Source organism: Nocardia sp. FDAARGOS_372 (genome assembly GCF_002554515.1).
GTDB lineage: Bacteria > Actinomycetota > Actinomycetes > Mycobacteriales > Mycobacteriaceae > Nocardia > Nocardia farcinica.
In genome coordinates, this window is sequence record NZ_PDDW01000001.1 from 669,659 (window position 1) to 890,467 (window position 220,809).

At 71.3% G+C, this 220,809-nt stretch carries 231 protein-coding genes, 1 tRNA gene, 3 pseudogenes and 1 riboswitch (2 of these 236 only partly in view); of the genes and pseudogenes, 120 read left to right on the top strand and 115 right to left on the bottom strand.

Going from position 1 to position 220,809, the window contains the following annotated elements; genetic code table 11:
* On the bottom strand, positions 1-322 hold the start of the coding sequence (locus tag CRM89_RS03380; protein ID WP_098086867.1) for a helix-turn-helix transcriptional regulator. It extends 686 nt beyond the left edge of the window; only the first 322 of its 1,008 coding nucleotides appear in the window; the start codon lies at positions 320-322; the stop codon falls past the left edge of the window.
* 159 nt (positions 323-481) lie between these two features.
* Here CRM89_RS03380 and CRM89_RS31530 point away from each other — a divergent pair.
* A pseudogene (locus CRM89_RS31530) lies at positions 482-809 on the top strand (5-methyltetrahydropteroyltriglutamate--homocysteine S-methyltransferase); the annotation flags it as partial.
* An 18-nt stretch (positions 810-827) separates the two neighbouring features.
* Positions 828-1,016: a hypothetical protein gene (locus tag CRM89_RS31535; protein WP_229435058.1), complete on the top strand. Its 189-nt coding sequence runs from the start codon at positions 828-830 to the stop codon at positions 1,014-1,016.
* 86 nt (positions 1,017-1,102) lie between these two features.
* On the opposite strand, the gene CRM89_RS03390 is transcribed toward CRM89_RS31535, so the two are convergent.
* The 6 genes from CRM89_RS03390 to CRM89_RS03415 form a co-directional block, all read right to left on the bottom strand.
* Positions 1,103-1,420, bottom strand: coding sequence for a hypothetical protein (locus tag CRM89_RS03390; RefSeq protein ID WP_011208572.1), 318 nt, complete (start codon positions 1,418-1,420; stop codon positions 1,103-1,105).
* Positions 1,421-1,678: 258 nt separating this feature from the next.
* Positions 1,679-2,242, bottom strand: coding sequence for a PadR family transcriptional regulator (locus CRM89_RS03395; protein ID WP_098083197.1), 564 nt, complete (start codon positions 2,240-2,242; stop codon positions 1,679-1,681).
* A gap of 4 nt (positions 2,243-2,246) precedes the next feature.
* On the bottom strand, positions 2,247-2,645 hold the full coding sequence (locus CRM89_RS03400) for a VOC family protein (RefSeq protein ID WP_011208574.1): 399 nt from the start codon (positions 2,643-2,645) through the stop codon (positions 2,247-2,249).
* A gap of 395 nt (positions 2,646-3,040) precedes the next feature.
* The gene (locus tag CRM89_RS03405; RefSeq protein ID WP_098083198.1) at positions 3,041-4,453 is read right to left on the bottom strand and encodes an MFS transporter; all 1,413 of its coding nucleotides are present in this window, start codon (positions 4,451-4,453) and stop codon (positions 3,041-3,043) included.
* Between the two features lie 10 nt (positions 4,454-4,463).
* Positions 4,464-5,507, bottom strand: coding sequence for a 3-hydroxybutyryl-CoA dehydrogenase (locus tag CRM89_RS03410; RefSeq protein ID WP_098083199.1), 1,044 nt, complete (start codon positions 5,505-5,507; stop codon positions 4,464-4,466).
* Complete coding sequence (locus CRM89_RS03415; protein ID WP_098083200.1) at positions 5,504-6,604, bottom strand: NAD/NADP-dependent octopine/nopaline dehydrogenase family protein; 1,101 nt, start codon at positions 6,602-6,604, stop codon at positions 5,504-5,506. The genes CRM89_RS03410 and CRM89_RS03415 overlap by 4 nt, the downstream gene beginning before the upstream one ends.
* Before the next feature lie 120 nt (positions 6,605-6,724).
* On the opposite strand from CRM89_RS03415, the gene CRM89_RS03420 reads away from it, so the two are divergent.
* From CRM89_RS03420 to CRM89_RS03435, 4 genes are all read left to right on the top strand, one after another.
* A complete protein-coding gene (locus tag CRM89_RS03420) occupies positions 6,725-7,753 on the top strand; it encodes an Lrp/AsnC family transcriptional regulator (RefSeq protein WP_229434961.1) in 1,029 nt (342 codons plus the stop codon).
* A 358-nt stretch (positions 7,754-8,111) separates the two neighbouring features.
* Entirely contained in the window at positions 8,112-9,509 is a 1,398-nt protein-coding gene (locus CRM89_RS03425; protein ID WP_098083202.1) for a DUF4041 domain-containing protein, read from the top strand.
* 23 nt (positions 9,510-9,532) lie between these two features.
* Positions 9,533-9,898 (top strand): hypothetical protein, encoded by a 366-nt coding sequence (locus CRM89_RS03430; RefSeq protein ID WP_098083203.1) that lies wholly within the window; start codon positions 9,533-9,535, stop codon positions 9,896-9,898.
* Positions 9,895-11,223, top strand: coding sequence for a tetratricopeptide repeat protein (locus CRM89_RS03435; protein ID WP_098083204.1), 1,329 nt, complete (start codon positions 9,895-9,897; stop codon positions 11,221-11,223). Before CRM89_RS03430 ends, CRM89_RS03435 begins: the two co-directional genes overlap by 4 nt.
* A 194-nt stretch (positions 11,224-11,417) precedes the next feature.
* On the opposite strand, the gene CRM89_RS32165 is transcribed toward CRM89_RS03435, so the two are convergent.
* The 3 genes from CRM89_RS32165 to CRM89_RS30315 all read right to left on the bottom strand — a co-directional run bounded on the left by CRM89_RS32165 (position 11,418) and on the right by CRM89_RS30315 (position 13,535).
* A complete protein-coding gene (locus tag CRM89_RS32165; RefSeq protein WP_098083205.1) occupies positions 11,418-12,104 on the bottom strand; it encodes a histidine phosphatase family protein in 687 nt (228 codons plus the stop codon).
* Positions 12,105-12,127: 23 nt separating this feature from the next.
* A complete protein-coding gene (locus CRM89_RS30310; RefSeq protein ID WP_127516056.1) occupies positions 12,128-12,730 on the bottom strand; it encodes a hypothetical protein in 603 nt (200 codons plus the stop codon).
* Between the two features lie 556 nt (positions 12,731-13,286).
* Positions 13,287-13,535, bottom strand: a complete 249-nt coding sequence (locus CRM89_RS30315) for a hypothetical protein (protein WP_127516058.1) — start codon at positions 13,533-13,535, stop codon at positions 13,287-13,289.
* Between the two features lie 483 nt (positions 13,536-14,018).
* Between CRM89_RS30315 and CRM89_RS03445 the strand changes: the two genes are divergently transcribed.
* The 3 genes from CRM89_RS03445 (at position 14,019) to CRM89_RS31545 (ending at position 15,350) form a co-directional block, all read left to right on the top strand.
* On the top strand, positions 14,019-14,219 hold the full coding sequence (locus CRM89_RS03445) for an AlpA family transcriptional regulator (RefSeq protein WP_098083206.1): 201 nt from the start codon (positions 14,019-14,021) through the stop codon (positions 14,217-14,219).
* A 106-nt stretch (positions 14,220-14,325) separates the two neighbouring features.
* Positions 14,326-14,877 (top strand): hypothetical protein, encoded by a 552-nt coding sequence (locus CRM89_RS31540; RefSeq protein WP_228821700.1) that lies wholly within the window; start codon positions 14,326-14,328, stop codon positions 14,875-14,877.
* Positions 14,877-15,350 carry a tyrosine-type recombinase/integrase gene (locus tag CRM89_RS31545; RefSeq protein ID WP_228821724.1) on the top strand — a complete coding sequence of 158 codons (474 nt, stop codon included), beginning with the start codon at positions 14,877-14,879 and terminating at the stop codon, positions 15,348-15,350. Before CRM89_RS31540 ends, CRM89_RS31545 begins: the two co-directional genes overlap by 1 nt.
* A 171-nt stretch (positions 15,351-15,521) precedes the next feature.
* Here CRM89_RS31545 and CRM89_RS03455 read toward each other — a convergent pair.
* Positions 15,522-15,595: transfer RNA gene (locus CRM89_RS03455), tRNA-Pro, on the bottom strand.
* 296 nt (positions 15,596-15,891) lie between these two features.
* Here CRM89_RS03455 and CRM89_RS03460 point away from each other — a divergent pair.
* Positions 15,892-16,527 (top strand): MBL fold metallo-hydrolase, encoded by a 636-nt coding sequence (locus CRM89_RS03460; RefSeq protein WP_098083207.1) that lies wholly within the window; start codon positions 15,892-15,894, stop codon positions 16,525-16,527.
* A 10-nt stretch (positions 16,528-16,537) separates the two neighbouring features.
* Here the strand turns inward: CRM89_RS03460 and CRM89_RS03465 are convergent, their stop codons facing one another.
* On the bottom strand, positions 16,538-17,356 hold the full coding sequence (locus CRM89_RS03465; RefSeq protein WP_098083208.1) for a maleylpyruvate isomerase N-terminal domain-containing protein: 819 nt from the start codon (positions 17,354-17,356) through the stop codon (positions 16,538-16,540).
* A gap of 55 nt (positions 17,357-17,411) precedes the next feature.
* Positions 17,412-18,053 (bottom strand): hypothetical protein, encoded by a 642-nt coding sequence (locus CRM89_RS03470; RefSeq protein WP_098083209.1) that lies wholly within the window; start codon positions 18,051-18,053, stop codon positions 17,412-17,414.
* Here CRM89_RS03470 and CRM89_RS03475 point away from each other — a divergent pair.
* Positions 18,052-18,342, top strand: coding sequence for a hypothetical protein (locus CRM89_RS03475; RefSeq protein WP_098083210.1), 291 nt, complete (start codon positions 18,052-18,054; stop codon positions 18,340-18,342). The genes CRM89_RS03470 and CRM89_RS03475 overlap by 2 nt on opposite strands.
* A gap of 17 nt (positions 18,343-18,359) precedes the next feature.
* Here the strand turns inward: CRM89_RS03475 and CRM89_RS03480 are convergent, their stop codons facing one another.
* From CRM89_RS03480 to CRM89_RS03510, 7 genes are all read right to left on the bottom strand, one after another.
* A complete protein-coding gene (locus CRM89_RS03480) occupies positions 18,360-18,698 on the bottom strand; it encodes a sporulation protein (protein ID WP_011208604.1) in 339 nt (112 codons plus the stop codon).
* Positions 18,699-18,744: 46 nt separating this feature from the next.
* A complete protein-coding gene (locus CRM89_RS03485) occupies positions 18,745-19,068 on the bottom strand; it encodes a hypothetical protein (RefSeq protein ID WP_011208605.1) in 324 nt (107 codons plus the stop codon).
* Positions 19,065-19,775: a thiocyanate hydrolase subunit gamma gene (scnC, locus tag CRM89_RS03490; protein WP_011208606.1), complete on the bottom strand. Its 711-nt coding sequence runs from the start codon at positions 19,773-19,775 to the stop codon at positions 19,065-19,067. Before scnC ends, CRM89_RS03485 begins: the two co-directional genes overlap by 4 nt.
* On the bottom strand, positions 19,772-20,074 hold the full coding sequence (locus CRM89_RS03495) for an SH3-like domain-containing protein (protein WP_011208607.1): 303 nt from the start codon (positions 20,072-20,074) through the stop codon (positions 19,772-19,774). Before CRM89_RS03495 ends, scnC begins: the two co-directional genes overlap by 4 nt.
* Positions 20,071-20,496, bottom strand: coding sequence for an SH3-like domain-containing protein (locus tag CRM89_RS03500; RefSeq protein ID WP_060592171.1), 426 nt, complete (start codon positions 20,494-20,496; stop codon positions 20,071-20,073). The genes CRM89_RS03495 and CRM89_RS03500 overlap by 4 nt, the downstream gene beginning before the upstream one ends.
* Positions 20,497-20,624: 128 nt before the next feature.
* The gene (locus tag CRM89_RS03505) at positions 20,625-21,815 is read right to left on the bottom strand and encodes an FAD-dependent oxidoreductase (RefSeq protein WP_098083211.1); all 1,191 of its coding nucleotides are present in this window, start codon (positions 21,813-21,815) and stop codon (positions 20,625-20,627) included.
* 109 nt (positions 21,816-21,924) lie between these two features.
* Entirely contained in the window at positions 21,925-22,206 is a 282-nt protein-coding gene (locus CRM89_RS03510) for a hypothetical protein (protein WP_098083212.1), read from the bottom strand.
* 229 nt (positions 22,207-22,435) lie between these two features.
* On the opposite strand from CRM89_RS03510, the gene CRM89_RS30720 reads away from it, so the two are divergent.
* The 10 genes from CRM89_RS30720 (at position 22,436) to CRM89_RS03560 (ending at position 30,437) form a co-directional block, all read left to right on the top strand.
* Positions 22,436-22,606, top strand: a complete 171-nt coding sequence (locus tag CRM89_RS30720) for a hypothetical protein (RefSeq protein WP_157838372.1) — start codon at positions 22,436-22,438, stop codon at positions 22,604-22,606.
* A gap of 25 nt (positions 22,607-22,631) precedes the next feature.
* Positions 22,632-22,853 carry a hypothetical protein gene (locus CRM89_RS03520; RefSeq protein ID WP_011208612.1) on the top strand — a complete coding sequence of 74 codons (222 nt, stop codon included), beginning with the start codon at positions 22,632-22,634 and terminating at the stop codon, positions 22,851-22,853.
* A 231-nt stretch (positions 22,854-23,084) separates the two neighbouring features.
* Entirely contained in the window at positions 23,085-24,161 is a 1,077-nt protein-coding gene (locus tag CRM89_RS03525) for an NAD-dependent epimerase/dehydratase family protein (RefSeq protein ID WP_098083213.1), read from the top strand.
* Positions 24,162-24,517: 356 nt separating this feature from the next.
* On the top strand, positions 24,518-25,888 hold the full coding sequence (locus CRM89_RS03530; protein ID WP_060592165.1) for an MFS transporter: 1,371 nt from the start codon (positions 24,518-24,520) through the stop codon (positions 25,886-25,888).
* A gap of 24 nt (positions 25,889-25,912) precedes the next feature.
* Complete coding sequence (locus CRM89_RS03535; protein ID WP_011208615.1) at positions 25,913-26,557, top strand: GntR family transcriptional regulator; 645 nt, start codon at positions 25,913-25,915, stop codon at positions 26,555-26,557.
* Between the two features lie 21 nt (positions 26,558-26,578).
* The gene (locus CRM89_RS03540; protein WP_098083214.1) at positions 26,579-27,391 is read left to right on the top strand and encodes a carbon-nitrogen family hydrolase; all 813 of its coding nucleotides are present in this window, start codon (positions 26,579-26,581) and stop codon (positions 27,389-27,391) included.
* Positions 27,388-28,086: a DUF2848 domain-containing protein gene (locus CRM89_RS03545; RefSeq protein ID WP_098083215.1), complete on the top strand. Its 699-nt coding sequence runs from the start codon at positions 27,388-27,390 to the stop codon at positions 28,084-28,086. Before CRM89_RS03540 ends, CRM89_RS03545 begins: the two co-directional genes overlap by 4 nt.
* On the top strand, positions 28,070-29,524 hold the full coding sequence (locus CRM89_RS03550; RefSeq protein WP_011208618.1) for a 4-hydroxyphenylacetate 3-hydroxylase family protein: 1,455 nt from the start codon (positions 28,070-28,072) through the stop codon (positions 29,522-29,524). Before CRM89_RS03545 ends, CRM89_RS03550 begins: the two co-directional genes overlap by 17 nt.
* Before the next feature lie 30 nt (positions 29,525-29,554).
* The gene (locus tag CRM89_RS03555) at positions 29,555-29,902 is read left to right on the top strand and encodes a cupin domain-containing protein (RefSeq protein ID WP_011208619.1); all 348 of its coding nucleotides are present in this window, start codon (positions 29,555-29,557) and stop codon (positions 29,900-29,902) included.
* Positions 29,903-29,912: 10 nt separating this feature from the next.
* Positions 29,913-30,437: a flavin reductase family protein gene (locus CRM89_RS03560; RefSeq protein WP_011208620.1), complete on the top strand. Its 525-nt coding sequence runs from the start codon at positions 29,913-29,915 to the stop codon at positions 30,435-30,437.
* Between the two features lie 58 nt (positions 30,438-30,495).
* On the opposite strand, the gene CRM89_RS03565 is transcribed toward CRM89_RS03560, so the two are convergent.
* From CRM89_RS03565 to CRM89_RS03590, 6 genes are all read right to left on the bottom strand, one after another.
* Positions 30,496-31,161: a TetR/AcrR family transcriptional regulator gene (locus tag CRM89_RS03565; protein ID WP_060592157.1), complete on the bottom strand. Its 666-nt coding sequence runs from the start codon at positions 31,159-31,161 to the stop codon at positions 30,496-30,498.
* 315 nt (positions 31,162-31,476) lie between these two features.
* A complete protein-coding gene (locus CRM89_RS03570) occupies positions 31,477-32,733 on the bottom strand; it encodes an acyl-CoA dehydrogenase family protein (RefSeq protein WP_098083216.1) in 1,257 nt (418 codons plus the stop codon).
* A gap of 27 nt (positions 32,734-32,760) precedes the next feature.
* Positions 32,761-33,642 carry an SDR family oxidoreductase gene (locus CRM89_RS03575; RefSeq protein WP_011208623.1) on the bottom strand — a complete coding sequence of 294 codons (882 nt, stop codon included), beginning with the start codon at positions 33,640-33,642 and terminating at the stop codon, positions 32,761-32,763.
* A 24-nt stretch (positions 33,643-33,666) separates the two neighbouring features.
* A complete protein-coding gene (locus CRM89_RS03580) occupies positions 33,667-34,524 on the bottom strand; it encodes a MaoC family dehydratase (protein ID WP_170986900.1) in 858 nt (285 codons plus the stop codon).
* 1 nt (position 34,525) lies between these two features.
* Entirely contained in the window at positions 34,526-34,966 is a 441-nt protein-coding gene (locus tag CRM89_RS03585; RefSeq protein WP_060592153.1) for an SRPBCC family protein, read from the bottom strand.
* Positions 34,967-35,028: 62 nt separating this feature from the next.
* Positions 35,029-36,237, bottom strand: coding sequence for a lipid-transfer protein (locus CRM89_RS03590; protein WP_098083217.1), 1,209 nt, complete (start codon positions 36,235-36,237; stop codon positions 35,029-35,031).
* A 259-nt stretch (positions 36,238-36,496) separates the two neighbouring features.
* Here CRM89_RS03590 and CRM89_RS03595 point away from each other — a divergent pair, with 259 nt between their 5' ends.
* Positions 36,497-37,501 (top strand): helix-turn-helix domain-containing protein, encoded by a 1,005-nt coding sequence (locus CRM89_RS03595; RefSeq protein WP_060592149.1) that lies wholly within the window; start codon positions 36,497-36,499, stop codon positions 37,499-37,501.
* Between the two features lie 82 nt (positions 37,502-37,583).
* Entirely contained in the window at positions 37,584-38,696 is a 1,113-nt protein-coding gene (locus tag CRM89_RS03600) for an NDMA-dependent alcohol dehydrogenase (RefSeq protein WP_011208628.1), read from the top strand.
* A 3-nt stretch (positions 38,697-38,699) separates the two neighbouring features.
* Here the strand turns inward: CRM89_RS03600 and CRM89_RS03605 are convergent, their stop codons facing one another.
* The 8 genes from CRM89_RS03605 to CRM89_RS03640 form a co-directional block, all read right to left on the bottom strand.
* Entirely contained in the window at positions 38,700-39,371 is a 672-nt protein-coding gene (locus tag CRM89_RS03605; RefSeq protein ID WP_050768000.1) for a TrkA family potassium uptake protein, read from the bottom strand.
* Positions 39,361-40,791, bottom strand: coding sequence for a TrkH family potassium uptake protein (locus CRM89_RS03610; protein ID WP_216641956.1), 1,431 nt, complete (start codon positions 40,789-40,791; stop codon positions 39,361-39,363). The genes CRM89_RS03605 and CRM89_RS03610 overlap by 11 nt, the downstream gene beginning before the upstream one ends.
* Positions 40,792-40,925: 134 nt before the next feature.
* Positions 40,926-42,152: an allantoate amidohydrolase gene (locus tag CRM89_RS03615; RefSeq protein WP_098083218.1), complete on the bottom strand. Its 1,227-nt coding sequence runs from the start codon at positions 42,150-42,152 to the stop codon at positions 40,926-40,928.
* Positions 42,153-42,161: 9 nt separating this feature from the next.
* On the bottom strand, positions 42,162-43,490 hold the full coding sequence (locus CRM89_RS03620; protein ID WP_098083219.1) for an FMN-binding glutamate synthase family protein: 1,329 nt from the start codon (positions 43,488-43,490) through the stop codon (positions 42,162-42,164).
* Positions 43,491-43,503: 13 nt separating this feature from the next.
* Entirely contained in the window at positions 43,504-44,205 is a 702-nt protein-coding gene (locus CRM89_RS03625; RefSeq protein ID WP_060592133.1) for a protein glxC, read from the bottom strand.
* Positions 44,190-45,089, bottom strand: coding sequence for a glutamine amidotransferase family protein (locus tag CRM89_RS03630; protein WP_011208634.1), 900 nt, complete (start codon positions 45,087-45,089; stop codon positions 44,190-44,192). Before CRM89_RS03630 ends, CRM89_RS03625 begins: the two co-directional genes overlap by 16 nt.
* A gap of 31 nt (positions 45,090-45,120) precedes the next feature.
* Positions 45,121-46,464 carry a type III glutamate--ammonia ligase gene (glnT, locus tag CRM89_RS03635; RefSeq protein ID WP_011208635.1) on the bottom strand — a complete coding sequence of 448 codons (1,344 nt, stop codon included), beginning with the start codon at positions 46,462-46,464 and terminating at the stop codon, positions 45,121-45,123.
* A 41-nt stretch (positions 46,465-46,505) separates the two neighbouring features.
* Complete coding sequence (locus CRM89_RS03640) at positions 46,506-47,696, bottom strand: FAD-binding oxidoreductase (RefSeq protein WP_098083220.1); 1,191 nt, start codon at positions 47,694-47,696, stop codon at positions 46,506-46,508.
* Between the two features lie 239 nt (positions 47,697-47,935).
* Here CRM89_RS03640 and CRM89_RS03645 point away from each other — a divergent pair, with 239 nt between their 5' ends.
* The 5 genes from CRM89_RS03645 to CRM89_RS03665 are packed head-to-tail and all read left to right on the top strand — an operon-like array spanning position 47,936 to position 52,251.
* Positions 47,936-48,328, top strand: a complete 393-nt coding sequence (locus tag CRM89_RS03645; RefSeq protein ID WP_098083221.1) for an ethanolamine utilization protein — start codon at positions 47,936-47,938, stop codon at positions 48,326-48,328.
* 4 nt (positions 48,329-48,332) lie between these two features.
* Positions 48,333-48,881 carry a dimethylamine monooxygenase subunit DmmA family protein gene (locus CRM89_RS03650; RefSeq protein WP_098083222.1) on the top strand — a complete coding sequence of 183 codons (549 nt, stop codon included), beginning with the start codon at positions 48,333-48,335 and terminating at the stop codon, positions 48,879-48,881.
* Positions 48,881-49,819, top strand: a complete 939-nt coding sequence (locus tag CRM89_RS03655) for a PDR/VanB family oxidoreductase (RefSeq protein WP_098083223.1) — start codon at positions 48,881-48,883, stop codon at positions 49,817-49,819. The genes CRM89_RS03650 and CRM89_RS03655 overlap by 1 nt, the downstream gene beginning before the upstream one ends.
* Positions 49,816-50,868, top strand: a complete 1,053-nt coding sequence (locus CRM89_RS03660) for a DUF3445 domain-containing protein (RefSeq protein WP_098083224.1) — start codon at positions 49,816-49,818, stop codon at positions 50,866-50,868. Before CRM89_RS03655 ends, CRM89_RS03660 begins: the two co-directional genes overlap by 4 nt.
* A 30-nt stretch (positions 50,869-50,898) precedes the next feature.
* Positions 50,899-52,251 carry an ammonium transporter gene (locus CRM89_RS03665; protein ID WP_098083225.1) on the top strand — a complete coding sequence of 451 codons (1,353 nt, stop codon included), beginning with the start codon at positions 50,899-50,901 and terminating at the stop codon, positions 52,249-52,251.
* Between the two features lie 49 nt (positions 52,252-52,300).
* Here CRM89_RS03665 and CRM89_RS03670 read toward each other — a convergent pair whose 3' ends face one another.
* Complete coding sequence (locus tag CRM89_RS03670; protein ID WP_041560055.1) at positions 52,301-52,972, bottom strand: XRE family transcriptional regulator; 672 nt, start codon at positions 52,970-52,972, stop codon at positions 52,301-52,303.
* A gap of 41 nt (positions 52,973-53,013) precedes the next feature.
* The gene (locus tag CRM89_RS03675) at positions 53,014-53,511 is read right to left on the bottom strand and encodes a carboxymuconolactone decarboxylase family protein (protein WP_011208643.1); all 498 of its coding nucleotides are present in this window, start codon (positions 53,509-53,511) and stop codon (positions 53,014-53,016) included.
* 46 nt (positions 53,512-53,557) lie between these two features.
* On the opposite strand from CRM89_RS03675, the gene CRM89_RS03680 reads away from it, so the two are divergent.
* Entirely contained in the window at positions 53,558-54,949 is a 1,392-nt protein-coding gene (locus tag CRM89_RS03680; protein WP_060592114.1) for a PLP-dependent aminotransferase family protein, read from the top strand.
* Here the strand turns inward: CRM89_RS03680 and CRM89_RS03685 are convergent.
* Positions 54,930-55,394: a MarR family winged helix-turn-helix transcriptional regulator gene (locus CRM89_RS03685; protein ID WP_060593404.1), complete on the bottom strand. Its 465-nt coding sequence runs from the start codon at positions 55,392-55,394 to the stop codon at positions 54,930-54,932. The two genes, CRM89_RS03680 and CRM89_RS03685, sit on opposite strands and share 20 nt — an antisense overlap.
* 136 nt (positions 55,395-55,530) lie before the next feature.
* Here CRM89_RS03685 and CRM89_RS03690 point away from each other — a divergent pair, with 136 nt between their 5' ends.
* Complete coding sequence (locus CRM89_RS03690) at positions 55,531-56,739, top strand: MFS transporter (RefSeq protein ID WP_098083226.1); 1,209 nt, start codon at positions 55,531-55,533, stop codon at positions 56,737-56,739.
* Here the strand turns inward: CRM89_RS03690 and CRM89_RS03695 are convergent.
* The 3 genes from CRM89_RS03695 to CRM89_RS03705 all read right to left on the bottom strand — a co-directional run bounded on the left by CRM89_RS03695 (position 56,699) and on the right by CRM89_RS03705 (position 59,455).
* Complete coding sequence (locus tag CRM89_RS03695; RefSeq protein ID WP_172964435.1) at positions 56,699-57,868, bottom strand: metallophosphoesterase; 1,170 nt, start codon at positions 57,866-57,868, stop codon at positions 56,699-56,701. The two genes, CRM89_RS03690 and CRM89_RS03695, sit on opposite strands and share 41 nt — an antisense overlap.
* 139 nt (positions 57,869-58,007) lie before the next feature.
* Positions 58,008-58,307 carry a DUF1540 domain-containing protein gene (locus CRM89_RS03700; protein ID WP_011208648.1) on the bottom strand — a complete coding sequence of 100 codons (300 nt, stop codon included), beginning with the start codon at positions 58,305-58,307 and terminating at the stop codon, positions 58,008-58,010.
* A 314-nt stretch (positions 58,308-58,621) separates the two neighbouring features.
* Entirely contained in the window at positions 58,622-59,455 is an 834-nt protein-coding gene (locus CRM89_RS03705) for a helix-turn-helix domain-containing protein (protein WP_011208649.1), read from the bottom strand.
* Positions 59,456-59,556: 101 nt separating this feature from the next.
* On the opposite strand from CRM89_RS03705, the gene CRM89_RS03710 reads away from it, so the two are divergent.
* A complete protein-coding gene (locus CRM89_RS03710) occupies positions 59,557-60,096 on the top strand; it encodes a YceI family protein (RefSeq protein WP_098083228.1) in 540 nt (179 codons plus the stop codon).
* Positions 60,097-60,106: 10 nt separating this feature from the next.
* Here CRM89_RS03710 and CRM89_RS03715 read toward each other — a convergent pair whose 3' ends face one another.
* Positions 60,107-61,138 carry a helix-turn-helix domain-containing protein gene (locus tag CRM89_RS03715; protein ID WP_086845229.1) on the bottom strand — a complete coding sequence of 344 codons (1,032 nt, stop codon included), beginning with the start codon at positions 61,136-61,138 and terminating at the stop codon, positions 60,107-60,109.
* Positions 61,139-61,180: 42 nt separating this feature from the next.
* Between CRM89_RS03715 and CRM89_RS03720 the strand changes: the two genes are divergently transcribed.
* Both CRM89_RS03720 and CRM89_RS30725 read left to right on the top strand, forming a co-directional pair.
* Positions 61,181-62,134 carry an alpha/beta hydrolase gene (locus CRM89_RS03720; protein ID WP_098083229.1) on the top strand — a complete coding sequence of 318 codons (954 nt, stop codon included), beginning with the start codon at positions 61,181-61,183 and terminating at the stop codon, positions 62,132-62,134.
* A 58-nt stretch (positions 62,135-62,192) separates the two neighbouring features.
* Positions 62,193-62,342 carry a hypothetical protein gene (locus CRM89_RS30725; protein WP_159005404.1) on the top strand — a complete coding sequence of 50 codons (150 nt, stop codon included), beginning with the start codon at positions 62,193-62,195 and terminating at the stop codon, positions 62,340-62,342.
* 84 nt (positions 62,343-62,426) lie between these two features.
* Here the strand turns inward: CRM89_RS30725 and CRM89_RS03725 are convergent, their stop codons facing one another.
* From CRM89_RS03725 to CRM89_RS32170, 6 genes are all read right to left on the bottom strand, one after another.
* Entirely contained in the window at positions 62,427-63,215 is a 789-nt protein-coding gene (locus CRM89_RS03725; protein WP_098083230.1) for an ABC transporter permease, read from the bottom strand.
* Complete coding sequence (locus CRM89_RS03730) at positions 63,212-64,372, bottom strand: ABC transporter substrate-binding protein (protein WP_011208654.1); 1,161 nt, start codon at positions 64,370-64,372, stop codon at positions 63,212-63,214. Before CRM89_RS03730 ends, CRM89_RS03725 begins: the two co-directional genes overlap by 4 nt.
* Positions 64,369-65,091, bottom strand: a complete 723-nt coding sequence (locus CRM89_RS03735; protein ID WP_172964436.1) for an ABC transporter ATP-binding protein — start codon at positions 65,089-65,091, stop codon at positions 64,369-64,371. The genes CRM89_RS03730 and CRM89_RS03735 overlap by 4 nt, the downstream gene beginning before the upstream one ends.
* A complete protein-coding gene (locus tag CRM89_RS03740; protein ID WP_098083232.1) occupies positions 65,067-66,101 on the bottom strand; it encodes an acyl-CoA dehydrogenase family protein in 1,035 nt (344 codons plus the stop codon). Before CRM89_RS03740 ends, CRM89_RS03735 begins: the two co-directional genes overlap by 25 nt.
* A complete protein-coding gene (locus CRM89_RS03745) occupies positions 66,098-66,616 on the bottom strand; it encodes a DUF4242 domain-containing protein (protein WP_011208657.1) in 519 nt (172 codons plus the stop codon). Before CRM89_RS03745 ends, CRM89_RS03740 begins: the two co-directional genes overlap by 4 nt.
* 99 nt (positions 66,617-66,715) lie before the next feature.
* Complete coding sequence (locus CRM89_RS32170; RefSeq protein ID WP_363187795.1) at positions 66,716-66,796, bottom strand: putative leader peptide; 81 nt, start codon at positions 66,794-66,796, stop codon at positions 66,716-66,718.
* A gap of 63 nt (positions 66,797-66,859) precedes the next feature.
* Between CRM89_RS32170 and CRM89_RS03750 the strand changes: the two genes are divergently transcribed.
* Positions 66,860-67,447, top strand: a complete 588-nt coding sequence (locus CRM89_RS03750; RefSeq protein ID WP_229434964.1) for a TetR/AcrR family transcriptional regulator — start codon at positions 66,860-66,862, stop codon at positions 67,445-67,447.
* A 90-nt stretch (positions 67,448-67,537) separates the two neighbouring features.
* Here CRM89_RS03750 and CRM89_RS03755 read toward each other — a convergent pair whose 3' ends face one another.
* Positions 67,538-67,837 (bottom strand): hypothetical protein, encoded by a 300-nt coding sequence (locus CRM89_RS03755; protein ID WP_011208660.1) that lies wholly within the window; start codon positions 67,835-67,837, stop codon positions 67,538-67,540.
* Between the two features lie 315 nt (positions 67,838-68,152).
* Between CRM89_RS03755 and CRM89_RS03760 the strand changes: the two genes are divergently transcribed.
* The 12 genes from CRM89_RS03760 (at position 68,153) to CRM89_RS03815 (ending at position 82,828) form a co-directional block, all read left to right on the top strand.
* Positions 68,153-69,265 carry a hypothetical protein gene (locus CRM89_RS03760; protein ID WP_098083233.1) on the top strand — a complete coding sequence of 371 codons (1,113 nt, stop codon included), beginning with the start codon at positions 68,153-68,155 and terminating at the stop codon, positions 69,263-69,265.
* A 461-nt stretch (positions 69,266-69,726) separates the two neighbouring features.
* Complete coding sequence (locus CRM89_RS03765) at positions 69,727-71,205, top strand: NAD(P)/FAD-dependent oxidoreductase (protein WP_098083234.1); 1,479 nt, start codon at positions 69,727-69,729, stop codon at positions 71,203-71,205.
* Positions 71,202-71,720 carry a hypothetical protein gene (locus tag CRM89_RS03770; RefSeq protein WP_011208663.1) on the top strand — a complete coding sequence of 173 codons (519 nt, stop codon included), beginning with the start codon at positions 71,202-71,204 and terminating at the stop codon, positions 71,718-71,720. Before CRM89_RS03765 ends, CRM89_RS03770 begins: the two co-directional genes overlap by 4 nt.
* Positions 71,721-71,763: 43 nt before the next feature.
* Positions 71,764-73,128, top strand: a complete 1,365-nt coding sequence (locus tag CRM89_RS03775; protein WP_098083235.1) for a cation:proton antiporter — start codon at positions 71,764-71,766, stop codon at positions 73,126-73,128.
* A gap of 264 nt (positions 73,129-73,392) precedes the next feature.
* On the top strand, positions 73,393-74,670 hold the full coding sequence (locus tag CRM89_RS03780) for a cytochrome P450 (RefSeq protein WP_098083236.1): 1,278 nt from the start codon (positions 73,393-73,395) through the stop codon (positions 74,668-74,670).
* A gap of 161 nt (positions 74,671-74,831) precedes the next feature.
* Positions 74,832-74,967: riboswitch (cobalamin riboswitch) on the top strand.
* A gap of 101 nt (positions 74,968-75,068) precedes the next feature.
* The gene (locus CRM89_RS03785; RefSeq protein ID WP_060592092.1) at positions 75,069-76,607 is read left to right on the top strand and encodes an ABC transporter substrate-binding protein; all 1,539 of its coding nucleotides are present in this window, start codon (positions 75,069-75,071) and stop codon (positions 76,605-76,607) included.
* Positions 76,604-77,371, top strand: a complete 768-nt coding sequence (locus tag CRM89_RS03790; protein ID WP_098083237.1) for a trans-aconitate 2-methyltransferase — start codon at positions 76,604-76,606, stop codon at positions 77,369-77,371. The genes CRM89_RS03785 and CRM89_RS03790 overlap by 4 nt, the downstream gene beginning before the upstream one ends.
* A gap of 3 nt (positions 77,372-77,374) precedes the next feature.
* Complete coding sequence (locus tag CRM89_RS03795; RefSeq protein WP_060592088.1) at positions 77,375-78,337, top strand: ABC transporter permease; 963 nt, start codon at positions 77,375-77,377, stop codon at positions 78,335-78,337.
* Positions 78,334-79,158 carry an ABC transporter permease gene (locus CRM89_RS03800; protein ID WP_098083238.1) on the top strand — a complete coding sequence of 275 codons (825 nt, stop codon included), beginning with the start codon at positions 78,334-78,336 and terminating at the stop codon, positions 79,156-79,158. Before CRM89_RS03795 ends, CRM89_RS03800 begins: the two co-directional genes overlap by 4 nt.
* On the top strand, positions 79,155-80,639 hold the full coding sequence (locus CRM89_RS03805; RefSeq protein ID WP_098083239.1) for an ABC transporter ATP-binding protein: 1,485 nt from the start codon (positions 79,155-79,157) through the stop codon (positions 80,637-80,639). Before CRM89_RS03800 ends, CRM89_RS03805 begins: the two co-directional genes overlap by 4 nt.
* Positions 80,640-80,649: 10 nt before the next feature.
* Positions 80,650-81,117: a GNAT family N-acetyltransferase gene (locus CRM89_RS03810; protein ID WP_098083240.1), complete on the top strand. Its 468-nt coding sequence runs from the start codon at positions 80,650-80,652 to the stop codon at positions 81,115-81,117.
* 247 nt (positions 81,118-81,364) lie between these two features.
* A complete protein-coding gene (locus CRM89_RS03815) occupies positions 81,365-82,828 on the top strand; it encodes an MDR family MFS transporter (protein WP_098083241.1) in 1,464 nt (487 codons plus the stop codon).
* A 72-nt stretch (positions 82,829-82,900) separates the two neighbouring features.
* On the opposite strand, the gene CRM89_RS03820 is transcribed toward CRM89_RS03815, so the two are convergent.
* A complete protein-coding gene (locus tag CRM89_RS03820; RefSeq protein WP_011208673.1) occupies positions 82,901-83,677 on the bottom strand; it encodes a TetR/AcrR family transcriptional regulator in 777 nt (258 codons plus the stop codon).
* A gap of 81 nt (positions 83,678-83,758) precedes the next feature.
* Between CRM89_RS03820 and CRM89_RS03825 the strand changes: the two genes are divergently transcribed.
* Positions 83,759-84,724 (top strand): ATP-binding cassette domain-containing protein, encoded by a 966-nt coding sequence (locus CRM89_RS03825; RefSeq protein ID WP_098083242.1) that lies wholly within the window; start codon positions 83,759-83,761, stop codon positions 84,722-84,724.
* Entirely contained in the window at positions 84,721-85,524 is an 804-nt protein-coding gene (locus CRM89_RS03830; protein ID WP_098083243.1) for an ABC transporter permease, read from the top strand. Before CRM89_RS03825 ends, CRM89_RS03830 begins: the two co-directional genes overlap by 4 nt.
* Before the next feature lie 24 nt (positions 85,525-85,548).
* On the opposite strand, the gene CRM89_RS03835 is transcribed toward CRM89_RS03830, so the two are convergent.
* The gene (locus CRM89_RS03835) at positions 85,549-86,049 is read right to left on the bottom strand and encodes a nitroreductase/quinone reductase family protein (RefSeq protein WP_172964437.1); all 501 of its coding nucleotides are present in this window, start codon (positions 86,047-86,049) and stop codon (positions 85,549-85,551) included.
* A gap of 88 nt (positions 86,050-86,137) precedes the next feature.
* Positions 86,138-86,953 (bottom strand): DUF1206 domain-containing protein, encoded by an 816-nt coding sequence (locus CRM89_RS03840; protein ID WP_060592076.1) that lies wholly within the window; start codon positions 86,951-86,953, stop codon positions 86,138-86,140.
* Positions 86,954-87,197: 244 nt separating this feature from the next.
* Here CRM89_RS03840 and CRM89_RS03845 point away from each other — a divergent pair, with 244 nt between their 5' ends.
* Positions 87,198-89,015, top strand: a complete 1,818-nt coding sequence (locus CRM89_RS03845; protein WP_098083245.1) for an ABC transporter ATP-binding protein — start codon at positions 87,198-87,200, stop codon at positions 89,013-89,015.
* A complete protein-coding gene (locus CRM89_RS03850; RefSeq protein WP_098083246.1) occupies positions 89,012-90,901 on the top strand; it encodes an ABC transporter ATP-binding protein in 1,890 nt (629 codons plus the stop codon). The genes CRM89_RS03845 and CRM89_RS03850 overlap by 4 nt, the downstream gene beginning before the upstream one ends.
* Before the next feature lie 162 nt (positions 90,902-91,063).
* Here the strand turns inward: CRM89_RS03850 and CRM89_RS03855 are convergent, their stop codons facing one another.
* Genes CRM89_RS03855 through CRM89_RS03865 form a run of 3 tightly spaced genes read right to left on the bottom strand, consistent with a single transcriptional unit; the run spans position 91,064 to position 93,082 of the window.
* Positions 91,064-91,726, bottom strand: coding sequence for a hypothetical protein (locus CRM89_RS03855; RefSeq protein WP_098083247.1), 663 nt, complete (start codon positions 91,724-91,726; stop codon positions 91,064-91,066).
* Between the two features lie 10 nt (positions 91,727-91,736).
* Positions 91,737-92,513, bottom strand: coding sequence for an SDR family NAD(P)-dependent oxidoreductase (locus CRM89_RS03860; protein ID WP_041560878.1), 777 nt, complete (start codon positions 92,511-92,513; stop codon positions 91,737-91,739).
* A 17-nt stretch (positions 92,514-92,530) separates the two neighbouring features.
* Entirely contained in the window at positions 92,531-93,082 is a 552-nt protein-coding gene (locus CRM89_RS03865) for a 2,4'-dihydroxyacetophenone dioxygenase family protein (RefSeq protein WP_229434975.1), read from the bottom strand.
* A gap of 229 nt (positions 93,083-93,311) precedes the next feature.
* Between CRM89_RS03865 and CRM89_RS03870 the strand changes: the two genes are divergently transcribed.
* Complete coding sequence (locus CRM89_RS03870; RefSeq protein ID WP_098086870.1) at positions 93,312-94,229, top strand: LysR family transcriptional regulator; 918 nt, start codon at positions 93,312-93,314, stop codon at positions 94,227-94,229.
* Between the two features lie 36 nt (positions 94,230-94,265).
* On the opposite strand, the gene paaI is transcribed toward CRM89_RS03870, so the two are convergent.
* From paaI to CRM89_RS03890, 4 genes are all read right to left on the bottom strand, one after another.
* A complete protein-coding gene (paaI, locus tag CRM89_RS03875; RefSeq protein WP_098083248.1) occupies positions 94,266-94,679 on the bottom strand; it encodes a hydroxyphenylacetyl-CoA thioesterase PaaI in 414 nt (137 codons plus the stop codon).
* A 61-nt stretch (positions 94,680-94,740) separates the two neighbouring features.
* Positions 94,741-95,055, bottom strand: a complete 315-nt coding sequence (locus CRM89_RS03880; RefSeq protein ID WP_011208685.1) for an EthD family reductase — start codon at positions 95,053-95,055, stop codon at positions 94,741-94,743.
* A complete protein-coding gene (gene paaZ, locus CRM89_RS03885) occupies positions 95,052-97,097 on the bottom strand; it encodes a phenylacetic acid degradation bifunctional protein PaaZ (RefSeq protein WP_060592068.1) in 2,046 nt (681 codons plus the stop codon). Before paaZ ends, CRM89_RS03880 begins: the two co-directional genes overlap by 4 nt.
* A gap of 74 nt (positions 97,098-97,171) precedes the next feature.
* The gene (locus tag CRM89_RS03890; RefSeq protein WP_011208687.1) at positions 97,172-97,798 is read right to left on the bottom strand and encodes a TetR/AcrR family transcriptional regulator; all 627 of its coding nucleotides are present in this window, start codon (positions 97,796-97,798) and stop codon (positions 97,172-97,174) included.
* Between the two features lie 111 nt (positions 97,799-97,909).
* Between CRM89_RS03890 and CRM89_RS03895 the strand changes: the two genes are divergently transcribed.
* The 10 genes from CRM89_RS03895 to paaK are packed head-to-tail and all read left to right on the top strand — an operon-like array spanning position 97,910 to position 106,712.
* On the top strand, positions 97,910-99,130 hold the full coding sequence (locus CRM89_RS03895) for an acetyl-CoA C-acyltransferase (RefSeq protein WP_098083249.1): 1,221 nt from the start codon (positions 97,910-97,912) through the stop codon (positions 99,128-99,130).
* Positions 99,127-99,882, top strand: a complete 756-nt coding sequence (locus tag CRM89_RS03900) for an enoyl-CoA hydratase/isomerase family protein (RefSeq protein WP_098083250.1) — start codon at positions 99,127-99,129, stop codon at positions 99,880-99,882. Before CRM89_RS03895 ends, CRM89_RS03900 begins: the two co-directional genes overlap by 4 nt.
* The gene (locus tag CRM89_RS03905; RefSeq protein WP_060592062.1) at positions 99,879-100,760 is read left to right on the top strand and encodes a 3-hydroxyacyl-CoA dehydrogenase family protein; all 882 of its coding nucleotides are present in this window, start codon (positions 99,879-99,881) and stop codon (positions 100,758-100,760) included. The genes CRM89_RS03900 and CRM89_RS03905 overlap by 4 nt, the downstream gene beginning before the upstream one ends.
* On the top strand, positions 100,757-101,551 hold the full coding sequence (locus CRM89_RS03910) for an enoyl-CoA hydratase/isomerase family protein (RefSeq protein ID WP_011208691.1): 795 nt from the start codon (positions 100,757-100,759) through the stop codon (positions 101,549-101,551). The genes CRM89_RS03905 and CRM89_RS03910 overlap by 4 nt, the downstream gene beginning before the upstream one ends.
* 49 nt (positions 101,552-101,600) lie before the next feature.
* Complete coding sequence (paaA, locus tag CRM89_RS03915; RefSeq protein WP_060592060.1) at positions 101,601-102,545, top strand: 1,2-phenylacetyl-CoA epoxidase subunit PaaA; 945 nt, start codon at positions 101,601-101,603, stop codon at positions 102,543-102,545.
* A complete protein-coding gene (gene paaB / locus CRM89_RS03920) occupies positions 102,542-102,850 on the top strand; it encodes a 1,2-phenylacetyl-CoA epoxidase subunit PaaB (protein WP_011208693.1) in 309 nt (102 codons plus the stop codon). Before paaA ends, paaB begins: the two co-directional genes overlap by 4 nt.
* Before the next feature lie 10 nt (positions 102,851-102,860).
* Positions 102,861-103,778, top strand: coding sequence for a 1,2-phenylacetyl-CoA epoxidase subunit PaaC (paaC, locus tag CRM89_RS03925; RefSeq protein WP_011208694.1), 918 nt, complete (start codon positions 102,861-102,863; stop codon positions 103,776-103,778).
* Positions 103,775-104,278, top strand: a complete 504-nt coding sequence (gene paaD / locus CRM89_RS03930) for a 1,2-phenylacetyl-CoA epoxidase subunit PaaD (protein ID WP_060593400.1) — start codon at positions 103,775-103,777, stop codon at positions 104,276-104,278. Before paaC ends, paaD begins: the two co-directional genes overlap by 4 nt.
* 1 nt (position 104,279) lies before the next feature.
* Positions 104,280-105,377 (top strand): 1,2-phenylacetyl-CoA epoxidase subunit PaaE, encoded by a 1,098-nt coding sequence (gene paaE, locus CRM89_RS03935; protein ID WP_098083251.1) that lies wholly within the window; start codon positions 104,280-104,282, stop codon positions 105,375-105,377.
* A 24-nt stretch (positions 105,378-105,401) separates the two neighbouring features.
* Entirely contained in the window at positions 105,402-106,712 is a 1,311-nt protein-coding gene (gene paaK, locus CRM89_RS03940; RefSeq protein ID WP_011208697.1) for a phenylacetate--CoA ligase PaaK, read from the top strand.
* Positions 106,713-106,773: 61 nt separating this feature from the next.
* Here paaK and CRM89_RS03945 read toward each other — a convergent pair whose 3' ends face one another.
* The 5 genes from CRM89_RS03945 to CRM89_RS03965 form a co-directional block, all read right to left on the bottom strand.
* Positions 106,774-107,190, bottom strand: coding sequence for a DUF4189 domain-containing protein (locus CRM89_RS03945; protein WP_011208698.1), 417 nt, complete (start codon positions 107,188-107,190; stop codon positions 106,774-106,776).
* 178 nt (positions 107,191-107,368) lie between these two features.
* The gene (locus tag CRM89_RS03950; protein ID WP_098083252.1) at positions 107,369-108,346 is read right to left on the bottom strand and encodes an ATP-binding cassette domain-containing protein; all 978 of its coding nucleotides are present in this window, start codon (positions 108,344-108,346) and stop codon (positions 107,369-107,371) included.
* Positions 108,343-109,155 (bottom strand): ABC transporter permease, encoded by an 813-nt coding sequence (locus tag CRM89_RS03955; protein ID WP_060592052.1) that lies wholly within the window; start codon positions 109,153-109,155, stop codon positions 108,343-108,345. Before CRM89_RS03955 ends, CRM89_RS03950 begins: the two co-directional genes overlap by 4 nt.
* The gene (locus tag CRM89_RS03960; protein ID WP_229434977.1) at positions 109,148-109,960 is read right to left on the bottom strand and encodes an ABC-2 family transporter protein; all 813 of its coding nucleotides are present in this window, start codon (positions 109,958-109,960) and stop codon (positions 109,148-109,150) included. The genes CRM89_RS03955 and CRM89_RS03960 overlap by 8 nt, the downstream gene beginning before the upstream one ends.
* A gap of 200 nt (positions 109,961-110,160) precedes the next feature.
* Positions 110,161-111,528, bottom strand: coding sequence for a DoxX family protein (locus CRM89_RS03965; RefSeq protein WP_098083253.1), 1,368 nt, complete (start codon positions 111,526-111,528; stop codon positions 110,161-110,163).
* Between the two features lie 227 nt (positions 111,529-111,755).
* Here CRM89_RS03965 and CRM89_RS03970 point away from each other — a divergent pair, with 227 nt between their 5' ends.
* Positions 111,756-112,556 (top strand): hypothetical protein, encoded by an 801-nt coding sequence (locus CRM89_RS03970; RefSeq protein WP_098083254.1) that lies wholly within the window; start codon positions 111,756-111,758, stop codon positions 112,554-112,556.
* 12 nt (positions 112,557-112,568) lie between these two features.
* On the opposite strand, the gene CRM89_RS03975 is transcribed toward CRM89_RS03970, so the two are convergent.
* Positions 112,569-113,312 (bottom strand): MBL fold metallo-hydrolase, encoded by a 744-nt coding sequence (locus tag CRM89_RS03975; RefSeq protein WP_098083255.1) that lies wholly within the window; start codon positions 113,310-113,312, stop codon positions 112,569-112,571.
* A 232-nt stretch (positions 113,313-113,544) separates the two neighbouring features.
* Here CRM89_RS03975 and CRM89_RS03980 point away from each other — a divergent pair, with 232 nt between their 5' ends.
* A complete protein-coding gene (locus tag CRM89_RS03980) occupies positions 113,545-113,784 on the top strand; it encodes a hypothetical protein (protein WP_098083256.1) in 240 nt (79 codons plus the stop codon).
* A 465-nt stretch (positions 113,785-114,249) separates the two neighbouring features.
* Positions 114,250-115,491 carry an oxygenase MpaB family protein gene (locus CRM89_RS03985; protein WP_098083257.1) on the top strand — a complete coding sequence of 414 codons (1,242 nt, stop codon included), beginning with the start codon at positions 114,250-114,252 and terminating at the stop codon, positions 115,489-115,491.
* Between the two features lie 11 nt (positions 115,492-115,502).
* Here CRM89_RS03985 and CRM89_RS03990 read toward each other — a convergent pair whose 3' ends face one another.
* The 3 genes from CRM89_RS03990 to CRM89_RS04000 all read right to left on the bottom strand — a co-directional run bounded on the left by CRM89_RS03990 (position 115,503) and on the right by CRM89_RS04000 (position 118,674).
* The gene (locus CRM89_RS03990) at positions 115,503-116,120 is read right to left on the bottom strand and encodes a TetR/AcrR family transcriptional regulator (RefSeq protein ID WP_098083258.1); all 618 of its coding nucleotides are present in this window, start codon (positions 116,118-116,120) and stop codon (positions 115,503-115,505) included.
* The gene (locus tag CRM89_RS03995) at positions 116,117-117,472 is read right to left on the bottom strand and encodes a cytochrome P450 (protein ID WP_086839038.1); all 1,356 of its coding nucleotides are present in this window, start codon (positions 117,470-117,472) and stop codon (positions 116,117-116,119) included. Before CRM89_RS03995 ends, CRM89_RS03990 begins: the two co-directional genes overlap by 4 nt.
* 77 nt (positions 117,473-117,549) lie before the next feature.
* Positions 117,550-118,674, bottom strand: a complete 1,125-nt coding sequence (locus CRM89_RS04000) for an acyl-CoA dehydrogenase family protein (protein ID WP_086839036.1) — start codon at positions 118,672-118,674, stop codon at positions 117,550-117,552.
* A 169-nt stretch (positions 118,675-118,843) separates the two neighbouring features.
* Here CRM89_RS04000 and CRM89_RS04005 point away from each other — a divergent pair, with 169 nt between their 5' ends.
* Entirely contained in the window at positions 118,844-119,509 is a 666-nt protein-coding gene (locus tag CRM89_RS04005) for a TetR/AcrR family transcriptional regulator (protein WP_060592030.1), read from the top strand.
* On the opposite strand, the gene CRM89_RS04010 is transcribed toward CRM89_RS04005, so the two are convergent.
* Positions 119,496-119,969 carry a hypothetical protein gene (locus tag CRM89_RS04010; RefSeq protein WP_011208710.1) on the bottom strand — a complete coding sequence of 158 codons (474 nt, stop codon included), beginning with the start codon at positions 119,967-119,969 and terminating at the stop codon, positions 119,496-119,498. The genes CRM89_RS04005 and CRM89_RS04010 overlap by 14 nt on opposite strands.
* Positions 119,970-120,031: 62 nt before the next feature.
* Here CRM89_RS04010 and CRM89_RS04015 point away from each other — a divergent pair, with 62 nt between their 5' ends.
* From CRM89_RS04015 to CRM89_RS04025, 3 genes are all read left to right on the top strand, one after another.
* The gene (locus CRM89_RS04015; RefSeq protein WP_098083259.1) at positions 120,032-120,952 is read left to right on the top strand and encodes a GNAT family N-acetyltransferase; all 921 of its coding nucleotides are present in this window, start codon (positions 120,032-120,034) and stop codon (positions 120,950-120,952) included.
* 333 nt (positions 120,953-121,285) lie between these two features.
* On the top strand, positions 121,286-121,678 hold the full coding sequence (locus tag CRM89_RS04020; RefSeq protein ID WP_098083260.1) for a helix-turn-helix transcriptional regulator: 393 nt from the start codon (positions 121,286-121,288) through the stop codon (positions 121,676-121,678).
* Positions 121,623-122,126, top strand: a complete 504-nt coding sequence (locus CRM89_RS04025) for an SRPBCC family protein (RefSeq protein WP_060592024.1) — start codon at positions 121,623-121,625, stop codon at positions 122,124-122,126. Before CRM89_RS04020 ends, CRM89_RS04025 begins: the two co-directional genes overlap by 56 nt.
* A gap of 98 nt (positions 122,127-122,224) precedes the next feature.
* Here CRM89_RS04025 and CRM89_RS04030 read toward each other — a convergent pair whose 3' ends face one another.
* Positions 122,225-122,818, bottom strand: a complete 594-nt coding sequence (locus tag CRM89_RS04030; protein ID WP_011208714.1) for a hypothetical protein — start codon at positions 122,816-122,818, stop codon at positions 122,225-122,227.
* A 155-nt stretch (positions 122,819-122,973) separates the two neighbouring features.
* Between CRM89_RS04030 and CRM89_RS04035 the strand changes: the two genes are divergently transcribed.
* Entirely contained in the window at positions 122,974-124,413 is a 1,440-nt protein-coding gene (locus CRM89_RS04035; protein ID WP_228821702.1) for an MFS transporter, read from the top strand.
* Positions 124,414-124,422: 9 nt separating this feature from the next.
* On the opposite strand, the gene CRM89_RS04040 is transcribed toward CRM89_RS04035, so the two are convergent.
* The gene (locus CRM89_RS04040; protein WP_060592020.1) at positions 124,423-125,169 is read right to left on the bottom strand and encodes an IclR family transcriptional regulator; all 747 of its coding nucleotides are present in this window, start codon (positions 125,167-125,169) and stop codon (positions 124,423-124,425) included.
* Positions 125,166-126,632: an APC family permease gene (locus CRM89_RS04045; protein WP_011208717.1), complete on the bottom strand. Its 1,467-nt coding sequence runs from the start codon at positions 126,630-126,632 to the stop codon at positions 125,166-125,168. Before CRM89_RS04045 ends, CRM89_RS04040 begins: the two co-directional genes overlap by 4 nt.
* A gap of 258 nt (positions 126,633-126,890) precedes the next feature.
* Between CRM89_RS04045 and eat the strand changes: the two genes are divergently transcribed.
* The 4 genes from eat to CRM89_RS04065 are packed head-to-tail and all read left to right on the top strand — an operon-like array spanning position 126,891 to position 131,078.
* Positions 126,891-128,330, top strand: a complete 1,440-nt coding sequence (gene eat / locus CRM89_RS04050; RefSeq protein ID WP_086839029.1) for an ethanolamine permease — start codon at positions 126,891-126,893, stop codon at positions 128,328-128,330.
* Positions 128,327-129,733 (top strand): ethanolamine ammonia-lyase subunit EutB, encoded by a 1,407-nt coding sequence (locus tag CRM89_RS04055; RefSeq protein ID WP_011208719.1) that lies wholly within the window; start codon positions 128,327-128,329, stop codon positions 129,731-129,733. Before eat ends, CRM89_RS04055 begins: the two co-directional genes overlap by 4 nt.
* Before the next feature lie 15 nt (positions 129,734-129,748).
* Positions 129,749-130,525 carry an ethanolamine ammonia-lyase subunit EutC gene (eutC, locus tag CRM89_RS04060; RefSeq protein WP_060592017.1) on the top strand — a complete coding sequence of 259 codons (777 nt, stop codon included), beginning with the start codon at positions 129,749-129,751 and terminating at the stop codon, positions 130,523-130,525.
* A gap of 52 nt (positions 130,526-130,577) precedes the next feature.
* Positions 130,578-131,078, top strand: coding sequence for a metallophosphoesterase family protein (locus CRM89_RS04065; RefSeq protein WP_098083262.1), 501 nt, complete (start codon positions 130,578-130,580; stop codon positions 131,076-131,078).
* A gap of 7 nt (positions 131,079-131,085) precedes the next feature.
* On the opposite strand, the gene CRM89_RS04070 is transcribed toward CRM89_RS04065, so the two are convergent.
* From CRM89_RS04070 to CRM89_RS04085, 4 genes are read right to left on the bottom strand one after another with little or no spacing between them, the layout of a single operon-like run.
* A complete protein-coding gene (locus tag CRM89_RS04070) occupies positions 131,086-132,339 on the bottom strand; it encodes an alpha/beta hydrolase (protein WP_098083263.1) in 1,254 nt (417 codons plus the stop codon).
* Positions 132,336-132,581 carry a hypothetical protein gene (locus tag CRM89_RS04075; RefSeq protein ID WP_011208723.1) on the bottom strand — a complete coding sequence of 82 codons (246 nt, stop codon included), beginning with the start codon at positions 132,579-132,581 and terminating at the stop codon, positions 132,336-132,338. Before CRM89_RS04075 ends, CRM89_RS04070 begins: the two co-directional genes overlap by 4 nt.
* Complete coding sequence (locus tag CRM89_RS04080) at positions 132,578-133,225, bottom strand: VOC family protein (RefSeq protein WP_098083264.1); 648 nt, start codon at positions 133,223-133,225, stop codon at positions 132,578-132,580. The genes CRM89_RS04075 and CRM89_RS04080 overlap by 4 nt, the downstream gene beginning before the upstream one ends.
* A gap of 27 nt (positions 133,226-133,252) precedes the next feature.
* Positions 133,253-134,008, bottom strand: a complete 756-nt coding sequence (locus CRM89_RS04085) for a maleate cis-trans isomerase (protein ID WP_060592010.1) — start codon at positions 134,006-134,008, stop codon at positions 133,253-133,255.
* Positions 134,009-134,253: 245 nt separating this feature from the next.
* On the opposite strand from CRM89_RS04085, the gene CRM89_RS04090 reads away from it, so the two are divergent.
* From CRM89_RS04090 to CRM89_RS04110, 5 genes are read left to right on the top strand one after another with little or no spacing between them, the layout of a single operon-like run.
* Positions 134,254-136,356, top strand: coding sequence for a hydantoinase/oxoprolinase family protein (locus CRM89_RS04090; protein ID WP_060592008.1), 2,103 nt, complete (start codon positions 134,254-134,256; stop codon positions 136,354-136,356).
* A gap of 26 nt (positions 136,357-136,382) precedes the next feature.
* Complete coding sequence (locus tag CRM89_RS04095; RefSeq protein WP_060592006.1) at positions 136,383-138,701, top strand: hydantoinase B/oxoprolinase family protein; 2,319 nt, start codon at positions 136,383-136,385, stop codon at positions 138,699-138,701.
* Positions 138,698-140,401: a (2,3-dihydroxybenzoyl)adenylate synthase gene (locus CRM89_RS04100; protein ID WP_011208728.1), complete on the top strand. Its 1,704-nt coding sequence runs from the start codon at positions 138,698-138,700 to the stop codon at positions 140,399-140,401. Before CRM89_RS04095 ends, CRM89_RS04100 begins: the two co-directional genes overlap by 4 nt.
* Entirely contained in the window at positions 140,398-141,978 is a 1,581-nt protein-coding gene (locus tag CRM89_RS04105; RefSeq protein WP_086839026.1) for an FAD-dependent monooxygenase, read from the top strand. Before CRM89_RS04100 ends, CRM89_RS04105 begins: the two co-directional genes overlap by 4 nt.
* Positions 141,979-142,006: 28 nt before the next feature.
* On the top strand, positions 142,007-142,711 hold the full coding sequence (locus CRM89_RS04110; RefSeq protein WP_011208730.1) for a TetR/AcrR family transcriptional regulator: 705 nt from the start codon (positions 142,007-142,009) through the stop codon (positions 142,709-142,711).
* 9 nt (positions 142,712-142,720) lie between these two features.
* On the opposite strand, the gene CRM89_RS04115 is transcribed toward CRM89_RS04110, so the two are convergent.
* From CRM89_RS04115 to CRM89_RS04125, 3 genes and pseudogenes are all read right to left on the bottom strand, one after another.
* Positions 142,721-143,560 (bottom strand): SDR family oxidoreductase, encoded by an 840-nt coding sequence (locus CRM89_RS04115; RefSeq protein ID WP_011208731.1) that lies wholly within the window; start codon positions 143,558-143,560, stop codon positions 142,721-142,723.
* A complete protein-coding gene (locus CRM89_RS04120; protein ID WP_098083265.1) occupies positions 143,557-145,041 on the bottom strand; it encodes an NAD(P)/FAD-dependent oxidoreductase in 1,485 nt (494 codons plus the stop codon). The genes CRM89_RS04115 and CRM89_RS04120 overlap by 4 nt, the downstream gene beginning before the upstream one ends.
* A pseudogene (locus tag CRM89_RS04125) lies at positions 145,038-145,990 on the bottom strand (patatin-like phospholipase family protein). The gene CRM89_RS04120 and the pseudogene CRM89_RS04125 overlap by 4 nt, the downstream one beginning before the upstream one ends.
* Before the next feature lie 58 nt (positions 145,991-146,048).
* Here CRM89_RS04125 and CRM89_RS04130 point away from each other — a divergent pair.
* The 11 genes from CRM89_RS04130 to CRM89_RS04180 all read left to right on the top strand — a co-directional run bounded on the left by CRM89_RS04130 (position 146,049) and on the right by CRM89_RS04180 (position 157,815).
* Positions 146,049-146,687 (top strand): TetR/AcrR family transcriptional regulator, encoded by a 639-nt coding sequence (locus CRM89_RS04130; RefSeq protein ID WP_060591992.1) that lies wholly within the window; start codon positions 146,049-146,051, stop codon positions 146,685-146,687.
* 551 nt (positions 146,688-147,238) lie between these two features.
* Positions 147,239-148,162, top strand: coding sequence for a polyprenyl synthetase family protein (locus tag CRM89_RS04135; RefSeq protein WP_228788241.1), 924 nt, complete (start codon positions 147,239-147,241; stop codon positions 148,160-148,162).
* Positions 148,159-149,424 (top strand): hypothetical protein, encoded by a 1,266-nt coding sequence (locus CRM89_RS04140; protein WP_098083267.1) that lies wholly within the window; start codon positions 148,159-148,161, stop codon positions 149,422-149,424. Before CRM89_RS04135 ends, CRM89_RS04140 begins: the two co-directional genes overlap by 4 nt.
* A 52-nt stretch (positions 149,425-149,476) precedes the next feature.
* The gene (locus CRM89_RS04145; protein WP_060591986.1) at positions 149,477-150,490 is read left to right on the top strand and encodes a fatty acid desaturase; all 1,014 of its coding nucleotides are present in this window, start codon (positions 149,477-149,479) and stop codon (positions 150,488-150,490) included.
* Positions 150,481-151,347: an isoprenylcysteine carboxylmethyltransferase family protein gene (locus CRM89_RS04150; RefSeq protein WP_098083268.1), complete on the top strand. Its 867-nt coding sequence runs from the start codon at positions 150,481-150,483 to the stop codon at positions 151,345-151,347. Before CRM89_RS04145 ends, CRM89_RS04150 begins: the two co-directional genes overlap by 10 nt.
* Entirely contained in the window at positions 151,344-152,327 is a 984-nt protein-coding gene (mvk, locus tag CRM89_RS04155) for a mevalonate kinase (protein ID WP_098083269.1), read from the top strand. Before CRM89_RS04150 ends, mvk begins: the two co-directional genes overlap by 4 nt.
* Positions 152,324-153,364, top strand: a complete 1,041-nt coding sequence (gene mvaD / locus CRM89_RS04160; RefSeq protein ID WP_011208740.1) for a diphosphomevalonate decarboxylase — start codon at positions 152,324-152,326, stop codon at positions 153,362-153,364. Before mvk ends, mvaD begins: the two co-directional genes overlap by 4 nt.
* Positions 153,361-154,467: a phosphomevalonate kinase gene (locus CRM89_RS04165; RefSeq protein ID WP_098083270.1), complete on the top strand. Its 1,107-nt coding sequence runs from the start codon at positions 153,361-153,363 to the stop codon at positions 154,465-154,467. Before mvaD ends, CRM89_RS04165 begins: the two co-directional genes overlap by 4 nt.
* Positions 154,464-155,552 (top strand): type 2 isopentenyl-diphosphate Delta-isomerase, encoded by a 1,089-nt coding sequence (fni, locus tag CRM89_RS04170; RefSeq protein WP_011208742.1) that lies wholly within the window; start codon positions 154,464-154,466, stop codon positions 155,550-155,552. Before CRM89_RS04165 ends, fni begins: the two co-directional genes overlap by 4 nt.
* A complete protein-coding gene (locus tag CRM89_RS04175; RefSeq protein WP_011208743.1) occupies positions 155,549-156,607 on the top strand; it encodes a hydroxymethylglutaryl-CoA reductase in 1,059 nt (352 codons plus the stop codon). The genes fni and CRM89_RS04175 overlap by 4 nt, the downstream gene beginning before the upstream one ends.
* Positions 156,604-157,815: a hydroxymethylglutaryl-CoA synthase gene (locus tag CRM89_RS04180; protein WP_086839010.1), complete on the top strand. Its 1,212-nt coding sequence runs from the start codon at positions 156,604-156,606 to the stop codon at positions 157,813-157,815. The genes CRM89_RS04175 and CRM89_RS04180 overlap by 4 nt, the downstream gene beginning before the upstream one ends.
* On the opposite strand, the gene CRM89_RS04185 is transcribed toward CRM89_RS04180, so the two are convergent.
* Both CRM89_RS04185 and CRM89_RS30730 read right to left on the bottom strand, forming a co-directional pair.
* Positions 157,812-158,687 carry an LLM class F420-dependent oxidoreductase gene (locus CRM89_RS04185; protein WP_098083271.1) on the bottom strand — a complete coding sequence of 292 codons (876 nt, stop codon included), beginning with the start codon at positions 158,685-158,687 and terminating at the stop codon, positions 157,812-157,814. The genes CRM89_RS04180 and CRM89_RS04185 overlap by 4 nt on opposite strands.
* A 163-nt stretch (positions 158,688-158,850) precedes the next feature.
* Complete coding sequence (locus CRM89_RS30730; RefSeq protein WP_172964438.1) at positions 158,851-159,162, bottom strand: hypothetical protein; 312 nt, start codon at positions 159,160-159,162, stop codon at positions 158,851-158,853.
* Between the two features lie 171 nt (positions 159,163-159,333).
* On the opposite strand from CRM89_RS30730, the gene CRM89_RS04195 reads away from it, so the two are divergent.
* A complete protein-coding gene (locus CRM89_RS04195) occupies positions 159,334-160,947 on the top strand; it encodes a serine hydrolase (protein WP_371391958.1) in 1,614 nt (537 codons plus the stop codon).
* On the opposite strand, the gene CRM89_RS04200 is transcribed toward CRM89_RS04195, so the two are convergent.
* The 8 genes from CRM89_RS04200 to CRM89_RS04235 all read right to left on the bottom strand — a co-directional run bounded on the left by CRM89_RS04200 (position 160,934) and on the right by CRM89_RS04235 (position 169,474).
* Positions 160,934-161,830 (bottom strand): RNA polymerase sigma-70 factor, encoded by an 897-nt coding sequence (locus tag CRM89_RS04200; protein WP_098083273.1) that lies wholly within the window; start codon positions 161,828-161,830, stop codon positions 160,934-160,936. The genes CRM89_RS04195 and CRM89_RS04200 overlap by 14 nt on opposite strands.
* A gap of 33 nt (positions 161,831-161,863) precedes the next feature.
* Positions 161,864-162,250 (bottom strand): DoxX family protein, encoded by a 387-nt coding sequence (locus tag CRM89_RS04205; RefSeq protein WP_086839004.1) that lies wholly within the window; start codon positions 162,248-162,250, stop codon positions 161,864-161,866.
* A 74-nt stretch (positions 162,251-162,324) separates the two neighbouring features.
* Positions 162,325-162,795: a GNAT family N-acetyltransferase gene (locus CRM89_RS04210; protein WP_229434982.1), complete on the bottom strand. Its 471-nt coding sequence runs from the start codon at positions 162,793-162,795 to the stop codon at positions 162,325-162,327.
* Between the two features lie 51 nt (positions 162,796-162,846).
* The gene (gene atzF, locus CRM89_RS04215) at positions 162,847-164,463 is read right to left on the bottom strand and encodes an allophanate hydrolase (RefSeq protein ID WP_098083274.1); all 1,617 of its coding nucleotides are present in this window, start codon (positions 164,461-164,463) and stop codon (positions 162,847-162,849) included.
* Positions 164,460-166,481: a 5-oxoprolinase/urea amidolyase family protein gene (locus CRM89_RS04220; RefSeq protein WP_098083275.1), complete on the bottom strand. Its 2,022-nt coding sequence runs from the start codon at positions 166,479-166,481 to the stop codon at positions 164,460-164,462. The genes atzF and CRM89_RS04220 overlap by 4 nt, the downstream gene beginning before the upstream one ends.
* A 29-nt stretch (positions 166,482-166,510) precedes the next feature.
* Complete coding sequence (locus CRM89_RS04225) at positions 166,511-167,128, bottom strand: urea amidolyase associated protein UAAP2 (RefSeq protein WP_098083276.1); 618 nt, start codon at positions 167,126-167,128, stop codon at positions 166,511-166,513.
* Positions 167,125-167,871 (bottom strand): DUF1989 domain-containing protein, encoded by a 747-nt coding sequence (locus tag CRM89_RS04230; protein ID WP_098083277.1) that lies wholly within the window; start codon positions 167,869-167,871, stop codon positions 167,125-167,127. Before CRM89_RS04230 ends, CRM89_RS04225 begins: the two co-directional genes overlap by 4 nt.
* Positions 167,872-167,941: 70 nt before the next feature.
* Positions 167,942-169,474, bottom strand: coding sequence for an amino acid permease (locus tag CRM89_RS04235; RefSeq protein ID WP_098083278.1), 1,533 nt, complete (start codon positions 169,472-169,474; stop codon positions 167,942-167,944).
* 205 nt (positions 169,475-169,679) lie between these two features.
* Here CRM89_RS04235 and CRM89_RS04240 point away from each other — a divergent pair, with 205 nt between their 5' ends.
* From CRM89_RS04240 to mftM, 5 genes are all read left to right on the top strand, one after another.
* Entirely contained in the window at positions 169,680-170,345 is a 666-nt protein-coding gene (locus CRM89_RS04240) for a TetR/AcrR family transcriptional regulator (RefSeq protein WP_041560891.1), read from the top strand.
* Positions 170,346-170,572: 227 nt separating this feature from the next.
* Positions 170,573-171,865 carry an NDMA-dependent methanol dehydrogenase gene (gene mdo / locus CRM89_RS04245; RefSeq protein WP_011208756.1) on the top strand — a complete coding sequence of 431 codons (1,293 nt, stop codon included), beginning with the start codon at positions 170,573-170,575 and terminating at the stop codon, positions 171,863-171,865.
* Between the two features lie 81 nt (positions 171,866-171,946).
* On the top strand, positions 171,947-173,038 hold the full coding sequence (locus CRM89_RS04250) for a MoxR family ATPase (protein WP_011208757.1): 1,092 nt from the start codon (positions 171,947-171,949) through the stop codon (positions 173,036-173,038).
* Positions 173,039-173,047: 9 nt separating this feature from the next.
* On the top strand, positions 173,048-174,553 hold the full coding sequence (locus CRM89_RS04255; RefSeq protein ID WP_098083279.1) for a VWA domain-containing protein: 1,506 nt from the start codon (positions 173,048-173,050) through the stop codon (positions 174,551-174,553).
* Complete coding sequence (gene mftM / locus CRM89_RS04260) at positions 174,550-175,443, top strand: mycofactocin oligosaccharide methyltransferase MftM (RefSeq protein ID WP_060591958.1); 894 nt, start codon at positions 174,550-174,552, stop codon at positions 175,441-175,443. Before CRM89_RS04255 ends, mftM begins: the two co-directional genes overlap by 4 nt.
* A gap of 22 nt (positions 175,444-175,465) precedes the next feature.
* Here the strand turns inward: mftM and CRM89_RS04265 are convergent, their stop codons facing one another.
* The gene (locus CRM89_RS04265; RefSeq protein WP_098083280.1) at positions 175,466-176,494 is read right to left on the bottom strand and encodes a 2Fe-2S iron-sulfur cluster-binding protein; all 1,029 of its coding nucleotides are present in this window, start codon (positions 176,492-176,494) and stop codon (positions 175,466-175,468) included.
* A 4-nt stretch (positions 176,495-176,498) separates the two neighbouring features.
* Positions 176,499-177,710 (bottom strand): cytochrome P450, encoded by a 1,212-nt coding sequence (locus CRM89_RS04270; protein WP_011208761.1) that lies wholly within the window; start codon positions 177,708-177,710, stop codon positions 176,499-176,501.
* Between the two features lie 208 nt (positions 177,711-177,918).
* Between CRM89_RS04270 and CRM89_RS04275 the strand changes: the two genes are divergently transcribed.
* Complete coding sequence (locus CRM89_RS04275; RefSeq protein WP_011208762.1) at positions 177,919-178,857, top strand: AraC family transcriptional regulator; 939 nt, start codon at positions 177,919-177,921, stop codon at positions 178,855-178,857.
* A 43-nt stretch (positions 178,858-178,900) separates the two neighbouring features.
* On the opposite strand, the gene mftF is transcribed toward CRM89_RS04275, so the two are convergent.
* Genes mftF through mftA form a run of 5 tightly spaced genes read right to left on the bottom strand, consistent with a single transcriptional unit; the run spans position 178,901 to position 183,194 of the window.
* Positions 178,901-180,400: a mycofactocin biosynthesis glycosyltransferase MftF gene (gene mftF, locus CRM89_RS04280; protein ID WP_229434984.1), complete on the bottom strand. Its 1,500-nt coding sequence runs from the start codon at positions 180,398-180,400 to the stop codon at positions 178,901-178,903.
* Positions 180,401-180,402: 2 nt separating this feature from the next.
* Positions 180,403-181,575, bottom strand: a complete 1,173-nt coding sequence (gene mftD / locus CRM89_RS04285) for a pre-mycofactocin synthase MftD (protein WP_011208764.1) — start codon at positions 181,573-181,575, stop codon at positions 180,403-180,405.
* 15 nt (positions 181,576-181,590) lie between these two features.
* Positions 181,591-182,772, bottom strand: coding sequence for a mycofactocin radical SAM maturase (gene mftC / locus CRM89_RS04290; protein ID WP_011208765.1), 1,182 nt, complete (start codon positions 182,770-182,772; stop codon positions 181,591-181,593).
* 19 nt (positions 182,773-182,791) lie between these two features.
* The gene (gene mftB / locus CRM89_RS04295; protein WP_011208766.1) at positions 182,792-183,082 is read right to left on the bottom strand and encodes a mycofactocin biosynthesis chaperone MftB; all 291 of its coding nucleotides are present in this window, start codon (positions 183,080-183,082) and stop codon (positions 182,792-182,794) included.
* Entirely contained in the window at positions 183,072-183,194 is a 123-nt protein-coding gene (gene mftA / locus CRM89_RS30735; protein ID WP_099421860.1) for a mycofactocin precursor MftA, read from the bottom strand. The genes mftB and mftA overlap by 11 nt, the downstream gene beginning before the upstream one ends.
* Before the next feature lie 348 nt (positions 183,195-183,542).
* Here mftA and CRM89_RS04305 point away from each other — a divergent pair, with 348 nt between their 5' ends.
* Genes CRM89_RS04305 through CRM89_RS04315 form a run of 3 tightly spaced genes read left to right on the top strand, consistent with a single transcriptional unit; the run spans position 183,543 to position 186,780 of the window.
* Positions 183,543-184,742 (top strand): iron-containing alcohol dehydrogenase, encoded by a 1,200-nt coding sequence (locus CRM89_RS04305; RefSeq protein WP_050768266.1) that lies wholly within the window; start codon positions 183,543-183,545, stop codon positions 184,740-184,742.
* A gap of 8 nt (positions 184,743-184,750) precedes the next feature.
* On the top strand, positions 184,751-186,115 hold the full coding sequence (locus CRM89_RS04310) for a sensor histidine kinase (protein ID WP_060591952.1): 1,365 nt from the start codon (positions 184,751-184,753) through the stop codon (positions 186,113-186,115).
* Positions 186,106-186,780, top strand: coding sequence for a response regulator transcription factor (locus tag CRM89_RS04315; protein WP_050768003.1), 675 nt, complete (start codon positions 186,106-186,108; stop codon positions 186,778-186,780). The genes CRM89_RS04310 and CRM89_RS04315 overlap by 10 nt, the downstream gene beginning before the upstream one ends.
* Positions 186,781-186,807: 27 nt before the next feature.
* On the opposite strand, the gene CRM89_RS04320 is transcribed toward CRM89_RS04315, so the two are convergent.
* Positions 186,808-188,007 (bottom strand): acyl-CoA dehydrogenase family protein, encoded by a 1,200-nt coding sequence (locus tag CRM89_RS04320; RefSeq protein ID WP_060591950.1) that lies wholly within the window; start codon positions 188,005-188,007, stop codon positions 186,808-186,810.
* Positions 188,008-188,166: 159 nt separating this feature from the next.
* On the opposite strand from CRM89_RS04320, the gene CRM89_RS04325 reads away from it, so the two are divergent.
* From CRM89_RS04325 to CRM89_RS04335, 3 genes are all read left to right on the top strand, one after another.
* Complete coding sequence (locus CRM89_RS04325) at positions 188,167-189,012, top strand: helix-turn-helix domain-containing protein (RefSeq protein ID WP_060591948.1); 846 nt, start codon at positions 188,167-188,169, stop codon at positions 189,010-189,012.
* Between the two features lie 152 nt (positions 189,013-189,164).
* A complete protein-coding gene (locus CRM89_RS04330) occupies positions 189,165-189,956 on the top strand; it encodes a mycofactocin-coupled SDR family oxidoreductase (protein ID WP_060591946.1) in 792 nt (263 codons plus the stop codon).
* Between the two features lies 1 nt (position 189,957).
* On the top strand, positions 189,958-190,785 hold the full coding sequence (locus CRM89_RS04335; protein WP_011208773.1) for a mycofactocin-coupled SDR family oxidoreductase: 828 nt from the start codon (positions 189,958-189,960) through the stop codon (positions 190,783-190,785).
* Between the two features lie 347 nt (positions 190,786-191,132).
* Here the strand turns inward: CRM89_RS04335 and CRM89_RS04340 are convergent, their stop codons facing one another.
* Genes CRM89_RS04340 through CRM89_RS04350 form a run of 3 tightly spaced genes read right to left on the bottom strand, consistent with a single transcriptional unit; the run spans position 191,133 to position 193,362 of the window.
* Complete coding sequence (locus CRM89_RS04340) at positions 191,133-191,390, bottom strand: hypothetical protein (protein ID WP_011208774.1); 258 nt, start codon at positions 191,388-191,390, stop codon at positions 191,133-191,135.
* A gap of 22 nt (positions 191,391-191,412) precedes the next feature.
* The gene (locus CRM89_RS04345) at positions 191,413-191,784 is read right to left on the bottom strand and encodes a nuclear transport factor 2 family protein (RefSeq protein ID WP_011208775.1); all 372 of its coding nucleotides are present in this window, start codon (positions 191,782-191,784) and stop codon (positions 191,413-191,415) included.
* Between the two features lie 27 nt (positions 191,785-191,811).
* On the bottom strand, positions 191,812-193,362 hold the full coding sequence (locus tag CRM89_RS04350; RefSeq protein WP_060591943.1) for an FAD-binding protein: 1,551 nt from the start codon (positions 193,360-193,362) through the stop codon (positions 191,812-191,814).
* Positions 193,363-193,564: 202 nt separating this feature from the next.
* Here CRM89_RS04350 and CRM89_RS04355 point away from each other — a divergent pair, with 202 nt between their 5' ends.
* Entirely contained in the window at positions 193,565-194,188 is a 624-nt protein-coding gene (locus CRM89_RS04355) for a PadR family transcriptional regulator (protein WP_081433300.1), read from the top strand.
* A 6-nt stretch (positions 194,189-194,194) separates the two neighbouring features.
* Here CRM89_RS04355 and CRM89_RS04360 read toward each other — a convergent pair whose 3' ends face one another.
* The 3 genes from CRM89_RS04360 to CRM89_RS04370 form a co-directional block, all read right to left on the bottom strand.
* The gene (locus CRM89_RS04360) at positions 194,195-195,046 is read right to left on the bottom strand and encodes an IclR family transcriptional regulator (protein WP_060593391.1); all 852 of its coding nucleotides are present in this window, start codon (positions 195,044-195,046) and stop codon (positions 194,195-194,197) included.
* 184 nt (positions 195,047-195,230) lie between these two features.
* A complete protein-coding gene (locus CRM89_RS04365) occupies positions 195,231-196,409 on the bottom strand; it encodes an acyl-CoA dehydrogenase family protein (RefSeq protein WP_011208779.1) in 1,179 nt (392 codons plus the stop codon).
* Between the two features lie 28 nt (positions 196,410-196,437).
* The gene (locus tag CRM89_RS04370) at positions 196,438-197,625 is read right to left on the bottom strand and encodes a Rieske 2Fe-2S domain-containing protein (RefSeq protein WP_098083282.1); all 1,188 of its coding nucleotides are present in this window, start codon (positions 197,623-197,625) and stop codon (positions 196,438-196,440) included.
* Positions 197,626-197,816: 191 nt separating this feature from the next.
* Here CRM89_RS04370 and CRM89_RS04375 point away from each other — a divergent pair, with 191 nt between their 5' ends.
* The 3 genes from CRM89_RS04375 to CRM89_RS04385 are packed head-to-tail and all read left to right on the top strand — an operon-like array spanning position 197,817 to position 199,539.
* On the top strand, positions 197,817-198,227 hold the full coding sequence (locus CRM89_RS04375) for a hypothetical protein (protein WP_107103118.1): 411 nt from the start codon (positions 197,817-197,819) through the stop codon (positions 198,225-198,227).
* Positions 198,224-198,595: a hypothetical protein gene (locus CRM89_RS04380; RefSeq protein WP_011208782.1), complete on the top strand. Its 372-nt coding sequence runs from the start codon at positions 198,224-198,226 to the stop codon at positions 198,593-198,595. Before CRM89_RS04375 ends, CRM89_RS04380 begins: the two co-directional genes overlap by 4 nt.
* A gap of 59 nt (positions 198,596-198,654) precedes the next feature.
* Positions 198,655-199,539, top strand: a complete 885-nt coding sequence (locus CRM89_RS04385; protein ID WP_060591939.1) for a TIGR01777 family oxidoreductase — start codon at positions 198,655-198,657, stop codon at positions 199,537-199,539.
* Positions 199,540-199,568: 29 nt separating this feature from the next.
* Here CRM89_RS04385 and CRM89_RS04390 read toward each other — a convergent pair whose 3' ends face one another.
* Complete coding sequence (locus CRM89_RS04390) at positions 199,569-200,192, bottom strand: TetR/AcrR family transcriptional regulator (protein WP_098083284.1); 624 nt, start codon at positions 200,190-200,192, stop codon at positions 199,569-199,571.
* 49 nt (positions 200,193-200,241) lie between these two features.
* Complete coding sequence (locus CRM89_RS04395) at positions 200,242-200,925, bottom strand: MerR family transcriptional regulator (protein ID WP_172964439.1); 684 nt, start codon at positions 200,923-200,925, stop codon at positions 200,242-200,244.
* 86 nt (positions 200,926-201,011) lie between these two features.
* Between CRM89_RS04395 and CRM89_RS04400 the strand changes: the two genes are divergently transcribed.
* The gene (locus CRM89_RS04400; RefSeq protein ID WP_060591907.1) at positions 201,012-201,479 is read left to right on the top strand and encodes a DUF6194 family protein; all 468 of its coding nucleotides are present in this window, start codon (positions 201,012-201,014) and stop codon (positions 201,477-201,479) included.
* Positions 201,480-201,516: 37 nt separating this feature from the next.
* On the opposite strand, the gene CRM89_RS04405 is transcribed toward CRM89_RS04400, so the two are convergent.
* Positions 201,517-202,326, bottom strand: coding sequence for a class I SAM-dependent methyltransferase (locus CRM89_RS04405; protein ID WP_098083286.1), 810 nt, complete (start codon positions 202,324-202,326; stop codon positions 201,517-201,519).
* Positions 202,327-202,486: 160 nt separating this feature from the next.
* Between CRM89_RS04405 and CRM89_RS32175 the strand changes: the two are divergent.
* The 3 genes and pseudogenes from CRM89_RS32175 to CRM89_RS04420 form a co-directional block, all read left to right on the top strand.
* Positions 202,487-203,733 (top strand): annotated as a pseudogene (locus tag CRM89_RS32175) (M13 family peptidase); the annotation flags it as partial.
* A 195-nt stretch (positions 203,734-203,928) separates the two neighbouring features.
* Positions 203,929-204,561, top strand: coding sequence for a M13-type metalloendopeptidase (locus CRM89_RS32180; protein ID WP_228821735.1), 633 nt, complete (start codon positions 203,929-203,931; stop codon positions 204,559-204,561).
* Positions 204,558-205,796 (top strand): alpha/beta fold hydrolase, encoded by a 1,239-nt coding sequence (locus CRM89_RS04420; protein WP_086838974.1) that lies wholly within the window; start codon positions 204,558-204,560, stop codon positions 205,794-205,796. The genes CRM89_RS32180 and CRM89_RS04420 overlap by 4 nt, the downstream gene beginning before the upstream one ends.
* Here CRM89_RS04420 and CRM89_RS04425 read toward each other — a convergent pair.
* Positions 205,743-206,624, bottom strand: a complete 882-nt coding sequence (locus tag CRM89_RS04425) for a helix-turn-helix domain-containing protein (protein WP_086838972.1) — start codon at positions 206,622-206,624, stop codon at positions 205,743-205,745. The two genes, CRM89_RS04420 and CRM89_RS04425, sit on opposite strands and share 54 nt — an antisense overlap.
* An 87-nt stretch (positions 206,625-206,711) precedes the next feature.
* Here CRM89_RS04425 and CRM89_RS04430 point away from each other — a divergent pair, with 87 nt between their 5' ends.
* Both CRM89_RS04430 and CRM89_RS04435 read left to right on the top strand, forming a co-directional pair.
* Positions 206,712-207,140 (top strand): hypothetical protein, encoded by a 429-nt coding sequence (locus CRM89_RS04430; protein ID WP_086838970.1) that lies wholly within the window; start codon positions 206,712-206,714, stop codon positions 207,138-207,140.
* Between the two features lie 14 nt (positions 207,141-207,154).
* Positions 207,155-207,580, top strand: coding sequence for an SgcJ/EcaC family oxidoreductase (locus CRM89_RS04435; protein WP_086838968.1), 426 nt, complete (start codon positions 207,155-207,157; stop codon positions 207,578-207,580).
* 41 nt (positions 207,581-207,621) lie between these two features.
* On the opposite strand, the gene CRM89_RS04440 is transcribed toward CRM89_RS04435, so the two are convergent.
* Positions 207,622-208,428, bottom strand: a complete 807-nt coding sequence (locus CRM89_RS04440) for an ABC transporter permease (protein WP_098083289.1) — start codon at positions 208,426-208,428, stop codon at positions 207,622-207,624.
* Entirely contained in the window at positions 208,428-209,387 is a 960-nt protein-coding gene (locus CRM89_RS04445) for an ATP-binding cassette domain-containing protein (RefSeq protein ID WP_086838966.1), read from the bottom strand. Before CRM89_RS04445 ends, CRM89_RS04440 begins: the two co-directional genes overlap by 1 nt.
* Before the next feature lie 170 nt (positions 209,388-209,557).
* Between CRM89_RS04445 and CRM89_RS04450 the strand changes: the two genes are divergently transcribed.
* From CRM89_RS04450 to CRM89_RS04460, 3 genes are all read left to right on the top strand, one after another.
* Positions 209,558-210,310 (top strand): TetR/AcrR family transcriptional regulator, encoded by a 753-nt coding sequence (locus CRM89_RS04450; protein WP_086838964.1) that lies wholly within the window; start codon positions 209,558-209,560, stop codon positions 210,308-210,310.
* Positions 210,311-210,391: 81 nt separating this feature from the next.
* Positions 210,392-211,762, top strand: a complete 1,371-nt coding sequence (locus CRM89_RS04455) for a sensor histidine kinase (RefSeq protein ID WP_098083290.1) — start codon at positions 210,392-210,394, stop codon at positions 211,760-211,762.
* Entirely contained in the window at positions 211,759-212,412 is a 654-nt protein-coding gene (locus tag CRM89_RS04460) for a response regulator transcription factor (RefSeq protein ID WP_086838962.1), read from the top strand. Before CRM89_RS04455 ends, CRM89_RS04460 begins: the two co-directional genes overlap by 4 nt.
* 17 nt (positions 212,413-212,429) lie before the next feature.
* On the opposite strand, the gene CRM89_RS04465 is transcribed toward CRM89_RS04460, so the two are convergent.
* Both CRM89_RS04465 and CRM89_RS30740 read right to left on the bottom strand, forming a co-directional pair.
* Entirely contained in the window at positions 212,430-213,179 is a 750-nt protein-coding gene (locus CRM89_RS04465; RefSeq protein WP_060591893.1) for an SDR family oxidoreductase, read from the bottom strand.
* Positions 213,180-213,194: 15 nt separating this feature from the next.
* Complete coding sequence (locus CRM89_RS30740) at positions 213,195-213,509, bottom strand: helix-turn-helix transcriptional regulator (protein ID WP_098083291.1); 315 nt, start codon at positions 213,507-213,509, stop codon at positions 213,195-213,197.
* Between the two features lie 28 nt (positions 213,510-213,537).
* On the opposite strand from CRM89_RS30740, the gene CRM89_RS30745 reads away from it, so the two are divergent.
* Entirely contained in the window at positions 213,538-213,816 is a 279-nt protein-coding gene (locus CRM89_RS30745) for a hypothetical protein (RefSeq protein ID WP_172964441.1), read from the top strand.
* A gap of 253 nt (positions 213,817-214,069) precedes the next feature.
* Here the strand turns inward: CRM89_RS30745 and CRM89_RS04480 are convergent, their stop codons facing one another.
* Complete coding sequence (locus CRM89_RS04480; protein WP_011208824.1) at positions 214,070-215,335, bottom strand: cytochrome P450; 1,266 nt, start codon at positions 215,333-215,335, stop codon at positions 214,070-214,072.
* Between the two features lie 275 nt (positions 215,336-215,610).
* Here CRM89_RS04480 and CRM89_RS04485 point away from each other — a divergent pair, with 275 nt between their 5' ends.
* Entirely contained in the window at positions 215,611-216,840 is a 1,230-nt protein-coding gene (locus tag CRM89_RS04485) for a cytochrome P450 (RefSeq protein WP_011208825.1), read from the top strand.
* A 67-nt stretch (positions 216,841-216,907) separates the two neighbouring features.
* On the opposite strand, the gene CRM89_RS04490 is transcribed toward CRM89_RS04485, so the two are convergent.
* Complete coding sequence (locus tag CRM89_RS04490; RefSeq protein WP_098083293.1) at positions 216,908-217,495, bottom strand: TetR/AcrR family transcriptional regulator; 588 nt, start codon at positions 217,493-217,495, stop codon at positions 216,908-216,910.
* A 96-nt stretch (positions 217,496-217,591) separates the two neighbouring features.
* On the opposite strand from CRM89_RS04490, the gene CRM89_RS04495 reads away from it, so the two are divergent.
* On the top strand, positions 217,592-218,293 hold the full coding sequence (locus tag CRM89_RS04495; protein WP_098086875.1) for an SDR family oxidoreductase: 702 nt from the start codon (positions 217,592-217,594) through the stop codon (positions 218,291-218,293).
* Between the two features lie 25 nt (positions 218,294-218,318).
* Positions 218,319-218,744, top strand: coding sequence for a tautomerase family protein (locus tag CRM89_RS04500; protein WP_098083294.1), 426 nt, complete (start codon positions 218,319-218,321; stop codon positions 218,742-218,744).
* A 243-nt stretch (positions 218,745-218,987) separates the two neighbouring features.
* On the opposite strand, the gene CRM89_RS04505 is transcribed toward CRM89_RS04500, so the two are convergent.
* Positions 218,988-219,470, bottom strand: coding sequence for an SRPBCC family protein (locus tag CRM89_RS04505; protein ID WP_098083295.1), 483 nt, complete (start codon positions 219,468-219,470; stop codon positions 218,988-218,990).
* A complete protein-coding gene (locus CRM89_RS04510; protein ID WP_011208830.1) occupies positions 219,467-219,802 on the bottom strand; it encodes a helix-turn-helix transcriptional regulator in 336 nt (111 codons plus the stop codon). The genes CRM89_RS04505 and CRM89_RS04510 overlap by 4 nt, the downstream gene beginning before the upstream one ends.
* 126 nt (positions 219,803-219,928) lie before the next feature.
* On the opposite strand from CRM89_RS04510, the gene CRM89_RS04515 reads away from it, so the two are divergent.
* On the top strand, positions 219,929-220,471 hold the full coding sequence (locus CRM89_RS04515) for a carboxymuconolactone decarboxylase family protein (RefSeq protein WP_086838950.1): 543 nt from the start codon (positions 219,929-219,931) through the stop codon (positions 220,469-220,471).
* Position 220,472: 1 nt separating this feature from the next.
* Here CRM89_RS04515 and CRM89_RS04520 read toward each other — a convergent pair whose 3' ends face one another.
* Positions 220,473-220,809 carry the 3' end of an AraC family transcriptional regulator gene (locus tag CRM89_RS04520; RefSeq protein ID WP_098083296.1) on the bottom strand. 605 nt of this gene lie beyond the right edge of the window, so the window shows 337 of its 942 coding nt (coding positions 606-942); the start codon falls outside the window, past its right edge; its stop codon occupies positions 220,473-220,475.

Sequence of the window (220,809 nt, forward strand, 5' to 3'; positions counted from 1 at the left end):
AGCCCTCCGCCCGCAGATACCGGCGGAACAGCACCGTGCGGGTGAACTGCTCGCGGATGTCGACCCGGACGTCGCTGATCGACAGCGGCAGGTGGTCGTCCGGGTTGAGCCGGGCGGTGAAGCCGACTTCGTAGTCGCGGGGAAAGAGATGCTGCAACGCCCACGCGGCTCCCTGGCTGTACCCGAGCCGCGACACGATCCGGCTCCGTGCCCCCGCCGGTTGATGGACGAGCAGGGCGGCATCGAACAGCATGTGCCGCTGGAGCTGCCCCACCGCCTTCGCCAACCGCCCCCCACCGGAATCGACCGCCGGGTTTCGCATCGCGTCATCGTAGGCGGACCGCACACCCTGCCGGAAGCCTCATCGCGGCCGGTGCCTACGCCGGCCGGTGCAGCTGGTTCGACACCGGAACCGGCCGGGTGCGTCGTCGTGCGCGCTCGAACGGGTGGCACCACCGCTGCTACCGAGGGAGTACGCCTCATGTCCAGACCACTGGAACCCTTCAGTGCGACGGTGCTGGGACTGCCGCGGATCGGACCGAACCGGGAACTCGAACGGGCCGCCGAGGCCTACTGGGCGGGCCGCGTCGATGCGGCTGCCCTGCACCGCACCGCCGCCGAGCTGCACACCGCTCAACTGCGTGCCGCGCACGACGCTGGGACTCGATTCGGTGCCGGTCGGCACCTTCTCCTACTACGACCACGTGCTCGACACCGCGGTGCTGCTCGGCGCACTGCCCGAGCGGGTGCACGGTATCGACGACGAGCTGGATCGCTGTTGCGCGACCGCGCGGGGGACCAAAGTGGTTCCGGCGGAAAGACTGTGGGTGAACCCGGACTGCGGGCTCGAGACCCGCGGCGCCGAGGAGTGCTGGCGTCGCTGCGCGATCTCGTCGCCGCCGCGGCGGTCGTGCGGCGATCCTGCGCGTGACCGCCTCGCGGTGAAACCGGGACGGCCGCGCGCTCGCGGCCGTCCCGGCCCGGTGGTCCGGTTCGCCCGGCGACTGTCCGCCTGACCGTCCGTTCCGGTGGATGTGCTCGCTCGCCGCGGGGCCGGTTCCGGTGCGCCCCGGGCGAATACCCGGAGCGCCCGGACATCCGACTACGCCTGGATGACCTCGACACGCACCAGCGCGTTGAACGAGTCGCAGCTGGCCCAGGACTGGTTCTGCCCGTACTGCACCGGGCCGTACTTCCAGTAGGTGAACGGGACGGGCCACGCGACACAGGTCAGCTTCACCTGATGCCAGGTCGGCAGCTCACAGTTGGCCATACCGCCGGTGTTGAAGATGTTGTAGACGTGGCAATTGGCCTGCCACACCGGAACGTCGGCCTGGGCGACGCCGCCGGCGGCGAGCGTCGTGGAGACGGCTGCGGCGGCGACGAAGGCACCGGCGGCGAGTCGCTTGGGGGAGAGCATGTCGAACCTCCTGAGTCGATGTTGTCTGGAAGATCGCCAGAGGATCGCCGACGTTACGCCGAGCCGTCGGAGCGGGCGCCGTGATCGGGGGCGGTGGTGTCGTCGGCGGTCGGTTCGACGTGTGCCGAGGCGGGTTTCCGGTCTAGCAGCGATCGGTGGCGACGGAATCGGCGCGATGCGAACGAAGATGGCGGATCGGTTGCGCGCCTGTCGCCGAACCCTCGGCACGGTGAACGGACCGCGGCACGCATCCCTGCCTCAACTCTCGCCCGCCATGCGGTAGGCGCCCGCCTCGAGCCGTGCCAGGAGGCTACGAGTCCATTCGGCCCGGCTGCGCGCGGTGTGCAACCACAGGCCGATGACGTCGCCGACCGGGCCCCAGGTCGCGAGGTCGGTGTCCGGTGGCAGGTGCGCGGTGATGGACGCCTCCCACTCGGCCATGGCCGCCGCTCGACGGCGCAGGAGCGCGACGGCTTCCGCACGGGGCAGGTCCTCGATGAACCCCACCGCCGCGGCCAGCAGGTCCATGCGGGGGTCGCGGGCCGAGAGCGCCTTGCGCAGCAACGCGAGGTAGGACTGCTCACCCTTGTCGGTGAGTTCGTATTCGATGCGCGGCGGCCCGCCCGCCGTGCTCGGCGTGGTCTCGTGTTCGCGCAGCAGCCCGGCCTGCGCCGTCGACCTCAGCGCGTGATACACCGAACCGGAAGTCGCATTGGACCATTCGTGCGCACCCCAGGCCTCGAGATCGGCACGCACCTGGTAGCCGTGCGCGCGCCCGCGCCGCCGCACCGCGCCGAGCACCAGCAGCCGAACCGCCGTCACCGGCTCAGACCGCCGCGGGGGCGGTGGTGCTGATCCACCAGAGCGTGCCGAACGGGTCGACGAACCCGCCCATCCGACTCCCGTCCGGCTGGGCGGTGATCTCCTGCGCGGGTCGTGCCCCCGCCTCGACCGCCCGCGCGAACACCGTGTCCGCGTCCGGCACCGTCGCCCAGAGCTGCACGTGCACCGGCTCGGTGGGCGAACTCAGGCACCGTTGCCCTTCCGCGCCCGAGTCGGCGAAGAACAGCACGCTGTCACCGATCCTGGCTTCGGCGTGCACGACCCGGCTCTCGTCCGTGGGCAGGGCCACCACCGTCGAGACCTCCGCGTCGAGGGCGTGTTCCAGGAACGCCCGGTAGTCGTGCGCGCGGTCGACCATCACATAGGGGGTTATCGACGTCATTGCTCACCTCGGGGCTGTGGGGAACCAGCCGAGTTCGGCTGGTCGCTCCACGATAGGCTCGAGTAGCCAAATTTGGCTAGTGGCCACCGGCGTGGGTCGCGGTCTCAGCGCAGCCCGGCGGTTCACACCTCCTCGCGCGCGAGGGCTTCGGCTGCCATCCCGGGGATGTCCGAGCCGGCGAAGTCTCGCGAGCCAGATGTTTGCTGCATTCGTGGGGGGAGTCCGGTGATGCCCAACGGTCGAAACACCGTGCCTCGTCGAATTGATCTGATTCCGTCGGGTTCGGATAAAGGAATTACCTATTCAGCGCCCCGCGAATATGCCCTATAAGTCGGTTCGTCGATGCCGACCACCGTCGCGAGGTGGTCGGCATCGACATTCCCGATTCAATCCCGTCAGCTGGATTGCTCCACCGGTTTCGCGTCGGCGGGAAAACCGGCGCGCTCCGCCCGGTCGGTGCTGCCCGCGGCGGCGCCGAAGCGGCTCCGCACCGAGCGCCCGACCGCCAGCGGCGCGGTCTCCTTGCCCTTCATCAGGGCGAACAGGCTGATCAGCATGAGTGCCGCGGCATAGAACCCGACGGGGATCACGCTGCCGGTGCCGCTCACGATCCGGTTCGCGACCATCGGCGCGATACCGCCGCCGACCACCGCCCCGACCTGGTAGCCGATGCCCACACCGCTGTAGCGCTGGGTCACCGGGAACTGCTCGGCGAACATGGTGAACATCGGCCCGTACACGAACCCGGTCAGTGTGAACCCGATGCAGATCACCGCGATACAGGCCAGGAACGAACCGTGGGCGGTGACCCAGAACAGCACCGGGGCGAAGACCGCGGCCGACGTCATACCGAAGCCGATCACCGTCTTGCGGCCGAGCCGGTCGGACAGATGACTGCCGAGCACCACCGTCGCGGCATGGCAGGCGAGGGCCGCGGTGATGCCCCAGACCACCGCGGAGCGGGAGAAGCCCCGGCCCGGGTCGGGTTCGGTCAGGAAGGACAACATGAAGGTGAACAGCAGGAACGCATAGCAGTTCTGGCCGATGTTCACGCCCGCGGCGCGCAGCACCCCGCGCCAGTCCTGGCGCAATACCGCCAGGCCACGCGGCGCCGGCCGATCCGCGCCGGAGCGCGCGCCGGCGAAATCGGGTGTCTCGGAGATCCGCATCCTGGTCCAGATGCCGATGATCAGGACGACGCCGCCCACCAGGAACGGAATCCGCCAGCCCCACGCGATCACCTGGTCCATCGGGAGCAGCAGGACGAGCGCGAAGGCGGTGTTCGCCAGGATCGCGCCGACCGGCGATCCGAGCGTGACGAAACACCCGTAGAGCCCGCGTCGGGACGCGGGGGCGTGCTCGGCCGCCAACAGCACCGCGCCGCCGATCTCACCGCCCCGGGAGATGCCGTGCAGCATCCGCAGGAAGATCAGGATCAGCGGGGCGACGATCCCGATCGACCGCGAGTCCGGCACCAGGCCCATGACCAGGGTGGCCGACCCCATCAGGATGAACGCGGTGGTGAGCGCCGCGCGCCGGCCGAACCGGTCACCGTAGTGCCCGAAGATCACCGCGCCGACCGGTGCCATGACGAAGCCGATGGCGAAGGTGGCGAACCCGAGGAAGGTGCCGAACCAGGGATCGTCGGTGTCGAAATACACCTTGTTGAACACCAGCGCGGTGGCGGTGCCGTAGATCGCGAAGTCGTAGAACTCGAGGATGGTGCCGACCCCGGACGCGATCGCCAGCTTCATCGGGCGCTCGCGGGTCTCCGCGGGAGCGAGTTGGGGTGAATTCACAGCAGTCACAGCCGTCTCCTCATCTGTCCTGCGACCCGCCCGCGGGGCGCGCCGAGAGCACCTCCGCGACGGCTCGGCCGTTGCGCCGCGGAAGGTCGTCGTACCTGTGTAGTTGGCCGGTCGCATCGAGGACCTGCGCGAAGTCCGCGATCCGGCGGGTCCGGTAGTCGTCGCGCGCGGCCGGCGCGATGTCGTAGAAGCCGCCGCCGTCGGCGGTGCCGGGACGGCTGTCGGCCATCGACCGTTCGACCAGGGGTGCGGGGGCGAAGCGCTCACCGAGTTCGTCGCGCAGATAGGTGGAGGCGTGGAACAGGGTGTCGCAGCCGCCCCAATCGATGAACTCGAGCAGGCCGAGCACAGCGAATCGGGACCCGAATCCGATCCGGACGGCCCGGTCGATCTCGGCGGCATCGGCCACGCCCTCCTCGACCATCCGGACGGCTTCGTTCATCACCAGCGCCTGGAGTCGCGGCACGATGTAGCCCGGCGAGGCGGCGCAGACCACCGGTGTCTTGCCGACGGCCGACAGCAGCTCGCAGGTCGCCTCGACCACCTCCGGTGTGGTCGCGGCACTCGGGCTCACTTCCACCAGCGGCATCAGGTCGGCGGGGTTGAGCCAATGCGCGTTGAGCAGCCGGTCCGGCCGCGCGACGAATTCGGCGAGGCGACTCACGAGGAAACTCGAGGTGGTCGAGGCGATGGGCGTGTCCGGGCCGACCACCGATTCGATCCACGACAGGGCCGCCCGTTTGGCCGCGAGGACCTCGGGCACCGCCTCGAAGACGAGCCGTGCCTGCGCCATCGCGTCGGCCGCGGCGTCCCGGCTCACCACCCGGATCCGGTCGAGCACCTCCGGCAGATCGGCGTCGGCGAGCAGCCCGAGCCGCACCTTCCGCGCCAGCGACGAACGGATCTCGGCCCGGGCCGCCGCGCGATACGCCTCGCCGGCGTCGCCGCGATCCCGCAGGTCGACCACGATCACCTCGACCTTCCCGAACCCGAGCGCCGCCGCGATACCCTGCCCCATGCGGCCGGCGCCGACGACCGCCACCACGCCCGTCACCGCGAGAACCCGTCGTGCAGTAGCTCTGTCATTCCCGCGCGGTCCAATCCGTCCAGGCCGAGGGCAGCCAGTGTGCGGCCGCCGCTGTCGGCGGACCGGCCGGTGATCGCGCCCGCGACGGCGAGGAGGCCGCTCGCCACCGGCGTCGGCACCCCCGCCCAGCGGGCCACCGAGGTGAGCAGCGCGAGCCCGATCTCGACATCCTCGGTCATGTACCGGTGGGTGTGCAGGTCGATGTGCTCGCGCCAGTCGCCGCTGTCGGTCAGCTTCTCGTGCGCGGCGTTGCCGTACATCCATTCGTCGCCGTCTGCGGTGTAGTGGTCGGCGAGCGGGAAATGCGGCGCGGCGTATCCCAGCGCGGTGCGGATGGCGATCCGTTCGGCGTCGAGGGCCGTGGTGACGCGGCGGATGGCGTCCTGGGTGCCCTCGTTGTGGATGTCCCAGGCCTCGAAGTGCTGCAACGGGCCGGCGTTCATGAGGATCAACGGCGGGTGGATGATCGGGCCCGCGTTCATCAACGCCCCGCTCAGCGCGTCCTCGACCGGCTCGACCGGATAGATCTCCGCCAGCACCGCCAGCGCGCGCTCGCTGTCGTGGGCGGGCAGCACCCCGGTGGGCAGCCGGGTGGCATAGCCGCTCACCACCACCCGGTCGTCGCCGTGCTTTCGGGCCAGGTAGGGGAGGGTGCCGGTCTCGGCGAAGGCGACCTTGGCCGGGTTGCCGGCGGCGGCCACCGCCCGCGCGAAGATCACCGAACCGAAGCTGCCCGGCGGCAAATACACCACCTGGCCGTCGGTCAGGTGCGGCGCGATCCGCTCGGCGAGGTCCGGGTGGGAGAAGGCGGGGATCGGCACGAGCACGACCGCCGCCCCGGCCACCGCGCGACCGAGATCGGGTTCGACCGTGATGCCACCCGCCGAACCGATCGGCAGCACGCGATGCCCGCGGTGGTCGTCGACGCGAATTCCGCCCGCGTCGAGCAGCGGTGCGAAAGCGCTGTGATCCCGCCGCCACCAGACGACCTCATGGCCTTTCGCGCTCATGTCGGCCACTGCCGCATATGCGCCGTGACCGCCGCCGATGACCGTGATTCTCATTCCGATTACCTCCTCGATCGACGGCCCGGGGGAATGCCGCCGAGATGTGAAAGCGAACGTTAAGATGCGCTCGCCGAATTTGCCTGGCAGTGTTGAGAAATGCAGACAGAGGGCCGCCCGGTGAAAGATTCTTACGTTCCGGACGACGTCGATTTCCGGATCGTGCACGCGCTCCAGTCCGCACCGCGCGCGCCGTGGGGCGCTGTCGGCGACGTCGCGGGCGTCAGCGCGCCCACCGCCGCCCGCCGCTGGGATCGGCTGGTGGACAGCGGTCTCGCGTGGATCGTCACCTACCCCGGCCCGGCCTACCTCAACACGCGATGCGCGGCCTTCGTCGAGGTCCAGGTGGCGCAGCGCGGCCCGGATCTGATGCGGGAACTCTCCCGGGACGGCAAGGTCGCGACCATCCAGCGCACCGCCGGCGACGGGGACCTGCTTCTCACCGTCATGACCTTCGATCTCGACAGCCTCGGCGACTGGGTGCAGCAGCTGTCCGGGTCGCCCATGGTCGCCCACACCCGGACCCGCGTGGTGATGCAGGTGTTCGGGGAGAGCGAACGCTGGCGGGTGCGCGCTCTCGACGTCGGCGAGGAATCCACCCTGTCCCGTTACCGCCCGCCGCCGCGCCCCCTGGTCCATCAACCGGACGCGGTGGACCTGGCATTGATCGCCGCCCTCGCCGCCGACGGCCGCCGCTCGGCGGTCGAACTCGCCGACGTCTGCGGCATCAGCGCGGCGGCCGTCCGGCGTCGCCTGACCTACCTGGTCGCCGAGCGCATCCTCTCCATCCGCTGCGAAGTCGCGCACGTCCTCGGCGGCTGGCCGGTCACCGCCAACATCTGGGCCCGCGCGACCCCCCGCACCCTCGGCACCCTCGTTGACGCGCTCGACGCGTTCCCCCAGATCCGCGTGTGCTGCGAGGTCACCGGAACCGCCAACATCCTGATGACCGCGTGGCTGCGGCAGATCAGCGAATTGTCCCGCCTCGAACACGAACTCGAATCGCAGGTACCCGGCCTCGTCATCGCCGACCGCAGCATCACGCTGGAAACCCCCAAGAGGTTGGGTTCGCTGCTCGACCGTGCGGGGCGGTGCACGGGGTTTCATCCGTTGGAACTGTTGACCACCAGTCGCCCGGCCACCGGGTGAGGTCGTGACGGTGAGTACCCCCGCCTGCCGCGCTTAGGGTCACCGGGTAGACCCAGCAGGCAGGGCGACAACACCGCGGTGTTGTTCTGCGCCGCAGGATTTGCACCGGCGCTCCGGAGTCGGCGAACACCGCGGCGATGCGGTTTCCGACGCGGGCCCCCGTGCATCGGCTCCGCTGATCACCGGGCACACGATCCCCGGATCACCTAGTGCTACCTTCATTCGCCAGCGCCGTGGTGTCGGACGCCGCGACCCGTACGACCGTACTGACAACGCCCGCAATCGTGCGTTTGGGGTCGTGCGGCGCGGGTCGGTGATGGCATTCTCGAAGGGGCGACTGCAGTAAAGGGGGAAGATCATGAGCTCCGTGCCCGCGAATTGGTATCCAGACCCGCAGAATCCAGGCTTTCTCAGGTACTGGAACGGCGTGGACTGGACCGGCGACCCGGCACCCGCCCCAGTGGCAGACGTTGCTGCACAGCCCTCGCGGGGCGTGGCTCCGGTTGCGAAGGTGCCTCTGTTCGGCGCTCGTGCCTATGCGAAGCGTCAATCTCAGGATCTGGCCGATGCCTTGGCCGAGATCCGGCGGCTGCGAGTCCAGTTGGCCAGCGTGGGTGGCCTCGAGGTCGCCGAGCTTCAGCGCTACCGTGAGCAACTCGCTGCGCAGATCACCGCGGAGCAGGCGCGCCTGGAGAGTGTGCGCAGGCAGGTGATCAACACCCAAGAGGAACAGGTGCTCCAGGAGATCGGTATCTACCGATACCGTCATCCGCTGTCGGACGTGGTCGCCTACCGCGCCGCGCTTGATAAGCTGCAAGGCGAAATCAAGTCCGCCGCGGCACGTGACGGCGGCGCGATCGAAACCGCGCAGAGCTGGGAGGTCAACGGCTCTGCTGCCCAGGGTCGCAAGCTGATGCGCGAGTATTCGAAGCTGATGCTGCGAGCCTACAACACCGAGGCCGACAACCTCGTCCGGACTCTCAAACCGTACAAGGTCGACACCGCGCTGCAACGCCTCGAGCGGTTGGCAACCACCATCGAACGACTCGGCGAGACCATGAAGTTGCGCATCACACCGTGGTATCACCATCTCCGCCGCCGCGAACTGGAATTGACCGCCGACTACCTGGAGAAGCTCGCCCGCCAGAAAGAGGCCGAGCGCGACGAACGCGACCGCATGCGCGAGGAGCGCAAGGCGCAGCAGGAGATCGAACGCGAGCAACAGAAACTCGAGAAACAGCATCAGCAGTACATGTCCGCCCTCGCAGCGCTCGAAGCTGCCGGCGACACCGACTCCGCCCAGGGACGCGATCTGCAAGACAAGCTCGCAGACCTGGAACAGAAGAGAACCGCCCTCGCAGACCGAGCGGGCAATCTGCGCACCGGTCACGTTTACGTCATCTCCAACATCGGCGCGTTCGGCGAGAATATGGTCCAGATCGGCATGACCCGCCGACTCGACCCGTACGACCGCATCAGCGATCTGAGCAACTCGTCGGTGCCGTTCAAGTACGACGTGCACGCCATGCACTTCGACCGCGATGCCGCCGGTATCGAAGAAGAACTGCATCGCCGCCTGGCCGACCAGCGCGTCAACCTCGTCAACTCCCGCCGCGAATTCTTCCGCGCCACTCCAGCGGAGGTGCGTGAACACCTGCAGGAACTCGCCGGAGAACTGCTGGTGTTCACCGAGTTCGCCGAGGCCGAGGACTACCGCCGCAGCCGCGAGGCGTCGCGGCACCCGAACCAGCACTGAATAGCGAGACAAGGATGCATGGCATGCCAGAACACGAGGACCAGTTGATCATCCGCACCGACGGCAGCGCCGACGAGCTGTTCGGTCTGCTCGAGTGGTTCAACGACGACGACGAACTGCGCGGACGGGTCAGCATGCCGACGACGCCCATTCGACCCGGCCAGATGGGCGACCTGGCCGAGGTGCTCGTCGTCGCTCTCGGTGTGCAAGGAATCGTGTCCGCGCTAATCCAGTCGCTGACCACATGGTTCACCCACCGGCGCTCCGACATCGCAGTCACCCTCACCCTCGACCACACCGAACTCACCCTCGACGCCAAACGCGTCAAAACCCCTGAAATCACCCAGGCACTGCAGACACTGCTCGACCAGGCAAACAAACCCCAGTGACCCCCGCGCTGAACCGCACCGGCTGGCGCGCCGCCCTGATCGGGGTGAGCCGATACACCCACCCCGCAATCACCGATATCCCCGCCGCCGCCAATAACGTCCACGACCTCACCCGGCTGCTCACCGCACCCACCGGTGCGGCACTGCCTACCGAGCACTGCAATGCCCTGGTCGATCCCGACGCACCTCCGCAGGTTGGTGAAGTCATCGCGCACGCCGCCGACCACGCCGAAGAGGTTCTGATGGTGTACTACGCCGGACACGGCCTGCTGGACCGGCGCGGACGACTGCACCTGAGCTTGACCGGCAGCGACCGCGAACACCCCGAATGGAGCTCGATACCGTTCGCCACGGTGCGCGACGAACTCGCCGCCGCGCGCGCCCGCGCCCGCATCCTGATCCTCGACTGCTGCTTTTCCGGACGAGCATTCGAAGCGATGAGCGCACCCGACACCGTCGTCGACGGCCAAATCGATATCAACGGCACCTACATCATCGCTTCCTCCCCCCGCAACGAAACCTCCGTCGCGCCTGAGGGTCGGCGCCACACCGCGTTCACCGGCGCCCTGCTCACCGCCGCCACCAGCAGTACCGGACTCACACTCGACCAGATCTACGGCAACATCGACCAAATCCTGCACCGCAACGGCCATCCCCGCCCCGTGCGGCGAAGCGTCAACATCACCGGCAACCTGCGCCTGTTCAGCCCACCCTGCCCCCGGCCCACACCCGACAACGCCGTGACCCCGCTGCTCATCGACCCGCTCGCCACCCCGGACAGCACCACCGAGCAGATCTTCGCCGACGGCCAGCGTGCCGCCGAACAAGGCGACCTCACCGAAGCCGAAAAAGCCTGGCACACTGCAGCATCGCAGGGACACCCCGGCGCGATGAACAACCTCGCCCACCTGCTGCACAGCCAGCGAAAACTCCGCGCGGCACATCCCCTCTACCTCGAAGCCGCCCACCGTGGCAACACCATCGCCATGAGCAACCTCGCGGATCTGCTGCACCGAGCCGACGAAGACACCGAGGCAGAGTACTGGTGGCAGCGTGCCGCCGAAGCCGGCGACACCGACGCCATGTACAACCTCGCCCTCATGCTCGACAAAATCCGCCGCTACGACGAAGCCCTCACCTGGTATCGACATGCCGCCGAAGCCGGCCACACCAACGCCATGCACAACCTAGCCATCCGCCTGCGCTACCGCGGCCAACTCACCGAGGCCACCACCTGGTGGCACAGCGCCGGCCACAAACGACAACAACGCACCACCGAAAAACTGCGCGGCCCCACCCCCCACAGGCAATCACCCGGCACATGAGGTCGCGGCGCGACCGAACTGTCGGGTTTGGGGCCACCGCCAAGACTTGGGAAATTTGGCATGTGCGTTCAGCAAAGGCTGCGCCAGAAGAGCATTTGTCCGGATTGCAACCCGTTCGGCAAGCTCGCCAAATCGCTGTCAAAGAGGTACCCGTACCGCTTCCGGTCCCGGAACCCCTGAGATGTCGGGTGTCGTTATGCCTGATCAGTACCCATCGCCACTGCTGAGGGTTTCTCGTCCTGGGCGGTGCTCCCATTCGATGATTGCGGTGTAATCGACTTCGGCGCTCGCGTAGGCGAGAATTTGGTGGAATCCGTTGGAAGTGTTGAGCTGCAGCGAGGATTGTCTGTCGATGGCAGGCGAGTATGACGGTTGCACCTGGGTGCAGTGTCGCCAGCATGTCGAGTTCGCGGCCGACTCGTTGGGCTGCCACCGGCCATGAGTCGGCTCCTGCTGCAAGTGGGTAGTCGGGCGGCAGAGCCAGTGGGTGTGGGATCCGCAGTGATTTCGGCCCGTCGTTGACCTTCGGCGTCCCCGTGTTCGTGGTAGGGGAACTCCGGCCGAAAAGGCACTCCGAGTTTCGCTGCGATCGGCTCGGCGGTTTGTACAGCTCGTCGCACTGCGGTTGAGTACACCACAATGGTGCCGAATCTGTGGCATTCAGCTGCAAGGTAGTCGGCGACGGCCACGGCTTGGCTGTGGCCGCGGTCGGTCAGCCCGAGGCAAGTTCGGGAGCCAGCGACCACGCCGTCGACATTGCTCAAGCTTTCGCCGTGCCGAATGAGGATCAGACGCAAACCTGGAGCTCGTATCGTTTTGCGTTTTTGCGGAGCAGTCTCGGAAGCCGAGCAATGGGAATCGGCTGGGGACAGAAGGGGCATTGGGCTGTACTTCCTCGGTTAGGTCAAGGGCGCCAATAGGGCAGAGCACAAAGCCGTTGATGTGATGTGCGCGTGCCTGTTCGGCGTCGCGAGTGTTCGATGACCGCCGCCGGGGCCAGCACATGCGACGGCTTGGCCCGGTGGCGGTCATGACGATGCTCCAGACGTGTGCGTCCGTGATGGCGCGGCCTGCCGCCGTTTTGAGGCCCCGCCAGTTGGCTTAGGAGGCAGGTTCTAGGAGCAGGTGAGTGACCATACGAACCGCTGCGTGCAGAGAAGTGGTCTTGTATGGCGGCTCTGCCCGTGTCCCAGCGATCCCTGGCTCCGCCGGTAGCTGCAAACGGCACGACGGGAATGCCGAGCTGGTCGGCCAACTCGATTTCATAGGCCGTTCGAGCGTCACCGGCAAAAACGATGGCGATATCGGAGGAACCGAGGACGCTCAGACGCGCTTCGTCGAGACTCCCAGGAAGGCACTCGGTCCGTCCGAGGTAGCGGTGAATGGGCTGGCGCCTGCGAGAGCCGGTGCGGCGAACGAGGGTGTAGCGCTCGGGCGTGTAGGTGTTCATCTTCCTGGGCTCGGCCGCCATGGCGTAACCGGTCAGGAGTCCAGCCTTGGATGCCATCGACAAAAGGTTGACGGGTACGGGCTGGTGCCAGAGCAGTACCCAACCTGGTTGCATAGGGATCCAGGGAAGAGCCGCTGTAGTAGCCAGCGAGGAACACGTTGGCGGTAGCTGCGCTGCGGGTGAACGGCTCGGCGGTCGGAATCTTCCTGCACTCGGCACAAACTGGCTGCCCGCGAGGACCCGATGCACCGGCAGGTACTGCGTGATCGACGGGCCGACCACCATCGAGCCCGAGGGCGGATTAGTCGTGTTTTCGCTACGGGAGCTGCCCGAGGAGCTGAAAACCATTGGCAGTCTGTTAGTTTTGGATGCTACGTGCGGCGGATGTCGAATCCGGGACAGTGGCGGCCCCGCATGGTAACCGTGGACGAGGCGCGGCTGCTCCTGCGCGAGCAGGCAGGAGCACAATTCCTGTTCCGGGCAGCCAAGTCGTTCCGCAAGCATTGGGCCGGGCTCACCATCGCGATGCAGGATTGCGCTGATGTGCTGTCGACGGAGCTGGGCGCGCGATCGTGTCCAACGCCGCGACCCGAATCCTGCTACGGCAGGCACCTCAGGTCATCGACGAGGTCGCCACCGCCTTCCAACTCTCCGACTGCGAGAAACAGTTCATACTCTGCGCCGCACGGGGATCGGGGTTGCTCGCGGTCACCGGCACCGATCGGGCGGTGTTCGGGTCTCTTTCCTCGTCCGCCGAAATGCGCTCGTCACTACCAATCCCGGCGGTCTCGCCGATAACGACGGCGACACCGACATTGAAATCGACGCTGCTGCACCGTGCCCCCCGCTCACCGACCCCCACGATCCCGAGACAGCCACGGCCCCTCGCGGCAAACGCGACACCGATCCTGATGTGCAGGAGGAGGTGATGCTCGAGAACCGCGCAGCCTGAACGATTCGACTCTGCCCGCCCAACGAGTATATGTCCGCCGCGTCACCGCACCGGACAACCCCGACCGCCGTCCACCCGATGGTGGCCGGTGATACGGCTGGGACGTAACCCGCCCTGAATAGGCCGCTGCCGCGATAGCAGTGGGGGTCGGCCCGGACCGACGCCGGCTCGGTCGGCAAGGCCTTAGACCCGTTGGAGGAGAGGGTAGTTGACGACTGTGCAGATACGGAGCGTTCGTGGACCTCGGATGTCCGGGCGATCCGGCCACCAGGCATAGCCCCAACAAAGACACACACCCCCATTGCTGGTGGGGATACCGCACCGCGCGCTCCCCAAATCTTGGAATAAACCAACAGACAGGACTTTCGATATGGACCCGGATCGTTACTTGTACTGGAACCGACCGCCTGGTGCGCAACCGAGGAGGTTGCCGCGCTGCTGAAGGTGGATGCCTCCAGCCTCCGCCGCTGGCGCACCGGCCAGGCGGCGCAAGGGCCGCCGTTCGTAGCCATCTCCGATCGTGTGATCCGCTACAGCGGTGCCGACGTGATGGAGTACCTGTCGAGCGGGCGCATCGATCCGAGGGCGGCGTGATGAGCGACCGCATCGATGCCATTCCGCTCGGGGTCGCAGTCCGAGGCTATATCGAGGTCCGAGGCAAAGTCGGGATGGTTCGGACTCGGGTCCGCTGGACGATCCAGTGGCCAAGGCCCGGGACTCGAGGTCGAAGACGTTCGAATCCCAGGAGGAAGCCGAGAACTGGATTTCGGGGATCGAGCAGGCGGCCCGGCGCGGTTTAGATCCCAAGACCGCGACTGCGACGCTGGCCGAGTACGGGAATGCGCACTGGGATACCGCGATGCGAGGCGTGGAGCCGAAGACGCTCGATCCGGATCGGGCAGGCTGGCGGCGTCGGGTGGTGCCGACACTGGCTCATCTGCCGGTCACCATGATCACAACGGGTTTGGCCGATCGGGCGGTGACGGGCTGGATCGCGGACGGCTGCGGAGAGTCCACGATCAAGAACACCTTGGCAGCACTGGCGCGGGTCCTGGATCAAGCCGTGCACGACGAAGTGATCGATCGCAACCGGGTCGACGTGAGCGGGTGGCGTCGGCAGCTGGCGCGGCGCGAGGACGAGCTCGACGATCCGCGCGCGTTGGCGTTGCCGGATTGGGCCACGCTCGAGCAGTTGATGACGGCGCTCACGGAAGCATCGTCCGGCCATTTCGCGGCTGGGGCGATGTGGTGATGTTCGCGGCCTGCACGGCGACTCGGATCGGGGAGGTTTCGGGTTGCCGGGTCCGGGATACAGACACCGAGCAGTGGGTGTGGACGTTGCGGCGGCAGACGACGCCGGGGCCGGGTGGATTGCAAGACAAGGGCACGAAGGGCAAGCGGTCGCGTCCGATTCCGTTGATCGAGGAGAATCGTCCGCTGATCCTCAGGCGGATCAACGAGGCGCGCGCCCGCGTTGAACGTGGCCAGGAGGAGGCGAGCGAGAAGCAGCGGCGAGAGGCGCTGTTGGATGCTCGGCTGTTCGTCGGGCCACGGGGAGGTCGCATCCAGACGGGAGTGCTGCGGGATGCGACCCATTGGGACGAGGTTGTGACGAAGCTCGGATATGAGCATCTGCGGCGTCACGATCTCCGGCACCGGGCTGACATGGTTCGCGGATGCCGGGGTTCCGCTGCATCGGCTTCAGCGGATCGCCGGGCACGCTGATCCCAGGATCACGCAGCGGTACCTACACCCGGATATCGCGGCATTGCAGGAGGACGGCAATCAGCTGTCGCGGCACCTGCGGGCAAGTCTGGCCCAGATTGGCCCCAACTCTGCGGGCGGTACCGTAGGAAAAAATCCCCTCCGATGCAGGTCGGAGAGGATTTCTCTATGTCGGGCTGACAGGATTTGAACCTGCGACCACTTGACCCCCAGTCAAGTGCGCTACCAAACTGCGCCACAGCCCGTTGCGCCCGTGCTCGGGCGCTCCAAGAGATTACAACAGGGTGTGCTCGTCCAGCGAATCGCCTGGTCAGAGGGGGTGGGGTGGGGGTCGCGCGGTCCTGCCGGCGCGCTCGGACGAACGGGCAGCGCGGAATGGGGCCCGGGGGAGCGATCGGGCGACGGGCCGCTCTCGACGGTTCCCAGGAAGCGCACCGACCGATGCTCGGCAACCCCTTGACCTGAAGTAAACTTCAGCTTCTACCGTCGGGCCATGACTACCACATCGCAATCCCACGACCACACCCGAACCGACTCTCCGTTGCGGCAGGTGCTGCCGGATTTGTGGGAGACGCCCGCGTTCGTCGTCCCGGGCGGCCCGCGCACCCACGCCTACCTCTGGACGCCGCCGTCCGGGGGCAACATTCTCTTCTACTCGCCGGGGGACGAAGGCCCGTTCGAGGGGTTGGCGGCGCTGGGCGGGGTGGAGCGGCAGTATCTGAGTCATCAGGACGAGGCCGGGCCGATGCTGCGGGCGGTGGCGGATCGGTTCGGTAGCCGATTGCACGCGCCCGCGTTGGAGGCCGGACAGATCGGGCGGTTCGCGATCGACGTGCCGCTATCGCGACGGGGTACCGATGACGCGGGGGTGGAGGTGATTCCGACGCCGGGGCACTCGCCGGGGAGCACCTGTTATCTGGTGCGTGGCGCGGACGACCTGACCTACCTGTTCACCGGTGACACCCTGCTGCGCTACGCCGACGGTGTGTGGCGGGCCGGGTATGTGCCCGGGTACAGCGACAAGGCGGGGCTGCGGGGCGCGCTGGACGTGCTGGCCACGGTGCGTCCGGACGTGGTGATCTCGAGTGCCTTCGTGGAAGGCGCGGAGGGGTTCCATCGGATCGCACCGGGGACGTGGTCGGCCTGCCTGGACGAGGCGCGCGCCGAGCTGGGGTGAGGGGCGGGGCTCACGCGACCACGGCGAGCAGTGTGGTCGCCGCGTCGGTGAGCTCGCGGTCCCCGGCGGGTTCGGTGCGTTCGCGCGCCTCGTCGACGGTGATTCCGCGGGTGGCCAACCGCCACAGCGTGTCCTGGTCCATGCGCACGGTAGCGGCGTAACGGTCGTGGTCGGCGGCGGTCAGCTCCCAGCCGGTGCCGTCGGAGACGACGGACCACTCGCCGCCCGCCGGGCCGGTGATCGCGAATTTCAGCGCGGTCTCGGCCGGGCGGGTGTGCTCGCGCAGGGCGAAGGGGAGTGCGTGCAGGAAGGTGACGAGGACCGGGCGCATCAGTTCCACCTTGTCGGGGCCGGGGCGGGCGACCGCGTCGCGGATCTGCTGCTGGTGCACCCAGTATTCGGTGTAGTCCCGGGCGATGTCGAGCCACGCCGGACTGGTGCGGGCACCGGTCCACGACACGGCCAGGTCGGCCGGGGCGTCCGGATCCACTGCGGCCCAGACACGATCGAGTTCCGGACCCAGGTGCGCGAGCAGGTCGATCATCACGCGCGGACTGCATTGGCGCATCGCGCGGACGAACTCGTCGTTGACCCGCGCGAGGTACTCGGGCAGGGTTTCGTCGTCGCGGAACACCGCGCCGCTGTGCCGGTCGCGGCTGCCGGAGATGCGTCGCAGGTGGTCGTTGAGGAGGTGCGCGGTGACGTCGGCGACGGTCCAGCCGGGGCAGATAGTCGGTCGTGTCCAGTCGGCGGGCTCGAGCGCGCGCAGCAGGTCCAGCAGGGATCGGTGCAGCAGCGGGAACAGGGGCCGGGTATCGAGCGGGATCATCGCGCCAGTCAAGCGGGCAGGCCGCGCGGTGGCCAGTGGTTTTCGTGGCTGTCGGTCAGGCGTCGGGGATGCGGACGGCGATCTCGCCGCCGAGGGTGTATCCGTCGGACAGGCGCAGATGGTCGCCGCTCCAGAAGCGGCCGGGGTCGTACCAGTCGACGTCGCGGTTGTCCGGCAGCAGGCCCATCGACTGGTAGGTGGCGGCGACGATTTCGGCGCAGTAGGCGTTCTCCATCCGGCGCGTGGCGCGCTGGCGGTCGCGGGGCAGGCGGGCGCGGCCGCGCAGCCACTTGCCGGCGAGTCGCGCCGTGGAGGGGAAGGGAGTGCCGTCGAGGCGGGCGATGGCGCGCAGCACGCCGTCCTCGCGGTCGCGGGTGACCGGCGGGTGGAGTTGGCGCAGCCACGCCCGCTGGCCGTAGCGGTGCGCCCAGACCAGCACGGCGTCGCGCAGGTTGTGCAGCTGGGCGCCGCGGTGGGTGGTGCCGGTCCACATGTCGGGCAGGGAGTGGCCGAGTTCGGCGTGCCACATCAGGGCGGGCAGGTCGTCGAGGACCACGGCCATGCCGACATGGTTGACCGGGCTGTTCGTCGTCATCCGGATCACGCGGTCGGCGGTGGACCGCCCGCGGAACAACCAGATGTCGCCCGTCCTGGTGATCTCGACTGCCCGGTCCAGATCGATCCCCGCACCCGCCATGCCCGCTAGCCTAGGCGGTGTGCGGTGGTGGAAGGCAATAGGTTTGGCGGGGGCGGCCGGTGTGGTGGCCACCGGTCTCCTGGTGGTGCGCGGTGAGCGACGGCGGCGGGCCTATACGCCGGATCAGGTGCGCGAGCAGTTGCACGTGCGGTACGCGCAGGTGGTGGCGGCCGAAGCGGCCGAGACGACGCCCGCTCCCGCGGTGCCGGGTCCGCGCGCCTGGGTGGGGCGGTGGATGGCGCGCGGGCGCCGCCTCGCGGAACGAATCGCGAAGCGGCGCGGGAAGTAACGCGCCGTCCGGCGCGCTCAGCCCTGCCGCACGGCGGCCGTCGCGATGCGGGCGCCCACCAGCATTCCGGTGATCACCACAGCGCCCGCCACCGCGATCAGCCGGTTGACGTCGACCGCGGGCCGCCACGACACCCTCCCGTCCCGGATGACGTAGGCGCCCGCGGGTTTGGCGTTCAACCCGAAGCCGCCGCCCGACCCCTCCTCGCCGTCCTTCACGCCCGCGCCGGCACCGCCGCCGCCGGAGACGACCGCCGCCGCGATCACGATGGTGCCGTCGCGCTCGACGGGCTCGGCGTAGACGCGCCGCACGGTCATGGTGTCTTTCGCCGCCGCGAGGATGTCCTCGACCTTCATTGCGGTCCTCCGTTCCTGGGTGGGCCACAATTGTGCGGCCGCGGCGCTATTCTCGCTCGAATCGCGCGCGCACCGCGTCCATCCGGGCGCGCAGTTCCGCCGGGCTGATGACGCCGCGCTCCATCAGGGTGTGGGCGGTGACGACGGCGGAGCGGGCGTGCACGGGGAAGTCGCGGTAGATGGTCTCGCCGAGGGCGTCCTCGGCGCGGCGGCGCGCCAGATTGTCCAAAGTGCCGCGCCAGGACAGGCATTCGCAGGTGGCCTGCATGCTCGACTCCCACGGGTCGGGCGTGCGGTCGAGGTCGGGGAGTCGGGCCTCGCGGGTGGCGTCGGCGGGGAGGGTGGCGAGCAGGATCTCGTAGGGGGTCACGGGCGGGCCTCCCGTCGCATCGCGTCCTCGGCGCGGTCCGGTGGTTTCTGCGCGGTCCAGTCGACCTGGGGCAGGGCGACGCCGATCATGGTGTCGCGGGTGACGATGGCGGCCAGCTGCTCCTCGGTCCAGCCCTCGGTGCCCGCGGGACGCATCGGCAGCACCATGAACCGGGACTTCTGATTCGAGTCGTGCACCCGGACCTCGACCTCGGGCGGGAAGTGCAGGCCGAATTCGGCCAGCACCTCGCGCGGCCAGCGCACCAGCCGCCTGCGGTAGTTCGGGGTGCGGTACCAGTCGGGGGACATCCCGAGCACCGGGCGGGGATAGCAGGAGCACAGCGTGCAGACGATGACGTTGTGCACCTCGGGGGTGTTCTCCAGGACGTAGAAGTAGGTGTAGTCGCTGGGTGTGCCGGAACCGGTGGGGTCGCGCCAGTCGATACCGATCTCCTTGCACGTCTCGGTGCCGTCGGCGAGCAGGCGCGCCTTGAAGTCGGGGTCGAGCCAGGCTCGGGCCACCAGGGTGGAACCGCCGTGCGGGCCGACAGCCTGCGCCCATTCCGAGAACCGTCGATGGTCCTCCTGGGAGAACAGGCCCTTCTCGATCGCCAGTTCCCGGATCGCGGTCTCGAGCACCTCGAATTCGCTGATCTCCGTGCCGGTTTGGATGGGGGCGTGCGCGTCGTGGTCGTGGTCGTGGCTCACTGCGGGTCGTCCTCCTCTGCGGGTTCCAGCCAGTGTTCGGAGACCTCGGTCTCCAGGGTGTCGGCGTCGTGGCCGGTGTAGTTCGGCCACAGCTCGCGTTGCCGGAACCGGACGACGTAGAACGGTTCGACGCGGCCGTCGTCGCGGCCCCACGCCTCGTCCTCGGGGATGATCCACTCCGGCCGGTATTCGACGACCACGCCGGTGCGGCCGCGGGTGTAGGCCTGGGTGCGGGTGTGGAACAGCGAGGTGGCGCGGCGGACGGTGACGCGGTCGCCGATGCGGAAGCGGCGGGTCATCGGCGCGCCGCCGATCGGGCGCGGACCTCGTCGATCTTCGCCGACAGCTCGTCGGGGGTGATCAGGCCCTTACCGACCAGCACGCGCGCGGCGACCGTCGCCCAGCGCGCGTAGTAGGGCAGGCCGAAGTAGAGGGTGGCGCCGAGGTCGTTCTCGGCGCGCCTGCGTTCCTCGGAGTTCCACACACCGCGCCAGCCGAGACATTCGCAGGTGACGTAGGTGTTCATCTCCCACGGCTCCTCCTCCTTCTCCCGATAGGGCACCGGGAGGTCGGGCTGGCCGCCGACGTCGTGCGGCACGTGCCGCAGCGCGGCGTAGAGCTCGTTGGAGATCTCGTACGGGGAGTCGAGGGTCCGGTGCAGCACCGGGGCGATGTCGGCGACACCGTCCGGTGCCGGCTCGGGGGGACGCGATGTGCTCATGGTGGCTCCAACGGTGGGCGGGCCTGCTGGTGCACTCGAACAACCGGGGGAGTGACCCCCGTCACATACTCGCTCCGGTCACAGTACACGGGTCGGTGCTCGTCCGAGCGGTTTCCGCCCGGCTGCCCTCAGTTGTTCGCGCGCTGGATGGACCGGCGCACCAGCGCGCGGATGCCGGGCAGCTGGATCGCACGCAGCGCGAGCTCCCCGGCCATCACATGGGCTCTGGTGGGTGGGGCGAAGCGGCTCACCCCGCGGCGGGCCAGCGCTTGGCGTTTGTGGATCTCCGGGCCCAACTCGGTCTCCCACGCGGCCAGCGCGGTGGGGATGTCGCCGTGCCGCGACAGCGCGGCGCCGAGCCGGTCCGCGCCGTCGATGGCGAGGGCGGCGCCGTAGCCCGCGAAAACCGTGACGCACCAGGCGGAATCGCCGACCAGGACGACGCGGCCGCGGTGCAGGCCGTCCAGGGTCACCTGGGTGGCCGCGTCGAAGTAGGCGGTGGCGGTCACCTGGGCGAGCGCCTGCGCGGTCGCGCCGCCCAGATCGCCGAAGGCGGCGGTCAACGCCCGCTCCGGACCGCGGGCGTACTCGGCGGCGGTGTCGTCGCACCGATAGGTGAAGAAGGTGGCCGACCGGTGCGGGCCGAGGTTCATCACCGCGGCCGTGCGGCGGGGTCCGATGTAGGTCGTGCCCGCGCCCTCGGGAATCCCGGCGGGCGGCTCGGGCAGGGAGAAGGCGGCGACCATGTGCCGCAGGTCGCGCAGGTGTCCCGGGTCGTCGCCGAACACCAGCGCGCGGGTGCGCGAGCGTACTCCGTCGGCGCCGACGAGGAGGTCCGCCCGGATGCGGGTGCCGTCGCTCAGCGCCACGTCGACGCCCGCGGTGTCCTGCGTGACGGCGTGCGGCACGGTCGCGAACCGGATCTCGACGGTGTCGGCGACGGCCTCGTACAGCACGGTTTCGAGGTCGCCGCGGAAGATCGTCAAGGCGCGGGTGCCGACGGCGGCCTGCGCGACCTCGCTGGGCACCGTGAACTTCTCACGCCCGTCCGCGTCGACCAGGATCGAGCGGAAGAAGCCGATGTCGCGGGCGGCGAGTGCGGGGATCAGGCCGAGCCGCTCCACCGCGTCGTAGCCGGGGCCGTGCAGGTTCACCAGGTAGCCGCTGCTGCGGCGAGCCGGGGCGCGCTCGACGACGAGCACGTCCCAGCCGTCCCGGTGCAGGCGCAGGGCGGTGGCGAGTCCGGCGATGCCCGCCCCGATCACGATCACCCGCCTCTGCCGGGCGTCGCGGTGGGTGGTCGGGTGGTGGTCGGTCATGGGTGGCCCCGTTCGTCTCGTTGCGATTGCGCCCGGTCGAGCGCTGCGTCAACCTATAGTTGACGCGGGAGGTGTCGTCAACCTAGGGTTGACGTTATGGGCGCACCGGTCAGGACGCGAAGACGTCCAGCGACGCCGGGATGTTCGGCTTGTCCGTCCGCAGTGTCAGCTGGACCCGGCCCGGGCCGGTGGGGAGGAGCGTGATCGCCGGGGAGGCAGGCGCTGCCCGGCCGGTACGAACCGGGCTCACCGAACCCGTGGCGCCGGTGTCGAGATTGCGCCAGTCGGCCACCACGGTGACGTCGCAGGCCGGCAGCTGCGGGCCCCATTCGCCGATCGGCGAAAAACCTTGCGGCACACGCAGAACGACCGCATGCTTGGCGCCGAGCACCCCGCACCCACTCTCACCCTGGCCACGGCGCCCGGTGAACCTCGTTCGGTGTCATCCGAACATTTCCGCCGCGAAGCACGGTGCAGGCGCGGCGGGAAGCCCGGAGAGTTCGGGTCTGTCGGTCGGGGACGGCGCGGTCGAGACTGTCCGTGCAAGCGCCAGACCCCGACCGGACGGAGTGTGTCGAATGACAATGTCCCGGACTTTCGCAACTGTCGCGGTGGCGGCGGTGATCGCATCCACCGCCGGATTCGCCCCCGCCGTCGCTGCCCCGCCGGCCGTCGCGGTGGCCGACACCGGCTCGGCGGCCGGTTCGAGCGAATACGCCCGCGGCCTGGTCGAATTGGTGGTCTGCCTGTTCAAGGGCGAACTCGTCGGTTCACGCGCACCGCTGTGCTGAGCACCAACCCGGGAAAGGAAACCCGTTGTCCAAGTTGATCACCGCCGTTGCCGTGGCCGCCGCCCTGCTCGCCGCGCCCGCAGCCGCCTCCGCCGCCCCGGCGGACGCGCCCACCGGTTCGGCCTCCTCCGGTTCGTCGGACCTGCTGATCTACGTGATCCGCTGCCTGCCCATCGGGCCCCTGGTGGCCCTGAGCAGCGGGATGCCCGACGACGGCATCGTCGACCCCGACCCCTGCGCGGTGTGACGGACACGCCCCACCGTTGAGCGGGTCCCGCCGCCGAACCGACGATGCCCCGGCCACAACCGGCCTGGGCATCGTCGGTTTTCCGTTTCCGGCGCTGGTGGCCGGGTAGTCGGAGCCCACGTCCGGGCGGCAGCTCCGGCCGCGGAACCACGAGGGCGAGGAGCGGGGTATGGGTGAGGGGCCGACGACCTCCGATCGGACGACCACGCCGCACCTCGGCGGGGGTGACCGATGAAGGTGGTCGTGGTCGGCGCGAGCGGGAACATCGGCAGCGCGCTCGTGCGGGCTCTGCTCGCGGCGGGCGAGGAGGTGGTCGGCCTGTGTCGTCGACCGCCCGGGCCGGGAACCTTCGACGCCGTCCGGTGGGTGCGCTGCGACCTCGCCGATCCCGCCGCGGTGGACACCCTGCGCGCGACGTTCGCCGATGCCGACGCCGTGGTCCACCTCGCGTGGGCGATCCACCCGCGCGTCGGGGAGCCACCGATGATGCGCACGAACCTCACCGGCACCGACCGGGTGCTCGCCGCGGTCGCCGACCGCGGCGTCCCGCATCTGGTGTGCGCGTCCTCGGCGGCCGCTTATCGGCCTGCGCCGCGCTGGGAGCGGGTGGACGAGCGGTGGCCGGTGGGTGGGGTGCCCGGCAGTGCCTACAGCGTCGGCAAGGCGGTGCTGGAGCGGCAGCTGGACCGGTTCGTCGCCGCGCACCCCGACATCCGGGTGGTCCGGTTCCGGCCGTGCGCGGTGGTGCAGGGCGCGGCGGGGGCGGAGATCGCCGACTGGGCGGTGAGCCGGTGGCTGCCGCGCACGGTGATCGGCCGTCGCCTGCTGCCGGTGCCCGCCTGGCCCGGACTGCGGTTGCAGTTCGTGCACGCCGAGGACGTCGCCGCCGCCATCCACCTCGCGCTGCGCGGGCAGGCCGCGGGCGCCTACAACCTCGCCGCCGAACCGGTCCTGCGGGCCGCCGCGCTGAGCAGGCAGCTCGGCGGCTTCCGTGTCCCGGTCCCGCGCGCGGTCCTCACCGCGGCCGCCTGGCCCGCGTGGCGGCTGGGTCTGCAACCCCTGCACCCGGGATGGCTGCGGCTGGCCGACCGCGCGCCGCTGCTCGACACCACCGCCGCCCGCCACGATCTCGGCTGGCGGCCCCGCCACGACGGCGTCGCGGTCTGCGCCGAACTCGTCGACGCCCTGGCGAGCAAACGCTGCGGACCGACTCCGGTGCTGTCACCGGGCCGGCCGCCGGTGCGGATCGCCCGGCCGACCCACCAGAGCCAGAGCCCGCGGAAAGCCCTGTCCGGCAGCGCTTTCTGAGACATTCCCGGATGTTCGCGCCGGCCGCCGCCTGCCGGGACGGGCTATCGCCGACAGCTGAGGTGTGGCCCGGGCGATCATCCCGGCACCGGTAAAAACCCCGTTACCAACGTTTCGGTCCGGTTCCGGGCCTTGATCGATTGTGGACCGATGGTATACAACTGGTACACGTCCTGTTCGTGATCCGGTTCACAGCCGGGTCGCACGGTGAGAGGGAGCAGGACGGACGGCTCGGTGGTTGCGCCAACAACCACCGAGCCAGGCAGTACCTTCCATCGCCCGGCGAAGGCATCTACGTGCAGGTAGATGCGGGGCCGATGGATCGTCAGGTAGCGACGAATCGACGAGGAGTCGACATGGCAACCGCCAAGGACAAATCTATCAACCGGCGACCGCATACGAGTCTGCCGGTCATCGCGGGGTCCAGCCTCGCCGGTACCGCCGTGGAGTGGTACGACTTCTTCCTCTACGGCACCGCCGCCGCGCTGGTGTTCAACAAGCTGTTCTTCCCGTCGGAGGATCCGCTGGTCGGCACCATGCTGGCGTTCGCGACCTACGCCGTGGGGTTCGTCGCGCGGCCACTCGGCGCCGCCGTGCTCGGCCACTTCGGCGACGTCAAGGGCAGGCGCGCCACGCTGATCGCGAGCCTGCTGCTGATGGGCGTGTCGACCTTCCTCATCGCGCTGCTGCCCACCTACGCCGCCATCGGCGTCACCGCGCCGCTGCTGCTGGTGCTGTTGCGGCTGGTGCAGGGCTTCGCGCTCGGCGGCGAGTGGGGCGGTGCGGTGCTGCTGGTCTCCGAGCACGGCGACTCCAAGCGGCGCGCGTTCTGGTCGGCCTGGCCGAACCTCGGCCCGCCGCTGGGCAACCTGATGGCCGCGGGCGCGCTGGCGCTGCTCGGCGCGGTCCTGCCGGAGGAGGCGTTCCTGTCCTGGGGCTGGCGCGTCGCGTTCGGCATGTCGGCGCTGCTGGTCGTCATCGGGCTGGTGCTGCGGCTGTACGTCGCGGAGACCCCGCTGTTCGAGCAGACCAGGGCCGCGACCAGCCCGGCGGTGCTGCGGATGCCGCTCACCGCGGCGGTGCGCGGGTACTGGCGCCAGATCCTGCTGGCCGCCTTCACCCGCTTCGGTGAGAACGCCGGCTTCTACATCTTCTCGCTGTTCGTGATCACCTACCTCACCCAGATTCTCGACCTGCCGCGCAGCACCGGCCTCAACGCGGTGATGATCGGCATGGTGGTGGCGCTGGTGGCGATCCCGCTGTTCGCGGTGCTGGCCGACCGGATCGGGCGCAGGCCCATCTACATCGGCGCCTCGATCGCGACGATCGTGTGGGCGTTCGCCTTCTTCGCGCTGCTCGACACCGAAGCCACCGGCGCGATCTTCCTCGCGGTGGCCGTCGGACTGGTCATCTTCGCCGCCTACAGCGCCGTCATCGGGGCGTTCTTCTCCGAACTGTTCCCGACCGAGGTGCGCTACTCGGGGGTGTCGCTGGCCTACAACCTGGCGTCGGTGCTGGCCGGATCGCTGGCGCCGATCATCGCCATCGCGCTCTACGACCGTTTCGGCTCCGGTCAGGCCATCGGCGCCTACCTGGCACTGATGGGCGTGATCTCACTGGTCGCCGCCCTGGTGGCCAAGGAGACCCGCACGGTCGACCTCGCCGACGTGCAGGAGGAGGCGCCGGCCACCGGCACCGCCACCGACGCGGCAGTAGTCATCCCGTAAATCACCGAGGAAAGGGCATCTCTCATGACGACATCGAAGACCAGCGCGGCCTCCGCGCCGGAGCTGGCCTACGAATGGTTGAAGAACACCATCCTCACCCTGCCGCGCGATGAAGAGATGTTCCTGTCCGAGGCCCAGGTCGCCGCGGCGTCGGGAACCTCGCGTACCCCGGTCCGCGAGGCACTGCTCCGGCTCGAGGCCGAGGGTTTCATCCGCCGGGTGCCCCACAAGGGCGCCTACATCCCGGCACTCACCGACAAGGACGTCGACGACGTCATGCAGGCCCGCCGGGTCGTGGAGGAGTGGTCGATCGCGCAGGTCGCCCCGAATCCCGGCCAGGTGCCCGACCGGCTGCGGGAACTGCTGGCCGCCCAGGACGCCGACACCGACCCGGTCGAGTTCATCGCCCACGACCTCGAGTTCCACACCACCGTCATCCGCGCCGCGGGCAACCAGGTGATGCACGAGTTCTACCGCTCCCTGCGCGACCGCCAGATGCGGATGGGCGTGCGCATCATGCTCTCCGACGAACGCCGCAAGAAGCAGGTGCTCGTCGAACACGGCGCGATCGTGGACGCCCTCGCCGCCGGTGACACCGAGGCCGCCATCCACGCGGTGCGCGAACACCTCGACACCACCCTGTGCTCGCTCAAGCAGCCCAGGTTCTGACCCCACTCCTAAGGACCTTCCATGAAAGTCGCTCTGGCACAACTGGCCAGTCCGGACGCCGAGACCGCCGCACACCGGCTCGAACGGGTACGTCAGTCGCTGGCCGCCTTCCGCGCCGACGCCGACCTGATCGTGCTGCCCGAACTGTGGCGGGTCGGCTACAACCACTTCGCCGACTACCAGGCCGCCGCCGAGACCCTCGACGGTCCCACCGTCCAGGTGCTGGCCGCCGTCGCCCGCGAACGCCGCTGCTACCTGCACATCGGCAGCATCGTCGAGCGCGCCGACGGCGACCGGCTGCGCAACACCGCCGTCCTGCTCGACCCGGACGGTCGGATCGCGCACCGCTACAGCAAGATTCACGTCTTCGGCTACCGCTCGGAAGAAGCCCGGCTGCTACAGCCCGGACAGCAGATCCGCGTCGCCGACACCGCCTTCGGCCGCACCGCCGCCACCACCTGCTACGACCTGCGCTTCCCCGGCCTGTGGAGCGAATTGGTCGACGCCGGTGCGGAAATCGTCGTCGTGCCGGCGGCCTGGCCCGCGGCCCGGCTGGCGCACTGGCGGCTGCTGACCGGAGCCCGCGCGGTCGACAACCAGGTGATCGTCATCGCCTGCAACGCGGTCGGCACCCACAACGGTGTCGAGCTGGGCGGGCACAGCCGCGTGGTGGACCCGTGGGGCGAGGTGCTCGGCGAGGCCGGCGCCGAGGAGGGCTTCACCGTCGTCGACATCGACCCGGCGGTCGTCGCGCGGACCCGTGCGGAATTCCCCGTGCTGGCCGACCGGCTCGACGACTACCGCGGCCTGAATCGCTGCGAGGTGCCGGCGTGACCGAGACCATCACCGCCGTCCTGTCCTGCACCGTCCTGGATTCCGGGGAGACCCTGTCCTTCGACGGCGCCCGGGCGATCGTCGCCGGCTACACCGGCCGTGACGAGGCCGCGGTGCGCCACCACATCGACGAACTGGCCGCCATCGGGGTCGCACCGCCGGAGTCCGTGCCGATGCTCTACCCGGTGTCCACCGCCACCGTGACCACCGCCGCGACCACGCCGGTGCCGAGCGCCGACACCTCCGGCGAGGTCGAGCCGGTGCTGCTGCGGCACCGCGGCCGGTACTTCCTCGGCGTCGGCTCCGACCACACCGACCGGGCCCTGGAGACCATCGACATCGGCGAGTCGAAACGCGCCTGCGCCAAGCCGATCGGCCCGCACGTGGTGGAGGTGGCCGACTGGTCGCGTTTCGACTGGGACGCCTGCCGCGCCCGCAGCTGGGTGGACGGAAAGCTCTACCAGGACGGCACCCTGGCCGCCCTGCGCACGCCCACCGATCTGCTCGCAGTCGTCGCCGACCGGCTCGGTGACGACGGCGGCGATTTCGTCTGCTTCGCGGGCACGCTGCCGTTGCTCGACGGCGAATTCACCCCCGGCACGCGCTGGGACCTGGAACTGCTGCTGCCCGACGGGCGCGCCCTGACCCACACCTACACCACCCTCGAAGGAGCTCGCGATGCGCACCGGAGCTGAGTACCTGTCCTCCCTCAACGACGGCCGGGTCGTGCTCGTCGACGGCGAGAAGGTCGACGACGTCACCACCCACCCGGCGTTCGCGCCCGTCGCCCAGACGATCGCCGAACTGTTCGATCTGGCCGCCGACCCGGCCAACGGCATGCAGTACACCGCGCCGGAGACCGGCGGCCCGGCCAACCGGGTGTTCGGCATCCCGCGCAGCCAGGAGGAACTGCGGGCGCGCCGCGAGGCGATCCAGACCTGGGCCCAGCACACCCACGGCTGGGTGGGCCGCAGCCCCGACCACGTGGGCACCTTCCTCGCCTCGTTCGCCGCGCACCCCGAGGTGTTCGCCGAGGGCACCCGCGACTTCTCGGCCAACGTCACCGCCTTCCACCGGCGGCTGCTGGCCGACAACCTCTACGTCTCCTACGCGATCATCCCGCCGCAGGTTTCGCGGGCCACCACCGCCTCGGGCTGGGAGGGCGAGTTCCTCCAGGTCGGCGTGGTGCGCGAGACCGAGGAGGGCCTGATCGTGCGCGGCTCGCAGATGCTGGCCACCGGCGCGGCCATCGCCGACGAGATCCTGGTGTCCTGCATCAAGCCGCTCGGCCCCGACGACCAGGACTTCGCGGTGTCGTTCGTCGTCCCCGCCAACGCCGAGGGCCTCAAGCTCTACTGCCGCCGCCCCTACGCCCCGGCCGCCACGAGCAGCTTCGACTACCCGCTGACCAGCCGCTACGACGAGCCCGACGCGCTGGTGGTGTTCGACGACGTGCTCATCCCGTGGGACCGGGTGTTCGTCGACCGCGACATCGCGGGCGTGCGCAGGCAGTTCTTCGACACCGGCGCGCACGCGCTCGGCAACTGGCAGGCCCAGATCCGGTTCGCCACCAAGCTGCGGTTCATCGCGGGTGTCGCGCGCCGCGTCACCCAGGTGAACGGGGTGGACAAGATCCCGAGCGTGCAGGAGAAGCTCGGCGAACTCGCGGCCCTGGTGGCCGGTGTCGAATCGGCGGTGCTGGCCGCCGAGTACACCGCCACCCCCGACGAGGCGGGCCAGTGGGTGCCGGGCAAGCGCGCGCTCTACGGTTCGATGGGCCTGCAGTCGGAGATCTACCCGCGGGTGCTGTCGATCCTGCGCGACCTGGTCGGCGGCGGTGTGCTGCAGCTGCCCTCCAGCGTCGCCGATCTCACCAGCCCGCTCACCTCCGGCGACGTCACGCACTACGTGCAGTCGCCGGGTGTGCCCTCCGAGGACCGCATCAAGCTGTTCAAGCTGGCGTGGGACATCATCGGCTCGGAGTTCGCCGGGCGCCACCAGCAGTACGAGCTGTTCTACGCGGGCGCGCCGTTCGTGGTGAAGGGCGCCTACACCTACCGCAACTACGGCTACGAGGAGCCGCTGCGCGACGTCGAACAGTTCCTCGCCGCCTACAAGTCCGAAACCGCCTGAGAGCCTGAAACCGCCTGAGAGGCAGAAGATATGGCCAAGCCCGAATTCGAGTTCTTCCCCGTCACCGACGTCGAGTACACGGTGTGCCCGGGCGGTGATCCCGCCATCACCGAGCGCATCCTGGCCCGCGACCCGGACGGCAATGTCGCCACCCGCATCCTGCGCTACGAGCCCGGCGCCGACTCCACCCCGATGGGCGTGCAGAAGCACGACTTCTGGGAGGAGGTCTACATTCTCGAGGGTTCCTTCACCGACCTCACCCTCGGCCAGACCTTCACCGCGGGCATGTACGCCTGCCGCCCGCCGGGCATGCCGCACGGTCCCTGGCGCACCGACGAGGGCGTGGTGACCTTCGAAGTCCGCTACCACAGCAGGTAGGAGCCCTGCCATGACACTACCGGCATTCCATTGCCCCACACCCTCGGACATGCGCCGCAGCATGGGCCGCTTCACCACCGGCGTGGCGATCGTCAGCGCCGACGACGGCACCGGCAACCCGTGCGCGATGACCATCAGCTCGCTCACCTCGGTGAGCCTGGAACCGCCGATCCTGCTGGTCTCGCTCACCCACGGCAGCCGGACCACCGATGCGGTGGAGGCGGGCGGCCGCTTCGCGGTCTCGATCCTGGGCTCCCGCCAGGAGGCGATCGCCCGCCGCTTCGCCACCCGCGGCGGCGCCCGCTTCGAGGGCCTGCCGGTGGACCTGAGCCGCTCCGGCCTGCCGTTGATCCCGGACGCGCTGGCGCAGCTGGAGTGCCGGGTGCACAGCGCGCACGACGTCGGCGACCACCGCGTCTTCTACGGTGAGGTCGTGGACATGCGGTGGCGCGACGGCACCGGATTGGCCTTCTACTCCGGCCGCTTCGGCGATTTCCACGACTTCGGTCACGACGAATTGCCCTGGTTGTACTGACGGGATGCCGGTGGGCGGGCACCGTGCCCGGCCACCGGCACCCGGTGTGGACCGGAGTTCAGCCGGCGTGGGCGGCGCGCCCGACCTGCGCGTGCGCCAGGACCAGCAGGTGGGTGCGCAACCGGGCCCAGGCGCGTTCCGGGCGGTCGGAGTCGCGGGCCGGATAGCAGCGGATGAGCAGGCCGGTGATGGCGTCCATGGCGGTGACGACGAGTTCGTTGAACGACTCGGCGGAGATGCCGCTGAGCGCCATCGCGCTGCCGGCCGCCTTGATGCTGCTGACGACCACCTCTTCGACCGCTTCCACCTGCCGGGCCAGCGCCGGATCGGTGCGCGAGGCGACCAGCAGCTCGATGGCGGCGGTGAACAGCGGGCCCTGGTACAGCGCCCACAGCAGGTCCAGCGCGTCGGGGATGAGGCTCTCGCCCTGGGTGAGCCGGGCGAAGGTGCGCAACGCCTCCTCGGTGCGCTTCACCGCCAGATACCGCACCGCCCCCGCGACCAGATCCTCCCGGGAGGGATAGTGGTGCAGCAGGGCGCCGCGGGTCACCCCGGCGCGCTTGGCCACCATCTGCGTGGTCGTCTCGCCGTAGCCGACCTCGAGCAGGCATTCGATGGCCGCGTCCATCACCTTCGCCTGCGTCTCCGCGCTGCGCTGCTCCTGGGTCCGCCGCGGCCGGGCGGGCCGGGCGGCGGGCGGCGAGGCGTGCGGTGCTGCGGACATGCTGCCGACAATAACAGTCAGTGCCGTCGCCAACTCGCCGCAGGCGTGCCGGGTTCGACCGGCCTCACCTGCGACGATCCGGTGCTCGTCGCAGTCCTCGGTGCTCGAGGAGGCGGGCCGGCGAGGACGGCTGCGGGCCCGCCGGTGATCGCGGTGGCTCGGCCGCGCGGGTCGATGGCGGGCGTACTCATGCGGGCCTCCGGTCGAGGTGTGCGTCGAGGATCAGGGTGGCCGTGGTGTCGAGGTCGCCGAGCCGTGGGCAGTGCGCGGAGCCGGGCAGCAGGGGGATCCTCGGAAAACGCTGCCTCGCCTGGCTCAGCGGCCGAGCAGTCCCTTGGCGATGTGGGTCACCTGGATCTCGTTGCTGCCCGCGTAGATCATCAGTGACTTGGCGTCGCGGGCCAGCTGTTCGACGCGGTATTCACTCATGTAGCCGTTGCCGCCGAACAGCTGCACCGCCTCCATCGCCACCTCGGTGGCGGCCTGGGCGGCGTAGAGCTTCATCGCCGACGCCTCGGCGAGCGTGGGCAGTTTGCCCGCCCGCGCCCGCTCCAGCGTGCTGAACACCATGTTCTGCACGTTGATCCGCGCGATCTCCATGGTGGCCAGCTTGAGCTGCACCAGCTGGAACCGCCCGATCTCCTGGCCCCACAGTCTGCGGTTCTTCGCGTAATCGATGCACAGCCGGTGGCATTCGGCGATGATGCCCAGCGCCATGAACGCCACCCCGATGCGCTCGGTGGTGAAGTTGGCGCGGGCGCTGTCGCGGCCGTCGCCGCCGCGGTGGTCCTCGGTCTCCCCGAGCAGCCGGTCGCGGCCGAGCCGCACGTTGTCGAAGAACAGTTCGCCGGTGGGGGAGGCGTGCAGCCCCATCTTCTTGAACGGCTTGGACTGGGTCAGGCCCTCCATGCCCTTGTCCAGCACGAAAGTGAGCACCTTGCGATCGCGCCGGTCCACCCCCGGCTCGTCGAGTTTGGCGTAGACGACGATGATGTCGGCGTACGGGCCGTTGGTGATGAAGGTCTTGTGCCCGGTGAGCAGGTAGTCCTCGCCGTCGCGGCGCACGTAGGTCTTCATCCCGCCGAAGGCGTCCGAGCCGGAGTCGGGTTCGGTGATGGCCCACGCGGCGACCTTGTCCATCGTCACGATGTCGCGCAGCCAGCGTTCCTGCTGGGCGAGCGTGCCGCGGGACATGATCGTCGCCGCGCCGAGCCCGATGCTGACACCCACCGCCGTGAGCAGGCCCATGCACACCCCGGACAACTCGCCGACCACGACCGCCGCCATCGAGGCCTGCGCGCCGAGCAGATCGCCCGCGCCGCGCTTGGCCGTCGAGGCGGGTTCCTGCCCGGCCGCGAGCGCCTCCTGCCTGGCGCGCTTCTTCGCCAGCAACGAGTCCACCTGCTCGCCGGCCATCGCGTCGATGCCGAACTCGGCGAACAGTTTCCGTGCGATCGGGTACGGCGACATCGTGCCGTCCTCCAGCGCGTCCAGGTGCGGGCGCACCTCCTTGTCGATGAAGCCGCGCACGGCTTGGCGGATCATCTCGTCGGTCTCGGACCACTCGAACATGTCGGTCTCCTCAGCTCTGCGCCGGTCTCACGGCAGTCGGGCGGCGATGTCGTCGATCAGCCACGGGCCGTCGGTCTCGATGGTCTTCACGTCGTGCCAGCCGGCCAGTTCGGAGATGGCGCCGCCCTGCACGGCGAACACCTTGCCGGTCAACCGGCAGGCGTCCCCGGCGAGATAGGCGACCAGGGGGGAGATGTTGGCGGGGCTGAACGCGTCGAAACCGCCCTCGTTCTCGGCGGATTCGGCCTCGGCGGCCATCATCGCGCCCATGCCCGGGGTGGCCAGGGTCAACCGGGTGCGCGCGATCGGCGCGATCGCGTTGACCCGGACGCCGTAGCGGCCCAGCTCCTCGGCGGCGACCAGGGTGAGCGCGGCGATGGCGGCCTTCGCGGCGCCGTAGTTGGCCTGGCCGGCGTTGGGCACCGTGGTCCCCGAAGCGGAGGCGGTGTTGATCACCGCGGCGTCGGGCTGGTCGCCCGCCTTCGAGCGGTCCTTCCAGTGCGCGGCGGCGTGGCGCAGCACGGCGAAGTGGCCCTTGAGGTGGACATCGAGTACCGCGTCCCACTGTGCCTCGGTCATGCCCGCGAGGAAGCCGTCGCGCAGGATGCCCGCGTTGTTGACCACCACGTCGAGCCGGCCGAACTCCGCGACCGCCCGGTCGACGAGCGCTTTCGCGTCCGACCAGTCGGCGACGTTGCCGGTGTCGGCGACCGCGCGTCCGCCCGCGGCGACGATCTCGTCGACCACCTGCTGCGCCGGGCCCGCGTCGTGGCCCTCGCCGGAATTGCTGCCGCCGTAGTCGTTCACCACGACCGCGGCGCCCTCGCGGGCGAAGAGCAGGGCATGTTCGCGGCCGATGCCGCGGCCCGCGCCGGTGATGACGGCGACCTTGCCGTCGAGTGTTCCCATCTGTCGCGCTCCTGTTCGCAAAGCTCAATCGGTGAAAACGGCGAGACCGTCGCCGAGTACCACGTCCGTGCCGCGCACGGTTTCGAAGGCATAGGTGGCGGCGCCGGTGCGCCAGATCCGGGTCTCGAGGTCGTCGGAGGGGAAGACCATCTTCGAGAAGCGCACCGCCAGCCGCTTCAGCCGTGTGACGTCGGCGTCACCCACCTCGGTGAGCACCGCCCACGACGCGAACGCCATCGTGCACAGGCCGTGCGCGATGATGCCGGGCAGGCCGGCGTCCTTGGCCACCTGTTCGTCCAGGTGCAGCGGAACCGGATCGCCGGAGGCCGGGGCGTAGCGGAAGGTCTGGTCGGCATCGATGTGCTGGGCCACCTTCGCCACCGGCTCGCGGTCGCGGATACCGTCGGGGAGCTTGTGGGACGGGCCCAGCTCGCCGACGGACCGCCCGTTGCTGGCGTCCGCGCCGCGGAAGAACATCGTCACGTACTGCTCGTTGACGAGTTCGCCCGCGGTGTCGCGGCATTCGACGTGCACCACCGCGCGGGTGCCCTTGGGCAGTCCCTCGTAGCCGGTCATCCGCGCCCGCGAGACCAGGGTGTCGCCGGGGCGGATCGGCCGGTGGAAGTGGAAGTCCTGTTCGCCGTGCACACCCCGGCCGAAGATGGACAGCGGGACCACGTCGACGGCGGGCTCGATCATCCGCTCGAACACCGGCACGATCGCGAACACCGGGGAGGCGATGTCGCCGCGGCGGTGCGCGGGGATCGGATCGTTGGTGGCGGCGGCGTAGTCGGCGATGCGGTCGCGTTCGACGGTGAACGGGAAGTCCTCGGTCCAGACGTTCAGGTTCTCCTCGGCGAAGGCGAGGTCGGGGTTCACCACGTCAGACCCCGGCGGTGGCGAGCGCTTCGAGCTTGCCCACGCTGTCCTCGAGCTGGCGGCCCGCGTCCTTCTCCACCGCCTTGCCGAGCGCGCCCTTGATCATGGCGCCCTCGAAGTCGCCCGCGATGTGGAAGTCGCTGCCGCCGTCGCGGGCGGTGAGCGTGAACGCGAATTCGACCTTGACGCCGGCCAATCCGGTGCCGGTGAGCACCAGCTTGCTCGGTGCCTCGACCTCGCGGACGGTCCATTCGATCTTGTTGGCCATGCCGAGCATGACGACCTTGGCGACCAGGGTGGTGCCGACGGCGAGGTCGGCGGGCGGTTCCTCGAGCCACTTGTCGTGCACGGTGAACCAGCTGCTCCACGAGGCGAGGTCGGAGACGACGGCCCACACGGCCTGCGGTTCGGCGGCGAGGTGCTTGGTTTCTTCGATGTGTCCCATGATCGGCTCCTCGATCGGGTCGGCGGCGGACCGCCACGGTGCGTGTGTGGTTGAGGGGAGGGTCAGCGCTCGGCGCGCTGATAGGCGGTGACGACGGCGGCGCCGCCGAGTCCGATGTTGTGCTGCAATGCCGCGGTGACGCCGTCGACCTGGCGCTTGTCCGCGGTGCCGCGCAGCTGCCAGGTGAGTTCGGCGCACTGGGCGAGTCCGGTGGCACCGAGCGGGTGGCCCTTGGAGATCAGCCCGCCGGAGGGGTTGACCACCCACCGGCCGCCGTAGGTGGTGTCCCCGGCGTCGACGAGTGCGCCCGCCTCGCCCGCGCCGCACAGGCCGAGCGCCTCGTAGAGCAACAGCTCGTTGGCGGAGAAGCAGTCGTGCAGTTCGATCACCTGGAAGTCGCGCGGCCCGAGCCCGGACTGCTCGTACACCTGCTGTGCGGCAGCGACATTCATGTCGTAGCCGATCAGTGCGGCGGCGGTGCCCGCGGCGAAGCTGGACTCGACATCGGTGGTCATGGCCTGGCCGACGATCTCGACCGCCTGCCCGGCCAGGTCGTGCCGCGCCACGAACGCTTCCGAGGCCAGCACGGCCGCACCGGACCCGTCGGAAGTCGGCGAACACTGCAATTTGGTGAGCGGGTCGTAGATCATCGGCGCGGCGAGGATCTCGTCGAGGGTGTAGGCGTCCTGGAACTGCGCGTACGGGTTGTTCACCGAGTGCGCGTGATTCTTGTGGCCGATGCGGGCGAACTGTTCGGCGGTGGTGCCGTACTTCTGCATGTGTTCGCGGCCCGCCGCGCCGAACATCCAGGGTGCGGGCGGGAACTTCACCTCCGAGATCTGCGCGAGCAGGTCCATGTGCCGCATCATCGGCTGCTCGCGGTCGGTGAAGGTGGCCCCCAGCGAGCCGGGCTGCATCTTCTCGAAGCCCAGCGCCAGGGTGCAGTCGGCCAGGCCGCCCCGGATCGCCTGGGCGGCGAGGTACAGCGCGGTGGAACCGGTCGAGCAGTTGTTGTTGACGTTGACGATCGGAATTCCGGTGAGACCGAGTTCGTAGACGGCGCGCTGGCCGGAGGTCGACTCGCCGTAGACGTAGCCGACGTAGGCCTGCTGCACGTCGGTGTAGGCGATACCCGCGTCCGCCAGCGCCGCGGTGCCCGACTCACGGGCCATGTCGGGGTAGTCCCAGTCGCTGCCGTCCGCGTTCTTGCGCCGTCCGGGTTTCTCGAACTTCGTCATGCCCACGCCGACGACAAACACCCTGTTCGCCATGGAGCGCCTTCCTCTTCGGATCGTGGCCCTGGTTCCGGGTTGCCAGAAACCTACACAGCTGACTGTTTATTTGGCAAGCAAAACCGGCACCTTACCGGGAATCGACTCGATGCGGACAGACACACGTGATGGTTTCGACGGGCCGAGCGTCGGTGGGACCGGGCATGCCGACCCCTTGATTACTGACCGAACAGTCGGTAATAATTCCGGGATCGCGGGCGCGCAGGAGCCCGGGAGGAGACCACACCGGAGTCGTCGTATGAGCACTCTCGCACCGGCCGCGACACCGCCCTCCGCGGAGCGGTTCGACACATGGCAGGAGACCATCTCGCACGCCTTCGTCCCCCTCACCGCCACCCCGCTGACCGCGGCGGGCTTCGACGGCACGCTCAGCTGCCACGAAGTGGGCTCGTTGCAGCTCAACGAGGTCGGCGGCGGTCCGGTGCGGGTGGAACGCGACCCGCGCGCCATCCGCCGCGCCGACCCCGGCTACATCAAGCTCGGCCTGCAGACCCGCGGGCGCGGGGCCGTCGTCCAGGACGGCCGCACCGCGGTCCTGGGGCCGGGCGATCTGGCCGTCTACGACACCGGCCGCCCCTACACCCTGCACTTCGACCAGCCGTTCCAGATGATCGTGGCGATGTTCCCGCGCGAGTCCTGGCAGATCCGCGCCGCGGAACTCACCGAGATCACCGCCCGCCGGATCGGCGGCCGCGGCGGCGTGGGTGCGCTGCTGGCGCCGTTCCTGCGCGCCATCCCGGCCACCCTGGCATGCGGCGATCTCAGCCGCGACATCCACATCGCCGACGCGGTGCTGGATCTGCTCACCGCGGCGGTCGCCGAATTCGGCGGCGTCGAGGAACGTGCGCGCTCGGCGGGCGCCGGGCTGCTGGTGCAGGTCAAGGCGTTCATCGATGCGCACCTGGCCGACCCGATGCTGAGCGTGCCCGACATCGCCGCCGCCCACCACATCTCGGTGCGCTACCTGCAACGGCTGTTCGAGACCGAAGGCACCACGGTCACCACCTGGATCCGCCAGCGCAGACTCGAACGCATCCGCCGCGACCTCGCCGATCCGCGCATCGACCGTTCCACCAGCGCGGTCGCCGCGCGGTGGGGGCTGGCCGACGCCTCGCACTTCTCCAAGCTCTTCAAAGCCGCCTACGGGATGACCCCGCGGCAGTACCGGCTGGCCGCGTCCCGGCCCGACCGCCGCGCGCCGGTGCGCGAATGGCCAAACAGCTGTACGCCTGCGCACAAGTAATCCGTCGTCGCGCCGAACAGACTCGACCCAGATCGCGCACAGCCCGCTGTGCCGGGCCGGTTCGAGGAGAGAGGACACGACGATGAAGTCGAAAGCAGCGGTTCTGTGGGAGCCCGGCGCCCCGTGGCAGATCGAGGAGCTCGAGCTGGACGCACCGAAATACGGTGAGGTGCTCGTCGAGCTCGCGGCCTCGGGCCTGTGCCACTCCGACGAGCACGTCCGCGACGGCAGCGTGCCGGTGAGCTTCTATCCGTTCATCGGCGGTCACGAGGGCGCGGGCGTGGTCCGCGAGGTCGGCCCCGGCGTCACCAACCTGAAGCCCGGCGACCACGTCGCGCTCGGTTTCATCCCCGCCTGCGGCCGGTGCAGGCCCTGTGCCAACGGCCAGTCCAGCATCTGCGACCTCGGCGCGCACCTGCTCGACGGCTACCAGGTCTCCGACGGCACCGCCCGCCATCACGTGCGCGGCAAGGACGCCGGAATCCTCTGCCTGCTCGGCACTTTCGCGCCCTACACGGTGGTCAACGAGGCGTCGTGCGTGAAGATCACCGACGACGTCCCGCTGGACAAGGCCGCGCTGGTCGGCTGCGGCGTCACCACCGGCTGGGGCTCCTCGGTCTACGCCGCGGGCGTGTCGGCGGGCGAGACGGTCGTGGTGCTCGGCATGGGCGGCGTCGGGTGCGGCGCGGTGCAGGGCGCCGCACTGGCCGGGGCCCGGCACGTGGTGCTGGTCGACCCGTCGCCGGTCAAGCGCGAGCAGGCCAAGGTGTTCGGCGCCACCCACGCCGTGGCCACCGTCGAGGAGGCGCTGCCGCTGGTGCAGGACCTCACCTGGGGCTACCTGGCCGACAAGGTGCTCATTACCGTCGGCGTCGCCAGCGGCGCGCTGATCGGGCAGGCGATGAGCCTGGTCGCCAAGGGCGGTGTGTGCGTGAACGTCTCCGTCGGCGACCTGGAGACCAGCGACGTCACCCTCAACCTGTTCGACCTCACCGCCATGCGCAAGACCCTCAAGGGCGCCTGGTTCGGCAACGCCAACATCCGCTTCGACATCCCGCACCTGCTGCGCCTCTACATGGAAGGCCAGCTCAAGCTGGACGAGATGATCACCCGCACCTACACCCTCGAACAGGTCAACGAGGGCTACGAGGCGATGCGCAACGCGGAGAACGTCAAGGGCCTGATCGTCTACTGACGCTCAGGTGAGGTCGGCGAAGCGTTCGACCTCGTCGATGCGGCCGGAGACGATGAGTTCGTCGCCGGCCGCGACGACCGTGTCCGGTGTCGCGTAGGTGAATTCGCCGCCGCGGTGTTTGATCGCGACCACGGTGATGGCGTAGCGCTTGCGCAGGCCGCTGGCGGTGAGGGTCTTGCCGATGCTCATCGCCGGGGCGGTGGTCTTGGCCATCGCGTAATCGGCGTCGAACTCGATGTAGTCGATCATCCGCCCGGTCACCAGGTGCGCGACGCGTTCGCCCATGTCGTGTTCGGGCAGCACCACATGGTGCGCGCCGACGCGTTCGAGGATCTGGCCGTGTCGGCGGCTGGTCGCCTTGGCCCAGATCCGGGGGATCGCGAAGTCCGACAGCAGGGAGGTGGTGAGGATGCTGGCCTCCATGTTCGAGCCGATGCCGACCACGGCGTGCGGGAAGTCGGGCACCCCCAACTGGGCGAGTGCTTCGGCGTCGGTGGTGTCGACGGCCGAGACGTGGGTGAACTCGTCGGCGTACTGCTGCACCACCGCCGGATTGGCGTCCAGCGCCAGCACTTCCGTGCCGTGGGTGACGAGTTCGCGGGCCAGCGCGCTGCCGAACCGGCCCAGCCCGATCACGACGACGCGGGTCTCGGGCTTGCGTGGTCTACCCGACAATGGGGCGCTCCTCCGGTAGCTCGTAGCGGCGGCGCCGGGTCCGCAGCGCCAGCGCGGTGGCCAGCGTGATCGGGCCGAGCCTGCCGATGAACATCAACACGATCACGACCATACGGGCGGGGTCGGAGAGTTCGGCGGTGATGCCGGTGGACAGGCCGACCGTGCCGAAGGCCGAGACCACCTCGAACAGCACCGCGTCCAGTGCCATGCCGGTGATCGTCAGCAGGGTGACCGTGCCCGCGACGACCGTGCCCACGCCGAGCAGTGCCACCGTGATCGCCTGCCGCTGCACCTCGGCGGCCAGCCTGCGGTTCATCACGTGCACGGTCGGCTCGCCCCGGATCTCGGCGACGATCACGAAGGCGAGCAGCGCGAAGGTGGTGACCTTGATGCCGCCCGCGGTGCCCGCGCTGCCGCCGCCGATGAACATCAGCGCGTCGGTGATCAACAGCGTCGCGGAGTGCATCGCGCCGACGTCGACGGCGTTGAATCCGGACGTGCGCGGGGACAGGCCGTGGAAGCCGCCGACGAGCAGCTTGTCCGGCAGACCCAGCGGGCCGAGCGTGGCGGGGTTGGTCCATTCGAGCAGGGTGATGGCGAGGATGCCCGCCACCGCCAGCACCCCGTAGGTGACGAGGGTGATGCGGGTGTGCAGCGACCAGTGCGCGACACCGCGGCGGGCGCTGCGCCGCAGGGACCGGCCGACCTCGAGGACGACCGGGAAGCCCAGACCGCCGACGACGAAGGCCACGGTGATCGGGACCATGATCCACGGATCGGCGGCGAAGCCGACCAGGCTGTCGGCGAACAGCACGAATCCGGCGTTGGTGTAGGCCGAGACCGCGTGGAAGATGCCCAGATAGGCCGCGCGCCACCACGGCTCGTCATAGCCGAACAGAAACCGTGCGGTCAGCGCGGTCGCGACCACCGCCTCGACCAGCAGGCTCATCCGCAGGACGCCGATCACGACGCGGCGGATCTCGCCGAGCCGCACGGTCTTGGTCTCGGTCTGGGCGATCAGCTGCATCCGCAGCCCCATCCGCCGGGCGACGAGCAACCCGAACAGCGAGGCCACCGTCATGATGCCCAGGGCGCCCACCTGGACCAGTCCCAGGATCACCAGCTCCCCGAACAGCGACCAGTGGCTTTCGGTGTCCACCACCACCAGGCCGGTCACGCACACCGCCGACACCGCGGTGAACAACGCGGTCACCGGTGCGGTCACCGTACGGGACTCGGCGGCGACCGGGAGCATCAGCAGCAGCGTGCCGAGCGCGGTCGCGGCGGCGAAGCCGCAGACCACCAGCCGTGCCGGATGCCGAGGGGCGGGCAGCGCGTGCGGCGCGGGCGCCGCGAAGGACCGGCGGGCCCGGCCGGGGGCGCCGGTGAGAGCCCAGCGTGGGCGCGGTCGGTCCACCACGTCGTCCTCCCGGCCGATCGATGCGTCTGCTCGACTGCACTCGATCGGACGAGGCGAACCGGGCGCCGGTCGCGGCCGAGGCAATCGACGGTCCCGGGTCACCATACCGGCCGGTTTCGCCGGTGCCCCGCCGCTCAGCCCGCGGCCACCCACTCACCCATCACGTCCGCCAGCGCCCGCGCACCGGTCCGGCAGTCCTCGGGGGTGGCGTACTCGGCGGGGGAGTGCGAGATGCCGGTCGGGTTGCGGACGAACAGCATGGCGGTGGGGACGCGGGCGGAGAGGATGCCCGCGTCGTGGCCCGCGGCGGTGGGCAGCACCGGGATCTCACCGAGCCGGGACAGCGCGCGGGTGATCCGGGCGCGCGGCCCGGCCGGGAACTCCACGATCGGGGTCAGCGATTCGGTCTCCAGCTCGACGGTGACCCCGTCGGCTTCGGCGTGCTTGCGCGCCGCCTCGGCGACGTGCGCGACGAGCGCGTCGAGGGTGACCTCGTCGGCGGCGCGGGCGTCGAGCCAGGCCAGCACCTCCGAGGGAATCGCGTTGGCGCCGTTGGGCAGCACCCGCAGTTTGCCGAAGGTCGCGACCGCGTCGTGCAATTGGGCGGCCTGCCGCGCGCTGTGCACCGAGGCGGCGAAGGCGAGCATCGGGTCGTGGCGGTCGGCCAGGCGGGTGGCGCCCGCGTGGTTGGCCTCGCCGGTGAACCGGAACAGCCACCGCCCGTGCGGCCAGATCGAGGAGGCCACCGCCACCGGGCGATCCACCAGGTCCAACGCGCGGCCCTGCTCGACATGCAGTTCCACGAACACCCCCACCCGCTCGGTGAGCGCGGGGTCGGGGCCGAGATGCCGTGGCTCGCGGCCCGCCGCGGTCAGCGCCTCGGCGAGGGTGATGCCGTCGGCGTCGCGCAACCCGAGCGCGCGGGCCGGGGCGAGCGCGCCGGTGCTCAATTGCGACCCGACACAGGCCACCCCGAACCGCGCGCCCTCCTCGTCGGAGAACGCGGTGACCGCGACCGGCCGGGTGGGCACGATGCCGCGTTCGCGCAGCAGGTCGACCGCGGCGAACGCCGAGACCACCCCGAGCGGGCCGTCGTAGGCGCCGCCGTCGGGCACGGAGTCCAGATGCGATCCGGTGACGAAGGCGTCGCGCGGTTCACCGGTGTGTCCCGGCGGCAACCACCAGGCCCACAGGTTGCCGTTGCGGTCCTGCTCCACGTCCATGCCGCGCTGGGTGGCGCAGCCGGTGAACCACTCCCGCAGCGTGAGATCGGCGTCGGTCCAGGCGAACCGGCGGTAGCCGCCGGTGCCCGGGTGCCTGCCGACCTCGCGGATCGAGTCCCAGAGCGCGTCGAAGGTCATCGTCACTCCTCAGTGCTGTCCGGGCCGGCCGGGAATCCAGCCGGTGCCCGCCAGCGGCACCCGAGCCATCGCCGCCGACTCCACGGTCAGCGCGACCAGGTCCTCGGGTTCGAGATTGCGCAGGTGGGATTTGCCGCAGGCCCTGGCCAACGTCTGCGCCTCCATGGTGAGGACCCGCAGATAGTTGGCGAGGCGGCGGCCCGCCGCGACCGGGTCGAGGTTGCGGGCCAGTTCGGGGTCCTGGGTGGTGATGCCCGCCGGGTCGCGGCCGTCCTGGAAGTCGTCGTAGAACCCGGCCGCGGACCCGAGCGCGGCGTACTGGTCGGCGTAGCGGGGACTGTTGTCGCCCAGCGCGATCAGCGCGGCGGTGCCGATGGCGACGGCGTCGGCGCCCAGCGCCATCGCCTTGGCCACGTCGGCGCCGCTGCGGATGCCGCCGGAGACGATCAGTTGCACGCGGCGGTGCACGCCCAGTTCCTGCAACGCCTGCACCGCCTGCGGGAGGGCGGCCAGGGTGGGGATGCCCACGTGTTCGATGAACACGTCCTGGGTCGCGGCGGTGCCGCCCTGCATGCCGTCGACCACGATCACGTCCGCGCCCGCCTTCACCGCGAGCTTGACGTCGTAGTAGGTGCGGGTGGCGCCGACCTTGACGTAGATCGGCTTCTCCCAGTCGGTGATCTCGCGCAGTTCGACGATCTTGATCGCCAGGTCGTCGGGCCCGGTCCAGTCCGGGTGGCGGCAGGCCGAGCGCTGGTCGACGCCCTGCGGCAGGGTGCGCATGCGCGCCACCCGTTCGGTGATCTTCTGGCCGAGCAGCATGCCGCCGCCGCCCGGTTTGGCGCCCTGGCCGAGCACGATCTCGATCGCGTCGGCCTTGCGCAGATCGTCGGGGTTCATGCCGTAGCGGGACGGAAGATATTGGTAGACCAGGTGTTTGGACTGTCCACGCTCCTCGGGCGTCATGCCGCCGTCGCCGGTCGTGGTCGAGGTGCCCACCTCGCTGGCCCCGCGACCCAGTGCCTCCTTGGCCGCGCCGGAGAGCGCACCGAAGCTCATGCCCGCGATCGTGATCGGGATGTCGAGGTGCAGGGGGAACTTGGCGTGCCGGTCGCCGAGCACCACGTCGGTGTCGCAGCGTTCCCGGTAGCCCTCGAGCGGGTAGCGGGACATGGAGGCGCCGAGGAAGAGCAGATCGTCGAAGTGCGGCAGCGGGCGTTTGGCGCCCCAGCCGCGGATGTCGTAGATACCGGTCTCGGCGGCGCGCTGGATCTCGGCGATGACGGCGCGCGGGAAGGTGGCCGATTCGCGCAGGGTGGGGTCGGGCAGGGTGGTCATGGGCTGCTCCTGATCAGTACGCGCCGGCGTTGTCGACGTGGAAGTTGTAGAGGGTGCGGGCCGAGCCGTAGCGGGTGAAATCGGCCGGGTCGGCGTCGAAGCCCGCGGCGGCGAGCAGGTCGCGCAGTTCGGCCAGGTGCTCGGCACGCATCGGCTTGGCCACGCAGTCCGCGCCGAGCGAAGCGACCGTGCCGCGCACGTAGAGGCGCGCCTCGTAGAGCGAATCGCCCAGCGCCTCACCGGCGTCCCCGCAGACGACCAACCGTCCGGCCTGACCCATGAACGCGCTCATGTGCCCGATGTCGCCACCGACCACGATGTCGACACCCTTCATCGAGATACCGCAGCGGGCCGCGGCGTTGCCTTCGATCACCAGCAGCCCGCCGTGCGCGGTGGCGCCCGCCGACTGGGAGGCGTCGCCGGTGACCCGGACGGTGCCCGACATCATGTTCTCGGCCACCCCCACCCCGGCGTTGCCGCGCACGGTCACCGACGCGCGCTGGTTCATGCCCGCGCAGTAGTAGCCGACGTGGCCCTCGACGGTGACCTCGAGGTCGTCGGTGAGCCCGCAGGCCAGGGCGTGCGCGCCGCGCGGCTCGGTGAGGGTGAGCCGCCGCGGCGCGTCGGGGCCGTGCAGCAGGGCGTTGATCTCGCGGACACCGGACGCGGTGACGTCGAGACGGACGGGGGCGACGGTGCTCACTGCCGGTGCCATAGGTAGACCTCTTCCGGTTCGGGTTCGAAGATGTGGGCGTCGGCGACGCCGGGGAGATCGGCCAGCGCGCGATACTCCGAGGCCATCGCCACCCAGCGGTCGGTCTCGGCGACCACGGCGGGTTTGCAGGCGATGGGATCGCGCACGACGGCGAAGGATTCGGAGTCGGCGACCAGCAGCGTGTAGAAGCCGTCGAACCGTTCGTTGAGCAGTGTCAGCGCCTTCTCCAGGTCCACGCCCTGGGCCAGCTGCGCGGCGATGAACCGCGCGCCGACCTCGGTGTCGTTGTCGCTGTCGAACACCACGCCCGCGCGGCGCAGTTCGTGCTGGACGCTGCGGTGGTTGCTGAACGAGCCGTTGTGCACCAGGCACTGGTCCGGTCCGACCGAGAAGGGGTGCGAACCGGCGGCGGTGACCGCGGATTCGGTCGCCATCCTGGTGTGCGCGACGCCCTGCCAGCCCGCGGCGGCGGGCAGTCCGAAGCGGTGCGCCAGCGCGGTGGGATGGCCGACGCCCTTGAGCACCGTCAGATCGGTGCCGAAGCCGATCACCCGGGCGTGCGGGGCGATGTCCGGCACGGCCGCGCTCAGCGCGGCGGCGTCGAGGGGTGCGTGCAGCACCGTGGTGGGCGCGAGGTCGAGGCCGGTCACCGGCACGCCCAGCGCCGCGGTCAGCCGAGCGGCCAGGTCGGCGGCGGGCAGGCCCGCGTCCAGCAGCGATACCGTCGACTCGCCGGGCGGTGACCAGGTGGGGTCACCGTAGACGGCCATGCCCGCCGAATCGGGGCCGCGGTCGCACAGCTGGTCGAGCATGCCGGTGAGCAGCGCGCCGAGCCGGGGATAGAGGGTCGCGTCGCGCAGATGCAGCCCGACTATTCCGCACATGGGAACTCCTTGCAGGGTCGAGTGTTTCGCCTCAGAAGGCGGTGAGGTAGTGGTCGATCTCCCAGGCCGAGACCGTGTTGTGCCAGGCGAAGAACTCCTCGCGCTTGAGCCTGCTGAAATAGGCCGCCACGCCGGGGCCCGCGCCGTCGAGCGCGGCGCTGATCACCGGGTCGGCGTCGAGGGCGTCCATCGCGTGCAGCAGGGTCATCGGCAGCATGTCGCCGTGGCGTGCGCCTGCGCCCGGCGCGCCGGGATCGAGCGCGCGGTCGACGCCGTCGAGACCGGCGGCCAGTGCGGCGGCGACGGCGAGGTAGGGGTTGGCGGAGCCGTCGCCGCCGCGCAGTTCCACCCGGTGCGGGTCGGGCACCCGCAGGTAGTGGGTGCGGTCGTTGCCGCCGTAACTGGCGTAGCGCGGTGACCAGGTGGCACCGCTGGCGGTGGCGGTGGCGCCGAGGCGCTTGTAGGAGTTCACCGTCGGCGCGAGCACGCCCTGCAACGCACAGGCGTGTTCGAGGATGCCCGCGATGAACGCGTAGGCGGTCGCCGACATGCCGAGACCGCGGCCGTCGGCGGGGTCGGGGAACAGCGGGCCCGTCGCGTTCCACAGCGACATGTGCAGGTGCATGCCGGAGCCGGTGCGGTCGGTGAACGGCTTGGGCATGAAAGTGGCGCGCATGCCGCGCTTCTCGGCGATCACCGACAGCAGGTAGCGGGCGGTGATCACGCGGTCGGCGGTGGTCATCGCGTCGGCGTAGTCGAAGTTCTGCTCGAACTGGCCGTTGGCGTCCTCGTGGTCGCTGGCGTAGTTGCCCCAGCCGAGGGTGTTCATGGCCGCCGACACCTCGGTGAGGTGGTCGTACATGCGGGTGACGTCGCGGGCGTCGTAGCAGGGCTGGCTGCTGGTGTCGGCGCGGTCGGCGGTGCGCAGCCGCCCGTCGCCGTCGCGGTCGACGAGGAAGTACTCCACCTCGGCGCCGACGTTGACGGTGAGGCCCCGTGCGGCGGCACGGGCCAGCGTGGCGGCCAGGATCACGCGCGGCGCGTACGGCCAGGGCGCCCCGTCCACGTGCGGATCGCAGTGCACCAGCGCCAGCCCCGGCCGCACGAACGGGATCGGGGTGAACGAGGCCGGGTCGGGGATGGCGATCAGATCGGGATCGCGGGGCTGCTGGCCCAGGGTGCCCGCCGCGTAACCGGCGAATCCGGCGCCACCGGCGGCGAGCCGGTCGGCGGCCTCCACCGGCACGAGTTTGGCGCAGGGCTTGCCGGTCAGGGTGACGAACAGCGCCAGGATGTAGCGGGTGCCGGTGGCGCGGGCCAGTTCGGTGAGGGTGTCGGTGGCCGTCTCGGGGGCGAGGGCGGTGTCGATGGCCATGCGGGTCTCCAGGATCGGTGGGGGATCGACGATGGTGGGGCTCAGCGCATTTCGCCTGCGCCGGCGTACGGGTGGCGGGACAGCAGCGGCTCGCCCTCGGCGAAGCGCCCGTAGCGGAAGTCGCGGGGGTCGACGTGCGGCAGGTCGGTGGTGCCCTTGGTGAGCAGGTCGGCGACCAGGTGGCCGACGGCGGGGGAGATCTTGTAGCCGTGCCCGGAGAAGCCGGCGGCCAGGAACAGGCCCTCGGCGGGGGCGGGGCCGATGATCGGGTTGTAATCCGGTGTGACGTCGTAGGCCCCGACGTAGGAGCCGGTGATGCGCGGGTCCGGCATGTCCGGCAGCCGGTGCCCCAGCTTGGCGACGACCGTGCCCACGGTCGACTCGTCGGCCCGGTTCACGTACCGGTCCGGGTCGATGTACCGCGGTGCGCTGTGGTCGGAATTGCCCACGAGCAGTTCGCCGTTGGGCTCGCGGCAGACATACGACAGGCCGGCCAGGTCGGAGAGCACGGGTACCACCGGGGTGGGCGCGCCCTGGTCGACGGTCACCAGCTGGGCGCGCTGGGCCTTGATGTCGAGGTCGACGCCCGCGGTGGCGGCCAGCGCCGGTGACCAGGGCCCGGCCGCGAGCACCACCGTGCCGCCGTGGATTTCGGCGCCGTCGGCCAGCCGGACGCCGTAGACGGCGCCGGATTCGCGCTGCAGCAGGGCCGTGACGGGGGTGGACTGGCGGATGCGCACCCCCAGGCGGCGGGCGGCGGTCGCGAAGGCCATGCCCGCCAGGTAGGCGTCGCCGCGCCCGCCCAGCGGCTCGTAGGCGAAGGCCGCGAAATCCGCGGTGTGCAGACCGGGCCAGAGTTCACGCACCGCGTCGTGGTCGACCAACTGCACGTCGATGCCGAGGTCGCGCATCATCGCGACGTTGGCCCGCAGCGGATCGACGTTCTCCGGGCCCACGCCGACGACGTAACCGCACTGCTGGAAGCCGAGGTCGTCGCCGAGGATCTCGCTCGCGTGGGTGAACAGGTCGAGGCCGTACCACGACATCGCCGCGAGCGCGGGCACGCCGTAGTGGCAGCGCACCACGCCGCTGGATTTGCCGGTCATCCCCGAGCAGAGGGTCGCGCGCTCGAGCACCGCGACATCGGTCTCGCCCCGCTCGGCGAGGGACCAGGCGATGGCGAGCCCTTCCAGGCCGCCGCCGACGATCACGTAGGTGTGGGATTCGGTCACTGCGCGCCTCGCTGTTTCATGTGGTGATCTACTGTCGAACTAGATGAAACAGCTCAAGCGTAACGCGCAGGTTACCGGCGCATCAGATCCCTGTGACGGATTGCCTGGCTGAACCTCGTCGATGTCGAGGGTGGGCCGATCGGCCGGCCTACGGGTAACGAATTATTAACGCGCGAGACCGTTTCACGGGGTTACTCTCTGTTTCATCTCAATCCCCAACTCTGGATCGGAGATTCCCGATGACTTCTCCCGGCCCCACCGTCGACACCCCCGTGACGCCCTTCCGCGTGACCTCGGGCTTCTGGCAGAGCCTGCCGCAGATGCCGACGACCGACTACCCCGGCACCTCGGCCTACATCGACGACGTCTATGCCAATCCCGACGGGTCACCGATGTCGGCGGGCTACTTCGAACTGCGCCACACCGACGCTCCGCTGGACTACCACTACGCCTACGACGAGATGAAGGTCGTGCTCGACGGCGAGTTCCGCCTGGAGAACCTCGACACCGGCCAGGTCGAGACGGCCGGGCCGCGCGATGCCATCTTCTTCCCGAAGGGCTCGCGCATCCGGTTCACCACCCCCGCGCGCGCCCTGGCGTTCTTCGTCGGTCACCGCTCGTTCGCGCCCTGAACCGATGAGCGCCACCGACATCACGCGGCCGGTCGGCACCGTGCCGCGATGGACCGCGGGGGATCCCGCCGAACTGCCCGTCGCGACCGCCGCGACCACCCACGTGGTTGTCGCCACCGATCCGGCCGCCCTGGCGGACGCGCGGGGCTTCGCCGACCGAGTCACCCGTGCCCAACGCACCCCCGCGCGCGATGGGCGGCAGCCGGCGATCCTGGTCGACGGCACCGACGACCGCCGGCTGACCGAGGTGCTGGCCCTCGCGCGGGTGGGCTGGCGGTTCGCGGTGATCGGCACCGAGCCGGGCCTGTCCCGATGCCGGGCGGCGATCCTGGCCGCGGGCGCGATCGAGTCCGAGATCGTCACCGCGGGCCCGGCCGACGGCGGTGCGCGGGACCTCTACTGCGCCCACTGCCGGACCACCTCGCGCACCGACGCCGCCGTCGGCGCGGAAACCCGCTGCGCCGCATGCGGTGTGCCGCTGACGGTCTATCACCACTTCTCGCCGCGGCTGCACGCCTACCTCGGATACCACCCCCATGCGGAGAAGTTGTGATGTCCGCCGACCTGGAGCTGGTCGTCGCCGCCGCCCGCATGCTGTGCGCCGACGTCCGCGAACTCGAGCTGCGCGACCCCGCGGGCGCCCCGCTGCCCGCGTTCCCGCCGGGCGGCCACATCGCGGTCGCCTGGGGCCGGGGCCTGCGCAACTGCTACTCGCTCACCGGACCGGGTGAGGCGCCGAGCCGATACACCATCTCGGTGCGGCTCGACCCGGCCGGGCGCGGCGGATCGCGATGGCTGCACCGGCTGCCGGTCGGGGCACGTCTCCGCGTGAGCCCGCCGCGCGGGGACTTCGCCCCCGTCGCCCGGGCCCACCACCACCTGCTGCTCGCCGGGGGGATCGGGGTGACCCCGATTTTGTCGCACGTTCGCGCGGCACTGCGCTGGGACCGCTCCTTCCGGGTCGTCTACGTGCACCGTCCCGAATCCGCGCCGCACGCCGCCGAATTGGCGGGGATGTGCGGTGACCGGCTGACCCGGGTGACCTCGCGGGAGCGGTTCTGGGACACCGTGGGCCCCCTGCTGCGCGACAGCCCACTGGGCACCCACCTGTACGTGTGCGGCCCCGAACCGATGATCGAGGCCGTCCGCCGCGCGGCGGACGCGGCCGGCTGGCCGGGGAAGCGGGTGCACACCGAAGCCTTCCTCCCGGTCACCGCCGGTGGTGCGCCGTTCACCGCCCACCTGCGCCGCCGCGGCACCACCGTGCGGGTGCCGGCCGACGCCGGCCTGCTCGACGTCCTCGACGCGCACGGCGCGGGCGTGCCGAGCCTGTGCCGCCGGGGAGTGTGCGGGGAATGCCGGCTTCCGGTGCGGGCCGGGGCCATCGACCACCGCGACAGTTACCTGACCGACGACGAACGCGCCGCGGGCGACAGCATGATGGCGTGCGTGTCGCGGGCGGCCGCCGGACATCTGGAGCTCGATCTATGACCGCCTCACCCGCCCTGTCGGTGTCCGCCGAGGACATCGCCCGCTACCCGTTCCCGCTGCCCGCGGACCGCTACCGTTACAGCACCAACGTCGAACCCGGCGGGACGCCGGTGCGCACCGCCGCCGGGACGTGGGGCGCGCACCGCGTCGACGTCGACCGCCACTACCACCGCGACCTGGACTGCCGCGCGCGGATTCTCGCCGACGACCCGACCCGGCACGCGGTGCTGCCGCACATGGTTCCGGCCGCCTGGGAGGCGTTGCTGGTCGTCCTCGCCGATCTGGCCGCCGCCCACCCGGACCGGATGATCCTCGACCGCGACGGCGACGAATACCGCTGGCGCAACCGCGAACTCGGCATCGACCAGCGCTTCGTCCACGGCGATCCGGCGAGCCTGCCGACCGATCCGCTGCGGTATCTCGGCAGCCAGATCCAGGAGGACGTGGTGCTGCTGGACCAGCGCGAAGGACAGTTGTGGGCCGACGCGGGCCTGGTGACCTTCGCCGCCGACTGGTCCTTCGGCTTCGACGTGGGCATGAACTTCCTCAGCGTGCACGGGCCGGTGCCGCGCATCCACCGGGAGCGGGTGATCACCCGCGCGCACGACTTCCTGCTGCGGCTGGAACCGGGCGCGAGCTACCGCCGCACCAACTGGACACTCACCGTGGACGGCCGCCTCGACACCGCCACCGAGACCTACCCCGACTGGGGACGCGACCGCCGGACCCTGGCCGAGGGGCCGCTCACCGAGGTGGGCGACCGGCTGTTCCTGCGCACCGAGGTCCAGCACCTGGTCCGGCTGCCCTGCTCGGCCGCGATCATGTTCCTGATCCGCACCTACCTGCTGCCGTTCCGCGCGGTCGCGAGCGTGCCCGAATGGGGCGCGCGGCTGCACGCCGTGCTACGCGAACTACCCGCCGACATGGCCGAGTACAAGGGGCTGGCCCGCACCAGGGAGCCCGGCGTGCGCTGGCTGGCCGAACACGGCGGCATTCACACGAACGTCACCCGAGCGACGTCGCCGGAAACCCGGCCCGACGTCTACTGAAAACCATCCGCGACCGGAGATGAGGACGAGATGACTGAAGCGATCGCCGCGGCGAACACCGCGTGGATACTGGCGGCATTCGCCGCCGTGAGCTTGATGGTGCCCGGTCTGGCCATGTTCTACGGCGGCATGGTCAGCATCAAGAACACCCTCAACATGGCCATGATGACCTTCGGCGCGTTCGCCGTGGTGGGCGTGTTGTGGATCCTGTTCGGCTACTCCGCCGTACTCGGCGACTCGCTCGGCGGGCTCGGCCTGCTCGGCGACCCGCTGGAGTTCCTCGGCTCGGCGCAGTTGCTCGCCGCGCCCGCCGAACCGGCGTTGCCGCCCGCGCTGGTGTCGGGATTCCAGTTGCTGTTCGCCGCCATCACGGTGGCGCTGATCTCCGGTGCGGTGGCCGACCGGATGAAGTTCGGCGCGTGGATGCTGTTCGCGGGCGTGTGGGCGGCGCTGGTGTACTTCCCGGTGGCGCACTGGGTGTTCGCCTTCGACTCCGCCGACGGCGCGGTGGCCGGCGGCTGGATCGCCAACACCCTGAAGGCCGTCGACTTCGCCGGTGGCACCGCCGTGCACATCAACGCGGGCATCGCGGCGCTGGCGCTGGTGCTGGTCCTCGGCAAGCGCAGCACCTTCCCGAATCCGCCCCGGCCGCACAGCCTTCCGCTCACCATGCTGGGCTCGGGCATCCTGTTCTTCGGCTGGTTCGGCTTCAACGGCGGTTCGGCGCTGGCCGCGGGCAACAGCGCCGCGGTGGTCGTGCTGAACACGATCGCGGCGGCGTGCGCGGGTGTGTGCGCGTGGCTGCTGGTGGAGAGGCTCGAGACCGGTCGGGCGACCTCGCTCGGCGCCAGTTCCGGGCTGATCGCGGCGTTGGTCGGCATCACGCCCGCCTGCGGCGCCGTCGCGCCGATCGGCGCGCTGCTCATCGGCGCGCTCGCGGGCGGCGTGTGCTGCCTGGCGGTGTCGCTGAAATACCGCTTCGGCGTGGACGATTCGCTCGACGTGGTGGGCATCCATCTGGTCGCGGGCGTCCTGGGTACCGTGCTGATCGGTTTCCTCGCCGATCCGGCCGCGCCGAACGGGGTGGCCGGGCTGTTCTACGGTGGCGGGCTGGACGTGCTGTGGCGGCAGATCGTCGCGGTGCTGGCCGTGCTGGCCTACACCTTCGTGGTCACCGTCGTCATCGCCAAGGCCGTCGACCTGACCATGGGGTTGCGGGTGCCCGCCGAGCACGAACGCGACGGCCTCGACCTGACCACCCACGGCGAGACCGCCTACGTGGTGGAGAGCGTCACCGTGGCGACCCCTGCGCCCGCACCGGCCGAGGCGGTGGCCGCGGCCGAGTCCATCACCGCCGATGCCGCCAAGGCGGGCGTCGACTGAACCTCGTTGCCGCGCCGGGCCGGCCGGGTCGCGGACCCGGCCGGCCCGGTCAGGTCTCCTCGTGGTTGTCCGGGTATGCCGTCACCGCCAGGAAGCGGATCGGCAGCCGCACCAGGTCGTTCGGGCCGTGGATGCCCTCGCCGTCCAACAACAGCGAATCACCGGGCCGCAACGTGTATTCGGCGTCGCCGTGGCCGTAGACCATCACGCCTTCGAGCATGTACAGCAGCTCGGTGCCCGCGTGCTGGAAGCGGGGGAACACCTCGCTGGACTCGGTCAGCGTCACCAGCACCGGCTCGAGGCGCTTGTGCTGCCCCCGCAACGAGCCGAGCAGCTCGTAGTGGTGGCCAACCCGGGTGCCGCGGCCCACGATCACCGCCCCGCTGCCCGCGGGCACGTACACCGCCTCCCGCGCGCTGTCGGCGCCGCGGAACAGCGAGGTGACCGGCACATCCAGACCCGCGGCCAGCCGTGCCACGGTGGACAGGCTGCACGAGGTCTGCGCGTTCTCGATCTTGGACAGCATCGCCTTGGAGATGCCGACCTTGGCCGCCATCTCGGCGACCGAGAGCCCCGCGGCGCGCCGCAACGCCCGGACCTGCCGGGCGATCGCGGCCTCCAGGTCGCCGCCGGTGGGCGGCTCCCCGACCACCTCCCGCTGCACGGGCGCGGGATCGCCGGTGTCGCGGTGCACCCGGGCGGGAGTCGTGGGCTCGGCCATCCGCCGATTCTAACCGTCGTTTCCTGACAGTAGACGTCCCGTCAGTGCGGCCGGGGGTGATAGTGGCCCGGGGTCATCCGGCAGGTGACGCCGAAGCGGTTCCAGGCGTTGATCGTGGCGATGGCCGCGATCAGCGTCGCCAATTCGGGTTCGGAGAAGTGCGCGGCCGCCTCGGCATACACCTCGTCGGGCACGAATCCGTCGGTGAGCACGGTGACGGCCTCGGTCAGCGCCAGCGCCGCCAGTTCGCGCTCGGTGTAGAAGTGCCGGGACTCCTCCCACGCGCTCAACTGGATGATTCGCTCGACCGGCATCCCCGCGGCCAGCGCGTCCTTGGTGTGCATGTCCAGGCAGAAGGCGCAGTGGTTGAGCTGCGAGGCACGGATCTTCACCAACTCGTGCAGGGTGGGCTCGATGCTGCGGCGCACCGCGCCCTCGAGCTCGACCATGGCCCGGTAGATGTCGGGAACGTGCTCGGCCCAGCGCAGGCGGACGGGGAGTTCGGCGGCGTTCTCGGTGGTGACGGTGTCTGTGGTCATGCCTCGACGGTAGAAAAGAATCGGCCCAGGGATATGGTCCATTCCCGTGGCAGAACAATGGGCCATTTCCGGCGTCGATCTCCATCTCGAGCGCACCGGCCCCGGCCTGCGCCGGGGTTTGACCGACGCGTTGCGCGAGGCGGTGCGAACGGGACGGCTCGGTGCGGGCACCCGGCTGCCGTCTTCCCGCACGCTCGCGGCCGACCTCGGCATCGCGCGCAACACCGTCGCGGCCGTGTACGCCGACCTGGTCGCCGAGGGCTGGTTGACCGCTCGTCAGGGCGCGGGGACCCGGGTCGCCGAACGCCGCGTGTCCGCACCGGACGGCGCGGTCCCGCCCCCGCGGACCCACCCCCGGCCGCGCTACGACCTGCGGCCGGGCCGCCCGGACGTGTCCGCCTTCCCGCGCGGGGACTGGCTGAAGGCGGCCCGCCGCGCGGTCGCGGCGGCGCCGCACGAGTCCTTCGGCTACGGCGATCCGGGCGGTCGGCCCGACCTGCGCGCCGCGCTCGCCGGGTACCTGGCCCGCGCTCGCGGCGTGCGTGCCGAGTCGCGGCGGGTGGTGATCGACGGCGGATTCGCGCACACGCTGACCGTGCTCGGCGCGGTGCTGCGCGCCCGCGGCGTGCACACCGTGGCCGTCGAGTCCTACGGGCTGCGCGCACACCGGAACCTGTTGGCGGCCACCGGTCTGCGGACCGTCGCCCTGCCCTACGACGACCGCGGCACCGATCCGGGTCCGCTGCCGGTGACCGGCGCGGGCGCGGTGCTGCTGACGCCCGCCCACCAGTTCCCGATGGGCGAGGCGCTGCCGCCCGAGCGCCGGACGGCGGTCGTGGACTGGGCGCGGCGCACCGGCGGCCTGGTGATCGAGGACGACTACGACGGTGAGTTCCGGTACGACCGCAGACCCGTCGGCGCACTCCAGGGCTTGGACCCCGATCGGGTGGTCTATCTCGGCACCGCCAGCAAGTCACTGGCGCCGGGGCTTCGGCTGTCGTGGGCGGTGCTGCCCGGCGACCTCGTCGACGACGTGGTGGCCGCGCGCGGCGGGCACGACGTCTGCGGGGTGCTCGATCAGCTGACGCTCGCGGAATTCCTGCGCTCGGGCGCCTACGACCGGCACGTGCGCACCGCCCGCCTGCGCTATCGACGACGCCGCGACGCCCTGGTCGCCGCGCTGGCCACGCATGCGCCCGACGTCCGGGTCACCGGTATCGCGGCGGGTCTGCACGCGGTGGTCCGGTTGCCCCCGGGCGCCGAGGAGCAGGTGTTGCGCTCGGCCGCCTGGCACGGGCTCGCGCTGTTGGGCTTGTCGCTGTTCCGGCATCCGGACGCGGTCGCCGAACAGCTCGACGCGGTCGTGGTCGGGTACGGCACGCCGCCCGACCACGCCTGGTCGGGAGCGCTGGACACGCTCAGTCGGGTGTTGCCGTAGCCCGTGGCAGCGCCAGGTCGTGCAGCGCCGCCACCACCGGGGCCAGCTCGGGCTGGGCGGCGGCGTCGTCGAGGGCGCGTTCCAGGGCGGCGTCGTGCAGGGGTCTGGCGCGTTCGTAGAGAGCGCGGCCGGGCGCGGTGAGTTCGGTGTAGATGCCGCGGCGGTCGTCGGCGCACAGCACCCGCTGGAGCAGGTGGCGATTCTCCAGGCGGTTCACCAGGCGGGTGGTGGCGCTCGGGCTCAGCGCGGTCGCGCGGGCGAGCTGCTGCATGCGCATGTGCCAGCCGTCCTGCCTGCTGAGCGCGTCGAGCACGGTGTACTCGACCACCGACAACTCGACCGCGGCGAGTTCGCGTTCGAGCGCCGACTCGATGAGGGCGTGCAGGGCCGCGAGCGTGCGCCACCCCTGCGCCCGCACCTCGACCGCGTCGTCGCCGATGCCCACGGTGACCTCCTCCACACGATCGTTGCTTGCGCAAGTATCCAGCGCGTGCAACTATTGAGCTTGCTTCCGCAAATTAAGGCGTCTGCAAGTAAGCGGCGTTTGCAACTAAGTTCTTCCACTCTACAGGAGTCGCATCATGCCCATCGGGCTTGTCGCTCTCGCGATCGGGAGCTTCGGAATCGGGCTCACCGAGTTCGTGATCATGGGATTGTTGCCCGAGGTCGCCGCCGACTTCGGGGTCACCGAGGCCGCGGCCGGATGGCTGATCTCCGGCTACGCGTTGAGCGTGGTGGTCGGTGCGCTCGGGCTCACGGCCGCCACCACCCGGCTGCCGCGCAAAGCGGTACTGCTCGGGCTGCTCGGGCTGTTCATCCTCGGCAACGCGCTCTCGGCGCTCGCGCCGACCTACGAGACGATGATGGCCGGACGCCTGGTGGCCGCACTGTGCCACGGCGCGTTCTTCGGCATCGGTGCGGTGGTCGCCGCGAGCCTGGTCGCCCCCGCGAGGAAGGCCGGTGCGGTGGCCGTCATGTTCACCGGCCTCACCGTCGCCAACGTGCTCGGCGTCCCGTTCGGCACCTTCCTCGGCCAGGAACACGGCTGGCGGGCGACGTTCTGGGCCATCACCGCCATCGGCGTGCTCGCGCTGATCGGGATCGCGGTGCTGGTGCCCGCCACGGCGGGAGCGCGGGCGGCGGGCGCGGCACCGGGGTTGCGCGCCGAACTGCGCGCCTTCACCTCCGGGCAGGTGTGGTTGTCGCTGATCGTCACGGTGCTCGGCTACGGCGGCATGTTCGGCGCGTTCACCTATATCGCCTACACGCTCACCGAGGTCAGCGGGTTCGCCGCGAGCACCGTGCCGTGGCTGCTGGTGCTGTTCGGGCTCGGGCTGTTCGTGGGCAACTGGGCGGGCGGGCGGCTGGCCGACCGGTCCCTGGACGGCACCCTGCTCGGCTTCGTCGCCGCCCTGACCGTCGTGCTGGTGGTGTTCGCGTCGGTCGCCGCCCATCCGGTGCCGACCGTCGCGGCGCTGATCCTGATGGGCGGCTTCAGTTTCGGGACCGTACCCGGCTTGCAGACGCGCATCATGCACTACGCCGCCGGCGCGCCGACGCTGGCCTCCGGGGCGAACATCGGCGCCTTCAATCTCGGTAACGCGCTGGGCGCCTGGGCCGGCGGTCTGGCGATCAGCGCGGGCTTCGGCTACACCTCGCCGATCTGGGTCGGCGCCGGGATCACCCTGGCGGCGCTGGCGGTGATGGGGTTCGCCGCCTCGACCGCGCGGCGAGCCAGGGCCGACGCGGTCACCGCGCCGCGGGCGGTCGAGGTGCCCGTCGCGGGGTGACGGCCGGGTGTGTGCGCAGGACGAGCACGGTGATCTCACTCGGCGCGAACACCCGCAGCGGCGGTCCCCAGTACCCGGTGCCGCGGCTGGTGTAGAGCCAGGTGTGTTCGCCGTGCCTGCTCAGCCCGGCCACCACCGGCTGCTCCAGCCGGACCAGATAGTGGAACGGCCAGATCTGGCCGCCGCGGGTGTGCCCGGAGATCTGCAGCGCCACCCCGGCGGCCGCCGCGTCGGCGACCTGGCGGGGCTGATGGGCCAGCAGGACCACCGGCAACGCCGGGTCGGCGCCGTCGAGCGCCGCGCGCAGATCCGGCCCGTGGCCGGGCAGCACGACGCCGGTCGGGTCGTCGATGCCCGCCAGCACCAGGCTGTCCCCGGCGCGGGTGAGGACCTCGTGCGCGTTGCGCAGCGGCTGCCAGCCCAGCGAGCTCATGTGCGCGATCCAGCCCGCCGCGTCGCCGAAGTACTCGTGGTTGCCCGTGATGTAGAAACGCCCGAGCGGCGCGGCGACCTTCTCCAACGGGTCCACCTGCGGATGGCGCCGCTCGACGGAGCCGTCGGCGAGATCACCGGCGTGACAGACGATGTCGGGCTGCTGCGCGTTGATCAGTTCGACCACGCGCCGCGACCAGCGGACCCGGTTGCGCGCATCGAAGTGGGTGTCGGTGATCACCACCAGCCGCACGCCGTCCAGCCCGCGCCCGAGCCCCGCGATGGGGACCTCGCGGGTGCGCACCCGCGGCACCCGCGCCGCCTCGGCGAGCCCGTAGCAGACCAGCGCCGACGCGATCACCAGCACGGCGAGCGCGACCGGACCGGCGTGGCCCGCGATCCCGGCCGCGCCGAGCGCGACGTTCACCACCGCGCCGAGCGCCGACCAGGTGAAGAACACCCACGCGACGCCGAGCAGCGTGTCGCCGAGGAGGGCCGCGGCGTCGGACTGACGCGGACCGTGCCCGAGCACCATCGCGGCGGGCAGGGCCAGCGCACCGAGGGCGCACGCGGCGGTGCCGAGGGCGAACAACGCACCGGTGCCGCCGGACGGGGCGGCGACCAGCGTCCACCACGGAAACACGAACAGCAGCGCGGGAACCGCGAGGAACAGGATGACGCGGGGGAGGTACTTCAACGGGATCCTCGGTGACTCGGCGGAGCGCACGGCCCCCCGTCCGCCGCTTGGGCTCTCGACGATACCGGCCCGGAGACGACGGACGGGCAGCCCGATCGCGGGCTGCCCGTCCGGTACCGGAGGCCGAGAGGGGAAGAGGTCAGGCGGGGGAGTAGGTCAGGCAGTTGGCGGAGTGGTCGCTCGCGCCGAGGCCGACACGGATCTCTGGAGCGGTGCACTCGAGGTTCTGGTTGTGGGTGCAGTCGACGCGCTGGCAGGCGCCGACCATCGAGGTGACGCGGTCCAGTCCGCCCTTGGCCGAGAGAGGGATGAAGGTGGTGCAGTCGGCGGAACCGTTCTGCCCGGCGACGTTGATCGCGTAGGCATGGCAGCCGTCGTGGTTGTACGAACAGTCGCTGACCGTGCATTCGCTGACGTGAGGCATTTCCATCGTGGTCATGAATTCCTCCGTGCCCGTCGAAGATCCCGCGGCCGACTGGCCGACGGGGGTGTTCGAGGCCGATGGTAGAACTCTTGGCGCCCCCTGAATAGCCAGGTCAGGCTATCCTTCATTGCGTCTGGTTACCATTGGGCTAACGGATGGTTTCCCCCGGAAGAATGGGATGATCCGCCCTCCCCAGGTCGAGAGGGAGGGCGGATCCTTCCCCGTTGGCCGCGACAACGCCGCCACGCGCGCGGCCGCCTCGACTCTAATCGGCCGGACCGCGATTCCGGCGCAGCGACACCCGGTCGGCGGCAATCGGATTCGATGCCTCAGGCGCTGGCCTCACCGGCGGTGCGGATCAGGCGCAGGCCGGGCTCGCGGGGCAGCGCGCGGTCCGGCAGCCACACCACGACGGTCTGGTCCCGCTGGGTCTCCAGCGTCTCCGCCGTGAGGGTGAGCGCCCCGTGCACCGGGTGGTCCAGCCGCAGGGGCGCGGGCGGCTGGTCGGCGGCCAGGCGGGGCTGCCAGCGCCGGGCGAACTCCGGCACGGCACGCAGTTCGGTGACCGCGCGCCGCAGGCGCTCGTCGGCGGGCCAGCGCATCGTCGCCCGGTAGAGGGCAGCGGCGACGCCGTCGGCGACCGCGGCCCGGTTGCGCAGCACTCGGCGGGCATCCTCGTGCCGGAAGACCCAGTGCGCCAGATTGTTCGGCGGATCGAGCAGCCCGAGCGGTGCGACCAGCTCGGCCCAGGCGTCGTTGTGGCCGAGGACGTCGAGGCCGCGGCCGAGTACGAACGCGGGGGTGGGATCGAGGGCGCGGACCACGGTGCGGACGGTCTCGGGAACCGCGGTCGTGGCTGCCGCCGCGCCCGGGCAGCGGTCCTCTTTGCCCGCGGTCAGCGCGAGCAGGCCGAAATGCTGGCGCTGGGCCTCGTCGAGCAGCAGCGCGTCCGCCAGCGCGTCGACGACCGCGAGGGAGGGGTTGGTGTCGCGGCCCTGCTCGAGCCGGGCGAGATAGTCCACGCTCACCCCGGCGCGCACCGCCACCTCCTCGCGGCGCAGTCCGGGCGTGCGCCGCCTACCCGCCTCCGGCAGGCCCACATCGGCGGGCCGCAGCTCGGCGCGGCGGGCGACGAGGAACTCGGCGAACCTGTTCGCGGTCACGGCTCCATCATGCCCGCTCCCGGCACCGTGATCCTGGCCCTGTCAGGTCCAGGAAAACGGCGGCCTTGGTGGCCGGTCCCGCCGGGGCCACGGTGGTAGCCATGACCACGAGCACGAACGACACCCTGCTGAAAACCGGTTCCTGGGCACTCGACACGGCCCACTCCGCGGTCGGTTTCACCATCCGGCATCTCGGCATCGCCAAGGTGCGCGGCCGCTTCACCCGCTTCGAGACCGAGTTCGTCGTCGACGAGACCGGCGCGGCGACCGTCGGCGCCACCATCCACCTCGACTCCTTCGACACCGGCAACCCCGACCGGGACGCCCACGTGCGCGCCGCCGACTTCCTCGACGTCGCCAACCGGCCCACCCTCACCTTCCGTGCCGACAGCCCGGTGCGCGTGGCCGAGACGTTCACCGTGGCCGGCGTCGCCACCCTCGGCGAGCGCAGCACCCCGGTCGCACTCGAGGTCGAGTGGGGCGGCGTCCAGGAATTCCCCGGCACCGGCAACCGGCACGCCGGCTTCTCGGCCACCGGCGTGATCGACCGCACCGCCCTGGGCGTGGGTCCCACCGCGCCGGGCCTGCTCGCCAACTCGGTGCGGATCGAGCTGGACGTCCAGCTGATCGAACCCGCCTGACCGGCCGCGCTCAGTCCGCCAGCAGCCGCCAGGCGGCCAGGGCGAGCCGGGCGCGGAGCAGGCCGGTGGGCTCGGTGAGGTCGATGCCGAGCCCGCGGCCGAGCGCCTCGACCCGGCGGGCGACGCTGCTGTGGTGCAGGTGCAGCAGATCGGCGGCTCGCCGCACCGACCCCGTGGCGCAATAGGCGTCCAGGGTGTCGAGTGCGTCCCGGTCGGCCGCGATCGCGGCCACCGCGCCCACATCGGCATTGTCCCGCAACGCGTCCCGGGGCACCTGCGCCAGCAGCGCCAGCGAGCCGAGATCGCCGAAGTCGACCACCGGCCTGCGCGCGGTGGCGAAGCGCAATGCCGTGCGGGCCTCCCACCAGGCGCGGCCGAGCTCGGCGGCGGTACCGAGACCGGCCAGGGTGTCCGGTGGGAATCCGGTCGCGTCGAGGGTGGTGGCGAGCAGGACGCCCACGCCGCCGACCGTCGCCGCCTTCACCGGTCTGCCCGGGCAGACCGACCCGCCGATCCGGTCCAGCGGTTGCGGCGAGCGCACCGCGGCCACCCGCACCGGCAGGTCGGCGGCGAAACCGAGCAGTCGCAGCGCCCGCGCCCGTGCCGCCTCGTCGCTGTCGGCGCCGATCACCAGCTCGACCAGCGCCGGATCGGCCATCGTCGTGCGCGCCGGCCCGTAACGTTCGACCACCGTCGCGACGGCCAGGGCGAACCGGTCCAACAGCATCTCGTCGAGCGCCCGGGACGCGCCGGTGCGTTCGAGCCACACCGTGCCGATCTCCTCGTCGTCGAGGGTGACGGGCGTACCGGCCGCGGCGGGCGGCGGGGTCTGCGCGGACCGGCCGTCCGGCCCGAATCGGATCACCCGGCCGGTGCCGTGCAAGCGGATGCCCGCCACGCATTCGGCGAGCGCGGCCGAAGCGCGGGCGAGCGCGGGCAGATCGACCCGGCGGCGCATGAGGGTGTCGTAGAACATGACGACACGCAGTGCGCCCGCGGCATCCACGTCGAGTTGCGCGAGCCGGACGACGAGAGCATCCATGCCAGGCAGGGTACGCGGCATCCGTCGCGCCGGGAGCCACGAATGCGCGACGCCCGGCGGATGATTCGCGACGCCGGACTCGCGACGATGATCGGCATGGACCCCGAACTCGAACCCTTCCTCCCGCTGTTCCCGCCGTCGGACCTGTCGGATATCCCCCAGGCGCGCAGGCAGCTGGCCGAATTGGCCGCGGCGGTACCGGCCGACATCGCCGCGCACCTCGACATCGAGGACCGCACCGTGCCCGGCGAGCCCGCCGTCCCGGTGCGGATCTACCGGCCCCAGCACGCGCGCGGGGCGATCGTGTGGGCGCACGGCGGCGGCTTCGTGATGGGCGACCTCGACACCGAGCACCCCTGGGCCACCCGGCTGGCGGAGGGCTCGGGCGCGACGGTGATCTCGGTCGGCTACCGCCTGGCCCCCGAGCATCCGTTCCCCGCCGCCCACGACGACGTGTACGCCGTGCTCACCTGGGCCGCCGCACACGCCGACGAACTCGGCATCGACCCGGCCCGCATCGCGGTCGGCGGGCACAGCTCCGGGGCGGGTATCGCGGCCTCGGTGGCGCTGCGGGCGCGGGACGAACAGGGGCCACCGATCTGCCTGCAACTGCTCAACCAGCCCGGACTCGACGACCGCCAGCGCAGCTGGTCGGCCCGCAACTTCACCGATACCCCCTTCCTGAACCGGTCGAAGGTCACCCAGATGTGGGAGTACTACCTCCAGGGCACGCCCGCCACGCCCTACGCGGCGCCGGCGCGGGCCACCGACCTGTCCGGCCTGCCGCCCGCCTACATCGCCACCGCCGAGTACTGCCCCAACCGCGACGAGGACATCGACTACGCGCTGCGGCTGCTGTGGGCCGGTGTCCCGGTGGAACTGCACCAGTGGCCGGGGACATTCCACGGCTCGCAGGCCATCGTGTCCGCGGCGGTGTCGCAGCGGCAGAACGAGGAGTTCGCCGCCGCCCTGCGCCGCGCGGCGGGTGAGCCCTGAGGCGCGGCACCCGGATCGGCGGCGCGTGAGATGGCCGAAAGCGGGTAGCACCCCGAACGTGACCACACCGGAGAACACACCCCAGCAGACCGAGACCGGCGAGCCCATTCCCCCGGAGAACCTCGACGTGGACGTCACCGGGTACTCGGTGCCCCCGTCCGACGACCCCGACAACCCCGAGACCGACCCCGGCGATCGCCGCGGGTGAACCGGACCGCAGCCCGCCCGGCCGATGCCCGTCGGCTGGGCGGGCTGCTCCGCGGGAGGCCCGTGGTCGGGTGACGGGCGCGGCTCAGCCGGGCTGCCTGCGGTCCAGCAGGGCCCTGGCCAGGCCGTCGAGCACGAAGCCGAGGGCACCGATGACGACGATCACGGCCATGACCTGGTCGTAGGCCAGCTGGTCCCGCGCGTTGAGGATCTGATAGCCCAATCCCGAACGCACACCGAGCATCTCGGCGGGGACCAGCACCACCCAGGCGATCCCGAGCGCGATGCGCAGGCCCGACTGCACCGGTCCGCGCACCGCGGGCAGCACGACCGCGGTGAGTTGCTCGCGCCGGGTGGCGCCGAACGACCGGGCCACCAGCAACAGTCCCGGGTCGATCGCGCGCACGCCCGCGGCGGTGTCGAGCACGATCGGCCACACCGCGGCCGCCGCGACCAGGAACACCACCGGCTGATTGCCGATGCCGAACAGCGCCACCGCGATCGGTGCCCAGGACAGCGGCGAGATCATCCGCAGGAATTGCACGACCGGGGCGAGCGCGTGCTCGGTGGCCGCGTGCAGGCCGAGCAGCAGTCCCAGCGGCACGCCGACGGTCACGGCGATCAGCAGGCCGAGCACCAGCCGCCACAGGCTGACGCCGATGTCGGGCAGCAGCACACCCCGCTCGTGGAGGGCGTGCAGCGCGCCGGGGACGTGCTGGGGCCCGAAGTCGCGCAGCAGCGATTCGGGCCCGGCCAGCACGCCGGTGACCAGCCACCACAGCGCCAGCGCGGCGGCGATGGCGAGCAGGCGCGGCAGGACCGAGGGGCGCCGTGCCACGGCGGGCGCGGTGTCGGGAGTGGTGGTGATGGTCACGACGGGTCGATCTCCTCGGTGCGGGTCAGCGAATCCGGCAGGCCGACGGCGGCTGGGCCGCCTGCCCGGGCCAGGGTGGTGCGGACGAATCGGTCGTCGACCAGCTCGCCGTGCACGCGGTCGGGGTCGAGGCGGGACAGGAACCGGGTGTCGCCGTCCACGACGGTGTCGGGCATGGCCGCGACCAGCGCCGCGGTGAAGCTCGGGAACGGGAACGCCTGGAACCCGATGCGCTGCGGCTGCCAGTCCGGGTGCCGCAGCGGCGGCGGCTGCGGATAGGTGAGGGCGGTGGTGATCGCGGGCAGCGGCTGCGGAAGATAGGTGCCCGCGAGGAGTTTCGCGGTCGCGGCCCGGTCGGTGTCGATGCGGCGTTGCGCGGCGACGATGCCGTCGGTGAGCGCTTGGGCGACCTCGGGCCGCCGGTCGAGCAGATCCTGATGCACCACCAGCGCGCAGCAGGCATGGTCGCGCCACAGGTCGCCGAGGTAGCGGTGGATCCGGCCGATCCCGCGCACCTGCGCCGCGGCGTTGAACGGGTCGGCGACGGTGTAGCCGGCGATCGAGCCGTTGGCCAGCGCGGGCACCATGTCCGACGGGCTCATCACGATCAGCTCGACACTGCGATCGGCCCGCGACGCCGCGCGCCGGATCACCGGACGCAGGCCGTGCGCCCGCAGGTACCGCTGGATCAGGATGTTGTGGATCGACCACCAGAACGGGATCGCCACCTGCGTGCCCGCCAGCTGCTCCGGTTCGGTGATGTGCGGTGCGACGGTGAGCGCCGAGCCGTTGGTGTGGTTCCAGCCCAGCACCCGCACGTCGGCGCCGAGCCCGTAGCGCAGCTGCACCGCCATCGGCATCAACAGGTGCACCACGTCCACCTGCCTGCTCAGGAATGCCTCGGCCAGCGCGGCCCAGCTGCGGAACAGCACCGGTTTCGCCGCCGCCACCGTGCCGGGCGCGACGGTGCCCGCGCCGTGCGCGACCAGCAGCGGGGCGGCGTCGGTGATCGGCAGGTAGCCGATGCGCAGCGGGCCGGTGGTGTCGACGCGGTCACCCCCCGCGGCCCGGGCCAGGTCGGTCAGGCCGGCCACACCGCCCGCCGCCACCAGTCCGGCGCACCCGCACAGCAGCGCCCGCCGGGACAGTCCGCTCATGCCGGCACCACCGTCTCCCGGTAACCGGCGACGATGCGCTCGCGCACGTGCGCCGGGTCCTCGCCGGTCACCCGCAGGTCCTCGCGGACCGCGGCGCCGGGCCCGATGAGCACGATCCGGTCGGCCACCCGCAGCGCCTCGTCCACATCGTGTGTGACCAGCACGGTGGCGCAGGACAATTCGCGCACCAACCCGCGCAGCCAGTCCTGCAGATCGGCGCGCACGGCCGGGTCGAGCGCGCTGAACGGCTCGTCGAGCAGCAGCAGCCGGGGCCGCACCGCGGCGGCGCGGATCACCGCGACCCGCTGCGCCTGCCCGCCCGACAACTGATCGGGATACCGATCCGCCAGCGCACCGAGCCCGAAGCGGCCGAGCAGGTCGCGTGCGTGCGCGGCGTCGAAACCCTCGCGGTGCCGGGCGAACCGGCCGCCGAAGAGGATGTTGTCGCCCACCGTGAGCCAGGGCATCAGCAGCGGCTGCTGGAACACCGTGCCGGTGGCGGGCGGCACCGGCGACCCGGACCAGTCGACGGTGCCGCCGTCGAGGCGGTCCAGCCCGGCCAGCACCCGCAGCAACGTCGACTTGCCGCTACCGCTGGCGCCGAGCACGGCCAGGGTCTCGCCCGCGGCGACCGCGAGGTCGATCCCGTCGAGTACCGGCGTCGGGCGGCCGGGGTAGGACTTGCGGCCGCCGCTCACCTGTACCGCGAGAGTTCCCATCGCAATTGCCCTTCCGAAGGAGATTGGATCGGCAGGAAGGCCGCTTCCCGGAACCGTCGGTTCGTGGCGCCCGCGGTCGCGTACCCGGCCCCGCCCCGCAGGGCGAACTCGAGTCGGGTCGCGTCCACGGCCAGGCGCGCCGCGTCCAAGCGCACCGTGAGCAGTGCCGCGCCGTCGGGCGCGGCCGGATCGGCGGCATAGTCGTGCAGCCGGGCGCGCACGTCGGCGTGCCGGGTCGCCAGCGCGTCGTGATCGGTGCGGAACTGCGCGCCGATCCCGTCGAGCAGCCCGGCGGACTCGGCCAGCGCGGTGCGGGCGATGCCGGTGCAGAACGCCGACTGCAACAGCAGGAACGTCGGCCGGATGGCGGCGCCGAAGGCGGGCAGATCCGCGGTGAGGCACTGTGCCGCCGGTACCGTCACGTCGGTGAACCGCAGCGAGGTGGAGGCGGTCGCGCCCAGGGCGAGCAGCTCCGGGCAGGGACGCACCTCGACTCCGGCCGCGTCGGCGCGGGTGCAGGCGACGCGCCCGCACCCCTGTTCGTCCCGGAACGGAAACACGATCAGCGCGTCGGGAAACACGTTGGACGCCCAGGCGATCGGCCCGGTCACCCGGTATCGGTCGCCGTCGCGGACCCCCGCCAGCGGCAGTTCACCGAGCCCGGCCAGATGCTTGAGCGCCGCGGCCATGGCGGTGACGCCGACGGTGCGACCGCTGACCAGCCCACCGAGATGTGCCGTGCGCACCGGCTCGGGGGCGCGGGCGACGTACTCGATGGTCATCCGCTGCGCCCACAGCGAGAACGCGACGGTCAGGCTCTCGGCCGCCACGTCCTCGATCACGGCGACGATCTCGCCGATTCCCCGCTCGCCCAATCCGATTCCGAGCAGACCGAGGTCGCCGAGTGCGGCGAGATCGGTGCGCACGTCGGTTTCGCCGCGGTCGAGGGCGGCGGCCCGGTCGCGCACGAACGCCGCGGCTTCGGTGCGGGCGGTGAGCACGGCGGTCATGTCCTGGGGTCCGTGAGCGCGTGCAGGCGGTCGACCGGGGTGCTCACGGCCGCGCGGGCCCGCCGCACCGCCGCCTCGTCGGGGGCGTCGTAGAAGCACAGGCACTTGTCCATGTCCTCGCGAACGTAGGTGCGCAGGAAATCGACCTCGGGCACGTCGGCGTACTTGGGCGAGTTCGCCTTCTTGCGCGCCAGGTAGGTCTCCATGTCGATCTCGGCGGGGATGTCCCACTCCACCAGGTAGCCCGCCGCCGGCCGGGCGGCCTTGAGCTGCGCCAGTTCGGCACCGACGAGCCGGACCTCGTGCGGTCCGTCGATGTCGCCGAGTGCGCCGTCGGGCTCGAGCCGGGGCCCGCGACAGGACTCGAACTCCGCGATCGCGAAGATCCGCCCGGCGTCACCGGTCACCTGGGCTTCGATCAGCTCACCGCCCGCCTCGCCGAAACGACGGGCCAGTTCGTCGACGGCTTTGCCGGGATCGATGGCGGGCACGAGTTCATACAGGTACAGCGACATGGGGAAATGCCTTTCACAGAAACAAGATTGGCGCGCGAAGGGGAACCGGCCCGGGCGAACCGCGCGCGAGAACCGGGAGGCGACGTCGTCGATGGACGGTCAGCGTGTGGCGGGACAGCCTGCGCCGGCCACGCGCACGAGGTCCACGTGCAGGCGGCGGGTGAGGAGGCTGCGGGTCACGCCCCCACCCTAAACACAAATAGACCGGTCTGTCTACCAGGCGGGGTGCGTTATCGTGGAGCGGTGACCACGTCGACCGAAACCGTGGCGACGAGCGCGGACCGACGGACCAGGCCGAGTCCCGCGCAACGCCTGCTCGACACCGCCACCACGTTGTTCGCCCGGCACGGCATCCGGGCGGTGGGGATCGACCGGGTGCTCGCCGAGGCGGGGGTGGCGCGGGCCAGCCTGTACTCCAGCTACGGATCCAAGGACGGGCTGGTGCTCGCGTATCTCGAGCACCTGGACCGCCGCGACCGCGAGCGGTGGCACGCGGCGGTGGCCGACCTCGCCGACCCGGCCGACCGGGTGCTGGCCTTCTTCGATCTCGCGCTGGCCTCCGCGCCGGGCAAGGGCTTCCGTGGCTGTCAATACGCCAATGCGGCGACCGAGTTCCCCGAGCAGGCGCTCGCGCCGGTGATCGAGCACCGCCGGTGGGTCCGTGCGACCCTCACCGCCCTGCTGGCCGAGTGTGGCGCGGCGGAGCCGGACGAGCTGGCCCGGCGCATCCAGCTGATCTACGACGGCGCGCTCGCGGGCTCCAAGCTCGAGCACTCGGTGGAGCCGCTGCGCCTCGGCCGCGCGCTCGCCGAGGGATTGCTGGGCCGGTAGCGCCGCGCCGCGCGAGGGAGCGCCCGACCGGACTCGTGCACGGGTACGCGCGGGCCGGCCGGGCGGCCCGCGCGGGCGCTCGGCGAGCGATCAGTGTTCGTCGTAGTGGTCGTCGTGGGCGGCGTGGCGGCAGCCGTCGTGCAGATAGTCGACGTGGTCGCCGTGCGGGACCGCGACGTGACCGCAGCCCTCGCCGTGCCGGTGGTCGTGGGCCTCGTGGGTGCGGTGACCGGTGGGTTCGCACTCGTCGAAGTGGCCGTCGTGGGCGCGGTGGATGTGTCCGTCGTGGGCGTAGTCGATGTGGTCGGCGTGCGGGAAGGCCACGTGTCCGCAGCCCTCGCCGTGGACGTGGCCGTGATCGGTGTGCTCCTGGTGCGCGGCAGCGGTCATCGGTTCCTCCGTTCTCGAGTACCCGTGTGAGCGGTACGTATCGCCGGATGCGCATACCCTATCGCGATTCGGTACTGAATGTTAGCTGGTTCACGTCGGGAGTGCGGTCGGTGCGGACTCCGCCCGTGCCGTACCCGGCTGTCCACCGCCCCTGTCCCGCGTCGCCTCGTGGCGGTTCGGGAGCTGCGGAGCACGGAAATCTGCTCGGTGTCAACGGTTCTGTGGCCGAGATTGCGAATTCGCGTTCCCGGCAGTGCGTTTCGGCTGCCGTTGCGATGATGGTGGGGGAGTGTGCAGCGGATATGGAGGACACGCATGACCAGATACGTGCATCACGTCGGCAGTCTGCCAGCCGAACTGACCACCGGCGATGCCGCCGTCCTCGACTGGTTCGCCGACCACAGCGCGGGACGGCCGGTGACCGCGCTGCCGTGCGACCTCGATCCGGACTGGATCCTCGGCTATCTCCTCGACCGTGCCCGGCACACCGACGTCCTCACGGTGGTCCGGCCGGGCGGGTACGACGACTACGGCGACTTTCCCAGCTACGGGCTGAAACCCGGCGCCCGGCTGGAGCCCCGGCACGTCGCGATGGATCGGGTGGAGCGGATCGGGCAGGTGGTGGCGGCCTTCGACGCGGTGCGGGCGCGCCGCCCGGAACTCGCGGGCACCAAATTGCAGATCAGCCTGCCCAATCCGCTGGATCTGGCGATGTTCGTCTTCGCGGGCGCGGCGGTGGGCACCGGGATTCCGGTCGGCCGCGCCCTGCGCCGCGCACCGCTGCCGGCGACCGCCCTGCGGCAGCTGCCGGTGTTCACCGACGCGGCGCTGAGCGAGGTCACCACGATCACCGAACGCTACGGAGATCGCGTGGTGTGGCAGCTGGAATCACCGTTCGCGCTGCTGAGCGTCGTCAAAGCCGACGAGCTGGGCCTGGGATGGGCCGCCGCGGGGCCGGTGGCCCGGCAGCTCGCGCACCTGCTGGGGCGGCTGCACGAGCTCGGCGCCGCGGTGGTCGTGCACCTGTGCTACGGCGACTACAAGCACGAAAGCCTGCTGGCGCCACGGAGTCTCGCGCCCGCGGCGCGACTGCTCGACCGGCTCGGACGGCTGCTGACGCAGCGGGAGGTCGGCCTGCCCGCCGTCCACGTACCGTGCGCGTACGGCGCCGCGCCCGCGCCGCTCGACCCCGGCTTCTATGCGCCGCTGCGGCGGCTCGATCCCGCCTGGCGGCTGATCGCCGGGGTGGCGTCGCCGCGGTCGGAGTCCGACAGTGTCCGCGCCCTGGCGCTGTTCGAGGAGGGTGCGGGACGCACGGCGTTCGGTGTGGCGACCGCGTGCGGTCTGGGCCGGTGCTCGGTTTCCGACGCGGAGCGCGCGGTGGCCGCCACGGTGGCGGCGGCCGGCGCGGCCGTCGTCCACGGCTGAGCACCGCCGCGACTCCACGGGGATCGGCGCGGCGAAGCCACCGCCGATCCCCGTGATGTGCCGGTGCGGCCGTGGCCGAGGCCGTACCCTGGAGGCGAGTGAGCGGGGGTGATGCTCATACGACACCGAGGATTCCGGTGCGCCGCTCCTGCGTGCCGATGACGCCGACGGGGGTGTCCTCGATCGGCCGACAATCTGATGTCCGACGCCGGAGCCGGTGCTCTCGCCGCTCGCGCCCGGGCGTTTCGCGCTGTCGCGCGGCTATCCTTCGGTGTACTTGCAGATGCACGACCAAATGCGTTCTACGCCTTGAGCTTTCGTTCCTGATGGCTACACTTCTACTCGTGCGCAAATCGCTCAGCTACTGAGCGGCAAGGGGTGTTTCCGGTGCGGTCCGCGCAGCGCGCCGGCCGGAAGTGGACTGCGCACGTTCGTTCGTCGGCAAGGTCAGGGAGAGTGCTATGGGGAACAATCCGCACGTCGTCGTCGTCGGTGGAGGGCCGGGCGGGTCCACCACCGCCGCCCTGCTCGCCCGAGCGGGTATCCGGGTGACCTTGCTGGAACGGGATCGGTTCCCGCGCTATCACATCGGTGAATCGCTGCTGGCCTCCTGCCTGTCCACGTTGCGTCTGTCGGGGGCGTACGACAAGGTCGCCGCGCACGGCTTCCAGATCAAGCGCGGCGGCTATTTCCAGTGGCAGGACGACAACTGGCTACTGGACTGGTCGCAGTTGGTGGATGCCGAAGCCTGGTCCTACCAGGTCGAGCGCGCCGCCTTCGACGAGATCCTGCTGCGCAACGCCGCCGAGCAGGGCGCCACCGTGATCGAACGCGCGACCGTCACCGACGTCGTGTTCGAGGGCGACCGCCCGGTGGCGGTGGAGTGGAAAGCCGCCGGGGAGGACGAGATCCGCACCATCCCCTGCGATTTCCTCGTCGACGCCTCGGGACGTTACGGCCTGCTGGCCAACCGGCGATTCGGGATGCGCAGGCAGCACCCGGCGTTTCGCAACGTCGCCGTGTGGTCGTACTGGCGCGGCGCCCATCTGCATCCGGACAGTCCCGAGGGCGCGATCAACGTCGTCTCCACGCCCGAGGGCGGCTGGTTCTGGCACATCCCGTTGTCCGACGGCCGGTTCAGCGTCGGCTACGTGATCTCGGCGCGCACGGCGGGCGAGGCACTGCGCACCAAGGGCCGTGACACCTATTACCGCGACACGATCGCCGCGAGCAAGGCCATGAGCGACCTGCTCGCGGGCGCCGAGCAGGTCGCCGAGGTGCGGGCCGAGCAGGACTACTCGTACGTGTCGGACCGCTTCGCCGGGCCCGGCTACGTCATCGTCGGCGACGCCGCGGCCTTCCTCGACCCGCTGCTGTCCACCGGTGTGCACCTGGCGACCTACGGGGGACTCGTCGCCGCGGCCGCCATCGCCACGAGTCTGCGCGGCGAGATGAGCGAGCAGGACGCGCTGGCCTTCTACGAGCACACCGCCCGCCGGGCGTACTCGCGGTTCCTGGTGCTGGTGTCGCGGATGTACGAGCAGTACATCGGCTCCGAGGAGTACTTCGCGCACGCCGCCAAGCTCACCGAGGTGCACGAGGGCGACACCCCGGAGGTGTCGTTCACCCGGATCATGGCCGGCCTGACCGATGTCGAGGAGTCCGCGGGCTCGCAGCAGCGCACCTCGACCCAGGCCATCGTCGCCGAAGCCGAACGCCTGCACGACGAGTCGGCCAACCTCGAATACATGGGGCACCTGGACATGTCCGTGGTCTGGGACCACTGGCGCGACCCACTGGCCGACACGGTGATGGACGGCGTGCGGATCACCACCGAACCGGTGTTGGGCCTCACCGGGCGCCCGCGCACCGCCGAGGAGATCGCGGCGGTCGCACGGCCGGTCATCCCGCCCAAAGCGGCGGGTGTGGCCGGGCGGTGAGCGCGGCCGGCGCCATCGCCGGTTTCGCCGACCCGCTCACCCGGGTGCTGCTGGCCGGCGACGGCTTCACCATGTCGTCGTTGGAGGCGATCCTCGGCGCTCCGCTGCTGGTGCGGGTGCGCCGCCAGATCGAGGTGCCTGCGCGGCGGCTGCCCGACCACGTCACCGACGCGCTGCGGGTGCCCGGCGCCGAGCGCGTGCTGCTGCGGCGCTCGGCGCTGGTCACCGCCGACCAGCGCCTGGCCTCGGTGAACCACGTCGTCGCGGTGCGCGGCCCGGCCGCGGCGACCGGCCTCGACGACGTGCGGGTGCCCATCGGCGCGGGACTGATCGCCCGCGGCGTCGCCCAGCGCAGGCGCATCCTGTGGGCGGGTCTGCGGCGGTGGCCGGACGGACGGCCGTGCGCGGCCCGCAGCTACCTCATGGTGGTGCAGGACCGGCCGCTGTGCTTCGTCCGGGAGTCCTTCGATCCCGACCTCGTTCCGCCGGATCACCTGCTCGAGCCCCGGTCCTGATACCCGGGGCCGGGTCTCGTCCCCTCATGTTCGGGAGTCACGCATGCCTTCACCGTTGGCGATCTCGACGCTGTTCTTCCTGCAACTGGTCGTGATCCTGCTGGCCTACCGATTGCTGTGGCCGGTGCTGCGCAGGCTCGGCCAGGTGCAGGTGGTCGCGATCATGATCGCCGGGTTCCTGCTCGGGCCCTCGCTGCTCGGCGCGGCGTGGCCGGAGCTCCAGCAGCGGCTCTTCCCGACCGAAGTGGTGCTCGACGGTGTCACCGTCCCGCATCCGAACGCCACGGCCATCCAGGTCGTCGGCCAGCTCGGGCTGGTGCTGTACATGTTCCTGGTCGGCGCATCGTTCGATCGCGCCATCCTCGGCGGCCACCTGCGCCAGGCCGGGCTCACCTCGGCCACCGGCGTACTGGTGCCGATGGTGCTCGGCGGGTCGGTCGGCTGGTGGCTGGTCGATGCGGGCGGCTACTTCACCGACGCGGTCTCGCCCTGGCAGGGCGCGTTGTTTCTGGCGGCGGCCGTCGCGGTCACCGCGTTCCCGATCCTGGCCTGGATCGTCCACGACTCGGGGCTGACCGGCACCCGGCTCGGCACCATGGCGCTGGCCTGCGCGGCCGTGGACGACCTGTGCGCGTGGCTGCTGCTGGCCGTCGTCGTGGCCACCGCGCAGGACTCCGCGGGTGGTGCGTACCTGGCGCTGGCCGGTGGGGCGCTGTATCTGGCCGTCATGGCAACCGCGGGCCGTCGTTTGCTGACCCGGCTGGAGACCTGGACACCCCGGCGCGGCGACCACGAGACCACCGGCGGGCTCCCGGTGGCGCCCGTGGTGGCGGTGCTGCTCGTGGTCCTGGCCGCGGCGGCGTTCACCGACTTCGTCGGCATCCACTCGGTGCTCGGCGCGTTCGTCGCCGGGGTCGTGATGCCCCGCGGTGAGCTGCTGGCCGGGCTGCGCCGCGCCTTCGAGCCGCTGGTGGCGTATCTGCTGCTGCCCGCCTTCTTCATCCACACCGGCCTCAGCACCGAGCTGAGCCTGATCTTCACACCGAACGTGCTCGCGGTCACCGCGCTGGTGCTGGTGGTGTCGTTCGCGAGCAAGTTCGGCGCGGTCGGGCTGGTCGCGCGCGCACAGGGCATGGGCTGGCGGGAGGCGGGAGCGATGGGCGCCCTCGCCAACGCCCGCGGATTGATGGAACTGGTCCTGCTCGGCATCGGCCTGTCCAGTGGGCTGATCACTCCCGCGCTCTACACCGTGCTGGCCCTGATGACCACCGTCACCACCGTGCTCGCCACACCGCTGCAACGACTGTTCGAACGCGGGGCGTGGAAACGCGGAATGGTGTTCGGGCCCAACGGAGAACAGCCTCCGGTCCGGGAGCCCGCCGACACCGCTCCGTCGGCCACGACGTAGGGTCGGCAGGCGACGGACGGACAGGTCCGTCGCCGCCGGAAGTCCGCGCCCCCGTGGTCGTTCCGCGCGCGAGCGGGCAGCGGTGTGGCTACGATCCACGGTGGGCACGTAGGCCATCAGGGTCATGTCACAGGCGGGTCATGTCACAGGCACGTCATGCGCACCGTTGCGTGTGCACCGTGGCATGTGCACACCGTGGCACGCGCTCACAGCTGCATGCGTCACCCCTTGTCGAACACTGTTCCATCGTCTGGAGTCACGTCTTTGGCTACACCGCACTTCCCGACCGGCGCCGCGGCGCCGGGGGTATGCCCCGTCCAGCACGGCCCGGCCGGCCACACCGAGGAGCGGATCCCGCTCTACACCGCGGAATTCGTCGCCGACCCGCACCTGGCCTACCGCGAGATGCGCCGCCGGTACGGCTCGCTGGCGCCGGTCGAGCTGGCCCCCGGCGTGCCGGCCACCCTGGTGATCGGCTACTCCACCGCGGTGCGAATCCTCAACGACCCCAATCATTTCCCGGCCGATCCGCGCGCCTGGCAGAAGACCGTGCCGGAGAACTGCCCGGTGCTGCCGATGATGGCCTGGCTCCCCGCCGCCCGCAACAACGACGGGCCCGTGCACGCGCGCTACCGCAGCGCGTCCGCGGCCGCCATCGACGCCATCGACGTCCAATCGATCTACCCGATGGTCGAGAAGATCGCCATCACCCTGATCAACACCTTCTGCCGGACCGGGCAGGCCGACCTGGTGACCCAGTACGCCTTCCCGCTGGTGCTCGAGGTGCTCAACCAGATCGTCGGCTGCCCCGAGGACATCGGCCGCCGGGTCGCGGCGGGCATGGCCGCGCGCTTCGACACCGTCAAGAGCGCCCAGGCGATGCCGATGCTGAAAGAGGCACTGCTCGAACTCATCCGGCTCAAACGGGAACACCCCGGCGACGACGTCACCTCGCGGCTGGTCCAGCACCCGGCCCAGCTCGACGACGTGGAGGTCTTCGCCCAGCTGATGAGCTTCTACGGTGCGGGCTTCGAAGCGCAGCGCAACCTCATCACCAACGCGCTGCTGCTGATGATCACCGACGACCGGTTCCGCTTCGGCGACGTGCTCACCAACCTGTCCACCATCGATGCCCTCGACGAAGTGCTCTTCGACGACCCGCCGATGGCCAACTTCTGCACCACCTACCCGCGCCAGCCGATCACCGTCGACGGCGTCTGGCTACCGGCCGACCAGCCCGTCGTCATCAGCCTGGCCGCCTGTAACAACGACCCCGAGATCCGCGGCGCCGACACCCCCGGCGGCAGCAGCCACGGCAACCGCTCCCACCTGGCGTGGAGCACCGGCCCGCACGCCTGCCCCGCCCGCTCCGTCGCCTATGTCACGGTCCAGAACGCCATCGACCAACTCTTCGACGCCCTCCCCGAAATCCAGCTCGCCGTCCCCGCCGAGGACCTCCGCCGGCGCCCCGGCCCCTTCCACCGCGCCCTCGCCGCCCTGCCCGTCGTCTTCCCCTCCTGCCCGCCACTGCACATTCCCTGACATTCGAGCGGAGGGGTGCGTCGATCCCGGCGTCGCCGGGGGCGGTCGCGCTCCGTCCGGGCCACCTCGTCGTGCCGGTGGGCCGCTCGTCCGGGTGAGGTGCCGACCGCGGCAGGCCCAGCGGGGCGCTACGAGGGCGGACGGGGCGGGAATTCGTAGCTCACCACCGAGCCCCCCGTCGTGCTTATGATTGGCGGCGGCCCGTGGGGAAGACCGGTGGGAGTCCGGGGCTGTCCCGCAACTGTGAGGCTCGTGGTGAGCCGAAGCCAGATACCCGCGGTGCCGCTGTTCGACGAAACGGTCGTGGCCACGTGGGTTTTGGTCGGCGCGCCGAATGAGCCTGGCAAAGGCTTGTTTCGCGTCCGCATCGCGTGCGTCGCACGGGATGGGAGGCGAGGATGGAGCACGAACCACCGCGGGGCAGGTTGGGGCGGCGCGCCTTCCTGGTGGGCAGCGCGTTGGGCGCGGGGGCGCTGGTGGCCGGGTGTGGTGGGCGATCGACGGCCGGCGTCGACACCGACGTGTTCACCGCCGCGTTCCAGGGGTCGGGGGCGGGGGAGGGCATCGATCCCGGGGTGAACACGCTGTTCATCGACGAGGCGCGGATGAAGTCGGTCTACGACGGCTTGTTCGAGGTCGACGAGACGATGACGCCGATCCCGCGCCTGGCCGCCGGGGCCGAACCGAACGCCGACGGCACCCGCTGGCGGATCACCCTGCGCGAGGCGCGGTGGCACGACGGGCGGGCGTTCGTCGCCGACGATGTGCTGTCCACGCTGGCGCGGGTGCTCGGCCCGCCGCAACGCCGCCCGTTCGTGGCGGCGTCCTCGCTGACGGAGGTGGACCTGCCCGCGTGCCGCGCGGTGGACGACCGCACCGTCGAGATCGCGTTGCGCCGCCCCGCCTTCGACTTCCTGATCGCCCTGTCCGCGTACGGGACCAAGATCGTGCCCGCGGGCGCGCAGGATTTCGACCGGCCGGTGGGCACCGGGCCGTTCGTGTTCCGATCCTTCGAGCCGGGTCGGCAATTCGTCGCGACCCGCAACGAGCACTACTGGGACGGCGCGCCCGCCATCGGTGAGCTGCGCATCGTCAGCGCGGAGGCGGACGCGCGGCTCAACGCGCTGCGCAGCGGACAGGTCGATTTCGCCGACAATCTCGGCCCCGCCGCCTCCCGTGTGCTGAGCGGTGACCGCGGCGTGGAGCTCACCTCGACACCCGGCAGCGGTATCTACTTCTTCGCCATGAAGACCGACCGGCCGCCCTTCGACAATCCCGACGTGCGGCGCGCGCTGATGCGGATGGTGGACCGCGAGGAGATGGTGAAGGTCGCGCTGGAAGGGCAGGGCGAGGTGGCCGGTGACGTCTTCGGCCGCGGCTACCAGTACTACGCCGAACTGGAGCCGCACCGCTACGATCCCGACGAAGCGCGTAGGCTGCTCGACCGCGCCGGGGTTCGTGATCTGCGGTTCGATCTGTTCACCGCACCGGTCGCGCACGGATTCGTGGAAGCGGCCCGGTTGTTCGCCGAGCAGGCCGCCGCGTGCGGGGTGCACGTCGAGGTGGTGATCGGTTCCAAGGACACCTACTACACCGACTCGATGCAGACCGGTGCGCTCACCATGGGCCAGTCCGGCCCGCTGCCGATCCCCAACCATTTCGCCTCGCGCCTGCTGACCGACGCGCCCCAGAACCGCACCCGGTTCGCCGATCCCGAGTTCGACGCCCTCTACGTCCGCGCCCAGGCCACCGCGGCCACCGAAGGCCGCGCGGCGATCTATCGCACGATGCACGAGATAGTGCACGACCGAGGAGGATTCGTGTTCTTCGCCAGTACCCTGTGGCACAGCGCGGCCAGGTCCGGCTTCCGCGACGTTCCCGCCGCCGTGCCGAACTCGCACGGCTGGGCCAGGTTCGACGGGGTGACCGCGCGATGACCACCAGCGAACTGGACATCGAGCGGGCCCGGTACTGGGTGCGGCGCTGGGACCGTCAGCAGGAGCACTACATGCCCGACCGCGAGCAGCGGTTCGAGGTGATCGGCGATGTGCTCGCCGAGATCGTGCGGCGGCCGGATCCGCTGATCGTCGATCTCGGTGTCGGGCCGGGCACGCTGTCGGATCGGCTGCTCGTCCGCTTCCCCGAGGCGACGGTCGTGGGCGTGGACGCCGACCCGCTGCTGTTGGCGCTGGCCGAGCGCACCCTGGGCTCGCCGCGGTTCCGCACCGTCGATGCCGATCTGCGGGAACCGGATTGGCCCGCCCGGCTGGAGCTGGACCGGGCACCGGACGCGTTCGTCAGCACCACGGCGCTGCACTGGATGAACCGGGAACCGCTGCGCGCGCTGATCGGTGCCTGCGCGGACATGCTGGCCCCGGGCGGGGTGTTCGTCAACGGCGACCACCTCTACGAAGGCGAACGCGGCCCCCGCCTGGACATGCTGGGGGCGGCGCTGACGCGGCGGCGCGCCGAGCGGGTCGGGACGGCCGCCGCCGAGGACTGGGCGGCATGGTGGGCGGCGGTGGCGGCGGCGCCGGAACTGGCCGAGCTGGTGCGGCTGCGCGACGGCGGATTCGAGCACACCGTGCACGACCGGCCGAGCGTGCACGACTACGTCGAGTTCGCGCGGGCGGCGGGTTTCGCCGAGGCGGGCATCGTGTGGCAGTACGGCGACGACCGTGTCGTCGTCGGGATCCGGTAGCCGGTGCCGCCGTTCGCCCGATTCGTCCTGCGCCGCACCGGGATCGGGGTGCTTCAGCTGGGCATCCTGCTGGCCCTGGTGTTCGGGCTGTCGTTGCTGATGCCCGGCGACGCCGCCGACGTGCAGAGCAACGACGTCCTCGGCGAGGATCAGCGGGCGGTGGCGCGGGAACTGCTCGGCCTCGACGTCGCGCCGGTGCAGCGCTTCCTGACCTGGCTGGGTAACGCCGCCACCGGCGATTTCGGCACCTCCTACGCCAGCGGTGCGCGCGTGAGCGACCTCGTCGCCGGGCCGCTGCGCACCTCCGCCGTGCTGGCCGTGCTGGCACTGGCCGTGCTGGTGCCGGTGGTCGTCGTCGCCGGATTCGCCGCCGGGCTGCATCCCGGCTCGCGACGGGACCGCGCGATCACCACGGTCAGCATAGGCTTCGACTCCGTTCCGGATTTCGTGCTCGCGGTGCTGCTGGTGAGCTACGTGGCCATCGATCTGGATCTACTGCCCGCGACGTTTCTCGGCGCCGATGCCGACACCGTGCTCCGGCACCCGGAGTACCTGGTGCTGCCGTTGATCGTGATCGTCGCGCGGGTGGCCGCCCCGCTCGTGCGGTTGGTGCGGGCCGGGGTGATCGACGTGCTGCACGAGCCCTACATCGCGCAGGCCCGGCGGCTCGGCGTGGGGCGGCTGTCGCTGCTGGCCCGCCACATCGCGCCGAACGCGCTGGCGCCGGCGATGCAGGAGCTCGGCCGCACCGGCGACGGGCTGCTGTCGGGCGTGCTGATCGTCGAGGCGGTGTTCGTGGTGCCCGGTCTGGCGTCGGAGCTGATCGGGGCGATCGGCAACCGGGACGAGCCGGTGGTCCTGGCGATCGTGGCGATCACCGGCACGGCGGCGATCGTGCTGAACCTGGTGATCGACGTGCTCGGGGAGCGGATGGTGCCGCGGTCGGCCGAGGGCAGGCGCGGATGAGCCCGCGTCGCGTTCTCGCCGGCACGCTGGTGGCGATTCCGGTGCTGGTCGCCCTGGCCGGGCCGGTGCTGGCCGACCGCGCGCCGCGCACCCGGCAGGCGCCGTTCGGGCCGTCGGTGTGGTCGCCGTTCGGCACCGACCGTCTCGGCCGGGACGTGCTCGCCGCGGCGCTGTCCGGCGGGCGCACCTTCCTGCTGGTCGCGGTGTCGACGGTGTTGCTCGCCTACCTGGTGGGCTTCCTGATCGGCGTGGCCGCCGCGGCGACCGACCGGACCTGGCTGGACGAGCTGCTCATGCGGCCGATCGACGTGCTGCTGTGCCTGCCCTCGTTGCTGATCATCATGGTGGCCGCCATCCGAACCCGCGGATCCGAGATCGCCATCGCGGCGGCGGTGGCACTGGCGCTGGTCGCCCCGACGGCCCGGTTCGTGCGGATGGCCGCCCGCTCGGTGGTGCACGGCCCCGTCATGGACGCGCTGCGGATGCAGGGCGAATCCCGCGCGTACCGCTACGGCCGCTACGCCGCGCGCGAGATGGCCAGGTCGGTGGCCGCCGATCTGGCGTTGCGGTTCACCGTCGCGGTCTACTTCCTCGCGTCCGCGAACTTCCTCGGTCTCGGGTTCGACACCACCTCCACCGACTGGGCGGTGTCGGTGGCGGCGAACAAGGACGCGCTCACCACCGCGCCGTGGGCGGTGGCGCTGCCCGCCGGGCTGATCGTGGCGTTGATCGTCGGCATCAATCTGCTGTGCGACGACCTGCTGGCCGATCCGCGCACGCTCGCGGTGCGCGCCGCCGTGCGAACGGGGAAATCGGCATGACCCGCGTCGCGGAACCGCTGATCGAGGTGCGCGGGCTCGGCGCCCGCGCGGGGGCGGCGACGATCCTCGACGACATCGGCTTCGCCCTGCCCGCGGGCCGGATCGTCACCCTGTTCGGGCCCTCGGGCGCCGGCAAGACGACGATCGCCGCGGCGGTGGCCGGGGTGCGGCAGCCCGGCGTGCAGCTCACCGGGGACATCCGGCACCGCGGCGAGATCCGCGTCGGGTATCTCCCGCAGAACGCCGCCGCCACGCTCAACCCGGCGCGCCGGGTCGGCGCGGCACTGCACGAACTCGTCGGGTTGGAACGGCCGCGCCTGCCCCGGGCGCAGCGGCGCGCCCGCGTCGCGCAGATCCTGGCGACCGCCGCCTTCGACGTGGCCGATGCCGAGCGTGACGCCGTCTTGCGGCGCTACCCGTTCGAGTTCTCCGGCGGCGAGCGGGCGCGCCTGGCATTGGCGCAGGTGCTGGCGGTGCGGCCGGACGTGCTGGTGATCGACGAGCCGACCGTCGGGCTCGACCCGCTCGCGCGGGCGGCGTTGCTCCGCAGCCTGGCGACCCTGCGCGGGCAGGGTGCGGCGATCCTGCTCGTCACCCACGATCCGGTGGCCGAGCGGGCGGGGGACCGGACGCTGTATGTGCACGGCGGCCGGATCGTCGAGGAGCTGCCGCCCGAGCCGGTGGCGTCCGAGCCCGGCGGGAAGCCCGCGGCGGCGCCGTCCGCCCCGGTGCTGCGGCTGCGCGGAGTCACGGTGACCCTGCATCGGCGCCGGATCCTGCACGAGATCGACCTCGCGGTGCGGGCCGGGGAACTGCTGGCGATCCTCGGCGTCTCCGGTGCGGGCAAATCCACCATCGCCCGCTGCATGGCCGGGCTGGTCGCCCCGCGGCACGGCGCGGTGCTGCTCGACGACCAGCCGTTGCCGGTGCTGCGCAGGCGCTCTCGGGCGCAGATCGCGCAGGTGCAGTACGTGTGGCAGGAGTCGGCGTCCTCCTTCGACCCCCGCCGCCCGGTGCTCGACCAGGTCGCCGCGACCGCGGTCCGCCTGCGCGGGCTCGCCCGCGACGCCGCCCGCGCCGAGGCCGCCGACACCCTCGCCGACCTCGGCCTCGCCCCCGAGCAGCTGCTGCGCCGCCCGGCCGGACTGTCCGGCGGTCAACTCCAGCGCGCCGCCCTGGCCCGCGCCCTGCTGGCCCGGCCCCGCGTCCTGCTGTGCGACGAGATCACCACCGCGCTGGACGAACCCACCGCGGCGCGCATCCACCGCCACCTCGACGCCTACCGCCGCCGCACCGGCGCCGCGATCGTCGCGATCGGCCACGACCTCCCCGGCCAACTCGACCGCGCCGACCGTGTCGCGCTCGTCGACGCGGGCCGGCTGGTCGATCTCGGCCCGCCCGCCCGCCTGCTCGCGCAGCCGAGGACGCCCCTGCTGGCCGATCTGCTCGCCGCCGAATCTCCGCCCGGGCAGGGCACATAGAGTGCGAGGCATGCGGGCAGCGCATCCGACCGTGCGAGAGTTCACCCGCGCCGACTGGCCGTGGCTGTCGGCGTGGTACGCGGACGAGACACTGAACGAACAGCTCGGCCCCCTCGATCAGGAGTGGCTCGACCACGTGCTCGCCGACGACACCGGCGTCGAACTCGTCGTGGCACTCGACGGCGCCCCTGTCGCCTCGATCGGCTGCGTGTGGGCCGACGGCCACGCCGAAAACGACCACACCGTCACCGCGCTCGCCGTCGACCCCGGCCGTCGCCGCCAGGGGCTGGCCACCCTCGCGCTCGAGGCCGCGCTCGGCTGGCCAGGTCACCCGCCGGCCGCGGGGTGGCGCGCCTACGTCGACCTGGCGAACCTGCCTGCCCTCGCCTTCTTCCGCCGCCGGGGCTGGCTCGATCTCGGCGTGGCCGACGACATGCGCACCTTCCGGCGGCCGGGTCCGGCCGTGTCCCAGCAGTGACCGAGGTCACGATTGAACCGACGCGCTGGCGCTGAGAAGCATCTGACCAGTGGATTCGTGCCCTAGGGCAGTGCCGGAACCCGGAAAAACCACGTGAACTGTGTCGGTGCCGCGCGGAATACTGACGCGCGCCCGATGAGTTCGAGCAGTAGTCCCCGTCTCAATCCCTGTGATGCCGGGAGCGCGACGCGGCGGCTCGGCATCGGCCGACGCAGTCCTGCCCACGACCCTGCCCCGGAGGTAACCGATGTCCGCCCATCCATCCGCACCCGTCACGGGAGGACGGACACCGACGGTCATCCGGGTGCTCGTGCTCGCGACGTTCGTGGTGATTCTCAACGAGACCATCATGATCAACGCGATCCCGCGGCTGATGGCCGATCTCGGGGTCACCGAGCGCGCGGCGCAGTGGGTGTCCACGGCGTTCATGCTCACCATGGCCGCGGTCATTCCGACGACCGGCTGGTTCCTGCAACGAGTGCCCACCCGCGTCGCCTACACGACGGCGATGGGAGTGTTCCTGTTCGGCACCGCGCTGTCGGCGGTGGCTCCCACCTTCGCGGTGTTGCTGCTCGGCCGCATCATCCAGGCCGTCGGCACCGCGGTGATGATGCCGCTGCTGATGACCACATTGATGACGGTGGTGCCCGAGCACGACCGTGGCCGCGTCATGGGCAACGTCACCCTGGCCATCTCGGTGGCGCCGGCGATGGGTCCGGTGATCTCCGGCCTGGTGCTCCAGATCGCTTCGTGGCGCTGGCTCTTCGTGCTCGTGCTGCCGATCGCGGGCATCATCACCTGGCTGGGCCTGCGGCGGCTGGAGAACGTCGGCGAGCCCGAGGCGGGCAGCATCGACGTGGTGAGCGTGGTGTTGGCCGCGCTCGGGTTCGGCGGACTCGTGTTCGGGCTCAGCCGGTTCGAGGCCGGTAGCCTGGCCACCCCCGCGCTGATCGTCGCCGTCGGCTCGGCCCTGATCGCCGCCTTCGTGTTGCGCCAGCTGCGCCTGCAGCGGCGCGGCGGCCCGCTGCTCGACCTGCGGGTGCTGCGGTCGGGTACCTACACCAAGTCGCTGGTGCTGATGTCGATCGCGTTCATGGCGATGCTCGGCTCGATGATGCTGCTCCCGCTGTACCTGCAGAACCTGCGCGGGTTGAGCCCGCTGGCCACCGGCCTCCTGGTGATGCCGGGTGGTCTGGCGATGGGCCTGCTCGGCCCGACGATCGGCCGCCTGTACGACCGGTTCGGTGGACGCCCGCTGGTCATCCCGGGCGCGCTCGGCATCGCCGCCTCGCTCGCCGGCTTCACCCAGATCTCGATGACCATGCCGTACTGGCAGCTGCTGGCCCTGCACATCCTGCTGATGGTCGCGCTGGCGGCGACGTTCACGCCCGTGTTCACCCTCGGCCTGGGTTCGCTCACCCAGCACCTGTACTCGCACGGCAGCTCGATGCTCGGCACCCTGCAGCAGGTCGCGGCCGCGTTCGGCACCGCGCTGGTCGTCACGGTGATGTCGGCGCGCAGCACCACGCTGATCGAGAACGGCACCGAGGAGACGCTGGCCCACCTCGACGGCATGCGGCTGGCGTTCCTGGTCTCGGCGGTGTTGGCGCTGATCGTCATCGTCATGGCGGTGCTGCTGCCCAACCGGGCCGAGGCGCCGGACGAGCCCGAGGAGATCGAGGAGCCGACCGTCGAACTGGTCAAAGGCTGACTCGACATGACCGACGCCCCCGACGCCGCGCGCGCCGGGGGCGTCGGTCGTTCGTGACCCGCCGCCGCGCGGCTACGGCTGTTCCCGCCGCCGCTCGATCAGCTCGGCGATGCCGTCGAGGATTCGCTCCAGGCCGAAACCGAGCGCGTGGTCGGGGTCCACCGCGGCGTTGTGTTCCGAACCCGCCGCGGCGCCGACGCGCGCGGCGACGGGGAACTTCGCCGGGTCGAACAGGCGATCCAGGATCGGGCCGGTGATGTCCCACCACTGCGGATCGGTGAGCTGGGAGTCCGCGGCGGTGGCCGCGGACGTGGCGGCGAGCCGGGCGGTGCCCTGTACGTGGGTGAGCACCAAGGTGAGCACCGCGTCCATTTCGACGTCGCCGAGGCCGAGGCCGTCGAGCGGCCGCAGCTCGGCCTCGTACTTGGCGATCGAATGCGGTCCGGGCACCGGACGGGTGCCGATCAGGCCCAACAGCCACGGATGCCGCTGGTAGAGCTGCCAATTGCGCTGGGCGACGAGGGTCAGCCCGGCGCGCCAGTCCCCGGCTGCCGCGGGTTCGCCGGGATCGCGGTAGAGGTCGGCCAGCACCGCGTCGTGCATGAGTTCCACCAGATCGGTCTTGCCCGGCACGTGCGTGTACAGCGACATCGCGCCGACACCGAGTCGTTCGGAGACCCGGCGCATGGTCACCGCGTCCAAACCTTCCGCGTCGGCGACCTCGATCCCCGCGGCCACGATGGTCGCCACCGTCAGCCCTTTGCGACCCGGTTTCGGATGCAGCCCCCACAACAGGGTGAGGGTGCGGGCCGGATCGGACGAGTTCTTCGGTGCTGCCACGGAACACATTCTCCATTCCCTGCGCGCCACCCCTCGACAGGCTGTACCGTACTTAGTACGGTACAGAGTACCGTTCGAAGGAGTGATGGAATGCAGAATCCCGATCCGGCGATCGAGATCAGCCGGTTGCGCAAGAACTACCGGGGCGCCGACGCGGGCACCGGACTGAACGGCATCGACCTGACGGTGGCGGCGGGCACGGTGTGTGCGCTGCTCGGACCCAACGGCGCGGGCAAGACCACGGCGGTGCGCATCCTCGCGACGCTGCTGCGGCCCGACGCCGGGACCGCGCGGGTGGCCGGGTACGACGTAGTACGCGATCCGGTGCGGGTCCGCGAGCGCATCGGGCTGGTCGGCCAGAACGCCGCGGTCGACGAGATCCTCTCGGGGCGGCAGAACCTGGTGATGTTCGGCCGGCTCAACGGCCTCGGCCCGCGCGCGGCCGCCCGGCGCGCCGCGGAGTTGCTCGACCGCTTCGACCTCGCGGCGGCCGGGAAGCGGCCGGTCGGGGACTACTCCGGTGGCATGCGCCGCCGTCTCGACCTGGCTGCCGCGCTGATCGTTCCTCCGCCGGTGCTGTTCGTCGACGAACCGACCACCGGGCTCGACCCCGCCGCGCGGCTGCAGGTGTGGGCGGCGGTGACCGAACTCGTCGCCGCGGGCACCACCGTGCTGCTGACCACCCAGTACCTGGAGGAGGCCGACCGGCTGGCCGACCACATCACGCTGCTCGACCAGGGACGGGTGATCGCCGCCGGGACACCCGCCGAGCTGAAGTCGCGCGTCGGATCCGACTGGGTGGAAACGACCTTCGACGACACGTCCGCCGCCGAGCACGCGGCGGAACTCGCCCGGCCCCTCGCGTGCGGCGAGGTGACCACCGACCCGGCCACCCATACCGTGCGCATCCCCGTCCTCGATCGCGCCGAGGGTGTGCTCGCGCTGGCCGACGTGCTGCGCCGCGCTGACCTCGCCCCGCGCGATCTCGACGTCCGCGCCCCGTCGCTCGACGAGGTGTTCCTCCACCTGACCCGGCACGGAAAGGTTCCCGCATGACCAGCCTGGCCCCCCGCACCTCCGGGATGATCGACGACATCCGCACGATCACCCGCCGCAACCTGACGCACTGGGTCAATCGGCCCGCCACCGTGGTGGTCGGCTGGCTCTTCCCGGTCATGGTCATCCTGATGTTCGGCACACTCTTCGGCGGGGCGATCGAAACACCGGGGAATGGACGCTATTACGAGTACCTGATGCCGGGCATGTTCGCGATGACCATGCTGTTCGGGCTGGAGTCGACCATGGCGGCCGTCGCCGCCGACGCCGCCAAGGGCGTCACCGACCGGTTTCGCTCGCTGCCGATGAGCAGCGCCGCGGTGGTCGCGGGCCGGTGCGCCGCCGACCTGCTCAACACCGTGATCGCGCTGGCCGTCGTGGTCGGCACCGGGCTCGCGGTCGGCTGGCAGTGGCATCACGGCCTCGGTGACGCGCTCGCGACGGTGGCATTGCTGCTCCTGTTGCGGTTCGCCCTGCTCTGGGTGGGCATCTACCTGGGGCTCGTCGTCGCCGGGCCGGAATCGGTGGCCGTCGTGCAGGTGCTGGTCTGGCCGCTGCTGTTCCTGTCCAACGCCTTCGTCGACACCGCGACGATGCCGCGCTGGCTCGGCACGATCGCCGACTGGAATCCCTTGTCCGCCACCGCGTCGGCGGTCCGCGCGCTGTGCGGCAATCCCGGGTGGAGTGGCGCGTCGTGGATCTCGGCGCACTCGGTGGCGGCGGCGGTGCTCTGGCCGCTGCTGATCACCGCGGTGTTCCTGCCCCTGGCGGTGCGCCGATTCCGCGCGTTGGGCAACTGACCGCACGAGGGCGCCGGCCGGCGGTCAGCGCAGGGTGAGGCGGATGACCGCGCCGCCCGCCCGCCAGGTCTGGTAGATGTCGGCCTTGTTCGGGGAGCCGTCCGAGGCGAAACCGATGCCGTTGTACTCGGCATTGCGCGGATTGTCGCGCGCGATGATCTCGAACAGCCGCATCACCTCGGCCTCGTCGGTGAACACCTCGGCCTCGGCGGTGCGGCGCGGCCCGCCCATCGACACCTGCACCGGGGTGCCCGGGCGGAGGTTGCGCACCCACGGCCGCACCGCGGTCCCGATCAGCAGCGCACCGTCATGGCGGGTGTAGGCCAGCGGGATGTCGAACACCCGGCCGGTCTTGCGACCTACCACATGCAGGATCAGCAGGCGACGACCGACCACCGGGCCGAGGACGGGCGCGCGCAGCAGCGTGCGCACGACCGCGTTGACGACTTGCTGGAACCGGCCGATGGGGCGAGGGCCGGACGTGGACGGCGTGCCGTAGGGGTTCGGAACGGGCGACTGGGACACGGTGCGACTCCTCGGACGGCGGATGCCCCGAGGGTAGCCGGAAGACCATGCGGTTCGGGTATGTCGGCGTCCGAACCCGCTCGGCCGCTTACATCTTGGCGTGGCGGGCCTGCACGAAGCTGAACAGACCGTAGGTGGCGATGCCGATCGCCGCGAGCACCAGCAGCACCACGCCGTAGGGCTGGGCGAGCAGTGTCTTGAGGGCGCCGTCCAGCCCGGCCGACCTGCTCGGGTCCGACTGGGCGACCGCGAGGATCAGCAGGGCGCCGATCGCGCCGATGGCCAGGCCCTTGGCGATGTGGCCCGCGGTGCCGAGGCGGCGGATGGCGGGGCCCGCGGTGTCGAGATCCTTCAGGAACTTCCCGGTGACGCCCTTGTAGACGTAGTAGGCGCCGACCCCGAGCACGACCAGCCCGGCGGCGATCAGGACCGCTTTGCCCGCGGTGTTCGCCAGCAATCGCGCCGTGAGGCTCTGGCTCTCGCCACTGCTCGACTTGCCGCCGCCGCGGGCGAAGGTGAAGGCGGTCAGCGCCAGCGCCGCGTAGACGACGGCGACCGCGAGTGCCTTGCCGCGCCGCATCGCCTCCTTGCGACGGTTGTCGTGGTCGGGTTTGGACGCGCTGCCGAACACCGCCTCGGCCAGCCGCCACAGCGCCATCAGCAGGAACGCCGCGACCGCGATCCACAGCACGACCCGTCCGCCCGGGGCGGCGGCGATCTGCGCCATGGCGCCGGACTGGTCGGCCGTGCCGCCACCACCGAACGCCACGCGCAGGGCGAGATAGGCGACGATCAGGTGGACGATGCCGGTCATGACGAAGCCGGCGCGAGCGAATCGCTCGAAGGTGGGGTGCTGGGCGATGCGGTCCGTGCTGGACGCCGCCGAGGTGTTGCCGAAAACCATTGTGCCTTCTCATCCGTGCGGGCCCGGCGCGTCGGGCGCGGCCGGGGTCGATCCGCAGATACCCGGCGGCACGGCGTCGAAACGGTGGCGGCCGGGGTCGTGGCCGGTGGTGCACAGGGCGGTCGCCGCGGCCCGCCCTGTGGAAAATCGGTTGGCTCGGGCGGGCGGTGGTGACAGGCTTGAGGTTCGCCGGTGCGGGGAGCGCCGGGAAATGCGCTGACAGTCATCGGAAAGGGGGATCACCGTGTCCATCACGGTGGAGGAGAATGCCGAGGCGGCGGAGGTCGACAGACCCGGGCCGCGGGAGCGTTCCCGCGGCGCGCTGACCTCGTTGCTACGGTTCCGGCCCTACCTGCGGGCGTACCGCGTGCCTTTCGTCGCGGCCACCGCGATGTCGGTGCTGGCGATGTTGACCGCCGTGGTGACGCCGCTGGTCGTCGCCCGCATCGTGGACGGGCCGATCGCCGCGGGCGACCTGGGCGGTGTGCTGGTGCCGGTGAGCGCGGTGCTGGTGCTCGGGGTGATCGAGGCCGTCGGTATCTGGGGGCGGCGCTGGCTGCTGGCCGAACCGGCGACCCGCTTCGAAACCACCATGCGCGCCGAGATATTCGCCGCGTTGCAGGCGCGCTCGATCGGCCGCCACGACGCCTGGGAAGCCGGGCAGCTGCTCTCCCGCGCGGTCGACGACCTCGCGCGATTGCGCCGCTTCATCGGATTCGCCGGCCCCGTTCTGGTGATCCACGCCGTGGTGATCCCGGTCGGGCTGGTGGTGCTGGCGGTGATGAGCTGGCAGATCGGCCTCGTCTACGCCGTGGCCGCGGTGCCGATCGCCGCGGTCTGCGCGCGCTTCGAGCGACGCTACTCGGTCGCCTCCCGGCGCTCGCAGGATCAGGCCGGCGACCTGTCGACCACGGCCCAGGAGGCCGCGCAGGGCATCCGCGTGCTCAAGGCATTCGGACGCGGCCCGTTCTTCGGTGCGAAGTTCGCCGCGCAGGCCCGCGCCCTGCGCGAGACCGAGTTGGCGAAGGTGCGTCTGGACGCGACCCTGTGGTCGGCGATGGTGTCGCTGTCGGAGCTGATCCTGGTGTTCGCGCTCGGGTTCGGCGCGTATTCGGTGGTGTCGGGCACGATGTCGCTGGGCGCGGTGGTCGGCACGGTCACCTTGGCCACGTTCCTGCAGTGGCCGATCATCTGGACCGGCTTCCTGCTCGCCGAACTCAACGACGCGGGCACCGCCGCCGACCGCTTCTGGGAGATCATCGACACCCCCGTCGACATCACCGACCCGGTCGACCCGGTGCCGCTGCCCGAACGCGTCACCGGCGAATTACGGTTGGAGAACGTGCGTTTCGCGTTCCCGGACGCGCGGGAGCCGGTGCTGCGCGACATCTCGCTGGTGGTGCGGCCCGGGGAGACGGTCGCGCTGGTGGGTGCCACCGGCAGCGGCAAAACCGCGCTGCTCGGGCTCATTCCGCGACTGCACGACGTGACCGGCGGTGCGGTGCGCATCGACGGTATCGACATCCGGCGGCTGCGGCTGGCGGATCTGCGTTCGCTGGTGACCGTGGCGTTCGAAGAGCCCGTGCTGTTCTCGGCGAGCGTGCGGGAGAACGTCGCGCTCGGCGATCCGGCCGCGACCGACGCCGACGTGCGAGCGGCCCTCGAGGTCGCCCAGGCGACCGAGTTCGTCGACGCGCTGCCGTGGGGGCTGGACACCCGGATCGGGGAGCAGGGGCTGAGCCTGTCCGGTGGCCAGCGTCAGCGGCTCGCGCTGGCACGGGCGGTGCTGGCCAGGGCGGGGCAGCAGCGGCGCGCCCGCGTCGTGGTGCTCGACGACCCGCTCTCGGCGCTGGACGTGCAGACCGAGGAACGGGTCCAGCAGCGGCTGCGCGGCGCATTGGCCGGAGCCACCACCCTGCTCGTCGCGCACCGGCCGTCGACCGCGGCCCTGGCCGACCGTGTCGTCCTGCTCGACGACGGCCGCGTCCGCGCCGAGGGCGCTCACGACCAGTTGCTGCGCACCAGCAGCCGTTATCGCGAACTGATGGGAGGTGAACCATGAGCACCGACAGCGCCGTGACCGAGCGCGCCACCGGGCCGAACACCGAGCCGGACGAGGCCGCCGACTGGCGCGGCATCGCCAACGAGGACACCGAGGTCACCGAGACCGGAAACCTCGTGCTCGCCCGGCGCTCGCGTCGGCTGCTCGCCGACCTGGTTCGCCCGTATCGCGGCACCCTTGCCCTGGTGTTGGCGATCATCGTGGTGGACAACGCCGTCACCGTGGCCGGCCCGCTGTTCGTCGCCTACGCCCTCGACCGCGGCATCGGCGCGGGCCGCGCGGGCGACTGGGGTCCGCTGAGCATCGCCGTCGGCGGATACGCGGGCGCCGCCCTGCTGGGCGGGGTCACCACCTTCTGCTTCGTGCGGCTGGCGGGCAGGCTCAGCCAGAACGTGCTCTACGACCTGCGGGTGCGCGCGTTCGCGCACACCCAGCGCCTCGACGTCGGGTTCCACGAGAAGTACACCTCCGGCAAGGTCGTCACCCGCCTCACCGGCGACATCGAGACCCTGCAGGAGCTGCTCGAGGGCGCGCTCAACGAGGCGTTGGGCGCGATCCTGTCGGTGGTCACCATCGCGGTGCTGCTGGTCTACCTCGACCGTCCGCTGGCCGCGGTCGTGTTCGCCGGGTTCGTGCCGCTGTTCCTGGTCACCCGCTGGGCGCAGCGCAGGCAGCGCGCGGGCTACCGCCGCACCCGCGGCGCCATCGCGCGCGTGGTGGTGCACTTCGTGGAAGCGATGGGCGGCATGCGGGCGGTGCAGGCGTTCCGGCGCGAACAGCGCAACGCGAGCGTGTTGGCGGCCGAGGACGACGCCTACCGCACGGCCAACGTCGCCGCATCCCGCGGCATGGGCGATTACGCGGGACTGACCCGGCTGCTGGGCAACCTCACCACGGTGGTGGTGCTCGTGGTCGGGGCGTGGCGGGTGGTGCACGGCGACCTCGCGGTCGGTGTGCTCGCGGCCTACCTGCTGTATCTGAAGAACTTCTACGGTCCGCTCGACGAATTGGCCCAGGTGTTCAACTCCTACCAGTCGGCCGCGGCGGCGCTGGAGAAGATCTCCGGCGTGCTCGAGGAGCGGCCCGCCGTACCCGAGCCCGCGGATCCGGTGCGGCTGGAGAAGGTTTCGGGCGCGATGCGGCTGGAGAACGTGTGGTTCGACTACGCGGGCGCCGAGGAGGCGCCGGCCCGGCGGACCGGACCGGTGCTGCCGGAGTTCACCCTCGACATCCCGGCCGGGCAGGTGGTGGCCCTGGTGGGGCCGACCGGCGCGGGCAAGTCGACGCTCGCCAAGCTGCTCACCCGCTTCTACGACCCCACCGGTGGGCGGGTGACGCTGGACGGCGTCGACCTGCGGCGCCTCACCGACGCCGACCTGCGCCGGCACGTCGTGATGGTGACCCAGGAGTCGTATCTGTTCTCCGGCTCGGTGGCCGACAACATCCGGCTCGGCAGGCCGGAAGCCACCGACGCCGAGGTGTACGAGGCCGCCCGTGCCGTCGGCCTGTCCGAGGTCGTCGCGGCGCTGCCGGAAGGTTTCGACACCGATGTGCGCAGACGCGGCGGGCGACTGTCGGCCGGCCAACGCCAGCTGGTCGCCTTCGCCCGGGTGTTCCTGGCCGATCCGGCGGTGATCGTGCTCGACGAGGCCACCTCGAGCCTGGACGTCCCCGGGGAGCGTCTGGTGCAGCGCGCACTGGAAACCGTGCTGCGCGAGCGCACCGCGGTGATCATCGCGCACCGCCTGTCGACCGTCGCCATCGCCGACCGGGTGCTGGTGCTGGAGAACGGCCGCGTCGTCGAGGACGGCACGCCCGCCGAGCTGATCGCGGGTGACGGGCGATTCGCGGGCCTCCATGCCGCGTGGCGGGAATCGCTGGTGTGAGGGTGCCACAGTCGCGGCGCGTTCGCCGATTTCGGCGTCGGCGCTGCCGAGCATGCTGCTCGAAGGGGATGCGGTCGCCGTCCGGGGGTGAGCAGGCGGCGAGCGGGCGCGGCCCCGAACCGGGTCTGGTTCGGGGCCGCGCCGGCGTCCGCCGTCGTACGCTCAGGCGGGTAGCTCGTACTTCTCGATGAGCGGGGCGAGCAGTTCGGCCGCGCGGGCGCCGGTGATGACCTCGGCGGTGTCGACACGGGTCACCGTCTTGGAGTTGGTGTCCTCGTAGACGTGTTCACCGACCATCCGGCCGGTCTCGTCGTAGGGCCAGACGAAGGCCAGGGTGCGCCGGACCAGGTAGTAGGCGTCGGGATCGTAGCCGGAGTCCGTCTTGGCGGCGGCGTCGTCCATCGAGGCGAAGACGTTGTCGCCGAGCATCTTTCCGGGCACGAACTGGCTGAATTCCGCCTCTCCGGCGAAGCCGTGGTCGCCGACGGCGATCCGCTGGCGGCCGGTCCACATCACCAGCATGTCCAGCTCGGCCAGCGACCGATAGAAGCCGCGGACCTGGTCCATGCCGTCGAGGATGACGCCCTGGCCGCCTTCGAAGATCCGGTAGCGCGGGTGGGCGACGGTCATCTCCGGCTGGAGCAGTTCGTCGTAGCGGCCCGACACCTCGAGCAGGGCGTGCCTGCGGTAGTTGATGAGGATCTTGCGGTAGAGCGGGACGGTCTGGTTCTCGATCAGGGCGTCGATGTCGTCCATCATGTGGACGAGTTCCTCCTCGTAGGAGGTGCGCGGGGCGGCGGTGCTGTGATCCTGCAGGGTGGTCATCGTCGTTCTCCTAGAGGTGGGTGCTGAGGTCGGGGTAGCTGCCGATTTCGTATCCGCCGTCCACCACCAGGCTCGCGCCGGTGATGTAACCGGCGGCGCTGCTGGCGAGGAACACCGCCGGAGCGGCCAGCTCGGCGGGTTGCGCGGGCCGCTTCAACACGGCGTTGGCGCGGAATTCGCGCATGATCTGGTCGTTGCCGAGGATGAACCCGGCCATCGGGGTCTGCACCAGGCCGGGCAGCACGGAGTTCACCCGGATGCCGTGCCTGCCCAGTTCGAGGGCGGCGTTCTTGGCGAACATGTCCGCGCCCGCCTTCCCCGCGGCGTAGGCGCTGCCGCCGTAGAGCGGGATGTGCGCGTTGACCGAGGCGATGTTGACGATCGAGCCGCCGTTGCCCGCGCGGATCATGCTGTCGGCCACGTATTTCGTGCACAGGTAGACGCTGCGCAGCACGACGTCGACGGTGAAATCCCAGTCGTCCTCGGCGAGCCCGACGATCGGCGCGGGCCGCAGCCCGCCCGCCACGTTGAACAGGCTGTCGATCCCGCCGAGCTCGGCCTCGGCCTTGCCGACCGCCGCCCGCACCTCGTCGGTGTCGGTGACGCTGCCGACGTGCGGCACATACGCCCGGCCGTACTTCTCGGCCGCCGCGGCCAGCCCGTCGCCGTCCAGATCGAACGCGAGCACCCGTCCGCCCGCCGCGATGAGCTGCTCGGCGATGGCGAGCCCGATCCCGGACGCGGCACCGGTGACAACGGCCCGTTCGGGGGTGGATATCTGCAGCATGGGTGTCTTCCGATCGCTCACCGCGGGGTGCCCTCGCTGGTCGGCGCCCCGTCGTGCAGGGACAGCGAGGGGTCGGTGGCGTAGTCGACGACCTGGGTGTGGGCGACGGCGTTGTTGTCGCGGGCCATGTAGTAGTGCAGGCGGGCGTCGGCGACGACACCGAGGGTGCCGTCGGGCAGGTAGCCGGCGATGGGGCCGTCGACGAAGGCCAGCATGGTGGTGCCGGTGGGGGAGACCGGCTGGTGGACCGCGCCGGCGACCTCGCAGGTGTAGGTGCCCGCGCGGCCCGGATCGTCGGGGTCGTAATGGAATCCGCCCTCGAGCAGGAAAGCCTGTGCGGTGCCCAGGTGCCAATGCGGGGTGGCCGTCACGCCCGGGTCCACCCGCAGGATCACGGTGAAGGCGCCGGTGGCCAGGTTCGCGTACAGCAGCTTGAATCGGGTGCCGGGCATGAGCCAATCGGTCCACGGAATATCGTCGGGGTCGACGAATTCCTTGCGCGCGCCTTTCGGGGTGGTGCCGGGATTCTGCATCCAGAAAGTGGGGCCGACGGGTGCCGAGATGGTCACTGCGATGGTCCTCTCGAGGTGAAACGGGAAATCGATCGGCCGGGTACATTCGACCGGATCGGATGCGCGTGCAGCGAATTCGCCGCGCATTTCTCGCGGGGCTGTGCGAGACGCTTCCAATCTCGCCCGGCAGGAACGTGATGTCCATTACATTCCTCGGGGGAGGTGTTAACCTTCTGCTTATCGGTACAGGCCAGCGGTGTCGCTGGCCACGGCGAGAGAGGCTGTCGTGGTCGACCTGAACCTGCGTCTGGTCTCGTATCTGGTGACGGTGCTCGACGAAGGCCATTTCGGGCGCGCCGCGCAGCGGCTCTACATCAGCACCCCGGCCCTGAGCCAGCAGATCCGCAAGCTCGAGCAGAAACTCGGCGTCGAGCTGATCGACCGCTCGGCGCATCCACTGCAACCCACCCCGGCCGGGCGCCGATTCCTGCCCGAGGCGCGGGCGGCGCTCGCGGCGGCCCAGCGTGCGGTGGCGGCGGTGCGGGCCGAGGGGGAGACGCTGCGCATCGGCTTCATGACCGCCGCCCTGGCGACCCGCACGAGACCGTTGCTGGATCTGGTGCGGCGCGAATCCGGCGTCGCCACCATCGAATTGGTGGAGCTGGGCTGGGCGGAGCAGGCGTCGGCGGTGCGGGACGGCAAGGTGGACGCCTCGCTGATGCGTCCACCGGTGGCCGACGCGGGCGGCTTGCGCCTGGATGTGCTGTGCAAGGAGCCGCGGGTGGTCGCGCTGCCCGTCGCGCACCGGCTCGCGAACCGGGATTCGATATCGGTCGACGAACTCGACGGCGAGCCGCACCTGACCGACCACGAAGCGGACCGGGAATGGGTGCGCTGGTGGGCCTGCGATCCGCGCCCCAGCGGCAGGCCGGTCGTCTACGGGCCGTCGGTGCGCACCATCGACGAACTGCTCGAGGTCGTCGCCACCGGCGTGGCCATCTCGATCACCAGCAAATTCGTCCAGGACACCCACCGGCACCCCGATGTGGTGTTCGTGCCGGTGCGGGACGTGGAACCGGCGTCGCTGTGCCTGTGCACGCGCGCCGAGGACAGCTCACCGCTGATCGAGGCGTTACGCGACGCCGCCCGCAGAATCGCCGAATTCGACCTCGATACCGCGGCGTCGACGGGAACGCAGCGGTAGAAATAACGGTGGAAAAGGGGACGGGTTCGTGCGCGCTCAGTTCGCGATCACGCGACTGTCCCCGCGGAATTCCGCCACGGTCCGGCCCGCCGAATCGGTGACCGTGACGTCGTAGATTCCGTTGCGGCCGAATACGGCGCGCTCCACCGCCGTGGCGGTGAGCAGTTCCCCGGCCCGGGTGGGCCGCAGGTAGCGGATGTCGGCGCGGGCGGCGACGGCGGCGCGACCGTGGCTGTTGCACGCCAGCGCGAAGGTGGTGTCGGCGAGCAGGAAGACGTAGCCGCCGTGGGTGATGCCGTGACCGTTGACCATCCGGTCGGACACGGTCATCGTCGCGGTGGCATGGCCGGGGCTCAGCGCGACGATCTCGATGCCGAGCGCACGCGAGGCGAGGTCGTCGGCGAACATCTGCCGGGCGTGGGCGGTGGCCGACTCGTCGACCGTGGTCATACGGGCTCCTCACGGTGCGGGCGGTAGGCGCGGGACGAGACCGCGCCCACCGCACCATCATTCAGGACAGGGGAGATTCCAGCTGCTGGACGAACATGCTGGCGCCGCCGGTGGCGAAGTTGCGCACGTCCTTGCCCGCGGCCTTCATCTCCGGCGAGGCCAGCGCCTGCTGGAGGTCGGCCTCGGTGGCGAAGCGCAGCTGCGCCACCGCGTAGAACTGCGGCTCCGAGCCGTCCAGCGAGCGGCACTTGCCCCAGCTGAGCCCGGCCAGGCCGGGCACCTTCGCGGCCAGCGGCACGTGCGTGGTGCGGTAGTACTCGTCGAAGGCGGCCGGGTCGTCGGGCGTGCCGTAGCAGACCGAGATCTGGTAGCTCACTTGGTTTCTCCCTCGGGCTTGGCGACGAGCGTGAGCACGTCGTAGGTGGCGACGGCCTCGTCGTTCTGGTTGGTGACGGTGGCGTCCCAGCGGACCTCGCCGTAGGCGGCGCTGGTGCGCGGGGTGATCTGCTTGGCGGTGAGCGTGACGGTCAGTTCGTCCTCGGCCTTGACCGGGGTGAGGAACCGCAGATTGTCGACGCCGAAATTCGCCAGCACCGGGCCCGGGGCGGGGTCGACGAACAATCCGGCCGCCAGCGACACCACCAGGTAGCCGTGCGCGACGATGCCGCCGAAGAGCGGGTTGGCCGCGGCCGCCTCGGGATCGGTGTGGGCGTAGAAGGTGTCGCCGGTGAACTCGGCGAAGTGGCCGATGTCGTCGAGGGTGACCCGGCGCGGGCCCGCCACGATGGTGTCGCCGAGTTTCAGCTGTCCGAGGTCCTTGCGGAACGGGTGCACGTCGCCGCGCACCTGGTCGGCACCGGTGACCCAGCGCCGTCCGACCGCGGTGAGGACCGCGGGGCTGCCCTGCACGGCGGTGCGCTGCATGTGGTGCAGGACGCCGCGGATGCCGCCGAGCTCCTCGCCGCCGCCCGCCCGGCCCGGTCCGCCGTGTACGAGCGTGGGCAGGGGGGAACCGTGCCCGGTGGACTCCCGGGCGTCGACGGTGTCGAGGACGAGCACCCGCCCGTGATAGGGGGCCAGGCCGAGCACGATCTCGCGCGCGACGGCCGTGTCGCCGGTGACGACCGAGGCGACCAGGCTGCCCTTGCCGCGTGCGGCCAGTGCGATCGCGTCGGCGGTGTCGCGGTAGCCGAGCACGGTGCTCACCGGCCCGAACGCCTCGACCTCGTGCGGTTCGACGGCCTCGCGGTCGTCGCAGCGCAGCAGGATCGGCGACAGGAACGCGCCGGTGGCGGCGTCGGCCCCGACGACGGTCACGGACTCCGGATCACCGAAGACGATCTGCGCGCTCTTGGTCAGCGCCCGCACCGCCTTGCGGACCTCCTCGCGCTGGTCGATCCCGGCCAGGGCGCCCATCGTGACCCCGTCGGCGCCGGGGGCGCCAACGACCACCCGGGCCAGCCGCTCCCGCACCGCGTCCACCACGGCGTCGACCATCGGTTCCGGCACCAGGGCCCGCCGGATCGCGGTGCACTTCTGGCCGGCTTTCACCGTCATCTCGGTGACCAGCTGGCCGACGAACAACTCGAACTCGGGGGAGCCGGGCGTGACATCGGCGCCCAGGATCGAGGCGTTGAGCGAGTCGGCCTCGGCGGTGAACCGCACCGCCTCGCGCACCACCACCGGGTGCGCGCGCAGCAGTGCGGCGGTCTCGGCCGAACCGGTGAATGCCACCGAGTCCTGCCCACCGAGGTGGTCGAGCAGGTCACCGGCGCTGCCGCACAGCAGCTGCACCGAGCCCTCCGGCAGCAGCCCGGACTCGATGATCAAGCGGAACGCCGCCTCGGTGAGGTAGGCGGTCTGGCCGGCCGGCTTGACGAGGGAAGGCACGCCGGCGATGAACGCCGGGGCGAGCTTCTCCAGGAAACCCCAGACCGGGAAGTTGAAGGCGTTGATCTGCACGGCGACGCCGCGGCGCGCGGTGTAGATGTGCTGACCGGCGAAGGTGCCCTTGCGGCCGAGGCGCTCCACGCCGCCGTCCAGATACACGGTGTCGTTGGGTAATTCGCGGGTGGCCTTGCTCGCGTAGCTGAGCAGGGTGCCCGCGCCACCGTCGATGTCGACGGCCGAATCGCGCTCGGTCGCGCCGGTGTGCGCGGAGATCGCGTACAGCTCGGCCTTGTGCTCGAGCAGGTACTTGCCCAGCGCCTTGAGCCGGGCGGCGCGTTCGTGGAAGGTGAGCGCGGCCAGCGCCGGGCCGCCGACGGTGCGGGCGTGATCGACCATGTGCGCCCGATCGACGCCGGTCGACGAGAGGCGAGCCACCACGCTGCCGTCGACGGCGCTGAGCAACGGGGTGCCCTCGTCGGGCGGGGTGACCCAGCGGCCCCCCACGTAGCTTTGCAGCAGTTCGCTCATCAGCTCTCCGTTCAACTGAACATTCGGTCGGTAATTACCTTCCGGGAGAGCCGCGCGCATGTCAAGGTCAGGGGTCAGCCGGTGGCCGGGCCGGAGCGGCGCAGGCCGTCGAAGACGATGGCGACCACGGCGTCGGCGATCTCGTCGGCGGAGTTCTCCCCGCGCGGGCGGTACCACTCCACGATGGAGTTGATCATGCCCCAGATCAGCCGGCTGGCCAGGGCGGGATCGACATCGGTGTGCAGATCGCCCTCCTCGCCCGCCGCCGCGACCAGGCCCGCGACGAAGGCGTCGAACTCGCGCCTGCGGGCCAGCGCGCGCTTCTCGGCGGGGGTGTTGCCGCGCACCCGCAACAGCAGTGTGACGTAGGGCAGCTCGGCCACCAGCACCTCGACCGCGCGCCGCACCACGTACTCGAGCCGGTCGATGGACCGGCCGGTGATCGCCCCCTCCTCGGTGGTCGCGGCGAACAGGCCGTTGAGCGCGCGCGAGAGCGCCAGCTCGAGCAACTCGCCCTTGCCCGAGACGTGGTGGTAGATGGCCGATTTGGCGATGCCGAGCCGCTTGGCGAGCACTTCCATGCTCGTCGCGTCGTAGCCCCGGTCGTTGAACACCTTCACCGCCACCGACAGCAGGGAGTCCAGGTCGTAGCCGGGACGGCCCGGGCGGCCGGTGCGTTGGGTGGGGCGCGCTGAGGTCATCCGTCCATCTTGACGCATGCCGCCCGGTTGCTCGCACAACCGTGGGCCGAGGGTTGATTACTGACCGAATGTTCGGTAATACTTCGGGGGACGATCGGACAAGGAGCAGTGATGGGCGAAGTCTTCCTCGTGGACGGGGCGCGCACGCCGCAGGGCCGCTACGGCGGCGCGCTGGCGAGCGTGCGCCCCGACGACCTGGCCGCCACGGTGGTGGCCGAGGCGGTGCGCCGGGCCGGGGTGCCCGCGGACGCGGTCGACGAGGTCGTGCTGGGGGCGGCGAACCAGGCGGGCGAGGACAACCGCAACGTCGCCAGGATGGCGGTCCTGCTGGCCGGCCTGCCGGACGCGGTGCCGGGCTACACCGTCAACCGGCTCTGCGCCAGCGGACTGACCGCGGTCGCCACCGCCGCCAACGCCATTCGCGGCGGTGAGGCCGACATCGTGGTGGCGGGCGGTGTGGAATCCATGACCCGCGCCCCGTGGGTGATGGCCAAGCCCGGCACGCCGTGGGCGCGCCCGGGCGAGGTCGCCGACACCGCGCTGGGCTGGCGGTTCACCAACCCCGCCTTCACCGCCGCCGACCGGGCCGTGCCCACCGACGCGGGCCCGCGGGCCAGGAAGATCACCCTGTCGATGGGGGAGACCGCGGAGGAAGTGGCGGCGCTGGAGGGGATTTCGCGGGCCGAGTCCGACGCGTTCGCGCTGCGCAGCCAACAGCGGGCCGCCGCGGCCGTGGCGGCGGGCCGGTTCCGGCGCGAGATCGTCGCGGTGCGGGCCGGGAACACGCTCGTCGAGACCGACGAGGTGCCGCGCCCGGACACCACCGCCGAGAAGCTGGCGGCCCTGCGCCCGGTGTTCCGGCCCGACGGCATCGTCACCGCGGGCTCGTCCTCACCGCTGTCGGACGGCGCGGCCGCGCTGGTGCTCGCCGGCGCCGAGGCGGTGCGGCGGCACGGGCTGAGGGTCCGCGCGCGCATCGTCGCGAGCGCGTCCGCGGGCGTCGCCCCGAACGTGATGGGTCTCGGCCCGGTGCCCGCCACCCGCAAGACACTCGACCGGGCCGGCTGGTCGCAGGCCGACCTGGGCGCGGTGGAGCTCAACGAGGCGTTCGCCGCGCAGTCGCTCGGTGTGATCCGGCAGCTGAAGCTCGACGAGGAGATCGTCAACGCCGACGGTGGCGCGATCGCGCTGGGCCATCCGCTGGGCTGCTCGGGCGCCCGCATCCTGCTCACCCTGGTCGGCCGGATGGAACGGGAAGGCGTCCGGCGCGGCCTGGCCACCCTGTGCGTCGGTGTCGGGCAGGGCGTCGCGATGGCGATCGAGGCGGCATGAGCGAGTACACGACCCTGACCGTGGACGAGCGGGACGACCGGGTGGTGGTCACCCTGGACCGTCCCGAGCGCCGCAACGCCATCGACGCCGCGATGATCGCCGAGCTGCACCGGGTCTGCGAGCGGCTGGAACGCGATCCCAAACTGTTGCTGCTCACCGGCCGCGGCGAGCATTTCGCCGGCGGCGCCGACATCGCCCAGCTGCGCGCCCGCACCCGCGACGACGCGCTCGCCGGGATCAACCGCACCCTGTTCGACCGGGTCGCCCGGCTGCCGCTGCCCACGGTGGCCGCGGTCAGCGGGTACGCGCTCGGCGGCGGCGCCGAACTGGCCTACGCCTGCGACCTCCGGATCGCCACCAGCACCGCCGTGTTCGGCAACCCGGAACCGGGCCTGGGCATCATGGCCGCCGCGGGCGCGAGCTACCGGTTGCCGCAGCTGGTCGGTGTGTCGGTGGCCAAGCAGGTGCTGCTGGGCGGGCGCCTGCTCGACGCGGACACCGCCCTGCACACGGGCCTGGTCATGGAGGTGACCGAACCCGGCGCCCACCTGGCGGCCGCGCACCGGCTGCTCGACCGCATCGCCCGCTCGGCGCCGCTGGCCCTGCGGCTGACCAAGACGATCGTCGACGCCCCCGGATTCCACCCCTTCGCCGACGACATCGCGCAGGCGGTGCTGTTCGAGACCGAGGAGAAGCACACCCGCATGACCGCATTCCTGGAGAAGACCGCATCCGTGGAGCAGAAGGCATGACCGAACCGACCGTCCCCCAGCGCGTCGCCGTCATCGGCGGCGGGCGCATGGGCGCGGGCATCGCCCAGGTCTTCGCGACCCTCGGCAGCACCGTCGTCGTCGCCGAGGCCGGTGACCGCGCGGCCGCGCTGGACCGGATCGCCACCGGCCTGCGCCGCGCCGCCGAACGCGGCGCCCTCGACGGGCGCGATCCCGAGACCGTGCTCGCCGCGGTGCGCACCGTCGCCGCGCCGCGGGAGTTGCCCGCCGACGCCGACCTCGTCGTCGAAGCGGTGCCGGAGAACCCGGCCCTCAAGGCCGAGGTGCTCGCGGCCGCCGACTCGGTCGTCGGCCCCGGCGCGGTGATCGCGAGCAACACCAGCTCGCTGTCCATCACCGAACTCGGCGCGGCACTGGACAATCCGCAGCGCTTCCTGGGCATGCACTTCTTCAACCCGGTGCCCGCCTCGGCCCTGGTGGAGATCGTGCGCGCCCCCGCGACCGATCCCGCCGTGGTGGCGCGGGTGCGCGGCTGGGTCGCCGCGCTGGGCAAGGCCGAGGTGCTGGTGAACGACTCACCCGGCTTCGCGACCAGCAGACTCGGCGTCTGCCTCGGGCTGGAGGCGATCCGGATGGTCGAGGAGGGCGTGGCCGACCCGGCCGCCATCGACCGGGCGATGGAACTCGGCTACCGCCACCCGATGGGTCCGCTGCGCTCCACCGATCTGGTCGGCCTCGACGTGCGGCTGGCCATCGCCGAACACCTCGCGGCCACCCTCGGGCCGCGGTTCACCCCACCCCGGCTGCTGCGCGAGAAGGTCGAGCGCGGCGAGCTGGGTCGCAAGACCGGCCAGGGCTTCTACACCTGGGACACCACCGCGAGCGGAGGACGAGCATGACCACCGGAACCAGCACCGTCGATCTGCGCGTCGAGGCCGCACTGGCCACCCTCACGCTGCGCCGCGCCGCCGCCTCGAACGCGCTCGACCTGGCGACCAAGAACGATCTGCTGGCCGCGGTCACCCGCATCGCCGCCGACGAGACCGTGCGCGCCGTGCTGCTCACCGCCGAGGGCAAGAACTTCTGCGTGGGACAGGATCTCGGCGAACACGTCGACGCGCTGCGCGCCGACCCGGCCACCGCCATGGACACCGTCGGCGCCCACTACAACCCGCTGCTGCGGGCGCTGGCCGACCTGCCGGTGCCGGTCGTCGTCGCCATCCGCGGCGCCTGCGTCGGCGCGGGCCTCGGCCTGGCGCTGGCCGCCGACATCCGGGTGGCGGGGAACGGGGCGAAGTTCGCCACCGCCTTCACCGGCATCGGCCTGGCCGCCGACTCCGGCCTCAGCCACACGCTGGTGCGGGCGCTCGGCGCCAGCCGCGCCGCCGGGCTCATGCTGCTGGGCGACCGCTTCACCGCCGAGCAGGCGCTGGCCTGGGGCCTGATCCACCGGCTCGTCGCCGACGACGACGTGGACGCCACCGCCGCCGAACTCGCCACCACCCTCGCGCACGGCCCGACGGCGGCCTACCGGCAGGTCAAGCAGCTGCTGCGAGCCGAGTCCGCCGGCCTGGCGGACGCGCTGGAACGCGAGCGCGTCGCACAGGAGGCGCTCGGCGCGAGCCGCGACCACCGCGCCGCCGTGGAAGCGTTCCTGACCAAGACCGCGCCGGTGTTCGAGGGCCGATGACCACGATGTCCGCACCCAGCGTGCCAGCACCCAGCGAAGAGAGGCCGACATGACCACCTCGACGGCAGACCTCGAACGGGACTTCGAGGAGATCCTCGCCCGCGACCAGCGCATCGAGCCGCGCGACTGGATGCCCGAGGGCTACCGCAAGACCCTCATCCGCCAGATCGCCCAGCACGCGCACTCCGAGATCATCGGCATGCAGCCGGAGGGCAACTGGATCACCCGCGCACCGTCGTTGCGCCGCAAGGCGATCCTGATGGCGAAGGTGCAGGACGAGGCGGGCCACGGGCTCTACCTGTACTCGGCGGCGGAGACCCTGGGCGCCGACCGCGCCGACCTGACCGACAAGCTGATCGAGGGCAGGCAGAAGTACTCCTCGATCTTCAACTACCCCACCCTCACCTACGCCGACGTCGGCGTCATCGGCTGGCTGGTCGACGGCGCCGCCATCTGTAACCAGGTGCCGTTGTGCCGCAGCAGCTTCGGGCCGTATGCCCGGGCCATGATCCGGGTCTGCAAGGAGGAGTCGTTCCACCAACGGCAGGGTTACGAACTGCTGCTGACCATGATGAGCGGCACCGAGGCCCAGCGGGCGATGGTGCAGGACGCCGTGGATCGCTGGTGGTGGCCGTCGCTGATGATGTTCGGCCCGCCCGACGACCAGTCGCCCAACACCGCGCAGTCGATGGCGTGGCGGATCAAGCGGCACACCAACGACGAACTGCGCCAGCGCTTCGTGGACATGACGGTGCCGCAGGCCGAGGTGCTCGGCGTGCGACTGCCCGACCCGGAGCTGCGCTGGAACGCCGAACGCGGCCACTACGACTTCGGCACCCCCGACTGGGACGAATTCGCCGCCGTGGTCGCCGGGCAGGGCGCCTGCAACGTCGAACGCATCGCCAACCGCCGCAGCGCCCACGAGAACGGCGCCTGGGTGCGCGCGGCCGCGGCCGCCTTCGCCGCACGAGAACGAAAGGGCACCCACCGATGACCGAGACCGAATCCGCGGGCGTGCGCGCCGACTGGCCGCTCTACGAGGTGTTCGTGCGCGGCAAGCGCGGCCTCAACCACGTGCACGTCGGTTCGCTGCACGCCGCCGACGACGAGATGGCGCTGCGGCACGCCCGCGACGTCTACACCCGCCGCAACGAAGGGGTGAGCATCTGGGTGGTGCCCTCCCGCGCGATCGTGGCCTCCAGCCCGTCGGAGAAGGACCCGTTCTTCGCCCCCAGCGGCGACAAGGTCTACCGGCACCCGACGTTCTACGACATCCCCGACACCGTCCCCCACATGTGAGGCCACCGCGATGATCGATCACGACTCCGCTTTCAGCGGCCTCCTCGACGGCGACGGCGACGGCCAGTGGGCCTTCGGCACCAGCTTCGACGACCCGCTGGCCGGGGTGGACACCACGGTGCCCGCCGACGTCGACACCGCCGCCCTGGCCGCCTACTGCCTGATGCTCGGCGACGACGCGCTGATCGCCGCCCAGCGGCTCTCCGAATGGGCCGCCCGCGCACCCGAACTCGAAGAAGACGTGGCCCTGCTCAACATCGGCCTCGACCTGCTCGGGCAGGCGCGGCTGCTGCTGGCCCGCGCAGGCGCCGCCGATCCCGCGGTCGTCCCGTTCATCTCCGCGACCTCCCCGGTGCCCGCCGAGGACGCGCTCGCCTTCTTCCGCGACGATCACGCCTTCCGGTGCGTGCGGCTGGTGGAGGTCGACAACGGTGATTTCGCCCGCACCGTCGTGCGGTTGCTGGTGTTGTCCACCTGGCGGCTCGCGGTGTTCGACCGGCTGCGCGACTCCCGCGATCCGGTGCTGGCCGCCGTCGCGGACAAGGGCGTGAAAGAGCTGACCTATCACCGCGACTACGCCGCCCGCTGGACGGTGACGCTCGGCTGCGGCACGGCCGAGTCGCGGCGGCGGATGACCGAGGCGCTCGCGTTCGTGTGGCCGTTCGTCGCCGAACTGTTCGTGCCCAGTGCCGAGGAACTGGCGCTCGCCGAGGCCGGTGTCGCGGTGGATCCGCGCGCGGTGCGCGCCGAATTCGACCGGGTGCTGGCGCAGGTGCTGCACGCCGCCGAGCTGCCCGCGCCGCCCTCGACCTCGGTCGGCACCGTCGGTGGCCGGGCGGGTCGCCAGGGCCTGCACACCGAGGCGCTGGGGCCGCTGCTCACCGAGATGCAGTGCGTGGCCCGCGCCCACCCGGAGGGGACGTGGTGACCGTGGCCGTCGACCCGCGCCGCCTGGTCGACTCGGTGCCCGACCCGGAGCTGCCGATGCTCACCCTGGCCGATCTGGGCATCGTGCGCGCTGTCGAGGTGGACGCGGACGGGACCGTCGCGGTGACCATCACCCCCACCTACTCCGGCTGCCCGGCCATCGCGACCATGCGCGCCGACATCACCCGCACGCTGCGCCGCCACGGCTACCCCGAGGTGCGCCTGCACACCGCGCTCGCACCCGCCTGGAGCAGCGACTGGATCAGCGCCGAGGGCAGGCGGAAACTGCGCGAGCACGGCTACTCGCTGCCCGGCCCGGCGCCGCGGCGCGCGAGCGGCCCCGTCCCGCTGACCCTCACCGCCCGGCCGCGCGCGCTGACCTGCCCGCACTGCGGCTCGGCGGAGACCGAGGTGGTGGCCGAGTTCGGCGCGACACTGTGCAAGGCCCAGTATCGATGCCGGGCGTGCCGCGAGCCGTTCGAACATGTGAAGGAAATCTGAGATGAGCGCACCAGTGCAGACCGCGCGCACGCGACCGGCCCGGCACCGGGCCTTCCACGACCTGCGCGTCGCCGATGTCGAGCGGCTGTGCGACGACGCGGTCGCGGTGACCCTGGACGTGCCCGCCGACCTCGCCGAGGAGTTCGCCTTCCGGCCCGGTCAGTCGCTGACCGTGCGCCGGGTGCTCGACGGTGTCGAGCACCGCCGGTCCTATTCGATCTGCGCACCGGTCGGCGCCCCGCCCCGGATCGGGGTGCGGCGGGTGGCCGGGGGAGCGGTGTCGACCTGGCTGGTCGACCAGCTGCGGCCCGGCGACCGGATCGAGGTGCAGGGACCGAGCGGCACCTTCGCCGCCGACCCCGACGCCGGCGGCAGGCACCTGCTGATCGCGGCGGGCTCGGGCATCACGCCCATGCTGTCCATCGCCGCCTCGGTACTGGCCCACCCCGACAGCGAGGTCGTGCTGCTCTACGGCAACCGCCGGGTGCGGTCGGTGATGTTCGTCGACGAGATCGCCGACCTCAAGGACCGCTACGGCGACCGCATCGAGGTCGTGCACGTGCTCTCCCGTGAACCCCGCGACGTCGAGCTGTTCACCGGGCGGCTCGACGCCGAACGGCTGCGCGCCATCCTGTCCACCGTGGTGCCGATCGGCGACATCGACCACGCCTGGCTGTGCGGGCCGTTCGGCATGGTCACCGACGCCCGCGCCGTGCTGGCCGAGTTCGGCGTCGCGCCCGAGCGCGTCCACTTCGAACTGTTCTTCGTCGGGGACGCGCCCCCGCCCCAGGCCGAACACCGGGAACCCGGCGTCGAGGGCCCGACCAGTTCGGTCACCGTCGTCCTGGACGGGCGCAGCACCACCGGCCTGCTGCCGCGCGACCGCAGCATCCTCGACGCCGCCGAGCAGATCCGTTCCGATCTCCCGTTCGCCTGCAAGGGCGGCGTCTGCGGCACCTGCCGCGCCAAGATCACCGGCGGCGAGGCCGACATGCGCCGCAACTACGCCCTCGAGGACGCCGAAGTGGCCGACGGTTTCGTCCTCACCTGCCAGACCTATCCCGTCAGCGACTCGGTCGTCGTCGACTTCGACGCCTGACCCAGCACCACCTCCGGAGTCATCATGAGCAGCGTTGCCCCCGCCTCCCCGCAGACCCTCGGCGACCGGATCGAATTCGCCTCGCGTGACGAGATCTCGGCACTCCAGCTCGACCGACTGAAATGGTCGCTCGCGCACGCCTACGCCAACGTGCCGCACTACCGGGCGGCCTTCGACGCCGCGGGCGTGCACCCGTCGGACCTCACCGACCTGGCCGACCTGGCGAAGTTCCCCTTCACCACCAAGCAGGACCTGCGGGCCAACTACCCGTTCGGGATGTTCGCCGTGCCGCAGGAACAGGTCTCGCGCATCCACGCCTCCTCGGGCACCACCGGCCAGCCGACCGTCGTCGGCTACACCGCGGGCGACCTGGACAACTGGGCCGACCTCATCGCGCGCAGCCTGCGCGCCGGCGGGGTGCGCCCCGGCGACAAGGTGCACATCGCCTACGGCTACGGGTTGTTCACCGGCGGTCTCGGCGCGCACTACGGCGCGGAACGGCTGGGCTGCACCGTGATTCCGATGTCCGGCGGGATGACCCAGCGGCAGGTGCAGCTGATCACCGACTTCCGGCCGGACGCCATCATGGTCACCCCCTCCTACATGCTGACCATTCTCGACGAGATGATCACAGCGGGCGTCGACCCGGCCGCCACCTCGCTGCGCGTCGGCGTCTTCGGCGCCGAACCGTGGACCGAGACCATGCGGGTGGAGCTCGAGCAACAGCTCGGCATCGACGCCGTCGACATCTACGGGCTGTCGGAGGTGATCGGGCCGGGCGTGGCGATGGAGTGCGCGGAGACCAAGGACGGCCTGCACATCTGGGAGGACCACTTCTACCCGGAGATCATCGACCCCGAGACCGGGGCGGTGCTGCCCGACGGGGAGGAGGGCGAGCTGGTGTTCACCTCGCTGACCAAGGAGGCGATGCCGGTGATCCGCTACCGCACCCGGGACCTGACCCGGCTGCTGCCCGGCACGGCCCGGTCGATGCGCCGGATGCAGAAGATCACCGGCCGCAGCGACGACATGATCATCCTGCGCGGGGTCAACCTGTTCCCCACGCAGATCGAGGAACTCATCCTGACCGTGCCCGTGCTCGCACCACAGTTCCAGTGCGTGCTCGACCGGCCCGCCAGGATGGATGTGCTCACCGTGCGGGTCGAGACCCGGCCGGGTGTGACGGGTGAGCAGATGGCCGCGGCCGCGCGCGACCTGCGGCACGTGGTGAAGAACCGGATCGGGGTCTCGGTGGAGGTGGAGGTGCTGCCCACCGGCGCGCTGGAGCGCTCCATCGGCAAGGCGCGGCGGCTGATCGACAATCGGCCCCGCTGACCCCCGACACGGACAGGGCCGGAACCGGTCACCCGGTTCCGGCCCTTCGCGCCGGCCTCGATCAGCCCGCGCACTCCGAAGCCAGGATGTGCGCGCGGTCCGGCGTCGCGCTGCCCAGGCTCACCAGCAGCGGGCTGGGATCGGGACCGAGCTCGGCCAGCGCCGACTGCTCGGCCTCGACCCGGGTGTACCCGCCCGCCCACGCGACCTCGTTGCCGCGCACCGCCACCGCGCCGCACGCGTTGCGGAACTGCACGACGATCGAGCAGTTGTCCACCCCGCATTCCTGCAGGGCACGAACGTCGGCGCCCTCCTGGTCCGGGTAGTTGACGCCCGAGCCCACGATGATGGCGCCCGGTTCCAACCCGAGAGCGAGCGAGCCGTAGTAGTCCTCGGCCGCGAGTGCGGTGCCCGCACCCAGCACGGTGATCGCCGACCCTGCGATCAGCCCGAGAACGGTTCTGCCCGACAGAAACATCGAGAAATTCTCCCCACGTGAAAAATGTGTGTTGCGGAGGGAATACTGGTCCATCGGGATCGATTCACCAAATCCGCTTCGTGCCGCGACTTCTCGGGGCAGGCGAATTCCGGTACGGCCGTCGCAGAAATTCTCGGTGGGCACCAGACCGAACCGAATCCGCCCGCGCGCAGGATATTCAGCGCGAGGACCGGTAGATGCGCCGGACCACGTCCTCGATCTCGGGCTCCTCCACCGACAGATCGCGCACCTCGGCGCGCGCGGACACCGCGGCCAGCAGATGCGCGGCGGTGGTCTGTTCGGCGTCGAAGGCCAGGCGCTGGCGCAGTCCGCCCGCTTCCGTCGACACCAGGGTCGCGCCGGGCAGACCGGTGAGATCCGGGGTCGGATCCATCAGGTCGACCACCAGGACCCGGCGCGCGCCCACGGTCGCCGCCAGGCCCGACAGGGAGCCGTCGTAGACCAGCCTGCCGTGATCGGCGACCAGCACCCGCTCGCACAACCGCTCGACATCGCCCATGTCGTGGGTGGTCAGCAACAGCGTGGTGCCGCGTTCGGCGCGTTCGGCCCGCAGGAATTCCCGCAGCCGCTGTTTGGAGAGCACGTCCAGGCCGATGGTGGGTTCGTCGAGGATCACCAGGTCCGGCTCGTGCAGCAGCGCCGCCGCCACCTCGGCCCGCATCCGCTGGCCAAGCGAGAGCTGGCGCACCGGGGTGTCGAGGGTGTCGGCCATCTCCAACTGCTCCACCAGCGCATCGGTGCGTTTGCGTGCGCTGTCGGGGTCGAGCCGGTGGATCGCCGCCAGAATCGAGAACGATTCCCGCAGCGGCAGATCCCACCACAACTGGGAGCGCTGCCCGAACACCACGCCGATCCGGCTCGCCAGTTCCCGTCGGCGCCGCACCGGCTCCAACCCGCACGTGCGAACCGTGCCCGCGGTGGGCACCAGGATTCCGGCGAGCATTTTGATGGTGGTGGATTTGCCCGCACCGTTGGCACCGATGTAGCCGACCGCGGCGCCGCGGTCGACCCGGAAACTCATCGCGTCGACCGCCGTCCGGATTTCCCGCTCGCGCGCGAATCTCCGCCCGGTGCGCCGCCGCACGACGAATTGCCGGGTCAGCTCGTGGACATCGATGATGGGCTCCGCGCTCATCCGCCGCCTCCTTGGTAGTGCCTGGTGCCCGTTCGCCACAGTCCCATCGCCACCGCCCACACCCAGAGCGCCGCGACCGGCGCCAGCCAGGCCAGCCAGGACGGCAGCAGGGCGGGGCCGGGCAACTCCAGCACCGCGATGGTCGGCAGGTAGGCGGTGAATGCCACCGGGATCGCGAACCCGAAGACCAGCTTCAGCGGTGTCGGAAACACCGAGGCGGGCTGGGCCGCGGCGAACGAACCGCCGTAGGTGAAACTGTTGGTGAGTTCGGCGCCGTCGACGAGGTGGAACTGGCAGCCGGCCGCCGCCACGAACAGTCCGGCGAACAACGCGATGCCGCTCACCAGCGAGACGACGAGCAGTGCGGCCGCGCCGAAGGACCAGTCGATGTCGTTGCGTACCAACCCGACCGCCAGCACCACCAGCGCTACCGAGGCGCGGGCGAAGCGGCGCAGGGAGATGTCGCCGGTGATCACCTGCAGCAGCAGCGGTTGCGGGCGCAGGTGATAGGCGTCGAGCGTGCCCATCCGGATCAGCCTCGGCAGCCGGTCGAGATGCCCGAACATCACCTCGGCCAACGCGAACGCGCTGTTGCTCAATCCGAACAGCAGCAGGGCCGCGTCCAGATCCAGCCCACCCAGCACGCCGACGTTGTGGAAGATCACCCACACCTCGGCGAACTCGACCACCCCGACCAGCAACGCGCCGAACAGGTCCGCGGCGAAACTGAGCCGGTAGGACCGCTGGGCCCGCACCCGCGAGCCGAGGACCGCCAGGTAGGGCGCGGCCCGCCGCCGCAGCTCACCCACCCTGCACCTCCAGCCTGCGCCTGCCCGCCGCGAGCAGCACCCGCCCGATCCCGCCGACGACCACGACCCAGCAGACCTGCGTCCCCACCACCTGCACCGCGTCCAGTCCGACGACCCGCCCCGACAGCACGTCCACCGGTGCCTGCAGCATGGCGGGGAACGGCGTCGCGTTCGCCACCGTGCGCAGCCACTCCGGGAACAGGTGGACCGGCACGAACAAGCCCGCGAGAAACGTGCCCACGATCTGATACACCGTGCGGAAACCGCGCGTCTCCACCACCCGGAACCCGATCATCGTCACCGCGAACAGCCCGAGGAACGAGATCGCCACCGCCAGCAGCACACTGACCACCCCGAGCAGGTAGGAGCCGGGCGTGGTGGGCATGGTGATGTCGAAGACGACGATGCCCAGCAGCACGCTCGGCAGCGCACGCGGCAGCAGGGTGCAGGCGGCCCGGCCGAGGTCCTCGGCCAGATAGGCCAGTTGGATGTCCACCGGCCGCAGGAAGTCGATCGCGATGTCGCCGGTGCGCACCCGCTCGGCCAGTTCGCTGTCGACGTTCATGAACGTGATCGCCCCGAGCAGCCCCTGCGAAATCCACACATAGGCGCCGACACTGCCCGCGTCGTACCCGGCGAACGCCCCCGCCGACCCCACCGCGGCCCCCAACACCGCCCCGCGCACCAGCCCGAACACGCTGTTGGTGAACAGCCCGGCGAACATCGCCAACTTGTACTGCCACTGCCTGCGAAACCCCGCCACCACCAGCCGCCCGTACACCGCGAAAGCTCCGGGCAGCGTCACCACCGACCCCTCCCACACGCAGACACAAGGGAGGAAGCCTACCGGCGGGGTGGGGGAGGTCCAAGCGATTATTCACTCCCACGGATCGGCGCCCTGGAACAGGCGGACGCGTCGCCGGTGTCCGCCGCCGCACAACCGGAATTCCAGGACGGTCCGCCCGTCGGCCACCGCGACCGGGGCGTGAGCGTGCACGTCGCCGCTCAGCGGAAGTTCGGGTAGTCCTGGATCCAGTGGAATTCCCGCTGCCGCAGGGGGAATTCGTTCAGGTCGCGTTGGGTGAGGGCGATGGTGACGGGGTGTCCGTTCCATTGTCCGTCCAGGCGGAGCTGGTCGGGGGTGGGGCGGTCGAGGGTGAAGGTGCCGAGGGTGGTCGGGCTGGCGTCGGGGGCGGTGGGTGGGGCGGTGAGGGTGAGGGCGTTCTCGGCGGTGGTGGCGAGGGTGGGCACGAGGGTGCCGTCCATGCGCTGCAAGGTCACCATCTCCTCGTGTTCGACGACCAGGCGTTGCCAACGGTTCTCGTCGGTGGTCAGCGGCGGCGCCGGGGTGCCGTCGACGGTGAATTCGGTGACCTCCCAGATGCCGTACAGCTCGGGTTTCGCTTTGCCGCCGCCGAATTCATACCACGAGTCGACGCCCATGTAGAGCAGGCCCGCGGTCATCCACACGCCGAGGGCGGCCTGGGCGGTGGCGGCGATCCGGCGCGAGCGCGGGGTGCGGAACGGCTGCGGGTAGGTGGACGGGCCGGTGGGACGGTCGAGGACCAGCGCGTCGAGCAGCCGCCGCGCCTCGGGCGCCAGCAGCACCACCGCCAGCAACAGCAGGTGGAACGACAGGATCTTCACCGGTACGTCGAAGGTCATGTTCAACACCCACACCTGCGCCATCGCGACCAGGCTCAGCAGCGCGCCGAGCAGGGCGGTGCGCGGCAGGAACAGCAGCACGCCGCCGAGCACCTCGGCCGCGCCGAGCAGGATCTCGTAGGCGGGGGAGCTGCCGACCTGCAACCACAGCACCGAGGTCAGGCTGAACTCGCCGAAGGGTTGCAGCAGCGCCTGCAACGCGGGCTCGGGCATCTGGCTGGGAATCAGCTTGGCCACGCCGTAGAACAGCATCTGGCCGGCCAGGCACAGGCGCAGGAAGATCAGGAACCAGCCCGCGAGGACGCGGTATTCGGTGCGGCGCCGGTCCAGCACCGTCCACACCAGCGTCGCCAGTACCGACACGACCAGGATGCCGAACACCAGCGTCCAGATGAACGCCTGATCGCCGCTGCCGGAGTCGGTGCGCAGCACCACCTCGGTGTCGAACACGGTGCGGCCGAGCCATTCCACGACCGGCGTGATGGTGCGCATCTGCCACAGCATCGCGTCGTCGGGCAACAGCGTGACGACATAGCCGAGGAAGGCGAACACGATCTGCGCGAACAGCAGGCAGAACAGGCCGAAGTAGACGAAGCAGAAGCGGAAGACGATGCGGGTGAGTGGGTTCCAGCGGGCCTGCACCGTCTGGCCGGCGGGTGGTTCGGCCGCCTGACGATCGGATCTCGTCGCCGCGTCGACGGTACTCACACGCCCACCTCACTCCCACTCGACAAACCCTGTCCGCCCGACCGTATTCGGCGCACGCGTCCCGGGGCATCCAGGGAAACCCCGATTTCACGGTCACCCCGGGGGCGTACGTGCGGGCACCCGCGGTCATGGTCGTGTCCGCCCCACCCTCGACCCATCCGCGGCGCCCCGCGGGTTCGAACGTGAGAAGACAGGAGCTCTCGGCGGACGAAAGGTGATCGATCGGTATGGGCAAGCGCGGTACGGGCAAGCACAGGGCGGCGAGTGCTTCCCGGCAACGGGTCGGTGTCATGGTCGTGGCGGGGGCGGCGCCGGTCGTGCTGACGCTCGCGGGCAACGGGGTGGCCGCCGCCGCGCCCGAGCCGCCCGCCGAGACCGCCACCTGGCCGTCGGCCGAGGCGCCGAATGTCCGCCCCTATCACGGCATCCGCATCCCGGACGACACGCTGACCTCCCTGCAATGGGCGCGGCCGGTGCCGAGCCCGGACTACCTCTCGCCGGTCGAGGCCCTGCACCCGCCGGTCCCGGTCGCGCCGGTGCCGCCGATCGCGCCGCCGCCGGGTGTGCTGCGTTTCGGCGACGTCCAGGTCGAATCGCCCGAGTGGCTGCCCCGCGAGCAGGCCATCCAGATCAACGACGCCGCCGCGACCAAGGAGGCCGAGCTGGCCACCTTCCTCGACTCCGTCGGCATGGAGCGCACCCGCTCCGACCGGGTGGCGAGCCAGACGATCGGCGCCGCGGCGGTCGGCGCGGCCGCGGGCGCGGTGGTGGCGAGCCCCTTCGCCGTCATCGGCGCGGGCGCGGGCGGCGCGCTCGGCCTGGCCATCGGGTTGCCGTTCGCTCCGATCGGCCTGGCCGCGGCGCCGGTGGGCGCGGCCTACGGTGCGGCGCTGATGACGGTGCCGCTGGCCGTGATCGGCGCCGGGATCGGTGCGGGTCTGGGCGCGACCCAGGCCCTGACGGCGCCGCCGCGGGCACTCGGCCCGGCTCCGGATGCATCGCAGCCGCCGCAAGCAGCGGCGGGCTGAGACGCCGGCGGGTCAGGACGGGCCGGCGCGCAGCGCGAGTTCGGCGGCCGCGGCGACGCCGTCGAACCACGGTGCGCCGTGCCCGGGCAGCACGGTGCGGGCGCCGGTCGCGGCGAGCGCGGTGAGTGAACTCAGTGCCTGGGTGCTGTCGGCGGTCGCGGCGCCGGAGACGATCTGCGGGCCGGTGGCACCGGTGTAGGGGTCGAGGGTGACCAGCGCGTCGCCGCTGAGCACGGTGTCGCGGCCGGGCAGGTGCAGCGCGCAATGCCCCAGGGTGTGGCCGGGGGTGAAGACGACGCGCGGACGTCCCGGCACGTCGAGTTCGGCGCCGTCGTCGAAGCAGGTCACCTCCGGGGTGCCGCGGACGAACAACGCGCCCGCGGCGGCCATCCGGGCCAGCACGAGCACGGATTTCGGGTACCGCAGGGGATAGCGCAGCCGGGCGCGTTCGTGACGGTAGCGGTAGGGATGCGCGGCCAGGAACCGCTCGGCGGTGTGGGTGCGGATCGGCAGTTGCCAGTCGCGATGGATCCGGCGGGCCGAGCCGACGTGGTCGAAGTGGGCGTGGGTGAGCACGACCGCGCGGACGTCGCGGGTGTCGCGGCCGATGGCGCGCAGGGCACGGCGGATGCGCGGGTACGTCGCGGGCAGGCCGGTGTCGACGAGGGTGACGCCGTCCTCGTCCTCGACCAGGTAGACGTTCACCGCCGCGTGGGCCGGCAGGTGGACGCCGTCGGCCACGTTCGGTGTGAGCATGCCTCTCCTCGGCGTCGGAAGTGGTCGCCGCTGCCCGCCCGCTGTGGGCGGGCAACGGCCTGCCGACGGCCGGGCTGCACGGCGGCCGGACATCGACGTGGGCGGAATACCCCGGCGGAAGCGCCGAAACCGCAGGCCCGGTGGCGCGCAACCGCGGCCGTCGGCGGGGTTTGCCTCGGGTGTGCCCGGGAACGGCGGGAGCGGAGGCCGAACACCGAGGAGAGAGGCAGCGATGAGCAACGACGAGACCGGCGAGGTCACCGGTACCCGCGACAAGGACTACAACCTGATCTGGTTCGTCCAGGCGTCGCTCGAGAACGCACTGCGCTTGGAGACCTACATCAGCGACGCGGAGCGCGACGGGGATGCCGACCTCGCGGACTTCTTCCGCAGGGCGCAGACCGAGAGCCGCAAGGGCGGCCGGCTCGGCAAGGAGATGCTGGCCCAGCGGCTGGCGAATTCCGATACCTGACGCCGCGCGCGGTTCCCGGGCGGTAGGTGGCGTGATGCGCCCCTACCGCCTTTGTCGTGCCGGTGCGTCATGACCACCCGGGGAGAAGACGAAGCGCGGGTGGGCCACGTGCTCGGAGGTGGCAGTTGCGGGCGTGCCGCGTCAAGTGACGTTTGGTTACGGTCCGTTCGATTGTGTGATCACACAGCGTCGCCGCACTCGCCGATGGCTTTCCCCTGGGTTGCGCACCGGGCTCACCCGTGTGGAATCGCAATCGATCATGCTGGTCAACGGCAATAATCCGCTTCGTCCCATGCCCCTCTAGTCCCCGTGACGTCCTGCGCGATACGGAATTCGCAAAGCCGGGACAAAATGCCGATTCCCTTGCTAAGTTAATGACTGTTCTGGTCGCTTGATCGGCGCGCCGGGTCTACGAACCCGCCTCGCGCCGTCGGTGGTGTTCGGGCTCGACGAGGAGTTGACGACATGGATGGACTCAGCAGGCGTACCGCGCTGAAGACCGGCGGGGCATTGGGCGCGTTCGGCGCGCTCGCGATGGTCACGCCGGCGCGCGCGGAGCCGTGGACCTGGTCACCGCAGGGGTCGGTGGCAGGCAGCGGCGACGGGGCCGACCCGATGGGGGTGTGGGACCCCGAGGCGGACGAACTGGTCGCCTCGATCATCGACCGGGGCGACGTACCCCGGGTCAACGAGCTGCTGCGGACGTGGACCAGAAACGGCCAGCCGCTGCCCGACGGACTGCCCGCCGACCTGCGCGAGTTCATGGAGTACGCGCGGCAGCTGCCGCCCTGGGCCGACCCGGGCAAGCTGGCCACCGCCGTCGAGTTCAACAAGAAACGCGGCCTGTATCTGGGTGTGCTCTACGGCCTGGCCAGCGGCATGATGAGCACGGTCATCCCGAAGGAGGCCCGCGCGGTCTACTACTCCAAGGGCGGCCACGACCTCAAGGACCGCATCGCCAAGACCGCCAAGCTCGGCTACGACATCGGCACGCACAACGCCTACGCTCCGGACGGCGAGATGGTGGTGACCTGCGTCAAGACTCGCTTGGTGCACGCCGCGGTGCGCCATCTGCTGCCGCAGTCACCGCACTGGGTGAGTTCGGCGCAGGAGCAGATCCCGATCAGTCAGAACGACATGATGGTCACCTGGCACAGTCTCCCGACCACCGTCATGAAGCACCTGACCGCCTGGAAGGTGCCCATCCCGGCACACGAGTCCGAGGCGTTCCTGCACACCTGGCAGGTGGCCGCGCACATGCTCGGCATCCGCGACGAGTACATCCCCAACTCGTGGCCCGAGGCCGATTCGCAGGCCGCGCAGGTGCTCGACCCGATCATCGCGGCGACGCCGGAGGGCGCCGCGCTGGCCGACCGATTGCTGGGTCTGGGCGGCAATCTCGATCTCGCCATTCTCAGCAGGGGCGTGCTCGGCTCGTTCACCCGGTTCCTGTTGGGCGACAGGATCGCCGACGAACTGCGGATCCCGCGCGAGCCGGTCTGGGATCCGCTGCTGCGCATGAGCTGGGGACCGTTCATCGCCGTCCGCGAAGGGCTGCTCACCGTGGCGCCGCCGGCCGCCGACGTGTACTGGCTCTTCGACGAGTTCCTGCGGCAGGCGGCGTTGATCTACCTGGCCGAGCTGCGGATGCCGATCAGTATCGAGCTGCCGATGATGAACCGGGACATGACCAAACCGCATCGCTGAGCGAGGTCGGATCACTCGTGCGGCCCGAGCAGGGCGACGGCCGCCGCGACGGCGACCTCGACAATGTCGTCGATGTCGCCGCCGTCTTCGACGGTGGTCGCGATCAGTTCGCGGAAGCCGCCGTAGAGAATGGTCGCCAGCCGGCGGGAGGGCGGACGCAGGCCCGCGGCCGCGAAACCGGCGGAGCCGGTGAGGCTCTGGATCAGCGCGATGAAGGCGTTGGCGGTCTCGCGGTGCAGGCGCTGGGCGCTTTCGCCGAGCGCGGGCGTCTCGCGGATCCAGGCGAGCGTGATCGTCGGATCGATCTGGGAGGCCCCGATCCACGCTTCGACCGCCTGTCGGATCTGCACCTGCCACGGCGCCTCGGTGTCGACGGCGGCCGCGATCTGCTCGATGACCGTGGCGTTGCGTTCGGTGAGCAGGGCGATGAAGCAGTCCTGTTTCCCGGCGAAGTGCTCGTAGAACGTGCGCCGCGACGTGCGGGCGTGCCGGACCACGTCGGCGACCGTGGCGTCGCGGTAGCCGCGTTCGCGCACGGCCGCGGCCATGCCGTCGAGCAGGCGCCGCCGGAATCCCGACTCCGCGGCGGCCTGCACCGCGGCCCCGGTGGCGGAATCGGTGCGGGTCACCGGCCCAGAATAGTGGCCTCCCCGATCTCGGCGGCGGTCCGCCGGGCCGGGGCGGTGGCGCGGCGGTAGACGACCGCGCGGCCCTTGCGCGCCGGTGCGACGGCGACGCCGCGGAAGTGCCTGCGCTCGGCCGGCGCCGCGGTGGGGGCGAGGGTGAACTCCCGCAGCAGCGTGCGGAGCACGACATTCATCTCCATGGTGGCGAACGCCGCGCCGATGCAGCGCCGGGCACCGCCGCCGAACGGAATCCACCGGTAGGTGCCGGGGCGCACGCCGAGGAACCGGTCCGGGTCGAACGCCCGCGCGTTCGGGAACAGCTCCTCGTTGTCGTGCATCAGCCGGATGCTGACGAGCACGCGCTGGCCCTTCGGCAGGGTCCACCGGCCCAGCGGCAGCGTCTCCGCGCGCACCGTGCGCGCGGTCAGCTCGATCACCGGCCGGGTCCGCTGCACCTCGAGCAGCGTGGCCTCGCGCAGCTCGTGACCGCCCTCGTCGGCCTCGGCGACCAAGCGGCGCAACAACTCCGGATGCCTGCGCAGCCGTTCGATCGTCCACGCCAGGGTGGTCGCGGTGGTCTCGTGGCCGGCCGCCAGCAGGGTCAGCAGTTCGTCGGCGATCTCGCCGCGGGTCATGGCCGCGCCGTCGTCGTAGCGGGCCTGCACCATCATCGCGAGCACATCGTCGCGCTCGTCGAGGTGCGGGTCGGCGGCGGCGTGGTCGATGAGCCGCCCGACGATCTCGTCGTAGCGACGGCGGTGGGCGGCGTAGCGAGCCCAGGGGCCGACACGGCCGAGCAGCGGGCCCGGCACCGGCAGCATGGCCAGCGACGACGCGAGTACCACCATGCGGGGCAACAGGTCACGCAGCTGGTCGGCTTCGTTCCCCTGGGCGCCGAACACCGCGCGCAGGATCACATCGAGGGTGATGCGCATCCACGAATCCATCGTGGGGAACTCCCGCCCCTGCGGCCAGGACGCCGCCTCGGCGCGGGTCGCCTCCTCGATCATGGTCTCGTACACCGTGAGTCGCTTGCCGTGGAACGGCGGGGTGAGCAGTTTGCGGTGTCGGCGGTGGTGTTCGCCGTTGAGCGAGAACATCGAACCGGGTCCGAGGAATTGGCCGAGGTTGACGTCGATGTTGTCGACCAGCTCCGGGCCCGCGGTGAACAGCGCCTTGACCTCGGCCGGATCGGAGAGCACCACGACCCGGCCGAACCGGGGCAGCGAGGCGGTGAACGCCGAGCCGTATCGGCGGTGCAGGCGGTGCCAGGAGCGGGTGCCGCTCGCGGCGAAAGCCACGCCCTGGATCAGGGCGGGGGTCGAGGGCCCGGCGGGCAGTGTCACCGCGGTCATGGCCAACCTCCTCCGGTGGTACGTCGGTGTACCGAACTCACGGTACGCCGACGTTCCAGCCGGGACAAGAGGTGGCGTCAGAGCGTGCGGGCGATGATCTCCTTCATGATCTCGTTGGTGCCCGCGTAGATCTTCTGGACCCGGTGGTCGACCCAGGCGCGCGAGATCGGGTACTCGGTCATGTAGCCGTAGCCGCCGTGCAGTTGCAGGCATTCGTCCAGCGCGACCATGGTGCGCTCGGTGATCCACCACTTCGCCATCGCGACGGTGGGCACGTCGAGTTCGCCGCGGATGTGCTTGGTGATGCAGTCGTCGAGGAAGACACGGGCGATCCGGGTCTCGGTGGCGACCTCGGCGAGGGTGAACTTGGTGTTCTGGAAGGCGAACAGTGGCTTGCCGAACGCCTCGCGCTCCTTGGTGTAGGAGATCGTCTGCGCCAGCGCGGTTTCCATCGCGACCACCGAGCCGACCAGGATGATCAGCCGTTCCTGGGGGAGTTGCTGCATCAGCTGGACGAAGCCCTGGCCCTCGGACTCGCCGAGCAGGTTGCCCACCGGCACGCGCACGTCGTCGAAGAACAGTTCCGAGGTGTCCTGGCCCCGCTGGCCGATCTTGTCCAACCGGCGACCGCGGCGGAAGCCGGGGCGGTCGGTCTCCACCAGGATCAAGGAGGTGCCCGCGGCGCCGTCGGCGATCGCGCCGGTCTTGGCGACCACGATCACCAGATCGGCCTGCCCGCCGTTGGTGATGAACGTCTTGGCGCCGTTGATCACGTAGTCGTCGCCCTCGCGCACCGCGCGGGTGCGGATCGCCTGCAGATCCGATCCGGTGCCGGGCTCGGTCATCGCCAGCGCGCCGACCACCTCCCCGGAGCACAGGCGCGGCAGCCAGGTCCGTTTCTGTTCCTCGGTGCCGTAGGCGAGCAGATAGTGCGCCACGATCGCGTTGTGCATCGCCGCGCCCCACGCGGTGTCGCCGATGCGTGCCTGCTCCTCGACCAGCACCGCCTCGTGCGCGAACGTGCCACCGCCGCCGCCGTATTCCTCCGGAATCGACAGGCCGAGCAGGCCCAGTTCGCCCGCGGCCCGCCAGAGGTCGCGATCGACCTGGTGCTGGTCGATGAAGCGGTCGAGGTGGGGCTGGATCTCCTTCTCGCAGAACGCGCGGGCGAGGTCGCGCAGGGCGTCGAGGTCGTCGTCCATCCAGGGTGAGCGAGAACCGGTCACGGCAAGGTCCTTCTCGTCGGCGGGGTGGCGCGGCCACCCCGGTGGTGATACACGGTGTATCGGTGGGGCAGTGCGATGATACACCGTGTATCACCGGTGCTCCACTCGGCGCCGCGGGGCACCGAGCGGGGATTACGATGGGCCGATGACGTCGACGCCCGCGGCGCGCAGTGCCGAATCCGCCGAGGCGCGCCGCGAGCAGATCCTCGCCGCGGCCCGCGCGGTGATCGAGGAGCACGGCCCTGCCGCACTCACCGGGCAGATCGCCGACCGTGCCGGCCTGGCCCGGCCCAACGTCTACCGGCATTTCGCCAGCAAGGAACAGTTGGACCTGGCGGTGGCGCGCTCGGCCTACCGGGAACTGCGGGCCGCGATCCGCGCGCGGATCGACCTGTCCGGCACCCCCATCGAGGTCATCCGCGCACCGGTCGCCGCGCAGGTGATGTGGGCCGACGAACACCCCAACCTCTACCGCTTCCTGATCAGCCGAGGGCACCAGCAGGCCGCCCGGCAGCGCGGCGATCGGGGCGCCTTCGCCGCCGAACTCGCCGCGGCGGGCGCCCGCTTTCTGCCGCGTTTCGGCGAGGACCGCGCCGCGGCGGAGGCGGTCCTGGTCGGCATCATCGGCTTGGTCGACGCCTCGGTCGTGCACTGGCTCGACCGGCGTCACTGCTCGCGCACCGACCTCATCGACACGCTCACGACCCAGGCGTGGCTGGTCATCGACCACCGATTGCGCGCGATGGGCGAGCATCTGGACCCGCACGCCCCGTTGGCCCAGGCCCCGCGTTCGGGGATCAGTACACCGTGACGGTGGTGGTGCTCGGTGCGTGCGGAAGATCGGTGCGCAGGGTGAACTGGACCTGCCCCGCTCCGGTCACCAACCGGAGATTGCCCAGCTGCGGGCCCGCCCAGAAGAACGGAAAACCGTTGCCGCTACCCAGGAACACCGACCCCGAGCCGGTGGCGCCGGTGTCGAGATTGCGCCAGTCGACGGTGGCGGTGACCGAACACCACGGCGCCGGAACGCCGAGCACCTTCAGCCAGCCCTTCAGCTGTAGGTCGACCGTCCCGGGGACGTCGCCGTCCGGGTAGACGTTGCCCACGGCCCACACCTCGCCCGCGCAGCCGAGGCCGTGTGCGGCGGTAGTGGCCATCGGCAGCTCGACCGGCAGGTAGGTGGAGGCCGAGGCGGGCGCGCTCGCGGCGATCACCGCGCCGACCGCGAGCGCTGCGACGGCGGTTACCCTGGTTCGCTGATGGTTTGCCATTCCCTCCTATCGGGTGCGTGTGACCGCTCGTTACCCGAGGCGGGTCGTGGGAAGGTGATGCGGTGAGTTCGTCGACGGCCCTGGCGTTCCGGGACAGCCACCTCTGGTTCGCCGAACTGCTCGGCGGGCGCTGGGTGGGGGATGTGCACGTGCTCGACACCGGCCTGCCCGATGCCACCTTCAACGGTGTCGGCGCAACCCGCCGCGCCACACCGGAACTCGTCGCCGAGACCGTGCGCGGGTTCACCACGCCGTTCCACTGGCGGGTCGGCCCCACCTGCCCGGCGGAGCTGGACGAGCTGCTGCCGGCCGCGGGACTCGTGTTCGAGGAGGAGGAGCCGATAATGTGGCTCGATCTCGAAACCCGCCCCGCGGCACCGGAATCCGCGCTGGACATCCGGCATGTCACCGATCTCGACGGGCTGCGCGCCTGGGTGCGGGTCTGGGGCGCGGACTCGACACCACGCGCGGTGATGGACACCTGGTTCGCGGCGTACGCGGGGCTGTATCGGCGGTTGTCGATGCGGATCGGACTGCTCGACGGGGAACCGGTCGCGTGCTGCTACTCGTTCGTGCACGGCGGCGTCGCGGCGATCGAGTACGTCGTGGTCCGACCGGATCATCGACGGAAAGGGTTCGGGGAGACCATGACCCGCGCCGCCCTGGCCGACGCCGCGAGCGCGGGCGCCACCGGCGCCGTGCTGACCGCCTCACCGGAGGGGATCGGGATCTACCGGCGGCTGGGCTTTCGCCCGTGCGGCACGCAGCGCACGTACCTGGCGGAACCGGTCCGCGAGGGCGACGGCGACGATCGCCGAGCCGAGCAGCGCCGCCGGGAGGACGAGCGGATGGGCCAGTGGCGCGGAGAGGAACAGTGCCAGGCCGGCGACGAAGCCCGGCCGTCCGGGCGAGCGCCACACCGCGACCGTTTCGCGCGCCAGGCCGATCACCGCCGGCACCAGGAACGGCAGCAGCACCAGTGAGAAGATCGTGCGATACCCGTGCGGGTCGTCGTCGGGGACGACGCTCTCGTCGCCGCTGAGCAGTCGCGCCACCCGCACCGTCGACCAGCCCGCGACCACGAGCCCCGCGGCCGAGAGAACGCGCCGGAACAGCAGGCCACGCGGGCACACCCGCGTCGCGCCGCGGCCCGGCGCGCCCTTCTCGACCACGCCCACAGGCTAGTGCCGGATGCGGGGGCCGGGCGAGGCTGACTGCTTAACCTCCCCCGACACCCAAGCCATTGCCGCTCACGGTCCGCCGAAACCTCCGCGGCGAACGGTTGACGTATTCCCATATGGGTATATGATTTGGGCGTGGCACGAGCAGCGACGACGACCGATGTGTTCAACGCGGTGGCCGAGCCCCGCCGCCGGGAAATCCTGGATGTCCTCCTCGACGGCGAACGTCCGGTGAACGATCTGGTCCGCATGCTGGGGGTGCCGCAGCCGCAGGTGTCCAAGCATCTGCGGGTGCTGCGGGAGGTGGGCGTGGTGCACGTCCGCGACGACGGGCGGCAACGGATGTACCGGCTCAACGGCCGCGCGCTCGCGCCCATCCACGAATGGGTCCGGCGCTACGAGCGCACCTGGTCGGAGCGGTTCGACCAGCTGGACGCGGTTTTGGCGGAACTGAAGGACGAGGAGAACCGAGATGATCGAGTCGACGAGAAGCAGCGGCACGGCCGTGGTGACACTGCCCAGCGATGAGCAGATCCTCATCACGCGCGAGTTCGACGCGCCCAAGCGCCTGGTCTACCGCGCTTGGACCACACCGGAATTGGTTCGCCGCTGGTGGAGTGGCAACCAGGGCGTGATGACGAGCGTGGAGATCGACCTCCGAGTCGGCGGGCGCTGGCGTTATGTGCTCACCGGCGGCGACGGCGAGGTCGCCTTCCACGGCGAATACCGCGAGATCGTGCCGGAGGAGCGGATCGTCACCACCGAGGTGCTCGAGATGCCGGGCGCACCCGCCGACGACGCGGGCGCTCCGCTGAACATCGTCACCTTCACCGAACGCGACGAGCGCACCACCCTCACCCTGCTGGTGCAGTGCGAGAGCCGGGAACTGCGCGACACCATCCTGGCCTCGGGCATGGAGGTCGGAATGCAGGAACAGATGGACCTGCTCGAGGAGCTGGCGATCTCGTTGCGCTGAGCGCGGGGTCCATCGGAGAACGGAGACAACCCGATTCGGATGCGTGCCGGGTCGAACGGCTGCGGGTTCGCCCGCGGTGGCGTGACCGTGGCGGGGGTTCAGGGGGCGGGCAGCGGTACGCCGGCGGCGGTGAGCCAGGCGTCGACGAGTGCCGTGACCCGCTCCGGCGACGGGTCGGCCTTCGCGGCGGCGCTGAGACGCTGGGCCTGCGCGGTGGTCGGCAGGAGCCCGATCAGCAGGGCGGGCAGCAACAGGCGGCGGATCAGCAGCTCCTGCGGCGAGGTCGCCGCGGGGCGACGGACCACCGAGACGTTCACGCGGACGGCGTGCTCGTTGCCGGGCGGCACACCGGGCCGATCGGTTTCGACGGCGGCGTAGCGGTAGCCGTGGGCGAGGGTGCAGGCCGCGCAGGTCGCCGGCCCGCGCCCGAGGCGGTCGCCGCACTCGGTGCAGCCGAGCCGGTCCAGCGCCGCGTCGACCACGCGCCAGTCGTGCCGGTCCGGCTCGTCGGCGACGCGCCGGGCCAGCTCGTGCTCGGGTTCGCCGGCCCGGTCGGCGCGCCACCGCCGCCACTTCTCCTCCACCAGGTCGTCGACGAGGGCGGCGCAGCGGCGGCAGCCGGGTGCGCCGCCGTACTCGTAGCCGCCGCATTCGCCACAGCGGATCAGGGCGGCGCCGATCGCGGGTCGCATGCCCCCATCGTGGCCGTGCGGGGTGCACGGGCGCCACCGATTTCCGCGGGCACCGATGAGTTCGCGCCGTCCGCACGGTCGGAACAGCCGACGAGTCCGGTAGGTCGATCCCGCGGGTTGACCTCGAGCGAGGTCGAGGTTGTCGAATCATGTCCATGCGAATCACCCGAGGCAGTACCGAGGACACCGCGCGGCTGGACTTCCGCGACCCGACCGTGCGGACCTTCGCGCACCTGCTGGTGAACGTGCTGCTGGTGACGTTCATCAACTTCACCGTGTGGTTCGCCATCACCTTCTTCGTCTACCTGCGGACTCGGTCGGTCTTCGCGACCGGCGTCATCGCGGGCATCTTCCTGGTCGCCACCGCCGCGACCGGGGTGTGGTTCGGCAGCCTGGTCGACCATCACCGCAAGAAGACCGTCATGCAGGTCTCCGCCCTGGTCTCGCTGACGATCTACACCCTCGCGCTGGCCTGCTACCTGGTCACCCCCGCCGACGAGTGGCGCGACCCGGGCAGCGCGTGGCTGTGGCTGTTCATCGTGCTGCTGATGACCGGGGTGATCAGCGGAAACGTGCGCGGGATCGCGCTGCCGACGATCGTCACCGCGCTGTTCGACGAGCGGGTGCGCGACCGCGCCAACGGACTCGTGGGCACGGCCACGGGCGTCTCGCACCTGGTGACCTCGGTGGCCAGCGCGCTGCTGGTCGGCTGGAACGGCATGCTCGGGGTGCTCGTGCTCGCCGTCGCGGTGCTCGCCGGGTCGGTGCTGCACCTGCACCGGCTCCGGCTTCCGGAGACACTCGCGCACGCGGCCGCCGCCGGCGAACCGCGGCGGGTCGACCTGCGCGGCACCGTGCGGGTGATCCGCGGCATCCCGGGCATGGTGCCGCTCATCGCCTTCACCTCGCTGAACAACCTGCTGATGGGTGGGCTGATGGCGTTGCTGGATCCCTATGCGCTGTCGATGATGTCGGTGCAGGCGTGGGGCGTGATCTGGGGCGCGCTGAGCGGAGTCATGATCGTCGGCGGGCTGCTGGTGGCACGGTTGGGCACCTCGTCGAATCCGGTGCGGTTGATCCTGCTGGCCAACATGGGACTGTGGGTGGTGACCCTCGCGTTCCCGCTGCGCGATTCGGCGCTGCTGCTGGTCGCGGGCATGGCCGTGTTCATGCTCGTCATGCCGTTCGTCGAGGCGGCCGAGCAGACCGTGCTGCAGAAGGTAGTGCCCTACGAGCGGCAGGGCCGGGTGTTCGGTTTCGCGCAGAGCGTCGAGCAGGCGGCCGCACCGCTGACCGCGTTCCTGATCAGTCCGCTGACCCAGTTCGTCGTCATCCCGCTGATCACCGACGGCGCGGGCGCGCGCACGATCGGCGGGTGGTTCGGCACCGGCGAGGCGCGGGGGATGGGGCTGGTGTTCGTCCTGTTGGGCCTGCTCGGCCTGCTGTTCACCGGATACGCGCTGGGTAGCAAGCATTATCGCCGGCTCAGCCGCAGTTACCGGGGTGAGGCGGCGGCGTGCGCGTGCGTGGAGTTGCCGGGCGAGCGCGGGGACGATCACCTGGAGTGCCCGCAGCACACGCCGGTCGCGGCGTAACCGCACGACTCAATACAGCAGCGGGCCGAGGATTTTCGCGCACCGCGCCGCCGCGTCCAGGTGGGCCAGGATCGCCTCGGCGCGCGCGGACGGCCCCGCCAGGCACAGCGCGCCGCGCACCACCTCGGTCTCGTCGGCGATCGGCAACGCCGCGCAGCTCAGTCCCGTCTCCAGCTCGTCGGTCTGGGTGGCGAGACCGTCGCGGCGCACGGCCTCGAGCTGGGCGTGCAGGGTGGCGGGATGGGTGACCGTGGCGGGGGTGAGGCGGGGGAGCCGGGCGGGCAGCGTCGCGAGCGCCTCGGTGTCGTGGGCGAGCAGCAGCTTGCCCGCCGCGGAGGCGTGCGGATGGCGGACGAGTTCGCGCTCGGCCCGCACCGGATGGTCCGGGTCCGCGTCGATGACGTGCAGGGTGGTCGCGCGGAATCCGATGACGTGCACCCCGAAACGGACGCTCGCGCGCAGTTCCTCGATCGCCGCCCGGGCGGCGAACGGCACCCGGGGCTGCGCGGCCGCGCTGATCAGACCGTCGAGGCGCGCACCGAGGCCGAAACCGCGCAGGTCGGAGGTGCGCACCAGGTACTCCTCGGCCACCAGCGCGTTCAGCAGCCGGTAGGCGGTGGCCGCGGGCATGTGCAGGGCCGCGGCGATCTCCTTGGCCGTCACGCCGAGACCGAGGCAGGCCACGGCTTCGAGGATGCGCAGCGAATTGGAGACGGTGCTCGGGTGGTGCCGGGAGGGGTCGCGCAACGGGCTCATCGGAACGTGGCCACCCGTGCCAGATCGGACCGTTGCGTCTCGTCGTAGATGCCGACCGCGGCCAACCGCCGCGGCGCGACCACGGCCAGATACCCGGTGTAGAGCACGGCGACCGCCATGATCAGGCCGTACACCAGGATCACCCGGTTGCCGTCGCGTACCGTCGAGATCGCCGCGTTGCCCGCGAGGAACAGCAGCAGCACCGAGGTGAGCGTGCCGAGCACCCACACCCGCGCGCTGTTCTCCCCGATGCGGCGCAACAGCACCGGCGCCGACACGCACACCGCGAAATAGCTGCCCAGATAGCCGCAGGCGCTGAGGGTGAGGAACGCGCGCAGACCTTCCTCCGGCGTCGCGCCCACGGCCAGGACGACCACCGGCACCACCGCCACCACGGCCAGCGCGGCGAGCGCGGCGTGCGAGGGCGTCCGGAAGCGCGGGTGCACGTGGCCGAAGGTGCGCGGCGCGACGCCTTCGCGGCCCATGCAGAACAGCACCCGCACCAGCGCGTTCATCGAGGCCAGCGTGCAGGCGAAGAACGAGGCGGCGATGCCGAGATCCAGGAACGCCGCCAGCAGCCGGGAGCCGTCGGAGACGAGCAGTTCCACCAGCGGGGTGGAGCTCTCGCGCACCGCGGGCGGTGCGTGCCGCAGCGCGATCGCCAGGATCGGCACCGCGGTGAGGTAGATCGCCGCCGACAGCAGCGGAGTCCACGTGACGGAGCGGGGGATCGACCGGAACGGTTGCTGCGCTTCACCGCTGAGCGTGGTGGAACTTTCGAAGCCGACGAACGCGCTCACCGCGACCACCACCCCCACGGCCAGGATCTGCAGGTCGCCGTCGAAGGTGAACGCCGAACCCACCGGCGCGTCGGCGTGATGGGTCGTCATCAGCACCAGTAGCACCGCCGCGACGATGACGATCGACACGCACTCCACTCCGAGGGTCGTCCAGGCCGACATGCGGATGCCGCGGATCAGCACCACCCCCACGGCCAGCGCGGCGGTCACCGCGACCGCGCCCACCGCGACCGCGGGCGTGCCACGGGCGAGCCCGATGCTCGCGGCCACGTGCGCGAGGTAGGCGCCGACGGCGATGAGACCAGCGATGGACACCGCGCCGTAACCGACGATCGCCGACCAGCCCGTCGGCACGGCGGCCTTCGGGCCGAGCCCTCGCGCGACATAGGTGTAGAGGCCGCCGACCGACGCCATCCGCTGCGCCATCGGCCGCACACACGCCGAGACCAGCAGCGTGAGCACCGCCGCGCAGACGAACGCCACCAGCGCTCCGCCGCCGCCCGCGGTCGCCAGCACCAGCGCGGGCGTCACGCCCGCGGTGCCTGCCGGGGCGACGGCGGCCACCGACTGGGCGAGCACGGGCGCGAACGGCAGGCGCCGCCGGTCCAGGCCGCGGACCGGGGACTGCTCGGCGATCAGCTGCCGTCCCTGCGCCTCGGGCATCGCACTCCGTTCCCTCGGTACGGCGCCGCGGGTCGGCGCCGTACCGAGGATTATCACAAGCGCACCGGTTGAATGTTTCCGGCATGTTACGCGGGGTGGGAATTTCCGGCGGAGGATTTCTCACAACAGATTCGACAAACGTATGCAGGCCGTCATATCGGCTCAGTACCTTTTGCCGACGTGAGCGATCGATTTCCCGGCTCGCCGCCCGCGAGCCCAGCTCACCGCCGTATTTCCGAAGCCCGTATGGAGCCGCAGATGTCTGTTCTCGACGCCGACAAATCCCGGAATCAAGGGAGCGAATCGCACGAGGAATCCAGCGATTACCTGGCCAGACGCCAGCTGAAACGCGGCAGCGCCGGCTGGCTGCTGCTGGCCGGGCTCGGCGTGAGTTATGTGATCTCCGGCGACTATTCCGGCTGGAACTTCGGGCTGGAACAAGGCGGTTTCGGCGGCCTGGCCATCGCCGCGGTGATCATCGCGGGCATGTATCTGGCGATGGTGCTCGGCATGGCCGAGATGAGCTCGGCACTGCCCGCCGCGGGCGGCGGCTACACCTTCGCCCGGCGCGCGCTCGGCCCCTGGGGCGGATTCGCCACCGGCACGGCCATTCTCATCGAATACGCCATCGCACCGGCCGCGATCGCCACCTTCATCGGCGCCTACGTGGAGTCACTCGGCCTGTTCGGCATCCAGGACGGCTGGTGGGTGTACCTGGCCGTCTACGCGATCTTCATCGGCATCCATCTCAGCGGTGTCGGCGAGGCGCTCAAGGTCATGTTCGTGATCACCGCGATCGCGCTGGTGGGCCTGATCGTGTTCGTCGTCGCCGCGATCGGGGAATTCGACCCGGCCAACCTGACCGACATCCCGGTCTCCGACGCCGCGGGTGCCTCCAGCGTGCTGCCGCACGGCTACCTCGGCATCTGGGCGGCGATCCCGTTCGCCATCTGGTTCTTCCTGGCGGTGGAAGGCGTGCCGCTGGCGGCGGAGGAGACGAAGAACCCCGAGCGCAACGTGCCGCGCGGTATCGTCGCGGCCATGGGCGTGCTGCTCGTGACCTGCGCGCTCGTGCTGGTGCTCACCACCGGCGCGGGCGGGGCCGAGGCCATGCAGTCCTCGGGCAACCCGCTGGTCGAGGCCCTCGGCGACAGCGGGGCGGCCAAGGTGGTCAACTACATCGGCCTGGCCGGGCTGATCGCCAGCTTCTTCTCCATCATCTACGCCTACTCCCGCCAGCTGTTCGCGCTCTCGCGCGCCGGATACCTGCCGAAGTCGCTGTCGGTCACCAACTCTCGCAAGGCGCCGGTGCTCGCGCTGATCGTGCCGGGCGCGATCGGGTTCGGGCTCACCTTCACCGGGCAGGGGTCGATGCTGCTGAACATGGCCGTGTTCGGCGCCGCGCTGAGCTATGTGCTGATGATGACCAGCCACATCGTGCTGCGCCGCCGCGAACCGGGGATGGCGCGGCCCTACCGCACCCCCGGCGGCATCGCGACCACCGGCTTCGCCCTGGTCGTCGCCGCGTTCGCGGTGGTGGCCACCTTCCTGGTGGACACCACGGCCGCGCTGTGCTGCCTGGCGGTGTTCGCCGCCTTCCTGGCCTACTTCGGTCTCTACAGCCGCCACCGCCTGGTCGCCAACTCGCCCGACGAGGAGTTCGCGGTCCTGGCCCGCGCCGAGGAGGAACTCGAATGACCTACCACCAGAGCGTGTCCGGCCGGAACTACAGCTTCGGCTCGCTGGTGGAGGTGCTGGCCAAGGCCACCCCGCTGCGCTCCGGCGACCAGCTCGCCGGGTGCGCGGCGGAGTCCGACGCCGAACGCGCCGCCGCCTGCTGGGTGCTGGCCGACCTGCCGCTGACCACCTTCCTCGACGAACAGGTGGTGCCCTACGAGACCGACGCGGTGACCCGGCTGATCGTCGACGGACACGACCGCGCGGCCTTCGCGCCGATCGCGCACCTCACCGTCGGCGGGTTCCGCGACTGGCTGCTGGCCACCGCCGCAGGCCCCGACGCCGCGGCGACCCTGTCGGGCGTCGCCGCGGGCCTGACGCCGGAGATGGTCGCGGCGGTCTCGAAGCTCATGCGCAACCAGGACCTGATCGCGGTCGCCAAGGCCGCGACGGTCACCTCGGCGTTCCGCACGACCATCGGCCTGCCGGGCCGCATCGCCACCCGGCTCCAGCCGAACCATCCCACCGACGACCCGCGCGGCATCGCCGCCGCCACCCTGGACGGGCTGCTCATGGGCTGCGGCGACGCCGTCATCGGCATCAACCCCGCCACCGATTCGCCCCGGGCGACCGCGGACCTGCTGCACCTGCTCGACGACATCCGCACCCGCTTCGACATCCCGATGCAGTCCTGCGTGCTCTCGCACGTGACCACGACGATGGCGCTGATCGAGCGGAACGTGCCCGTGGACCTGGTGTTCCAGTCCATCGCGGGCACCGAGGGCGCCAACGCGAGCTTCGGGATCACCCTGCCGATGCTGGCCGAGGCCAACGAGGCGGCCCGCTCGCTGGGGCGGGGGACCGTCGGCGACAACGTCATGTATCTGGAAACCGGCCAGGGATCGGCGCTGTCGGCCGGTGCGCATCTGGGCACCGGCGGGTTGCCGGTGGATCAGCAGACGCTGGAGGCGCGGGCCTACGCGGTGGCCCGCGCGCTCGACCCGCTGCTGGTCAACACCGTGGTCGGCTTCATCGGGCCGGAGTATCTCTACGACGGCAAGCAGATCATCCGCGCCGGGCTGGAGGACCACTTCTGCGGCAAGCTGCTCGGCCTGCCGATGGGCGTGGACGTCTGCTACACCAACCATGCCGAGGCCGATCAGGACGACATGGACACCCTGCTCACCCTGCTCGGGGTGGCCGGCGCGGCGTTCGTGATCGCGGTGCCCGGCGCCGACGACGTCATGCTCGGCTACCAGAGCCTGTCCTTCCACGACGCGCTGTATGTGCGTCAGGTGCTCGGCCTGCGGGCCGCACCCGAGTTCGAGACCTGGCTGCACGGGCTCGGGATGGCCGACGAGGCGGGCCGCATCCGGCCCGTCGACGCGGCCGCCTCGCCACTGCTCGCCCTGACCACGCGCTGACCAGGAGGATTCGTCGTGGAGATCGACAACGCCGCCGATTCCCCGCAGGACGTGTGGGCGCCGCTGCGCCGCACCACCCAGGCCAGGATCGGGCTGGGCCGCACCGGCAACGCCCTGCCCACCCGGCGGGTGCTGGAGTTCCGTGCCGCGCACGCCGCCGCCCGCGACGCCGTGCACCTGCCGTTCGACGCCGCCGCCTTCGCCGAGCGGATCGCCGCCGTCGGGCTCGGTGCGCCGTCGGTGGTGCGCAGCAACGCGGGCGACCGCGGGGAATACCTGCGCAGACCGGATCTCGGCCGCACCCCCGCCGACCTGTCCGCGGTGCCGCGCACCGACGCCGACATCGGTATCGTCCTGGCCGACGGGCTGTCCCCGCGTGCCCTCGACGAACACGGCCCCGGCCTGCTCGAGGCACTGGCCGCGGAGCTGCGCCCGCACTACCGGCTCGCCCCGCCGGTGCTGGCCGTGCAGGCCAGGGTCGCACTCGGCGATCACATCGGCGCGGCGCTCGGCGTGGGCACCCTGATCGTGCTCATCGGCGAACGGCCCGGCCTCTCGGTCGCCGACAGCCTCGGGATCTATCTCACCCACCTGCCGCGCCCCGGCCGCACGGACGCCGACCGCAACTGCGTCTCCAACATCCACCCGCCCGAAGGTCTCGGCTACCAGCGGGCGGCGGCCATCACCGCCGCCCTGGTCGCGGGCGCCCGCAGGCTCGGTCGCTCCGGCGTCGCGCTCAAGGACACCTCCGGAGACGAGCTGGCGGGCACGGAATCCCTGGTCCTGGACTGACGTGCGCTGACCGATCGCGCTCGCGGCGCGCGGCGGGGCGCATGATGGACCCATGCGGGTGCTGATCATGTCCGACACGCACGTGCCGGTGCGCGCGAAGGATCTGCCGGAGGTGCTCTGGCGGGAGGTGGACGCGGCCGACGTCGTCGTGCACGCGGGCGACTGGATCGAACCCGGACTGCTGGACCGGCTCGAAGCCCGCAGCGCCCGGCTCGTCGCCGTCCACGGCAACAACGACGGGCCGGAGCTGCGGGCTCGGCTGCCCGAGATCGCCCACGCCGACCTCGACGGCGTGCGGCTGGCCGTGGTGCACGAGACCGGCCCGGCCAAGGGCCGCGAGCAGCGCTGCGCCCGCGCCTTCCCCGACACCGACGTGCTGATCTTCGGGCACAGCCACATCCCCTGGGACACGGTGGCGCCCAACGGTTTACGGTTGCTCAATCCCGGCTCGCCGACCGACCGGCGCAGACAGCCCGAACACACCTACCTGACGGCGGTCGCCGTGGCGGGCCAGTTACGGGATGTCGTCCTGCACCCGATCCCGCGGTCTTAGATTTCGCTCACCGCGCGAACCTCTCCGCCAGCCAGCGGTCGATCTCCACCGCGGCCAGGCTCGCGCCGGTGGGCTCGCCCTCGGCGATCGGTCCGCCGAAATGCGTTCCGCGCACGCGGATGTGGGTCGTGTCGGCGGCGCCGAGCGCGGCGACCATCGCGGCGGCATCCTCCGGGAAACAGGCCTGGTCGCCGGTGAGTTCGACGAACAACGACGGCACCGTGACTCCCGGTGCGCACCGCACGAAGTCGGCGTTGGTGCTCAGTCCCGACCAGGTGGACAACCACGCCTCCGGGGTGCTGAACCGGCCGAAGCCGACCAGTCCGTAATCGGTGAGGTCCGGGCGGCGGCCGAACAGCGAGCCGTAGGGGCGTTCGTTCGGGCTCAGCGACAGATCGGTGAAACGCAGGTCGGCGTCGGTGCGGTAGACCGTGAGCACCCGTGGCACGAGGGCGGCCCGGCGGTCGGCCGGGTCGTGCGAGGTGGTGAACCGGCGCCGCGCCGCTGCGGCCTCGGCTACCCGGGCGCGGGCCACCGCGTCCAGACGTTCGATCCGCTCGCGCTGGGCCGCCCGGTACCGCCGGACGAAATCGGCGGAGTAGGTGGAACTGTGCGGCGGTTCGGCGAACCCGTTGGCCGGATCGAAGGGGTTCAGCGCCGGGTCCACGCTCAGCGGGTCGGACTCGTCCACCACGGACGGATCGATCAGCCGCAGCAGCAGGGCACCCTGCCCGGGATGCGGGGCCAGGAACACCGCGCCGTCCGGCAGCGGCATGTCCGCGGCAGCCAGATCGATGGGCCGCCCGGCCGGGGTCTGCGTGAGCCGGTCGCCCGGAGCGCGGCCCGCCTGCTGGTGGTAGAACGCGAACAAGGTGCCGCCGCCGGAGTGCCCGAGCGTCACCACGTGCTCGAATCCGGTGTCGCGCAGAAAGACCTGACCCGCCGCGACGTCGAGGAGGGCCTGTTCGTGGATCAGGGCGATGTCGTTGTTGGGCGACCGCGCGCCTTGCGTCCACACCGCGTACCCGCGCGCGAGCAGTTCGGGAACCAGCACGTGGTGGGTGAGATCCTGGCGCGGATGCATGAGCGCGACCACGGTTCGGGCGCCGGGCACGCTGCGCAGGACGCCGGCGACCTTCGCGCCGTCGGCGGTGGCCAGCTCGTGCACCGAGGTCACGGTGGCCGCCGGCGCCGCGGCGGCCGCGAGATATCGCCCCGCCCCGAGTCGTTCGGTGGTCGGGCGTTCGGTGGTCGGGCTCATCGCGGCCGCACCTCCAACGCGTCTTTGTCCCACTGGACGATCCGCGAGTCGATCAGGCCGGCCACGCTGCTGTACCAGACCGCATGCCTGCATCCGGTCGCCCGCCGATCCACTCTGATCGGGCCGGGCGCGCTGATCTTGAAGTACGGACCCACGCGGTCGACGCTGACCGCCGGGTCACGCCCGGCCACCTCGGCGACGGGCTTGTTCTCCGGCACGTCGAGCACGAACAGCGCCGTCATCGCGCCACCGCCGCGGTGTGCTCGCCACGCGCCGCCTGCCACGCCTCGGCCCGCTCCACGATGAGTTCGGCCTTGCGGGCGAGCAGGGCGGCCATGCTCGGATTCGGCCGGGACACGACGTCGACCAGAGCATCGATGGTCAGGTTGGCGTCGAGGTCTTCCTGCGGAGTCACCGGGCGCAGTGCCCGGGTGATTTCGATCATGTATCCGTTGGGGTCGTGGGTGTAGATGGACTCGATGGTCTCGTGCTGGATCTGCATCTCCACCGGCCACGCGCTGTTGTCCAGGCGCCTGCGGTACTCGAGTAGGTCTTCCTCGCTGTCGACGTGGATGGCCAGGTGGCGGGAACGAATGAACCAGATCGGCACCTCGGGTCCGAACCGCGAATACGCATCGCCCTGCGGGCCGCCGTCGAAGGGCGTCAGGCCGAAGTAGTAGAAGAACGCCAGCCGGTCGTCGTTGCCGATGTCGAAGAAGAAGTGGATGAAATCGGGGTGCTTGTCCGGACCCCAACCCGCCGCGCAGATCGAGTGCACGACCGGGAAACCGAGCACGTCGCGATAGAACGCGACGGTGGCCGCGGGGTCGAAGGTGGGGTAGGCGACGTGATCGACGCCGCGGACGGTGTGGGCGAGTGCGCTCATGATGGCTCCTGAATGATCTCGGTGCGGTCAGCTCGCGGTGACAGCGGAGTCCTGGCGCAGCAGCCGCCCCGCGCCGGGCACGGCGACGGGCAGGTCGAGGCTGCGCAGGATGCTGTAGGCGCCCGCGGTCGCGGCGGACAGGACGGGAATGCCGAATTCGCGTTCGGCGGTCTCGACGAGCGGTAGCGAGGGCATCTGCACGCAGCAGGAGATCACCAGCGCGTCGACCTCGCTCAGGTCGAGTGAGCGGGCCGCGGCCATCACCTGCTCGCCCGGGATGCAGCCGACCTCGGTGTTGTCCGCCACCTCCAGCGCACGCCAGTCCGAGATGGTGAAGCCCTCGGCTTCCAGATACGCGACCACCTTCTCCGCGAGCGGGCGCATGTACGGGGTCACCAGGGCGACTCGCTGCGCGTCCAGCGCGCGCAAACCCTCGACCAGCGCACCCGCGCTGGAGCGGACCAGCGCCTGCGAGCCGCCGGTCGCCAGCTGCTCGGCGACGGCGCTCTCCACCCGGTGGTGCTCGCCCGGCCCGCCGACCATGACCGCGACCAGGCAGGCGTAGAGGATCACCTCCGGTGCCGCGTCGGCGATCTCGAGCACGCACCGTTCGCGCTGGGCGTTCATCGCGGCCAGCCCCTCGGGCGAGACGGTGTGCATGCGCATCCGCGTCGAGTGGAACGAGAACTCCGCCCCGGGATGCCGCGACAGCAGCGCGGGCATCTCCGTTTCGACGGTGACGTTGGAGCTGGGGACGACCAGCCCGATGCGGTGGATGCCCATCGTTTCCCTTCCGATCCGATGCGGGCGACCCTCGCCCGCGATTCGACGTTCACGACAAGTATTCGACATCAGAGACGGAAGCGTCAAGGGTGGTTCGAGCTGGGAGAGTTACCCTGGAAAAGTGATCCGACTCACGAGAGTGGCTTGACATGTCGTCGAACACGTCAAATACTCGACGCATTCGTTAACCGAGCGGCGGCCGGATTCGGCTCGCCCGCACCTCTGTCCGAAGGAGCACAGCGGCAATGGGATATGTGATCGGAGTGGACGTCGGCGGCACGTTCACAGACGCCGTCCTCGACGACGGCGAGGGCATGGTGATCGCGGGCAAGTCGCCCTCGACCCCGCCGGACTACTCCCGCGGCGTGATGGATGTGCTCGAGGTGCTGGCCCAGCAGCTCGGCCGCCCGCTCGCGGCGATGCTCGCCGACACCCACCACATCGCGCACGGCACCACCTCGTCGCTGAACGCGCTGGTGATGAACCAGGTACCCGAGGTGGGCTTCCTCACCACCAAGGGCCACCGCGACTCGATCTACATCATGAACGTCGAGGGCAGGTACCTCGGCCGCTCACCCGAGCAGTTGCAGAACGTGCTCGGCCAGAGCAAGTCGCACGGCCTGGTGAGCAAGCGCCACGCGCTGGAGGTGACCGAGCGCGTCGACCGCGACGGCCGGGTGGTGGTGCCGCTGGACGAAGACGAGGTGCGCGCGGCCATCCACGCCCTGCGTGCGGACGGCATCACCGCGGTCGCGGTGTCGCTGCTGTGGTCCTTCCGCAATCCCGCCCATGAGCGGCGCATCCGCGAGATCGCCCACGACATCGATCCGGACCTGTTCGTCTCGCTCTCGAGCGAGGTCAGCCCCCGGATCCGCGAATTCGCCCGCAACGCAACCACGATCATGAGCACCCAGATCGGTCCCGGCCTGCGCGACTACCTCGGCGAACTGGAAGGCAGGCTGCGCGAGCACTCCCTGGCGGGGCCGCTGCTGGTGATGCAGAGCAACGGCGGCGCGGTCGCGGCCGCCGAAGCTCCCGCACACGCGATCTCCACGGTGGGCTCGGTGCTCACCGGCGGCGTCGTCGGTGCGGTGTCGCTGGGCCGCCAACTCGGCCACCGCAACATCATCGCCACCGACGCGGGCGGCACCACCTTCCTCGCCGGGCTCATCGTCGACGGTGAACCGGTGCGCTCCTCGACGACGATCATCAACCACCACCCGATCAACGTGCCGACCCTCGAAGTGCACGCCATCGGTTCCGGCGGCGGCGCGATCGCCTGGCTCGACGCCGGTGGAAACCTGCAGATCGGTCCGCACAGCGCCCAGGCCGTGCCCGGCCCGGCCTGCTACGGGCAGGGCGGCACCGAGCCCACCAACACCGACGCCAATCTGGTGCTCGGCATCCTGCCCCAGCGAGGTCTCCTCGGCGGGCGCAAGGCGCTGGACGTGGAGCTGGCGCGCGAGGCCATCCGCCGCCGGATCGCCGAGCCGCTGGGCTTGTCGGTGGAGGAGGCGGCCGCGGCGATCTACGAGGTCCAGAACGCTCAGACCGGCGACCTGCTCCGAAAGACGGTCGTCGAAGCCGGGCACGATCCACGCGACTTCATCGTCTACGCCTTCGGCGGCTCCGGCCCCGCGCACTGTGGCCGGTATGCCCAGGAGATCGGCGTGCGTGACGTCGTGGTGCCGCTCGGGCAGGTGGCCTCGGCCTTCTCCGCCTACGGTCTGGCCTCCTCCGACATCGTGCTGGCCAAGGAACTGTCCGACCCGGCCGCCATGCCGTTGGACCCGGCCCGCGTGGAACAGAACTTCAAGCAGCTCGAGGAACAGGTTCGCGAGCAGCTGGCGCGCCAGGGCCTGCAGTTCGCGGAGGTCCGCATCGACCGCGAGATCGACATGCGCTACACCATGCAGCTGGCCGAGGTCGCGACCCCGGTCGCCGGGGGCGCGCTGACCGCCACCGAAATCGCCACCGCCTCCGACACTTTCGAGCAGCGCTACGCCGAGCTCTACGGAGCCGACAGCGGATTCCGGGAGGCGGGCATCCAGGCCATCACCTACCGGGTCCGCGGCACCGGCGTACTGCCGTTCTCGCCGGAGCTGCCCGAACTCGCCGTCGCCGATTCGGCCGACGCGAGCGTCGCGCGCGTGGGCACCAGAAAGGTGTGCCTCGACGGCCGTCGCGGCTTCGTCGACACCGACATCTACGACTACACCCGGCTGCGGGCGGGCCACGTGCTACGCGGGCCCGCGATCGTCGAGGTGCCCACCACGACGGTGGTGGTGCCGCACGACTCGACCGGAACCGTCGACCGACTCGGCAATCTCACCATCACCGCCGACTAGCCCAGCCTCGTACCAGGAGAACCACCATGACCGCACCCATTCCCGGGTCCGAAGTATTCGCCAGCCGCCCCGTCGACCCCGAGGAGTTGCGCCGCTCGCTGCCGCCCACGCTGCCGGTCCACACCGTCACCCAGGAACAGATCGACGGTGTCGACCCGCTCACCTACGAGGTCATCCGGCACCGCCTGTGGTCGGTGACCGACGAGATGGGCGAGGCGCTCAAGCGGATGTCGGGCTCGCCGATCGTCACCGACGCCAACGATTTCGACTTCGCCATCAGCGACGAGCTGGGCCAGGAGGTTCAGGTCGGCCTCTACAACACCATGCTGGTCGGCGCTGTCGACCTGGCCATCTATTGGACGTTGCGCAACCGCAGCACCAACCCCGGTATCGCCGAGGGCGACATGTTCCTGTGCAACGACCCGTGGGTGGGCGGCGGTCTGCACCAGAGTGACGTCATCGTCTATCAACCGGTCTTCCACGAGGGCGAACTGTTCGCGTGGACGAGCGCCATCTGCCACGAACCCGACCTCGGTGGTTCGGGTCTGGGCTCGTTCGACCCGGCGGCCAAGGACGTGTTCTCCGAATCGCTGCCGACCCCGCCGATCAAGGTGGTGCGTGACTACGAACTCCAGCGCGACGTGGCCGACGTGTGGGTCCGCCGTTCGCGGGTGCCGATGCTGGTCGGCTTGGACCTGCGCGCCAAGATCGGCGCGAACACGGTGGGGCGCAACCGGTTGCTCGCGGTGATCGAGCAGTACGGCGCCGATACCGTCAAGGCGGTCATGAAGCGCATGATGGCCGACGCGGAGAACCGGTTGCGCGCCAAGCTCTCCGATCTGCCCGACGGCACCTGGCGCGCCACCGGCTACCAGGATCAGGCGCAGATCGGCGATCGCGGCGTGCACAAGATCACGGTCGCTATGACCAAGACCCGCGACCACCTCAGCTTCGACTTCACCGGAACAGATCCACAGACCGGCGTCATCAACTGCACCTACGCGGGCATGCGCGGCGGCGTGATGCTGGCGCTGCTGCCGATCCTGGCCGGTGACATCCCGTGGTCGGCCGGCGGCCTGATGCGCTGCTTCGACCTGATCTCCGAAGAAGGCACCATCAACAACGCCACCTTCCCAGCGGCGGTGAGCCGCGGGCCGATCGGCCCGGCGTGGCTCACCGGCAACCTGATCGCCGAATGCCTGGCCCAGATGCTCGACCAGCACATCGAATTCGGCAAGAACGTGCAGGCCTCCTGCTGCGGCACCTGGGACACCGCGGTGGTGGCCGGTCTGGACGAGCGGGCCGAACAGCCGGTGCCGTTCCTCAACATCATGATGGAGCCGATGGCGGGCGGCTACGGCGCGCGCCCCGTCGCCGACGGCATGGACACCGGTGGGCTGTTCTGCATCCCGATGGGCCGCATCCCCGACACCGAGATGACCGAGTTCCTCTACCCGCTGCTGACGCTGTGGCGGCGCGAAGAACCCGACTCCGGCGGGCCGGGGCGGCACCGCGGCGGTGTCAGCGCCTCGCTGGCGGTGACACCGTACGGCACCAGCCTGCCGATGGGCCTGGTGTTCGCCTCGGCGGGTAAGGCGGTCGCGCAGAACGGCGGCCTGGCGGGTGGGTTGCCGGGCAACACCGGCCTGGAGATCCTCGCCAGGGACTCCGGTGTGCTGCGGATGCTGGCCGAGGGGCGCATTCCCGGCTCTCTCGACGAACTCGACGGCACCGCGGAACTCGGCGCCTGCTACGCCGAGAGTTACCTCGCCCCCGGCGAAGTCCTCTACATGCACTGGCAGGGCGGCGGCGGGTACGGCGACCCGCTGCGCCGCGACCCCGAAGCGGTGGCGGTCGACGTCCGCAACGGCAAGGTGAGCCCACAGGGCGCCGAACTCGGCTACGGCGTCGTCGTCGCCGACGGGACACTCGACGTCGCGAAGACCGCGGACCTGCGTGCCGCGCTGCGTGCCCGGCGGCGGGAACGCTCGGTGGTCCCCGATGCTCCGGGCACCACCCTGGATCTCGCCCGTGCCCGGCGCCTCGACGACAACCTGGTCGAGGTGCGGGACGGCGACGATCGCTTCATCGGCTGCGCGCACTGCGGGCGGCTGCTGGGCGACAGCGGCTCCGGGCGACTGGCGCTGGCCTGTTACGAGGGCCCGTCGAATGAGGCAGGTCCGCAGGTCACCTCCGACCCGGCCGCATACGTCGACACCCCGGTGGTGTTCCGGCAGCAGTGCTGCCCGGGTTGCTGGACCGCGCTGTACTCCGGCATCGTGCCCGCCGACCACCCCGACCACCTCTCCGAGCTGGCGCGGTTGCTCCCGGCGGTGGGCCGATGAGGACGACCGTGCTGGGTGGGCGGGAGCGCTGGGGACAGCGGCTGGTCGACTACCCGCCCGAGCGCGCCGAACGCTACCGGCGGTCGGGCGCCTGGACGGACACACCGCTGGCCCAGCGGCTGCACGAGATCGCCGCCCGCTTCCCCGAGCGCCCCGCCGTGGTGACCGCCGCCGCGTCGGTGACCTATGCCGAACTCGACCGCGCCACCGACCGCATCGCGGTCGGACTCGACGCACTCGGCCTGCGCCCGGGCGACCCGGTGCTGTTCCAGGCGACCAACCGGCTCGAGACCGTGTATGCCTGGTACGGCTGCCTCAAGGCCGGTCTGGTCCCGGTGGCGACCCTGGCCGCGCACCGCGCGCACGAGATCGGCCACATCAGCCGCAAGGTCGGCGCCGTCGCGCACCTGGTCGAGACGGGCCTGTCCTTCGACCTGGTCGCCTTCGCCCGCGACCAGGCGCAGGGGCATCCGACCCTGCGCCACATCCTCACCGTCGGCGATCCCGCCGGAGCGGTGGCGATCGAATCGCTGGGCGCGGGCATCCCACCGGAGCAGGCCCGCGCCCACGTCGAGCGAGTACAAGCCGGTATCGACCCGCTCGACGTGGTCGCCTTCCAACTCTCCGGTGGCACCACCGGAGTGCCGAAGGTCATCCCGCGCAGGCACGTCGAGTACTGGAACAACGCGCTGTACTACGCGCGGCGGCTCGGCTGGACCGAGCACACCCGGGTCGCGCACCTCATCCCGCTGATCCACAACGCGGGCATCACCTGCGCCCTGCACGGCGCGCACTCGGTCGGCGCCTGCCTGGTGCTGGCGACCCCCGACACCGCGACCGCGTTCCCGCTGCTGGCCCGCGCACGCGCCACCGACGTGCTGATCGGGCACGGCCACTACCAGGCGGTGCTCTCCCCGGGCTTCGATGCCGCGCGCGTGCACCTGCGGCGGGTGGTGCTGTCGGGTGCCAAACTCACCGACGAGTTGTTCGCCCGCGCCGACGACGGCGCGGGACATTGGGCGGGTCAGCTGTTCGGCATGTCCGAGGGCCTGTTCACGGTGACGCCGCCGGATGCGCCCGCCCTCGCCCGTGCCACCACGGTCGGCACGCCGATCGCCCCGGACGACGAGGTCCGCATCCTCGAACCCGGCGCCGACACCGAATTGCCCGACGGCACAGTGGGAGAACTGTGCTGCCGCGGCCCGTACACCATCCCCGGTTATTTCGACGCGCCCGAACACAATCGGTCGGCGTTCACCCCCGACGGGTTCTATCGCACCGGCGATCTGGCGCGGATCGTCGTCATCGACGGCGTGCGCTACGTGTCCATCGAGGGCCGCATCAAGGATCTCATCAACCGCGGCGGCGAGAAGATCAACGCCGAGGAGGTGGAACTGCTGCTGGTGCGCCACCCCAACGTGGCGAACGCGGCCGTGGTGGCCATGCCCGATCCGCGGCTGGGGGAGAAGACCTGCGCGTATCTCGTCGCGGCGACCGGCGTCGCGTCGAGCCTCGATGACATCCGCGCCCACCTCGAGGCGTTGGGCGTGGCCAAGTTCAAGTGGCCCGAGCGTTTGGAATGGGTCCAGGAATTACCGCAGACCAGCGTCGGCAAGGTCGACAAGAAGCGGCTGCGCACCGACATCGGCGAGAAGCTCGCGTCGGAATCGGCGCGACCGGGGAATCAGGAGCACTCATGAAACTGCGCACCGTGGCCGTGCTCGGGGGCGGGCCCGGCGGCCTCTACGCCGCCCGGCTGCTCAAACTCAGCCACCCCGACGCGGAGGTGACCGTCTACGAACAGGGCTCGCCCGACACCACCTTCGGTTTCGGCGTCGGCCTCGCCTCACGCACCCAGCGCAACCTGCGCGCCGCCGATTCCGCCTCGCTCGAGGAGATCGTCGACCGCGCGCACCCGCACGACATGTCGATGCGCCTCGGCGACGCCGTGGCCCGGCTGTCCCACGGCGAACTGCTGGCCATCGCGCGCACCACCCTGCTGGCCGTACTCCAGCGGCACGCGGAGGCCGCCGGAGTACGGCTGCGGTTCGGCGAGCGGCGCGAGATCACCGAACTCGACGCGGACCTGGTGATCGCCGCCGACGGCGTCAACAGCGCCGCCCGCACCCGGCTGGCCGACGCGCTCGCGCCGCGCATCACCACCGGCACCGGGCTGTACCTGTGGTGCGGCACCGATTTCGCCCTGCCCAGCGCCGTGTTCACCCCGGTCACCACCGAGCACGGCACGTTCGTCGCGCACGCCTATCCATACGCGGCCGACCGCAGCACCTTCCTCATCGAAACCGACGAAGACACCTGGGTGCGCGCGGGATTCGACCGCACGACCGCCGACACTCCGCCCTCGGAGACCGATCAGCAGTCGCTGGCCTACCTGGAGAAGGCGTTCGCGCAGACCCTCGCCGGCCACCGGCTGATCGGCAACCGCACCCGCTGGCTGCGCTTCCGCACCGTCACCTGCCGGCGTTGGCACACCGGCAACGTGGTGCTGCTCGGCGATGCCGCACACACCGCGCACTATTCCATCGGTTCGGGCACCAAGCTCGCGATGGAGGACGCCATCGCCCTCGACCGCGCCGTCCGAGCGGCCCCCACGTTGGGCGAGGCGCTCGCCGAGTACGAACGGGTGCGCCGCGCCGACGTGGAGCACCTACAGTCCATCGCCCGCCGCAGTGAACTGTGGTGGGAGTCGTTCCCGCGCCGGCTCGGGCTCCCGGTCGACCAGCTGATGGTCAGCTACATGACCCGTGCCGGGAAGGTGAGCCTGGACCGGTTCGCCGCCTCGGCGCCGGAGGTGTCGCGTCGCGGACTGGCCGACTACGCGGGCGTGACACCGGCGGCGGTGCCCGCGGCCGGATTGGACGACTGGGTCTGCGCGCAGCCGCTGCGGCACGGCGGCCGGACCTACCCTTCCAGGCTCGCCCCCGCGGACCTCCGTGCGCACGAGACCACCGCGGTGCTCGAGGTCGATCTCGCGTCGGCATGGGAGCAGGCGGCCGATGCGTTGCTGGCGACGGTGCCCGAGGCGGGCGTCGTCTGGTTGACCGGCGCTCCCCACCGTGCCGACGTGCTGACGCGGCTCGAGCTGGCCGAACGGGTCAGGTGGCAGTCCGGGGCGACGGTCGTGGTCGATGTGCCCGAGGCGCACAAGGCCGACGCGGCGGCCGGGCTCGCCGGTGGGCGCACGCATCTGGTGCATCTGAGTTCGGGCGTCCCGGCGGCGGCGACACCGGTGCGGGTCCACAGTGCGTCGGCGTGACGAACCGGCAGCGCATACGCTGTCGGGGATGACCACGAACGCACGCGCCGGATCGCAGAGCACCTCGCGCCGTGAGCTCGTCGAGCGCGAGATCATGGAGCAGGCCACTCGGCTGTTCGCCGAGAAGGGGTTCGCCGGGACCACCCTGCAGGACATCGCCGTGGCGACCGGCCTGACCCGGCCCGCGCTGTACCACTACGTCGCCAACAAGGACGAGTTGCTGGCGCGGCTGGTCACCGAGATCGCCGAGCAACCGGCGCAACTGCTGCACACCATCAACGAGCGCGACGACCTCGACCCCGCACAGCGGCTGCGCGAGATGGCGCTGTCCATCGCGCGCCACCAGATGCAGGCGCCCGAACGGTTCCGTCTGCTCATTCGTTCCGAGGCCGAATTGCCCGAGTCACTGGCCAACACCTACCGCAGCAGCAGGCGGCGAGTGCTCAAGGAGTTCGTCGGCGTCATCGACGACGGAATCCGGGCGGGGCAGTTCTTCCCCGTCGACTCCCGCACCGCCGCGCTCGGCATCATCGGCATGCTCAACTGGATCGCCTGGTGGCACCATCCGGGTGACCAGAACGGGCGGGCGGCCGCCACCCAGCTGGCCGAGATGGCGGTGCGTACGGTCATCGACCCCGAAGCCGACGCCATGGGCGAGGCCGGGCCCCGCCGGATCCTGGAACGGCTGCGGCAGAACCTGGATTCGCTCGAACAGACGCTGGGCGCGATCTGAGGCGCCGCGCTACCTCCGCCTGATCCGCTCGACGTAGGCGCCGCGGATCGCCGTGTCCACCCGGGTGATCGCCGCGTCGTCGCCGGCGAGCCTGCGCAGGACCCGCATCACGCGTTCCGGGACGAGTGTGGCGGCGTCGGCGGCGGGGCCGAGGTAGCCGGGGACGGCGACCTCGGCCGCCCGGCTGGCGACGGTGCCGACGATGGCGGCGGCGACGTCTTCGGGGTCGACGGCGGGCAGTACGCCGTAGTCGATGCCCGCCGAGAGTTCGGTGCGTACCGCGCTGGGCAGGACGGCGGTGATGCTGACGCCGGTGTCGGCGTGTTCCAGGCGGGTGGCGGCGGTGAGCCCGACGGCGGCGTACTTGCTCGCGTTGTACATCGCCAGGCCCGCGAGCGGGAATTTCCCGGCCAGCGAGCACACGTTGACGATGTGGCCGCGGCCGCGCTCGACCATGCCGGGCAGCGCCAGGCGCATCCCGTGCACGAGCCCGAAGACGTTGACCTCCATGGTGAGCCGGTCGAGGTCCTCGTCCTGGTCCAGGAACGGGCCGTTGGGCATCACGCCCGCGTTGTTGACCAGGATGTCGAGCGGGCGGCCGTGACGGCTCTCGGCGTGGGCGAGGAAGGCCGCGAACGACCACTTGTCGGTGACGTCGAGGGGGTGCGCGCCGGCGAGCGGGCCGAGACCGGCGGCGGTGGCGGCGGCCGCGTCGGCGTCCAGGTCGCCGAGCGCGACGTGCGCGCCCGCCTCGACGAACGCGCGGGCGGTCGCGGCCCCGATACCCCGGCCCGCGCCGGTGACCGCGACCAGCGCGCCGCGCACGTCGATGGCCGGGTAGCGGCTCATGCGGGCACCTCGATGTCGTCGGCGACGGTGACGGTGAAGTCCGCGGGATCGAACCGGCTCACCGTGCGCACCAGCCTGCCGGTGGACCACGGCCAGCTGAAACTGTTGCGGCCGTTGGCGTCGATGTAGTAGCTGCGGCAGGAGTCGGCGTTGTAGGCGGTGCCGCCGAGTGCGGCCTGCACCCGGTCGACGTAGTCCGCCTGCGCCCGCGGCCGCACCTCGAAACTGGACCAGCCTTCCCGCCGGGCGGTGGTCACCGCCCGCACCAGGAAGGCGACCTGTGCTTCGGCGATGGTGAACGCCGAGGAGTGCCCGGTGCCGAGGCTGGGACCGAGCATGATGCACAGGTTCGGGAAGCCCGACACCACCGTTCCCCGATAGGCCTCGGGGGAGTCGCCCCAGTGCTGGGCGAGGCTGCGGCCGTCGGCGCCGTGCACCAGATCGGCCAGCGGCATGTCGAGGATGTGGAAGCCGGTGCCGAGGATGACGGCGTCCACCTCGGCCGCGCTGCCGTCGGCGCCGACGACGGTCGAGCCGTCGATCCGGTCCACCGCGGTGGCATGTACCGCCACGTTCGGGCGGGTGAGGGACTGGAGGTAGTTGTTGGAGAACAGGATTCGTTTGCAGCCGAGCAGATAGCCGGGGGTGAGCTTGCGGCGCAGCTCCGGATCGGGCACCGCCAGGCGCAGATAGGCGCGTCCGATCGCCTGCAAGCCGTGCATGAGCGGCTTGGGCCGGTGGAAGGCCGTACCGACCACGCCGTCCATCACCGCGTACTCCAGGCCGCGCAGGGCCGTGTGGGCGAACGGCACCCGGCGCATCAGCTGCTTCTCGAGTTCGGGCACCGGATGGTCCAGCTTGGGCAGTACCCAGTGCGCGGTCCGCTGGAACAGGTGCAGCGCGGCCACCCGCGGCTGGATCTGCGGCACGAACTGCACGGCCGAGGCACCGCTGCCGATCACCGCCACCCGCTTGCCGCGCAGGTCGTAGTCGTGGTTCCAGCGCGCGGAATGGAAGACCTCGCCGGGGAATTCGTCCAGGCCCGGCACGCCGGGGATCTTGGGCTCGTTCCACGGACCGGCCGCCGCCACCAGGAAGGTGGCGCTGAATTCGCCCGCGTTCGTCCGCACCCGCCACCGTCGATCCGTCGCGTCCCATCGGGCGTCGAGCATCTCCACGCCGAAGCGGGTGATCGCGTCCAGGCCGTGCTCGCGCGCGACCCGCCCGACGTAGTCGAGGATTTCCGGTTGGGTGCCGAACAGCCGCGACCATTCAACATTCGGCGCGAACGAGTACGAATACAGGCCGGAGGGCACGTCGCAGGCGCACCCGGGATAGGTGTTGGCCCGCCAGGTGCCGCCGTAGGTCTCGGCCTTCTCCAGGACGAGTACGTCGGACACACCGGCGCGGCGTAGCTCGACCGCCGCGCAGACGCCGGACACGCCCGCGCCGACGACGATCACCTCGTGATGTCGGCTCATGCGGCTGCTCCCGCTCGGTCGGCGGCCAGGATCGCGTCGGCGACCAGGCCGGGGGTGGTGCGCCGCGCGGCCGCCAGGGTGGCGGGCCTGCGGGTGACGTCCATGAAGTTCGGGCCCATCGCAGCCAGATCCGCGGCGGTGGGTTCGACCCGGATCACCCGGATGCCCGCCGCCCGCAATCGGGCGATCTCACCGTCCAGGCCGCGGGTCATCGGTGCGCGCAACAGTCGCTCCAGGCGGTCGACACCGCGGGCGGGCGCGCCGTTCGCGCTGGTCATGGGGGCGATCACGACGACTTCGTCCAGGTCGCGGGAGGCCAGCAGATCCGCCGACACCGACGACAGCGCGCCGCCGTCGAGGTAGTCGCGCCCGCCGATCCGCACCGGCGGGAACCAGCCGGGAATCGCCCACGACGCCGCGATCGCCGCCCCCAGCTCGGCCCGCGGCGCGTCCGGGCTGCCGAAGGCGGTGCGGGCGCCGGTGGCGGTGTCGACCGCGACGAGCCAGGTGTCCGGGTGCGTCACCCAGCCGTCCGGTCCGGCCAGCGCGGCGCCGTACTCGCGCAGCCGGCCGGCGTCGCCGCGCCCGCGGGCAGCAGGCCGGCCAGCGCGCCGTACGGTGACCCGGCGCGGCGTGCGCCGCGGATCAGCCCGAGGCCAGGCAGCGCCGGTGCGGGCAGGGGCGGCAGCGCACCGGGATGGAACGCGAAGTGGCGCAGCAACATCGGGTCGGCGTCGGGTGTGCCGTCCAGTGCCGCCAGCAGGTCCCGTGGCGTGCGGCCCGCGCCGAGCGCGGCCACCAGTTCGGCGCCGGCGGAGGTGCCGAGCAGCACCTCGGCGGTGCGGGCGTCCCAGTCCAGGGCCTGCTCGACGGCGCGCAGCGCGACCACCGTCCAGGCGAAGCCGAGGGTGCCACCGCAGCCGATGGCCAGAGCTCGTCGTGTCGTCACAATTTCGGATACTAGCGGTATCCGGATTCCTTGGGTAGCCCATTGCTAGGATCGGCGCATGACCAGGCTGACCCGCAAGGAGGCGCACGCGCGCACCCGTGAGCGCCTGGTCGAGACCGCCGAGGAGATGTTCCTGGCCAACGGCTACACGGTGACCTCGCTGGACAAGGTGGCCGCGCGGGCGGGCTTCTCCAAGGGCGCGGTCTACTCGAACTTCGCCACCAAACACGAGCTGGGTCTCGCGGTGCTCGAGCGGATCCGGCTGGCGCGCGTGCTCAGCCTGGCCGCCGCCGTGCTCGGCGCCGACACCCTCGACGCCCGCATCGCCGCTTTCGGGCGGTGGGCCGAGGAGAACATCGGTGACGTGGGCTGGCTCACCGTCGAGGTCGAATTCGCCATCGGCACACGGCATCTCGACGACCTGCGGGAGGAACTCGCGGTGCGGCGGCGGGAGATCACCGACACCCTGGCCGAACTCATCGATCAGCAGGCCCGGGAATTCGGCGTCACCCTGGCCGTTCCGGCTCACGACGCCGCCGTGCGACTGCTCTCGCTGGGTATCGGCCTCGGCGTGCAGCGCGCGTTCGACCCGGAGGTTCCGGTGACGCCGATCGTGGACGCCCTGCGGGAGCTGCTCACCGGCGCGGCGACTCGCCCGGCCGGACGGTCCGTCGCCCCCGATGCTGCGAAGCCTTGAGAATTACTGTCTCACTGTAGTTTTCATCGAATCGACCGAATAACTCCGAGGGCCGGTCGGTGTCCACGTAACGGCCCTGTGAGATAGGCCAGCCGCCCGTGGTCTTCTTCGGAGTTCGTCCAAGACCCCTGGTGGACCCGCCCGCTGGACCGTTAACCTGAGGACGGTCGTTCGACCACCGAAGTTCGAGGTCAGCTCGGGTGACGCCGCCGTCATCCGATCCGGATCGATCGCACATTCGCGCACCACACCCCACCCGCTCGTCCCGCGCTGTCGCCGATCCGTTGTCTCGTGATCATCGCTAGGGGAATCCTGCCATGGACAATGCCGCGCTGCCGTCAGCACCTGGTCCCACTCCACATTCCACCCGCACCCGCGGTGTCGCCGTCGTTCCCTACTCGGAAAACGTTGCGAGACAACAGGATATCGACATCGAGCGGCCCCGTCCGGAGGGATCCGCCGACCATCCGGCACCCACGCGCGCGAACGAGGGTTCGCTGCTGCGGCCGTGCTCGCCGATCGCCGAGCAGATCGGCCAGGTGGATCGCCGGATGCGCGAGATACTGCTCACGGGAGGCGAATTCGACGACATCTATCGCCACATCCTCACCGCGCCGGGTAAACGGGTACGGGCCGGTCTGGCCCTGGCCTGCGCCCAGCTGATCCCGTCGCCGGACGCGGCGCCGGTGCACGACGCCCTCGACATCGCCTGCGTCTGGGAGATGTTCCATGAATCGTCCCTGGTGCACGACGACATCTGTGACGGGTCGCCGCTGCGTCGCGACGCGCCGTCGGTGCCCGCCGCGTTCGGTGTCCGGCGGGCGGCCCGCGCGGGATTCCACCTCGCCGGTAAGGCGCTCCAGGTGCTGGCACGGGTGATCGCCGACAACCCGGCGGCCTTCGGGACCGTCGGCACGGCCGCCGGAGTGACCTACCTGGACCGATTGTCGGACCTGTCGCTCGGCCAGCTCGTCGAGACCATCCCGCCCACCGTCGACCACCACGCCCTGCGCGGCCACTACGCCCGCGTCGCCGCCGCGAAGACCGGCACGTTGTTCCGGCTGGCCTGCGCCTACGGTGGCACGGCGGGCGCCCTCGAGCACGACCGGCTGCGCGATCTGATGGACTACGCCGAGCGGCTCGCCTTCGCCTTCCAGGTGATGGACGACGTGCGCGACGTCGACGGCGGGCCCGGGCTGGGGAAGGACGCCTGCGGCGACCTCGACCGCCGGGTGCCCACCTGGCCGGTCATCGAATGGTTGGCCGAGCAACGGGCGGCGGTCGATCTCTGGCTGGACCCGGCCACCCCCACCGGCGTCCTGCAATCCGCGCTGGCGGACAGCGGCGCGATCGCGAGGGCGCGGGCCCACGCCGTCGCCACCGCCGAGGCGGCGCGGCGGGCGCTGGCGGCGTTCCCGCTCTCCCCGGCCAAGGAGCACCTGGACCGGCTCGCGGTGCGGGTGGTGACCCGATGACCGCCGGACGGCTCGGCCCCCTGGTCCACGGACTCCGCCGGCTGCGGCGCGCGCCCGATCTGGCGGCGCTGCGCGCGGCGGCCACGCCGGCGGAACTGGCCGCGCGAGCGCTGATTCCGGCCGGCCGGAATCTCGGCCTGGCCGTCGGGTTGCTGCCCGCGGGCCAGCGGGCCGAAGCGACCGCCGCGCTGCTGGCCTGCCGGGTGCTCGACGCCTACGAGGACCTGATGGACCGTCCGCACGCGGGCGCGGCCGTGCTCGCGGCGGCGGGCTATCTCGGCGGCCGCACCGACACCGCCCCACCGCCGTTGCGCGCCGTCGCCGACCGTGACAGCGAGGCGGTCGACCTCGTGCTCGCCGAGCGCGCACCCGACATCCGGCTCCTCGTCGGCGCGTTGCCCGCGCCGGGCCGGGCGCGCGTCGCCGCCCTGCTCGACGACGTCGCCGCCGTGATGGCCCGCAACCTGGCCACCCCGCTGCCGCGAACCGCCTACGGCGCGGGCGTGCTCGGCCGCGTCATCCACCACGCGTGCGAGCTGGTGGCCGGAGCGGCCTATGCCGACGATGAGCTGCGCGAGCTGGCCGAATGCGTCGGCATCACCGCGCAGTTGGCCAACGACCTGCGCGACGGCGAGCTGGCGCTCTACGGCGCGGCCGATCGCGCCGACCTGACCCGCACGGTGCTGCTGCGGGTGTTGTCGCCCGCGCTGGGCAGTCTCGCGTTGCTGGGCACGCTCGGCCCGCGGACCCCCGGCCTGAGCGCCCGGGCCGGTATGGCCTATCTGGCGATCACCACCACGACCTTCCTGTGCTCGGCCGCGGGCGCCGCACCGCCCTACCCGCGCCGGCTCCGGCTGCCCGCCGCCGTGCTCGCCGCCGCCGCGCCCGGCTACTGGGACCGCATGCAGAACCGGATGCTGGGCAGCGTCGACCGCGCGATCCACCTGGTGCTCGACGCGGCTCCCGAACCCACCGAGCCCGCCGGCGACGCTCCGCCGATGCTCGCCGCGCTGGACCATCGTCCGACGGCCAACACGCTCGGACCACTGGTGGTCGGCACCGCCTTCGCCCTGGTCGAGGCGCTGCCGCCCGACCGCCTCACCGGCGGAGTGCCCGCCGCGCAGGCGCGCCGGATGATGATCGCCGACCACCTGGCCTTCGGCGCGCTCGAGCGGATCGCCCCCGGTGACGTCGAGGCGATGCGCCAGCTGGCCGTTCGATTCCAACTCGCCGCCCAGCACACCGGAGGAGGCAGCACATAAGCACCCACCCGCCCGCTCGGCTCGCCACCACCCCATCCAAGGAGGTCCTCCCATGAGCACCGTCACCCCGCGCCCCAGCCCGCGCTCCTCGTCTCCGTCCGCCCCGATCCCGTTCAGCCGCCGCGTGTTCAAACTCGAGCATCCGGCCAACCTCGGCCCGCTGCTGCATGTCGTGGCCTGGGTCGGGTTGCTGGCCTTCGGGTTGTTCGCTCCCATCGCCACGACCTGGTATGTGGCCGTGCCGCTGATCGTCACGCTCACCCTGCTGAATTTCTCGCTCACCATCGGCGTGCTGCACATGCACACGCACCGGCCGCTGTTCGTGTCCAAGCGGCTCAACCGGGTGGTCGACCTGTTCTGCTGCATGCCCGCACTGCTCACCGCCGCCGAGATGCGAGAGGTGCACATCCTCAACCACCACCGCTACAACGACGGCCCCGGTGACGTCACCTCCACCGAGGGGCGCGAGCGCGGGCTCGGCGCGATCTGGTACTGGATCCGGTACGGCACCATCGTCAAACGGCACACCATCCGGACGATCTTCGCCGCCGACGCGACGGCCAAACAACGAATCCGCCGTCACCAGTTCGTGTTCGACCTCACCATCGTCCTGGCGCTGGTGGCGCTCACCTGGTATGCGGCAGGCGGCGCGCGCTTCGCGCTCTTCTACTGGATTCCGTTCGCCGTCACCCAGGTCAACTCCGGCTACTTCGCCTGGCTGACGCACGCGCCGGCACGCGGCTTCGAGGACGACCCGAGCAAATCGCTCAACACCGCGGGCAACTGGCTCAACTTCTTCATCTTCAACCAGGGCTACCACAGCGTGCACCACCGCTACCCCGGCATCCACTGGAGCCAGATCCCGGACAAGCTCGACTTCATGCGGCAGGTGGAACCCGGCGTCATCGTGCCCTACTGGATGACCTTGAATTCGGCGTGGCGGCTGGTGGTTCCGGACGGTTTCCTCGACGTGCCCTACGGGCAGCGGTGGAAGGCCAAGCTGGACAAGCGCATGGAGGAGGGCCGCGTCCGTTCCCGGCTGCTGCCCTGGTTCGCATGGATCTGACTCTCGCACAACAGGTTCGGGGCGCGCTCGCCGACCGCCGACGGCTCGTCCCGCTCCTGCTCGCCTTCGCCGGATACGCCTTCGCCGGCGTCACCGTGCCCCTGCTGCTGTTGTTCGCCGGTGGCTGGTGGCTGCCCAAGACGGTCGACAGCGGCGCGCACCTGCCGGCCGCGTGGGCCGTCCCGATCGACCTGGGGCTGCTCGCCCTGTTCGGGCTACAGCATTCCGCGATGGCCCGGCCCGCGGTCAAGGCGGTGGTCATCCGCTGGGTGCCCGAGCCGCTCGAGCGCACGGTCTACGTGGTCGCGGCCAGTGCCGTGGTGTGGGTGGTCTGCCTGGGCTGGCAGCCGCTGCCGCAGCCGATCTGGTCGGCCCAGGGCGCGGTCGGCGCGGCGCTCGACGCCGGGTTCTGGCTTGGTTTCGTGCTGGTCTACGTCGCGACCCTGTTGTTGGATCACTTCCACCTGCTGGGCCTCGGTCAGGCCTACCGGCACTACGTCCGGCAGGTCCCGGACGCCACCGCCGACCGGTTGCAGGTACACGGGCCCTACCGGCTGGTGCGTCATCCGCTGATGACCGGGCTGCTGCTCAGTTTCTGGTGCGCGAGCACCCTCACCCTCGGGCACCTGTTGTGGGCGGTGGGGCTGACCGGCTACATCGTGCTGGGCACGATCTTGGAGGAGCGGGACCTGTCGGCGCGCTTCGGTGCCGCCTACCGGGACTACGCGACCGCGGTGCCGGCGTTCTTCCCCTCGCCGCTCGGCCCGGCCGCGCGCGCACGACTGCGCCGGGCCCGCCCGCTCGGGGCGGGGCTCGCCGGCGGTGCGGGGCGCGTCGGGGGAGAGGAATCGACATGACCGGTCCGCGCGAACCCGGGGCCGGTGCCCCCGGCGAGGTGGGCGCCGGACGCGCCCACGCCAAGGCGATCCTGCTCGGCGAGCACACCGTGGTGCACGGAACGCCCGCCCTCGCGGTACCGATACCGGCATTGCCGGTGCGCGCCAGTGCCTTTCGCGCGCAGCACCGCCCTCCCGGTCCCGGGCAACCGGACGCGCGCCTGTCGCGCCTGACCGTCGGCGCCCGAACGCCTGCGGTGTGCGGTCCGCAGGTGGCGGTGGGTGCGGCACTGCACCGGTGGGATCTGGACCACGAGACCGTCGACATCGTCCTGCACCGGACGATTCCACCGGCCCGCGGCCTCGGCTCCAGCGCCGCCGACGCCGCCGCCGCGGTCCGGGCGGTCGCCGACCTCTACGGCCGGTCCCTCGACGCCGACACCCTGTACGAACTGGTGCAGTGCGGCGAACAGGTCGCCCACGGCCGGGCCAGCGGCGTGGACGCGCGCGCGATCCTGGCGACCGGGCCGATCCGGTTCCAGGCCGGGGCCGCCGAGCCGCTGGCCGTCGCACTCGACGCGGCGCTGGTGCTCGCCGACAGCGGCGTGCCCGGCGCCACCCAGCAGGCGGTGGCCGTCGCCGGGAGAACCTTGAACGGCGACACCATCGGTGCTCGACGCATGCTCGGCCGGGCCACCGAACTCGCCGCCACGGCGATGGCGGCCCTGAGCGAAGGACGAGGTGCCGCGCTGGGCCGCACGCTGCTGGCGTTCCACGAGCTGCTCGGCGCCCTCGGCGTCGGTCACCCGCGCACCGACGCCCTCGTCGCCGCCGCACTCGGGGCAGGCGCGCACGGCGCCAAGCTCACCGGCGCCGGACTCGGCGGCTGCGTGCTCGCCCTCACCGAACCCGGCCGCGCCGCCGCCACGGTCGGTGCGGCGCTTCGCCGGGCCGGAGCCGTGCGGACCTGGACGGTCCCGATCCGAAGGACGTGGTCATGACTCTCTCACCCCACCTGAACGCCGACCTCGCCGCGGCCCGCGCCGACGAGGCGGTCGCCGTGGCCCATCCGAACATCGCGCTGATCAAGTACTGGGGCAAGCGCGACGAGACCGCCGTCCTGCCGGTGACCGCCAGTCTGTCGCTGACCGTGAACATCTTCCCGACCACCACGGCGGTCGCGCTCATCGACGGACCCGCCGACATCGTGACCCTCGACGGGAAACCGGCCTCCGGTCCGGCTCTGGCCCGGGTCGTGCGGTTCCTCGATCTGGTGCGCGCCCGCGCGGGCCGCGCCGACCGCGTCATGGTGATCTCGGTCAACAGCGGGCCGACCGGCGCCGGATTGGCCTCCTCCGCCAGCGGATTCGCGGCACTGGCGGCGGCCGCGGCGACCGTGTTCGGGCTCGACCGCGACGCCCGCTCGCTCTCGCGGCTCGCCCGCCGCGGCTCCGGCTCGGCCTGCCGGTCGATCTTCGGCGGATTCGCGGTGTGGCACGCGGGCGAGGGGCTCGGCGAAGCCGGGGATCTCGGTTCCTACGCGGAGCCGGTCGAGGACGGCGGGCTCGACCCGGCGTTGGTGGTCGCCGTCGTGGACGCGGCCGCCAAGGCCGTGTCCAGCCGGGAGGCGATGCGGCGCACGCGCGCGACCTCACCGTTGTACGGGGCCTGGGCGGCCTCCTCGGCGACCGACCTGACGCGGATGCGCGCCGCGCTGGCGCGCGGCGATCTGGCCGAGGTCGGCGAGATCGCCGAACGCAACGCGCTGGGCATGCACGCCACCATGCTGGCCGCCCGGCCCGCGATCCGCTATCTCTCCCCGCATTCGCTCGCGGTCCTGGACCGGGTGCTCGCGCTGCGCGCCGAGGGGGTGCCCGCCTACGCGACCATGGACGCCGGACCGAACGTGAAGATCCTGTGCGCGCGCGCCGACGCGGCGCGAGTGGCCTCGGCGGTGCGGGCGGTCGGTGATTTCGTGACCACCCGGATCGGCTACGCCGGCCCCGGTGTCGCGGTGACCGTCGGGGGTGGGCGGTGATCAGCGAACGGGCACCCGGCAAGTTGTTCGTCGCCGGCGAGTACGCCGTCGTCGAGCCGGGCCGCCACGCGATCCTGACCGCGGTGGACCGGTACGCCACCGCCACGGTGCGCGCGAGCCACACCGACGCGGCCGTCACGGTGTGCACCGACCTCGGGCAGGGGGTGCAGCTGGCCTGCCGCCGTGCCGGCACGGGACTGGTTCCGGCGAACGGGCGGGCGCGCCCGCCCGCGGAGCTGGCGTACGTCTTCGCCGCCGCGGCGGTCGTCGAACGGCTGCTGATCGAACGCGGACATCCGGTGCTGCCCTGCCGGGTCGCCGTCACCGCCGATCTCGCCGACCGGTCCGGCCGCAAGTTCGGGCTCGGGGCCAGCGCGGCGGTGACCGCGGCGACCGTCGCGGCGCTCGGGCGCTTCCACCGGCTGGGCCTGAGCCGGATGGACCGGTACCGGCTGGCGATGCTGGCCACCCTGTCGGTCGATCCGGCCGCGTCCGGTGGCGACGTGGCGGCGAGCACCTGGGGCGGTTGGCTCGTCTACGGCTCCCCGGATCGGCGGTGGGTGTCGGAGACGCTCGCCACCCGGAGTGTGACCGAGCTGCTGAGCAGGCCGTGGCCGGGGCTGTCGGTGCACCGGCTGCCGCCGCCCGCGCGATCGGCGCTGCGGGTGGGCTGGACCGGCACACCCGTTGCCACGCCGGGACTGGTCCGGTCGGTGCGCCGGGGCCGCGACCGCCGCGCCGGGGACTACCGCGCCTTCGTGGCCGCCACCGAGGAGTGCGTGCGCGCCCTGGCCCGGGCGCTCGAGGCGGACGAGCCGGGCGCCGTGCACGCCGGAATCCTGCGTGCCCGTGAGCTTCTCGTCCACCTGGACAGCGTCGCCCGCGCGGGCATCATGACACCCCGGCTGCGCGCGCTGTGCGCCGCGGGGGACGCGGTCGGCGCCGCCGCCAAACCGTCGGGCGCCGGTGGCGGCGACTGCGGCATCGCCTTCCTCGACCCCGCCGACACCGCGGCGCTGGCCGAACTCGCCGACCGGTGGCGAGCCGCGGGCATCGAGCCGCTGACGGTGCGCCCCCACCCACGGCAGGAGGCGGACACATGAGCAGCAACCGCAAGGACGACCACGTCCGTCACGCCGTTGACCAGCACCGCGACCGGACCCCGGTCAACGACTTCGACGCGATCGGGTTCCAGCACCACGCCCTGGCGGGCATCGACGCCGCCGACGTCGACCTCGGCGTCGACATCGCCGGAAAGCGATGGCACACACCGTTGTTCATCAACGCGATGACCGGCGGCAGCGCGGCGGCCACGGACATCAACCGCGGGCTGGCGATCGCCGCCCGCGAGACGGGCCTGCCGGTCGCCTCCGGCTCACTGAGTGCCTACTTCCGCGACCCTGGCCTGGCGGGCAGCTTCCGCGTGCTGCGGGAGGAGAACCCGCACGGTGTGGTCATCGCCAATGTCAACGCGACGGCGACGCTGGATCAGGCGCGCCGGGCCGTCGACCTGCTCGCGGCCGACGCCCTGCAGATCCACCTCAACGCGGTGCAGGAGATCGTGATGCCGGAGGGGGACCGGTCCTTCCGGTCCTGGCCGCGCCGCATCGAGCACCTCGCGGCGGGCGTGCCGGTGCCGGTGATCGTCAAGGAGGTCGGGTTCGGGCTCAGCCGCCCGACCGTCGCCTGGTTGCGCGATGCCGGGGTCGCCGTCGCCGACGTCGGTGGGCGGGGCGGCACGAACTTCGCCCGCATCGAGAACGACCGGCGCCCGGCGGCGGACTTCTCCTTCCTCGACACCTGGGGCCAGTCCACGCCCGCCTGCCTGCTCGACAGCGCGGAGGTCACCGGCATCGCGCTCGTCGCCTCCGGCGGCATCCGCTCGCCCCTCGACGTCGCCAAGGCACTGGCCCTGGGCGCCGACGCGACCGGTGTCGCGGGCCGGTTCCTCGCGACGCTGCTCGACCGCGGCGCCGAGGGACTGATCGAGACCATCCGCGCCTGGCTCGATCAACTGCGCAGCATCGCCACCGTGCTCGGCGCCGCCACCCCCGCCGACCTGCGCCGCTGTGACCTGCTGATCACCGGCGAGGTGGCCGCGTTCTGCCGGCTGCGCGGCATCGACGCCGCGGCCTACGCCCATCGCAGCCACTGGTGGCACCCCTCGGAACGAAGGAGTCTCCTGTGAACGACCTGTCGTATGCGGCGGTCCCACTGCGCTGGGTGGGGCCGGTGCGCATCACCGGCGCCGTCGTCGACGATGCCGTCGAGGTGCCGCTGGCCACCTACGAGTCACCGCTGTGGCCCTCGGTGGGCCGGGGCGCGCGCGTCACCACCCTCACCGAGCGCGGCGTGCAGGCGACGGTGATCGACGACCGGATGACCCGCTCGGTGCTGTTCGAAGCCGACGACGCCTACACCGCGCTCGTGGCCGTGCGCGGCCTGACCGGCCGGTTCGCCGAACTCCAGCGGGTGACCGAGGCCAGCAGCCGTTACGCGCGGTTGCTCGACCTGCACCATCAGATCGCCGGGAACCTGCTGTTCCTGCGGTTCGCGTTCAGCACCGGTGACGCCGCGGGCCACAACATGGCCACACTGGCGGCCGACCGGTTGATGGACCACATCGTGGCGACCGTGCCCGGCCTGCGCCACGTCTCGGTGTCGGGCAACTATTGCACCGACAAGAAGGCCACCGCGGTCAACGGCATCCTCGGCCGGGGCAAGAACGTGGTGACCGAGATCCTGATCCCCGCCGAGGTGGTCGGACAACGGTTGCACACCACCGCCCGGCAGGTGGTGGAACTGAACATCCGCAAGAACCTGATCGGCACCCTGCTGGCGGGCGGAATCCGTTCGGCGAACGCCCATTACGCGAACATGCTGCTCGCCTTCTACCTGGCCACCGGTCAGGACGCGGCCAACATCGTGGAGGGCTCACAGGGCGTCACCCACGCCGAGGACCGCGGCGGGGATCTCTACTTCTCCTGCACGCTGCCCAATCTCGTCGTCGGGACCGTGGGCAACGGCAAGCACCACGGTTTCGTCGAGGAGGTCCTGGCCCGGCTCGGCTGCCGGGACGAACGCCCCGACGGCGAGAACGCCCGGCGTCTGGCCGTGATCGCCGCGGCGGCCGTGCTGTGCGGGGAATTGTCGTTGCTGGCCGCGCAGACCAACCGCGGCGAACTGATGCGCTCCCACACCCGATTCGAACGGTCGACCACGAGCACTGGAGTACAGCCATGACCACCACCGCGGTCGGAATCCACGACCTCAGCTTCGCCACCACCCATTACGCCCTGGATCACGTCCTGCTCGCCGACCGCCTCGGCGTCGACGTCGACAAGTTCCGCCTGGGCATCGGCCAGGAGACGATGAGCGTCGCCGCCGCCGACGAGGACGTCGTCACCCTCGCCGCGGCCGCGGCCGCGCCGGTGCTCGAGCGGCACGGCGCCGAGGACATCCGGACCGTGCTGTTGGCCACCGAAAGCGGGGTGGACCAGTCGAAATCGGCCGGCCTGTACCTGCATCCGCTGATCGGGCTGCCCAATTCCGCGCGGGTGGTGGAACTCAAACAGGCCTGCTACGGCGGCACCGCCGGGCTTCAGTTCGCCGCCGGCCTGATCGCGCGCGACCCGGCGCAACGGGTGCTCGTCATCGCCGCCGACGTCGCGAAGTACGACCTGGACAGCCCCGGCGAGCCGACCCAGGGCGCCGCCGCGGTCGCGATGCTGGTCACCGCGGATCCGGGCATCGTCGCGTTCGAAACGCCCTCGGGGCTCTACAGTGCCGACATCATGGACTTCTGGCGGCCCAACTACCGCAGTGCCGCGCTGGTGGACGGCAAGACCTCGGTCAACGCCTATCAGAAGGCCGCGCAGGAGGCGTGGAGCGACTACCGGCGCCGGGGCGGGCGCGACCTCGGCGAGTTCGCGGCCTTCTGCTACCACCAGCCGTTCACCAGGATGGCCTACAAAGCCCACCGGCACCTGCTCGAAAGCCAGGGCCACCGCGCGGACCCCGACGCGATCGAGTCCGCCGTCGCGCACACCACCCACTACAACCGCACCGTCGGCAACAGCTACACCGCCTCCCTCTACCTCGGGCTGATGTCGCTGCTCGACCACGCCGACGACCTGTCCGGCCGTCCGCTGGCCTTCGTGAGCTACGGGTCCGGGAGCGTCGCCGAGTTCTTCGGCGGCGTCGTCGTCCCCGGCTATCGGCGGCATCTGCGCACCGAGACGACCCGCGCGGCGATCGCCACCCGCGAACCGCTCGGGTACGACGAGTACCGGGCACTGCACGAAGCGGGCACGCCGACCGACGGCCGGTATCACGCCCTCCCCGCCCAGACCCGTCGCCCCTTCCGGCTGGCGGCGATCTCCGGGCACAAGCGGATCTACGAGGCCCGCGAACCGCTCCCGGTCACCGTGGACCAGGCAGGCGCGGACTAGCCCAGGTCGGCCAACCGCGGCACGGCCGGCGCCATGCCCTCGATCCAGGCCGCGGGGGAGCCGGTCGTCGGCGTGACGATCACCTGGTCGATGCCCAGTTTCGCGTAATCGGCCATCGCCCGGACGAATTCGTCGCGGGTCTCCGGGGCGGGGCGGGGATTGTTCGCCAGGATGGTCTTGCGGATCCGGTCGTAGTCGCGGCCCTCGGCCTCGCAGTGCCTGCGCAGCACGTCCAGCTTGTGTTCGACGTCCTGCGGCGAGGTGCCGAACAGATTGCAGGCGTCGCCGTAACGCGCCACCAGCCGCAACGTCTTCTGCTCGCCGCCGCCGCCGATCAGCACCCGCGGCCGGTGCAGGGGCTGTGGTGCGCACAGTGTCTCCGCCAGGCGGTAGTGCTTGCCCTCGAACGGGCCGTTGTTCTGCGGGTCCCACATCTGCGCGCAGATCCGCAGCGTCTCCTCCAGGCGCTCGAAACGCTCGGCCAGCGGCGGGTAGTCGACGCCGAGCCCGCGGTGTTCGCGCTCGTACCAGGCCGCCCCGAGCCCGAGCACCGCGCGTCCGCCGGAGAGCACGTCGAGGGTGGTGACGATCTTGGCCAGCAGGCCGGGATGGCGATAGGTCACCCCGGTGACCAGCAGGCCCAGCTCCACCGTGGTGGTGTGGGCGGCGAGAAAGCCCAGCGCGGTGTAGCCCTCCAGCATGTTGGCCTCCGCGGGCAGGCCGGTCGGCTCGATCTGGAAGTAGTGGTCCATGAACGACAGCCAGGTGGCTCCCGCGGCCTCGGCCGCCGCGCCCGCCCGTGCCAGTTCGCCCGCGATGGCGGAGGTCCCGCCGTCGATGTCGAAGATCGGAAGATGGAAGCCGAGCTCCATGAGGTCTCCTCGTTGCCGGTCAGCGTGTGCCTTCACGCTAAGACCTGGAGCGCACTCCAAGACAAGTCCGAGCGGCCGATGTTCGGCGGCTCGGGGCGCGCCGGGAGTGGAGTGCCCCCGGATTCGCGCGGGGTGGGCGTTACGCTGACCGGATATTTGCCGATCAATTGCTTGGCTGCCGGGCGACCGGCCGCCTGAAGGGGAGGGTTCCGATGAAGAAGCTGGTCGTCGCCGTGGCGCTGGCGGGCGTGTTGGCCGCGGGATGTTCGGACGATTCGTCGCCGACCCCGACGACCGGCACCAGCCGCACCACGGTCACCGCGACATCGGTGTCCACACCGCCGCCGACCGCCCCGACCTCGGCGGCGCCGCACGACGAGCACGGCGCGTCGCAGCCGAATCCCGCGCCCGGGCCGAATCCGGGATCGAATCCGGCGCCGCCCGCGCCGTCCGTGCCGATGATGTCCAACCCCAACGGGGACGGCAGTCAGGTGCCGTGTGAGGGGACGATCTGCACGAATCCGAATCACGGTGCGGGGCCCGAGGGGAACTGACCGGCAACCTTCCGGTCTTCCCCGATTCGGCGTTGCCGGGCGGTTGCCGGGGCTAGGCTCGACGCACTGTGCCGTGCAACTCGTCCGAGGAGGTGAGGGCCGTGCCGGGTCGTCGACGCGTGGCCGTGGGGCTGCTGGCGCTGGGGCTCGTCGTCGGAGCCTGCGCCGACGACTCCGGCGGTGACGCGGCGACGACCAACTCGGCACCGCGATCTCCGGCCGCGACGGGAGAGCTACCGCCGAACGAGGTCGCGGGGGTGGCGATCCCGGACGGCCAGGTGGACCGGGCGGTCGGCGAACTCGACCGCATCGCGGGCGAACTCATGGACGCCACGAAGATCCCCGGCATGGCGGTGGCCGTCGTGCACGACGGAAAAGTGGTCTACAGCAAGGGGTTCGGCGTCCGGGACGTCACGACCGGGGAGCCGGTCGGCCCGGACACGGTGTTCCAGCTGGCCTCGCTGTCCAAGCCGATCGGCGCGACGGTGGTGGCGCGGGAGGTGGCCGCGGGCCGGGTGGCGTGGGACACGCCGGTGCGGCGACTGTCGCCGGAGTTCACCCTCGCCGACCCCTACGTCGGCGACCACGTCACGGTGGGGGATCTGTACGCGCATCGCTCGGGGCTGCCCGACCACGCCGGTGATCTGCTGGAGGATCTCGGCTACGACCGCGCGGCGATCCTGGCGCGGCTGCGGCAGCTGCCGCTGGCGCCGTTCCGCGATTCCTACGCCTACACCAACTTCGGCCTGACAGCGGCGGCGTCCGCGGTCGCGCAGGCGGCGGGCACCGACTGGGAGACGCTGTCGCAGCGCGAGATCTACGAACCGCTCGGGATGACGGCGACCAGTTCGCGCTACGCCGATTTCGTCGCCCGCGGCGACCGGGCGGTCGGCCACGTTCTCGTCGACGGCGCCTACCGGCCCGCCGATCCACCGCGCCGACCGGACGCGCAGTCGCCCGCGGGCGGGGTCAGCTCGTCGGCCCGCGACATGACGCGGTGGCTGACCATGATGCTGGGCGACGGCAGCGTCGAGGGTCGCGAGATCGTGCCGCCCGCGGCGCTGCTGCCCGCGGTCTCCCCGCAGATGATGTCCGCGCCGCCCGCGAACCCCGATGCCAGGGCGGGGTTCTACGGCTTCGGCTTCAACGTCGGCACCTCCCCGGCGGGCCGGGTGGTGCTCAGCCATTCCGGTGCGTTCAATCTCGGCGCCGGCACCGCGTTCACGATGATCCCCTCGGCCGGGGTCGGCATCGTGACGCTCACCAACGCCGCGCCGCGCGGTGTCCCGGAGACGCTCAACGCCGAGTTCGCCGACCTGGTGCAGTTCGGCGAGGTGCGCGAGGACTGGCGCGGACTCTACACCGAAGCCTTCGATCAACTCGACGCCCCGAAGGGCGACCTCGTCGGCAAGGAGCCGCCGCGGGCGCCCGCACCCGCCCGTCCCCTGACCGACTACGCGGGCACCTACGCCAACGCCTACTACGGCCCCGCCACCGTCGCCGTCCGCGGCGACGAGCTGACCGTCACCCTCGGCCCGGCCGGCACCGTCGTGCCGCTGCGGCACTGGGACGGCGACACCTTCGCCTTCACCCCGTCCGGCGAGGGCGCCGACCCGGGCACGGTGTCGCAGGCCCGGTTCGACGGCGACCGGTTGACCCTCGAGTACTACGACCAGGACGGCATGGGCACCTTCACCCGCGGCTGACCGTCAGCGGCGTCTCCGCGCCGAGATGGGTCAGCTTGTGCGGATTGCGGACGTAGTACATACCGGTGATGTGCGCGCCGTCGTGGTCGACGGCCATCACCCCGTCGAGCTCGCCGTCGAGGTACACCACCAGCGCCGGGCTGCCGTTGACGTGGGTGAGACCGAGGGTCAGCGCCCCCGGTACCTTGCGCAGTCCGCCGAGGAAGAGGGTGGCGACCTTGCGCGCGCCGAGAATCGGCCGCAGCACCGCCTGCTTGACGCCACCGCCGTCGCCGACGAGCACGACCTCGGGGGCCAGCAGTTCGAGCAGGCCGCTCAGGTCCCTGGTCTCGATCGCCCGTTGGAACTGTTCGAGCACCTCCCGCGTCCGGCTCGCCGACACCGCCTCCCGCGGGCGACGGGCCTCGACGTGCTTGCGCGCCCGGTGCGCGATCTGGCGCACCGCCGTCGGCGTCTTGCCGACGGCGGCGGCGATCTCGTCGTAGCCGAAGTCGAAGACCTCGCGCAGCACGAACACCGCCCGTTCGGTCGGCGCCAGCGTCTCCAGCACCAGCATCATCGCCATCGACAGGCTCTCGGCGAGTTCGGCGTCCTCGGCGATGTCGGGCGTGGTGAGCAGCGGCTCGGGCAGCCACGGACCGACGTAGGACTCCTTGCGTCGTTGCAGCGTGCGCAGCCGGTTGAGCGACTGGCGGGTGGTGATCCGCACCAGGTAGGCGCGGTCGTCGCGCACCTGGTCACGATCGACCGTGCGCCAGCGCAACCACGTCTCCTGGAGCACGTCCTCGGCATCGGCGGCCGAACCGAGCATCTCGTAGGCGACGGTGAAGAGCAGGTTGCGGTGTGCGACGAAGGCGTCGGTCGCGGCGTCGGCGGTGCTCATGACGGTGGGTCTCCTTCCTGTCCGGCGGGGTGCTCAGGCCGCGAAGGGCTGCGGCCCGAACCGGCCCCAGGCGATGAACGCCGCCAGGACGAGGTAGGTCACGTTCAGGGCGACGAACACGCCCCACCCGTCGTGCCGGACATGGGTGATGATCGCACCGATCATCAGCACCACCCAGCAGGCGGCGGTCACCGGCACCAGCGCCGGGGCGATGCCGAGCAGCGGCGGCAGGATCAGACCGGCCGCCGCCAGCAGTTCGACGCCGCCGAGCGTCCTGACGAAGCCGGGACGCACGGCCGTGGTCCAGCCGCCGCCCGGCGCGGCGGCCAGCTTCTCGACCGGGAAGAACGTCTTGCCGACACCGCCGCCGAGCGCGACGAAGGCGAGCAGTCCGGCGGCGATCCACAGGGCGAGGTTCATCGAGTACTCCTTGGGTGACGGATGTTCGCCCATCCAGACACCGGCCACGCCCGCCGTGTGACACCGCCGCCGAATCACCAGCGCAGCACGGCCTCGATTTCGTCCTCGACCAGCTCTCCGGTGGGCTCGAAGCCGAGGGAACGATAGAAGCCCTCGGGACTGCCGGGGCCCTGCCCGTAGCTGGTGTAGAGGCTGGTGGTGCCGCGGGCGCGCAGGCGCTCGACCACCGTCTCGAGGACCCGGCGGCCGTAGCCTCTGCCCTGGTGCGGCCCGGCGATCATGAACCGCCACAGCGAGACGCCGGGCTCGTCGGGGTCCATGCCGAGGTCGAGCAGCAGGAAGCCGATCGGCTCCTCGCCCAGGTAGACGGCGCGGTACCAGGCCGCGTCCGCGAAGTGCGCCTCCGCGAGGGAGATCCCGTTGTCGGCCACCATGCCGCGCTGGTCGGCCGACAGGGTGTCGCTGAGTGTGCACACCCGGTAGACGTTGTCGGCGGTGATCCTGCGCAGGTGCACCGCGGCGGTGCCGTCGCTCGATTCGTTCACGCGATCTTGGTATCCGGTGCGGCCGCCGCGTTCAACGCATTTTCCGGGCGCTCAGACCGCGTTCGCCGCCAGTGCCGCCCGCCATCCGCCGTAGGCGCTGATGTCGGTGGCCGCGGCCGCGGCGGCGCCTTCGCAGCCGAAGCCGGTGGCCCAGCTGCCGTCGGCGAGTTCCACCGCGCCCAGGTGCATGGGGGCGGGCAGGGCGGCCAGGAAGCGACCGAGCGCGGCGGGGGAGAGCAGCCAGCGTTCCCCGGCGATCGCGACCCCGGTCTCGGCCTCGCCGACCCGGGTCAGCGCGGGTTTCGGCGGGGTCGTCTTCAGCGCGGCCAAGCGGTAGCGCGGGGCGGTGCGCACCTCGCCCGCCCAGCGCGCGCCGAGATCGGTGAGCTGCGAGGCGAGGGGCTGGTCGCGCAGGTGGGCGCCGAAGACGATCAGCTCCTGCGTCGGCGCGACCCGGGCAGGCCAGCTGACGGGTGCGAGCGCGGCGTCCGGCCGGATCAGCGCGGCGATGTCGAGCGCCACCGCGTCCTCGAAGGCGCGGGCGAAGACGGTGACGCCGAACTGCGCCGCGCCGGCGGTGCCCGCGGGGACGGCCACCGCGCACAGATCGAACAGGTTGGCGAAATTGGTGTAGGTGCCGAGTCGGGCGTTCACGCCGATCGGGTCAGCGGCGACCTCGGCCAGGGTCGGCTGGCCCGGTGCGGTCGGGGCCAGCAGGGCGTCGGCCCCGGCCAGGCTCGCCATCGCCAGGCCGCGCAGCCGGTCCAGCTCCGCCAGATCGGAGACCAGGCGGTGGGCCGGATGGGTGCGGGCGGCGCCGATGATGGCGCCGACCGTCGGGTCGACCTCCCCGGGGTGGGCATCGACGAATTCGCCCACCGCCGAATAACGTTCGGCGACGAGTGCGCCGTCGTAGAGCAGCCGCGCGGCGGCCAGGAACGGGGCGGGGTCGATCGGCACGACGGTCACGCCCCGCCCGCGCAACGCGTCGACGGTCCCCGCGAACGCCGCCCGCCAGACCTCGTCGAGTTCGGGCAACGTGTCGAATACCGCCACGACCGGGTTCGGCGGCGCGGCCAGCCGCGCGTCGGCCGGCCACGGCCGCCCGGCGGCCCCGGCCGCCAGTACCCCCATCGCGCGGTCGGCCGTCGCCGGATCGGCGGCGAAGATCGTGACGCAGTCGTAGGACCGGCACGCCGGGACCACTCCGTCGGTGCGCACCACGCCGACGGTCGGTTTGATGCCGACCAGTCCTTGGAACGCGGCGGGCACCCGGCCCGAACCGGCGGTGTCGGTACCGATCGCGAGATCGGCCTCCCCGCGCGCCACGGCCACCGCCGAGCCGGAACTCGAACCGCCGGAGACGAATTCGGGACGGCGCGCGTCCGGTACCGCGCCGTAGGGCGACCGGGTGCCGACCAGCCCGGTCGCGAACTGGTCCAGGTTGGTCTTGCCGACCACCACGGCGCCCGCCGCGCGCAGAGCGGCGACGGCGGGGGCGTCGGTGTCGGGCAGGTAGGCGTAGGCCGGGCACCCGGCGGTGGTCGGCAGCCCCGCCACGTCCACATTGTCCTTGACCGCCAGCCGCAACCCGGCCAGCGGTCCGGTCGCGGCGGCGCGCTCGGCCGCCACCTCGGCGTCGGCGCGGCGGTGGATCCACACGGTCACTGCTGGTCTCCCGTCAACTCACCCGACGAGTGCCACGAACGGCGCTCGGCGGCAAAGGCTTTCGCTTGGTTCGCACGGAACTCCGCGATGGACTCGGCGTTCTCGGCGAGGAACCGCCGGTAGTCGGCCAGCCGGAACTCGCCGTCCTCGGCGTGCAGCCGCCCGCGCCCGGCGGCGACGTCGGCGCGCAGGTCGAGCAGTTCCTCCGCCGACACCGGATACCAGCGGATCCGGTCGAACCAGCGCAGCAGCCACGGGTCCGCCCCGTCGGTGCCGCGGTGGTTCCAGACCTGGGTGGTGCGGCCGACGAACTGGTAGCCACCGGGCCCCTCCATGCCGTAGATGCACAGGTAGGCGCCGCCGATGCCGACCGCGTTCTGCGGTGTCCAGGTGCGGGCCGGGTTGTATTTGGTGGTGACCAGCCGGTGCCGCGGATCGGTCGGCGTCGCCACCGGCGCGCCCAGATACACATCGCCCAGCCCGAGCACGAGATATTCGGCGGCGAACACGGTGTCGAACACCTCGCGCACCGAGGACAAGCCGTTCATCCGGCGGATGAACTCGATGTTCCACGGGCACCACGGCGCGTCCGCGCGCACGCCGTGCATGTAGCGGGTGATGGCCTCACGGGTCGCCGGGTCGTCCCAGGACAACGGCAGGTGCACGGTGCGGCTGGGCACCACCAGGTCGTCGGCGGCGGGCAGGGCGGACTCCGCCTCGGTCAGCAGGTCCAGCAGTTTCGGGGTCGGCAGCCGGTCCGGGTCGGTGCGCACCTGCAGCGACCGCACGCCCGGGGTGAGTTCGGTGATGCCGGGTTCGGCGCGCGCGAGCAGATGCTGGTGCAGGGCGTGCACGCGGGCCCGCAGGCCCAGATCGAGGGTCATCTCGCCGTACTCCACGAGCACGCCGTCGTCGCCCGCGCGGCGGTAGGTGACGCGGGTGTGCTGGTCGCCGTCGGCCCTGCCCAGCACCCCGTCGTCGCCGTCGCCGCCGTCGGAGAGCACCACCGGCCAGGCCGCCCGCCGGGCCGGACCCAGCTCGCGCAGGGCGGCGGCCCGCTCCGCCCGCACCGGGACGAACCGGACCAGGTCGCCGGGGCACAGCTGGCCGAGCTTCCAGCGCTCGGCGGCGACCACGGTGACCGGGCAGACGAAGCCGCCCAGGCTCGGCCCGTCCGGCCCGAGCAGGATCGGGGTGTCGCCGGTGAAGTCCAGCGCGCCGATCGAATACGCGGTGTCGTGGATGTTCGACGGGTGCAGGCCCGCCTCGCCGCCGTCGGCGCGGGCCCAGCGCGGTTTGGGTCCGATCAACCGCACGCCGGTGCGGTCGGAGTTGAAGTGCACCTCGTAGGCGGTGCTCAGGATCGTGTCGATGTCGGCGCGGATGAAGAACTCCGGCGCACCGTGTGGCCCCTCGGTGACCGCCAGCTCCCACCGGCGGGTGAACGCCGGCCGTGCCTCGGCCGGGACGGCGGTGCCAGGGCGGCCGTGGTCGGGAGTCAGATCCAGCAGGTCACCGGCTCGCACGGCCGCGCCGGTGCCGCCCCCGAATCCGCCGAGTGTGAACGTGGCCGCGCTGCCCAGATACGGCCGCACCGCGAACCCACCCGCGACGAGCACGTAGCACCGCATGCCCGGCCCGCGCACCGCGCCCACGTCGAGCACGCCGCCCGCCGGCACCACCACCGGCCGCCACTGCGGCACCGGCACCCCGTCGACGCGCACGTCGGCGGGTGCGCCGGTGACGCAGACCCGGGTCGCCACCGGGAACCGCAGTGCGGGCCCGGCGAGTGTGCACTCCAGGCCGGCGGCCCCCTCGGCGTTGCCGAGTGCCCGGTTGCCGAGCCGGAACGACAGGTCGTCCATCGGACCCGAGGGCGGCACCCCGACATGCCAGTAGCCGACCCGGCCGGGCCAGTCCTGCACGGTGGTCAGCATGCCGGGGCGCACCACCTCGCACCGCGGGGTGGGAGCGGGATGGACGGCCGGGGCCGGAGCGAGGACGGTGCCAGGGTTCATCGGGGTACCTCCGTTCGAGCGGTGCGCGGTCAGCGCGTGACGACCATCCGCACCGGCGTCGGGTCGAAGCCGTTGCAGGGGTTGTTGATCTGCGGGCAGTTGGACACCAGCACGAGGGTGTCGATCTCGGCGCGCAGCACGACCTTCTTGCCCGGCGCCGATCGGCCGTCGACGATGCCGAGCGTGCCGTCGGGCTCCACCGGCACGTTCATGAACCAGTTGATGTTCGACACCAGATCGCGCTTGCCCAGCCCCCACACCATCGCCGCGGTGAGGAAGTTCTCCACGCAGGCGTGCTGATCGCGGGTGTGGTGGCCGTAGCGCAGGGTGTTGGATTCCTGGGAGCAGGCGCCCGCGACGGTGTCGTGGTTGCCCACGTCGTCGGCGACGACGGTCATCAGCGCGGTGCCGTTGTCGGTGCGCAGCACGCTGCCGGTGGTCAGGAAGATGTTGCGCTGCGCGGCGACGGTGGCCTGGGCGCTGTAGCGGTCGCTGTGGTCGGCGGCGGCGTAGAGCAGGCAGTCCACGGCCTGGTTGCCGTGCAGATCGATGATCTCGAGCTGATCGCCCGCCGCCACCACCGCCGACCAGGGGGCGCGGGCGGGCACGGTCTCGTCCAGCACGACGGTGCGCGCGCGGGTGCTCATCGCTGGTTCTCCTTCGAACGGGCGGCCCGCCACGCCTCCTCGGTGTTGTGGCGGGCGCGGCGGTATTCCGGTTCGTCGCTGTGGTTTTCGGCGAGCAGTTCGGGTGCGGCCCAGGCGACGACGTCGAGGTCGGTGACGGGGGCCGGGTCGAGCGGATGCTCGGCATCGACGACCAGCAGCGTGACCGGCAGATGGATCAGCAGGTCCACCGCCGCGCCCGCGCCCGCGCCGCCGGTGGGCGTCAGCGCGCCGTCGGCCGCGACCCGCACGCCGCGGAAGAACGACAGGCTCGGGCCGACGTCGCGGGGGTCGAGTCCGTGCTTGGCCGCCGCCAGCCGCAGCCCCGCCCGTGCCGCGGGGCCCGGCCCGCACAGCGCGTCGTGGTGGCCGGACCCGTCGGCGAGCACGGTGGCGAGCAGGCGGCCCTGGTCCGACAGCAGCGGGTGTCCCTGGCCCAGGTAGGCCTGCCAGGGCACCTTCACCGTGTCGGCGACGTTCAGCCGCTCCCATGGCGCCTCGGCCCGCAGCAGCAACAGGTGCGCGCACGCGTGGCCGGCGGGATCGGCCAGGCGCACCCGGGTGCCCCGGCCGAGCACGACGTTCGCGTAGCCGCCCGGCGGAATCCGCCGCGCGAAGGTGATCGCCTCGGCGGGCACGTCGGCGGGCAGGTCCGGGGTGGCGACGGTGGCGGCGGCCTCCTGGGCACGGGCGTGCGCCCTGGCCAGGGTGGTGGATGCGGTCATCGACAGTCCTTCTTCTCGGATCGACGAGCCCGACTCGGCGAGCCCGACTCGACGGGTCGGATCGGCGGGGTCAGGCGGGGGCGACGGCGGGCACGGCGCGGCGTCCGGCGCTCATGGTCACCAGGCGCTGCACGGCGACGCCGACGCCCACGGTCGCGGCCAGGAACAGCGGCGCGGACCAGAGCATCCACCAGCCGCCGCCCTCGGGGGTGTAGACCTCCGGTCGTGGCCAGGCCAGGTTCACCACCATCGCCAGCCCCCACACCACCGCGAGCAGGTTGACCGGAATGCCGAAGCGGCCCAGCCGGAACAGCCCCGCCGGCGCGGTCTCGTCCGCCGGCCAGCCACGCAGGCGCCGCACCAGCAGCGGGACGGTCACCAGCAGGTAGGCGACATACAGCGTGACGATGCAGACGCTGGCCAGCGTCGAGAAGATCGCCGCGTTGCCGAGATTCACCAGCAGCAGCGTGATCCCGAGGACGCCGATCACCACCGCGGGCAGCACCGGTGTGCCGAAGCGCGGATGCACCGCCGCCAGCTGCGCGGCGAACGGCAGTTTGCCGTCGCGGGCCATCGAGAACATCAGCCGTGAGCCCGCGGTCTGGATCGCCAACGTGCACACCAGGATCGCCACGGCCACGCAGCCGAGCAGCAGGGTGCCCGCGGGGCTGTCGAGCTTGGCGGAGATCACGTAGGCCAGTCCGTCGGCGGCCAGCATGCCGTCGGTCAGGCTCGGCGCGGCCATCAGCGCCCCCAGCAGCATCAGCCCGCCGCCGAGCGCGGACACGCTCAGCGCCGTCAGAATCGTGCGCGGCGCGACCCGGCGCGGGTTCTTGGTCTCCTCGGAAAGCTCACCCGCGGAATCGAATCCGACCATCACGTAGGCGGCCATCAGACCGGACACCAGGAACGCCGCCCAGTACGGGCCGGGCGCGGCGGCGGTGGTGTCGAGCACCACGCCGGGGCCGCGCTCGACGTGGGTGAAGAACACGCCGATGACGGCGAGCACCCCGACGATCTCGATCGTCACCCCGATGGTGTTCAGGCGCGACATCCACTCGATGCCGACGACGTTGACCAGGGTGGTGAGGATCAGCAGCACACTGCCCAGCAGCACGGCGTTCATCGCGCCCGACGGCGAGGTGAGCGCGGTGTCCTCGCCGATGATCTGGAACCCGCTCCAGATCGAGGGCAGCACCACCTGTAGTGCGATGGCGGCGGCGGCCGCGGTGACGATCTGGGCGATGATCATCATCCAGCCCGCGAACCAGCCGATCGTCTCTCCGGCCAGGCGCCGCGACCACTGGTAGATGCAGCCCGAAATCGGGTACCGGGCAGCCAGTTCCGCGAAGTTCAAGGCCACCAGCAGCTGCCCGGCGAACACGACGGGCCAGGTCCAGAAGAAGGCCGCGCCGCCGAATCCGTAGCCGAAACCGAAGAACTGGAAGATCGTGGTGAGGATGGAGACGAACGAGAACCCGGCCGCGAAGGAGGCGTATCGGCCGAGCTTGCGGTGCAGGACGGGCTGATAACCGAACCGTTGCAGGTCGGTGCTGTCGGTGCTGTCGGTGGTGTCCGACGGGGGTGTGAGAGTGGTGGCCATGGGCGGGCTTCCTTCGGCGTCGCGGCCAATATCTGTCGGTTGATAGTTTTGCGACCCCGATGACATCGCCGGTGACGGCGACGTCTCCGTCTCGTTGCCCCCGGTAACTTCTGGATTTCCGATGTTTCTGTCATATGACAGGTATTCCGGACGCGCCGCGGGGCCGTCGCCGCCGCCCTCGCCGGCGATGCGCCAGAATGGGGAGGTGACCTCCCTCGGACCCGGTCGTCCGCGTCTCGCGCCGCGGCGCCGCCAGGGCCGCACCCCACGCGCGGAGATCCTCGACGCCGCCGCCGAACTGTTCACCACCCAGGGCTACGCCAGCACCTCCACCCGCGCGGTCGCCGACGCCGTCGGCATCCGCCAGGCCTCCCTGTACCACCACTTCGCCGCCAAGGACGACATCCTCGAGGCGCTGCTCGCCGAGACGGTCAGCGGCCCGCTCGCCCTGGCCGAACGGCTGCGGGCCGAACCTGTCGCCCCCGCGGTGCGGCTGTACGCGCTGGCCCGGTTCGACGTGCGCCAATTGTGTTCGGCGCGGTGGAATCTCGGCGCCCTGTACCTGTTGCCCGAGCTGCGCTCGGCGCGCTTCGCCGCCTTCCGTCGCCAGCGTGACGACCTGCGCGGCCACTACGAACGGTTCGCCGCCGAGGTGCTGGCCGCCGCCCGGGCCGCCCACGCCGAGGGCGCCGAACTGCTGCCGTTCCGGATGGTGGAGAGCGTGATCAACATGCGCTCCGACGAAGGGACCGCGCCGGACTACGCCGAACGACTGATCCCCGAAGCGATCCTGCACCTGCTCGGCCACCACGACGCCCTCGGCGCGGTACGCGCGGCCGCCGACGATCTGCTGGACCGCCTCGACGGATGAGGCCGCCCCCGCCCCGCCCGTGCGGTGCGCGTCTCCGCGGCGGCGCGCAACCGTCGTAGTCCGCGACACCTGTCCGAACGGTCAGTGCGCGTCCCGCCGATCGGTACACCCTGCGCGTTTCATCCGAGCAGTTTCGGCCCGAATCGCTTCCGGCCCCTGTGACGGGCGCCATACGGTCGCTGGCACCGGATCACCGGAACGCGATCATCAGGCGAAAGGACCGCACGATGCAGGTAGACGAGCTGCTCAAGCCATTCCCCATCAAGGAGTTCCACCCCTTCCCGCGGGCGCTGCTGGGCCCCGGCTCGCACGAGATCATCGGGCCGGAGGCGCTGAAGCTCGGCTTCAAGAAGGTACTGGTGATGACCAGCGGCCTGCGCGGCACCGACATCGTGCCCAAGATCGTCGGCTCGCTCGAGTACCACGGGCTCGAGGTCGTGCTCTACGACAAGGTCGAGTCGAACCCCAAGGACTACAACGTGATGGACGCGGTCGCGCTGTACCAGCAGCACGGCTGCGACAGCTTCGTGTCCATCGGCGGCGGCTCCTCGCACGACGCCTGTAAGGGCGCGCGCATCTCGATCGCCCACGACGGGCGCAACATCAACGAGTTCGAGGGCTTCAACAAGTCGGAGAACCCGAAGAACCCGCCGCACATCGCGGTCTCGACCACCGCGGGCACCGGCTCGGAGACCTCCTGGGCCTACGTCATCACCGACACCACCACCGATCCCGACAACCCGCACAAGTACGTCGCCTTCGACGACGCCTCGGTCGCCACCCTGGCCATCGACGACCCGGTGCTGTACTTCGACTGCCCGACCGACTACACCGCGCAGTGCGGTTTCGACGTGCTCGCGCACGGTTCGGAGCCGTTCGTCTCGCGGCTGAACTTCACCCCGTCGATCGGCAACGCGCTCTACGCGATCAAGCTGGTCGCGGAGAACCTGCGCACCGCCACCTGGAACCCGACCGAGCTGTCCGGCCGCGAGGGCATGATGTACGCCCAGTACATCGCGGCGCAGGCGTTCAACTCCGGCGGCCTCGGCATCATCCACTCCATCTCGCACGCGGTGTCGGCGTTCTACGACACCCACCACGGCCTGAACAACGCGATCGCGCTGCCGCGCGTGTGGGCGTTCAACATGCCGGTGGCGTACAAGAAGTTCGCCGAGATCGCGGGCGCGATGGGCGTGGACACCTACGGCATGACCGACGTGCAGGCCGCCGACGCGGCACTGGGCGCGGCCGTGCGGCTGCTGCGCGACGTGGGCATCCCGGAGAAGTTCACCGACATCACCAAGGACACCTACTCGAAGAACCGGCTGGGCCAGGGCCCGACCAAGTACTACGAGAACGCCTCGGTGATCAAGGGCAACGACGAGGACATCGACCGGATCACCCGGCACGTCCTCGGTGACGCCTGCACCCCGGGCAACCCGAAGGAATGCACCTTCGAGACCGTGCGCCCGGTCGTCGAGCACTGCATGCACGGCAGCCTGGACGACCTGCTCAGCTGACCCATCCCGACCCCGGCTGTGGGACGAGTGCGCCCCGCTCGTCCCACAGCCGGGCTTCCCTCGTGCCAGGAAGGACCGCCGATGAACCACTTCGCCAGCACGGAGGACGTGCACAGCGCACTGGCCGCCGTGGGCTACCTGCCCGACGAACGCCTCGCCACCACCGTCTTCCTCATGACGCGGCTGGAGAAGCCGCTGCTGATCGAGGGCCCCGCCGGTGTCGGCAAGACCGAACTGGCCAAAGCGCTGGCCGCGGCCACCGGACGCAAGCTGTTGCGCCTGCAATGCTACGAAGGCCAGGACGAGACCCGCGCGCTCTACGAATGGGACTACGGCAGGCAGCTGCTCTACACCCAGATCCTGCGCGAGAAGATCGGCCAATTCGTCGCCGACACCGCTGATCTCGGCGAAGCCGTGGACCGCATCGGCGCGCACGACAGCGTCTTCTACTCCGAGCGGTTCCTGAGCCCGCGCCCGCTGCTCGAGGCGATCCGCTCCACCGAACCGGTCGTGCTGCTGATCGACGAGATCGACCGCGCCGACGAGGCATTGGAGGCGGTGCTGCTGGAAATCCTTGGCGAGTACCAGATCTCGGTGCCCGAGGTGGGCACCTTCACCGCCCGGCAGGCCCCGCTGGTGATCCTGACCTCCAACAACACCCGCGACCTCTCCGCCGCGCTCAAGCGGCGCTGCCTGCACCTGTTCGCCGACTATCCCGACGCCGAGCGCGAACTCGAGATCATCCGGTCCAAGAACACCGGACTCGACGACTCCCTCGCCGCGGAACTGGTGGAGATCGTGCGCGGGCTGCGCGGCCTCGACCTGCGCAAGGCGCCGAGCATCTCCGAGACCGTGGACTGGGCCCGCACACTGGCGGTGCTGCAGGTGCGGGCGCTGTCGCGGCAGGTGCTCTCCGACACCATGTCGGTGGTCGTCAAATACGACAAGGATCTGCGGACCGCGCTCGAGGAACTGCCGCGCCTGCTCGACGGCACCGCGCCCACCCGGCCCGCGGCGGCGCCCGAGGACGACGGCCGCGCGGTGCGGGCCGCCAAGGACGACGCGGGCCGATTCGACGACGGCTACTACGGCGCGCACACCGCGACCCTCACCCGCGCCACCGTGACCTCCAGCCAGGGCGCGCGATCGTTCGCGCGCAGGCGCGGCGTGTAGGGGGCAGTCGTGGAGGCGACCCTGCAGTGGTTCGTGCACCTGCTGCGTGCGCGCGGCGTGCGCGTGTCGGTGCCGGAGACGATCGACGCGATCCGGTGCGCGGGCCAGCCCGGTGTGCTCACCGATCGCGGCCGGTTGCGCTGGGCACTGCGGGCCGCGCTGGTGAAGGACCAGCGCGACGCCGAGGTGTTCGGCGAATTGTTCGACGCCTTCTTCGGACTGGTCCGCATCGGCAGCGCCGAGCAGCAGCGGACCGGTGTCGACGGCGAGGCGGACATCCCCGACGACCTCGGTTCCTACGCCGGCGACTGGGAGGAACTCACCCTCTCGGGGTTGCCGTCGCAGACCGCGGGCAGCCAAGGCGCGCGTCCGGAGGACGTGCGGCATCTGTTCGACACCGACAACCTCGCGTCGCGGTTCAACCTCACCGAGGACGAGGGCATGATCGACCTGTCCGCGCCCACCGAGGAGATCGCCTTCTCCCAGGGCAACCAGGTCGTCGGCAGCGACGGCTACCGCATCCAGCTCGACGCGCAACGCCTGCGTTCCGGCGGCGCCCCTGGGCAACTGGCCGGGCCGGGCGCGGCCGGCGTCGACGCCGGGCTCACCCTGGACGAGCAGGAGGCGCTGCTGCGCTGGCTGGGTCCGCCCGAGGACGACGTCGACGCGCAGATCCAGGCCGCCACCGTGGTCGGTGACCTGTCCGAGGCGGTGCGCAGGCACGCGCAGGCACTGCTGGCGCTGGAACGCCGGAGTGGACAACAGGCCCGCCGCCGGGCGCCGGTCGAGGACATCGGCAGTGCCGAACGCGCCGAACTCGAGGTGACCCTGCGGCGGCTGGCCCGCTCCCTGCACGGCGCGCGCACCCACCGGCGCACCGTCGCCCCCGCGGGCCGTGTCGACGCCGCGCGCACCATGCGCCGCAGCATGCGCTTCGACGGCGTGCCGTTCACCCCGGTGACGGTGCGCTCGGCCGAGGACCGCCCGCGCGTGGTGGTGCTCGCCGATGTGAGCCTGTCGGTCCGCGCCACCGCGCATTTCATGCTCACCCTGGTGCACTCGTTGCAGGACATGTTCGCGCGCGTGCAGTCGTTCGCGTTCGTCGCCGACGTGGTGGAGACCACCGCGCTGTTCGCCGAACAGCACGCCGAATCGGCCCTCGGGCTGCTGTTCGGCGGCGACCTGATCGATCTCGACGCCAACTCCGACTACGGTGCGGTGTTCCGGCAGTTCGTCGCCGACCACGCCCACACCGTCAACCGGCGCACCACCCTGCTGATCCTCGGCGACGGCCGCAACAACGGCAACGATCCCGGCCTGGCCGACTTCGCCGACCTCACCCGCCGGGCCCGCGAAACCATCTGGCTCACCCCCGAACCCCGGTACTCCTGGCGGCTGGGCGACTGCGACATGCCCGCCTACGCCGAACTGTGCGACCGCGTGCAGGTGGTGCGCGGGCTGCGCGAACTCGGCGCCGTGGCCGAGGAATTCACCGCTCCCGGGGTGCGGCGATGACCGGCCTGACGCTGCGGCCGCTCAACCCGCTCGCGCCGGCCGGCGGGACCCGCTACGACGACGGTGCGGTCCGGGTCCGCAGCCAGCAGAGCGCGGGCTGGTGGGTGCCCGGCGTGCGCACCGCCCACTTCACCGTGCGCGAGACCGAGGGACGGGTGGAGATCGTGCACCGGCTGCCACCCGAGCGGCTGGACAACAACCTCGGCGGCATGATCGTCGACGAGCTGATCCACGCGGAGCTGATCGCGCCGGAGATGTTCGAGCGGGTCTTCGTCGGGGTCGTGCGCACCTGCGCCGACGACCCCGCCGCGGCCTGGAGACTGTTCTACGACAACACCCTGGCCCAGATCCGCCGGTGTTGGGACAGCCCGAACCCGCCGCCCACCCACATCGCGCAGATCGCGCCCGTCTACCGCCGCGCGCTCGGCCTGGTGCCGCCGGGCCGCGTGCTGGACATGGGCTCGTGCTTCGGGTTCTTCCCCCTGCTGCTCGCCGACGCGGGCCAGCACCGGGTGCTGGCCACCGACCTCGTCCCCGGCAGCATGAACCTGCTGCGCACCATCGCCCAGGCCCGCGGTTCGGCCGTCGGCACCATGTCCTGCGACGCGGCCGCGGTGCCCCTGCCCGACCGGTGCGTCGACACGGTCACCGTCCTGCACCTGCTCGAACACCTCGACCGCGCCCACGGCCGCGCCGTACTCGCCGAAGCCGTCCGGCTGGCCGCCCAACGCGTGATCGTCGCGGTGCCCTTCGAAGACGAACCCGACCCCTCCTACGGCCACATCCGCACCTTCGACACCGGCGAACTGTCGGTCCTCGGCATCGAAACCGGCCTCCCCTTCACCGTCGCCGAATACCACGGCGGATGGCTGATCCTCGACACCCGGTGAGAATCCACCGCCCACCCCGCGGCTACGCGCTGGCGAGTTCCTGGCCGACCGTGACCGCGTCGGTGAACTTCTCGCGGAAGATGCGGCGGGGAGCCATGCGGCGGCGTTTGAGTGCTCGGCCTGCCGCCTCCACCATGGCCGGTGGGCCGCAGAGGTAGCCGCTGTAGTCGCGGAGGTTGTCGAAGTCGGCCAGCACCGCGTCGCCGACGTAACCGGTGCGGCCGTTCCACTCGCCGCGGCTCAGGCAGGGGGTGTAGTGGAAATCCGGGTGGGACCGCGACAGCTCGCTCAGCCACTCGACGTCGTAGAGGTCGGCTTCCTCGCGGACCCCGTGGTAGAGGTGGATGGGCGAGCGGTGCCCGCGTTCGAGGGCCGCGCGCAGCATCGCGCTGAGCGGGGCAAGACCGGTGCCGCCGGCGAGCAGCAGCAGCGGGTGGTCGGCGTCGTCGAGCACGAAATCGCCCAGCGGGCCGCGCAACTCCACCCGGTCGCCGACGGTGAGGCCGTGGAAGATCCAGCCGGTGGCGACACCCCCGTCGCTGTACCGGATGTGGAATTCGAGGCGATGGGGACGCGCCGGTGAGTTCGCCATCGAATACGGCCGCCAGCATTCGGTGCCCGGCACGTGCAGCTGCGCGTATTGACCCGGCAGGAAATCCAGTGCGCCGTCCACCTCGAGCACCAGGCGGCGGGTGTCGCGCGCGATCGGATCCAGCGACACCACCGTGGCCGTGACATCGCGCAGGGGGAAGCGCGCCACCGCGTCGGTCGTGTCGGCGAGCGGCTCGACCACGAGATCGGACCGGGGGCGGCTCTGGCAGCCCAGGGCCAGGCCCTGCGCACGCTCCTCGGCGGTGAGGGTGTATTCCGGCGAGCCCGCGTGATCGACGTGGCCGGCCACGACGCGGAGTTTGCAGGTGCCGCAGGTGCCCTGATTGCACGAGTTCGGCAACCACACCCCGTTGCGGAGGAACGCGTCGAGAATGGTCTGGTCGTCCCGGCAGGTCACCGGATTTCCGGCGGTGGGGACGGTGACGCGGAATTCGGCCATCGCCTCACACCTCCCACGTCACGTGCAGTTCGGTCGGGCCGCGGAAACCCCAGCCCCAGAAGTCGATCGGCTTGCGGTCGTCGCGCTCGATGTTCGGAATCGCCTCGAACAATTCCTCCAGGCCGATCTGGCACACCTTGTTGGCGAAATAGGTTCCGGCGCAGGCGTGGTCACCGGCGCCGAAGGCCAGGTGCGGCAGCGGCGGGCGGTCCATGTCGTAGGCGGAGGGCGCGTTGTAGTCGTTCTCGTCGTGATTGGCCGAACCGTAGGCCATCATGACCACCGAACCCTTGGGCAGGAAGACGCCGTCGATGGTGACGTCGACGGTGTTGGTGCGCGCCGTCGCCGACCAGATCGGGGAGGTCCAGCGCAGCGACTCGGCGACCGCCCGCGGAATCAGCGCCGGGTCGTCGATCACCCGCTCCAGCTGATCGGGCCTGGTGAACAGCCCCGCGACGGTCGAGGCCATCGCGTGGCCGGGTTCCTGCATGGCGCCGAGCAGGAACACATACAGGGTCGGGTAGATGTAGTCGCGGTCGCGGACCTGGCCCTCGGGCATGCCGTCGTGCAGCCAGTGCGAGATGGCGCTGTCGTCGGGGTGGGCGATCCAGTGGTCGATCAGCGGGTCGACGATCGCGCGGATCTCGGCCTTCGCCTCGTCACCCTGGTCGAAACCCGCCGGGTTGGCGAAGGTGCCGTCCTCGTTCATCGCGGCATTGGTGAAGGAGTTCGACAATTTGTGGAACCATTCCCGCAACTTGTCGGAGCCGACGTCGCGCAACCCCAGCAGATCACCGAGCGCGCGGACACTCACCGGTTCGCAGAACTGGGCGACCAGGTCGGCGTGGCCGTCGTTCTCGAATTCGGCGAGATAGCGCCGCGCGATGGGGCGGACCAAGCCGTCCACCCAGCGGTCGACCTCGGAGGGCTGCAGGGCGGGGTCGACCATCGAGCGCAGGTCCTCGTGGATCTCACCGTTGACGCCGATGACGGCCGGGTGACCGAAGGTCCGCCCGCCCGCGGGGGTGATGATCGCTTCGAAATCGGGGCTGTTGGCGATGGTGCGGCACAATTCCTTGGTGGTCGCCGCGTAGGTGCCCAGAATCGGAATGAACGCCAGCGGCGCCTCCCGGCGCAGCCGCTCGTAGAACGGGTACGGATTTCGCTCGAGTTCCTCCATCGTGATGTCTTCGATCCAACTCGTCGCGGCGCTCATCTGTTTCTCCTCGGTGTCGAATTCGATCGGCGTGGGCTGCCGAATCCGGCGTGCGGAGGAATACTGGCGCGGCGGGCGGGCAGGATCGACACCGATTGCGCGACGCCGAGACGGTTTGCGCGACCGGCTGTGATTGCAGTCTCCTTTCGGTCACAATGTCCTCCAGGTCACAGCCGACGAGAAGTGGATCGACGCCGAGGATCGAGCAATGCCGCAGCACACCCACATCACCGCCACCCACGACTGGGAGCTCGCGCACGCGGCGGTGGAGCAGGTGTACTTCCCGCACCGGCTCGAGCCGCTGGCCCGGCCCGACCGGCTCGGCCTCACCATGCGCAGTCTCGACCTCGGCCCGGTCACCGTGGGGCGGCTGACCTGGGGAACCGAGGTGGCCATCGACTGCGAGTATCCGGGCGCGTACGAGATCAACATCCCGGTGACCGGCAGGCTCGTCTCCACCGCCGGTGACGAGCAGATCTGGTCGGAGCCCGGGCAGGCGACCGTCTTCCACGCCGACCGTCGTGCGCTCATCGAGACCTGGTCGGCGGACTGCCGGGTGGTGGGGGTGAAGTTCGCCGCGGACTTCCTCGAACGGGAGGCCGAGCGCATCCACGCCTCGACCGTGCGCGGCCGGCTGCGGCTGCCGCACCAGCTCGACTTCGCGACACCGGAGCGGCGCAGTTGGCTGCGTCTGGTGCGCACGCTGTCCGCCCAGCTCAACGAGCCCGCCGAGCTGCTGGCCAACCCGCTGGTGGCCGACGGGCTCGCCAGCTCCCTGGCGACCGCATTCCTGCTGGCCGCGATGCCCGAGGAAAACGATCCGGTCGGCCGGATGCGGCCGCGCACGGTCAAACGGGTGCTCGACGCGCTGCACGAGGATCCGGCGCGGCCGTGGACACTCGCCGAGATGGCGGAGCTGGCCGGGTCGAGCGTGCGCAGGGTGCAGGAGGCGTTCGCCGAACACCTGGGCACGACACCGACCGCGGCGCTGCGCGACATCCGGCTCGCCCGCGCGCACGCCGAGCTGCGCACCGGGGCGAGCCGCACGGTCGCCGACGTCGCCGCGCGGTGGGGCTTCAGCAGCCCGAGCCGGTTCGCGGCGGCATATCGCCGGCGCTACGGGGTGCCGCCCTCGGCGGCGCGGTGAGCACGAGTTCGGCGGTCGGTGACCCGGGCGGAACCATGCGCGGCTACGACGCGGCCTGTGCCGGTCGGTCGACGCGAGGACGGGATGCGCTCGCGCGCAGCGGGGTCGACGGCGCGGCCCTGCCCGGACGCGCGCCGGTGCCGACACGCAGGTCGGGCAGCAGCGGTGCCGCGGTCCGCGCCCGCAGGCAACCGACCCACACGCCCAGCGAGTAGGCGGCCTGGTCGGCGAGCCGCATCGCGAACCACGCCGGGCCCCGGCGCCCACGCAGCGCCTCCACCAGGCACGGCAGCAGGCTCAGCAGGACGAGGCGGCGGCCGAGCCGGGTGCCCATGAGCACCGGCCACCAGGTCCGGCGCACGGCGTCGGCCAGGGCGAGTCCGGCCGCGAGGTGACCGCCGGCACCCACGGCCAGCGCCGCCGCGGTGGGCACGCCGCGTCCGCGCAACCGCCGGGCGGGCAGCGCGGTGGCGACGAGGGCCGGGACGACGACGGCCGACCCGCGCAGCACGGGCGAGCGGGCGGCGCGGCGCAATCCGCGGGCGGCACGGTCGGGGCTGGCCGGGCCGAGCGCGACGACCAGCGCGCCCCACGACAGCGCGTGCCAGGCGCTCACCCGCGCGCAGGCGAGCCGCCCGGGATGGCGGCGGGCCAGCGGGGCGGCGGAGGTGCCGTAGTCGTAGCGCTGGCGCAACCAGGAACCGAGCGTGGCGCGCGGGCGGTGGGTGACCACCGCCGCGGGGTGGTAGCGGACGAGATGTCCGGCGTCGGTCAACCGCCAGACGACATCGACGTCCTCGCCGAATCGCAGTCGCTCGTCGAAGCCGCCCAGTTCGGCCAGGGCCGCCCGCCGCACGATCAGGGCGGCGGTGGGCACGTAGCCGACTCGGCTCAGCGGGCGCACCACCGCCGGCTCGGCGCCCATGTCCAGGCTGGAATGGCTCGCCTCGTAGGCGGCGACGCGCGTGGGTGCGGCGGTGCCGGGCGGGCTCGTCACCCGGGGCGCCACCGCCGCGACCCGCGGATCGTCGAACAGGGCCAGCGCCGAGTCCAGCCATCCCGGCCGGGGCACCACATCCGAGTCGACGAAGGCGACGAACTCGGTCGTGGCCCGCCGCCACCCGGCATTGCGCGCGGCGGCGGGTCCGAGCGGGCGCGGGTGCCGGATCGTGGCGGTGGGCACGGCGTCGGCCGACCCGTCGTCCACGATCACCCGATGCGCGAACTCGGTGGTGGCGGCGAGCAGCCGCGCCAGTCCGGCCGGGTTGTCCTTGACGGGCACGACGAGCGTGACCTCGTCGGGCGAGCGGCTGCCCGGCGCCGCGACCAGATGCACCAGCCCGGAGTCGAGCAGGCGGCGCAACAAGCGGGCCGACCCCTCGTCCGCCCCGATCGGCCCGCCGTCCACCCACCCGGCGAGCAGCCGCGCCCCGGCGGCGGACAGCCGCACCAACCGCATCGGCGACCCGCCGAGCAGCACCCGGCCCCGGTCGAAGCGATGCACCGAGCGGTCGAGCACGATCCGCCGCGCGAGAACTCCCACCGTCACAGCCCCCGGCGGAACCCGTCCGGCACGAGCACGTCCTCGGCGCGCACGTCGTGGATGTCGGCGCGGCCGAGCCCGTACAGCGTGGAATCGATGCCCTGGCGCAGGATTTCGAGCACGTTGTGCACACCGCGTTCGCCGCCGGCCGCCATGCCCCAAAGGTACGGCCTGCCGATCATCACCGCCCGCGCGCCCAGCGCCACGGCCTTGACCACGTCGCTGCCGCGCCGCACGCCGCCGTCGAGCAGCACCTCGAGCTGATCGCCCACGGCCTCGGCGATCCCGGGCAGCAGGCGGATCGCGGCGGGCGTGGAATCGAGGTTGTTGCCGCCGTGATTGGAGACCGAGATGGCGGTGGCGCCGATGTCGACGGCGCGGCGGGCGTCGTCGGGGTGGGTGATGCCCTTGATCAGCAGCGGGCCACTCCACTGCTCGCGCAGCCAGGCGAGATCGGCCCAGGTCGGCGGCGGCGTGCCCATCCACTCGCCGTACGCGCCGAAGAACGTGGGGCCGGTCTCGCCCGCGCCGACCAGGTTCGGGGTGGTCAGGTCGGGCAGGGCGCCGGCGCGCAGGAACCGCCACAGCCAGCCGGGTCGGGTGAGCACCCGCGGGGCGAACCGGATGGCGGTGCGCACGTCGATGCGCTCGGGCAGCGGCGGGCTGCCCCAGTCGCGCGCGGTGGCGAACACCCAGTCCAGGGTGACGATGAGGCCCTTGGCCCCGGCCCGCTTGGCGCGGTCGAGCCTGGCCAGCATCGCGTCCTTGTCGCCGAGCCAGTAGATCTGGAAGAAGACCTTCTCGTTCGCCGCGATCACGTCCTCGATCGGCTTGGACGCGAACGACGACAGGCCCATCGCGGTCCCGGAGGCCGCGGCGGCCCGCGCCACGCCGACCTCGCCGTGCGGGTCGACGGCCTGCACACCGGTGGGGGAGATGATCACCGGCAGCGAGATCTCCTGCCCCAGCACCGTGGTCGCCTGGGAACGCACGGGCGGCAGGTCGGCGATGTGCGGGCGGAAACCCAGTTCGGCGAAGGCGGCGGTGTTGTCGGCCAGCGTCACCCCGGCCTGTGAGCCGGCCAGCAGCGCGCGGTACACCGGCTCGGGCACGCGCTTCTTCGCGCGTTCCTGCGCCTCGGCGACGGTCTCGAACCAGTCCTTGGTGCTTGCCATGAAAAGTCCTCGTGTTCAGTGGATTCCGGAAATGGGGCTGGTGTCGCAGGCGCGGTCGGGGACGCGCAGGCCGGGCAGGCCGAGGGCGACCGCGCGCGGCCGGGCGGGCGCGCGCCGGGAGTGGTCCTTGTCCGGCTTGGGCGCGCTGTCGGCGCCGACCGTGGCGAGCGCGAATTCGGCGTTGCCGCGCACACATTCGGGGTCGGGGCCGTCCAGCGGCAGGCCGGTGAAGAACTTCGCCGCCATGCAGCCGCCCTGGCAGGAGTCGTAGGCGGGGCAGGCGGTGCACGCGCCGCCGGTCTGCGGCTGCCGCAACCGCTCGAACAGCTCGGAGGTGTTCCACACCGACTCGAAGCCGCCGGGGTCGCGGACGTTGCCTGCCAGGAATTCGTCGTGGATGGCGAAGGGGCAGGCGTAGACGTCGCCGACCGGGTCGATCAGGCACACCACCCGGCCGGCCCCGCACAGGTTCAATCCGGGCAGGGGAGTGGAGCCCAGGGCGTTGAGGTGGAAGAACGAGTCTCCGGTCAGCACGTTCTCGCCGTTGTCGATGAGCCAGTCGTAGATGCGCAGCTGCTGCTCGGCGGTGGGATGCAGCTCGTCCCAGACGTCGGCGCCGCGGCCGGAGGGCCGCAGTCGGGTGATGCGCAGTTGGGCGCCGAAGCGGTCGGCGATGGCCTTGAACTCGTCGAGCTGGCCGACGTTGTGGCGGGTCATCACCACCGAGATCTTGAAATTCTCGAACCCGGCGTCGGCGAGGTTGCCCATTGCCCGATAGGCCATCGCGAACGAGCCCGGTCCGCGGACGGCGTCGTTGACCTCGGCGGTGGCGCCGTCGATGGAGATCTGCACGTCGACGTAGTCGGTGGCGGCGAGCATGCGCGCCCGCTGCGGGGTCAGCCGCACGCCGTTGGTGGAGAACTTGACCCCGACCTGATGGTCGAGGGAGTAGTCGAGCAGCTCCCAGAAGTCCGGCCGGACCGTCGGCTCACCGCCGCCGATGTTGACGTAGAAGACCTGCATCCGCTGCAGCTCGTCGATGACCGCCTTGCACTCCTCGGTGCTCAGCTCGCGCGGGTCGCGCCGGCCCGACGAGGACAGGCAGTGCTCGCACGCCAGATTGCAGGCGTAGGTGAGCTCCCAGGTCAGGCAGATCGGCGCCGCCAGCCCGTGCTTGAAGTGCTCGACCAATCTCATGGCATTCCTCCTGTGCCGCTCACGCCGGAGAGCGGAGCTGAATGGTGCCGGCCGCGGCCAGCTCGGCCAGTGCGGCCAGATAGCGCGGCCGCTCGGGGACCGGGATCGCCGCCGCGGTCAACGCCGCCGAGGCCGCGGGCTGGGTGGCCAGCGACTGGACCACCCGCACCAGCGTCGGCGTCTTCAGGAACGACAGGCGCCGGGTCGTGTAGTCGTAGAGCAGCGCCCCGAACGGCTCCGGCCGTACCGCCACCGACGGCGCGAGGCGGTACGGCTGTGCCGGATCGAAGCGGCGGGCCTCAGTAGACACCGCACATTCCGTCGATCGACACGTCCTCGACCAGCAGGTCCTGCTCGATCGACTCGGTGTTCACGTGCTCGTTCACGGTTGCTCCTTCTTCGCTGGATGTGACGACGAGCACGACGCTAGGGCCGGGTGGGGCCGGGGAGAACCGCCTCGGCGCGCAACCATCCGATCGCGACGCGAACCCGCCCGTTCGTAGGGGGCCGCCGCCCCGCCCACCGGAGGGCGCGGGTCCGGGTGCTGGGCCTCCCTGTCCGATCGGGTAGGTGCGGCCTGGACGGACGCACGGTGTGTCCGCTCTCACATCGGGGTTAGCCTGGTATCGCCCGGCAGGGACGCCGGGTGAGTGGAGTGAGGAGTTGTCGTGGCCCAGCTGACGCGACCCGTACCGGGTGTTCCGACCGATCCGGTATTGCGCACCCGGACCCGCACCGACCTCCCCGCCGCCGATCCGGCGGCCTCCGAGGTGGAACTGAGCGGGCCGTGGGAGCCGGACACGGTGAGCGCCACCGCCGCCCCGCAGCTGGCGAAATTCCACACCCCCGAGGTCGTGTTCGGGCCGGGCGCGATGGGTGAACTGGGGCATTGCGCGCGGCGGGTGGGCGCGCGGCGGCCGTTCCTGGTCACCGATCCCGGCATCATCGAGTCCGGGTGGGTCGCCGAGGCGACCGGGCACCTGCAGCAGGTCGGCCTGCATCCGGTGGTGTGGTCGACGATCACACCGAACCCGAAGGACCACGAGATCACCGCCGCCTACGAGCACTACCTGGCGACCGGCAGCGACGTCGTGATCGCGGTCGGCGGCGGTTCCAGTATCGACGCGGCCAAGGGGGTGGCGATCCTGGCCGGCAACGGCGGCGCGATCCTCGACTACGAGGGCGTGGACCGGGTGACCCAGCCGATCCCGCCGCTGGTCATGGTGCCCTCGACCTCCGGCACCGGCGCGGACGTGTCGCAGTTCGCCATCGTCACCGACACCACCCAGCGCACCAAGATCACCATCATCAGCCGGACACTCGTGCCCGACGTGTCGATCGTCGACCCGCGGCTGCTGATCACCATGCCCGACGACCTCAACGCCGCCACCGGACTGGACGCGCTCACGCACGCGATCGAGTCCTACGTCTCGCGCGCGCACAACCAGCTCACCGACCATCACGCCCTGCACGCCGCGCACCTGATCACCAGCAACCTGCGCCGCACCATGACGCACCCGCGCCTGGCCGAACCGCGCATCGCGATGGCGCACGGCGCGTTGCAGGCGGGCATGGCCTTCACCAACGCCATCCTCGGGATCACCCACGCCATGAGTCACCAGGTGGGCGGGCTGCTCGACGCCCCGCACGGCGTGCTCAACGGCATCCTGCTGCCGCACTGCATCCGCTTCAACGCCGCCGCCGACCCGACCCCGTACGTGCCGTTGGCCGCCGCCGTCGGGATCGACGTGGCACGCAAGCCCGCCGCCGAGGTGGCCGAGCTGCTGGCCGAGCGGATCCGCGCGCTGGCCGACGAGATCGGGGTGCCGCGCGGGCTGGCCGCGTTGGGTGTGACCGAAGCCGACATCCCGACGATGGCCCGCACCACCCTCAACGACGCCTGCCTGGCGACCAACCCGCGCGTGCCCGACGCCGAGAGCATCGCGGAGCTGTTCCGCGAGGCGTTGTGAGGCCGGCGATGACGGGGCTGCACGGTTCCGCCGACCTCGGGGTGCTGACCGGTGTGCGCTCGGGCAAACGCACCTACTACCCGGCCTACGTGCGGTCGGCCGAACGGCTCGAGCACGCGGTGCGCGCGCTGGACCGGATCTCGCGCGCCCTGGTGCGCACCGCCGAGGGCCCGCGCGGCCTGGTCGAAGCGGTGCTGCGCGCCGCCGCCGACCATCTGCAGGCCGACTGGCTGCTGGTCGCGGTCTCCGACGGCGCGCTGCGCGCGGCCAGCCCCCGGTTCCTGCTGCTGGGCGGCGACGGCCTCATCGAAGACGAGCACGCGCTGCCACCGGATGTGATCCCGCACCTGCGGGTGCTGCGGACCCGCCCGTGGGAGGCCGAGGACCTGGCCGACGGCTGCGTGGTGCGGGTCGCGATGACCCTCGACGGCGAACCGATCGGCGGCATCGCCGGACTGCCCGGCCGCGACGTGGAGATCGGCGACACCGACCTGGCGATCCTGCGGGTGCTGGCCAACCAGGTCGCGGTCGCCCTGCACAACGCCTTCCTCCTGCACGCCACCACCCGGCTGCGCGGCCGCACCGCCGAACTGAGCGAGGCCGCCGCCCAGCGCGCCCGCGACCTGGCCGCCCGGGACGCCGAACTCGCCGAGGTGCAGCAGCGGCTGGTGGACGCCCGCCAGCGGCAGGCCCTCGACGACGAGCGCCACCGCATCGCCCGCGAACTGCACGACAGCGTCACCCAGGACGTGCTGTCGGCGGGCATGACCATCGAGATCTGCCGTTCCGAACTGGCCGGCACCCCGGGGGTGGACGACGAGATCGTCGAAAAGCTCTCCGCCGCCCGCGATCTCACCCGGCACGCGGTCGAGCGGCTGCGCGCGGCCATCTACGCGCTGCACCGCACCGCCGACGAACAGCCGGGCTCGCTGCCGGTGCTGCTCGAGCAGCTGTCCGGCGTGCACCTGCCCAGCGATCTGAAAGTGCAGGTCAGTGTGGTCGGTGATCCGGTGCCGCTGCCCGGCGAGGCCGAGCACTCGCTGCTGCGGATCACCGGGGAGGCGCTGTTCAACACCGTCGCCCACACCGACGCCTTCCACTCCGACGTGCGGCTGCGCTACTACCCGGACCGGCTGGTGCTCACCATCTCCGACGACGGTGACGGCGACCCGGCGCAGTTGCGGAAGATGTTGCGGGTCACCGCGACCGCGGACCTGGCCGGTGCGCACCGGGGGCTGGCGAACATGCGGGTGCGGGCCGAGGAACTCGGCGGGGTGATGTCGATCCGGCGGTCCCCGCTGGGCGGGATCATGCTGCGGTTCGACATCCCGTTGCCGATCCCCACCGACGGAAGGAGCCAGGCATGGCAGTGAGTGCGGCGGCGGCCGTCACCCGCCCGCAGACGCGCCGGCTGCGGATCGTGCTCATCGACGACCACGCGATCGTGCGGCAGGGCCTGCGGTTCATCCTGGACCGGGAACAGGACATGCATGTCGTCGGTGAGGCGTCCAGCGCGGCCGAGGCGATGACCGTGGTGGCCCAGCAGCACCCCGACATCGTGCTGCTGGACCTGAAACTCAGCACCGGCTCCGACATCGAGGGCTTGGAGGTGTGCTCGGAGCTGACCCGCCGCTTCCCGCAGGCCGGGGTGCTGGTGCTCACCACCTTCCTCGACGACGCGCTGGTGCTCGAGGCGATCCACCGCGGCGCCAAGGGCTACGTGCTCAAGGACGTCGACACCACCGCGTTGGTGTCCTCGATCCGCGCGGTCGCCCGCGACGAGAGCGCCTTCGACCCGCGCTCGGCCTCGGTGATGATGCGCACCATCCGCACCGCACCCGAGGAACCGACGCTCACCGACCGCGAGACGAAGGTGCTCGAGCTGCTCGCCCGCGGGATGAGCAACCGCGAGATCGGCGGGCGGCTCTACATCTCCGAGACCACCGTGAAGTTCCATGTGCGCAACATCATGCGCAAACTCTCGGCGTCCACCCGGGCCGGCGCGGTCTACGAGGCGAGCAAGCTCGGGCTGATCTGACCGCGACGGCCCGGTGAGCGCGCGGCGTCAGCCGGCGGCGCGGCGGGCAGCCCCGACGGCGCGCTTGGCGATGGCCCAGCGGTGCACCTCCGAGGGCCCGTCGTAGATGCGGAACGGACGCACCTCGCGGGAGAGCCGGGCCAGCGGCAGGTCGTCGGAGACACCGAGGCCGCCACACAGCTGGATGGCGCGGTCGACGATGCGGAAGATCGCCTCGGCCGCATAGGTCTTCGCGATCGAGGTGGCGTTGCCCGCGTGCTCGCCCCGGTCCAGCTCCCAGCACGCGCGCACCAGCAGCGCACGGGTCGCGGCGATGTCGATCTCGTTGTCGGCGATCATCTTCTGCGCCATGCCCAGATCGCCGATCCGCGATCCGAAACCGGCACGCTCGGCGACGTGCGCGACGGCGATGTCGTGGCCGCGCCGGGCGGCGCCCAGCCAGCGCATCACGTGCGTCATCCGGGCGGGGCCCAGCCGCACCTGCGCGTACTCGAAACCGCGGTCGACCGCGCCGAGCACCGCCGCGTCGGGGACGAACACATCCTCGAAGAACACCTCGCAGTGGCCGCCGATCATCGCGCGGTCCAGGGTGGTGATGTGGCGCCCGACCCGCAGGCCGGGGGTGTCGGCCGGGGCGAGGAACATGGTCGCGCCGCCGCGCACGCCCGGCTCGCCGGAGGTGCGCGCCATGACGATGAAGAACCCGGCCCCGTCGGCGCCGGTGATGAAGTGCTTGTGGCCGTTGATCCGCCAGCCGCCCGCGACCTTGTCGGCGCGGGTGGCCAGCGCGGCCGGGTCGGAGCCCGCGCCGGGCGCCGGTTCGGTCATGGCGAAGGCCGAGCGCAGGTCGCCGCGCGCCAGCGGTTCCAGGTACTGCGCCTTCTGGTCCGGATCGGCGATGTGGGCGAGCATGTGCACGTTGCCCTCGTCGGGCGCGGCGATGTTGAGCGCGGTGGGCCCGAACAGCGAGTATCCGGCCTCCTCGAACACCGGCGCGCGATCCGACATCGACAGCCCGAGCCCGCCGTACTCGACCGGTGCGTGCGGGGCGAACACGCCCGCCCGACGCGCCTGCTCCTGCAACCGGACCCGCAGTTCGTCGCCACCGGCCGCGGTGATGTCGCCGCCGTGCTCGTCCTCGACCGGCAGCACCGTCTCCCGCACGAACGCGCGAGTGCGCTCCACCAGGTCTTCGACGTCGGCGGAATAGGTCAGGTCGATCGGCATCGCAACTCCTCCTCGCGGTAGGGAGGACCGCTGTCCGGAGACCGAGCGATCGCTCCGAGTGAACAGTCCCACCGGTACCGGTTTCGTGTCAAATGCCCTCGAAGACCGGCCTCGAACGCCGTCGACCGAGGTCGCCGGGTGTTCGGATATTCTGAACACATGGATGACCGGCCGACGCTGCCGCCGCACGAGGCGATCCGGGCCGCCCGCCGGGCCGCCGGGCTGTCGTTGCGCGAACTGGCCCGGCGCATCGAGGTCAGCCCGGCCACCCTCAGCGCCGTGGAGAACGGCCGCACCGGATTGTCGGTGGCCCGGTTGGCGCGGCTGGCCGAGGCGCTGGGGGTGTCCCCGGCCCGGCTGCTCGGCGGTCCACCCGCCGTCGCGCCGGGCCGGCCTGCGCCCGCCGAGCACGGCGCGTGGCGCGAATTCGGTCCGCTGGACGCCGACCCGGTGCTGACCGCCGCCATCGCCTCCTTCGTCGACATCGGCTACCACGGCACCACGGTGCGCGCGCTGGCCGATCGCGCGGGCACCAGCGTGCCCGGCCTCTACCACCGGTACCGCGACAAGCAGGACCTGCTGGTGCGCATCCTCGACCTCACCATGGGCGAACTGCACTGGCGGGTGCGCGCCGCCCGGGCCGAGGGGCGCGACGCGGTCGAGCGGGTGCGGCTGATCGTCGAAGCGCTGGCGCTGTTCCACAGTCACCGCAGGGAACTCGGCTTCATCGGCGCGAGCGAGATGCGCAGCCTGCTGCCCGCCGACCGCGCCCGCATCGCCCGCTCCCGCACCGAACTCCAACACCTGCTGGACGAGGAGATCGAGGCGGGCCGCGCCGCCGGGCTGATCACCACTCCGCATCCCAAGGCCGCCGGGCGCGCGATCGCGACCATGTGCACGGGCATCGCCCAGTGGTTCCGTGAGCGCGGCCCCGCCACCCCCGAGCAGATCGCCGCGCAATACGGCGAATTCGCGCTCGACCTGCTCGGCGCGCGGCCGCACTGACCGGACCGCCCCGGACGGGGCCGCCGCGGCCGCCGCGCCCGATGCCCGGGACGCCCGCGGGAGGCGTCCACTCACCGGGACGAGCCGGGACCGCCCGGACCGGCGCGCCCCTAGCGTCACGGCGTGAACAGTCGACAGACCGGGAGAACCCGATGAATCGCATGCAGGACAAGGTCGCGGTGGTGACCGGCGCGGCCGGGGGAATGGGCCGCGCGCACTGCCGTAGGCTGGCCGAGGAGGGCGCCGACATCATCGCCCTCGACGTCGCGGGCGCCGACCTCGACGGCACCGCCGCGGCGGTGACCGAACTGGGGCGGCGATGTGTCACCGCGGTCGCCGACGTCCGTGATCAGACCGCGCTCGACACCGCGATCGCCGCGGGCGTGCGCGCGCTGGGCACGCTGGACGTGGTGGTCGCCAATGCGGGCGTCTACACCGATCTCGGGCCCTCCTGGGAGCTGACCGACGCGGCCTGGCAGCGCACCCTCGACGTCAACCTGACCGGTGTGTGGCACACCGTCCGAGCCGCCGCGGCGCACTTGGCCGAGCGTGCGGCCATCGTGATCGTCGGCTCCACCAACGGTGTGCGCGGCGGTGCGAACGCGGCCCATTACGCGGCCAGCAAGCACGCCGTCGTCGGTCTGGCCCGCACCCTGGCCAACGAACTCGGCCCGCGCGGCATCCGGGTGAATCTCGTGCACCCGGGCTCGGTCGCCACGCCGATGATCCTCAACGAGACCGTGTACGCCAAGCTGCGCCCCGATCTCGCGCAGCCCACGATCGACGACGCCGCCGCCGTGCTGGCCCAGCGCACCCTGCTGCCGGTGCCCTGGGTGGACCCGGTCGACGTCGCCAATGCCGTGTTGTTTCTCGCATCCGACGAGGCCAGGACCGTCACCGGGACCGAGCTCGTCGTCGATGCCGGACTGACCCAGAAGGTGTGAGATGGGACGAGTTTCGGGCAAGGTCGCGCTGGTCACCGGCGCGGCGCGGGGCATAGGCCGGGCCCAGGCGGTGCGGCTGGCACAGGAGGGCGCCGACATCGTCGCCCTCGACCTGTGCGGGCCCGTGGAGACGGTGATCATCCCACCGGCCACCCGGGCGGATCTGGACGAGACGGCGCGCGCGGTCGAGAAGACCGGCGCCCGGGTGGTCGCGGCGACCGTCGACGTGCGTGACGGCGCGGCCCTGCGCGCGGCCACCGACGCGGCGGTCGCCGAGCTCGGCGGTCTCGACATCGTCTGCGCGACAGCGGGCATCACCTCCAGCGCGCCCGCGCTCGAACTGAGCGAGCAGGCCTGGCAAACCATGCTGGATGTCAACCTCACCGGCGTCTGGCAGACCTGTAAGGCCGCCACTCCGCACCTGATCGAGCGCGGCGGCGGTGCCATGATCCTCACCAGTTCCATCGCCGGCCTGCGCGGACTGGTCGGCGTGGCGCACTACACCGCCGCCAAACACGGCGTCGTCGGGCTGGCCCGTTCGCTGGCGAAAGAGCTCGCGCCGCACCATGTCCGGGTCAATTCCGTGCACCCCACCAACGTGGACACGCCGATGATCCAGAACGACATGGTGCGCAAGGTCTTCCGCCCCGACCGGGAGAACCCGACCCGCGCGGAGTTCGCCGAAGCCGCGGTGAGCATGAACATGCTGCCGATTCCCTGGGTCGATCCGCTCGACATCGCCAACGCGTCGCTGTTCCTGGCCTCCGACGAGGCCCGCTACATCACCGCGGTCGCCCTCCCCATCGACGCGGGCAGCACCCAGCGCTGAGCCGTTGCGGCACAAGGGTATTCGGCTCCATGCTCGGCGTGGGTCCGGTGCGGTGCTTCGGCACCCCGCGATGGACCGACGCCGCGCCGAGGGCGCACTGTTCCCGATGCCGGGTGCGGGCGCCCTCGGCGGGCAGCCGGAACTCCTGGTCGCCGTGGTAGATGTACAGCGGCACCGCCGATCGACGGCCCGGCAGCCCGGTCACCGCGGCGATCGGCGCGACCACCAGCGGCGCGGTGCGCGCGGTCCCGTCTCGGGTTGCGCGAACGGCGCCGGGCGGGGGGATATACCCCGCCGACACACCGACGGCTCCGCGGAGTGCGGTGCCGCCGAGGCGACGGCGGGGTTCAGCCGAGGCGACCCGGCACCGGTTCGTGGCGCAGTTCTCGGGTGGACAACACCCCGTCCAGCACCGCCCGGTCGATGGAATCGCGCAGCGCCCCGCAGGTCGGGATCCACTTGCTCGATTCGCCCAGCGCCGCCCGCCGGGCGAACTCCGGGCAGGCGGCTTCGGCCTCGTCGAGCCACTGGACGCTGGTGTGGCTCGGGCTGAACTTCTCGACGAGGACGCGGTTGGCGCAGGTGGCGCAGCGGATCTCCTGCATGGCTTCTCCTTCGGTGGGGTGCTCAGCCCATCGTGATGTCGTCGGGGGACCAGTAGGCGCGCATGCTGGTGATGCGGGCCTGCTCGTCGAAGGTCATGACGTCGATGGGGTCGATGGTGATGCGCTGGTCACCGGTCTCGGTGACCACGCGGAAGGCGAAGGCGGCACTGTCACCGGCCACCCGCACGGTCAGCAGTTCGGTGCTGCGGCGGGTGGATTCGAGTGCGCTGTAGAACTTCTCGATGGCGGCGCGGCCGACGTGGGCGGGCGTGCCCGCCGGATCCTCGACCGTGGCGTCCTCGGCGTAGAGGGCGGCGATCTCGGCGGCGGTGCCGGTGGCGACGGTGTCGAGATAGCGGCGGACCGCGGCACGGATGTCGTCTGCGGATGCCATGGGGGGCTCCTTACTGGTCAAAGGTGGTCAGCGGCCGAGGATGTCGCGCACGGCCAGGTGGCTGAAGAGCATGGACGCGCCGATGGGGTTGCCACCGCCGGGATAGACGGTGCCGCTCACCGCGGCCATGGTGTTGCCGGCCGCGTACAGGCCGGGGATCGGGGTGCCGTCGCGGCCGAGCACCCGGGCGGCGGTGTCGGTGCGCAGGCCGCCCTTGGTGCCCAGATCCGAGAGGCCGAACGCGGCGGCGTGGAAGGGGCCCTTGTCGATGGCGACCAGCGGCGATTCGCCCTGGGAGAAGGCGCGGTCGTAGGCCTCGTCGCCGCGGCCGAACTCGGGGTCGACGCCCTCGGCGGCGAAACCGTTGAACCGCTCGACGGTGGCGACGAGGGCGTCGGCGGGCACGCCGATCTTCGCGGCGAGTTCGGGCAGGGTGTCGGCGGTGTGCCAGAGCCCCGCCTCGACGTACTTCGCGGTCTCCACCATCGACACGTTGGTGGCCTTGACCGGGGGCACCTCGCCCTCTTTGTCGTCGTAGATCATCCAGTAGGGCAGCGTCATCGCGCCGGACTCGATCCGCTCGATGATCGCCCGGCCGATCCGGTCGTAGGGCGCGGACTCGTTGACGAACCGTTCGCCGTGCTGGTCGACGAAGATGCCACCGGTGAACCACAGCGCGAACGCCGACCGTCCGTCCGGGTGGGTCAGGCCCGGCGACCACCACGCCTGGTCCATCAGATCGGTGTCGGCGCCCGCGGCGATACCCGCTTGATGGGCCTTGCCCAGGTTGCCCCACGGCCCCATCGTGTCGCGGGCCTGCCCGGGCACGCCGTACTGCGTGCGCAGTTCGTCGTTCTGCTCGAAGCCGCCCGCGGCCAGCACCACGCCCTTGCGGGCCCGGATCGCGAACCGCTCGCCGGCGCGTTCGGTGATCGCGCCGATCACCGCACCGTCCTCGACCACCAGCTCCACCAGCGGCGTCTCCCGGTAGAGCCGCACGTGCGGGAACGACGACAGCGCCAGCAGGAACCGCCCGATCAGCGCCTGGCCGCCGATCAGCAGATCCGGCAGCGGCGCGCCGAGCCGGTCGGTGTCCAGCGGGCCGCGCAGCTGCTCGCGCAGTTCGCCCAGCGCCGCGGCGGGCAGCGGCGTGGGCATGATGTGGCGTTGCCCGTCCAGCCGCGCCTTGGGCGCCTTGCCGAAGTAGTCCGGCCAGGGCAGCATCTGGAAGTCGAAATGCTCGTCCTGCTCCAGGTACTCGATGAGGTCGGCGCCCCGGCGGACATACGTTTCCTGCAGTTCGCGGGGTGTGCGGTCGCCCACCACCGCGTGGTAGTAGGTGAGCGCGTCCTCGATCGTGTCGTCGGTGCCCGCCCTGCGCAGCACCGGGTTGCACGGGAACCACACGCCGCCGCCACCGCTGTAGGCGGTCGTGCCGCCGAACTTGTCGGTCGCCTCGACGACCGCCACCGACAATCCCTCACGGGCCGCGGTATAGGCACCGGCCAGGCCGCCGCCCGAACCCGCGACCACCACGTCGACCTCGTCGTTCCAGTCCACCACTGTGTGTCCTCCCATGCGAATGCTCGACCGCGACGCTAAGCCGGGTACGGCCCCCGGCGGGGCGGTTCGTCCCGGTCACCGGGACGGGTGCCGTATCCCGGTGAGTGGCTGGGCTCGGACGGGTGAATTGCCTGATTGCTAGCATTTCCCGGTGCCGACGAGCGAACCGGAACCAGCCTTGGTCAACCTCCCCCCGACCAGTTGGGCCGTGCTCGCCATGCTCTCCTACGAGGAGGAGATCTCCGGCTACGACCTGAAGAAGTGGGCGGACTGGAGCCTGCGGTACTTCTACTGGAGCCCCTCGCACAGCCAGATCTACTCGGAGCTGAAGAAGCTCGAGCAGCACGGACTGGCCACCTCCCGCGTGGACGCCGACAACGCGATGCGCGGGCGGCGGCTCTACCGGATCACCGACGCCGGGCGCGAGGCCGTCACGGCCTGGCACAACACCACCCCGGTCGATCAGCCGGTGCTCAAGAACCACGTGATGCTGCGGATCATGTTCGGCCATCTCAGCTCCCCGGAGCGGCTGAAGGAGATTCTGCGGGAGCACATCGATTACGTCGACGCCATCGAGAAGCGCGCCGCCGTCGACGCCGAGGCCGCGAAGATGGAGGCGGGCTGGGCGTATTCGCAGATCGTGCTGGAGTGGGCCGAGCGGTACTGGGCCACCCAGCGCGAGCTCGCCCTGGACCTGATCGACCGCATCGACGCCGCCGACGCGGTGCTGCGCGGCGCCGAGCACGACGAGCGCCGCCGCTACGCCAGCCCGACCCCGGGCCGCTGGCGCGAGGTCGAGCAGCGTGTCAAGGAACAGGACGAGCGGCCCGAACGGGGCTGACGCCGGTCAGGCGTATTCGAGCGGACGCGCAGACGGCATCGCGGCGCGCGCCACCCCGCCGGGCAGTGGCCGCGCCTGCTGCAGCGTCGGATGCACCCGTGACATGCCGTCGTCGAGATTGCGCCAGATCGCCAGGGCGGTGGTGCGCACCGGCGCGGTGAGCCGGTGGTCGAAGGCCAGCCGGTCCACCGGTCCGCACACCGACACCGCGGCGACGGCCTCGCCGACCTCACCGATCGGCGCGGCCACGCAGCCGAAGCCGGGCAGCGACTCCTCGCGTTCGTGCGCGATGCCGTAGGAGCGGATCTTGTCGAGTTCGCTGCGCAGCCGGGCGGTGCTGGCGATGGAGTACTTGGTGCTGCGGCTGAGCTGATCGGTGCCGAGCGCCGCCAGCCGATCCTCGCCCGAGTACGCCAGCAGCGCCTTGCCGACGCCCGTACAGTGCGCGGGTCTGCGCCCGCCGATGCGGGTGGGTACGGCCGCGGAGAGGCGGCCGCCGATCTTCTCCAGGTACACCACGTCGGGTCCGTCGAGCACGGCCAGATGCACGAGGAACCCGGTCGCGCGATGGAGCTCGTGCAGATACGGCATGGCCGCGCGGTGCAGCCGGTCCTGGTGCACGGCCAGCGACCCCAGTTCGACCAGGCGGATGCCGAGGACGTAGTCGCGACCCTCGCGGCGCAGCCAGCGCAGCTGGACCAGCCGGTCCAGCATCCGGTGCGCCGAGGACCGGGGTAGTCCGGTGCGCCGCACGATCTGGGCGAGGGTGAGCCTGCCCGGCCCGTCGAAGGCGTCGAGCACGAGCGAGACGCGATCGAGCACGGCACTGGGGGCGGTGGTGTCGGCCTGGTGGTTCATGGGGCCCTCCCTGCGGGTCTGCGAGCTGATGCCCAACGCAATAGTCCTATTAGGCATATGACTATTCGTACCATGTTTCGTGTGGTAGCTGTCACAGAATCGAAGAAGCGTGACGAAAATCACAAAAAGACCCCGGGTTGCGCCGTTTCGGCGCGACCCGGGGTCTCGGGGTGAAACTACTCGGTCAGATCATCGAGCGCAGGTGCTGGGGCGGCTCGATGCCCAGCGAGCTCAACGCCGAGGCGTGGTAGACGGTGCTCGGCACGTGAATCGCGTGGTTGAGGCCGGCGTGGGCATCCCGCCAGAACCGCTGGAGCGGCTTGTCCATGCGCAGCGCGTTGCCGCCGGAGCGGGCGAAGATCTGGTCCACCGCCATCACCGCCCGCCAGGCCGCCCGCACCTGCGTGCGCCGGCCCGCGGCCCGGTCGGCGAAGGACACCTCCTTGCCCGCGTCGACCAGATCCCACATCCGGTCGACGTTGGCCAGCAGTTCCTGGCGCGCGGCGTTGATGTCGGCCGCGGCCTCACCGACCGCGAACAGGACATAGGGGTCGTCCTTGATCGCGGTGCCCTGCGCGCCCACCCGGTCGCGCTGGTAGTCCAGATGTGCGGCCAGCGCACCCTCGGCGATGCCGATCACCGCGGAGGTGATGCCGAGCGGGAACATGTTGGACCACGGCATCTTGTAGAGCGTCTCGGTGACGCCGTACTGCCGCTGCGCCGTGCCGTCGATCACGTGATCGCCGTTCATCACCCGGTACGACGGCACGAAGGCGTCCTTGACGATGATGTCCTTGGACCCGGTGCCCTTGAGTCCCACCACGTTCCACGAGTCCTCGACGATCTCGTAGTCGCTGCGCGGCAGGATCATGTGCAGCATGGTCGGCGGGGTGGCGATGTTGCCCTCCGGATCACCGAGCATGGCGCCCAGGAAGATCCAGTCGCAGTGGTCGGTGCCCGAGCTGAACTGCCAGCGGCCGTTGAAGATGTAGCCGCCCTCCACCGGGCGCGCGATGCCGGTGGGGGCGTACGGCGAGGCCATCCACGTGTCGTTGTCGGCGCCCCACACCTCCTCCTGCACCTTCGGATCGGCGAAGGCCAGCTGCCACGGGTGCACGCCGACGATGCCGCAGATCCAGCCGGTGGCCGGGTCGAGCGCGGCCGCGGCCATCACCGTCTCGGCGAATTCCCGCGGGTGCGCCTCGAACCCGCCGTACTTCTTCGGCTGGAGCAGGCGGATCGGACCGGCCGACTTGAGCAGCTTGGCGGTGTCGTCGGGCAGCCGGCCCAGGCGCTCGGCCTCCGGGGACTGCTCGCGCAGCCGGTCGGCGATGGCGGCGATGTTGTCGAGAACCTTGGTCATCGGGGTGTCGTTCCTGTCGTCGGAGGGTTCAGCGGGTGGTGTCCAGGACGGCGCCCCGGGCGATGTTGTCGGCGACCTCGGCTTCCCAGCTCGCCACCGCGCGCTCGGTGTCGATCTCGAACTCGAAGCGCTTGGTCATGTCCTCGGTGATGTTTTCGACGTCGACGTAGAACTGCTTGTACCAGCGGCGCAACTGGTAGACCGGCCCGTCCTCCTCCGACAGCAGCGGATTGTCGATGGGCGCCTTGTTCTTCCAGATCGCCACGTCCTGCTCGAAGCCCACCTCCACGCCGCGGGCGAACTGCGCGGCCATCGCGTCGGCGTCCTCGTCGGACATGCCCTGCGGCTTCTTCACCATCGCGCCGTACTGGAGCACGAAGGAGTTCTCGGTCACCGGGTAGTGGCAGTTGATCAGCACGGTCTCGATCGTCATGCCGTTCGCCTCGCTCCAGAGCCAGTCGATCATGTAGGACGGGCCGAAGTAGGAGGCGTCCGAGCGCAGGGTGGAGTTCGGGTCGTCGTAGTTGGTGCCCACCTCGACGTCGTGGCGCGGCGTCGAGCGCATGTACTGCGTGGCGACGTGGCCTTCGAAGACGTTCTTGAAGTAGCGCGGGAAGGCGTAGTGCACGTAGAAGAAGTGCGCCATGTCCACGACGTTGTCGACGATCTCGCGACAGTGCGAGCCCTCGATCAGCATCGAATTCCAGGTCCAGTCCGTCCATTCCGGGGTGCCGTAGCCCTCGATCTCGGGGATGGTCACCTCGTCGGTGGGCTTGCTGCCCTGCGGGTCGTGCCAGATGTAGAGCTGGCCGTTGCGCTCGAGCGTGGGCCAGGAGCGGGTCCTGGCCAGCGGCGGCACCCGGCGGGCGTAGGGGATACCGGTGCAGCGGCCGTTGCCGCCCCAGCGCCAGTCGTGGAAGGGGCAGGCGATCGAGTCGCCCTTGATGGTGCCGTCGGCGAGGTTGCCGCCCATGTGCCTGCAGTAGGCGTCGAGCACGTGCAGTGCGCCGTCGGTCTCGGACTGGAAGACCACCAGCGTGGTGCCGAACGCCTTGATCTCGTGCGGCTTGCCGTCCTGGAAGGACTTCAGCAGGCCGAGGCAGTGCCAGCCACGGGCGAACCGGGTCGGCGCGGGCGCGGCCTCGATCTGCCTGATTTCGTCCGCTTCGTGGGCTGTGCGGCCGTTCGGGGAGTGACCCGGCATCGAAACCTCCATGTTCCACCGGATTGTGCTGATGGATGCCGATGGTGGTCCCCGGGCGGTGTCGGTGCGTACTCCGCTGTCCCGGTCAGCGGACAGGTTTTCCGCCGGGTGCGCGGGGCTTCCCGATCAGCGGGAGGGGTGTGCGTCACGGCGCGCGAGCACACCTACCGTGGGTCGCATCCACGAGCGAAGGGATGGTGGCGATGGCGCACGTCGCGACGGCCGGGACGCACAGCGCACCGGTGGACCTGCATCCGGAGGCGACCGCCGTGCACGCGTTCGCCGCCGTCACCGGCACGGCCGTCGACCCGGAGCGTCCGGTGGTGCCGCCGACCTTCCTGCCCGCGGGCCTCGGACCGGCGCGCGAGTACGCCGAGCCCCAGCACTGGCCGGGCATCCCGCTCGAGCAGGACCACCGCTTCTTCGGTCCGCCGCCCCGCGCGGGTGAGCGCCTGCGGGCGCAGTCACGGGTGGAGCGCGTGCACCGGCTCCCCGACGCGCACGGCGAACTCGTCACCGTCGTCGAACTGCTGACCAGGTACTTCGACCGCACCGGCAGGCTGGTCGCCGAATCCTGGCTGCGCGGCGCCCGGCCGACCGGAGAGCCGTCGTGACCGCCCCCGCGCCGGTGTCGTTCGGCCCGCTCACCGAGTCCGATTTCCTCGGCCACCGCGCCGCCGCCCGGCACCCCGGCATGCTCGAATCCCGGGTCGCCACCGAGGAGTTCACGGTGGCCGCCGCGCCGCTCGCGGCCGGATTGCTGGCCTCCTTCGCCACCGGCTGGCTGGGCGCCGACACCGTGCGCCGCTTCCGCACCCGCTGCACCCGCGCGCTGTGGCCCGGTGACACCCTCACCTGCTCCGGGTACGTCGTGCAGCGCTACGTCGAGGACGGCGAGGACCGCGTCGACGTCGCGCTGACCGGTCTCGACCAGGAGGGCGAGGTGGTTATCAGGGCCTGGGCGAGCTTCGCGGCCCGCTGAGCGCGGCCCGGGGGACGTCACCCGGCGTGCCCGAAATGTCTTGGTGCACAATTGCGGGCATGCGCATCGTCATGGTCGGATCATCCGGCTTCTTGGGCAATCACCTGACGACCCGGCTCCGCGCCGACGGTCACGATGTCGTCCGCCTGGTCCGTCGCGAACCGGCGGCCCCCGGCGAGGTCCGCTGGGAGCCGGACACCGGCCGGCTCGACCCCGCGGTCCTGTCCGGCGCCGATGTCGCCGTCAACCTCTGCGGTGCCGCGATCGCCGGCGCGCGCTGGACGCCCGAATACCGCGCTCTGCTGCGGGACAGCCGCATCGGCACCACCCGGATCTTCGCCGGCGCCGTCGCGGCCGCGGGCGTGCCGGTGCTGCTCAACGCCTCGGCCGCGGGGTACTACGGCGACACCGGTGAGCGTGACGTCGTCGAATCCGATCCGCCCGCAGGCGATTTCCTCGGCACCATGTGCCGCGACTGGGAGGCCGCCACCGAACCGGCGCGCGCCGCGGGCACGCGGGTCGTGCTGCTGCGCACCTCCAACGTCCTCGCCACGGACTCCGACGTCATCGCCAAGCTGTCGCCGATCTTCAAGCTCGGCCTCGGCGGCCGCTTCGGCTCCGGCCGCCAGTACATGCCGTGGATCTCCCTGCCCGACTGGCTCGCCGCGGTGACCACCCTGATGACCGCCGACGTCAGCGGCCCGGTCAACCTCGTCGCCCCCGAAGCGGTGACGAACGCCCGGTTCGCCAAGGCGTTCGGCGCGGCGCTGGGCCGCCCCGCCGTGCTGGTCCTGCCCGGCGCGGTGCTGAAACTGATCGGCGGCGAAGCCGGAGCGGAACTGCTGCACGGGCACAAGATGCGGCCGAAGGTGCTCGAGAGCATCGGCTTCGACTTCCAGCACGAGACGCTGGCCGCGGCGCTGGGGTGGGCCCTGGGGCGGTGAGCCCGGCGCATCGGGACGGTCGGGGGTTGCTACCGCGCCGCTACCCGGACGGCGGCCTCGCGGACCGTCTCGGTGATCTGGTCCAGGGTGAGCGGGCCGTCCGGCTGATACCAGCGCCACACGCTGACGATCATGCCCAGCACCAGTTTGCCCAGCGTGCGGGGATCGTCGTCGACGAAAACGCCGGCCTCGACCCCGCGCACCATGAGCGCCGTCCACCGCGACTCGATCTTCTGCACGAGTTCCCGCGAGCGCAACCGCTCGGCTTCCTCCTTCTCCGACGGCCGTTCCGCGGCCAGCAGATCCAGGTGATTCTGCAGGATCCGACGCCGCAACGCCTCGCTCGGCGTGGCAGCCAGCGCGCCGCCCACGGCCGCGCGCAACGCCTCAATGGGATCCTCGATGCCCTCGGTGGCGGTCTCGAACCGCGCCACCGAGTCGGCCAGTTCGAGGCACATGATGGTGAGCAGGCAGTGAGCCTTGGACTCGAAGTAGTGGTACAGGGCGGTCTGGCCGAGGCCGACCTCGTCGGCGATGGACGCCCACTTGGTGTGCTCGTAGCCGGTACGCCCGAACTTCTCGATCGCGACCGCCAGGATGGCGCCCCGTTTCGAGCGCGGACTCTCGCGGCGATTGTCGGTGGCGACGGTCATCGGCCATTCCCCCGGGTACTCGTGGTCGTCAATGGAGGAACCTTATCGCTCAACTGCCCTCCGCCAGCAGCCCGTCGAGTTCGGCGGCGGCGGTGAGCAGAGCGCGGGAGCGGCGGGTGAGGGTTTCGCCGCGGGCGGCGAGGGCGGCCAGGACCTCGTGCCTGCGGGCGCCGCGGAAGTGGGGGAGCAGGGTGCGCAGGTCGTCGATGCGGTGGCCCGCGCGGCGGAGCTGGTGGACGATGCGGGCGTCGCGGACGTCGGTGGGGGAGTAGCGCCGGGCACCGCCCGCCCGCCCGGGTACGACCAGGCCCTCGGCGTCCCAGTGGCGCAGCGTGGAGGCGCGGATGCCGAGTGCGTCGGCGAGTTCGGAGACCGTCATCGCGTCGGCGGGACGGACCGCGGTGAGTGGTTCGTCGGCGATGGCGTGCGCGGCGGCTTCGGCCGCCCGCAGGTCGCGGCGTTGGCGGTCGAGGTCGGCGTGCGCGGCGTCGAGCCGGGCCAGTGCCTCGGCGACCGGCGCGGCGTGCACGGTGCGCATGATCGTCTTGGCCTCCACCGGGCCGACGGCCGCGGCGAGTGCGCGATAGGCGCGGGCGGCGCGCACGTGGCGGTCGTCGTAGACCCGATAGCCGCTGTCGGTGCGGGCCGCGGGTGGGAGCACGCCGTCGCCCTCGAGATTGCGGATCTGCTGCACCGAATATCCGCTGCGGCGCGCGACGGTCACCGTCCGCATCGGCCCACTGTTGCGGCTTTCCACGCATTCACCTCGGCATACTCGGGTCCAGGTCGCCACAAGCACTTCAATGTAACGCTCGAAGCATGAGTATCGACGAGATCGCCGAATTCCTCGAATCCCTCGGTGGTGTGCTGACGCTGCGGCCCGGTCCCGGTGACGGTTCGCCGGAACTGGCCTGGGGCGACCTGTTCTTCTACTACGCCCCGGACGGCCGGGTACCCACCCGCACCCAGCCCTTCGCCACCGTCGTCACCAAGAACTATCCCGACGACGAGAGCTCCCGCCTCGACCGCCCCGGCGTGTTCCGGCTGAACATCGCCGCCGGGCGGGAGGCGTTCGTCGCGACCCTGGGGCGCACGCCGCGGGAAAACGCTGCGCCCGAGGAGGATCCGGGCGCGGTGGACACGGTGATCGCGCACCCGGTCTACGGCGGCGCGGGCTGGCTGGCGGTCGTGGCTCCCGGCCCGCGCACCGACGAGGTCTGCCGGACCCTGCTGCGCACGGCGCACGAGCGGGCCCGGGCAGCCTACGAACGGCGCACCGCGAACTGAACGCCGGCGGAACCGGGCCGGGTACGCGCCCGGCCGGTCACCGCTGCCGGGTCGCCTTCAACGAGTACATCAGCGGTACCCGCGCCCGCCCCGGCGGGAACCGGTACTCGATCCCGTGCCGCTCGAGCGCCTCGAATCGCGGGAACAGGGTGTGGTCGTGCTCGTGCAGGAACTCGAGCCGCAACCCGGCCGCGGCCAACGCGGTGAGGATCTCGCCGAGGCCGTGGCGGAACTCCACCGAGGTGGTGTTGCGCAGGGACGCACCCCGGTCGGCGTAGGTGCCCGCGTCCGGCTCGTCCCAGACCTCGGGGCCCTCGGCGAAGTAGTCGAGGGTGACGGTGGTGCCGGTGGCGTCGTCGAGCACGTCGGTGAAGGGGTGGAATTCGGCGAGGTAGAGGAAGCCGCCGGGCCGCAGCAGCGCGGCGACGACCCGCGCCCACCGGGTGATGTCGGGCAGCCAGCACAGGGCGCCGATACCGGTGTAGACGATGTCGTAGGTGGCGGCGAGTTCGTCGACGGCGGAGTAGACGTCGGCGGTGACGAACCGCGCGGACAGGCCCGCGGAGTCGGCGATCCGGCGGGCCGCCTCGATGGCGGGCGCGGAGAAGTCCAGCCCGGTGACACGGGCGCCGTGCCGGGCCCAGGCCAGGGTGTCGAGCCCGAAATGGCATTGCAGGTGAACCAGATCGGCGCCGCCGACGTCGCCGACCTCGGCCAGTTCGAACGGGCGCAGCGCCTCGGCGCCGGCGAGGAAGCCGTCCAGGTCGTAGAACTCGCTGCCCAGGTGCACGGGCACCCGCTCGTCCCACAGCGCCTTGTTCACCTTCAGATAGTCGAGGTCGGTCATATCCGCACCGTATCGACGGGCGGGTGCCGGGCCAATCGAATTTCCGGTGTCGGCGGCCGATCTCAGGGTGGAATCCGGGGAGTGATCCGTCCGCAGGCTGACCCGGATGTCGTCCGGCAGCCCGATTCCCGCGACCGCCCGAAATCCTACTGTCGCGATCATGACGGAGAACGGGGCTGCGCCGGGGCGCAGAGCGTGTGGCCTGCGATGGGACAGGCGCCGATTCCTCACGGTCGGCGCGGCGGTGCCGCTGGCGGTGACGCTGGCCTCCTGCGCGGGGGAGGACGCCGCCGCACCGACGGGTACGGCCGGGCCGGATCTGACCGGCGTCGATCCGGCTGTGCGTCCGCAGGACGACTTGTTCCGGCACGTGAACGGCGGCTGGTTGCGCGACTACCGGCTACCGCCGGACAAGGCGTCGCACGGCACCTTCGAGGAACTCGCCGACCGCACCGAGGACCGGCTGCGGGAGATCCTGGAAGCGCCGGACGACGCCGGGCCGGGCACCGACGCGCGCAGGCTGCGCGATCTGTACCGGGCCTACCTGGACACCGCCGCGATCGAGGCCGCGGGCACCCGTCCGCTGGCCGACCTGCTGGGTGAGATCGACGCCGCCGCGACGAAATCCGACCTGGCGCGGGTCGCGGGTGCCCTCTCGAGGTCACCGGTCCGGTGTGGCTGCGGGTCGAGCCCGACCGCAAGGACTCCACCCGGCACCGTCCGTACCTGGTGCAGTCGGGGCTGGGGATGCCGGACGAGGCCTACTACCGTGAGCCCGTCCACAGCGAACTGCGCACGGCCTACCGCGGTTACCTGACCCGCATCGCGACCGCCGCGGGCCTGCCCGATCCGGCGGGCGTGGCCGAGCGGGTGTTCGACCTGGAGACCCGGCTCGCCGCCGGCCACGTCGACATGGTGCGGTGGGTGGACTCGCTGTCGTCGTATCACCCCTGGTCCTGGACCGAATTGCGGGACCGGGCACCGGGATTCGACTGGGATGCCTGGCTCGACGGCCTCGGTGGGCAGCGCGCCCGGTTCGAGACCGTGCTGGTCGATCAACCCGAGTATCCCGCGGCGCTGGCCCGGCTGTGGGAGGCCGAGGACGCCGGTCGGTGGCGGGAGTACCTGCGGCTGCGACTGTTCGACCACTATGCGCCGGTGCTGCCCGCGGCGTTCGCCGACGCGCACTTCGACTGGGCGGAGCGGGCGCAGACGGGCATCCAGCAGCCGCCGCCGCGCTGGCGGGCCGCGGTGCGGTTCGTGCGCACGAAGATGGGGGACGCACTCGGCCGCGAATACGCGCAGCGGCACTTCCCGGCCGAATCCAAACGGCAGGTCGAGCAGTTGGTCGAGGATCTGCTCGCCGCCTACCGACAGCGCCTCGCCGAGGCGGACTGGATGTCGGAACAGACCCGCCGCACCGCGCTGGCCAAGGTCGACAAGATCGTGGCGCTCATCGGCTACCCGGACACCTGGCGTGACTACTCGGGCCTGGTGGTGCGTCCCGGCGAACTGCTCGCCTCGCTGCGCGCGGTGGAGAACCACGAATTCCGCCACCGGCTCGGCCGCCTGGACCGGCCCGTCGATCGGCGGGAGTGGACGATGCTGACCCCGGTGGAGGTGAACGCGAACTACAGCTGGGAGATCAACCACATCGTGTTCCCCGCCGCGATCCTGCAACCGCCGTTCTTCGACCCGGCCGCCGCGCCCGCGGTGAACTACGGCGCGATCGGCGTGGTGATCGGTCACGAGATCGGGCACGGCTTCGATACCGGCGGCTCCCGCTACGACGAGAACGGCACCCTGCGCGACTGGTGGACGAGCGCGGACAAGGCGGCGTTCGAGACGAAGACGAAAGCCGTGATCGCCCAGTACGATCCGCTCGTCCCGGCCGGCATGCCGCCGGACCGGCGGGTGAACGGCGCGCTCACCGTCACCGAGAACCTCGCCGACATCCGTGGGGTGAGCACCGCACTGGCCGCTTACCGCATCGCCGCCGCCCGCGCGGGAGCCGCCGAACCCGATTGGCGAGCGCTGTTCCTGTCCTATGCCCGCATCTGGCGGCACACCGCGACGCCGGAGTACACCGCGGCGACCCTCGGACTGGATTCGCACGCGCCCGCCGAGTTCCGGGTCAACCAGGTGGTCCGCAACATGGCCGAATTCCACACGGCCTTCGAGGTCCGGCCCGGCGACGGCATGTACCTGGCCGAGCACGAACGGGTGCGGTTGTGACCCGGCGGCGGTCGGTCGTCGCCGTCGCCGCGGTGACGGCGGTGGCCACGGTGGCGGTCGCCGTCGCCGCCGCCCTCGTGTTCCCGACCTTCCGGCTGCCCGCACCCACCGGTGCGCATCCGGTCGGCACGACCACACTGCACCTGGTGGACACCGAGCGGCGCGAGGTCTTCGGCCCCGATCCCACCGCGCCGCGGGAGTTGATGGTGCAGGTGTGGTACCCGGCGCGCGACACCGACGGCTCGCTCGCCCCGCTCGTGCCGGGCGGGACCGCGGTGACCGAGCAGATCGCCCGCGGCTTCGGGCTCCCGGCACGCGGGCTGGACTATCTCACCGAGATCCCGACCCATGCCCGCGCGAACGTGCCGATCGCGGATTCCGGGCACCCGTTCCCGGTGGTGCTGCTCAACCACGGCTACGGTTCCGCGCGGTTCTATCACACGTCCCTCGCCGAGGACCTGGCCGCGCACGGCTACGCGGTGTTCGCGATCGACCACACCTACAGCACCCGGGCCACCGCGCTGCCCGGTGGCCGCCTCGCCACCATGCGCACCGACGAGGACCGCATCGGCGAACCCGACTACCGCGACGAGGTCGGACAGGTGTGGACCGCCGACGTCACCGCCGTGCTCGACCGGTTGCCCGCGCTGAACGCCGATCCGCGGTTCGCCGGACGGCTCGACACCGGGCGGGTGGGCGTGGTCGGGCACTCCTTCGGCGGCGCCGCCGCCTACGACGCCGCCTACGACCCGCGCGTCACGACCGGCATCGACCTCGACGGCACCCTGTATCGGTTCCGCGATCGCGCGCCGCTGGCCGAGCCGTTCCTGTTCGTCTACTCCGAGCAGGCCTTCGACCTCTACGACAGGGTGCGGCGCGGGCACGTCTACAGCGATGCCGAACTCGCCGAGCTGGGGGCGAGCCGCGCCGAGGTCGACCGCGACACCGCGGTCGCGCGCCGCGAACTCGAGCATCTGCGCGCCGCGGCGCGAGCGGGCAGCCCGATCCTGTACGTGCGGGGCACCGCGCACAACAATTTCATGGACCAGCAGTACTTCTCACCGCTGCTGCGGACGCTCGGACTGATCGGCGACATCGCCCCCGAGCGTGCGGGCGCGATCGTGAACGACATCGTCCGCGGTTTTCTCGACGCCCGGCTGCGCGGTGGTGGGCTGCCGGACCTACCCGGCCGGTACCCCGAGATCGTGGACGTCACCGAGCGTTTCGCGGGCTGAGTCCGCCGGGGTGGCCGCGCGCAGCACCGCGGCGGTGAAATCGTCGAGGGGATAGAACAACTCGATGGCGAGTTCGGAGAGGGTGACGTCGGCGGGGGCGCCGAAGGTGGCCATGGTGGAGAACATCGCCAGTTCACCCGCGGGGGTGCGGATCCGGATGGGCACCTCGAAGGGGCTGGGCGGCGCGGGCGCGGCGAGGTCCTCGGGCGGCTCGGGGTAGCTCTCGACCTCGCGGTGCAGTGCCCGCAGGGCCGGGTCGTCGCTTCCGGCGATCTGGCGGGTCAGGCGCTCCAGGAACAGCCGCCGCACCTGGGCGTGGTTGACCAGCCGCGCGGCCAGCCCCTGCGGGTGCAGCACCATCCGGTAGACGTTGGGGGCGGGCTCGAGCAGGTGCGGCGGCAGGCCCGCGGTGAGGATCGGCATCGCGGCGTTGCCGAGCAGCACGTTCCACAGCCGGTCCACCACCACCGCCGGATACGGCTCGTGCGCGGTGAGCATGGTTTCCAGCGCGGCCCGCACCGGCGCGAGGCTCACGTCGTGCAGGTCGCTCTCCCGGTAGGCGGGGGCGTAGTCGGCGGCCAGCAGCAGCGTGTTGCGGTCGCGCAGTGGCACATCCAGCGCCGCGCACAGGCGCAGCACCATCGCCCGGCTCGGTCGCGACCTGCCGGTTTCCACGTAGGACAGGTGCCGGGCCGACGTGTCGGCGAGCAGGGCGAGGTCGAGTTGGCTCAATCGGCGGCGCTGCCGCCACTCGCGCAGGAGTGCGCCGACCCGGGAGTCGGTCGCCGGTCGATCGCTGGTCACCGGTCGTTTGCTGGTCGCCACCACCCGGTCAGGGTAGCGGCGGGCACGGGGGCGCCACCATGACCTCCGAGGTCATTGCGGAGCCGACCCGGCCCCGGCCAGGGTGGTGCCATGAGCACGATGATCGGAAGGAACGAGCCGATGAGCACGGTGACGACGGCGCCGGACACGGCACTGCTGTGCACCGCCCTGCGCGTGGACGGCTGGGGGACCGGTGTTTTCGGCGCGGTGTTGCTGGCGGGCGCGGCGGCGCTGCGGGATCCGCTCGGGGTGCCCACCGGGCTCTCGCTCGGCTTCGGCGTGGTGATGCTCGCGGGCGCCCTGGCGCTGGTACTGCTCGGCGGCCGCGCGCGGCAGGCCGTCCGCCACGCTCGGACCGTCGTGCTGGTGAACAGCGCGTCCGTGGTGGGCATGGTGGTCCTGGCCTGCGCCCGGGTGCTGGACCTGACCGGGCTCGGCGTCGCCTTCCTGCTGTCCGGCGCCGCGATCGTCGCGACCTTCGCCGCCGCCGAATACGCCGGCCTGCGCCGCGCGCGCTGACCCGAGGAGCCACCATGACCACCACCGACACCACCGACACCACCGACCGCGCCGCGCTGCACGCACTGCTGCGCGCCCAATCCGCGGCGTGGGCCGCGGGCGACGGCGCCGCGTTCGCCGCGACGTTCACCCCCGACGCGGTGTTCGTCTCGGTGATCGGCGAACACATCGAGGGCAGCGCCGAACTCGCGCGCGTCATGCAGGAGGGCTTCGACGGCTTCATGCGCGACACCCGGCTGTCCGAGCCGGAACGCACCACCATCGGATTCCCGGCGCCCGACGTCGCGGTGGTGGTGACCAGCGGGGTCTGCGTGCTGCGCGGCGGGGCCACCACCGGCGATCCGGCCGACCGGTCGATCCAGACCAGGACCGCGGTCCGGCGCGACGGACGCTGGCTGTTCGCGAGCTTCCAGAACACGCGCATCCGGCAGGCCCCCTGAGTGAGCTCCCGCACCCGCAGTGCCGGGTGCGGGAGCCGTCGTCAGCGGCTCAGGCGCTGGAAGCGGCGCACCGCCAGCGGCAGGAACACCGCGGTGAGCAGCAGCGGCCAGACCACCGCCATCAGCACCGCGTGCTGTTCGACCCAGGAATCCCCGCTGCCGACCGGGGTTCCGAACAGTTCGCGGGTGGCGCCGACCGTGGCCGAGATCGGATTCCACGCCGCGATGTGACCGAGCCAGCCGGGCATGAGCTGGGGCGCGACGAAGATGCTGGAGATCATCGTCAACGGGAAGGCGACGACGAACAGGTTGCCCGCCGCCTCCGCGTTCGGCACCAGCAGTCCCAGCCACACCCCGACCCAGATCAGCGCGATCCGCAACCACAGCAGCAGGGCGAAGGCCGCGACCGCGCCGAGCAGCCCGCCGTCGGGTCGCCAGCCGATCACGAACGCGGTGATCATCAGGATGGTCAGCTCCGCGCACGCCACGATCAGATCGGTGACGCCGCGCCCGGACACCACCGCCGAGGGCGCCATCGGCATGGAACGGAAGCGGTCGATCACGCCCTTGGCGGAGTCGTGGACGACCAGCGACGCGGTGTGGATGAAGCCGAACGCCATCGTCATCACGAACATGCCCGGCATCAGGAAGTCGCGGTAGTCACCGCCGCCGGGCACGGTCATCGCGCTGCCGAACACGTAGCCGTAGAGCAGCACCGACAGGATCGGGAAACCGAGCTGCCAGGCGATGTTCACCGGTTGACGCTGGTAGTGGGTGAGCCCGCGGCGCACCACGTTCCAGCAGTCGGCCAGCGTCCAGTAGGCGCGCGAGCGGGTGAGCGTGGTCATCAGGCGGCCTCCTCGGCGGCGGTGCGGTGTCCGGTCAGGTGCAGGAACACGTCGTCGAGACTCGGCCTGCGCAGGCCGATGTCCTCGACGGCCACGCCCTCGTCCTGCAGGGTCCTGGCGACCTCGGTGAGCGCGGCGACGCGGTCGGTGACCGGCGCGTACACGCGGCGTTCGGCGTCGTGGGTGTCCGGTTCGCCCGTGCACACCCGGGCCACCACCTTCGCCACCAACGGCAGGTCGGCGGACTCGGCGGCGACCACCTCGATCAGATCGCCGCCCACCGCGTTCTTCAGCCCGTCCGGGGTGTCGTCGGCGATGGCGCGACCGGCGTCGATCACGGTGATCCGGGAGGCCAGCCGGTCGGCCTCCTCGAGGTACTGGGTGGTGAGCAGCACCGTGGTGCCGTCGGCGACCAGGGCCCGTACCGCCTCCCACACCTCGCCGCGGCTGCGCGGGTCCAGGCCGGTGGTCGGCTCGTCCAGGAACAGCACGTCCGGCGCCAGGATCATCGACGCGGCCAGGTCCAGCCTGCGCCGCATGCCGCCGCTGTACTTGCCGACGCCGCGGTCGGCCGCCGCCACCAGGTCGAAACGCTCCAGCAGCTCGTCGGCGCGCTGGCGGGCACGGCGGGCGCCCAGGTGGAACAGCCTGCCGAACATCTCCAGGTTCTGCCGACCCGTCAGCACCTCGTCGACCGCCGCGTACTGGCCGGTGAGGCCGATGCGCGCGCGCACCTGCGCCGGCCGACGGGCCACGTCGAGCCCGGCGACGGTGGCGTGGCCGCCGTCGAGCCGGATCAGCGTGGACAGGATGCGCACCGCCGTCGTCTTGCCCGCGCCGTTCGGCCCGAGCAGGCCGTGCACGGTCCCGCGCCGCACGGTCAGGTCGAAGCCGTCCAGCGCGTTCTTGTCCCCGTATCTCTTGCGCAGCCCTTCGGCTCGCACCGCGTCGTCGTTCACCCGTCGTCCTCCCGTGTTGTCGCGAACCCTGTCGTCGCGAACTTTGTCGTCGCGGACCCTGTCGGCGCAGAACCCGTGTCCTCGCGAACCGCACCGCAAAACCGAGTACGTTGTACCCAAATGAGAGTACAACGTACTCGGTTTTTCGCCAAGCGATTACCCTGGGACGCATGACGACCACCGAGGCGAGCGGCCGCGGCGACCTGGCGCGCACGCTCGACCTGCTCTGGAACACCGGCCCCCGGCCGAGTCGCGGGCCCAAGCCGACGCTGACGCTGGACCGGATCGTCGAGGCCGCGGTGCGGGTGGCCGACGCGGAGGGGCTGGCCGCGGTCACCATGCGCCGGGTGGCCGCCGAACTCGGGACCGGCGCCATGTCGCTGTACCGCTACGTGCCCGGCAAGGCCGAACTGCTCGACCTCATGCTCGACCGTGTCCAGTACCCCGACGAGGAGGTCGGCGCCGACGCGGACTGGCGGGAGACCCTGCGCTTCTACGCCCACCAGACGCTCGAGCTCTACCGGCGGCACCCGTGGTTGCTCCAGGTGAACCAGACCCGGCCCGTGCTCGGTCCCGGCGCGCTGGCGAACATGGAACTCCTGATGGGCCGCATCATGCCGATGAAACTGTCCGACCCGGAACTGGTCTCGGTGCTGGTGATGGTCGAGAGCTATGTCGCCGGCGCCGCCCGCACCCAGCTCTACCAGCGCGACGCCGAGCGCAGCACCGGGATGACCGACGCGGAGTTCTGGCAGGCGCAGGCACCGGTGCTGGAGCAGGCGATGGCGTCGGGGCGGTATCCGGTGATGGCCTCGCTGTCGGCGGCCGCGTTCGACCCGGCCTTCGAGCACTTCGAGTTCGGTCTGCAGCGCATCCTCGACGGGTTGGAGGTGCTGGTCGCCCGCCGCGCACAGGCCGAGTGAGCCGTGGTGTGGCTGGCCCCACCCTCGATCCGGTGGTCAGCTCCCTCGGCACCGGCACCCCCGGGAACCAGGATGGATGGCATGACCGAGACCTCGACCGAACCCACGCTCGTCCTCGATCGCCCGGTGGCGCCGCTGCCGCCGCCGCGCCGGACCGTGCCCGCGGTGCTGCGCGCACCCGTCGAGGCACGCACGTGGAAGGAACTGGTCTACCTGGTGACGGCGTTCGCGCTCGGGTGCGTCGCGGTGTGCTGGGTGTTCTTCGGTATCGGCGGCGGGCTGTACCTGTCGGTCCTCGTGGTCGGTGTCCCGGTGCTGGCGCTGGTGCTGCTCGGCGGTCGGGTGTGGGGCGCGATCTATCGCGGCCTCGCCGAACATCTGCTCGACACCACGGTGCCCGCGCCACCGGAGTTCGCGCCGCCGCGCGGGTTCCTCGGTTTTCTCAGGGGCGCGTTCACCGATCGGGTGAGCTGGCGGGCCCTGCTGTTCCTGCTGGCGCAGGCGATCGTCGGCGTCGTGCTCGGTTACCTGGTGCTCACGGCGGTGGCGGTGGCGGTGTTCACCGCGCTCTCGCCGATCCCGTGGGCGCTGTTCGATCCGGTGAACGTGGACGAGAACGGCGTCGCGCGGCACTCGCTGATGCAGTTCGGCAGCTTCTACGTCGACACCTGGCCGCGCGTGCTCGGTGTCGCGGCGGTGGGCGTCCTCGCCTGCTTCGCGGTGCCGTGGCTGGTGCGCGGCGTCTGCCTGCTGCACCGGATGCTGACCGTGGCGCTGCTGGCCGAGACGACGCGGGACCGTCAGCTCGCCGAACTGCGGGAGAGCAGGCGGGCCGCCGTCGAGGACGCCGCGGCGACGCTGCGCCGGGTCGAACGTGACCTGCACGACGGCACCCAGGCCAGGCTGGTGACGATCGCGATGGCGCTGGGCCGCGCCGAGGAGCGACTGGCGGCGGGCGGCGACGCCCGCGACCTCATCGCCGACGCGCACGCCAGCTCCAAGGAGGCGCTCACCGAACTGCGCGAACTGGTCCGCGGCATCCATCCGCCCGCCCTCGAGCTCGGACTCGGCCCGGCCTTGGAGACGTTGACGGCGCGATGCGCGGTGCCGGTGGAATTGCGGGTGCACCTGCCGCGCAGGCCGAGTCCGGCCGTCGAGGCGATCGCCTATTTCTCGGTCGCCGAGTTGTTGACCAACGTCGTCAAGCACGCGCGAGCCGAGCGCGCCTGGGTCTCGGTGCTGCCCGACAGCATCCGCACCCTGGCGGTCACGGTGCGCGACAACGGGATCGGCGGCGTGCTGCCGCCCGCCGAGGGTGCGTCGTCGGCGGGCAGCGGGCTGGCCGGGCTGGCGGCCCGCGCCCGCGCGGTCGACGGCAGCCTCACCGTGGCGAGCCCGCTCGGCGGCCCCACCGTGGTGACCATCGTGCTGCCGCTGGAGGACCCGCAGTGAGCGCGCCGTTGCGCATCGTCATCGCCGAGGACAGTGCCATCCTGCGCGACGGCCTGGCCGGTCTGCTCACCGAACGCGGGCACGAGGTGGTGGCGATGGTGGGGGAGGCGGGCAGCCTGAGCGACGTGGTCGGCGAGCACAACCCGGACGTGGCGGTGGTGGATGTGCGCATGCCGCCGACCTTCACCGACGAGGGTCTGCTGGCGGCCATCGAACTGCGCCGCAAGTATCCGATGACCGGTGTCCTGGTCTTCTCGCAGTGGATCGAGACCCGCTACGCCACCGAATTGCTCGCCGGCGGCGCGGGCGGCGTCGGCTACCTGCTCAAGGACCGGGTCGCCGACGTCCGCGACTTCGTCGACGCCCTGTACCGGGTCGCCACCGGCGGCACGGCCCTCGACCCCGAGGTGGTGAGTCAGCTGATGGGCGCCTCCCGCCAGCAGGATCATCTGGCCCGGCTCACCCCGCGCGAACGCGAGGTGCTCGAGCTGATGGCGCAGGGCCTGTCCAACAACGCCATCGCCGCGTCGCTCACCGTCACCGAACGTGCGGTGGAGAAGCACATCGGCAACATCTTCACCAAACTCGATCTCCCGCCCTCGGACACCCATCACCGGCGGGTGCTCGCGGTGCTGCGGCTCAAGGGCTGACCGCCGCGTCGGTCGGATCAGCGTCCGCCGGCCAGGTCGAGGAAGCTGCCGGTGGTGTAGGAGGCGGCGGCGGAGAGCAGCCAGGCGATCGCCTCCGCCACCTCCTCCGGGCGCCCGCCGCGACCCATCGGCAGGGCCGGGCCGAGCCGTTCGACCCGGTCGGGGTCACCGCCGAGCGCGTGGATGTCGGTGTGGATGTAACCGGGCCGCACCGCGTTCACCCGGATCCCCTCGCCCGCCACCTCGGCGGCCAGGCCGCGGGTGAAGGTGTCGAGAGCGCCCTTGCTCGCGGCGTAGTCGACGTACTCGCCGGGCGCGCCGAGCCGGGCGGCGACCGACGAGACGTTGACGATCGCGCCGCCGCGCCCGCCGTGGCGGGTCGACATCCGCCGCACCGCCGCGGCGGCGCACAACATCGGGCCAACCACGTTGGCGGCCATCACCCGGTGCAGGCGGGCGGCGTCGAGGTCGGCCACCCGGCACTGGGTTTCCAGCAGTCCGGCGTTGTTGACCAGGCCGACCAGCGGGGCGGAGTCGGCGTCCACGGCGGCGAAGAGCGCGTCGACGTCGCCGGGCACGCTCAGGTCCACCCGGGTGGCGCGGGCGCGGCCGCCGGAGCCGGCGATCTCGCGCACCAGCCGATCGGCGGCGTCGGCGCGCTCACGGTAGGTCAGGTGCACCGCGAAACCGTCGCGGGCCAGCCTGCGCGCGGTGGCGGCGCCGATACCGCGGCTGCCGCCGGTGACCACGACCGTTCCTGGCTCCACCGTGCCTCCTCGCACTCACGGATACAACTCGGCGGTGGTGCCACCCGAGCGGCCCTCCGCGTCGCGCAGTTTGTCGGCGAGCGAGATGAGCAGGCGCTGCGAGTCCTCCGAGAGCCCGGCCGCCGCGCGCATGAGACCGCGCAGCTTCGGGTCACGGACATCGCCGAGCAGTCCGTCGTCGCTGTTGCCGTCGCCCCCGCCGTCCACCGCATCACCGTAGAGGAAGTAGTCCGGCGGTGCGTTCATGGCCTCGGCCAGCGCCGCCAGGAACGCCGGTGAGGGGTTGGATCGGCGTCCTGTCCGCAGCTGCGACAGATACGCCGGTGACACCGAATATCCCGCCCTCCCCATGCGCTCGATGAGCATCGCGTTCGTCACCGTCGTGCCGTGTTCGGCTTCCCAGCGCTCGATCAATCTGTTCAAGCGAGACTTGAACTGCGCCGACGTCATTCGGTTGTCCTTCCACCTCCGGCAGTGCCGCCAGACCCCCGACCGCCCGGTCCTTGTGCCGACCTGCCTTCCGTCGCTGGATGTTAGCGGAAACCTGACCGAAACACCCGACATCCGGGTGGAGTGGACGATTGTCTTCTTCGTCACCGATACCGGTGTACTCGAAGTTGCAGGCAAATCCCTATGATTCGGTATCTGGTACCGAGAGTTCCAGTTTTCATGCGGGGATTGCTGGACGGTTTCTCGAAATGGGCACCGGCGGTGTGGAACTCGACCGCGGGCACCGGCCGGGTCAAGGCTCAGGGCTCCTCGAACCGGGACACGGCCGGGCATATCCACCCGGGGCGCCAGCGTCGACGGCCCGCGGCGGTGGCCGCGGGCCGTCGGAGGAGGTGGTGTGCTCTGCCGGGCGCGTGGTCGGGCGGGCGGCGGCGGCCGGCTCAGGCGGGGGTCGTCAACGGCGCCGTCGGCGGGAAGGTGACCGGTAGCGATTCCAGGGCGCGGTGGAACGGGCCGGGGCGCCAGGTCAACTGCTCGCGGGGCACGGCCAGCTCGATCTCGGGGAGCGCGTCGAGGAGCTGGTCGATGGCGTCCTGGGCGATCAGGGTCGCGACCTGGTGGGCGGGGCAGCTGTGCGGGCCCGCGCTCCAGGCCAGGTGGGAACTGTTGAGCGGGAGCGCGTCGGCGCCACCGGGATTGACCGCCGGATCGTTGTTGCAGGCCGACATGCTGATCAGCACCGGCTCGTTGGCGGGCAGCCACACCCCGTCCACCAGCATCGGCTGGCGCGGGTAGCTCACGCAGTAGTTCGCCATCGGCGGGTCGGTGAAGAGCACCTCGTCGAGCGCGTCGCGGGTCTTGAGCCTGCCGTCGAGCACGCTGCCGGCGAACCGGTCGTCGGTGAGCATCAGCAGCACCGTGTTGGCGATGAGGTTCACCTCCGGCTCGATGCCCGCGCCGTAGAGGGTGACCAGCTGGTGGATCATCTCCTCGTCGGTCAGCCCCGTCTCGTGGGTGACCAGCCGGGAGGTGATGTCGTCCTCGGGGTGCGCCCGCCGGTAGCCGGTGAGCTCGAGCAGCGCCTCGAGCAGCATCTGGTTACCGGCTTCGGCGCCCTCCCCGGACTCGAACACCGCGGCCATGCCCGCCGCCACCCGCTGGCCGATGTCGGCCGAACAGCCGAGCATCGTGTTCAGCGCGGTGAACACCAGCGGGTGGATGTACTGGCTGAGCAGATCGGCGCGCCCGTCCGCGCAGAAGCCGTTGATCAACGGCACCGCGATCCGCTCGACCACCGCGTGCATGGCGTGCAGATCGACGCCCTCGATCGCCGACTTGTTCGCCGACCGATAGCGCACGTGGTCGAAACCGCTGCTGCGCAGGGCGTTCGGCCGCCACTCCAGCATCGGCAGGATCGGGCAGTCGGCGGGCACCTTCTTCTGCCACGCGCGCGGGTCGGCGGGAAAGCGCTCCGGGTCGTGCAGGATCCGCACCGCGGTCCGGTAACCGATCACCAGTGTCGCGGGCACGCCGGGAGCGATCTCCACCGGAGCGAGGGACGGGTGATGGCGGCGCATCTCGGCGTAGGCGCCGTGCGGGTCCGCGGCGAACTCCGGGGTGTAGATCGGGAAGCGCGGCCCGTCCGGGTCCATCGGTGCACCGGGTACGACGGGACGGCCGTCGATCGTCGGATTGGAGTTTGTCACAGAGGGCCTCCACGTGGTCGATGTGCTCCGGGTCGATCCCGACAACGCTAAGCGGTGCGCGCGCGCCGGACCAGCCCGGCCCCTGGGCATTCTCGCCCCGGTCGACAGCCGGATGTGGCGAATTCGTGCACGCGGCGGGCGTTCTACGCGACTCGGCGTGCACGGCTCCTACCGGCTGGTACCATTCACGACTGCTGTTCAGAATGTGCTCTGTCACAAAGAGTTTGGTTTACCTTAGTTCGTTCGCGGTCACAGCCAGTTAGGAGCTCCTGACCATGGAGTCAACCCAGATGCCGCTCGTGCTCGATCCGATCGGCGCCGATATCCAGGGCGAATCCGAACGTCTCCGTGCGCGGGGGCCGGTCACCTCGGTCGAGATGCCCGGTGGTGTGCGGGCCTGGTCGGTCACCGATCCCGCCCTGCTCAAGCAACTCCTGGTCGATCCCCGGGTGTCCAAGGATCCCCGCCAGCACTGGCCCGCCTTCATCAACGGCGAGATCTCCCAGGACTGGCCGCTTTTCCTGTGGGTCGCGGTGACCAATATGTTCACCGCCTACGGCGCCGACCACCGGCGCCTGCGCAAGCTGGTCGCCCCCGCCTTCACCGCGCGCCGCACCGAGGCGATGCGCGGGCAGGTGGAACGGATCACCAAGGAACTGCTCGACACCCTCGCGCAGACCCCCGCGGGCGAGGCCGTCGACTTGCGCGAGGCGTTCGCCTATCCGCTGCCGATCCAGGTGATCTCGGAACTGATGGGCGTGCCCGAGGATCTCAATCCCGGCCTGCGCGCCTGCGTGGACGGCATCTTCGACACCTCGCTCACCGCCGAGCAGGCCCAGGCCAACTACGGCGAAATGTACCGCATCCTGGGCGAACTCATCGCCTACCGGCGTGCGAACCCGGGCGAGGACATGACCAGCCTGCTCATCACCCAGCGCGACGACGAGGGTTCCAGCCTCACCGACCAGGAACTCCTCGACACCCTGCTGCTGGTGATCAGCGCGGGCCACGAGACCACCGTGAACCTGCTCGACCAGGCGGTTTTCGCCCTCCTCACACACCCCGAGCAGCGGGCCGCGCTCGCCGAGGGCCGGGCCACCTGGACCGACGTCGTCGAGGAATCGCTGCGTTTCGAGGCCCCCATCGCGCACCTGCCGTTGCGCTACGCCGTCGACGACCTCGACGTCGGGGGCGTGCACATCGCCAAGGGCGAGCCGATCCTGGCCTCCTACGCCGCGGCCAACCGCGACCCGAAGGTGTTCGGCGACAACGCCGACGAATTCGACCTGAGCCGAACCACCAAGGACCACCTGGCCTTCGGCTACGGCGCCCACCACTGCCTCGGCGCCCCGCTGGCCCGCCTCGAGGCGTCCATCGCGCTCCCCGCCCTGTTCGACCGCTTCCCGAACCTGCGCCTGGCCGCCGCCCCCGACGAACTCGGCACGGTGCAGAGCTTCATCTCCAACGGCCACCGCCACCTGCCGGTGTACCTGACGGCGGAGTAGACACACCCGCGGCGCCCGGAGTCCGTCCGACTCCGGGCGCCGCCTCGTGTCCGGAGGGGGATCGAGATCACTCCCCGCCGAGGCGGTCGCGGGCGGCGGTGAGGAAGCGGTCGGAGAGGTCGTCGTCGGCGGTGGCGCGGGCGAGCACCAGGGCGCCGACCATGAGCGCGAGTTCGGCGAGCACGTCGCGCTCGCGGTCGTCGGGGTCGTCGGGGCGGTCGCCGAATTCGGCGAGGCCGTCGATCATGTTCCGTAGCCCGTCCAGGTAGGTGCGGCGCAGGGGGCTGTCGTGGGGGGCGCGTACCACGTCGGTGACCAGTGCGGCGATACCGCAGCCGTGGTCGGGGTGGTCGCGGTGGCGGTCGGACAGGTAGTGGCGCAGATAGTCACGCCGGGCCGTTGCGGGGTCCGTGGTCGTCGCCAGCATCTCCCGCATCTCGGCGACCTTCTTCGCGCACGCGGCCGCGCACGCCTGCGCCACCAGGTCGTCCTTGTTACGGAAGTGACGATAGAAGCCGCCGTGGGTGAGTCCGGCGGCGGCCATCACGTCCGTGACCGTCAGCCGCTCGGCGCCCTGCGCGCGCACCTGCGCCGAGGCCGCCGCGACGACCTGCTGCCGATGAGATTCCGCTTGGGCTCGTGATGCTCGCGGCATGTGCTCCCTTTCCCTCGGTCGACGCGCCCAGTATTGCGCATCCCGCCGATAGATGATGATAATCATCTAAACCGCAATCCGCGGGAAAGGATGGAGATGAACGCAATCGGAGGGTCCGTCGCGCTGGTGACGGGTGGGCAGCGCGGTCTGGGTCGCGCCTTCGTCGAGGAACTGCTGGCCCGGGGCGCGGGGAAGGTCTACGCGACCGCGCGGGAACCGAAACCGAGCGACGATCCGCGGGTCGTCCCGCTGCCGCTGGAGGTCACCGACCCGGATTCGGTGGCGGAGCTGGCGGCGCGGGCCGGTGATGTGCGGATCGTGGTGAACAACGCCGGGATCCTGCGCCCCGCGCCGCTGCTCACCGCCGACATGGCCGATGTCCATGCCACGTTCGACGCCAACGTGTTCGGGCCGCTGCGGGTCGCGCAGGCGTTCGCGCCGATCCTGACCGCCAACGGCGGTGGTGCGCTGATCGACATCCACTCGGTGCTGTCGTGGAGTGCGGGCGCCGCGGCGTACGGCGCCTCGAAGGCGGCGCTGTGGTCGCTGACCAATTCACTGCGCCTGGAGCTGGCCGGGCGCGGCGTGCGGGTGGTCGGGGTGCACCTCGGGTTCGCCGACACCGAGATGGTGGCCGGCTTCCCCGGGCCGAAGATCAGCCCGGCCGACGTGGCCGCGGCCGTCTTCGACGGACTCGAACGCGGCGAGGACGAGGTGCTCGTCGACGACGTCACCCGTCAGGTGAAGGCCGCGCTGTCCGGTCCGGTCGCGGGCCTGTCACTGTCGCTCGCCCGCTGAATCCGCCCCGAGTCCAGGAGATCCCATGCCGCTGTGGCACATCTACCATCCGCCTGCCACCTACACCGAGGCGGACAAGCAGGAGTTCGCCCAGGCCGTCACCCGCTCCTACCGGAGGTGGGGCCTGCCCGACTTCTACGTCGTCGTCCTGTTCCACGAGATCGCCGCCGTGGACTGCTACGTCGGCGGGCGGCCCGCTGATTCCACGGTCCGCGTCGTCGTGGAGCACCTCGCTCGCCAGCTCGAGGACCCGGACATGCGCCGGATCATGACCGAGAAACTCGACACCGTGATGGCGCCCTTCACCCACGACCGCGGCCTGCACTGTGAATTCCATGTCGACGAGACGCCCCGCGACCTCTGGATGATCGGCGGCCTGCACCCACCGCCCGCGGGCAGCGCGGCGGAGAAGCAGTGGGTGGCGGCCGGGAAACCGGTGCCGTATCACTGACCACCCCTTGCCGCAGCGCCGGCGGTGTCGGGCGGACTCCCCGCTGACGGTTCCGAGGTGAGGTGGCGGCGTGCGGCGGTGTCGGGATGTGTGGGTCTGGTGCGCCCTGCTCCGCGGAGTGCTGGGGCGCTCGGCCGGCAATATGCGGCGCCGCCACGGGGGTGCTGGACCCCGCGCTGCCGGTGTGGGAAGGCGGGCTCACCGGGTCGATCGCATCGGCCCACACCCCCGGGTGCCCGACGTTCAGGACGCGGATTCGGCGGTCCGCCTGAACAGTTCGAGTAGCGTGCTCCAGCCGCCGCCGCGTTCGGCGATGGTGTCGTGGATGGCGCGGCCGTCGACGAGACGATCCAGATGGCGGTGTTCGAGGGTCACCGTGGTCTGCTCGGGACTGTCGGCGGTGAACCGGATCTCGATCTCGCTGGCCCGTCGTGGGTCGGGGTCGAACTGCCAATGACCGTTGATCTGCCAGGTGAGCAGCAGGCGGTGCGGCGGCTCCCAGGCGAGCACGCGGCCCCAGTCGCATTCGGAGCCGTCCACGCCGCGTTCGTACCAGCGGCCGCCGACGCGGGGTTCGACGACGGCGTCTGCCATCTCGGCCGAGCCGATGTGGTAGGCGGCGGGCCACCAGCTGCCGAACGAGTCGGTGAAGAACGCGAAGGCGCGCGCGAGCGGCAAGGCGACCGTCGCGGTGCCCCGCAGGGTCGGGAGGGTGGAGGTGGTCATGTTCGGTGCTCCTGTCCGGGATCGGTGGCCGCCGCGTCGGCGGCCTTCTGAAAAGCGGTCAGCGCCTCGTCCCAGATCTGTTGGAAATAGGCCTGGATCGCGGCCAGTCCCTCGGGATTGATCCGGTAGATGCGCCGGGTGCCCTGCGCCGTGGCCACCACCAGTCCGCCGTCCCGGAGCACCCGCAGGTGTTGCGAGACCGCCTGGCGGGTGATCGGCAGCGATTCGGCCAGCTCGCCGACCGACGAGGGCCTGCGCGCGAGCCGTTCGAAGATCGCCCGCCGGGTCGGATCGCCCAGGATCGCCAGATCCACATCTCTGAAAGCAGCCACTTTCGTAAGTATCGGCTTTCGAAAGCTTCCTGGCAAGGGGGTGGGGATGTGAGAATTGCTCTACTACAAGTCGTCGTTGAGGCGTAGCATCGGCGGCACACGACGTACGGCGACGGAGGTGGGGAGATGCGGGCACTCAGGCGGATACGCAACTACGCGCGGGCGATGCGGCAGGCCCGGCGGCACCGCGGCGACCTGGTGGGATGGCTGGCGCGGCGGCCGCAGCTCGGCGCGGGCACGGCCTTCTACGAATCCATGCTGCTGTTCAGCAACCGGCTCGACCCGCACCTCAAGGAGCTGGCCGAACTCAAGACGGCCGGGCTGATCAACTGCGAGTTCTGCCTCGACATCGGCTCGGCCCTCGCACACAGCAGCGGTGTGACCGAACAGCAGATCACCGACCTGCCGCGGTACCGCACCAGCCCGGCCTACTCCGAGCTGGAGCGGCTGGTGATCGCCTACGCCGAGGCGATGACCGCGACGCCCGCCGTCGACCTGGCCGACCTGCGCGAGCAGCTGCTGGCCCACCTGAGCAAGGCGCAACTGGCGGAACTGGCGGCCACCATCGCCTGGGAGAACCAGCGCGCCCGGCTGAATCAGGGCCTGGGCGTGCGGCCCACCGGGATGGCCGAGGGACTGGCCTGCGCGCTGCCCGAGCCCGCGCGCTGAATCACGCGGTGGCGCCGCGCAATCGGTGCTGCTGCGGGCTGATCCCGCGGGCGCGTTTGAACGCGGTGCTGAACGCGAACGGCGTGCTGTACCCGACCCGGCGGGCCACGCTGGTGACGGTCGCCTCCGGATCGGTGAGCAGGTCGGCGGCCACCGCCAGCCGCCAATGCGTGAGGTAGGCCATCGGCGGCTCGCCGAGCAGGTCGGTGAAGCGTTTGGCCAGATTCGCCCGCGACACACCGGCTTCGGCGGCCAGGGTCGCGACGGTCCACGGCCGCTCCGGCGCCCCGTGGATGCGAGCGAGCGCCACCCAGACCACCGGATCCTGCTGGGCCCGA

What these genes read in the sequence shown, in the direction of transcription:
- CRM89_RS03560 (WP_011208620.1), top strand. Translation starts at nt 29,913, where the DNA reads ATGACACTACCGGCATTCCATTGCCCCACACCCTCGGACATGCGCCGC.
- CRM89_RS03570 (WP_098083216.1), bottom strand. Translation starts at nt 32,733, where the DNA reads ATGTTCGAGTGGTCCGAGACCGACGAGATGATCCGCCAAGCCGTGCGC.
- mftC (WP_011208765.1), bottom strand. Translation starts at nt 182,772, where the DNA reads ATGAGATTGGTCGAGCACTTCAAGCACGGGCTGGCGGCGCCGATCTGC.
- CRM89_RS04405 (WP_098083286.1), bottom strand. Translation starts at nt 202,326, where the DNA reads ATGACCGACCTCGACTATCTGAAGGTGAACAAGGCGCTGTGGGACGAG.
- CRM89_RS04065 (WP_098083262.1), top strand. Translation starts at nt 130,578, where the DNA reads ATGCGGGTGCTGATCATGTCCGACACGCACGTGCCGGTGCGCGCGAAG.
- CRM89_RS03730 (WP_011208654.1), bottom strand. Translation starts at nt 64,372, where the DNA reads ATGAGCGGACTGTCCCGGCGGGCGCTGCTGTGCGGGTGCGCCGGACTG.
- CRM89_RS04230 (WP_098083277.1), bottom strand. Translation starts at nt 167,871, where the DNA reads ATGACCGCATCCACCACCCTGGCCAGGGCGCACGCCCGTGCCCAGGAG.
- CRM89_RS04045 (WP_011208717.1), bottom strand. Translation starts at nt 126,632, where the DNA reads ATGCCCGAGGCGCAGGGACGGCAGCTGATCGCCGAGCAGTCCCCGGTC.
- CRM89_RS03785 (WP_060592092.1), top strand. Translation starts at nt 75,069, where the DNA reads ATGGAGCACGAACCACCGCGGGGCAGGTTGGGGCGGCGCGCCTTCCTG.
- CRM89_RS03505 (WP_098083211.1), bottom strand. Translation starts at nt 21,815, where the DNA reads ATGACCGACCACCACCCGACCACCCACCGCGACGCCCGGCAGAGGCGG.
- CRM89_RS04085 (WP_060592010.1), bottom strand. Translation starts at nt 134,008, where the DNA reads ATGGGCATCCACCGCATCGGGCTGGTCGTCCCCAGCTCCAACGTCACC.
- CRM89_RS04395 (WP_172964439.1), bottom strand. Translation starts at nt 200,925, where the DNA reads ATGCGGACGGTGACCGTCGCGCGCCGCAGCGGATATTCGGTGCAGCAG.
- CRM89_RS04515 (WP_086838950.1), top strand. Translation starts at nt 219,929, where the DNA reads ATGCGGGCACTCAGGCGGATACGCAACTACGCGCGGGCGATGCGGCAG.
- CRM89_RS03480 (WP_011208604.1), bottom strand. Translation starts at nt 18,698, where the DNA reads ATGAAGGTCGAGGACATCCTCGCGGCGGCGAAAGACACCATGACCGTG.
- CRM89_RS04270 (WP_011208761.1), bottom strand. Translation starts at nt 177,710, where the DNA reads ATGAGCGCCGCGACGAGTTGGATCGAAGACATCACGATGGAGGAACTC.
- paaC (WP_011208694.1), top strand. Translation starts at nt 102,861, where the DNA reads ATGATCGATCACGACTCCGCTTTCAGCGGCCTCCTCGACGGCGACGGC.
- CRM89_RS04360 (WP_060593391.1), bottom strand. Translation starts at nt 195,046, where the DNA reads ATGAACCACCAGGCCGACACCACCGCCCCCAGTGCCGTGCTCGATCGC.
- CRM89_RS03995 (WP_086839038.1), bottom strand. Translation starts at nt 117,472, where the DNA reads ATGACCGCGGTGACACTGCCCGCCGGGCCCTCGACCCCCGCCCTGATC.
- CRM89_RS03805 (WP_098083239.1), top strand. Translation starts at nt 79,155, where the DNA reads ATGACCCGCGTCGCGGAACCGCTGATCGAGGTGCGCGGGCTCGGCGCC.
- CRM89_RS04250 (WP_011208757.1), top strand. Translation starts at nt 171,947, where the DNA reads ATGAACCACTTCGCCAGCACGGAGGACGTGCACAGCGCACTGGCCGCC.
- CRM89_RS03910 (WP_011208691.1), top strand. Translation starts at nt 100,757, where the DNA reads ATGACCACCGGAACCAGCACCGTCGATCTGCGCGTCGAGGCCGCACTG.
- CRM89_RS04095 (WP_060592006.1), top strand. Translation starts at nt 136,383, where the DNA reads ATGACCGCACCCATTCCCGGGTCCGAAGTATTCGCCAGCCGCCCCGTC.
- CRM89_RS03645 (WP_098083221.1), top strand. Translation starts at nt 47,936, where the DNA reads ATGACTTCTCCCGGCCCCACCGTCGACACCCCCGTGACGCCCTTCCGC.
- CRM89_RS04090 (WP_060592008.1), top strand. Translation starts at nt 134,254, where the DNA reads ATGGGATATGTGATCGGAGTGGACGTCGGCGGCACGTTCACAGACGCC.
- CRM89_RS04115 (WP_011208731.1), bottom strand. Translation starts at nt 143,560, where the DNA reads ATGAGCCGCTACCCGGCCATCGACGTGCGCGGCGCGCTGGTCGCGGTC.
- mvaD (WP_011208740.1), top strand. Translation starts at nt 152,324, where the DNA reads ATGACTCTCTCACCCCACCTGAACGCCGACCTCGCCGCGGCCCGCGCC.
- CRM89_RS32165 (WP_098083205.1), bottom strand. Translation starts at nt 12,104, where the DNA reads ATGCCCCTTCTGTCCCCAGCCGATTCCCATTGCTCGGCTTCCGAGACT.
- CRM89_RS04055 (WP_011208719.1), top strand. Translation starts at nt 128,327, where the DNA reads ATGACCTACCACCAGAGCGTGTCCGGCCGGAACTACAGCTTCGGCTCG.
- CRM89_RS04325 (WP_060591948.1), top strand. Translation starts at nt 188,167, where the DNA reads ATGGATGACCGGCCGACGCTGCCGCCGCACGAGGCGATCCGGGCCGCC.
- CRM89_RS04355 (WP_081433300.1), top strand. Translation starts at nt 193,565, where the DNA reads ATGCTCTCCTACGAGGAGGAGATCTCCGGCTACGACCTGAAGAAGTGG.
- CRM89_RS03585 (WP_060592153.1), bottom strand. Translation starts at nt 34,966, where the DNA reads ATGGGACACATCGAAGAAACCAAGCACCTCGCCGCCGAACCGCAGGCC.
- CRM89_RS03710 (WP_098083228.1), top strand. Translation starts at nt 59,557, where the DNA reads ATGACCACGAGCACGAACGACACCCTGCTGAAAACCGGTTCCTGGGCA.
- paaZ (WP_060592068.1), bottom strand. Translation starts at nt 97,097, where the DNA reads ATGAGCGAACTGCTGCAAAGCTACGTGGGGGGCCGCTGGGTCACCCCG.
- CRM89_RS03720 (WP_098083229.1), top strand. Translation starts at nt 61,181, where the DNA reads ATGCGCGACGCCCGGCGGATGATTCGCGACGCCGGACTCGCGACGATG.
- CRM89_RS04200 (WP_098083273.1), bottom strand. Translation starts at nt 161,830, where the DNA reads ATGAGCACCGCCGACGCCGCGACCGACGCCTTCGTCGCACACCGCAAC.
- CRM89_RS04490 (WP_098083293.1), bottom strand. Translation starts at nt 217,495, where the DNA reads ATGCCGCGAGCATCACGAGCCCAAGCGGAATCTCATCGGCAGCAGGTC.
- CRM89_RS03670 (WP_041560055.1), bottom strand. Translation starts at nt 52,972, where the DNA reads ATGGCCGAGCCCACGACTCCCGCCCGGGTGCACCGCGACACCGGCGAT.
- CRM89_RS04135 (WP_228788241.1), top strand. Translation starts at nt 147,239, where the DNA reads ATGCGCGAGATACTGCTCACGGGAGGCGAATTCGACGACATCTATCGC.
- CRM89_RS03945 (WP_011208698.1), bottom strand. Translation starts at nt 107,190, where the DNA reads ATGTTTCTGTCGGGCAGAACCGTTCTCGGGCTGATCGCAGGGTCGGCG.
- CRM89_RS03980 (WP_098083256.1), top strand. Translation starts at nt 113,545, where the DNA reads ATGAGCAACGACGAGACCGGCGAGGTCACCGGTACCCGCGACAAGGAC.
- CRM89_RS03690 (WP_098083226.1), top strand. Translation starts at nt 55,531, where the DNA reads ATGCCCATCGGGCTTGTCGCTCTCGCGATCGGGAGCTTCGGAATCGGG.
- CRM89_RS03700 (WP_011208648.1), bottom strand. Translation starts at nt 58,307, where the DNA reads ATGACCACGATGGAAATGCCTCACGTCAGCGAATGCACGGTCAGCGAC.
- CRM89_RS04265 (WP_098083280.1), bottom strand. Translation starts at nt 176,494, where the DNA reads ATGGCCGAATTCCGCGTCACCGTCCCCACCGCCGGAAATCCGGTGACC.
- CRM89_RS03740 (WP_098083232.1), bottom strand. Translation starts at nt 66,101, where the DNA reads ATGACCGCCGTGCTCACCGCCCGCACCGAAGCCGCGGCGTTCGTGCGC.
- CRM89_RS03820 (WP_011208673.1), bottom strand. Translation starts at nt 83,677, where the DNA reads ATGTGTTCCGTGGCAGCACCGAAGAACTCGTCCGATCCGGCCCGCACC.
- CRM89_RS03830 (WP_098083243.1), top strand. Translation starts at nt 84,721, where the DNA reads ATGACCAGCCTGGCCCCCCGCACCTCCGGGATGATCGACGACATCCGC.
- CRM89_RS04185 (WP_098083271.1), bottom strand. Translation starts at nt 158,687, where the DNA reads ATGGAGCTCGGCTTCCATCTTCCGATCTTCGACATCGACGGCGGGACC.
- CRM89_RS04040 (WP_060592020.1), bottom strand. Translation starts at nt 125,169, where the DNA reads ATGAGCCCGTTGCGCGACCCCTCCCGGCACCACCCGAGCACCGTCTCC.
- CRM89_RS03850 (WP_098083246.1), top strand. Translation starts at nt 89,012, where the DNA reads ATGAGCACCGACAGCGCCGTGACCGAGCGCGCCACCGGGCCGAACACC.
- CRM89_RS03400 (WP_011208574.1), bottom strand. Translation starts at nt 2,645, where the DNA reads ATGACGTCGATAACCCCCTATGTGATGGTCGACCGCGCGCACGACTAC.
- CRM89_RS04350 (WP_060591943.1), bottom strand. Translation starts at nt 193,362, where the DNA reads ATGGGAGGACACACAGTGGTGGACTGGAACGACGAGGTCGACGTGGTG.
- CRM89_RS04315 (WP_050768003.1), top strand. Translation starts at nt 186,106, where the DNA reads ATGGCAGTGAGTGCGGCGGCGGCCGTCACCCGCCCGCAGACGCGCCGG.
- CRM89_RS04495 (WP_098086875.1), top strand. Translation starts at nt 217,592, where the DNA reads ATGAACGCAATCGGAGGGTCCGTCGCGCTGGTGACGGGTGGGCAGCGC.
- CRM89_RS04110 (WP_011208730.1), top strand. Translation starts at nt 142,007, where the DNA reads ATGACCACGAACGCACGCGCCGGATCGCAGAGCACCTCGCGCCGTGAG.
- CRM89_RS03840 (WP_060592076.1), bottom strand. Translation starts at nt 86,953, where the DNA reads ATGGTTTTCGGCAACACCTCGGCGGCGTCCAGCACGGACCGCATCGCC.
- CRM89_RS03660 (WP_098083224.1), top strand. Translation starts at nt 49,816, where the DNA reads ATGACCGCCTCACCCGCCCTGTCGGTGTCCGCCGAGGACATCGCCCGC.
- eat (WP_086839029.1), top strand. Translation starts at nt 126,891, where the DNA reads ATGTCTGTTCTCGACGCCGACAAATCCCGGAATCAAGGGAGCGAATCG.
- CRM89_RS04340 (WP_011208774.1), bottom strand. Translation starts at nt 191,390, where the DNA reads ATGCAGGAGATCCGCTGCGCCACCTGCGCCAACCGCGTCCTCGTCGAG.
- CRM89_RS04485 (WP_011208825.1), top strand. Translation starts at nt 215,611, where the DNA reads ATGGAGTCAACCCAGATGCCGCTCGTGCTCGATCCGATCGGCGCCGAT.
- CRM89_RS03565 (WP_060592157.1), bottom strand. Translation starts at nt 31,161, where the DNA reads ATGTCCGCAGCACCGCACGCCTCGCCGCCCGCCGCCCGGCCCGCCCGG.
- CRM89_RS04070 (WP_098083263.1), bottom strand. Translation starts at nt 132,339, where the DNA reads ATGAGCCCGACCACCGAACGCCCGACCACCGAACGACTCGGGGCGGGG.
- CRM89_RS03800 (WP_098083238.1), top strand. Translation starts at nt 78,334, where the DNA reads ATGAGCCCGCGTCGCGTTCTCGCCGGCACGCTGGTGGCGATTCCGGTG.
- CRM89_RS04275 (WP_011208762.1), top strand. Translation starts at nt 177,919, where the DNA reads ATGCCGCAGCACACCCACATCACCGCCACCCACGACTGGGAGCTCGCG.
- CRM89_RS04010 (WP_011208710.1), bottom strand. Translation starts at nt 119,969, where the DNA reads ATGGCAAACCATCAGCGAACCAGGGTAACCGCCGTCGCAGCGCTCGCG.
- CRM89_RS03860 (WP_041560878.1), bottom strand. Translation starts at nt 92,513, where the DNA reads ATGCTGCAGATATCCACCCCCGAACGGGCCGTTGTCACCGGTGCCGCG.
- CRM89_RS04320 (WP_060591950.1), bottom strand. Translation starts at nt 188,007, where the DNA reads ATGCCGATCGACCTGACCTATTCCGCCGACGTCGAAGACCTGGTGGAG.
- CRM89_RS03470 (WP_098083209.1), bottom strand. Translation starts at nt 18,053, where the DNA reads ATGGCGGGTGCGGGGATCGATCTGGACCGGGCAGTCGAGATCACCAGG.
- CRM89_RS04335 (WP_011208773.1), top strand. Translation starts at nt 189,958, where the DNA reads ATGGGACGAGTTTCGGGCAAGGTCGCGCTGGTCACCGGCGCGGCGCGG.
- paaK (WP_011208697.1), top strand. Translation starts at nt 105,402, where the DNA reads ATGAGCAGCGTTGCCCCCGCCTCCCCGCAGACCCTCGGCGACCGGATC.
- CRM89_RS04310 (WP_060591952.1), top strand. Translation starts at nt 184,751, where the DNA reads ATGACGGGGCTGCACGGTTCCGCCGACCTCGGGGTGCTGACCGGTGTG.
- CRM89_RS04120 (WP_098083265.1), bottom strand. Translation starts at nt 145,041, where the DNA reads ATGAGCCGACATCACGAGGTGATCGTCGTCGGCGCGGGCGTGTCCGGC.
- CRM89_RS03735 (WP_172964436.1), bottom strand. Translation starts at nt 65,091, where the DNA reads ATGGGAACTCTCGCGGTACAGGTGAGCGGCGGCCGCAAGTCCTACCCC.
- mdo (WP_011208756.1), top strand. Translation starts at nt 170,573, where the DNA reads ATGCAGGTAGACGAGCTGCTCAAGCCATTCCCCATCAAGGAGTTCCAC.
- paaA (WP_060592060.1), top strand. Translation starts at nt 101,601, where the DNA reads ATGACCACCTCGACGGCAGACCTCGAACGGGACTTCGAGGAGATCCTC.
- CRM89_RS03535 (WP_011208615.1), top strand. Translation starts at nt 25,913, where the DNA reads ATGACGACATCGAAGACCAGCGCGGCCTCCGCGCCGGAGCTGGCCTAC.
- CRM89_RS04005 (WP_060592030.1), top strand. Translation starts at nt 118,844, where the DNA reads ATGACGTCGACGCCCGCGGCGCGCAGTGCCGAATCCGCCGAGGCGCGC.
- CRM89_RS03465 (WP_098083208.1), bottom strand. Translation starts at nt 17,356, where the DNA reads ATGATCCCGCTCGATACCCGGCCCCTGTTCCCGCTGCTGCACCGATCC.
- CRM89_RS03415 (WP_098083200.1), bottom strand. Translation starts at nt 6,604, where the DNA reads ATGAGAATCACGGTCATCGGCGGCGGTCACGGCGCATATGCGGCAGTG.
- CRM89_RS04140 (WP_098083267.1), top strand. Translation starts at nt 148,159, where the DNA reads ATGACCGCCGGACGGCTCGGCCCCCTGGTCCACGGACTCCGCCGGCTG.
- CRM89_RS04035 (WP_228821702.1), top strand. Translation starts at nt 122,974, where the DNA reads ATGCGAATCACCCGAGGCAGTACCGAGGACACCGCGCGGCTGGACTTC.
- CRM89_RS03615 (WP_098083218.1), bottom strand. Translation starts at nt 42,152, where the DNA reads ATGACCTTCGACGCGCTCTGGGACTCGATCCGCGAGGTCGGCAGGCAC.
- CRM89_RS03630 (WP_011208634.1), bottom strand. Translation starts at nt 45,089, where the DNA reads ATGTGCGGAATAGTCGGGCTGCATCTGCGCGACGCGACCCTCTATCCC.
- CRM89_RS04435 (WP_086838968.1), top strand. Translation starts at nt 207,155, where the DNA reads ATGACCACCACCGACACCACCGACACCACCGACCGCGCCGCGCTGCAC.
- CRM89_RS03600 (WP_011208628.1), top strand. Translation starts at nt 37,584, where the DNA reads ATGAAGTCGAAAGCAGCGGTTCTGTGGGAGCCCGGCGCCCCGTGGCAG.
- CRM89_RS04220 (WP_098083275.1), bottom strand. Translation starts at nt 166,481, where the DNA reads ATGAACCCTGGCACCGTCCTCGCTCCGGCCCCGGCCGTCCATCCCGCT.
- CRM89_RS03675 (WP_011208643.1), bottom strand. Translation starts at nt 53,511, where the DNA reads ATGACCACAGACACCGTCACCACCGAGAACGCCGCCGAACTCCCCGTC.
- CRM89_RS03655 (WP_098083223.1), top strand. Translation starts at nt 48,881, where the DNA reads ATGTCCGCCGACCTGGAGCTGGTCGTCGCCGCCGCCCGCATGCTGTGC.
- CRM89_RS04455 (WP_098083290.1), top strand. Translation starts at nt 210,392, where the DNA reads ATGACCGAGACCTCGACCGAACCCACGCTCGTCCTCGATCGCCCGGTG.
- CRM89_RS03895 (WP_098083249.1), top strand. Translation starts at nt 97,910, where the DNA reads ATGGGCGAAGTCTTCCTCGTGGACGGGGCGCGCACGCCGCAGGGCCGC.
- CRM89_RS03625 (WP_060592133.1), bottom strand. Translation starts at nt 44,205, where the DNA reads ATGGCACCGGCAGTGAGCACCGTCGCCCCCGTCCGTCTCGACGTCACC.
- CRM89_RS03595 (WP_060592149.1), top strand. Translation starts at nt 36,497, where the DNA reads ATGAGCACTCTCGCACCGGCCGCGACACCGCCCTCCGCGGAGCGGTTC.
- CRM89_RS03495 (WP_011208607.1), bottom strand. Translation starts at nt 20,074, where the DNA reads ATGACCCGCCGCTTCCGCATCGGCGACCGCGTCACCGTCCGCCGCGCC.
- CRM89_RS04385 (WP_060591939.1), top strand. Translation starts at nt 198,655, where the DNA reads ATGCGCATCGTCATGGTCGGATCATCCGGCTTCTTGGGCAATCACCTG.
- fni (WP_011208742.1), top strand. Translation starts at nt 154,464, where the DNA reads ATGAGCAGCAACCGCAAGGACGACCACGTCCGTCACGCCGTTGACCAG.
- CRM89_RS03985 (WP_098083257.1), top strand. Translation starts at nt 114,250, where the DNA reads ATGGATGGACTCAGCAGGCGTACCGCGCTGAAGACCGGCGGGGCATTG.
- CRM89_RS04365 (WP_011208779.1), bottom strand. Translation starts at nt 196,409, where the DNA reads ATGACCAAGGTTCTCGACAACATCGCCGCCATCGCCGACCGGCTGCGC.
- CRM89_RS03620 (WP_098083219.1), bottom strand. Translation starts at nt 43,490, where the DNA reads ATGACCACCCTGCCCGACCCCACCCTGCGCGAATCGGCCACCTTCCCG.
- CRM89_RS03760 (WP_098083233.1), top strand. Translation starts at nt 68,153, where the DNA reads ATGACCAGATACGTGCATCACGTCGGCAGTCTGCCAGCCGAACTGACC.
- CRM89_RS04400 (WP_060591907.1), top strand. Translation starts at nt 201,012, where the DNA reads ATGAGTATCGACGAGATCGCCGAATTCCTCGAATCCCTCGGTGGTGTG.
- CRM89_RS03755 (WP_011208660.1), bottom strand. Translation starts at nt 67,837, where the DNA reads ATGACCGCTGCCGCGCACCAGGAGCACACCGATCACGGCCACGTCCAC.
- CRM89_RS03905 (WP_060592062.1), top strand. Translation starts at nt 99,879, where the DNA reads ATGACCGAACCGACCGTCCCCCAGCGCGTCGCCGTCATCGGCGGCGGG.
- CRM89_RS31545 (WP_228821724.1), top strand. Translation starts at nt 14,877, where the DNA reads ATGTTCGCGGCCTGCACGGCGACTCGGATCGGGGAGGTTTCGGGTTGC.
- CRM89_RS04205 (WP_086839004.1), bottom strand. Translation starts at nt 162,250, where the DNA reads ATGAACCTCGCCCTGTGGATCGCCGCCGGACTGCTCGCCTTCGTCGCG.
- CRM89_RS03590 (WP_098083217.1), bottom strand. Translation starts at nt 36,237, where the DNA reads ATGGCGAACAGGGTGTTTGTCGTCGGCGTGGGCATGACGAAGTTCGAG.
- paaI (WP_098083248.1), bottom strand. Translation starts at nt 94,679, where the DNA reads ATGACCACGGTCGACGAGTCGGCCACCGCCCACGCCCGGCAGATGTTC.
- CRM89_RS03825 (WP_098083242.1), top strand. Translation starts at nt 83,759, where the DNA reads ATGCAGAATCCCGATCCGGCGATCGAGATCAGCCGGTTGCGCAAGAAC.
- CRM89_RS04180 (WP_086839010.1), top strand. Translation starts at nt 156,604, where the DNA reads ATGACCACCACCGCGGTCGGAATCCACGACCTCAGCTTCGCCACCACC.
- CRM89_RS03430 (WP_098083203.1), top strand. Translation starts at nt 9,533, where the DNA reads ATGCCAGAACACGAGGACCAGTTGATCATCCGCACCGACGGCAGCGCC.
- mftM (WP_060591958.1), top strand. Translation starts at nt 174,550, where the DNA reads ATGACCGGCCTGACGCTGCGGCCGCTCAACCCGCTCGCGCCGGCCGGC.
- CRM89_RS04105 (WP_086839026.1), top strand. Translation starts at nt 140,398, where the DNA reads ATGAAACTGCGCACCGTGGCCGTGCTCGGGGGCGGGCCCGGCGGCCTC.
- CRM89_RS03500 (WP_060592171.1), bottom strand. Translation starts at nt 20,496, where the DNA reads ATGAGCACATCGCGTCCCCCCGAGCCGGCACCGGACGGTGTCGCCGAC.
- CRM89_RS03970 (WP_098083254.1), top strand. Translation starts at nt 111,756, where the DNA reads ATGGGCAAGCGCGGTACGGGCAAGCACAGGGCGGCGAGTGCTTCCCGG.
- CRM89_RS04025 (WP_060592024.1), top strand. Translation starts at nt 121,623, where the DNA reads ATGATCGAGTCGACGAGAAGCAGCGGCACGGCCGTGGTGACACTGCCC.
- CRM89_RS04430 (WP_086838970.1), top strand. Translation starts at nt 206,712, where the DNA reads ATGAGCACGATGATCGGAAGGAACGAGCCGATGAGCACGGTGACGACG.
- paaE (WP_098083251.1), top strand. Translation starts at nt 104,280, where the DNA reads ATGAGCGCACCAGTGCAGACCGCGCGCACGCGACCGGCCCGGCACCGG.
- CRM89_RS03650 (WP_098083222.1), top strand. Translation starts at nt 48,333, where the DNA reads ATGAGCGCCACCGACATCACGCGGCCGGTCGGCACCGTGCCGCGATGG.
- CRM89_RS30745 (WP_172964441.1), top strand. Translation starts at nt 213,538, where the DNA reads ATGAGCATCGCGTTCGTCACCGTCGTGCCGTGTTCGGCTTCCCAGCGC.
- CRM89_RS04505 (WP_098083295.1), bottom strand. Translation starts at nt 219,470, where the DNA reads ATGACCACCTCCACCCTCCCGACCCTGCGGGGCACCGCGACGGTCGCC.
- CRM89_RS03555 (WP_011208619.1), top strand. Translation starts at nt 29,555, where the DNA reads ATGGCCAAGCCCGAATTCGAGTTCTTCCCCGTCACCGACGTCGAGTAC.
- CRM89_RS04100 (WP_011208728.1), top strand. Translation starts at nt 138,698, where the DNA reads ATGAGGACGACCGTGCTGGGTGGGCGGGAGCGCTGGGGACAGCGGCTG.
- CRM89_RS04330 (WP_060591946.1), top strand. Translation starts at nt 189,165, where the DNA reads ATGAATCGCATGCAGGACAAGGTCGCGGTGGTGACCGGCGCGGCCGGG.
- glnT (WP_011208635.1), bottom strand. Translation starts at nt 46,464, where the DNA reads ATGGCCATCGACACCGCCCTCGCCCCCGAGACGGCCACCGACACCCTC.
- mvk (WP_098083269.1), top strand. Translation starts at nt 151,344, where the DNA reads ATGACCGGTCCGCGCGAACCCGGGGCCGGTGCCCCCGGCGAGGTGGGC.
- CRM89_RS03765 (WP_098083234.1), top strand. Translation starts at nt 69,727, where the DNA reads ATGGGGAACAATCCGCACGTCGTCGTCGTCGGTGGAGGGCCGGGCGGG.
- CRM89_RS03900 (WP_098083250.1), top strand. Translation starts at nt 99,127, where the DNA reads ATGAGCGAGTACACGACCCTGACCGTGGACGAGCGGGACGACCGGGTG.
- CRM89_RS03790 (WP_098083237.1), top strand. Translation starts at nt 76,604, where the DNA reads ATGACCACCAGCGAACTGGACATCGAGCGGGCCCGGTACTGGGTGCGG.
- CRM89_RS03390 (WP_011208572.1), bottom strand. Translation starts at nt 1,420, where the DNA reads ATGCTCTCCCCCAAGCGACTCGCCGCCGGTGCCTTCGTCGCCGCCGCA.
- CRM89_RS04440 (WP_098083289.1), bottom strand. Translation starts at nt 208,428, where the DNA reads ATGACCACGCTCACCCGCTCGCGCGCCTACTGGACGCTGGCCGACTGC.
- CRM89_RS04130 (WP_060591992.1), top strand. Translation starts at nt 146,049, where the DNA reads ATGACCAGGCTGACCCGCAAGGAGGCGCACGCGCGCACCCGTGAGCGC.
- CRM89_RS03530 (WP_060592165.1), top strand. Translation starts at nt 24,518, where the DNA reads ATGGCAACCGCCAAGGACAAATCTATCAACCGGCGACCGCATACGAGT.
- CRM89_RS04390 (WP_098083284.1), bottom strand. Translation starts at nt 200,192, where the DNA reads ATGACCGTCGCCACCGACAATCGCCGCGAGAGTCCGCGCTCGAAACGG.
- CRM89_RS03855 (WP_098083247.1), bottom strand. Translation starts at nt 91,726, where the DNA reads ATGACCACCCTGCAGGATCACAGCACCGCCGCCCCGCGCACCTCCTAC.
- CRM89_RS30310 (WP_127516056.1), bottom strand. Translation starts at nt 12,730, where the DNA reads ATGGCATCCAAGGCTGGACTCCTGACCGGTTACGCCATGGCGGCCGAG.
- CRM89_RS03975 (WP_098083255.1), bottom strand. Translation starts at nt 113,312, where the DNA reads ATGCTCACACCGAACGTGGCCGACGGCGTCCACCTGCCGGCCCACGCG.
- CRM89_RS03525 (WP_098083213.1), top strand. Translation starts at nt 23,085, where the DNA reads ATGAAGGTGGTCGTGGTCGGCGCGAGCGGGAACATCGGCAGCGCGCTC.
- CRM89_RS03890 (WP_011208687.1), bottom strand. Translation starts at nt 97,798, where the DNA reads ATGACCTCAGCGCGCCCCACCCAACGCACCGGCCGCCCGGGCCGTCCC.
- CRM89_RS04500 (WP_098083294.1), top strand. Translation starts at nt 218,319, where the DNA reads ATGCCGCTGTGGCACATCTACCATCCGCCTGCCACCTACACCGAGGCG.
- CRM89_RS04075 (WP_011208723.1), bottom strand. Translation starts at nt 132,581, where the DNA reads ATGACGGCGCTGTTCGTGCTCGACGTGCCGGAGAACAAGCCCGTCGCC.
- CRM89_RS03540 (WP_098083214.1), top strand. Translation starts at nt 26,579, where the DNA reads ATGAAAGTCGCTCTGGCACAACTGGCCAGTCCGGACGCCGAGACCGCC.
- CRM89_RS04370 (WP_098083282.1), bottom strand. Translation starts at nt 197,625, where the DNA reads ATGGAGGTTTCGATGCCGGGTCACTCCCCGAACGGCCGCACAGCCCAC.
- paaB (WP_011208693.1), top strand. Translation starts at nt 102,542, where the DNA reads ATGACCGAGACCGAATCCGCGGGCGTGCGCGCCGACTGGCCGCTCTAC.
- CRM89_RS03745 (WP_011208657.1), bottom strand. Translation starts at nt 66,616, where the DNA reads ATGTCGCTGTACCTGTATGAACTCGTGCCCGCCATCGATCCCGGCAAA.
- CRM89_RS03815 (WP_098083241.1), top strand. Translation starts at nt 81,365, where the DNA reads ATGTCCGCCCATCCATCCGCACCCGTCACGGGAGGACGGACACCGACG.
- CRM89_RS03775 (WP_098083235.1), top strand. Translation starts at nt 71,764, where the DNA reads ATGCCTTCACCGTTGGCGATCTCGACGCTGTTCTTCCTGCAACTGGTC.
- CRM89_RS03475 (WP_098083210.1), top strand. Translation starts at nt 18,052, where the DNA reads ATGCCCGCTAGCCTAGGCGGTGTGCGGTGGTGGAAGGCAATAGGTTTG.
- CRM89_RS04450 (WP_086838964.1), top strand. Translation starts at nt 209,558, where the DNA reads ATGACGACCACCGAGGCGAGCGGCCGCGGCGACCTGGCGCGCACGCTC.
- CRM89_RS03425 (WP_098083202.1), top strand. Translation starts at nt 8,112, where the DNA reads ATGAGCTCCGTGCCCGCGAATTGGTATCCAGACCCGCAGAATCCAGGC.
- CRM89_RS03550 (WP_011208618.1), top strand. Translation starts at nt 28,070, where the DNA reads ATGCGCACCGGAGCTGAGTACCTGTCCTCCCTCAACGACGGCCGGGTC.
- CRM89_RS04345 (WP_011208775.1), bottom strand. Translation starts at nt 191,784, where the DNA reads ATGGCATCCGCAGACGACATCCGTGCCGCGGTCCGCCGCTATCTCGAC.
- CRM89_RS04150 (WP_098083268.1), top strand. Translation starts at nt 150,481, where the DNA reads ATGGATCTGACTCTCGCACAACAGGTTCGGGGCGCGCTCGCCGACCGC.
- CRM89_RS04225 (WP_098083276.1), bottom strand. Translation starts at nt 167,128, where the DNA reads ATGAGCACCCGCGCGCGCACCGTCGTGCTGGACGAGACCGTGCCCGCC.
- CRM89_RS04000 (WP_086839036.1), bottom strand. Translation starts at nt 118,674, where the DNA reads ATGGACGACGACCTCGACGCCCTGCGCGACCTCGCCCGCGCGTTCTGC.
- CRM89_RS03715 (WP_086845229.1), bottom strand. Translation starts at nt 61,138, where the DNA reads ATGGATGCTCTCGTCGTCCGGCTCGCGCAACTCGACGTGGATGCCGCG.
- mftD (WP_011208764.1), bottom strand. Translation starts at nt 181,575, where the DNA reads ATGGCAAGCACCAAGGACTGGTTCGAGACCGTCGCCGAGGCGCAGGAA.
- CRM89_RS03665 (WP_098083225.1), top strand. Translation starts at nt 50,899, where the DNA reads ATGACTGAAGCGATCGCCGCGGCGAACACCGCGTGGATACTGGCGGCA.
- CRM89_RS03950 (WP_098083252.1), bottom strand. Translation starts at nt 108,346, where the DNA reads ATGAGCGCGGAGCCCATCATCGATGTCCACGAGCTGACCCGGCAATTC.
- CRM89_RS04080 (WP_098083264.1), bottom strand. Translation starts at nt 133,225, where the DNA reads ATGAGCGCACTCGCCCACACCGTCCGCGGCGTCGATCACGTCGCCTAC.
- CRM89_RS04375 (WP_107103118.1), top strand. Translation starts at nt 197,817, where the DNA reads ATGGCGCACGTCGCGACGGCCGGGACGCACAGCGCACCGGTGGACCTG.
- CRM89_RS03575 (WP_011208623.1), bottom strand. Translation starts at nt 33,642, where the DNA reads ATGGGAACACTCGACGGCAAGGTCGCCGTCATCACCGGCGCGGGCCGC.
- CRM89_RS04030 (WP_011208714.1), bottom strand. Translation starts at nt 122,818, where the DNA reads ATGCGACCCGCGATCGGCGCCGCCCTGATCCGCTGTGGCGAATGCGGC.
- CRM89_RS03810 (WP_098083240.1), top strand. Translation starts at nt 80,650, where the DNA reads ATGCGGGCAGCGCATCCGACCGTGCGAGAGTTCACCCGCGCCGACTGG.
- CRM89_RS04145 (WP_060591986.1), top strand. Translation starts at nt 149,477, where the DNA reads ATGAGCACCGTCACCCCGCGCCCCAGCCCGCGCTCCTCGTCTCCGTCC.
- CRM89_RS32180 (WP_228821735.1), top strand. Translation starts at nt 203,929, where the DNA reads ATGCTGACCCCGGTGGAGGTGAACGCGAACTACAGCTGGGAGATCAAC.
- CRM89_RS04235 (WP_098083278.1), bottom strand. Translation starts at nt 169,474, where the DNA reads ATGGCCACCACTCTCACACCCCCGTCGGACACCACCGACAGCACCGAC.